The sequence below is a fragment of the Brevundimonas sp. AC546 genome, assembly GCF_979258305.1.
In genome coordinates this window covers 671,677-895,507 of the sequence record NZ_OZ409849.1, presented here as the reverse complement: position 1 = coordinate 895,507, position 223,831 = coordinate 671,677, and the positions used below count along the sequence as shown (strand labels likewise).

Annotated in this window: 200 protein-coding genes, 6 tRNA genes and 2 pseudogenes (2 of these 208 running past the window's edge); 134 read left to right on the top strand and 74 right to left on the bottom strand. The window is 66.1% G+C overall.

Translation table 11 applies throughout. From position 1 onward, the window contains the following. The 4 genes from ACZZZD_RS04460 to topA all read right to left on the bottom strand — a co-directional run. Positions 1-191 carry the start of a hypothetical protein gene (locus ACZZZD_RS04460; protein ID WP_463433010.1) on the bottom strand. Its footprint begins 745 nt before the window's first position, so the window shows 191 of its 936 coding nt (coding positions 1-191); the start codon lies at positions 189-191; its stop codon lies beyond the left edge, outside the window. Then, positions 188-784, bottom strand: a complete 597-nt coding sequence (locus ACZZZD_RS04455) for a DUF6932 family protein (RefSeq protein ID WP_463433008.1) — start codon at positions 782-784, stop codon at positions 188-190. The genes ACZZZD_RS04460 and ACZZZD_RS04455 overlap by 4 nt, the downstream gene beginning before the upstream one ends. Before the next feature lie 75 nt (positions 785-859). Continuing rightward, complete coding sequence (mutL, locus tag ACZZZD_RS04450) at positions 860-2,749, bottom strand: DNA mismatch repair endonuclease MutL (protein ID WP_463433007.1); 1,890 nt, start codon at positions 2,747-2,749, stop codon at positions 860-862. Between the two features lie 202 nt (positions 2,750-2,951). Beyond that, on the bottom strand, positions 2,952-5,582 hold the full coding sequence (topA, locus tag ACZZZD_RS04445) for a type I DNA topoisomerase (RefSeq protein WP_463433005.1): 2,631 nt from the start codon (positions 5,580-5,582) through the stop codon (positions 2,952-2,954). A gap of 138 nt (positions 5,583-5,720) precedes the next feature. Between topA and ACZZZD_RS04440 the strand changes: the two genes are divergently transcribed. Further along, entirely contained in the window at positions 5,721-5,915 is a 195-nt protein-coding gene (locus ACZZZD_RS04440) for a hypothetical protein (protein WP_463433003.1), read from the top strand. On the opposite strand, the pseudogene dprA reads toward ACZZZD_RS04440, so the two are convergent. Both dprA and plsY read right to left on the bottom strand, forming a co-directional pair. Next, positions 5,912-6,983, bottom strand: a pseudogene (gene dprA, locus ACZZZD_RS04435) (DNA-processing protein DprA). The gene ACZZZD_RS04440 and the pseudogene dprA overlap by 4 nt on opposite strands. Further along, positions 6,980-7,618: a glycerol-3-phosphate 1-O-acyltransferase PlsY gene (gene plsY / locus ACZZZD_RS04430; RefSeq protein ID WP_463433001.1), complete on the bottom strand. Its 639-nt coding sequence runs from the start codon at positions 7,616-7,618 to the stop codon at positions 6,980-6,982. The pseudogene dprA and the gene plsY overlap by 4 nt, the downstream one beginning before the upstream one ends. A gap of 128 nt (positions 7,619-7,746) precedes the next feature. Here plsY and ACZZZD_RS04425 point away from each other — a divergent pair, with 128 nt between their 5' ends. Beyond that, the gene (locus ACZZZD_RS04425; protein WP_463432999.1) at positions 7,747-8,679 is read left to right on the top strand and encodes a glycerophosphodiester phosphodiesterase family protein; all 933 of its coding nucleotides are present in this window, start codon (positions 7,747-7,749) and stop codon (positions 8,677-8,679) included. Here the strand turns inward: ACZZZD_RS04425 and ACZZZD_RS04420 are convergent, their stop codons facing one another. The 5 genes from ACZZZD_RS04420 to ruvX all read right to left on the bottom strand — a co-directional run bounded on the left by ACZZZD_RS04420 (position 8,680) and on the right by ruvX (position 13,523). Beyond that, positions 8,680-9,606 (bottom strand): DUF3693 domain-containing protein, encoded by a 927-nt coding sequence (locus ACZZZD_RS04420; RefSeq protein ID WP_463432997.1) that lies wholly within the window; start codon positions 9,604-9,606, stop codon positions 8,680-8,682. A gap of 66 nt (positions 9,607-9,672) precedes the next feature. After that, positions 9,673-10,944, bottom strand: a complete 1,272-nt coding sequence (pyrC, locus tag ACZZZD_RS04415; RefSeq protein WP_463432995.1) for a dihydroorotase — start codon at positions 10,942-10,944, stop codon at positions 9,673-9,675. Positions 10,945-11,089: 145 nt separating this feature from the next. Next, positions 11,090-12,070, bottom strand: coding sequence for an aspartate carbamoyltransferase catalytic subunit (locus ACZZZD_RS04410; protein WP_463432993.1), 981 nt, complete (start codon positions 12,068-12,070; stop codon positions 11,090-11,092). Positions 12,071-12,123: 53 nt separating this feature from the next. After that, complete coding sequence (locus tag ACZZZD_RS04405; RefSeq protein ID WP_463432991.1) at positions 12,124-13,047, bottom strand: AEC family transporter; 924 nt, start codon at positions 13,045-13,047, stop codon at positions 12,124-12,126. Continuing rightward, positions 13,044-13,523 (bottom strand): Holliday junction resolvase RuvX, encoded by a 480-nt coding sequence (ruvX, locus tag ACZZZD_RS04400; RefSeq protein ID WP_463432989.1) that lies wholly within the window; start codon positions 13,521-13,523, stop codon positions 13,044-13,046. The genes ACZZZD_RS04405 and ruvX overlap by 4 nt, the downstream gene beginning before the upstream one ends. 72 nt (positions 13,524-13,595) lie before the next feature. On the opposite strand from ruvX, the gene ACZZZD_RS04395 reads away from it, so the two are divergent. The 4 genes from ACZZZD_RS04395 (at position 13,596) to ACZZZD_RS04380 (ending at position 16,682) form a co-directional block, all read left to right on the top strand. Next, positions 13,596-14,114, top strand: a complete 519-nt coding sequence (locus tag ACZZZD_RS04395; RefSeq protein WP_463432987.1) for a hypothetical protein — start codon at positions 13,596-13,598, stop codon at positions 14,112-14,114. A gap of 94 nt (positions 14,115-14,208) precedes the next feature. Next, complete coding sequence (gene gatC, locus ACZZZD_RS04390) at positions 14,209-14,496, top strand: Asp-tRNA(Asn)/Glu-tRNA(Gln) amidotransferase subunit GatC (RefSeq protein ID WP_135195387.1); 288 nt, start codon at positions 14,209-14,211, stop codon at positions 14,494-14,496. A 147-nt stretch (positions 14,497-14,643) separates the two neighbouring features. Then, positions 14,644-16,122 (top strand): Asp-tRNA(Asn)/Glu-tRNA(Gln) amidotransferase subunit GatA, encoded by a 1,479-nt coding sequence (gene gatA / locus ACZZZD_RS04385; RefSeq protein ID WP_463432985.1) that lies wholly within the window; start codon positions 14,644-14,646, stop codon positions 16,120-16,122. 185 nt (positions 16,123-16,307) lie between these two features. Beyond that, the gene (locus ACZZZD_RS04380; RefSeq protein ID WP_463432983.1) at positions 16,308-16,682 is read left to right on the top strand and encodes an endonuclease domain-containing protein; all 375 of its coding nucleotides are present in this window, start codon (positions 16,308-16,310) and stop codon (positions 16,680-16,682) included. A 25-nt stretch (positions 16,683-16,707) separates the two neighbouring features. On the opposite strand, the gene ACZZZD_RS04375 is transcribed toward ACZZZD_RS04380, so the two are convergent. Further along, complete coding sequence (locus ACZZZD_RS04375) at positions 16,708-17,040, bottom strand: hypothetical protein (protein WP_463432981.1); 333 nt, start codon at positions 17,038-17,040, stop codon at positions 16,708-16,710. 96 nt (positions 17,041-17,136) lie between these two features. Between ACZZZD_RS04375 and gatB the strand changes: the two genes are divergently transcribed. Beyond that, positions 17,137-18,639 carry an Asp-tRNA(Asn)/Glu-tRNA(Gln) amidotransferase subunit GatB gene (gene gatB, locus ACZZZD_RS04370; RefSeq protein ID WP_463432979.1) on the top strand — a complete coding sequence of 501 codons (1,503 nt, stop codon included), beginning with the start codon at positions 17,137-17,139 and terminating at the stop codon, positions 18,637-18,639. A gap of 132 nt (positions 18,640-18,771) precedes the next feature. Here the strand turns inward: gatB and ACZZZD_RS04365 are convergent, their stop codons facing one another. The 3 genes from ACZZZD_RS04365 to ACZZZD_RS04355 all read right to left on the bottom strand — a co-directional run bounded on the left by ACZZZD_RS04365 (position 18,772) and on the right by ACZZZD_RS04355 (position 21,196). Next, entirely contained in the window at positions 18,772-19,083 is a 312-nt protein-coding gene (locus tag ACZZZD_RS04365) for a hypothetical protein (protein WP_463432977.1), read from the bottom strand. A gap of 337 nt (positions 19,084-19,420) precedes the next feature. Continuing rightward, a complete protein-coding gene (locus ACZZZD_RS04360; RefSeq protein ID WP_463432975.1) occupies positions 19,421-20,449 on the bottom strand; it encodes an RcnB family protein in 1,029 nt (342 codons plus the stop codon). Between the two features lie 162 nt (positions 20,450-20,611). Beyond that, a complete protein-coding gene (locus ACZZZD_RS04355) occupies positions 20,612-21,196 on the bottom strand; it encodes an RcnB family protein (RefSeq protein ID WP_463432973.1) in 585 nt (194 codons plus the stop codon). Positions 21,197-21,522: 326 nt separating this feature from the next. On the opposite strand from ACZZZD_RS04355, the gene ACZZZD_RS04350 reads away from it, so the two are divergent. After that, on the top strand, positions 21,523-21,828 hold the full coding sequence (locus ACZZZD_RS04350; protein WP_135195394.1) for a sel1 repeat family protein: 306 nt from the start codon (positions 21,523-21,525) through the stop codon (positions 21,826-21,828). Between the two features lie 9 nt (positions 21,829-21,837). On the opposite strand, the gene ACZZZD_RS04345 is transcribed toward ACZZZD_RS04350, so the two are convergent. Beyond that, positions 21,838-22,572 carry a polysaccharide biosynthesis/export family protein gene (locus tag ACZZZD_RS04345; RefSeq protein ID WP_463432971.1) on the bottom strand — a complete coding sequence of 245 codons (735 nt, stop codon included), beginning with the start codon at positions 22,570-22,572 and terminating at the stop codon, positions 21,838-21,840. Positions 22,573-22,694: 122 nt separating this feature from the next. Between ACZZZD_RS04345 and ACZZZD_RS04340 the strand changes: the two genes are divergently transcribed. Together ACZZZD_RS04340 and ACZZZD_RS04335 are read left to right on the top strand one after the other, a co-directional pair. Continuing rightward, positions 22,695-24,134 carry a GumC family protein gene (locus ACZZZD_RS04340; protein WP_463432969.1) on the top strand — a complete coding sequence of 480 codons (1,440 nt, stop codon included), beginning with the start codon at positions 22,695-22,697 and terminating at the stop codon, positions 24,132-24,134. A 47-nt stretch (positions 24,135-24,181) separates the two neighbouring features. Further along, a complete protein-coding gene (locus ACZZZD_RS04335) occupies positions 24,182-24,883 on the top strand; it encodes a P-loop NTPase family protein (protein WP_463432967.1) in 702 nt (233 codons plus the stop codon). A gap of 128 nt (positions 24,884-25,011) precedes the next feature. Here ACZZZD_RS04335 and ACZZZD_RS04330 read toward each other — a convergent pair whose 3' ends face one another. From ACZZZD_RS04330 to ACZZZD_RS04315, 4 genes are read right to left on the bottom strand one after another with little or no spacing between them, the layout of a single operon-like run. After that, on the bottom strand, positions 25,012-25,941 hold the full coding sequence (locus ACZZZD_RS04330; RefSeq protein WP_463432965.1) for a glycosyltransferase family 2 protein: 930 nt from the start codon (positions 25,939-25,941) through the stop codon (positions 25,012-25,014). 2 nt (positions 25,942-25,943) lie between these two features. Then, positions 25,944-26,876: a glycosyltransferase family 2 protein gene (locus ACZZZD_RS04325; RefSeq protein ID WP_463432963.1), complete on the bottom strand. Its 933-nt coding sequence runs from the start codon at positions 26,874-26,876 to the stop codon at positions 25,944-25,946. Then, positions 26,873-28,318, bottom strand: coding sequence for an oligosaccharide flippase family protein (locus tag ACZZZD_RS04320; protein WP_463436081.1), 1,446 nt, complete (start codon positions 28,316-28,318; stop codon positions 26,873-26,875). The genes ACZZZD_RS04325 and ACZZZD_RS04320 overlap by 4 nt, the downstream gene beginning before the upstream one ends. Positions 28,319-28,329: 11 nt before the next feature. Continuing rightward, positions 28,330-29,814 carry an exopolysaccharide biosynthesis polyprenyl glycosylphosphotransferase gene (locus tag ACZZZD_RS04315; protein WP_463432961.1) on the bottom strand — a complete coding sequence of 495 codons (1,485 nt, stop codon included), beginning with the start codon at positions 29,812-29,814 and terminating at the stop codon, positions 28,330-28,332. Positions 29,815-29,940: 126 nt separating this feature from the next. On the opposite strand from ACZZZD_RS04315, the gene ACZZZD_RS04310 reads away from it, so the two are divergent. The 4 genes from ACZZZD_RS04310 to ACZZZD_RS04295 all read left to right on the top strand — a co-directional run bounded on the left by ACZZZD_RS04310 (position 29,941) and on the right by ACZZZD_RS04295 (position 37,185). Continuing rightward, positions 29,941-30,032: transfer RNA gene (locus tag ACZZZD_RS04310), tRNA-Ser, on the top strand. A 201-nt stretch (positions 30,033-30,233) separates the two neighbouring features. After that, a complete protein-coding gene (locus ACZZZD_RS04305) occupies positions 30,234-31,673 on the top strand; it encodes an IS1182 family transposase (RefSeq protein WP_463432959.1) in 1,440 nt (479 codons plus the stop codon). Positions 31,674-31,983: 310 nt separating this feature from the next. Further along, positions 31,984-34,563 (top strand): TonB-dependent receptor plug domain-containing protein, encoded by a 2,580-nt coding sequence (locus ACZZZD_RS04300; RefSeq protein ID WP_463432957.1) that lies wholly within the window; start codon positions 31,984-31,986, stop codon positions 34,561-34,563. A 33-nt stretch (positions 34,564-34,596) separates the two neighbouring features. Continuing rightward, positions 34,597-37,185 (top strand): M14 family zinc carboxypeptidase, encoded by a 2,589-nt coding sequence (locus ACZZZD_RS04295; RefSeq protein ID WP_463432955.1) that lies wholly within the window; start codon positions 34,597-34,599, stop codon positions 37,183-37,185. A gap of 34 nt (positions 37,186-37,219) precedes the next feature. Here the strand turns inward: ACZZZD_RS04295 and ACZZZD_RS04290 are convergent, their stop codons facing one another. Then, positions 37,220-37,369 (bottom strand): hypothetical protein, encoded by a 150-nt coding sequence (locus tag ACZZZD_RS04290; RefSeq protein WP_463432953.1) that lies wholly within the window; start codon positions 37,367-37,369, stop codon positions 37,220-37,222. Positions 37,370-37,527: 158 nt separating this feature from the next. On the opposite strand from ACZZZD_RS04290, the gene ACZZZD_RS04285 reads away from it, so the two are divergent. The 6 genes from ACZZZD_RS04285 (at position 37,528) to ACZZZD_RS04260 (ending at position 44,191) form a co-directional block, all read left to right on the top strand. Then, the gene (locus ACZZZD_RS04285; protein WP_463432951.1) at positions 37,528-38,688 is read left to right on the top strand and encodes an aminotransferase; all 1,161 of its coding nucleotides are present in this window, start codon (positions 37,528-37,530) and stop codon (positions 38,686-38,688) included. 368 nt (positions 38,689-39,056) lie between these two features. Beyond that, on the top strand, positions 39,057-39,962 hold the full coding sequence (locus ACZZZD_RS04280) for a LysR substrate-binding domain-containing protein (protein ID WP_463432949.1): 906 nt from the start codon (positions 39,057-39,059) through the stop codon (positions 39,960-39,962). A gap of 93 nt (positions 39,963-40,055) precedes the next feature. Continuing rightward, positions 40,056-41,045 (top strand): methionine ABC transporter ATP-binding protein, encoded by a 990-nt coding sequence (locus ACZZZD_RS04275; protein ID WP_463432947.1) that lies wholly within the window; start codon positions 40,056-40,058, stop codon positions 41,043-41,045. Then, positions 41,045-41,704 carry a methionine ABC transporter permease gene (locus ACZZZD_RS04270; protein ID WP_463432945.1) on the top strand — a complete coding sequence of 220 codons (660 nt, stop codon included), beginning with the start codon at positions 41,045-41,047 and terminating at the stop codon, positions 41,702-41,704. Before ACZZZD_RS04275 ends, ACZZZD_RS04270 begins: the two co-directional genes overlap by 1 nt. 15 nt (positions 41,705-41,719) lie before the next feature. After that, a complete protein-coding gene (locus ACZZZD_RS04265) occupies positions 41,720-42,514 on the top strand; it encodes a MetQ/NlpA family ABC transporter substrate-binding protein (RefSeq protein WP_463432943.1) in 795 nt (264 codons plus the stop codon). Between the two features lie 496 nt (positions 42,515-43,010). Further along, a protein-coding gene (locus ACZZZD_RS04260) for an IS3 family transposase (RefSeq protein ID WP_463432941.1) occupies positions 43,011-44,191 on the top strand; the annotation gives its coding sequence in 2 pieces (ribosomal slippage) (positions 43,011-43,485 and positions 43,485-44,191; 1,182 coding nt in all). 150 nt (positions 44,192-44,341) lie between these two features. Here ACZZZD_RS04260 and ACZZZD_RS04255 read toward each other — a convergent pair. From ACZZZD_RS04255 to ACZZZD_RS04230, 6 genes are read right to left on the bottom strand one after another with little or no spacing between them, the layout of a single operon-like run. Next, positions 44,342-45,358 (bottom strand): DUF2891 domain-containing protein, encoded by a 1,017-nt coding sequence (locus ACZZZD_RS04255; RefSeq protein ID WP_463432939.1) that lies wholly within the window; start codon positions 45,356-45,358, stop codon positions 44,342-44,344. 2 nt (positions 45,359-45,360) lie between these two features. Then, positions 45,361-46,326 (bottom strand): DUF979 domain-containing protein, encoded by a 966-nt coding sequence (locus ACZZZD_RS04250; RefSeq protein WP_463432937.1) that lies wholly within the window; start codon positions 46,324-46,326, stop codon positions 45,361-45,363. Beyond that, entirely contained in the window at positions 46,323-47,057 is a 735-nt protein-coding gene (locus ACZZZD_RS04245; RefSeq protein WP_463432935.1) for a DUF969 domain-containing protein, read from the bottom strand. Before ACZZZD_RS04245 ends, ACZZZD_RS04250 begins: the two co-directional genes overlap by 4 nt. 53 nt (positions 47,058-47,110) lie before the next feature. Then, positions 47,111-50,716, bottom strand: coding sequence for a hydantoinase B/oxoprolinase family protein (locus ACZZZD_RS04240; RefSeq protein ID WP_463432933.1), 3,606 nt, complete (start codon positions 50,714-50,716; stop codon positions 47,111-47,113). Positions 50,717-50,767: 51 nt separating this feature from the next. After that, positions 50,768-52,102 (bottom strand): sigma-54-dependent transcriptional regulator, encoded by a 1,335-nt coding sequence (locus tag ACZZZD_RS04235; protein ID WP_463432931.1) that lies wholly within the window; start codon positions 52,100-52,102, stop codon positions 50,768-50,770. Beyond that, complete coding sequence (locus ACZZZD_RS04230) at positions 52,099-53,871, bottom strand: sensor histidine kinase (protein WP_463432929.1); 1,773 nt, start codon at positions 53,869-53,871, stop codon at positions 52,099-52,101. Before ACZZZD_RS04230 ends, ACZZZD_RS04235 begins: the two co-directional genes overlap by 4 nt. A gap of 300 nt (positions 53,872-54,171) precedes the next feature. Here ACZZZD_RS04230 and ACZZZD_RS04225 point away from each other — a divergent pair, with 300 nt between their 5' ends. The 5 genes from ACZZZD_RS04225 (at position 54,172) to ACZZZD_RS04205 (ending at position 64,328) form a co-directional block, all read left to right on the top strand. After that, positions 54,172-55,524, top strand: coding sequence for a dicarboxylate/amino acid:cation symporter (locus ACZZZD_RS04225; RefSeq protein WP_463436079.1), 1,353 nt, complete (start codon positions 54,172-54,174; stop codon positions 55,522-55,524). 61 nt (positions 55,525-55,585) lie between these two features. Further along, positions 55,586-58,642, top strand: coding sequence for a TonB-dependent receptor domain-containing protein (locus tag ACZZZD_RS04220; RefSeq protein ID WP_463432927.1), 3,057 nt, complete (start codon positions 55,586-55,588; stop codon positions 58,640-58,642). A 13-nt stretch (positions 58,643-58,655) separates the two neighbouring features. Further along, positions 58,656-59,996: an alpha/beta hydrolase gene (locus tag ACZZZD_RS04215; RefSeq protein WP_463432925.1), complete on the top strand. Its 1,341-nt coding sequence runs from the start codon at positions 58,656-58,658 to the stop codon at positions 59,994-59,996. A 137-nt stretch (positions 59,997-60,133) separates the two neighbouring features. Next, the gene (locus tag ACZZZD_RS04210; RefSeq protein ID WP_463432923.1) at positions 60,134-62,647 is read left to right on the top strand and encodes a TonB-dependent receptor; all 2,514 of its coding nucleotides are present in this window, start codon (positions 60,134-60,136) and stop codon (positions 62,645-62,647) included. Between the two features lie 10 nt (positions 62,648-62,657). After that, complete coding sequence (locus tag ACZZZD_RS04205; RefSeq protein WP_463432921.1) at positions 62,658-64,328, top strand: alkaline phosphatase D family protein; 1,671 nt, start codon at positions 62,658-62,660, stop codon at positions 64,326-64,328. A gap of 79 nt (positions 64,329-64,407) precedes the next feature. Here ACZZZD_RS04205 and ACZZZD_RS04200 read toward each other — a convergent pair whose 3' ends face one another. Continuing rightward, a complete protein-coding gene (locus ACZZZD_RS04200) occupies positions 64,408-65,760 on the bottom strand; it encodes an MFS transporter (RefSeq protein ID WP_463432919.1) in 1,353 nt (450 codons plus the stop codon). 209 nt (positions 65,761-65,969) lie between these two features. Between ACZZZD_RS04200 and cyoA the strand changes: the two genes are divergently transcribed. The 7 genes from cyoA to ACZZZD_RS04165 all read left to right on the top strand — a co-directional run bounded on the left by cyoA (position 65,970) and on the right by ACZZZD_RS04165 (position 72,847). Next, positions 65,970-67,199, top strand: a complete 1,230-nt coding sequence (gene cyoA, locus ACZZZD_RS04195) for a ubiquinol oxidase subunit II (RefSeq protein WP_463432917.1) — start codon at positions 65,970-65,972, stop codon at positions 67,197-67,199. 13 nt (positions 67,200-67,212) lie between these two features. Further along, positions 67,213-69,216 carry a cytochrome o ubiquinol oxidase subunit I gene (gene cyoB, locus ACZZZD_RS04190; RefSeq protein WP_463432915.1) on the top strand — a complete coding sequence of 668 codons (2,004 nt, stop codon included), beginning with the start codon at positions 67,213-67,215 and terminating at the stop codon, positions 69,214-69,216. 3 nt (positions 69,217-69,219) lie between these two features. Continuing rightward, positions 69,220-69,846, top strand: a complete 627-nt coding sequence (gene cyoC, locus ACZZZD_RS04185; protein WP_159850310.1) for a cytochrome o ubiquinol oxidase subunit III — start codon at positions 69,220-69,222, stop codon at positions 69,844-69,846. Then, positions 69,843-70,238, top strand: a complete 396-nt coding sequence (gene cyoD / locus ACZZZD_RS04180; protein WP_463432911.1) for a cytochrome o ubiquinol oxidase subunit IV — start codon at positions 69,843-69,845, stop codon at positions 70,236-70,238. The genes cyoC and cyoD overlap by 4 nt, the downstream gene beginning before the upstream one ends. Before the next feature lie 70 nt (positions 70,239-70,308). Further along, positions 70,309-70,992 (top strand): SURF1 family protein, encoded by a 684-nt coding sequence (locus ACZZZD_RS04175; protein WP_463432909.1) that lies wholly within the window; start codon positions 70,309-70,311, stop codon positions 70,990-70,992. Further along, positions 70,989-72,314, top strand: a complete 1,326-nt coding sequence (locus tag ACZZZD_RS04170) for an ATP-binding protein (protein ID WP_463432907.1) — start codon at positions 70,989-70,991, stop codon at positions 72,312-72,314. Before ACZZZD_RS04175 ends, ACZZZD_RS04170 begins: the two co-directional genes overlap by 4 nt. Continuing rightward, positions 72,311-72,847 (top strand): response regulator transcription factor, encoded by a 537-nt coding sequence (locus ACZZZD_RS04165; protein WP_463432905.1) that lies wholly within the window; start codon positions 72,311-72,313, stop codon positions 72,845-72,847. Before ACZZZD_RS04170 ends, ACZZZD_RS04165 begins: the two co-directional genes overlap by 4 nt. Here the strand turns inward: ACZZZD_RS04165 and ACZZZD_RS04160 are convergent. Next, the gene (locus tag ACZZZD_RS04160; protein ID WP_463436077.1) at positions 72,844-73,281 is read right to left on the bottom strand and encodes an HIT family protein; all 438 of its coding nucleotides are present in this window, start codon (positions 73,279-73,281) and stop codon (positions 72,844-72,846) included. The two genes, ACZZZD_RS04165 and ACZZZD_RS04160, sit on opposite strands and share 4 nt — an antisense overlap. Before the next feature lie 110 nt (positions 73,282-73,391). Here ACZZZD_RS04160 and ACZZZD_RS04155 point away from each other — a divergent pair, with 110 nt between their 5' ends. Further along, entirely contained in the window at positions 73,392-73,751 is a 360-nt protein-coding gene (locus ACZZZD_RS04155) for a phage holin family protein (RefSeq protein ID WP_463432903.1), read from the top strand. A gap of 3 nt (positions 73,752-73,754) precedes the next feature. Here the strand turns inward: ACZZZD_RS04155 and cobS are convergent, their stop codons facing one another. Both cobS and ACZZZD_RS04145 read right to left on the bottom strand, forming a co-directional pair. Next, positions 73,755-74,759: a cobaltochelatase subunit CobS gene (gene cobS, locus ACZZZD_RS04150; RefSeq protein ID WP_463432901.1), complete on the bottom strand. Its 1,005-nt coding sequence runs from the start codon at positions 74,757-74,759 to the stop codon at positions 73,755-73,757. Positions 74,760-74,818: 59 nt separating this feature from the next. Further along, positions 74,819-75,247, bottom strand: a complete 429-nt coding sequence (locus ACZZZD_RS04145; RefSeq protein WP_463432899.1) for an organic hydroperoxide resistance protein — start codon at positions 75,245-75,247, stop codon at positions 74,819-74,821. A gap of 136 nt (positions 75,248-75,383) precedes the next feature. On the opposite strand from ACZZZD_RS04145, the gene ACZZZD_RS04140 reads away from it, so the two are divergent. Continuing rightward, on the top strand, positions 75,384-77,798 hold the full coding sequence (locus tag ACZZZD_RS04140; protein ID WP_463432897.1) for a penicillin-binding protein 1A: 2,415 nt from the start codon (positions 75,384-75,386) through the stop codon (positions 77,796-77,798). A gap of 95 nt (positions 77,799-77,893) precedes the next feature. Continuing rightward, a protein-coding gene (prfB, locus tag ACZZZD_RS04135) for a peptide chain release factor 2 (RefSeq protein WP_463432896.1) occupies positions 77,894-79,016 on the top strand; the annotation gives its coding sequence in 2 pieces (ribosomal slippage) (positions 77,894-77,962 and positions 77,964-79,016; 1,122 coding nt in all). A gap of 89 nt (positions 79,017-79,105) precedes the next feature. On the opposite strand, the gene ACZZZD_RS04130 is transcribed toward prfB, so the two are convergent. The 5 genes from ACZZZD_RS04130 to ACZZZD_RS04110 all read right to left on the bottom strand — a co-directional run bounded on the left by ACZZZD_RS04130 (position 79,106) and on the right by ACZZZD_RS04110 (position 83,010). Next, positions 79,106-79,654: a bactofilin family protein gene (locus tag ACZZZD_RS04130; RefSeq protein WP_463432894.1), complete on the bottom strand. Its 549-nt coding sequence runs from the start codon at positions 79,652-79,654 to the stop codon at positions 79,106-79,108. A gap of 114 nt (positions 79,655-79,768) precedes the next feature. Next, positions 79,769-80,230 carry a peroxiredoxin gene (locus tag ACZZZD_RS04125; protein ID WP_463432892.1) on the bottom strand — a complete coding sequence of 154 codons (462 nt, stop codon included), beginning with the start codon at positions 80,228-80,230 and terminating at the stop codon, positions 79,769-79,771. Beyond that, positions 80,220-80,567, bottom strand: coding sequence for a GIY-YIG nuclease family protein (locus ACZZZD_RS04120; RefSeq protein WP_463436075.1), 348 nt, complete (start codon positions 80,565-80,567; stop codon positions 80,220-80,222). Before ACZZZD_RS04120 ends, ACZZZD_RS04125 begins: the two co-directional genes overlap by 11 nt. An 86-nt stretch (positions 80,568-80,653) precedes the next feature. Then, positions 80,654-81,907 carry a tyrosine--tRNA ligase gene (gene tyrS / locus ACZZZD_RS04115; protein WP_463432890.1) on the bottom strand — a complete coding sequence of 418 codons (1,254 nt, stop codon included), beginning with the start codon at positions 81,905-81,907 and terminating at the stop codon, positions 80,654-80,656. Positions 81,908-82,236: 329 nt separating this feature from the next. Beyond that, entirely contained in the window at positions 82,237-83,010 is a 774-nt protein-coding gene (locus ACZZZD_RS04110) for a LytTR family DNA-binding domain-containing protein (protein WP_463432888.1), read from the bottom strand. Positions 83,011-83,079: 69 nt separating this feature from the next. On the opposite strand from ACZZZD_RS04110, the gene ACZZZD_RS04105 reads away from it, so the two are divergent. The 5 genes from ACZZZD_RS04105 (at position 83,080) to ahpF (ending at position 88,629) form a co-directional block, all read left to right on the top strand. Beyond that, positions 83,080-84,495, top strand: coding sequence for an alpha/beta hydrolase family protein (locus ACZZZD_RS04105; protein ID WP_463432886.1), 1,416 nt, complete (start codon positions 83,080-83,082; stop codon positions 84,493-84,495). Positions 84,496-84,525: 30 nt separating this feature from the next. Beyond that, positions 84,526-85,032: a DOMON-like domain-containing protein gene (locus ACZZZD_RS04100; protein WP_463432884.1), complete on the top strand. Its 507-nt coding sequence runs from the start codon at positions 84,526-84,528 to the stop codon at positions 85,030-85,032. Further along, on the top strand, positions 85,029-86,231 hold the full coding sequence (locus ACZZZD_RS04095; RefSeq protein ID WP_463432882.1) for an exo-beta-N-acetylmuramidase NamZ family protein: 1,203 nt from the start codon (positions 85,029-85,031) through the stop codon (positions 86,229-86,231). The genes ACZZZD_RS04100 and ACZZZD_RS04095 overlap by 4 nt, the downstream gene beginning before the upstream one ends. A 106-nt stretch (positions 86,232-86,337) precedes the next feature. Beyond that, positions 86,338-86,901, top strand: a complete 564-nt coding sequence (gene ahpC, locus ACZZZD_RS04090; RefSeq protein WP_463432880.1) for an alkyl hydroperoxide reductase subunit C — start codon at positions 86,338-86,340, stop codon at positions 86,899-86,901. 141 nt (positions 86,902-87,042) lie between these two features. Next, positions 87,043-88,629, top strand: coding sequence for an alkyl hydroperoxide reductase subunit F (gene ahpF, locus ACZZZD_RS04085; RefSeq protein ID WP_463432878.1), 1,587 nt, complete (start codon positions 87,043-87,045; stop codon positions 88,627-88,629). Between the two features lies 1 nt (position 88,630). On the opposite strand, the gene ACZZZD_RS04080 is transcribed toward ahpF, so the two are convergent. Together ACZZZD_RS04080 and ACZZZD_RS04075 are read right to left on the bottom strand one after the other, a co-directional pair. Further along, entirely contained in the window at positions 88,631-88,909 is a 279-nt protein-coding gene (locus ACZZZD_RS04080) for a hypothetical protein (protein ID WP_463432876.1), read from the bottom strand. Then, entirely contained in the window at positions 88,906-89,190 is a 285-nt protein-coding gene (locus ACZZZD_RS04075; protein WP_463432874.1) for a YdeI/OmpD-associated family protein, read from the bottom strand. Before ACZZZD_RS04075 ends, ACZZZD_RS04080 begins: the two co-directional genes overlap by 4 nt. Before the next feature lie 496 nt (positions 89,191-89,686). On the opposite strand from ACZZZD_RS04075, the gene ACZZZD_RS04070 reads away from it, so the two are divergent. The 4 genes from ACZZZD_RS04070 to egtB all read left to right on the top strand — a co-directional run bounded on the left by ACZZZD_RS04070 (position 89,687) and on the right by egtB (position 93,947). Then, positions 89,687-89,965, top strand: coding sequence for a SemiSWEET family sugar transporter (locus ACZZZD_RS04070; RefSeq protein ID WP_463432872.1), 279 nt, complete (start codon positions 89,687-89,689; stop codon positions 89,963-89,965). An 87-nt stretch (positions 89,966-90,052) separates the two neighbouring features. Next, a complete protein-coding gene (locus ACZZZD_RS04065) occupies positions 90,053-90,358 on the top strand; it encodes an SCP2 sterol-binding domain-containing protein (protein ID WP_463432870.1) in 306 nt (101 codons plus the stop codon). A gap of 105 nt (positions 90,359-90,463) precedes the next feature. Beyond that, positions 90,464-91,675 carry an acyl-CoA dehydrogenase family protein gene (locus ACZZZD_RS04060; RefSeq protein WP_463432868.1) on the top strand — a complete coding sequence of 404 codons (1,212 nt, stop codon included), beginning with the start codon at positions 90,464-90,466 and terminating at the stop codon, positions 91,673-91,675. A 112-nt stretch (positions 91,676-91,787) separates the two neighbouring features. Continuing rightward, entirely contained in the window at positions 91,788-93,947 is a 2,160-nt protein-coding gene (gene egtB / locus ACZZZD_RS04055; RefSeq protein WP_463432866.1) for an ergothioneine biosynthesis protein EgtB, read from the top strand. Between the two features lie 97 nt (positions 93,948-94,044). Here egtB and ACZZZD_RS04050 read toward each other — a convergent pair whose 3' ends face one another. Then, complete coding sequence (locus tag ACZZZD_RS04050; RefSeq protein ID WP_159851068.1) at positions 94,045-94,266, bottom strand: con-10 family general stress protein; 222 nt, start codon at positions 94,264-94,266, stop codon at positions 94,045-94,047. A gap of 116 nt (positions 94,267-94,382) precedes the next feature. Next, entirely contained in the window at positions 94,383-94,544 is a 162-nt protein-coding gene (locus ACZZZD_RS04045; RefSeq protein ID WP_463432864.1) for a hypothetical protein, read from the bottom strand. Positions 94,545-94,645: 101 nt separating this feature from the next. Between ACZZZD_RS04045 and ACZZZD_RS04040 the strand changes: the two genes are divergently transcribed. Continuing rightward, entirely contained in the window at positions 94,646-94,939 is a 294-nt protein-coding gene (locus tag ACZZZD_RS04040) for a hypothetical protein (protein ID WP_463432862.1), read from the top strand. A 17-nt stretch (positions 94,940-94,956) separates the two neighbouring features. Here the strand turns inward: ACZZZD_RS04040 and ACZZZD_RS04035 are convergent, their stop codons facing one another. Then, on the bottom strand, positions 94,957-95,658 hold the full coding sequence (locus tag ACZZZD_RS04035) for an MBL fold metallo-hydrolase (RefSeq protein ID WP_463432860.1): 702 nt from the start codon (positions 95,656-95,658) through the stop codon (positions 94,957-94,959). A 191-nt stretch (positions 95,659-95,849) separates the two neighbouring features. On the opposite strand from ACZZZD_RS04035, the gene tig reads away from it, so the two are divergent. The 4 genes from tig to ACZZZD_RS04015 all read left to right on the top strand — a co-directional run bounded on the left by tig (position 95,850) and on the right by ACZZZD_RS04015 (position 99,376). Continuing rightward, positions 95,850-97,193 (top strand): trigger factor, encoded by a 1,344-nt coding sequence (tig, locus tag ACZZZD_RS04030; protein ID WP_463432858.1) that lies wholly within the window; start codon positions 95,850-95,852, stop codon positions 97,191-97,193. A gap of 107 nt (positions 97,194-97,300) precedes the next feature. Further along, entirely contained in the window at positions 97,301-98,239 is a 939-nt protein-coding gene (locus ACZZZD_RS04025) for a hypothetical protein (protein ID WP_463432856.1), read from the top strand. Positions 98,240-98,332: 93 nt separating this feature from the next. Then, complete coding sequence (locus ACZZZD_RS04020) at positions 98,333-98,980, top strand: ATP-dependent Clp protease proteolytic subunit (protein WP_135195868.1); 648 nt, start codon at positions 98,333-98,335, stop codon at positions 98,978-98,980. A gap of 75 nt (positions 98,981-99,055) precedes the next feature. After that, positions 99,056-99,376 (top strand): hypothetical protein, encoded by a 321-nt coding sequence (locus tag ACZZZD_RS04015; protein WP_463432854.1) that lies wholly within the window; start codon positions 99,056-99,058, stop codon positions 99,374-99,376. A gap of 3 nt (positions 99,377-99,379) precedes the next feature. Here the strand turns inward: ACZZZD_RS04015 and ACZZZD_RS04010 are convergent, their stop codons facing one another. After that, the gene (locus ACZZZD_RS04010; protein WP_463432852.1) at positions 99,380-100,027 is read right to left on the bottom strand and encodes an HAD-IB family hydrolase; all 648 of its coding nucleotides are present in this window, start codon (positions 100,025-100,027) and stop codon (positions 99,380-99,382) included. A gap of 194 nt (positions 100,028-100,221) precedes the next feature. Here ACZZZD_RS04010 and clpX point away from each other — a divergent pair, with 194 nt between their 5' ends. Next, on the top strand, positions 100,222-101,490 hold the full coding sequence (gene clpX / locus ACZZZD_RS04005; RefSeq protein ID WP_372694983.1) for an ATP-dependent Clp protease ATP-binding subunit ClpX: 1,269 nt from the start codon (positions 100,222-100,224) through the stop codon (positions 101,488-101,490). 74 nt (positions 101,491-101,564) lie between these two features. Here the strand turns inward: clpX and ACZZZD_RS04000 are convergent, their stop codons facing one another. Together ACZZZD_RS04000 and ACZZZD_RS03995 are read right to left on the bottom strand one after the other, a co-directional pair. After that, positions 101,565-101,765, bottom strand: a complete 201-nt coding sequence (locus tag ACZZZD_RS04000) for a hypothetical protein (protein ID WP_463432850.1) — start codon at positions 101,763-101,765, stop codon at positions 101,565-101,567. 202 nt (positions 101,766-101,967) lie between these two features. Then, positions 101,968-102,093: a hypothetical protein gene (locus ACZZZD_RS03995; protein ID WP_463432848.1), complete on the bottom strand. Its 126-nt coding sequence runs from the start codon at positions 102,091-102,093 to the stop codon at positions 101,968-101,970. A 280-nt stretch (positions 102,094-102,373) separates the two neighbouring features. Here ACZZZD_RS03995 and lon point away from each other — a divergent pair, with 280 nt between their 5' ends. The 3 genes from lon (at position 102,374) to ACZZZD_RS03980 (ending at position 105,256) form a co-directional block, all read left to right on the top strand. Beyond that, on the top strand, positions 102,374-104,770 hold the full coding sequence (gene lon, locus ACZZZD_RS03990; RefSeq protein WP_463432846.1) for an endopeptidase La: 2,397 nt from the start codon (positions 102,374-102,376) through the stop codon (positions 104,768-104,770). Positions 104,771-104,871: 101 nt separating this feature from the next. Further along, positions 104,872-105,147, top strand: coding sequence for an HU family DNA-binding protein (locus tag ACZZZD_RS03985; RefSeq protein WP_463436074.1), 276 nt, complete (start codon positions 104,872-104,874; stop codon positions 105,145-105,147). Positions 105,148-105,179: 32 nt separating this feature from the next. Next, positions 105,180-105,256 (top strand) — tRNA-Val (locus tag ACZZZD_RS03980). 58 nt (positions 105,257-105,314) lie between these two features. On the opposite strand, the gene ACZZZD_RS03975 is transcribed toward ACZZZD_RS03980, so the two are convergent. Further along, on the bottom strand, positions 105,315-108,614 hold the full coding sequence (locus tag ACZZZD_RS03975; protein WP_463432844.1) for an autotransporter outer membrane beta-barrel domain-containing protein: 3,300 nt from the start codon (positions 108,612-108,614) through the stop codon (positions 105,315-105,317). A gap of 311 nt (positions 108,615-108,925) precedes the next feature. Between ACZZZD_RS03975 and ACZZZD_RS03970 the strand changes: the two are divergent. Next, positions 108,926-110,177, top strand: a pseudogene (locus ACZZZD_RS03970) (glycosyltransferase). Between the two features lie 91 nt (positions 110,178-110,268). Here ACZZZD_RS03970 and ACZZZD_RS03965 read toward each other — a convergent pair. The 3 genes from ACZZZD_RS03965 to ACZZZD_RS03955 form a co-directional block, all read right to left on the bottom strand. Beyond that, a tRNA-Asp gene (locus ACZZZD_RS03965) sits at positions 110,269-110,345 on the bottom strand. Between the two features lie 79 nt (positions 110,346-110,424). Beyond that, positions 110,425-110,501 (bottom strand) — tRNA-Asp (locus tag ACZZZD_RS03960). Between the two features lie 96 nt (positions 110,502-110,597). Continuing rightward, the gene (locus tag ACZZZD_RS03955; RefSeq protein ID WP_463432842.1) at positions 110,598-112,229 is read right to left on the bottom strand and encodes an AbgT family transporter; all 1,632 of its coding nucleotides are present in this window, start codon (positions 112,227-112,229) and stop codon (positions 110,598-110,600) included. Between the two features lie 205 nt (positions 112,230-112,434). On the opposite strand from ACZZZD_RS03955, the gene ACZZZD_RS03950 reads away from it, so the two are divergent. The 20 genes from ACZZZD_RS03950 (at position 112,435) to ACZZZD_RS03855 (ending at position 131,101) form a co-directional block, all read left to right on the top strand. Continuing rightward, a complete protein-coding gene (locus tag ACZZZD_RS03950) occupies positions 112,435-112,812 on the top strand; it encodes an NADH-quinone oxidoreductase subunit A (protein WP_463432840.1) in 378 nt (125 codons plus the stop codon). Next, the gene (locus tag ACZZZD_RS03945) at positions 112,782-113,411 is read left to right on the top strand and encodes a NuoB/complex I 20 kDa subunit family protein (RefSeq protein ID WP_372693886.1); all 630 of its coding nucleotides are present in this window, start codon (positions 112,782-112,784) and stop codon (positions 113,409-113,411) included. Before ACZZZD_RS03950 ends, ACZZZD_RS03945 begins: the two co-directional genes overlap by 31 nt. After that, complete coding sequence (locus tag ACZZZD_RS03940; RefSeq protein ID WP_159851103.1) at positions 113,408-114,037, top strand: NADH-quinone oxidoreductase subunit C; 630 nt, start codon at positions 113,408-113,410, stop codon at positions 114,035-114,037. The genes ACZZZD_RS03945 and ACZZZD_RS03940 overlap by 4 nt, the downstream gene beginning before the upstream one ends. 83 nt (positions 114,038-114,120) lie before the next feature. Then, a complete protein-coding gene (locus tag ACZZZD_RS03935; RefSeq protein WP_159851760.1) occupies positions 114,121-115,299 on the top strand; it encodes an NADH-quinone oxidoreductase subunit D in 1,179 nt (392 codons plus the stop codon). Continuing rightward, entirely contained in the window at positions 115,296-115,973 is a 678-nt protein-coding gene (nuoE, locus tag ACZZZD_RS03930; RefSeq protein ID WP_463432838.1) for an NADH-quinone oxidoreductase subunit NuoE, read from the top strand. The genes ACZZZD_RS03935 and nuoE overlap by 4 nt, the downstream gene beginning before the upstream one ends. Next, positions 115,973-116,236 (top strand): hypothetical protein, encoded by a 264-nt coding sequence (locus ACZZZD_RS03925; RefSeq protein WP_463432836.1) that lies wholly within the window; start codon positions 115,973-115,975, stop codon positions 116,234-116,236. The genes nuoE and ACZZZD_RS03925 overlap by 1 nt, the downstream gene beginning before the upstream one ends. A gap of 5 nt (positions 116,237-116,241) precedes the next feature. Further along, the gene (gene nuoF / locus ACZZZD_RS03920; RefSeq protein ID WP_463432834.1) at positions 116,242-117,555 is read left to right on the top strand and encodes an NADH-quinone oxidoreductase subunit NuoF; all 1,314 of its coding nucleotides are present in this window, start codon (positions 116,242-116,244) and stop codon (positions 117,553-117,555) included. Between the two features lie 2 nt (positions 117,556-117,557). Continuing rightward, positions 117,558-118,049, top strand: coding sequence for a hypothetical protein (locus ACZZZD_RS03915; RefSeq protein WP_463432832.1), 492 nt, complete (start codon positions 117,558-117,560; stop codon positions 118,047-118,049). Continuing rightward, positions 118,049-120,094 (top strand): NADH-quinone oxidoreductase subunit NuoG, encoded by a 2,046-nt coding sequence (gene nuoG, locus ACZZZD_RS03910; RefSeq protein ID WP_463432830.1) that lies wholly within the window; start codon positions 118,049-118,051, stop codon positions 120,092-120,094. Before ACZZZD_RS03915 ends, nuoG begins: the two co-directional genes overlap by 1 nt. A gap of 3 nt (positions 120,095-120,097) precedes the next feature. Next, positions 120,098-121,171 (top strand): NADH-quinone oxidoreductase subunit NuoH, encoded by a 1,074-nt coding sequence (gene nuoH, locus ACZZZD_RS03905; protein ID WP_463432828.1) that lies wholly within the window; start codon positions 120,098-120,100, stop codon positions 121,169-121,171. Continuing rightward, positions 121,171-121,350 carry a hypothetical protein gene (locus ACZZZD_RS03900; RefSeq protein WP_463432826.1) on the top strand — a complete coding sequence of 60 codons (180 nt, stop codon included), beginning with the start codon at positions 121,171-121,173 and terminating at the stop codon, positions 121,348-121,350. Before nuoH ends, ACZZZD_RS03900 begins: the two co-directional genes overlap by 1 nt. Further along, positions 121,350-121,841, top strand: a complete 492-nt coding sequence (gene nuoI, locus ACZZZD_RS03895) for an NADH-quinone oxidoreductase subunit NuoI (RefSeq protein ID WP_159851118.1) — start codon at positions 121,350-121,352, stop codon at positions 121,839-121,841. Before ACZZZD_RS03900 ends, nuoI begins: the two co-directional genes overlap by 1 nt. A 74-nt stretch (positions 121,842-121,915) precedes the next feature. Further along, the gene (locus tag ACZZZD_RS03890) at positions 121,916-122,542 is read left to right on the top strand and encodes an NADH-quinone oxidoreductase subunit J (RefSeq protein ID WP_159851120.1); all 627 of its coding nucleotides are present in this window, start codon (positions 121,916-121,918) and stop codon (positions 122,540-122,542) included. Further along, complete coding sequence (gene nuoK, locus ACZZZD_RS03885; RefSeq protein WP_159851122.1) at positions 122,542-122,850, top strand: NADH-quinone oxidoreductase subunit NuoK; 309 nt, start codon at positions 122,542-122,544, stop codon at positions 122,848-122,850. Before ACZZZD_RS03890 ends, nuoK begins: the two co-directional genes overlap by 1 nt. A gap of 2 nt (positions 122,851-122,852) precedes the next feature. Continuing rightward, entirely contained in the window at positions 122,853-124,958 is a 2,106-nt protein-coding gene (gene nuoL / locus ACZZZD_RS03880; RefSeq protein WP_463432824.1) for an NADH-quinone oxidoreductase subunit L, read from the top strand. Between the two features lie 4 nt (positions 124,959-124,962). Further along, positions 124,963-126,447: an NADH-quinone oxidoreductase subunit M gene (locus ACZZZD_RS03875; RefSeq protein WP_463432822.1), complete on the top strand. Its 1,485-nt coding sequence runs from the start codon at positions 124,963-124,965 to the stop codon at positions 126,445-126,447. A gap of 7 nt (positions 126,448-126,454) precedes the next feature. After that, the gene (nuoN, locus tag ACZZZD_RS03870; protein WP_463432820.1) at positions 126,455-127,897 is read left to right on the top strand and encodes an NADH-quinone oxidoreductase subunit NuoN; all 1,443 of its coding nucleotides are present in this window, start codon (positions 126,455-126,457) and stop codon (positions 127,895-127,897) included. Positions 127,898-127,901: 4 nt separating this feature from the next. Next, positions 127,902-128,651, top strand: a complete 750-nt coding sequence (locus ACZZZD_RS03865; RefSeq protein WP_463432819.1) for a biotin--[acetyl-CoA-carboxylase] ligase — start codon at positions 127,902-127,904, stop codon at positions 128,649-128,651. Next, positions 128,648-129,427, top strand: coding sequence for a type III pantothenate kinase (locus ACZZZD_RS03860; protein WP_463436072.1), 780 nt, complete (start codon positions 128,648-128,650; stop codon positions 129,425-129,427). Before ACZZZD_RS03865 ends, ACZZZD_RS03860 begins: the two co-directional genes overlap by 4 nt. Beyond that, entirely contained in the window at positions 129,428-131,101 is a 1,674-nt protein-coding gene (locus tag ACZZZD_RS03855) for a ribonuclease J (protein WP_463432818.1), read from the top strand. 334 nt (positions 131,102-131,435) lie between these two features. Here ACZZZD_RS03855 and ACZZZD_RS03850 read toward each other — a convergent pair. Next, positions 131,436-131,511: transfer RNA gene (locus ACZZZD_RS03850), tRNA-Lys, on the bottom strand. A gap of 156 nt (positions 131,512-131,667) precedes the next feature. On the opposite strand from ACZZZD_RS03850, the gene ACZZZD_RS03845 reads away from it, so the two are divergent. After that, complete coding sequence (locus ACZZZD_RS03845; protein ID WP_463432817.1) at positions 131,668-133,089, top strand: amino acid permease; 1,422 nt, start codon at positions 131,668-131,670, stop codon at positions 133,087-133,089. Then, positions 133,089-133,442 (top strand): Hpt domain-containing protein, encoded by a 354-nt coding sequence (locus ACZZZD_RS03840; RefSeq protein ID WP_463432815.1) that lies wholly within the window; start codon positions 133,089-133,091, stop codon positions 133,440-133,442. Before ACZZZD_RS03845 ends, ACZZZD_RS03840 begins: the two co-directional genes overlap by 1 nt. Before the next feature lie 279 nt (positions 133,443-133,721). Here ACZZZD_RS03840 and ACZZZD_RS03835 read toward each other — a convergent pair whose 3' ends face one another. The 4 genes from ACZZZD_RS03835 to ACZZZD_RS03820 are packed head-to-tail and all read right to left on the bottom strand — an operon-like array spanning position 133,722 to position 135,390. Next, the gene (locus ACZZZD_RS03835; protein ID WP_463432813.1) at positions 133,722-133,994 is read right to left on the bottom strand and encodes a type II toxin-antitoxin system RelE/ParE family toxin; all 273 of its coding nucleotides are present in this window, start codon (positions 133,992-133,994) and stop codon (positions 133,722-133,724) included. Then, positions 133,987-134,175, bottom strand: a complete 189-nt coding sequence (locus ACZZZD_RS03830) for an antitoxin (RefSeq protein WP_463432811.1) — start codon at positions 134,173-134,175, stop codon at positions 133,987-133,989. The genes ACZZZD_RS03835 and ACZZZD_RS03830 overlap by 8 nt, the downstream gene beginning before the upstream one ends. Positions 134,176-134,200: 25 nt before the next feature. Then, a complete protein-coding gene (locus ACZZZD_RS03825; RefSeq protein ID WP_463432809.1) occupies positions 134,201-134,533 on the bottom strand; it encodes a chorismate mutase in 333 nt (110 codons plus the stop codon). A gap of 41 nt (positions 134,534-134,574) precedes the next feature. Beyond that, positions 134,575-135,390, bottom strand: a complete 816-nt coding sequence (locus ACZZZD_RS03820; RefSeq protein WP_463432807.1) for a ferredoxin--NADP reductase — start codon at positions 135,388-135,390, stop codon at positions 134,575-134,577. Between the two features lie 108 nt (positions 135,391-135,498). On the opposite strand from ACZZZD_RS03820, the gene ACZZZD_RS03815 reads away from it, so the two are divergent. Further along, positions 135,499-137,748: a S9 family peptidase gene (locus tag ACZZZD_RS03815; RefSeq protein ID WP_463432805.1), complete on the top strand. Its 2,250-nt coding sequence runs from the start codon at positions 135,499-135,501 to the stop codon at positions 137,746-137,748. Next, entirely contained in the window at positions 137,682-139,169 is a 1,488-nt protein-coding gene (locus ACZZZD_RS03810; RefSeq protein ID WP_463432803.1) for an amidase, read from the top strand. Before ACZZZD_RS03815 ends, ACZZZD_RS03810 begins: the two co-directional genes overlap by 67 nt. A gap of 147 nt (positions 139,170-139,316) precedes the next feature. On the opposite strand, the gene ACZZZD_RS03805 is transcribed toward ACZZZD_RS03810, so the two are convergent. Continuing rightward, the gene (locus tag ACZZZD_RS03805) at positions 139,317-139,967 is read right to left on the bottom strand and encodes an alpha/beta hydrolase (protein WP_159850366.1); all 651 of its coding nucleotides are present in this window, start codon (positions 139,965-139,967) and stop codon (positions 139,317-139,319) included. Between the two features lie 157 nt (positions 139,968-140,124). On the opposite strand from ACZZZD_RS03805, the gene ACZZZD_RS03800 reads away from it, so the two are divergent. Genes ACZZZD_RS03800 through ACZZZD_RS03755 form a run of 10 tightly spaced genes read left to right on the top strand, consistent with a single transcriptional unit; the run spans position 140,125 to position 147,602 of the window. Beyond that, a complete protein-coding gene (locus ACZZZD_RS03800) occupies positions 140,125-140,619 on the top strand; it encodes an Rrf2 family transcriptional regulator (RefSeq protein WP_463432802.1) in 495 nt (164 codons plus the stop codon). After that, positions 140,616-141,755, top strand: a complete 1,140-nt coding sequence (locus ACZZZD_RS03795; RefSeq protein WP_463432801.1) for a cysteine desulfurase family protein — start codon at positions 140,616-140,618, stop codon at positions 141,753-141,755. Before ACZZZD_RS03800 ends, ACZZZD_RS03795 begins: the two co-directional genes overlap by 4 nt. Then, positions 141,755-143,221, top strand: a complete 1,467-nt coding sequence (gene sufB, locus ACZZZD_RS03790) for a Fe-S cluster assembly protein SufB (RefSeq protein ID WP_463432799.1) — start codon at positions 141,755-141,757, stop codon at positions 143,219-143,221. The genes ACZZZD_RS03795 and sufB overlap by 1 nt, the downstream gene beginning before the upstream one ends. Next, positions 143,218-143,475 (top strand): hypothetical protein, encoded by a 258-nt coding sequence (locus ACZZZD_RS03785; protein ID WP_463432797.1) that lies wholly within the window; start codon positions 143,218-143,220, stop codon positions 143,473-143,475. Before sufB ends, ACZZZD_RS03785 begins: the two co-directional genes overlap by 4 nt. Then, positions 143,476-144,225, top strand: a complete 750-nt coding sequence (gene sufC, locus ACZZZD_RS03780) for a Fe-S cluster assembly ATPase SufC (RefSeq protein ID WP_463432795.1) — start codon at positions 143,476-143,478, stop codon at positions 144,223-144,225. Further along, complete coding sequence (gene sufD, locus ACZZZD_RS03775) at positions 144,222-145,244, top strand: Fe-S cluster assembly protein SufD (protein WP_463432793.1); 1,023 nt, start codon at positions 144,222-144,224, stop codon at positions 145,242-145,244. The genes sufC and sufD overlap by 4 nt, the downstream gene beginning before the upstream one ends. Beyond that, positions 145,223-146,461, top strand: a complete 1,239-nt coding sequence (locus ACZZZD_RS03770; RefSeq protein WP_463432791.1) for an aminotransferase class V-fold PLP-dependent enzyme — start codon at positions 145,223-145,225, stop codon at positions 146,459-146,461. The genes sufD and ACZZZD_RS03770 overlap by 22 nt, the downstream gene beginning before the upstream one ends. Before the next feature lie 4 nt (positions 146,462-146,465). Beyond that, positions 146,466-146,855: an SUF system Fe-S cluster assembly protein gene (locus ACZZZD_RS03765; protein WP_463432789.1), complete on the top strand. Its 390-nt coding sequence runs from the start codon at positions 146,466-146,468 to the stop codon at positions 146,853-146,855. Beyond that, positions 146,855-147,244: a HesB/IscA family protein gene (locus ACZZZD_RS03760; protein ID WP_135195444.1), complete on the top strand. Its 390-nt coding sequence runs from the start codon at positions 146,855-146,857 to the stop codon at positions 147,242-147,244. Before ACZZZD_RS03765 ends, ACZZZD_RS03760 begins: the two co-directional genes overlap by 1 nt. A 1-nt stretch (position 147,245) precedes the next feature. Continuing rightward, a complete protein-coding gene (locus ACZZZD_RS03755) occupies positions 147,246-147,602 on the top strand; it encodes a TfoX/Sxy family protein (protein WP_463432787.1) in 357 nt (118 codons plus the stop codon). Positions 147,603-147,795: 193 nt separating this feature from the next. Here ACZZZD_RS03755 and ACZZZD_RS03750 read toward each other — a convergent pair whose 3' ends face one another. From ACZZZD_RS03750 to ACZZZD_RS03740, 3 genes are all read right to left on the bottom strand, one after another. Continuing rightward, the gene (locus ACZZZD_RS03750) at positions 147,796-148,545 is read right to left on the bottom strand and encodes a lysophospholipid acyltransferase family protein (protein ID WP_463432785.1); all 750 of its coding nucleotides are present in this window, start codon (positions 148,543-148,545) and stop codon (positions 147,796-147,798) included. A gap of 37 nt (positions 148,546-148,582) precedes the next feature. Next, positions 148,583-149,632 (bottom strand): GGDEF domain-containing protein, encoded by a 1,050-nt coding sequence (locus tag ACZZZD_RS03745; RefSeq protein WP_463432783.1) that lies wholly within the window; start codon positions 149,630-149,632, stop codon positions 148,583-148,585. Between the two features lie 107 nt (positions 149,633-149,739). After that, the gene (locus ACZZZD_RS03740) at positions 149,740-151,344 is read right to left on the bottom strand and encodes a DEAD/DEAH box helicase (protein WP_463432781.1); all 1,605 of its coding nucleotides are present in this window, start codon (positions 151,342-151,344) and stop codon (positions 149,740-149,742) included. 251 nt (positions 151,345-151,595) lie between these two features. Between ACZZZD_RS03740 and ACZZZD_RS03735 the strand changes: the two genes are divergently transcribed. From ACZZZD_RS03735 to ACZZZD_RS03725, 3 genes are read left to right on the top strand one after another with little or no spacing between them, the layout of a single operon-like run. Beyond that, the gene (locus ACZZZD_RS03735) at positions 151,596-152,414 is read left to right on the top strand and encodes an ImuA family protein (protein ID WP_463432779.1); all 819 of its coding nucleotides are present in this window, start codon (positions 151,596-151,598) and stop codon (positions 152,412-152,414) included. Further along, positions 152,305-153,870 carry a Y-family DNA polymerase gene (locus ACZZZD_RS03730; protein ID WP_463432777.1) on the top strand — a complete coding sequence of 522 codons (1,566 nt, stop codon included), beginning with the start codon at positions 152,305-152,307 and terminating at the stop codon, positions 153,868-153,870. Before ACZZZD_RS03735 ends, ACZZZD_RS03730 begins: the two co-directional genes overlap by 110 nt. Beyond that, positions 153,867-157,217: an error-prone DNA polymerase gene (locus ACZZZD_RS03725; protein WP_463432775.1), complete on the top strand. Its 3,351-nt coding sequence runs from the start codon at positions 153,867-153,869 to the stop codon at positions 157,215-157,217. Before ACZZZD_RS03730 ends, ACZZZD_RS03725 begins: the two co-directional genes overlap by 4 nt. A gap of 7 nt (positions 157,218-157,224) precedes the next feature. Here ACZZZD_RS03725 and ACZZZD_RS03720 read toward each other — a convergent pair whose 3' ends face one another. Beyond that, positions 157,225-158,394 carry an MFS transporter gene (locus ACZZZD_RS03720; protein ID WP_463432773.1) on the bottom strand — a complete coding sequence of 390 codons (1,170 nt, stop codon included), beginning with the start codon at positions 158,392-158,394 and terminating at the stop codon, positions 157,225-157,227. A 20-nt stretch (positions 158,395-158,414) separates the two neighbouring features. After that, entirely contained in the window at positions 158,415-159,449 is a 1,035-nt protein-coding gene (locus tag ACZZZD_RS03715) for an aldo/keto reductase (protein WP_463432771.1), read from the bottom strand. A 103-nt stretch (positions 159,450-159,552) separates the two neighbouring features. Between ACZZZD_RS03715 and ACZZZD_RS03710 the strand changes: the two genes are divergently transcribed. After that, positions 159,553-160,449 carry a LysR substrate-binding domain-containing protein gene (locus ACZZZD_RS03710; RefSeq protein ID WP_463432769.1) on the top strand — a complete coding sequence of 299 codons (897 nt, stop codon included), beginning with the start codon at positions 159,553-159,555 and terminating at the stop codon, positions 160,447-160,449. A gap of 71 nt (positions 160,450-160,520) precedes the next feature. On the opposite strand, the gene ACZZZD_RS03705 is transcribed toward ACZZZD_RS03710, so the two are convergent. After that, the gene (locus tag ACZZZD_RS03705) at positions 160,521-161,024 is read right to left on the bottom strand and encodes a hypothetical protein (RefSeq protein ID WP_463432767.1); all 504 of its coding nucleotides are present in this window, start codon (positions 161,022-161,024) and stop codon (positions 160,521-160,523) included. A gap of 184 nt (positions 161,025-161,208) precedes the next feature. Here ACZZZD_RS03705 and ACZZZD_RS03700 point away from each other — a divergent pair, with 184 nt between their 5' ends. Together ACZZZD_RS03700 and ACZZZD_RS03695 are read left to right on the top strand one after the other, a co-directional pair. Further along, positions 161,209-162,072, top strand: coding sequence for a 50S ribosomal protein L11 methyltransferase (locus tag ACZZZD_RS03700; protein WP_463432765.1), 864 nt, complete (start codon positions 161,209-161,211; stop codon positions 162,070-162,072). Positions 162,073-162,087: 15 nt separating this feature from the next. Continuing rightward, complete coding sequence (locus ACZZZD_RS03695) at positions 162,088-163,893, top strand: aminopeptidase P family protein (protein WP_463432763.1); 1,806 nt, start codon at positions 162,088-162,090, stop codon at positions 163,891-163,893. Here the strand turns inward: ACZZZD_RS03695 and ACZZZD_RS03690 are convergent. After that, entirely contained in the window at positions 163,890-165,698 is a 1,809-nt protein-coding gene (locus tag ACZZZD_RS03690) for a patatin-like phospholipase family protein (RefSeq protein WP_463432761.1), read from the bottom strand. The genes ACZZZD_RS03695 and ACZZZD_RS03690 overlap by 4 nt on opposite strands. Positions 165,699-165,945: 247 nt before the next feature. Here ACZZZD_RS03690 and serS point away from each other — a divergent pair, with 247 nt between their 5' ends. From serS to ACZZZD_RS03645, 9 genes are all read left to right on the top strand, one after another. After that, positions 165,946-167,391 (top strand): serine--tRNA ligase, encoded by a 1,446-nt coding sequence (gene serS, locus ACZZZD_RS03685; protein ID WP_463432759.1) that lies wholly within the window; start codon positions 165,946-165,948, stop codon positions 167,389-167,391. 138 nt (positions 167,392-167,529) lie between these two features. Then, positions 167,530-168,324: a 5'/3'-nucleotidase SurE gene (gene surE / locus ACZZZD_RS03680; RefSeq protein WP_463432757.1), complete on the top strand. Its 795-nt coding sequence runs from the start codon at positions 167,530-167,532 to the stop codon at positions 168,322-168,324. Then, entirely contained in the window at positions 168,321-168,965 is a 645-nt protein-coding gene (locus ACZZZD_RS03675) for a protein-L-isoaspartate(D-aspartate) O-methyltransferase (RefSeq protein WP_463432755.1), read from the top strand. Before surE ends, ACZZZD_RS03675 begins: the two co-directional genes overlap by 4 nt. A gap of 38 nt (positions 168,966-169,003) precedes the next feature. After that, positions 169,004-169,399 carry an OmpA family protein gene (locus ACZZZD_RS03670; RefSeq protein ID WP_463432753.1) on the top strand — a complete coding sequence of 132 codons (396 nt, stop codon included), beginning with the start codon at positions 169,004-169,006 and terminating at the stop codon, positions 169,397-169,399. A 96-nt stretch (positions 169,400-169,495) separates the two neighbouring features. Beyond that, positions 169,496-170,596, top strand: coding sequence for a peptidoglycan DD-metalloendopeptidase family protein (locus ACZZZD_RS03665; protein ID WP_463432751.1), 1,101 nt, complete (start codon positions 169,496-169,498; stop codon positions 170,594-170,596). 105 nt (positions 170,597-170,701) lie between these two features. Further along, positions 170,702-171,013: a preprotein translocase subunit YajC gene (gene yajC / locus ACZZZD_RS03660; protein WP_463432749.1), complete on the top strand. Its 312-nt coding sequence runs from the start codon at positions 170,702-170,704 to the stop codon at positions 171,011-171,013. Between the two features lie 34 nt (positions 171,014-171,047). Continuing rightward, complete coding sequence (gene secD, locus ACZZZD_RS03655) at positions 171,048-172,640, top strand: protein translocase subunit SecD (RefSeq protein WP_463432747.1); 1,593 nt, start codon at positions 171,048-171,050, stop codon at positions 172,638-172,640. Further along, the gene (gene secF / locus ACZZZD_RS03650; protein ID WP_463432745.1) at positions 172,640-173,629 is read left to right on the top strand and encodes a protein translocase subunit SecF; all 990 of its coding nucleotides are present in this window, start codon (positions 172,640-172,642) and stop codon (positions 173,627-173,629) included. Before secD ends, secF begins: the two co-directional genes overlap by 1 nt. Before the next feature lie 88 nt (positions 173,630-173,717). Beyond that, complete coding sequence (locus ACZZZD_RS03645) at positions 173,718-173,993, top strand: hypothetical protein (RefSeq protein WP_463432743.1); 276 nt, start codon at positions 173,718-173,720, stop codon at positions 173,991-173,993. Positions 173,994-174,000: 7 nt separating this feature from the next. Here ACZZZD_RS03645 and ACZZZD_RS03640 read toward each other — a convergent pair whose 3' ends face one another. Both ACZZZD_RS03640 and ACZZZD_RS03635 read right to left on the bottom strand, forming a co-directional pair. Further along, positions 174,001-175,080 carry an alpha/beta hydrolase gene (locus tag ACZZZD_RS03640; RefSeq protein ID WP_463432741.1) on the bottom strand — a complete coding sequence of 360 codons (1,080 nt, stop codon included), beginning with the start codon at positions 175,078-175,080 and terminating at the stop codon, positions 174,001-174,003. A gap of 121 nt (positions 175,081-175,201) precedes the next feature. Then, positions 175,202-176,407 (bottom strand): pyridoxal phosphate-dependent aminotransferase, encoded by a 1,206-nt coding sequence (locus ACZZZD_RS03635; protein WP_463432739.1) that lies wholly within the window; start codon positions 176,405-176,407, stop codon positions 175,202-175,204. 125 nt (positions 176,408-176,532) lie between these two features. Between ACZZZD_RS03635 and ACZZZD_RS03630 the strand changes: the two genes are divergently transcribed. The 9 genes from ACZZZD_RS03630 (at position 176,533) to ACZZZD_RS03590 (ending at position 186,719) form a co-directional block, all read left to right on the top strand. Next, positions 176,533-177,246 (top strand): TVP38/TMEM64 family protein, encoded by a 714-nt coding sequence (locus tag ACZZZD_RS03630; protein ID WP_463432737.1) that lies wholly within the window; start codon positions 176,533-176,535, stop codon positions 177,244-177,246. 1 nt (position 177,247) lies between these two features. Then, complete coding sequence (locus ACZZZD_RS03625) at positions 177,248-177,865, top strand: glutathione S-transferase family protein (protein ID WP_463432735.1); 618 nt, start codon at positions 177,248-177,250, stop codon at positions 177,863-177,865. A gap of 253 nt (positions 177,866-178,118) precedes the next feature. Next, positions 178,119-179,159 (top strand): rod shape-determining protein, encoded by a 1,041-nt coding sequence (locus ACZZZD_RS03620; RefSeq protein WP_017504801.1) that lies wholly within the window; start codon positions 178,119-178,121, stop codon positions 179,157-179,159. Positions 179,160-179,309: 150 nt separating this feature from the next. Continuing rightward, entirely contained in the window at positions 179,310-180,449 is a 1,140-nt protein-coding gene (gene mreC, locus ACZZZD_RS03615; RefSeq protein ID WP_463432732.1) for a rod shape-determining protein MreC, read from the top strand. Next, on the top strand, positions 180,446-180,964 hold the full coding sequence (locus ACZZZD_RS03610; protein WP_463432730.1) for a hypothetical protein: 519 nt from the start codon (positions 180,446-180,448) through the stop codon (positions 180,962-180,964). The genes mreC and ACZZZD_RS03610 overlap by 4 nt, the downstream gene beginning before the upstream one ends. Further along, on the top strand, positions 180,961-182,991 hold the full coding sequence (gene mrdA / locus ACZZZD_RS03605; RefSeq protein ID WP_463432728.1) for a penicillin-binding protein 2: 2,031 nt from the start codon (positions 180,961-180,963) through the stop codon (positions 182,989-182,991). Before ACZZZD_RS03610 ends, mrdA begins: the two co-directional genes overlap by 4 nt. Beyond that, positions 182,988-184,142, top strand: a complete 1,155-nt coding sequence (gene rodA, locus ACZZZD_RS03600; RefSeq protein ID WP_463432726.1) for a rod shape-determining protein RodA — start codon at positions 182,988-182,990, stop codon at positions 184,140-184,142. Before mrdA ends, rodA begins: the two co-directional genes overlap by 4 nt. A gap of 131 nt (positions 184,143-184,273) precedes the next feature. After that, entirely contained in the window at positions 184,274-185,455 is a 1,182-nt protein-coding gene (locus ACZZZD_RS03595) for an acyl-CoA dehydrogenase family protein (protein ID WP_463432724.1), read from the top strand. A gap of 145 nt (positions 185,456-185,600) precedes the next feature. Then, positions 185,601-186,719, top strand: a complete 1,119-nt coding sequence (locus ACZZZD_RS03590; protein ID WP_463432722.1) for an acyl-CoA dehydrogenase family protein — start codon at positions 185,601-185,603, stop codon at positions 186,717-186,719. Here ACZZZD_RS03590 and ACZZZD_RS03585 read toward each other — a convergent pair. The 3 genes from ACZZZD_RS03585 to ACZZZD_RS03575 all read right to left on the bottom strand — a co-directional run bounded on the left by ACZZZD_RS03585 (position 186,716) and on the right by ACZZZD_RS03575 (position 189,269). After that, positions 186,716-188,047: an Hsp70 family protein gene (locus ACZZZD_RS03585; protein ID WP_463432720.1), complete on the bottom strand. Its 1,332-nt coding sequence runs from the start codon at positions 188,045-188,047 to the stop codon at positions 186,716-186,718. The genes ACZZZD_RS03590 and ACZZZD_RS03585 overlap by 4 nt on opposite strands. Positions 188,048-188,193: 146 nt before the next feature. Beyond that, positions 188,194-189,105 carry a hypothetical protein gene (locus tag ACZZZD_RS03580; protein WP_463432718.1) on the bottom strand — a complete coding sequence of 304 codons (912 nt, stop codon included), beginning with the start codon at positions 189,103-189,105 and terminating at the stop codon, positions 188,194-188,196. A 74-nt stretch (positions 189,106-189,179) separates the two neighbouring features. After that, positions 189,180-189,269: transfer RNA gene (locus ACZZZD_RS03575), tRNA-Ser, on the bottom strand. A gap of 104 nt (positions 189,270-189,373) precedes the next feature. Here ACZZZD_RS03575 and ACZZZD_RS03570 point away from each other — a divergent pair. From ACZZZD_RS03570 to ACZZZD_RS03550, 5 genes are read left to right on the top strand one after another with little or no spacing between them, the layout of a single operon-like run. Beyond that, the gene (locus ACZZZD_RS03570; RefSeq protein ID WP_463432716.1) at positions 189,374-190,213 is read left to right on the top strand and encodes a septal ring lytic transglycosylase RlpA family protein; all 840 of its coding nucleotides are present in this window, start codon (positions 189,374-189,376) and stop codon (positions 190,211-190,213) included. A gap of 49 nt (positions 190,214-190,262) precedes the next feature. Further along, positions 190,263-190,895 carry a dTMP kinase gene (gene tmk, locus ACZZZD_RS03565; RefSeq protein WP_463432714.1) on the top strand — a complete coding sequence of 211 codons (633 nt, stop codon included), beginning with the start codon at positions 190,263-190,265 and terminating at the stop codon, positions 190,893-190,895. Then, a complete protein-coding gene (locus ACZZZD_RS03560) occupies positions 190,892-191,884 on the top strand; it encodes a DNA polymerase III subunit delta' (RefSeq protein ID WP_463432712.1) in 993 nt (330 codons plus the stop codon). Before tmk ends, ACZZZD_RS03560 begins: the two co-directional genes overlap by 4 nt. Continuing rightward, positions 191,884-192,666 (top strand): TatD family hydrolase, encoded by a 783-nt coding sequence (locus ACZZZD_RS03555; protein ID WP_463432710.1) that lies wholly within the window; start codon positions 191,884-191,886, stop codon positions 192,664-192,666. Before ACZZZD_RS03560 ends, ACZZZD_RS03555 begins: the two co-directional genes overlap by 1 nt. Then, positions 192,663-193,457 carry an MBL fold metallo-hydrolase gene (locus ACZZZD_RS03550; protein WP_463432708.1) on the top strand — a complete coding sequence of 265 codons (795 nt, stop codon included), beginning with the start codon at positions 192,663-192,665 and terminating at the stop codon, positions 193,455-193,457. The genes ACZZZD_RS03555 and ACZZZD_RS03550 overlap by 4 nt, the downstream gene beginning before the upstream one ends. On the opposite strand, the gene recG is transcribed toward ACZZZD_RS03550, so the two are convergent. Next, entirely contained in the window at positions 193,454-195,541 is a 2,088-nt protein-coding gene (gene recG, locus ACZZZD_RS03545) for an ATP-dependent DNA helicase RecG (protein WP_463436070.1), read from the bottom strand. The genes ACZZZD_RS03550 and recG overlap by 4 nt on opposite strands. A 131-nt stretch (positions 195,542-195,672) precedes the next feature. On the opposite strand from recG, the gene ACZZZD_RS03540 reads away from it, so the two are divergent. Continuing rightward, the gene (locus tag ACZZZD_RS03540) at positions 195,673-195,966 is read left to right on the top strand and encodes an FAD assembly factor SdhE (RefSeq protein ID WP_292147379.1); all 294 of its coding nucleotides are present in this window, start codon (positions 195,673-195,675) and stop codon (positions 195,964-195,966) included. Further along, the gene (gene mfd / locus ACZZZD_RS03535) at positions 195,966-199,421 is read left to right on the top strand and encodes a transcription-repair coupling factor (protein ID WP_463432706.1); all 3,456 of its coding nucleotides are present in this window, start codon (positions 195,966-195,968) and stop codon (positions 199,419-199,421) included. Before ACZZZD_RS03540 ends, mfd begins: the two co-directional genes overlap by 1 nt. 4 nt (positions 199,422-199,425) lie before the next feature. Here the strand turns inward: mfd and ACZZZD_RS03530 are convergent, their stop codons facing one another. After that, complete coding sequence (locus tag ACZZZD_RS03530; RefSeq protein ID WP_463432704.1) at positions 199,426-200,733, bottom strand: diguanylate cyclase domain-containing protein; 1,308 nt, start codon at positions 200,731-200,733, stop codon at positions 199,426-199,428. Between the two features lie 298 nt (positions 200,734-201,031). Between ACZZZD_RS03530 and ACZZZD_RS03525 the strand changes: the two genes are divergently transcribed. Further along, on the top strand, positions 201,032-201,877 hold the full coding sequence (locus ACZZZD_RS03525) for a YihY/virulence factor BrkB family protein (protein WP_463436068.1): 846 nt from the start codon (positions 201,032-201,034) through the stop codon (positions 201,875-201,877). On the opposite strand, the gene ACZZZD_RS03520 is transcribed toward ACZZZD_RS03525, so the two are convergent. Next, positions 201,834-202,571 carry a nicotinamide-nucleotide amidohydrolase family protein gene (locus ACZZZD_RS03520; RefSeq protein ID WP_463432702.1) on the bottom strand — a complete coding sequence of 246 codons (738 nt, stop codon included), beginning with the start codon at positions 202,569-202,571 and terminating at the stop codon, positions 201,834-201,836. The two genes, ACZZZD_RS03525 and ACZZZD_RS03520, sit on opposite strands and share 44 nt — an antisense overlap. 40 nt (positions 202,572-202,611) lie before the next feature. Between ACZZZD_RS03520 and ACZZZD_RS03515 the strand changes: the two genes are divergently transcribed. Continuing rightward, complete coding sequence (locus tag ACZZZD_RS03515; protein ID WP_463432700.1) at positions 202,612-204,900, top strand: spermidine synthase; 2,289 nt, start codon at positions 202,612-202,614, stop codon at positions 204,898-204,900. Here the strand turns inward: ACZZZD_RS03515 and ACZZZD_RS03510 are convergent. Further along, entirely contained in the window at positions 204,897-206,036 is a 1,140-nt protein-coding gene (locus ACZZZD_RS03510; RefSeq protein WP_463432698.1) for a bifunctional 2-C-methyl-D-erythritol 4-phosphate cytidylyltransferase/2-C-methyl-D-erythritol 2,4-cyclodiphosphate synthase, read from the bottom strand. The two genes, ACZZZD_RS03515 and ACZZZD_RS03510, sit on opposite strands and share 4 nt — an antisense overlap. A gap of 95 nt (positions 206,037-206,131) precedes the next feature. On the opposite strand from ACZZZD_RS03510, the gene dusB reads away from it, so the two are divergent. The 7 genes from dusB to ACZZZD_RS03475 all read left to right on the top strand — a co-directional run bounded on the left by dusB (position 206,132) and on the right by ACZZZD_RS03475 (position 215,205). Further along, positions 206,132-207,187, top strand: coding sequence for a tRNA dihydrouridine synthase DusB (gene dusB / locus ACZZZD_RS03505; protein ID WP_463432696.1), 1,056 nt, complete (start codon positions 206,132-206,134; stop codon positions 207,185-207,187). Continuing rightward, on the top strand, positions 207,184-209,454 hold the full coding sequence (locus ACZZZD_RS03500; protein WP_463432694.1) for a sensor histidine kinase NtrY-like: 2,271 nt from the start codon (positions 207,184-207,186) through the stop codon (positions 209,452-209,454). The genes dusB and ACZZZD_RS03500 overlap by 4 nt, the downstream gene beginning before the upstream one ends. 9 nt (positions 209,455-209,463) lie before the next feature. After that, positions 209,464-210,870 (top strand): nitrogen assimilation response regulator NtrX, encoded by a 1,407-nt coding sequence (gene ntrX, locus ACZZZD_RS03495; protein ID WP_463432692.1) that lies wholly within the window; start codon positions 209,464-209,466, stop codon positions 210,868-210,870. Beyond that, entirely contained in the window at positions 210,870-211,730 is an 861-nt protein-coding gene (locus tag ACZZZD_RS03490) for a D-amino-acid transaminase (RefSeq protein ID WP_463432690.1), read from the top strand. The genes ntrX and ACZZZD_RS03490 overlap by 1 nt, the downstream gene beginning before the upstream one ends. Before the next feature lie 103 nt (positions 211,731-211,833). Next, positions 211,834-212,079: an RNA chaperone Hfq gene (gene hfq / locus ACZZZD_RS03485; RefSeq protein ID WP_003164861.1), complete on the top strand. Its 246-nt coding sequence runs from the start codon at positions 211,834-211,836 to the stop codon at positions 212,077-212,079. Between the two features lie 171 nt (positions 212,080-212,250). Beyond that, positions 212,251-213,561: a GTPase HflX gene (gene hflX, locus ACZZZD_RS03480; protein ID WP_463432688.1), complete on the top strand. Its 1,311-nt coding sequence runs from the start codon at positions 212,251-212,253 to the stop codon at positions 213,559-213,561. A gap of 6 nt (positions 213,562-213,567) precedes the next feature. Beyond that, entirely contained in the window at positions 213,568-215,205 is a 1,638-nt protein-coding gene (locus ACZZZD_RS03475; protein ID WP_463432686.1) for a Na+/H+ antiporter, read from the top strand. 3 nt (positions 215,206-215,208) lie between these two features. Here ACZZZD_RS03475 and ACZZZD_RS03470 read toward each other — a convergent pair whose 3' ends face one another. The 3 genes from ACZZZD_RS03470 to ACZZZD_RS03460 are packed head-to-tail and all read right to left on the bottom strand — an operon-like array spanning position 215,209 to position 218,025. After that, complete coding sequence (locus ACZZZD_RS03470) at positions 215,209-215,865, bottom strand: HAD family hydrolase (RefSeq protein WP_463432684.1); 657 nt, start codon at positions 215,863-215,865, stop codon at positions 215,209-215,211. Between the two features lie 7 nt (positions 215,866-215,872). Then, positions 215,873-216,667, bottom strand: a complete 795-nt coding sequence (gene mazG, locus ACZZZD_RS03465; protein WP_463432682.1) for a nucleoside triphosphate pyrophosphohydrolase — start codon at positions 216,665-216,667, stop codon at positions 215,873-215,875. Continuing rightward, positions 216,664-218,025 carry an MFS transporter gene (locus tag ACZZZD_RS03460; RefSeq protein WP_463432680.1) on the bottom strand — a complete coding sequence of 454 codons (1,362 nt, stop codon included), beginning with the start codon at positions 218,023-218,025 and terminating at the stop codon, positions 216,664-216,666. The genes mazG and ACZZZD_RS03460 overlap by 4 nt, the downstream gene beginning before the upstream one ends. Positions 218,026-218,130: 105 nt before the next feature. Here ACZZZD_RS03460 and ACZZZD_RS03455 point away from each other — a divergent pair, with 105 nt between their 5' ends. From ACZZZD_RS03455 to ygiD, 4 genes are all read left to right on the top strand, one after another. Then, on the top strand, positions 218,131-218,988 hold the full coding sequence (locus tag ACZZZD_RS03455) for a D-alanyl-D-alanine carboxypeptidase family protein (RefSeq protein ID WP_463432678.1): 858 nt from the start codon (positions 218,131-218,133) through the stop codon (positions 218,986-218,988). Beyond that, a complete protein-coding gene (locus tag ACZZZD_RS03450) occupies positions 218,964-219,422 on the top strand; it encodes a hypothetical protein (protein ID WP_463432676.1) in 459 nt (152 codons plus the stop codon). Before ACZZZD_RS03455 ends, ACZZZD_RS03450 begins: the two co-directional genes overlap by 25 nt. Before the next feature lie 95 nt (positions 219,423-219,517). Next, the gene (wrbA, locus tag ACZZZD_RS03445) at positions 219,518-220,120 is read left to right on the top strand and encodes an NAD(P)H:quinone oxidoreductase (protein WP_463432674.1); all 603 of its coding nucleotides are present in this window, start codon (positions 219,518-219,520) and stop codon (positions 220,118-220,120) included. 4 nt (positions 220,121-220,124) lie between these two features. Then, positions 220,125-220,883 (top strand): 4,5-DOPA-extradiol-dioxygenase, encoded by a 759-nt coding sequence (gene ygiD / locus ACZZZD_RS03440; protein WP_463432672.1) that lies wholly within the window; start codon positions 220,125-220,127, stop codon positions 220,881-220,883. On the opposite strand, the gene ACZZZD_RS03435 is transcribed toward ygiD, so the two are convergent. Next, positions 220,884-222,437 (bottom strand): AMP-binding protein, encoded by a 1,554-nt coding sequence (locus ACZZZD_RS03435; RefSeq protein WP_463432670.1) that lies wholly within the window; start codon positions 222,435-222,437, stop codon positions 220,884-220,886. Between the two features lie 183 nt (positions 222,438-222,620). Between ACZZZD_RS03435 and lipA the strand changes: the two genes are divergently transcribed. Beyond that, on the top strand, positions 222,621-223,583 hold the full coding sequence (lipA, locus tag ACZZZD_RS03430; protein ID WP_346496864.1) for a lipoyl synthase: 963 nt from the start codon (positions 222,621-222,623) through the stop codon (positions 223,581-223,583). A gap of 7 nt (positions 223,584-223,590) precedes the next feature. Then, positions 223,591-223,831 carry the 5' portion of a type II toxin-antitoxin system RatA family toxin gene (locus ACZZZD_RS03425; protein ID WP_463432667.1) on the top strand. It continues 212 nt past the right edge of the window, so only the first 241 of its 453 coding nucleotides appear in the window; it begins with the start codon at positions 223,591-223,593; its stop codon lies beyond the right edge, outside the window.

The window sequence follows — 223,831 nt, the reverse complement described above, 5'->3', positions numbered from 1 at the left end:
AACAAGGCCGCAGATGCGAGCTCTCCAGCAGCGTCGCCAACATTTCTAAGTTTTTCCTGCAGATCCGCGAGCTGGTCTTCAATGCCCAGGCGCATGACAATGTCGCTAGCTGCAAGCCCTTCCGACATTCGGATCAGCGCTGCTTCCTCGGCTTTCAGCCGATCTCGCTCAAGCCTTTGCCGTGCTTTCACGATTCAACCTCCTGTGCCGATTGTTGGGCGTCAGCAACATCGAATGCGTCCAGCAAGGCAATCGCATCAGCGTCGGTAGTGGTGTCCATTGGCACGCTGACCATGCCTTTCCAAAGATCATCTCCTCGACGGTGCGAGAAAAGACTTCCGTAGTAGCGCGTCAACTGAACAATTCGTTCGGGAGTGGCGTCGAGATCGACAAACATTGCGTCAACCTTGACCCTGGCCTTTATGCCGGGACGACGTAGCACATCAACTTCGGTTGCGAACAAAGTCGCGATGTCATGGTCGCTCTTGTGTCCCGTCGGGCGCCTAAAGAAAGTGATCACATCTATGTCGGCTGGCACTTTGTCTTCTACGAAGCTTCCATCAATCCACTGAAAGCCATTTTGGAAGCCTAGCGCCACCATCTCCGCTCGATGTTGGAGCCAATCGCGAATAATTGCTCTTCTTTCGGTCGTTGATGAAAACCGCTGCGCAACTTCCAAGACCGTCGCTTCAAATGGCGACATGTCAGAAGGATGGCCACCTGGCCCATTCGGGCCAATGTACGGTGGCAGTACTCCGTGGATTGTAAAGTTCGGAACTGGCATCGACCCTCCCACGCAAGGTTGCGCTCGGCAATTCTACCATGACGCGGTGTTAATGGGTTAATCGGTTGTGTTTTCTCACCGCCGCCCAAACAGCTTCTCCAGATCGTGCAGCTTCAGCTCCACATAGGTGGGTCTCCCGTGGTTGCATTGGCCGGAGTGGGGGGTGGCTTCCATCTGGCGGAGAAGGGCGTTCATTTCGGGGGCCGAGAGGACGCGGCCGGAGCGGACGCTGCCGTGGCAGGCCATTGTGCCGCAGATGGCGGCGAGGCGTTCCTTGAGCGACAGGGCCTGGCCGTGTTCGGACAGATCGTCGGCGATGTCGCGGATCAGACCCTGAACATCGGTGTCGCCCAGCATGGCCGGGGTCTCGCGCACCAGGACGGCGCCGGCGCCGAAGGCCTCGACGATCAGGCCCATCTCGGCCAGTTCCTCGGCGCGCGAGGCGACGCGTTCGGCCTCGGCGGGGTCCAGATCGACGACCTCTGGCGTCAGCAGGGCCTGGCGTGTCACGGAACCCTCGGCCATCTGGGCCTTCATCCGCTCATAGACCAGCCGCTCGTGGGCCGCGTGCTGATCGACGATGACCAGGCCGTCGCGGGTCTGGGCGACGATGTAGTTGGCGTGCAGTTGGCCCCGCGCGGCGCCCAGGGGGTAGTCGAGGGGGTCTTGAGGTTGAGTGGCGAGTGGCGAGTGGCGAGTGGCGAGGTCGCTGTTTTGGGCGGGTTGCGACGGCCATGATGGGCCGTCCCAGGACGGTTCGACGCGGGCGCTGCGTTCGTTGAGGCCGGGGATGATTTGGGCGGCGGCGGCGGGCTGGGGCCAGCCGGTCCAGCCGCTGAAGCCTTGCGCCGAGGGGGCGCTGGGGCTGTAGGCGGGGCCTGAGCCCAGGCCGGTGTGGGGCTGGAAGCTGGACAGGGTTTCGGCGGCGACGGTGGTGGAGGCGCGGTGGCCGGCGGCGTGGAGGGCGTGCCTCAGGGCGCCGACGATCAGGCCGCGCACCAGGGCCGGATCGCGGAACCGGACCTCGGCCTTGGCGGGATGGACGTTGACGTCGACGTAGAGCGGGTCGATGTCGAGGAAGAGGACGGCGGCCGGATGCCGGTCCCGCGCCAGGAAGTCGGCGTAGGCGCCGCGCAGGGCCCCTTGCAGCAGGCGGTCCTTCACCGGGCGGCCGTTGACGAACAGATACTGATGCGCCGCATTGCCGCGCGAATAGGTGGGCAGGCCGGCGTAGCCCGACAGGCGCACGCCGTCGCGTTCCTGATCGATCAACAGGGCGTTGGCCTCGAAATCGCGACCCAGCAGGGCGGACAGGCGTTTCAGCCGGCCCTCGTCGCCGGGGTGTTCGGCGGGCAGGCGCAGGGTGACCTTGCCGTCCAGCGACAGGGTGAAGGCGACAGCCTCGTGCGCCATGGCCTGGCGCTTGATCTCCTCCGAGATGGCCATGGCCTCGGACCGTTCGGACTTCATGAACTTGAGCCGGGCGGGGGTGGCGTAGAAGAGGTCGCGCACCTCGACCCGCGCACCGTGCGGGCCGGGGAAGGGGGCGGGGGCCAGGGGGCGGGTCTCGCCGCCCTCGACCGTGATGGCCCAGGCGTCGGTCTCGTCCCGTGACCGGGTGGTGATCGACAGGCGGGCGACCGAGCCGATGGAGGGCAGGGCCTCGCCCCGGAAGCCCAGGGTGTGGATGCGCAGCAGGTCCACGTCGCCGGCGTCGTCGGGTTCCAGCTTGGAGGTGGCGTGGCGTTCGATGGCCAGGGGCAGTTCGGCGCGCGGGATGCCCTTGCCATCGTCGGCGATCAGGATGCGCGACAGGCCGCCGCCGTCGGCCTGGATCTCGATATTGCGGCCGCCGGCGTCCAGGGCGTTCTCGACCAGTTCCTTGATGGCGCTGGCCGGCCGCTCGACCACCTCGCCGGCGGCGATGCGGTTGACGGTTTCGGGGGAGAGGCGACGGATAGGCATGAGGGCAGGAAGATAGGGGGCGGGGGGGATTCGCGCCATGAGGCACGACGGCGTCCTTCTCCGCTTGGGGGAGAAGGTGGGGCCGCAGGCCTCGGATGAGGGGGTTCTGTCCGCCTCGGGACGGTGAGGGGGAGACTGCGTGTGGCAGCCCCCTCATCCGTCTCGCTCCGCGAGCCACCTTCTCCCCCGAGGGGAGAAGGGATTATTCGGCGGTCTTGGTCTTTTTAGCGGGGGCCTTCTTCGCGGGAGCCTTCTTCGCCGCCGGTTTCTTGGCGGCGGCCTTTTTCGGGGCGGCGGCCTTCTTGGCCGGGGCCTTCTTCTTGGGCGCGGCGCCGGCCTTGGCGGCGAGCAGGGGCAGGGCGTCTTCCAGGGTCAGGTCTTCGGGCGCCGTGCCCTTGGGCAGGGTGGCGTTGATCTTGCCCGACTTGACGTAGGGACCGAAGCGGCCGGCCATGACGTGGATCGGCTCGCCCGTTTCCGGGTGGGCGCCCAGGTCTTTGAGCGGGGCCGTGGCGGCGCCGCGACCGGGACGGCCGGCGCGCTTTTCAGCCAGCAGGGCGACGGCGCGGTTCAGGCCGACCTCGAACACCTCGTCGATGTCCGAGACATTGGCGTAGGTGCCGGCGTGCAGAACGAAGGGGCCGTAACGGCCCAGGCCGGCCGTGATCATCTTGCCGTCCTCGGGGTGGACCCCGACATCGCGCGGCAGGGCCAGCAGGCGCAGGGCCTGGTCCAGAGATAGGGAGGCCGGCGACCAACCCTTGGGCAGGGACGAGCGTTTGGGCTTGTCGCCCTCGGGCGGCGTGATTTCGACATAGGGGCCGAAACGGCCGATCTTCAGCTGCACCGGCTGGCCCGTCTCCGGGTCGATGCCCAGTTCGCGGTCGCCGCTCTCGGCCGAACCGTCCTCGGCAGAGGGGCTGGCGACGGGGCGGGTGTATTTGCATTCGGGGTAGCGTTCGCACCCGATGAAGGCGCCGAACCGGCTGGTCTTCAGGCTGAGCTGGCCGATGTGGCAAAGGGGGCATTCGCGCGGATCGGATCCGTCTTCCTTGGCCGGGAAGATGTGGGCGCCCAGGCTTTCGTTCAGGGCGTCCAGGATGGCCGTGGTGCGCAGTTCGCCGGCGGCTTGCGTGGCGGCGTGGAAGTCCTGCCAGAACTCGCGCAGCAGCAGCTTCCAGTCCAGCTGACCGGCGGACACTTCATCCAGACGGGTCTCCAGCGCGGCGGTGAAGTCGTATTCGACCCATTTGGCGAAGAACTGCTCCAGGAAGGCCGTGACCAGCCGTCCCTTGTCTTCGGGATAGAAGCGGTTCTTGTCGACGCGGACGTATTCGCGGTCGCGCAGGGTCGACAGGGTGGAGGCGTAGGTCGAGGGGCGACCAATGCCCAGCTCTTCCAGCTTCTTGACCAGGGTGGCTTCCGAATAGCGGGGGGGCGGTTCGGTGAAATGCTGGTCAGTGCGGATGGCGTCGACCTTGGCCTTGGCGCCTTCCTTCAGGGCCGGCAGGCGGCTGGTGTCGTCGCTCTCGTCCTCTTCGGCGCCCTTCTGCTTTTCGTCGCGGCCTTCCTCATAGACGGCCATGAAGCCGTCGAAGGTGACCACCTGGCCGGTGGCGCGCAGGCCGGTCAGGCCGTCGGGCGTCTCGATCTCGACCGTGGTGCGGTCCAGGCGGGCGGCCTCCATCTGGGAAGCGACCATCCGTTTCCAAATCAGCTCGTAGAGCCGCTGAAGATCGGATTCGAGGCGTACGCTATCGGGATGGCGGGCGATGTTGGTCGGCCGGATCGCTTCGTGCGCTTCCTGAGCATTCTTGGCCTTGGTCTTGTAATAGCGGGGTTCTTGCGGAACGAAGGCGGGGCCGAACGCCTGGCTGATGACCTCGCGCGCCTGGGCGATGCCCTCGGGCGTGGTCTGGACGCCGTCGGTCCGCATATAGGTGATCAGGCCGCCGGTTTCGTCGACGCCTTCATACAGTTTCTGCGCCGCCTGCATGGTGCGCTGGGCGGAAAAGCCCAGCTTGCGCGAGGCTTCCTGCTGCAGGGTCGAGGTGGTGAAGGGCGGCGCCGGGTTGCGGCGGATCGGCTTCTTCTCGACCGAGTTGATCGTGAAGTCGCCGGCGTCGATGGCCGCGCGGGCGGCCGCAGCCGTCGCCTCGTCCCTGATGTCCAGACGCTGGACCCGCTTGCCCTCATGCTTGACCAGGCGGGCGGTGAAGGGCGGGCTGTCGGCGTTCAGGTCGGCCTCGATGGACCAGTATTCCTGAGCCTTGAACTTCTCGATCTCCATCTCGCGATCGACGACGATACGCAGGGCGACCGACTGGACGCGCCCGGCCGAGCGGGCGCCCGGCAACTTGCGCCACAGGACCGGCGAGAGGGTGAAGCCGACGAGGTAATCGAGCGCGCGGCGGGCCAGATAGGCGTTCACCAGCTCCATGTCGATCTGACGCGGGGCGGCCATGGCGTCGAGGACGGCGGACTTGGTGATGGCGTTGAAGGTGACGCGTTCGACATGCGTGTCCTTCAGCACCTTCTTCTTGTTCAGCACTTCCAGCACGTGCCAGCTGATCGCTTCCCCTTCGCGGTCGGGGTCGGTCGCCAGGATGACGCGGTCGGCGCGCTTGGCGGCCTCGGCGATTTCGGACAGGCGTTTGGCGCCCTTGGCGTCGGCCTCCCAGTGCATGGAGAAGTCGTCGTCGGGCAGGACCGAGCCGTCCTTGGACGGCAGGTCGCGGACGTGACCGTAGGAGGCCAGGACTTCGTAGTCCGGGCCGAGATACTTATTGATGGTCTTGGCCTTTGCGGGGCTCTCGACGATGACGAGGTTCATATCAGTCCGGTCTCGGGAAGGGGCGCGAACGTGGTTGGAGCGGGGCCGTGAGTCAATCGCACCTGTCGTCTTACAGCCTAAGGTAGTTGTGTTTTAATGAAGCGCGGTTAGATTGCAGGCTTGGCAACGGAGACGATCATGGCGACGGCGCACCCTCAATCGACCTCCGAGACGGCCCATCGCGCCGATGTCGAGGCGGCGGCCTTTCCCACGCGGGAATACATCGGCGCCATGGCGCTGGAAATGGCCCGGCTGGCGCGCGACGAGGGCGACAGCCGGCTGGCGGGTCTGCTGGAGCAGGTCGCGGGCGTCGCGGGCCATCCGCCGGCCTAGACCGAGGCCAGTCCACCGGGCAGCAGGTCGGCGCGGCCGGTCAGGCTGAGTTCCAAGAGGGCGGCGGCGACCTGGGAGACGGGAGCGGCCAACGCGCGGGCGATCTCGTCGCGGCGTCGGGGTGGGCGAGAGCAGGGCGGCGACGCGGTCGAGGAAGGCGTCGTCGATGTCAGCGTCAAAACTCATCGGGTCGGCAGGCGGCTCTCGCAGAGTACGCAGGGTGTTGAAGGCGCGGTCGATGTCCTCGATCCCCTCGCACAGGATCGCGCCCTGACGCAGAAGCTCGTTGGGGCCGCGCGCTCGCGGGTCCAGCGGCGAGCCGGGCACGGCGAAGACGTCGCGCCCCTGTTCCCCGGCGAGGCGGGCGGTGATCAGGGAGCCGGACTTGATCTCGGCCTCGACCACCACGACGCCGCGCGACAGGCCCGAGATGATGCGATTGCGGCGGGGAAAGTCTCTGGCCTGGGCGCGGGCGCCGACGGGGCTTTCGGAGACGATGCAGCCCTGGTCCGTCAGGCGGGCGTAGAGGTCGGCGTGTTCGGGGGGATAGATGTCGTTCACCCCGCCGCCCAGGACGGCGACGGTCCCGGTCTCCATGCTTCCTTCGTGAGCGGCGGCGTCGATGCCGCGCGCCATGCCCGAGACGACGACATGGCCGGCCTGACCCAGTTGTTGCGCCAGGCCGCGCGCGATGCGCTGACCGCCTGCCGAGGCGATGCGGGCGCCGACGATGGCGACGCAGGGCTGGTTCAGCAGGTCGGCGCGGCCGCGCGTCCACAGGATGGGCGGGGGCGGATCAAGCGCGGCCAGCATTTCGGGATAGTCGTCGTCGCCCAGCACCAGCAGGCGGGCGCCGATGGCCTCGCCGGCGGCCAGTTCACGCTCGACCGCCTCGATCGGCGGAGGCGTGGAGGCGGCGCCGGACTTGCGCACCAGATCGGGCAGGGCGTCCAGCGCGCTGGCGGCGGAGCCGTAGCGGCCGATGAGTTGGGCGAAGGTGACGGGACCGATGCGGTCGGTGCGGGCGAGCCGCAGCCGGGCGAAGCGTTCGGCCGGGCTCAGGCTCACGCCTTCTTGGCCCCGATGCGCGGTTCCTCGCCCTTCAGCAGCCGGGCGATGTTCTGGTGGTGACGCACCCAGATCAGGACGGCGGCGAAGACGGTCAAAGCGAGGATGGGCAGGCCCACCGGCAGGCCGACGACGGCGAGCGGCAGCAGGGCCAGCAGCGGCGCGGTCGCCGCCGAGATCAGGGCCGCCAGCGACGAATAACGGAACAGGAAGGCGGCGAGCAGCCAGACGGCGCCAGCCATCAGGCCCAGCGGCCAGGCGGCGGCGAGCAACAGGCCATAGAAGGTCGCGACGCCCTTGCCGCCCTTGAACTTCAGCCAGACGGGGAAGAGGTGACCCAGAAAGGCCGCGCCGCCGGCGATGGCGCCGGCAGTCTCGCTGTCGAACAGATGGCGGGCGATAAGCAGGGCGGCGGCGCCCTTGCCGGCGTCCAGCAGCAGGGTGGCCAGGGCCAGATCCTTGCGGCCCGTGCGCAGCACATTGGTCGCGCCGATATTGCCCGAGCCGATATTGCGAACGTCGCCGGCGCCGGCCGCGCGGGTGATCACCACGCCGAACGGAATCGAGCCGAGCAGATAGCCGCCCAGCGCGATGAGCGCCAAGGTCCCGAGCGCCGGGGCCACAAGATCCTGCACGTTGATTCGCTCCCCGCGTGTCGTTGCGGCAAAATGCGTCGGGGAGCGGCGCGGAGCAAGCGCGATCCGACCTCTTGACCCGATGATCGGCGCAGCGTCTGGTCCGCCCGCCTTGCCGGAGAGCATTAATGACCCGAATCCCCGCCGCCGCCGCCGTGGTTTTGCTGTTGTCCACGGCAGGTTGCGTCGGCGCCCCGCCTCCGCGCACCACGCCTGTCGGCGGGCCGGCGCTGGCCGCCTATTTCGACTGCGTGCGCGATGGCGGCGTGGCGATCTCGGCGCACCGGGCGGTCTCGGCGCTGGATCAGCCCGAGAACTCCATCGCCGCCATCGAGGCGACCGGGCGGGCCATTCCCAATGCGATCCTGGAACTGGACGCCGTCCTGACCAGAGACCGGCATCTGGTGCTGATGCACGACGACACGATGGAGCGGACGACCACCGGGCGCGGCCGGGTCGCGGACCTGACCCTGGCGCAGGTGAAACGGGCGCGGCTGAAGGCCTCGAACGGCGCCCTGACCCGCGCCGTGCCGCCGACCCTGGGCGAGGCGCTGGACGCCGCCGGACGGGTCGGGGGCATCGCCAGCATCGACCTGAAACCCGCAGACGGCGAGACGACCGTCGATCTGGCGCGGGCGGTGATCGATCAGGTGCGCCGGTCGCGGGCGGGGAACCGGGTGATCCTGATCACCTATAACGAGGCCGACGCGCGGGCCGTGGCGGCGATGGCGCCGGAGATGATGATCTCGGCTGGACTGAGCGGCGTGGAGTATTTGCAGGGGCTGAACGCGCCGCAGATCCTGGCCTGGACGGGCACGCGCGATGAACGCCCGGCCCTGTGGCGCGCGCTGCGTCAGGCGGGGGTGGAGGTCCAGTTCGGCACCCTGGGCCGGGAAGGCGAGCGCCGCGACGACCGCTACGCCGCCGACGGCGACGTATCTGAATACCGCGACCTGGTGCGCCAGGGCGTGACTGTGATCGCCACCGACACGCCGCTGGCGGTCAAGTCGGTGCTGGGCGCCGAGGTCGCCAAGGCGGCGACGTGCGAGCGGGTGCGCTGATCAGGGTTTTGCGGGCAGCACCGCCATCAGGGCGCGGGTGAAGCCGAGAGGGGCGACGGTCAGGTGGTCTTCGTCGGCTAAAACCGTGGATCGGACCGTCAGGCCCGGATAGGCGCGCGATTTCAGGGTGCGCTCCATCTTGCGGACATCGGAAACCATGTCGGCGCCGGAGGTGTTGCGACGGTCGGGGCCGGGGACTTCCCAGCCGCCGATGTACATGAAGACATCGGCGGGCAGGTCGCGGTGGGAGCGGGCGTAGTCGGCCTCCATCCCCATGATGTGACGTTTGTCGTACCAAAAGGACGGGCTGCCCAGGACATAGGCGTGGAACAGGCCGGGGTCGGTGAACAGGATCTGGGCGCCCAGCAGGCCGCCGTAGGAATGGCCCAGCAGGATGCGGCGCGCGGGATCGACGCGGAAGCGGTTCTCGACGAAGGGCAGGGCCTGGGTCTTCAGATAGGTCTGATAGGCGGTGCCGCCGCCGTGAACGAGAGAGCTGGCGCTGCGCGGGCCGTTTTCGGTTGGCGTGTAGTCGCGGTTTCGGCTGACGGTGCCGCTGCCGCCGCGCGAATAGGACAGGCCGACGAGGATGAACTCCTCGATCACCGGGCCATCCAGGTTCACGCGCCGGGCGATCTGGCGAAGGATCGGGAAGGCGTAGTCGGCATCGGTGACATACAGGACCGGATAGCGGCGTTGCGGATTGCTCTCGTAGCTGGCGGGTAGGCTGACGAAGACTTCGTATTCCCGACCGGAGACGGGGTCGGGCACGGTCCAGACCTGGGTGCCCTTCAGCACATAGGGCGCGCCCTCGGCGTCGGCGGCGGGCGCAGGCGAGGACTGGGCGTCGGCCCGTTCCGAACAGCCCATGACGGCGCCCGCCAGCAGAACCAGCCCCAAGCCGGCCGTGCGTTTCCAGATGGTCATGACCGATTCCCCGATAAGCTTCACTGTCGTTGAGCCTAGGGCGGAATGTGGCGGAAAGCCGGAGGGTCAGTGAACCTTGCGACCGCCCACCCAGGTTCCGATCACCTTGCCCTGGAGCCTGCGGCCGTCGAACGGGGAGTTCTTGGATTTGGAGTGCAGGGCGTCGGCGTCGACGATGACGGGGGCGCCCAGGTCGAACAGAACGAGGTCGGCGGGGGCTCCTTCGGCCAGAACGCCGGCGTCGAGCCCCAGCAGGGCGGCGGGGCCCTGGGTCAGGGGGCGCAGGACATCCAGCAGGTCCAGCCCGTCTTCGTGGTGCAGGGTCAGGGCGGCGGGTAGCAGGGTCTCCAGGCCGATGGCGCCGGGCGCGGCCTCGGCGAAGGGACGGCGCTTGTCCTCGGCGGGGGCGGGGGCGTGGGCCGAGGTGATGACGTCGATCAGGCCTTCGCGCACGGCCTCGATCAGGGCCTGGCGATCCGTCTCGGAGCGCAGCGGCGGGTCGAGGCGGTAGAAGGTGCGATAGTCGCCGATATCCACCTCATTGAAGCACAGGTGGTTGATCGAGACGCTGACCGCGACCTCCAGCCCCTTGGCGCGGGCGCGGGCGAGGGTCTCTAGCGCGCCCTCGGTCGAGATCTGATCGACCAGGAACCGGGCGCCGGTCTGTTCGACCAAAGCGAGATCGCGTTCCAGCCCGATGCGCTCGGCGATGGCCGGGCTGCCGGACAGGCCCAGACGCGTGGCCAGTTCGCCGGAGGCGGCGACGGCGCCTTCGGTCAGCCAGGGATCGGACGGGCGGCAGGCGATCAGGGCGTTGAAGGCGGCGGCGTAGCTCATCACCCGTTGCAGGGTGCGGCTGTTGACGATCACCTTGTCGCCGTCGGTGAAATACAGGGCGCCGGCCTCGTCCATCAGGCCGATCTCGGCCATGCGCTGGCCGTCCAGGGCCTTTGTCGCGGCGCCGGCGGCGCGGACATTGACCAGGTTCAGGGCTGCGCCACGCCGCTGGATGAAGTCGATCATCGCCGGGTCGTCGACGGCGGGATCGGTGTCGGGCTGGACGACGATGGTGGTCACGCCCCCGGCGGCGGCGGCCAGGCTGGCCGACTTCAGCGTCTCCTTGGGCTCTGCGCCCGGTTCGCCGGTCTTGACGCGGATGTCGATCAGACCGGGCGCGAGGCACAGGCCGTCGGCGTCGATGATCTGGTCGGCGTCGATGGGCGAGGCGCCGTGGACGACGCGGACGATGCGGCCGTCCTCGATCAGGAGGCCGCCGGGGCCGTCATAGTCAGTGGCGGGGTCCAGCAGGCGGGCGTTGATGATGGCGATCGTACTCATTCCCGTCACCCTCGGGCTTGTCCCGAGGGCCCACGGCGGGGGCGGCTCGGCTGTTGGATGGCGGAGACTGAGCGGCGGGCGCTCGTGCGGCGGACGCGTAGGCCCTCGGGACAAGCCCGAGGGTGACGGGTGTTATGGGTTTCCATCACTTGTCTCCCCAACGGGCGGAGAGGGAGGCCAGGACGGCCATGCGGGCGGCGACGCCCATCTCGACCTGATCCTGGATCAGGGAGACGTCCAGGTCGTCGGCGACGTCGGAATCGATCTCGACGCCCCGGTTCATTGGCCCAGGGTGCATGACCCGGGCGCCAGGCTTGGCCCAGGCCAGCTTCTCGCGATCCAGGCCCCAGAAGCGGAAATATTCGCGGGTCGAGGGCACCAGGGCGCCGGCCATCCGCTCAAGCTGAAGCCGCAGCATCATGACCACGTCGCAGCCCTGCAGGCCCTCGCGCATGTCGTGGAAGACCTCGCAGCCCCAGCGGTCGGCGTCGCCGGGCACCAGGGTCGGCGGCCCGATCAGGCGCACACGCGCGCCCATCATCTGAAGCAGGGCGACGTTGGAGCGGGCCACGCGGCTGTGGGTGATGTCGCCGCAGATGGCGACGGTCAGGCTGGTCACATCGCCGAAGGCGCGGCGCATCGACAGCAGGTCCAGCAGGGCCTGGGTTGGGTGTTCGTGGCGGCCGTCCCCGGCGTTGACGACGGCGCAGCCGACCTTCTGGCTGAGCAGTTCCGCCGCGCCCGAGGCCGAGTGGCGGATGACCAGAATGTCAGGCTTCATGGCGTTCAGGGTGACCGCCGTGTCGATCAGGGTCTCGCCCTTCTTCACCGACGACGATCCGACCGGCATGGTCACGACATCGGCGCCCAGCCGCTTGGCGGCGATCTCGAACGAGGAACTGGTGCGGGTCGAGTTCTCGAAGAACAGGTTCACGACCGTGCGGCCGTGCAGCAGGTCCAGCGCCTTTGAGGATTGGCGGTTGAAGTCGACGAAGGCGTCGCCGAGATCCAGCAACTGCGGCGTCACGAACGGATTGAGGTCCGAGGCGGCGAGGAAGTGGGGTTTGGGGAACGGAACCAGCCGGTCGTGGATGGTCTGATCGGTGACTTGGGCGGGCTGGGTCATCGAGACGCGGCTATAGGCGTGACTCGCCCCGGACGCCAGTGTTGGGCGCGAGGTCAGACGAAATGGAACAGCGCCAGAAGTATGGGGATGACCACGGCGCTGCCCACGGTGGTCAGGGCGATGACGCCGGCGATCAGGGGCGCGTCGCCGCCCATCTGGCGCGCCAGGATGTAGGAGGCGGCTGAGCCGGGCGCAGCGCCGCAGATCAGGGCGATCCCCTGGGCCAGGCTGTCGCCGCCCAGCGCCCAAGCGATGAACCACATCAGGGGCGGCATGACGCCCAGCTTGACCAGGGTCACGGCGGCGATGGTGGTGCGGCGACGTTTTACCTCGGCGAACGACAGGCCCGCTCCGGCGACGATCAGGCCCAGCGGTAATGCGGCGGCGCCCAGCAGGTCCAGCGCGTCGGACAGGCCGGGGATCAGCGGCACGCGCAGCAGGTTCAAAGCCAGGCCGATCAGACAGGCCAGCAGGATGGGGTTGGCGAGCATCGACTTGATCAGGCCCAGCATCGAAGGCTCGCGCCGCAACGAACCCCACTTCGCCAGGACGGCGACGCAGGCGATGTTGGTGACGGGGATGATGAAGGCGATGGCGACGGCGGCCAGCGCGGTGCCTTCGGAGCCATACACCGACTGGATCACAGGCACGAAGACGAAGCTGTTCCAGCGGATCACCCCCTGGAAGACGCTGGTGTAGGCGGGGCCATCCAGGGTGATCAGGGGCTTGGCCGCCAGCGTCGCCGCCGCCACGATCAAGGTCGCCCCGACCGCCGCCGCGCCCGCGACGGTCGCCCCGCCGCCGGCGAGGTCCGCGTGCCAGATCGCGGGGATCAGGAAGCTGGGATAGAAGATGTTGATCGACAGCTTCTCGATGGGCCGCCAGGCTTCGTCGGGCAGGAAGCCGGACTTTCGCAGCCCATAGCCCAGGGCGATCATCAGAAAGACCGGCAGGACGCCGGCGATCAGGGCCGTCAAACCCAGGTCGCCTGATCACGCACCCGGTCCAGCGCCCCCTGCAAGATCCAGGCGGCGGCGGTGCGGTCCACGACCTGGGCGCGGCGCTTGCGGTTCAGGTCCAGGTCCTCGATCAGGAACCGCTCGACCGCGCTGGTGGACAGCCGCTCGTCCCAGAAGGCGATGTTGATCGGGCGCAGCCGTTCCAGATTGCGGGCGAAGGCGCGGCACGACTGGGCGCGCGGCCCCTCGGTGCCGTCCATATTGGCGGGCAGGCCGATGACCAGGGCCGAGACCTTGCGATGGGCCATCAGCTTGAACAGCTGCTCGGCTTCATGCGTGAACTTGGACTTTCTGATCAGCTCCAGCGGCGAGGCGATCAGGCGGGTGGAGTCCGACACGGCGACGCCGATGGTCTTCTCGCCCAGATCCAGTCCCATCCACGGCGTGTCGGGCGGGCAGGCGGCGGGCAGGTCGAGGAGGTCGAGAACGGGCACGGGCTGCGGTTAGGACTGGCGCGGCCTTAAGTCAAAGGCGATGGTGGGCGTAGTAAGATGGAGGACGGCGAAATGCGCGGGGTTTTCCTGACGGCGGCGGTGGTTCTGGCCCTGGGTCTGTGCGGCTGCGGGCCGGCCGAGACGCCGCGCAAGACGGCGGGCGCCCAGCCCGCGCCAACACCGATGTCCGTGACCAAGGCGCCGACCCGGCCTGTCGGTCCGTCCGCGCGTCATCCGGTCATTCCCAGCGAGGAGATAGGCACGGCGGCCGACATCTCGCAGTTCCACGCCCTGCCGGCGCTGAGCGCCAAGGTGTTCAGCCTGTCGGGCGGCGATCCGGCGGTGAACGGCCTAGTGACTTATTTCGCCCTGTTGAGCGGCCCGGCCGAGGGTTGGAGCGTCTATCCGCTGGGCGACTACGCCGAATGGCGGGTGGTCGAGGCGAAGGCCGGACGGGTGGTGCTGGCGGCGCGTCAGGACACGGCCGGGCCGGAGGGGAATATTCTGAAGGCGGATCGGACGGTGCAGATCGACTTCGCCTGGAACGGCGAGACGCCGCCGGACGCGGTCGATGTCAGCACGACGCAGTGACGCGGCGTCGAACGCCCGGCGTCTGATCCTTGTGAATCCCTGTGCGGGCGGCTAATCCGACCGCTTCGTTTCATTCTGTGTGTTGGAGGGCCGCATGGCCATCGACGCTGCGACGGTGCGCAAGGTTGCGCATCTCGCCCGCATCAAGACCCCCGAGGACCGGCTGGAGCCGCTGGCGCAGGAGCTGAACGGCATCCTGGCCTGGATCGAGCAGTTGGACCAGGTGGATGTCGAAGGCGTGGAGCCGATGACCTCGAACGTCGCCCAGCCTCTTCGCCTGCGCGAGGATGTGGTGACCGACGGCGACAAGATCGACGCCGTCCTGTCCAACGCCCCGAAGTCGGCCGACGGCTTCTTCGTCGTGCCCAAGGTGGTTGAGTGACGATCTCTCTTTCCCCGTCACCCTCGGACGTGTTCCGAGGGCCCATGGCGGCTTCGAATGGCGGCGTCTGCCGTCAAAGCGCGGCGGATGCGGCGCGGTGGGCCCTCGGGACAAGCCCGAGGGTGACGGATTTTGGGTTTGGCGCGAATGTCTGATCTTACGAAACTGAGCCTCAAGGCCGCTGTGGACGGCCTGAAGTCGAAGGACTTCTCGTCCCAGGAAATCACCCAGGCCTTCCTGACCAATATCGAGGCCGCCAATCCGACGCTGAACGCCTATGTCGAGGTGACGGCGGACAAGGCCATGGACATGGCCCGCGCGTCCGACGCCCGCATCGCGGCCGGCGAGGGCGGGGCGCTGGAAGGCGCGCCACTGGGGATCAAGGACCTGTTCTGCACCGAGGGCGTGCAGACCACGGCCGGCTCCAACATGCTGCGTGGGTTCACGCCCCCGTATGAAAGCACTGTCACCGCCAATCTGTGGCGCGACGGAGCGGTCATGCTGGGCAAGCTGAACATGGACGAGTTCGCCATGGGCTCGTCGAACGAGACCTCGGCCTTCGGTCCGGTCAAGAATCCGTGGAAGTCGGCGAACTCCAACGCCGAGCTGACGCCGGGCGGGTCTTCTGGCGGTTCGGCTTCGGCCGTCGCCGCCGACCTGTGCCTGGCCGCCACGGCGTCCGACACCGGCGGATCGATCCGCCAACCCGCCGCCTTCACCGGCACGGTCGGGATCAAGCCCACCTATGGCCGCGCCAGCCGGTTCGGCATGGTGGCCTTCGCCAGTTCGCTGGACCAGGCCGGGCCGATCACCAAGACGGTCGAGGACGCGGCCCTGCTGCTGCAATCCATGTGCTCGTTCGACGCCAAGGATTCGACCAGCCTGGACATCCCGACGCCCGACTGGACGCAATCGGTCGGCAAGTCGGTCAAGGGCCTGCGCATCGGCGTGCCGCGCGAATATGTCGTGGACGGGATGCCGGCCGAAATCCAGTCCCTGTGGGACCAGGGCGTGGCCTGGTTGAAGGACGCCGGGTGCGAGATCGTCGAGATCAGCCTGCCGCACACCAAATACGCCCTGCCGACCTATTATATCGTCGCGCCGGCCGAGGCCTCGTCCAACCTGGCCCGTTACGACGGCATGCGGTTCGGGCACCGGGCGGAAGAGTTCAAGTCGCTTGATGACCTGTATTCCACCTCGCGCGCCGAGGGCTTCGGCAAGGAGGTCCAGCGTCGCCTGACCATCGGCGCCTATGTGCTGTCGGCCGGCTTCTACGACGCCTATTACGTCAAGGCGCTGAAGGTGCGTCGCCGCATCGCCGAGGACTTCGACAACGTCTGGGGTCAGGTGGACGCCATCCTGACGCCGTCGACGCCGTCGGCCGCGTTTGCGCTGGGCGACAAGCAGATCGACCCGCTGACCATGTATCTGAACGACGTCTTCACGGTGACGACCAACTTGGCCGGCCTTCCTGGCATCTCGGTGCCGGCAGGGGTGGACGCCGGCGGCCTGCCGCTGGGTCTTCAGGTCATCGGCAAGGCGCTGGACGAGGCGACCGTGTTCCAGGTCGGCGCCGCGCTGGAACGGGCGGCGGACTTTACGGCCAAGCCGGGCAAGTGGTGGTAGTTTAAAGATACCTCTCCCAGAGGGAGAGGGAGGGGCCCGCGCCGCAGGCGTGGGAGGGTGAGGGGTTACGGTCTGGAAGGTGTGGCGACGGTGACGAAACATTCAAACCGTAACCCCTCACCCTTTCGCCTTGCCGATCGCTTCGCTCTCGGAGGCTCAAGCCCTCTCCCTCCGGGAGAGGGGAGATGACGCGGGCGACGGGATTCGCTCGCGAGCTTCGTCAGCGCGAGACTCATGCGGAAAGGCTGCTCTGGAAGGCGTTGCGGGGTGGTCGGCTGGACGGGCTGAAGTTTCGTCGCCAGCATCCGGTCGGGCGCTATTTCGCCGACTTCGCTTGTGAGTCCGTGTGTCTCGTCATCGAACTGGACGGCGGGGTTCACGATCAGGATGACGTCCACCTGAACGACCATGTTCGGCAGCAGGAGATCGAAGCCCTGGGCTGGTTTGTGCTGCGGTTTCGAAATGAGCAGGTCACGGGCGCGCTGGATACGGTTCTGGATGAGATACGCGTCCAGGCGCGGATGGCAGGCACCGTAAGCTCTCACCCTCCCGTCGCCTGAAGACCACGGGAGGGTGAGGATGGATTTACTCGGCCGGGAGCGCCTTCAGGTCGGTGTCGATGGCGGCGATCTTGGCGTCGGTGATGTTGCCGCCCGAATAGGGGGCGACCTGGCGCAGGGTCATGCCTTTGAACTGGCCATAGGCGGGGTGCTGGTCGATGCCGGGCAGGTGCTTGTCCAGGACCGCCTTGGTCGCGGGATCGGCGATCAGGGCCTCGATGGAGCTGTCGATGGTGGGATGGGCGGCGTGATTCTCGTGTTCCGGGGCGGGTGTCGGGACAGGCGCGGTCTGGGCCGAGGCGGCGCCTGTCAGCAGCAGGGAAGCGGCCGCGGCGGCGGCGAACAGGGTCTTGGTCATCGAAATCTCCGTTGAGAGGCGCAAGTTGATCGCCTTTCGCGACATCCTCAAGACAGCCCCCTTTCTCGCCGCCGACGAGGGCGCTAGGACGGACGGATGACCGACACCGCTACGAACTCGAAAACCATCAAGGGCCGCACGGGCGATTGGGAAATCGTCATGGGGCTGGAAATCCACGCCCAGGTGGCGTCGAAGGCCAAGCTGTTCTCCGGCGCCGCCGTCGGCTTCGGCGCGGGCCCGAACGAGCAAGTGTCGCTGGTGGATGCGGGCTTCCCCGGCATGCTGCCGACGCTGAACAAACACTGCGTCGAACAGGCGGTGAAGACCGGCCTGGGCCTGAACGCGCAGATCAACAAGCGCAGCCAGTTCGACCGCAAGAACTACTTCTATCCCGACCTGCCGACCGGCTATCAGATCAGCCAGCTCTATTACCCCATCGTGGGCGAAGGCGTGGTCGAGGTGGAGGCCGAGGACGGCAGCTTCTTCAACGTCGGCATCGAGCGGCTGCACCTGGAGCAGGATGCGGGCAAGCTGATCCACGACCTGTCGCCGACCGAGAGCTATGTCGACCTGAACCGGGCCGGCACGGCGCTGATGGAGATCGTCTCGCGCCCCGACCTGCGCACGCCGGACGAGGCGGTGGCCTATGTGAAGAAGATCAGGACCATCCTGATCTATCTGGGCACCTGCGACGGGGACATGGAGAAGGGCAATCTGCGGGCCGACGTGAACGTGTCGGTGTGCCGCGCCGGCAACTATGAAAAGTTCAAGGCGACGGGCGACTTCAGCTATCTGGGGACGCGCTGCGAGATCAAGAACGTCAACAGCTTCCGCTTCATTTCTCAGGCGATCCAGTATGAGGCGCGCCGCCAGATAGAGATCCTGGAGGACGGCGGTTCGATCACCCAGGAGACGCGTCTGTACGATCCCACGGCCGGCGAGACCCGGTCGATGCGGTCCAAGGAAGAGGCGCAGGACTATCGCTATTTCCCCGATCCCGACCTGCTGCCGCTGGACTTGGAAGAGGCCTGGATCGCCGAGATCAAGGCGTCCCTGCCCGAACTGCCCGACGACAAGCGCAAGCGGCTGATGGCCGACTATGGCCTGTCGCAATACGACGCCATCGTGCTGATCTCGGAACAGGCCAAGGCGGACTATTTCGAAGAGGCGGCCAAGGGCCGTGATGCCAAGCTGGTTTCGAACTGGGTCACCAACGAGGTCTCGGCGCGTCTGGCGGCCGACAACAAGGACTTCAGCGAGAACCCGCTGCCGGCGGCGCATGTGGCGCAGCTGGTGGAGCTGATCGAGACGAACGTCATCTCGTCCAAGATCGCCAAGGAGGTGTTCGATCACGTCTGGAACGGCGAAGGCTCCCCGGCCGAGGTGGTCGAGAAGCACGGGCTGAAACAGGTCACCGACACCGGCGCCATCGAGAAGGCCGTGGACGAGATCATCGCCGCCAACCCGGACAAGGCGGCGGCCGTGGCCGACAAGCCCCAGGCCATCGGCTGGTTCGTCGGTCAGGTCATGAAGGCCACTGGCGGCAAGGCCAATCCGGCGGCGGTCAACGACATCCTGAAGGCCAAGCTGGGTCTTTGATGCTTGGGGGCTGCGGCCCCCAAACCCCCAGCTGGTCGCTAACGCTCGCGACGCGGTCGCTCGCTGGTTGAGCGACGCGTTAAACTAAAAAGGCCCCGCGGATCGTTCCGCGGGGCCTTTTCAGTTCCGGGCTCAGGCCGACGGCGGCGTGGGCGCGGTCGGCGGCTCAGGGGGAGCCGGCGGTGCGGGCGGGACCGGCGCATCCGGATCGGTGGGCTCCGTCGGCTCGGGGGGTGGCGGCGGCGCAGGCTCCTCGACGGGCGGGGGAGCCGGCGGCGCGGGCGGCGCAGGGGCGTTCGGATCCCAAGTCGGCGGGGGCGCAGGATCTGGCGGCGTTTGTTGGTCGACCGGCGGCGGCGGGGGAGGCGCGCTCGGGGCTTGTTGGGCCGTCGCGGCGCCGGCCAGCAACAGCGAGGAGGCCAGGGCGGTCAAGGCGATCTTCATGGGGAAATATCCTTTACGAGAAATTGCGTCTTGAAGGCGTTCGGGCGTCGTCGGGGATGACAACGACGAGCAAGGTCGGGGCCTAACGAGGCCGTTTTTCGTCCCCGTTCCGTGAAGTCGTTTTGGGAGCTGGATGCTCGAGGTCGTCTTTCGATTACCGGGAGAGACGTGTTCGCGCCGGGGGGTGGATACATGCCGATACATTCGCGCATGAGGTCGCGGCGCAGCCTTTCAAGGTCACGGGAGCGCCACGTTCGGGCGTGGGCAGCCGCGCCGAAGGACGAAAAAGACCGACGGCCGGGGGCCGTCGGGCTTTGATTTCCAAATCGTCAGGCGATCACCAGCGCCAAGCGTCACGGATGACATCGACAATATAGCCGTCGTATTCGTCGATCAGATAGATGGTGTTGTCGACGGAAACCCAACGCGTGCCCTCGGGCGGATAGCCCAGGCCGTAGGTGCGCCAGTCGTTCAGCTGATATCGCCAGAAGGTGTCCGGCAGATACTGGCCGACCGACCATGTGCGGTTCCAATACGAGCGTGGGACACTGTAATAGCCCCAGCCCGGTGCGAAATAGAAGCCGGCGCGAACGCCGTTGTAGCCTCTGAACCGGTTGTCGTTCCTCCACCAGTCCGAGCGGTGGTTGCGATAGAACTCGCGCCGCCATTGGTCGGCGTTGAAACGCTGGCGGAACTCGCGGTGCTGGCGGTCGCGGTCGCGACCGTTGTTCCAGCCTGAGCCGGGGCGGTTGGGGCGTTGACCCCCGGCGTTCGGACGGTCGGGGCGGTTCCAGCCATTGCCAGGACGATCCGGGCGTTGGCCGCCGGTGTTAGGGCGATCAGGCCGGTTCCAGCCGCCTTCGGGCCGGTCAGGGCGCTGTCCGCCGGCGTTCGGACGATCGGGGCGTTGGCCGCCAGTGTTGGGACGGTCAGGCCGATTCCATCCGCCTTCAGGACGATCCGGGCGCTGTCCGCCGGCGTTCGGACGATCGGGGCGTTGGCCGCCAGTGTTGGGACGCTCAGGCCGATTCCAGCCACCCTCAGGACGATCCGGGCGCTGGCTGCCGTTGTTCGGACGATCGGGGCGTTGGCCGCCAGTGTTGGGACGGTTGGGGCGTTCGCCGCCAGACGGGCGCTCGGGGCGGGGCGTGTTGTTTTCAGGTCGGCTGGGGCGTTCGGCACGCGGTTGGCGAGGCGCATCCTCGCGGCCCATCTGGGGACGTTCCGGGCGGTTCATGCCGCGGGCGCGGCCTTCGCGACGCGGTTGATCCTGCTGGGCCTGTTCCTGCGCGAGAGCCTGAATGGGCGCTGCGAGCGGGCCGGAGACGGCGGCGATGGCGGTGAAAGCCATCAAGAGGCGTTTCATGGTCTTTGGTTCCTGCACGCCGGTTCTCCGGCGGCTTGAAACGATGATGCGGGCGTGTCGATGAACCCAGGCTGAACATCGTTAGCAATCAATAGGCTGCGTCAAAAAGCAGAACCCCGCAGACGAAGCCTGCGGGGTTCATGAGTCCAGACTCGCGCGCGTCTAGTAAACGCCCGACAGGACGCTGGCGATCAGGCCGCTGGCGACGGCGATCATCAGGATGTCGTTGCCGGCGTGGACGTAGCGATAGCCGCGCGGGGCTTCGCGAAGGCCGTAAACATAGGGGTCGCGCACATAATAGCTGCGATACTGGTTGGGCAGGTAGCCGCCCGTGCGCCAGCGGTAGTTGCTGTAGCGCGGCTCGACGCGGTGGTAGCCGTAGCTGGGCGCATACCAGTAGCCCGCGCGCGGGCCATTGTAGCCGCGGAAGTCGGAGCGCCCGCGCCACCAGTCGCGATTGTTGCGGTCCCAGCGGTCGTTGCGCCAGTCGCGGCGGTCGTCACGGCGTTCGGCCCGATAATCACGACGGTCGTCGCGGCGGTCCTGACGGTAGTCCTGGCGGTTGTCGTACCGGCCGTTGCGCCAGTCGCGGTTGTCGTTGCGGCGTTCCTGGCGGTCGTCGCGTCGGTCGTCGCGGCGATCCTGACGATATTCGCGGCGGTCGCGATCCTGCGCCTGGACGAGCATCGGCACGGCCGTGGTCGACAGGGCGATGGCGACGACGGCGGCCTTGGTGAGGCGGTTCATCTTCGTGCTCCATTCTGGGCCGACGACGGAGATGCCGAACCGACCCGTTAATGATGCTGAAGTTCGGTCCGCCCGCCTGAACGCGTCCTGAACGGCTGTGTCAGGTTCCGAAAGCGGTCCGGACGCTGCGTCCATCGCGCGAGCGAGGTGTGAACGAGAGATTTCGCAGAGATTTCCGAGTGCTGAATCCCACCGGAAGTATTCATCTCTGCTTTACTGAAAAGTCTGGGCGACGGCGTTTGGCGTTAACTTTAACTTCAAACCGGCGGTATTTGATGGCGTCTCAGAGGCGGGCCCAGAATGGCGCCCGATCAGGAGATACGGTGATGACCGCGCAAGAATTGGCGCACGACCTGCAGGCCCCGCAAGACGGTCTGCCGCTGCCGACCCCGGACATGTCCGGCGACGACCTGTTCAAACTGGGCATGATGTATTCGGCCGGTTCGGGCGGTTGTCCTATGGACCGCGTGTCGGCCCATATGATCTTCAACCTGGCGGCCATGAAGGGCTCGATCGAGGCGCGCGTCTATCGCCGCGAGATGAGCATGGAGATGGAGCGCGAGGAGATCGCCGAGGCCCAGAAGGCCGCACGGCGCTACATCGACCAGGGCGTGGTTCAGTTGGTCGCTTGAGGCGACCTTCTAGAACTGGGCGAAGCCGCTGCCGTTCGATCCGTTGATCGAATAGCTGAAGCCGATGGGCAGGGCGGCGCGCACCTGGGTGAAGAAGGCGGCCAGTTCGCCCAGGGTCGAGCGCGGCACGAAGATGATGTCGCCTCGGCGCAGGGCGACGACCTCGCCGCGACGTGGACGCAGGTCCACCACCCGCATCATGCGCGATCCGCCGGGACCGCGACGGATCAGGGCCACGCCGTCCGATCTTGACGTCGGCGCAAAGCCGCCAGCTTGAATGACCGCCTGATAGGCGTCCAGATCGCCGATCATCTCGAAGACGCCCGGCGTGCGGACCTCGCCGTCGACCCAGACGCGGATCGGGCCGGCCTGGCGCAAGGTCACCTCGACCGTCGGCCGCACCAGCTGCGGCGCATAGGCTGTCGAAACCACCTGCTGCAACTCGGGCAGGGTGCGATCCGCCGCCATGATCGATCCGATCAGGGGCAGGGCGATCCGGCCGTCGGGGCCGATCTTGACCGTGCGTGTCAGTTCCGAGGCCGTGGGGGTCGCCACCTCGATCTCGTCGCCGGGGTAGAGCAGATATTCCGGCTCCTGATCCGTCCAGTCGGCGAAGGGAATGCCGGGGAAGTCTCCGTTCATGGGGCGTTCGACGCGCTGCGGACCGCTGGCGCACGCCGTCAGCGAGGCGGCGAGGGAGGCTGAACCCAGGGTCAGCAGGAACAGGCGGCGATCTGACAGCATGAGAATCGGTCGGCCTCGACGAGGAGATTTGAGCCAACGTCGCCGGTTATGGGTAATCATCGGTTAACGCCGGTGGGCGAAGGGTGGCTGGAACAAGCCTTTCAAGGGATTCGGCCCGCTCTATGCGTTCCACGGCACACGTCACGGCAAGACCGCGCTATGGCGTGCTGGACGTCATCGGCCTGCTGTTCCGCGAGCTGTTGCTGATGATCGTGGTGTTCGTCGTCATCCTGGCGCTGGGCTTCGCGGCGGCGATGACGCTGAAGAAAAGCTATACCGCCACCGGATCGGTCTTCGCCGGAGTGGGCCAGGAATACGTCTACCAGCCGCGCGTCGGCACGGCCGATCGGGGACAGGCGCCGCAGGGCGACGAGGTCGCCAACTCCGAAGCCGCGATTCTGGGTTCCGGCGCCGTACGCCAGAAGGTGGTCGAGACGCTGGGTCCCGCCGCCATCCTGGGTGAACAGCCCAAGGGCGATCCGCAGAAGGCCGAGGCCGCCGCGCGCCGCGTGATCGGAACCAGCCTGGGCGTCGCCACGGCGCCGGGCAGTGCGGTGATCCATCTCAGCTACAAGGCCGATGACCCTGAACGGGCGGCGCGGGTGCTGAACACCATTATCGAGCAATATCTGGTCTATCGCCGCGAAGTGTTCCGCGACAAGACGCCGGCCATCGCCACCCAGCGCGCCGCTTTCGAGGACGAATTGGGCAATGCGGACCGAGCCTATGAAACCTTCCTGTCGTCCAACGACATCGGTGATTTCGCCGCCGCCAAGGCGACGCTGGCGGCGACGTATCAGACGGTCTTCACCGATCGCATGTCGACGCAGAGCCAGTTGAACCAGACCGCCCAACGGCTGAACACCCTGGTGGCGCAGCAGGCGGGCACGCCGGCTGAAGTGGCGCTGCAGCAGGACTTGAACATTTCGGCCCAGGACCAGGTGCTGCAACTGCGCACCGAGCGCGAGCAACTGCTGTCGCGCTATCAGCCCGACGCCCAGCCGGTGAGGGACATCGAGGCGCGGATCAACCAGCTCCAGGCCTATGTCGCGACAGGAACGGCGGTGGGGGCCAAGGAGGTCCGCACGGGGCCGAACCCCGTCTGGACCGAGCTGGAGACGACGCGGATCAATACGCGGGCCGAGCGGGATTCGCTGGCGGCGCGTCTGTCGGTCCTGGACCGACAACTGGCGGACATCCGCTCGCGACAGGCGCGTCTGACGGCCCTGGAATCCGAGAACTCGACCCTGGCCGGCAATCGGGAAGTGCTGAGCGCCTCGATCCGCGAGTTCCAGCAGCGCGAGACCCAGAGCCGTGCCGACAACGCCCTGGTCGCCGCCGGCGCCGACAATGTCACCGTCATCGAACGCGCCCAACCGCCCTCGACGGGCAAGAGCCTGAAGATCCCGCTGCTGGCGGCGGTCTTCCTGTTCGCGGGTTTCACCGCCCTGTGCGTCGGTTTGCTGCGGGTGTTCACGCGGCGCGGGTTCACGACGCCGGCCTCGGTCAGCCGCACGCTGGACATGCCCGTCCTGGCCGTCGCGCCCGCCAAGGCGGCCTAGCGAAAGTCGTGCTAGGCTGAGGGCTTAGGGAGCGCCTTGGCGATTCGATGGTCGATCTGACTTCAGAAATGGCGGGCCTTTGGGCGGCGCTGGGACCGGCGCCCGCGCATCGCGCGCGCGTCATCCAGTTCGCGTCGGCCGCGACTGGCGAAGGCGTCTCGACCGTGGCGCGCGAGTTCGCCCGTCTGGCGGCCGTGCGGGCGCGCAAGCCCGTGTGGCTGATCGACGGCGACCTGGCCCAGCAGGGGCAGCTTGAGTCAGTGTCCGCCGAGCCGGATCGCTTCGGCCAGATCGGCAAGGCGGCGCAGGCCTCGCCAGACGGCTCCAGCTTCTACGCCGTGACGCCGCGCGTTACCGGGCGCGACGGCAAGCCGGTGCCGGACTCGCGACTGCTGACGGCGCGGTCGTGCCTGGGCGGCCGGCTGTGGGTGACGCATTTCCATATGGAGGCGCTGCGGTCCGGGCATCGGGTCGAGGCGGTCGGAGAGCCCCGCTATTGGGAGGCCCTGCGGCCTCATGCAGACACCATCGTCATCGACGCCCCAGCCGCCGACCGCAACGATATGGCGATCATACTGGCGCCCTTCGTCGATATGACGGTGTTGGTCGTCGCGGCCGAGAGCACGGCGGCAAGCGCCCCGGTCATCCTGCGCGACGAGATCGAGGCCGTTGGTGGACGTATCGCCGGGGTTGTGATGAACCGATCGACATACAAGCCGCCGAGTTTCCTGCAGCGGCTGACGGGCTGAGGCCTGTCCCTACTTCGTCATCCTTGGGCTTGTCCCAAGGATCCATACGCCCGGTGCTTCCAGTCTGAGACCGGGAGTATGGATCCTCGCCACAAGGGCGAGGATGACGGGGAGGAGAGTGAGAGACCTCAGTCCGAACGCGACAGCATTGCCGCGCCGTAGAGTTTCGGCTCGAAACCCTTGGTCCAGAAGACCTTGCCGAGGCCTCGAGCGCAGCGGTCGTAGGTGTGGGCGCGGTCGGCGCGGCGCAGCAGGGCCGATATAAGAGACGCGGCGCCCCAGACGCCGGTCTGGGCCAGGCCGACCAGCATCCATTTGACGACGCCCAGCCAGTCGCGGCGGTCGGCGGCCATCTGGGTCGGGCTCTGACCATAGGCGAAGGCGCGGGTCAGGGCGTAGTTCAGGGTGGCGCGGTGGGGCGGGGCGAACTCGTCCACCCAGGCCTCTGCAGCCCAGCCGAAACGGCCGCCGCGCGCCGACAGGGCGGTGAACAGCCGGTCGTCCTCGCCGCCCGTCTCGTTCATGGCGACATCGAAGGGCGCGTCGCCGGGCAGGGCGGTCGCGCGCACCATCAGACTGTTGCCGCAGCCGTGGATGGTTTCGGTCAGGCCGGTCTCGTTCGGGCCGTCGCGGCCGAAGAACCGCTCCAGATAGGTGGTGGTCCAGCCGGTGTCAGCCGGCACACGCCCGCGAATGGGGCCGAAGACGACATCGGCGCTGGTCTGGCCTTGCGCGTCCAGCAGGGCGGCGAGCCAGCCGGGGGAGGCGGCCTCGTCGTCGTCGAGGAAGGCGATCAGGGGCGCGTCGGTCACGGACAGGCCGACGTTGCGTGCGGTCGCCACGCCGGGCACGGGAGCGTGGGCGTAGGTCAGAGGGACGGGCGCCTCGCCGCGCAGGCGCTCGATCAGGACGCCGGCGGAACCTTGCGGGTCATTGTCGGCGACGACGATTGAAGCGACGCGGTGCAGCGATCCGGTCTGGGCGAAGACGGAACGCAGGGCGCGCTCCAGGCTGTAGGGACGACGCAAGGTCGGAATGATGACGGCGACGTCGCGCATGGTCAGACGGCGTCCGCATAGACGGCGGCGCGGTAGAGCCTCAGCGCAAAGGCGCGGACCTTGACCGGCAGGATCTTCGTCAGGGCGGCCCGCTTCATCAGGCGGCGCGCCAGGGGCAGGGCGGGCAGGCGTTTCAGGGCGCGCGCGGCCTTGTAGCTGGGATAGGTTTGGACGATGGCGGGGTGCAGGGCGACGACGCGGGCGAAGTTGCCGGCGCCCTGGTCGAACTTGCGCGCCAGGTCCTCGACGGTGTCCAGGCCCATGTGGGTGGCCGGATTGTCGATGTGGACGACGGGAAACCGACGCGAGACGCGCATGGCCCACTCCACATCCTCCCAGCCCCAGCCGCTGAAACCGGGATCGAAGGATTCGGCGGCGAAGACGTCGCGGCGCACCAGCAGGTTGGAGGTGTAGACGTATTTCTCGGGCGTCAGGGCGCGCTGGGACGCCGGCAGGCATTCCGAGGCGCCGGACAGGGCGCGGTGGACGGCGAACCGGGCGTGGGTCGGGGCCTGATCGAGAGAGAAGCCGCCGAAGGCCACGGCGGGCGCATCCTGGGCGAACAGGCGCAGCCAGGTCTGGAGGAAGACGGGCGTATCGGGCCGCATGTCGCTGTCGAGGAACAGATAGGCGTCGCCCCGGGCGGCGGTGGTCAGGCGATTGCGACCCCTGGCCCGGCCCTCGTTCGCGGCCAGGCTGATCAGGCGCACGGGCAGGCGCAGCGTGTCGATGGTGGCTTGAAGCCCGACCGTCAGATCGGCGTCGGCGGTGCCGTCGTCCAGCAGGATCAGCTCGACGGCTCCGGACAGGGCGTTGGCCCCGGTATCCAGTTGACGCAGCAAGGCCTGGGGATCGTCGCGCAGGAAGGGAATCAGGACCGAGATCGTCGGCCTGGCTTGCGACCAGGCGGCGTTGTCGTGGATGTGGGCGCTCATGCCGGCACGCTGCGACGCGCGCGGATCAGGCGCAGCAGCACGTCACGGACCCCGGCGGCGTTCAGGGTCAGGGCCACGACGGCATAGACGAGGCCGCCCACGCCGGCGTCCAGCATCAACTCCACGAACCCGCCGATGGGCGGCAGCAGCCAGACGACCCCGGCCATGACGGCCGACGCGATCCCGCAGCGGATCAGCGCCTCCCACGGCATGGGCAGGGCGATGGCGCGGCGGCTGAGCAGGAGGCAGGCGATCAGGCCGATGGCGAAGCTGGCGGCGGTGGAGACGGCCGCGCCGACGACGCCCATTCGGGGGATCAGGATCAGGTTCAAAGCGACGTTGCACAGCGCCGGAATGGCCATGGTGACCAGCAGCAGGCCTGTCTTCTTGCCCAGGGTGAAACCGAAGCCGAAATAATAAGCGATCATGCCAGACAGGAAGGACGAGGCCGCGATCCAGGGCGTGACCAGGGCGGCGGCGGCGCGCAGATCCTGGCCGATCATCAGCTCCGCCATCGGCCGCGCCACCATCGACAGGCCCACGGCGGCGGGCAGGCCGATCAGGATCAGGGTCGATCCTTGCTCCAACGCGGTCTGGCGCAGCGCCTCGCGACCACCTCGCTCCAGCGCCATGACCATGGCCGGCGCCCCGGCCGCGCCCAGCCAGATGAAGATGACGTCCAGGGTCCGGTTCGCCAGGCTGTAGCTGGCGTGATAGGCGCCGACAGCCCCCGCATCCATGAAGGCGGCCAGCAGGAAGCGGTCGGTCGAGGCCAGAACCACGGCCAGCGTCAGCGACGCCGCGATCGGATAGCCGTAGACGGCATAGGCCTTGAGCCGCCCGCGATCGACGGTTCCCCCGGTCGTCTGGCGCAGTTCGCCCGGTAGGATGAAGGGCAGGGCGAACAGGGGCGCGATGGCCAGGCCCAGCAGGGGCGATGCTGCCCCGGCCCCGGCGACGGCGAACCCGGCCCCGACCAGGAAGCCCAGGATGGAGACGCCGATGTCGACGCGGGCGGCCTTGGACACCTCGCCCGCCGCCCGGAAACGCTCCTGCGCCAGCTTGGCCAGGTTGCGCACCGGCGCGCCGGCCAGGCCGAAGGCGACGGCGATCTTGAGCGCGGGCGGCAGGGGCGCCAGCCACACCACCAGTGCGGCGATGGGGGTGAAGACGGAGATGATGGCGAAGGAGGTGCGGTACAGGCTGGCGAAATGGGCGGCCAAGCCCTCGGGCGTGCGCTCGGTCGCCCAGAAGCGCGCCATCGACGCCTCCAGCCAGCTAAAGGTCACGGTGTGGGCCAGGGTGGTGACCGAAAAGGCCAGGGCGTAGTGGCCGAAGTCGTCGGCGCTGAGCAGGCGCGTGAAGACGAAGATGGTCAGGAAACCGACCACTCCCTGGACGATCTGGGCCGGCAGATAGCCCCAGACGCCGCGCCAGAACATGCGCTTCTCGCTCAACGCACGGCCGCCCGGTCGCCCAGCAGGACGGGGATGGTGACGGCGATGACCCATAGATCCAGCCAGAAGGACTGGCGCTCAATGTATTCGATGTCCAGTTGCACGCGCTCGCGGACCTGGACCTCCGTGTCCACCGGGCCGCGCGAACCCTTGATGGCGGCCCAGCCGGTCATGCCGGGCTTGATGCGGTGGCGGTGGGCGTATTCGGCGACCAGCAGGGCGGATTCGGTCTCGCCGGTCTTCATGCCGATGGCGTGGGGGCGGGGGCCGACCAGGGACATCTCGCCCGACAGGACGTTGAAGATCTGAGGCAATTCATCCAGGCTGGTGGCGCGGATGAACCGGCCGACGCGGGTGACGCGGTCGTCACCGGGGCAGACCTGGCGGCTGGCCGTGGCGTCGGCGGCCTCGTGGCGCATGGAGCGGAACTTCCACACCACGATGGTCTCTTGATTGAAGCCGTGGCGACGTTGGCGGAAGAAGATCGGGCCGGGGCTGTCCAGTCGGACGGCCAGGGCGACCAGGGCCATGACGGGTGCGGCGACGATCAGGGCGATCGCGCCGACCAGCAGGTCCTGCATCCGCTTGTTGAAAGCCCGCCTATCGGGATCGACCGGCCCGTCCAGCGACGCCAGCGGCGCATTGGCCAGCCGGTTCAGCACCCCGTCGCCGCCCAGCTCCGAATCGACCAGCACCGTCAATGGATTGGGCAGGGCGTTCAGACGCTGTGTCAGGTCGCGCATCCGCTGGCCCGCGTTCGGGTCGATGGCCAGGACGATCCGGTCCACATAGGGGGTCATGCGGTGGGTCATGAGGGCGTTCGCGTCGCCCAGCACCGGCACGCCGGCGACGCTGTCGGGCGAGCGGGCCAGGCGGTCGTCGAACACGCCCAGCACATTCATGTCGCGCCGCTCCAGCGCCCGCTCGATCAGAATCCTGGCGTTCCGCGTCGCGCCGACGATGACGATATTGGGCGACAGGGCGCCGAGACGCCGCCAGCGGGCGATTACCGCCAGCCACAGCCCATGCAGCACGATCAGGGCCGCCGTCGTCGTCAGGGCCCAGGGCGCGACCACGTCCAGAGCTGGCCGATCCAGCAGCCATCCCAGGATCAGGGCGACGCCGGTCGAGATTACGCCCACGCTCGCGACGCCAGCCAGATGCAGAGGCCAAGGGGTGCCGCGACCGAATCGGTAAAGCTGAAAGGCGCGCAACAGGGCCAGAAACACGACAGCGCCGGCTGCCAGCGGCGCCGCATCGCCGATCATCATGGCGGCCAGGTTCGTCGGCTGGACCGCCAGAGCCGCCGCCAACGTCAAGCCGACGATGACCAGCACATCGATGAGCCTGAAATAGTGGGCCGACAGGCGCACGGCCGAGCGTTCGCGCGCATTCAGCCATACCTCGGGCCGGAATGGGCCACGCGCGGCGCGACCCTTGGGCGGCGTTTCGGCGGCGAGAGTGGCGGGGCGGTCGAGCAAAGGGCGATCCAGGGTCGAAGAACGGGCGTTATACTGACGCTTTCGCCTCTATGTCGCGTTAACGTGGACACTTTCGCCCGAACCGGATTGCGCGACGCATCAGCCTCCGCTATCGACGCCGTCGCAGGAGACGTGGCCGAGTGGCTGAAGGCAACGGTTTGCTAAATCGTCGTACCCCGTAAGGGGTACCGAGGGTTCGAATCCCTCCGTCTCCGCCATCCGTCACCGAAAACGTAAATGGTATCAGTGTTTCGGCACTTGATCCAGTTTCTGGTGCCTACCTCGGTCCCAACTCGTAACTCCCCGCTGAAATATCGGCATGGGGTGCGATTAAAATACCGCTCCCGACCGAGGCTGTGTGAAAACGCCTCCCGATCGAGCGAATTAGGTTAGCCTCTTGCGGTCAGCAGGAGGTGGGTATGAGCCGCTTCGTTCAGGGTGCAGATCGCCGGCAGCAGACGCTGCTTCCCGAGTGTCTCGACGACTATGTGGCCGAGGATAATCCGGTCCGGGTGGTCGATGTCTTCGTGGACGAGCTGGATCTGAAGGGTCTGGGCTTTGAGGGCATGACACCGGCGGCGACGGGCCGACCGGCCTATCACCCGGCCATGCTGCTGAAGCTCTACGTCTACGGCTATCTGAACAAAGTGCAGTCGAGCCGCCGTCTGGAGCGTGAGGCGCAGCGCAACGTCGAGCTGATGTGGCTGACGGGGCGGCTGGCGCCGGATCACAAGACCATCGCCGACTTCCGCCGCGAGAATGGTCCGGCGATCCAGGCGGCCTGTGCGCAGTTCGTGGTTCTGTGCCGCCAGCTTGGCCTGTTCGGCGCGGCCTTGGTCGCCATCGACGGCTCCAAGTTCAAGGCGGTGAACACCCGCGACAAGAACTTCACCGTCTACAAGGTGAAGCGGCGGATCGAGCAGGTTGCCGAGCACATCGCCAGCTACCTCGAGGACCTCGATACGGCCGATCGGCACGAGGGGGATGGCGTGGAGGCACGGTCGGTGAGGCTGGTCGAGAAGATCAATCGGCTCCGCGCCCAGATGGCGATGCTCAAGGCCATGGAAGCCGAGGTGGAGGCGTCGCCGGACGGCCAGGTCTCCCTGACCGATCCCGACGCTCGCGCCATGGCGACATCAGGCCGGGGCAGCGGCATCGTCGGTTACAACGTCCAGTCCGCCGTAGAAGGCGAGCATCACCTGATCGTCGCCCACGAGGTGGTGATGACCGGCTCGGACAAGCAACAGTTGGCGAACATGGCGGGTCAGGCCAAGGACGCCATGGGCGTGGAAAGGCTCGATGTGCTGGCGGACCGAGGCTACTTCTCCGGCGAGGAGATCCTGGCCTGTGAGGCCCTGGGCGCGACGCCCTTCGTGCCAAAGACGCTGACGTCGGGCGCAAAGGCGAATGGACGCTTCGGCAAGCAGGACTTCGTCTATCTGCCTGATCAAGACGTCTACCGTTGCCCGGCCGGCTCCCTGCTTCCGTACCACATGACCGTCGTCGAAAGAGGCATGACGCTGCATCGATACTGGGATCGGGCCAGTTGCACAGGCTGTGGCATCAAGGCTCAGTGCACGCCTGCGGTCGAGCGCAAGGTCACCCGCTGGGAGCATGAGGCGGTGATCGATGCCCTGCAAACCCGGATGGACCTGAGGCCCCGAGCCATGCGTGAACGGCGAAGCCTGGTCGAGCACCCGTTCGGCACGATCAAGGCCTGGATGGGTCACACCCACTTCCTGATGAAGCGCCTGCCCAACGTGAAGACCGAGATCGGACTCCATATCCTGGCCTACAACATGAAGCGGGTGATCGCGGTGCTGGGCGTCAAGCCTCTGATGGAAGCGATCAGAGCCTGAAAGAATGGCGCTGCGCGCCTCAATGCCTGCTCTGGTTCAAACCAGGTCCGCGCGTTTTTACACGGCCTCGACTCGTAGCGGACCCTGAAAAGGTCGGCTTGCCGCAGCGTCCCCGTCCGATCATCAACCCGCAGCGCGGATCATGGGAGCGTTCAGTTTAGATTTTCTACGGCGGCTTTAGTCGATCTGACGAGGCTTGAGGCGAAATTGCGGCTTAGCTCGCGGTCCTCCCGCAGCTTTCCCACGTAGCCTCTTCATGTCAAAATACGCCACGGCGCTTTTTTCCAGCGCCGCGATCTTAAGCTTGCCTGTGCTTGCGCATGCCCAGTCTGTTCCTCCCGCCCAGCCGTCCGCCGAGAGCGCGACCGTCGCGGACGTCGTCGTCACCGGATCGAACATTCGACGTGCGGCGGCGGAGGGCATCAATCCGGTTCAGGTGATCGGACGCGAGGAACTGGACACCTCCGGCAAGGTCACGGTCGCCGACCTGCTGCGCTCGATCTCGGCAAATACCGGCAACTCCTCGAATGAGACCAGCAACAGCGGCTGGGCCTCGGGTTCGGCGGGCATCGGCCTGCGGGGGTTGTCGCAGAAAAACACTCTGGTGCTTCTGAACGGGCGCCGCGTCGCCAACTATGGCTTCCCGTCAGGCGGGCTGTCCGACACCTTCGTCAATCTGAACGCCCTGCCGATGGTCGCGACACAGCGGGTCGAGGTGCTGAAGGACGGGGCGTCGGCCGTCTATGGTTCGGACGCCGTGGCCGGCGTGGTCAATGTCATTACCCGCCAGGATTTCGAAGGGCTGGAGGTCGGCGGCAGCTACGGCACGTCGGACGCCGGCGGGCTGGACACATGGCAGGGCAAGATCGTCGGCGGTTACGGCAATCTGGAGGACGACGGCTTCAATGTGCTGGTCAGCCTGGAGGCCTATACGCGCGAACGTCTGGATCAGGACGAGCGAGACCTGACCAAATCCGGAATCTATTCCGGGCCAGGCGGTCGCTGGAATGGCTGGAGCGCCAAGGGCGCGCGGTTCCTGATCAACGGCGCCTCGGTTCCGTTCGTGGATGCGCAGGGCAACTGCCCGCAGGGCATGGTCCTGACCGCTAGCGCGCCCATCGATGGCCTGGCGGGCGACACCTGCGCCATCAACCTGGCGCCCTATACGACCCTGATCCCGTCGACGGATCGCTATCAGGCCTACGTCCATGCGACCGCCCGCGTCGCGCCGGGGATCGAGGCTTTCGGCGAACTGCTCTACAGCCATATCGAGGGGACCTCGATCTTCGGCTCCAGTCCCTATTTCACGCTGGAGGCCGGTCGGTTCGCGCTGAACGCCCAGACGGGTCTGGCCGAGCCGGTGTCGAACCTCTTGCCCGCAAACAATCCCTACAATCCCTACGGGACGGCGGTTCCGATCGAATACACCTTCTTCGATCTGGGCCAGTCGTTGAAGACCAACACGTCCCAGGCCTATCGCGCCTTGGGCGGACTGCGCGGGACTGGCGATCGCTTCGATTGGGAAATCGCCGTCTTCGCCAGCGCCAGCCGTGAGCGCGAGCGGGTCGCCGCCGGTTTCGCCAACCGCTTCACCCTGGCCGACGCCCTGGCGAACGGCAGCCTGAACCTGTGGGAGCCGAACGCCACGCCGCAGGCCGTGCTCGACGGCATCCGGTTGAGCACCCTGCGCCCGGCGGATTCGAAACTTTATGGGGCGGACTTCAAGATCTCGGGCGAACTGTTCGACCTGCCAGCCGGTCCCATCGGCTATGCGGCGGGGATCGAGTACCGGCACGAGTTGCTGGAATCGCGCAATCCGCGCGAGATCGACGCGGGCCTGCAGGTGCGGCCGGCCATCGCGGCGGTAGACGGCGAGCGCGACGTGGCGGCCGTCTATGTCGAGGCCAATGTGCCGGTGCTGTCGAATCTGGACGTCCAGATCGCCGGTCGCGGCGACCACTACAGCGATTTCGGCGAGGCCTTCTCGCCCAAGGTCGGGGTGCGATGGCGCGCCCATGATGCGGTGCTGGTTCGGGCCTCGGCGTCGCGCGGCTTTCGGGCGCCGTCACTGTCGGAGAACTCGGCCTCGACCAACATCTCCTATGGTTCGGTCGTCGATCCCTTCGATCCCGACATCCCCGGTTCGCGACAGAGCCCGACCTTCTTCACCGTCGGCAACACCGACCTGGAGCCGGAAAAGACGCGCTCCTACAATTTCGGCGTTGTCGTCACCCCAACGCGCGACACTATCCTCAGCGTGGACTGGTATCGGGTCGAGCTGGATCATCTAGTCGGCACCAACAACACCACCAGCATCGTCGAGGCCAACAATCCTGCGGACGTCATTCGCGATGGGCGCGGCAAGCTGGTGGCGGTCTACAACCGCTATCAGAACCTGAGCGAGCTGAAGACTTCGGGGGTGGATGTCGAGCTGAGCCAGCGCTGGCGCACCGACCGCTGGGGCGATTTCGCCCTGCAGACCACCTACACCCACGTCATCGACTATCGTCGTCCGGTCACCGTCGGCGGGCCGCTGGTCGACTATGCGGGCACGAACCGGGGCGCCAGTCTGCCGGCCGACAAGGCCACGACCCGCGCCGGCTGGTCCAAGGGTGATCTGGAGGCGGACCTGACCTGGTACTACACCAGCGGCTACGATCTGGTCCCGATCGTGACGGGCCAGTCCAGCGTGGATGCCTACAACCAGGTCGATCTCTATCTCGGCTGGTCCGGGCTGGAGAACGCCAAGATTTACGCCAAAATCGAGAACATCGCCGACGAACAGCCGCCCTATGACGGCTCCTTCCCTGGCATTCGCGCGCCTTACGACTTCAGCCAGTACGACCTTCGGGGACGCCAGTTCCGGATCGGTTTCGACTACCGGTTCTAGATTTTGTCCTCCCCGTCATTGGATCGCTTCATCATGTTGAACACCCTGCTGCGCGGCGTCGCCGTCGCCGCCCTGGCCGGCGTCCTATCGACGACGCCCGCGCCGGTCCTGGCCCAGACCAGCTACTATTTCCCGGCCGCCTCCGCGTCTGATCTGGATCCCGCCATACCCAGCCCTGAGCAGTTCCTCGGCTATCCGATCGGCTCGCGCTACACGCGGCATGACCGGGTGGTGGAGTATCTGCGCGAACTCGACCGCCTGTCGGACCGGATCACGGTGCGCGAGATCGGCCGGTCCTATGAGGATAGGCCGCTGCTGGAGGTGATCGTCACTTCGGAGGCCAATCAGGCGCAGATCGAGACCGTGAAGGCCGCGCACGCCCGTGCTGCGGATACGTCGGCGGCGGCCGATCCGACCGCGCCGGTAGTGGTCGGTCTCTATTACGGGGTTCACGGCAACGAGACCTCCAGCGGAGAGGCGGCCCTGTTGACCGTCTATTATCTGGTCGCGGGAAAGGGGGCGGAGACGCGCGACTGGCTCGACAAGGCGGTCATCCTGATCGATCCCGTGCAGAACCCCGACGGCCGAGATCGCGCCGCCAACTGGCACAATGCGTGGGCCAGCAATCCGCCGGTCAGCGACCCGGCCGACAAGGAACACGTCGAACCCTTCCCGGCCGGGCGGACCAACCATTATTTCACCGACCTGAACCGCGACTGGCTGGCGGTCACCCAGCGCGAGACGGCGGCCAAGCTGGAGGTGTTCCACCAATGGCGGCCCAACGTGCAGATCGACTTCCACGAGATGGGCGCGGGCAGCACCTATTATTTCGAACCGTCGCCGGCCAGCATGGAAAGCCCGTTGCTGCCGCGCGCGTCATATGAGGCCAATGTCGTGCTGGCCCGCTATCACGCCCAGGCGCTGGATGGGCTGGGATCGCTCTATTACACCAAGGAGAATTTCGACAACTTCTCGCCGGTCTACGGCTCGACCTATCCCGACTTCCACGGCGGGGTCGGGGTCACGGTCGAACAGGCTAGTTCACGCGGTCTGGTGCAGGACACCGACAACGGCCCGCTGGAGTTTCGCTTCACCATCCGCAACCAGACCGCCGTCGGCCTGGCGACCATTCGAGGCGCGGTCGAGCAGCGGGACTATCTGCGCAATCTTCAACGCGACTTCTTCCGCTCGGCGGTGGAACAGGGGCGACGGCATGAACATGCGGCCTTTGTCTTCGGCGACCCCGCCAATCCGAGCCTGACCACACAGACGCTGAAGCTGCTGCAACAGCACCATATCCAGGTGAATCGCCTGGCCTCGGCCGTGACCATTGATGGGCGTACCTTCCAGCCCGACAGCGCCTATGTCGTGCCCTCGGCCCAGCCCCAGTTCCGGCTGGTGCATGCGATCTTCGAGCCGACGCCGGAGGTGAAGGGCAGCGTTTATGGCAGCACCTCCTATGGAATCGCCGACGCCTATGGCTTGGCGGTCGGACGCGCTCGCCGGGCGCCGCAATTGGGCGAGTTGGTCACATCGGTTCAGCGCCATACCGGGGGCGTGAAGGGCGCTGACGCCGCCTATGCCTACGCCATCGACTGGCGCGACCTGAACGCGCCCGCCGTCCTGTCCGCTTTGCTTAAGGAAGGTGTGGCGGTCCGCGCCGCGTTCCAGCCCTTCACCGCACGCACGGCGGAAGGCGAGACCACCTTTGAACGCGGCAGCCTGGTCGTTACCACGGCCGGCCAGACCAAGGACGCCGCCGCCCTGCGCACCTTGGTGGACGTGGCGGCGCGACAGGCCGGCGTCGACGCCTGGAGCCTGGCGACCGGTCAGAGCGTCTCGGGCGTGGATCTGGGCAGCGACAGCGTGCGACGCATCCGCGCACCGAAGATCGCCCTGATCATGGGCCAAGGCGTCAACGCTACCGAGATCGGCTCGACCTGGTTTGCGCTGAGCGAACGTCTGGCCTGGCCCGCGACCCGGCTCGATCCGTCGCAGATCGGAACCGTTCGACTGGACGACTACACCAGCATCGTGCTCGCAGGCGGCGCCTATGACGACTGGAGCGAACGGCGCATCGCCGCCCTGAAGTCATGGGTCGAAGGCGGCGGTTCGCTGGTGACCTACGGCACGGCCTCGGCCTGGGCCATCGAGAAGGGGCTGGCGAAGTCGGGCGCGAAACCCGACGAGGATCGAGACGCAGAGGCGACGCCGGCCGTGCGTCGGGACTTCGCGGATCGACGCGACTATCTGTCGGAACAGCGAACCTCCGGGAATGCGCTGTCAGCCGATGTGGACGTCACCCATCCACTCGCCTTTGGCCTGTCCGGCCGTTCGCTGGTGGTGAACAAGGAGACGGATGTCGTACTGAGGCCGGTGGAAGACCCTTTCGCCAACGTCGTTCGGATCGAGGATCAACCGCGTGTGAACGGCTATCTGGCCGAGGATCTGCGCAAGGCGGCCGCCGGATCGGTCTGGGCTCAGACGGTTCGGGCGGGGCGCGGTAATGTGGTGCTGTTCGCCGACGATCCTGCGCACCGCAAATACTGGCTGGGGACCGAGCGGCTGTTGATCAACGCCCTGTTCCTGTCGAACTATCTGACGCCGACCGAGCGGCGGTAAGGTCCGACGGTCCGGATCGCTTGATCGCCGTCGATCAGCGATCCGGCCGCGACGCCGCATCCACCCGCCGGGGCATGTGGATCGTCCAGCCGCCATGCGGGGCGCAGGCCACCGCGACACGGACGCGGTCGAAAGATGCGGCTCCCGTTTGGCGGATGGGCTGAGCGAGGGGCTTGGCGGACATGAGGGGCTCCAAACGCGCGTCTTGAGGTCTTCATCAGGCGCGCGGAGCAGTCGCCGTGCAATCGAGATCGGTTGAGGCGGAAGGAAGGAAACCTAAAGGCTGCATCATCCCTTCCGGTCAGGCTTGTCAGAACCAGCGCGACCAGATTGGGTGAGGTCATGAACGCACATCACGTCTTCGCCGACATGCCGGTTACCGTCTTCGAGCGGATGTCCGGTCTCGCCCGCCAGCATGGGGCGATCAATCTGGGGCAGGGCTTCCCGGATGCGCCGGGACCGGAGGTGTTGCGACGGCTGGCGGCCGATGCGGTGCTGAATGGATCGAACCAGTATGCGCCGTCTCGCGGCGACCCGGTTCTGCGCGAGGCGGTGGTCGAACACTATGGTCGTCTGCAGGGCGTGGACCTGTCCGTTGATGGGGTGGTGGTGACCTCAGGGGCGACCGAGGCCATCGCCGCCGCCCTGTTGGCTTATGTGCGGCCGGGCGACGAAGTGGTAATCTTCGAACCGGCCTATGACGCCTATCGCCCGCTGATCGAAAGGGCCGGTGGCGTCGTTCGGGCGGTGTCGCTGGCGCCGCCCGTGTGGCGGTTGACCGAGGCCGCGCTGGAGGCGGCGGTGGGGCCGGCCACGCGGATGGTGCTGTTCAACAATCCCCTGAACCCCGCGGCGCGGGTGTTCGACGCCGAAGAGATCGCGGCGCTGGCGGGGGTCTGCATACGTCACGACCTGATCGTCGTCAGCGACGAGGTGTGGGAACATGTGGTCTTCGACGGACGTCTCCATCTGACCCTGCTGACCGCCTCCGGCATGGCGGACCGGGTCATCAAGATCGGCTCGGCGGGCAAGATGTTCGGGCTGACGGGATGGAAGGTCGGCTTCGCCTGCGGGGCGCCCGACCTGATGGCGCCCGTCGCCAAGGCGCATCAGTTCCTGACCTTCTCGACCCCGCCCAATCTTCAGACCGCCGTGGCCTTCGGCCTGTCCTGGCCCGTCGACTGGTTCGACGCGATGAGGCGGGATCTAGCGCGGTCCAGGGATCGGCTGACCCAGGCTCTGGTCGCGCAGGGCTATGCCGTGACGCCCAGCGAAGGCACCTATTTCCTGTGCCTGGATCTTGCGGCCTCAGGCGTGTCGATGAACGACGAAGTCTTCTGTGAGCGGATCGTTGCGGACTTCGGGGTCGCCGCCATTCCCCTGTCCGCCTTCGAGCGGACGCCGACGACACGGAACATCGTGCGGCTCTGTTTCGCCAAGGACGACGCCATTCTCGATCAGGCAGCCGACCGTCTGGGCCAGGCGCGACGCGTGGTCACCTGACGCAGAAAACCTGAAACGAGGCTCAATCCTTCTGGCGTGATCGCTGCGCCGCTGCCGACTAGAAAGAGACATGGGCTTCTCGCAAACGCTCATTCTTGCACTGAGGCCGCGCCTGCTATCCCCGGGCGCGGTCTTTTTTGCATCGACCCGACGCCTAGAAGAAAAACTGTAAGCCGATGGCGTCTGTCTTGGCTGTGAAAGATGGTCTTCTCATTTCGGAGAAGAATTTCTACACATTGTTCAGCAGCCTGGAATTACCCGTTCATGCCCGTCGTCGCCCGCAACGCCCTCTGCCCTGAGCGCATTGGCCATCGTCCCATCGCCTGCGGACGGGCGGGCGTATGAGCGAGACATCCGATGTTCGCAGAATGCCGCCGCTCAATGCTCTGAAGGCGTTCGAGGCGGTCGGCCGACTTTCCAGCGTGTCCCTGGCCGCAAAAGAGCTGGGCGTGACGCCGGGCGCGGTCAGCCAGCAGGTCCGGCTGCTGGAAGATCACGCCGGGACGCCGTTGCTGCGCCGCGATCCGGGCGGTCTGGTGTTGACGGACCTGGGGGAACGGTTGCTGCCCGTGCTGCGCGACGGGTTCGAACATATGAAGCGGGCGTCCGATCTCATCTATGGTCCGTCCATGCGGCAATCCCTGTCGGTTAGCGTCCCGCCGTCCTTCGCCGTGCGCTGGCTGGTGCCGCGCATGACCCGGTTCTCGGCCCAGCACCCCGAGATCGAGGTCTGGATATCCGCCGATATGAAGCTGGCCGACATCGCGGGCGGGCGCGCGGATGTCGCGGTCCGCTATGGTCGGGGCGATTATCCCGGCGTGCGGACAGAAATCCTGGTCGAGGCGGGCGTGATCCCGGTGTGCAGCCCGACCCTGCTGCCGCGCCTGAGAACCGCAGCCGACCTGGCGAAACACACGCTCATTCACGTCGGACGCAGCACGTTCGAGGAGCCTCGTCCCGACTGGGCCGCGTGGCTGAAATCGCGCAAGCTGGACAAGATCGACGCGGCGGCGGGCCCCCGATTCGACCAGACCGCCTTCGCCATCGAGGACGCCGTCCACGGGCGGGGTGTGGCCCTGGCGCCCAAGGCTTTCGTCGCAGCCGATCTCGCATCTGGCCGGCTCGCGGCGCCATTCGCCGACGGCTATCTGGCCACCGACATGGCGTATCGGATGGTGACGCGTCGCGGCGTATTACGACCGGAGGCCCACGCCTTCGTCGCCTGGCTGCGCGCCGAGGCGGCGGCCGACGCCGTGGTCACGGACGAACTGTGATACCGTGGGAGTCGGTTCGTCACAGCCCAACTCTTGCTTCGCAGATCGCGCCGTCGCACTGAACTCGGCCATCCCACCTAATCAGGAATATCCATGATCCGACTGGAAGGCGTGACGCGCCGGTTTGGCAGCGCGGCGGGCGCGCGGACGGCGCTGGACGACGTCGATCTGACCGTGGCGGCGGGCGAGGTGTTCGGCGTGGTCGGCCGATCAGGCGCTGGCAAATCGACCCTGGTGCGGACCATCAACCTGCTCGAACGTCCCGATGTGGGCCGGGTTTGGGTCGGCGACGAGGAACTGACGGGCTTGAAGCCGGCGGCCCTGCGAAAGGCACGTCGGCGGATCGGCATGATCTTCCAGCATTTCAATCTGATGCACAGCCGCACGATCCGCGACAACATCGCCCTGCCGCTGGTGCTGGAGGGTCGGTCGCGGGCCGAGGTCGCCCGGCGGGTGGACGATCTGATCGAGCGGATCGGCCTGACCGAACATGCCCGCAAATATCCCGCCCACCTGTCCGGCGGCCAAAAGCAACGCGTCGGCATCGCGCGTGCCCTGGCCTGTGAACCCGGTATCCTGTTGTGCGACGAGGCGACCAGCGCCCTGGATCCCGAGACCACCGAGGAAATCCTGGCCCTGCTGGACGCACTCAATCGCGACCTGGGCCTGACCCTGGTCCTGATCACGCACGAGATGGAGGTGGTGCGCCGCGTGTGCGACCGTGTGGCGGTGATGGAGGCGGGGCGGGTCGTCGAGACGGGCGCGACGGCGGATGTCTTCCTGCACCCCCAGGCTCCCGCGACCCGCAGCTTGCTGGCCGAGGGCGAGGCCCGCACCGCCACGCCGCGTCCGGTCGGCGGCACGGTGGCGCGCCTGGTGTTTCGGGGCGAACGCACCTTCGAGCCGGTGCTGAGCCGGATCTCGCGCGAGACCGGCGTGGATCACGCCATCCTGGCGGGCCGTATCGGCCGGTTCCGCGATCAGGCTTATGGCCAGTTGGAGGTTTCGCTGGCGGGCGGAGATCCCCAGGTCGCCATCGCCCGGCTGCGCGCCGAGGGCGTCGAGGTGGAGGTGGTGTCGTGATGTTCGGATCCAATATCGACTGGACCACGGTCGCCGAGGCGGCCGGCGACACCATGTTGATGCTGTTCGCGTCGCTGGTGATCACCGTCATCCTGGGCCTGCCGCTGGGCGTCGCGCTCTACGCTACGGGGCGGGGGCGGATCCTGGAGAACCGGGTCGTCCATGCGCTGCTGTCGTTTACGGTCAATGTGCTGCGCTCAGTACCCTTCATCATCCTGCTGATCGTCATGCTGCCGGTAACGGTGCTGCTAGTCGGCACGTCGCTGGGCGTCGCTGGGGCTATTCCGCCTCTGGTCGTGGGCGCTGCGCCCTTCTATGCGCGTCTGGTCGAGACGGCCCTGCGCGAGGTCGAGCGCGGCATGATCGAGGCGACCCAGGCCATGGGCGGAACCACCTGGCAGATCGTAAGGCGCGTCCTGCTGCCCGAGGCGCTGCCTGGTTTGATCGCGGGCGCCACAATCACCGCCATCGCCCTGGTGGGCTATACGGCCATGGCGGGCGTCGTCGGCGCGGGCGGTCTGGGCGATCTGGCGATCCGCTTCGGCTATCAACGGTTCCAGACCGACGTCATGGTGGTGACCGTAGTTCTGCTGCTCGTGATCGTACAAATTCTGCAAGTGTTCGGCGACCGTTGGGTCGCTAGGGTCTCGCACCGCTAAGTCAAAGGTTTCTCCATGCTGCGTCGCTCGCTCATTCTCACCGCCGCCCTGTTCGTCCTGACCGCCTGCGGTCGTCAGGCGGCGGATGGGGAGGGGCCGCTGAAGGTCGGCGCCACCGCCGTTCCCCATGCGGAAATCCTGGAACAGGTGAAGCCGATCCTGGCGGCGGAGGGGATCGACCTGCAGATCGTGGTCTTCAACGACTACGTCCAGCCCAACACCCAGCTGGCCGAAGGACGGCTGGACGCCAACTATTTCCAGACCAAGCCCTATCTGGATGAATTCAATGCCGGGCGGGGCGCGAACCTGGTCACCGTCGCGGGCGTCCACGTCGAGCCGCTGGGCGCTTATTCGCGCAAGCACAAGGCGCTGGCCGCCTTGCCCAACGGCGCCGAGATCGCCCTGCCGAACGACGCCTCCAACACCGGCCGCTCGCTCCTGCTGCTCCAGACCGCCGGTCTGATCACCCTGAAGAAGGGGTCCGATCCGTTGCAGACGGTCGCCGACATCGGCGGCAATCCCAAAGGCTTTCGCTTCCGCGAACTGGAAGCCGCGACCCTGCCGCGCGTGCTGGATCAGGTCGATCTGGCGGTGATCAACACCAACTACGCGCTGGACGCGGACCTCAGCCCCCGCAACGACGCCCTGGCTCTGGAAGGCGGCGACAGCCCCTATGTGAACTACCTTGTCACCCGCGCCGACAACCGCGACGACCCGCGCATCAAGGCCCTGGCCGAAGCCCTGACCAGCCAACCTATCAAGGACTACATAAACCGCACCTATGAGGGCGCGGTTATTCCAGCGAAGTGAGTGCGTATGCGGCTGGAAGGTGGAGACAAAATTGAGAAGTTAGCTAATGAACAAAAGCGGCTGGCCGTCGGGTAGACTAGCTCCCAAAATCAATATGCAACTAATGACGACAATGGAGAGCCGGTTCACCATGGTTTGAAATTGATGTCGCTGTATCTCATTTTAAACTCGACCATGGCAAAGTCGCGTTGTCGGCTCGCCGTCAATGTCTGCTTCTGGCGCGAAGCGGCCGCTCGTCCTTCAGTGCTCATTACGAAAACTGAGACGAGTGGCGGGGCAGGCGACCCGCACGGGGGCACAGGGCCAGCGGACCACGTATATTCCCACTTCGGATGCGTGACCCAAAATCATTTGGAAACCTTCGCCATATAGGCGTCCCTCGATCTGAGGTAGGAGTCGAAATGGTGTAGGTCGCGTTTGGCGCATTGGTGTTGACGTGACCCCCTGAAACTCCTCCAGGAATAGCTAGAGTCCGCCCCTCGAAAGGACGGACAGAATGAAGCGATCACGGTTCACGGAAGAGCAGATCATCGGGATCCTGCGCGAGCAGGAGGTCTGTGTTCCGGTGGCGGATCTGTGCAGGAAGCACGGGCTGAGCTCGTCGACCTTCTACAAGTGGAAGGCCAGGTATGGCGGCATGGACGTGTCGGAGGCCCGGCGGCTGAAGGCGCTGGAAGACGAGAACGCCAAGCTGAAGCGGATGCTGGCGGACTCGATGCTGGACAACGTCGCGCTGAAGGATCTGCTGGAAAAAAAAATGGTGACGCCCGCTGCGCATCGAGAGGCGGCGGCGCACCTGCAGTCGGCCTACGAGATGAGCGAACGGCGGGCCTGCCGGGTGCTGGGCGTTGATCGGACGAGCGTGCGCTATCAGGCGACGCGACCGGACGACGGCGTCCTGCGGGATCGACTGAAGGCCCTTGCGCAGGAGCGGCGGCGGTTCGGCTATCGCCGCCTGCACGTGATGCTTCGCGCGAGGGGCATGCGGTCAACAAGAAGCGGGTCCAGCGGATCTACCGCGAGGAAAAGCTGACAGTGCGCCGGCGCGGCGGGCGCAAACGCGCGATGGGCACAAGGCGGCCGCTGGAGATTCCCCTGTTCGCGAACCAGCGCTGGTCGCTGGACTTCGTGTCCGATCAGATGACCGACGGGCGGCGCTTCCGCATCCTGACGGTGATCGACAACTGCACGCGGGAATGCCTCGGCCTCGTCGCCGACACCTCGCTGTCGGGCCGACGGGTGGCGCGCGAGCTAGACGCCATCATCCTGCGACGCGGGCGACCCGAGACGATCATCAGCGACAACGGCACGGAGTACACGTCCAACGCCATCCTGGCCTGGGCCGACGCCGCCGGCGTGGGTTGGCATTACATCGCGCCCGGCAAGCCTCAGCAGAACGGCTTCAACGAGAGCTTCAATGGCCGCCTGCGCGACGAGCTGCTGAACGAGACGCTGTTCCGATCCCTGCCACACGCCCGCGCCGTCCTCGAAACCTGGCGGCGCGACTACAACGAAACCCGGCCGCACTCGAAGCTGGGATGGCTGACGCCGCAGGCTTACGCAGATGCGCTCAACGGACAGATCGGCCGGTCCGCTGCGCTGGTTGAAGGCTGCGCTGACCGGCCTCTTGCCAACCCCACCTCAGATCATCAAAGGACTCTCGTTATGGCTGGATGAGAAACGGGGGTCACGTCAGAAACCGTGTGGGGTCAGCTCGCCACCGCACCCCAGCCGCAACGGCTGCGTTGTGTGACCCTTGTTGACACTGAAAGGGCCGATGAGCGCTGTGCCGATCCAGCAAACCCGTTCGTCGAGATGCGGTCAGGCCTAGTTTTCAACCGTAAGTAATGCCAGCAGGGCGAAGCTGGCCAGCCAGTGCTCGCCCATATAATCGCCGGTGACGTGGGAGAGGGCGGCGTCGAGGTGGCGTTGGGCCGCGTTTGCGGCGACGGCGCGGAGCGGGGCCGATAATGGGAGCGCCGCCGCGATGGCGCGCCAGCACCAGCCGCGGCTCAGGTTCAGACCGTCCAAGTGTGCGATCTTGCCGTCGGTGCGGTCGCTGACACTTGCGGGGGTTAGAAGCGTTTCGGGTCTGCCGGCCGCAAGGTGGGGCAGGAAGGCGTCCAGCCAGAGGCGGTAATCGGCGGCGGGCAGGACGCGACGCATCAGTTCCGCCTCCATCAGGGCCGGTGACAAGAACTCGTCCTGCGACGGCTCCCAGGCCTGACAGTCGCGGTCATTTGCGTGCCAGCGCAGGGCGGCGTCCCGACAGGCGACGGCCAGATCCGCATCATGAGCGTCGGCATAATCGAGCGTCAGGCGAAGAGCGAAGGCGGTGTTGTAATGCGTGCCGACGCGGACAGGGTAGTCGGCGAGAGGCAGGAAGGCCTTGAACCGGTCGCCGAAGACCTGAGCGAGGGGGCGTAGTGTCTCGAACCAGCGGCGACCCTCGTCGCTGTCGTGACGGCCGAGTTCGGCAGCCAGCATCAGCAGCCAGGCCCAGCCATAGGGGCGCTCGAACCCACGGGCCTCAGGGCGGGCCAGATAGTCCATCTCGCCGGCGAGGTTCTCGGGTGTGAACAGGGCGTTCGCCGTGGCGCGGATCGCGTCGGCCTCTGGCATGTCGGGGTGCAGGCGATAGACGGTGAACAGGGTCCACCAGCCGTGGACGCAGGAATGCCAGTCGAAGCTGCCGAAGAAGATCGGATGCATGTCGCGCGGGGTGCGGGCGTCCTCCGGCCCGGTCAGCACGTGCATGATGTGGTTCGGATACTCCCGCGTTACATGGCCCAGAGCGGTGGCGGCGAAGCGGGAGGCGAGGGCGGCGTCGAGGCTTTGCGTCATGATCAGAACCGGAAGGCGAGGAAATACATCAGCAGCATATTGGCCACGAGCATGATCGCCGCCGTGGGCAACTGGGCGCGGATGACCCCGTTCAGGGGCGAGTTGCGGTCGGGCAGCTCCAGCAGGTTGGCGGGCACGACGTTGAAGTTGGCCGCCATCGGCGTCATCAGCGTTCCGCAAAAACCGGCCAGCATGCCGATGGCGCAGACGATGGATGGATCGCCGCCGAACTGATGCACCACGATGGGCAGGCCGATGGCGGCGGTCATGACGGGGAAGGCGGCGAAGGCGTTGCCCATGATGACGGTGAACAGGGCCATCCCCGCGCAATAGGCGAAGACGGCGAGGAAGGCCGAGGTCATGGGAATGACCTGGGCCACCAGATCGCCGACCACCTGACCCACGTCGGCGGCGAGGAAGACCGCGCCGAGCGAGGCCAGCATCTGCGGCAGCAACGCCGCCCAGCCGATGGAGTCCATCAGGCGACGCCCCTCTTGCACCGGGGCCATGACCGGCGGTCGGAACCAGATCATGGCGACGACCAGCGCCACGACACAACCCAGGCCCAGCGAGATCAGGGTCGTCTGCACCGGCGAGATCAGCCAGGCGCCGGCCGGGGTGTATTTGGCCAGAAGCGTCCCGCCAACGGCGACCAGGGGCACCATCAGCGCAGGCACGAACAGGGCGTTGCGCCAGCGTGAGGCGCTGGCCTGACGCTGCTCGCCAGTCGTGGTGACGGGCTTGCCGACGCCCAGTTTACCCATGGCGCCGATCACGACCAGGGCGATGACCAGCAGCCCGTTGCCCAGGCCGCCCAGCCATGAGCCGAACAGCAGAGAGACGGCGATCAGGCCCCAGAACAGGGCGCTGCGAAACCGGGTCGGGTTCAACGGATCGCGCAGGCTGAGGATCGAGAAGGCCGCAAACATCAGGCCTGTGGCGATATAGGCGTGTTCCAGCGTGATCATCGTCCGGTCTCCTCGCCCTCGACGACGTCGGGCACGGCCATGTCCTTGCGCACCTGGCGGTCGAACATCAGCAGGCGGGCGCCGTGCACCAGCAGGGCGACGACGGCGGTGGGGATGGCCCACAGCGAAACGTGCAAGGCCTCGACCCGCACCCCGGCCTGTTCCAGGAAGCCGACGATCAGGACGATGGAGCCGATGGCGATGAAGATGTCCTCGCCGAAGAACAGGCCGATATTGTCAGTTCCGGCCGCCATGCCGCGTATGCGGAAGCGGGCCTTGTCGGTCAGCGGGCCGTGCTGGGTTTCGGCGGCGCCCTCGGCCATCGGGGCGATCAGGGGGCGCACCATCTGCGGATGACCGCCCAGCGAGGTCAGGCCCAGGGCCGAGGTCGCTTGGCGCACGATCAGATAGATCAGCATCAGCCGCCCGGCCGTCGCGGCCCTGACCTGGGTCACCAGATCTCGCGCCCGCTCCTGCAGCCCGGCGTGTTCCAACAGGCCGATGACCGGCAGAACCAGCCAGGTGATGTGGAAATAGCGGTTGTCGTTGAAGGCCTCGCCGAACCGGCTGATGGTGTCGATCCCAGCCGTCAGCAGGGCGCGCGCATCCACGCCCGGTCCGACCGCCGCCAGCACCCCGGTCGTGATCGCCGCGACCAGTATGACCACCAGCGGATTGATCCGGGCGACGAAGCCCACGACCACGACCGCGATCCCGATAAGCACCAGCATGGTTCATTCCCCTCGATACGAAGGATCGCGCGGTTGGAGCGGCTGCGGAAGCCTCATTCGCCGAAGCCGCCGCCGCCCGGCGTCTCGATGACGAAGACGTCGCCGGGCGCCATGGAGACCTCGGCCGTCGAAGCTAGGGGTTCGATCGTTCCGTCCGCCCGCTCGATGCGGTTGATGCCCGTCGCGCCGGGCTTTCCGCCACTGGCGCCGAAGGGCGGGACACGGCGGTGGTTGGACAGGATGGCGGCGGTCATCGGCTCCAGGAACCGCACCCGTCGCACGGCGCCATCGCCGCCCGTCCAGCGACCCGCGCCGCCGGACCCTCGACGGATTGAGAATTCTTCCAGCAGGACCGGAAAGCGGGTTTCCAGCACCTCGGGATCGGTCAGGCGACTGTTGGTCATATGGGTCTGGACCGCGCTGGTCCCGTCGAAATCAGGCCCGGCGCCCGAGCCCCCCGCGATGGTCTCGTAATACTGACGCGCATCGTCGCCGAAGGTGAAGTTGTTCATCGTCCCCTGGCTGGCGGCCAGCAGGCCCAGGGCGCCGTACAGGGTGTCCACGACCGCCTGGCTGGTCTCGACATTGCCGGCGACCACGGCGGCCGGATAGCGGGGGTTCAGCATCGACCCCTCCGGCACGAGCAGTTCGATCGGCTTCAGGCAGCCTTCGTTCAGCGGAATGGCGTCGTCGACCAGGGTGCGGAAGACATAGAGGGTCGCCGCCCGCGTGATCGACAGCGGCGCATTGAAGTTGGTCGGTCGCTGCTCGCTGGTGCCGGTGAAATCGACGACGGCGCTGCGCGCCCGAGCGTCCACGTCGATGCGGACGCGAATGATGGCGCCGTCGTCCATCTCATAGGCGAAGGCGCCGGGTTTCAATGCGGCGATGGCGCGGCGGACGGCCTCTTCGGCGTTGTCCTGGATATGGCGCATATAGGCGGCGACGACGGGCCGGCCGAACTCGGCGGTCATGCGGACCAGTTCGTCGGCGCCGCGCGTGCAGGACGCGATCTGGGCCTTCAGGTCGGCCAGGTTCTGATCGACATTGCGCGATGGATGGCGGCCCGATGCGAACAGGATGCGGGTCTCGGCCTCGCGCAGCCGACCCGTCTCGACCAGCAGGAAGTCATCGATCAGCACCCCTTCGTCGTCCACCGTCCGCGACGAGGCGGGCATGGAGCCGGGCGTGGTTCCGCCCACGTCGGCATGGTGTCCGCGCGCGGCGACGAAGAAGGCCGGGCCTGCGTCATCGTCCAGGAACACCGGCATGATCACGGTGATGTCGGGCAGGTGAGTGCCGCCGTTGTAGGGCGCGTTCAGCATATAGACGTCGCCGCGCCTCATGCCGCCGCCTCCGCGTGATGCGATCACCGTGCGAATGCTCTCGCCCATCGAGCCCAGGTGCACCGGGATGTGCGGGGCGTTGGCGATCAGGGCGCCGGTGGCGTCGAATACGGCGCAGGAGAAGTCCAGCCGCTCCTTGATGTTCACCGAATAGGCGGTGGCGCGCAGCGCCTCGCCCATCTGTTCGGCGCAGGCCATGAAGCGGCTGTTGAACACCTCCAGCATGATCGGATCGACATCCGTGCCGATGGCCGTGCGAGCGGGCAGGGGAACGACCCGCTCCAGCAGCAGATTGGCCTGGGCGTCGACGGTCGCGCGCCAGCCGGGCTCGACCACGGTGGTGCCTGTGTCTTCCAGCAGGATGGCTGGACCGTCCACGGCGACGCCGGGCGCCAGGGCGTCACGGCGATGGACGGGGACCTGGCGGTCCTGACCGGCCATGCGGACGGTCAGTTCGGCGATGGTCTCCAGTGATCCGCTCGCGGTGGTCGGGGTCTGCGTTGACAGCGCCTGGTCCGAATGGCCGATGGCTTCGACCTCCAGGGTCTCGACGACCAGGGCCTTGTCTTCGGCGAAGAAGCCGAAGCGGCGGCGGTGCAGGGCCTCGAAGGCCTCGGCCATCGCATCAGCGGGACCGAAGGCGACGACCAGGGGCGTGTCGGAGCCCGCGAATTTGATCTCGGCGCGCGCGACTGTGGAGACGGCGTCGGCCGCGAAGCCCTGGGCTTCAAGATCGGCCTGCGCGGCAGTCGAAAGCTCGGCGATCCTGTCGGCCAAGGCCCTGTCGCGCGTGGCGGCTAGAGGCGTCGCCTCGGTCGCCTGCCGGATGGCCCGCACCTCGGCCAGACCCATGCCATAGGCGGACAGAACGCCAGCGAACGGATGCAGCAGCACCCTGGTCATGCCCAGGGCGTCGGCGACCAGACAGGCGTGCTGCCCGCCCGCGCCGCCGAAACAGTTCAGCACATAACGGGTCACGTCATAGCCGCGCTGGATCGAGATCGAACGGATCGCCTCGGCCATGTTCTGGACGGCGATGGTGATGAAGCCCTCCGCCAGCGCGCCCGGCGTCGTCGCGCGCCCCGTCGCGTCTTTGACCTCGGTCGCAAGGGCGGCGAAGCGCATTCGCACGGCGTCGGCGTCCAGCGGTTGATCAGCGGTCGGCCCAAAGACAGCCGGGAAGAAGTCGGGGCTCAGCTTGCCCAGCATCACGTTGCAGTCTGTCACCGTCAGCGGCCCGCCGCGCCGATAGGCGGCCGGTCCCGGCACGGCGCCGGCTGATTCCGGGCCGACCCGCAGTCGTCCGCCCTCGAACCGGCAGATCGAGCCGCCTCCTGCGGCGACCGTGTGAATACTCAGCATCGGAGCCCGCAGCCGCACCCCGGCGACCACGGCGTCCGACGTCCGCTCATAGTCTCCTGCGAAATGGGACACGTCCGTCGAAGTCCCGCCCATGTCGAAGCCGATGGCGCGGTCGAAGCCGGCGGCCTTGGCCGTCTCGGCCATGGCCACCACGCCGCCGGCCGGTCCCGACAGGATGGCGTCCTTGCCCCGAAAGGCGTCGGCCGCCGTCAGCCCGCCCGACGACTGCATGAACTGAAGCGGGGTCGCCTCGCCCAGATCGGCCCCAACCCGCTCCACATAGGCGCGCAGGATGGGCGACAGATAGGCGTCGGCTACGGTGGTGTCGCCGCGCCCGATCAGCTTGATCAACGCCCCGACCTCATGACTGACCGAAACCTGTTCGAACCCGACCTCGTGTGCGATCTCCGCCAGGCGTGTCTCATGACCGGTGAAGCGCCAGCCGTGAACTAGGACGACGGCCACGGCTCGCAGTCCTGCCGCATGGGCTGCCGTCAGATCGGCCCGCGCCTTGTCCTCGTTCAGCGGCCGATCCACGGCGCCGTCCGCCATCACCCGTTCGTCGATTTCGACCACGCGATCATACAGCTGGTCGTTGAGGATGATGTTGCGCACGAACAATTCAGGCCGCGCCTGCCAGCCGATGCGCAGGGCGTCGCCGAAGCCCGCCGTGATCGCCAACAGTGTCGGTTCGCCCTTGCGTTCCAGCAGGGCGTTGGTCGCCACGGTCGTGCCCATACGCACGTCCTCGACCAGGCCCGGCGCCAGCGGCCCAGGCGCGGCGCCGAGTATGCGACGAATGCCCTCCACCGCTGCGTCTGCATACTGCTCGGGATTGACCGACAGCAGCTTTCGGGTCTGCAACACGCCATCCGGTGCGCGGGCAACGACATCCGTGAAGGTGCCGCCGCGATCGATCCAGAATTTCCAGCCCGGCGTCTTCGTGTTCATCGTCTTGTTCTACGTGCGCCCGAGATTGACGCCAGAGGCAAACGCGACAGCCTAGCGAAACGCCGCCGGCTTCAGCCCGTGCCGCTGGAGCTTGTCGTATAGGGTTTTCCTGGGCACCTGCATTTCGGCGAGGACGGCGGTGATGTCGCCGCGGTGGGCCTGGAGGGCGTCGCGGAGGAGTTCGGCCTCGAAGCGGTTGAGGCGGTCGGGAAGGCTGAGGCCGGCATCGACGGGGCGTGTGGTCTCTTCCAGCGACAGGGCGACCCGTTCGGCGAAATGAGCCAATTCGCGGATGTTGCCGGGCCAGTCGGCTTCGACCAGAAGGCGTCGCACGCTGTCGCCGACGACGGGCGGTTCGATGCCGTGACGGTCGGCGGCGCGGCGCAGGAAGTGGGCGAACAGCAGCGGAATGTCCTCGCGTCGTTCGCGCAAGGGCGGCACGCGCAACCGCACCACGTTCAGCCGGTAGTACAGGTCCTCGCGAAACAGGCCCGTCCTCGCGGCTTCGCCCAGGTCGATCTTGGACGAAGCCAGGACGCGCAGGTCCAGGGCGCGGGGTTCGTTGGCGCCGATGGGATGGACCTCGCGCTCTTCCAGCACCCGCAACATCTTGACCTGGACGGCCAGGGGCATGCTCTCGACCTCGTCAAGAAACAGCGAGCCGTTGTGGGCGCGTTCCACATGACCGACGCGACGACGCAGGGCTCCCGCGAAGGCGCCGAGCTCATGGCCGAACAGCTCGCTTTCGATCAATCCGTCGGGCAGGGCGCCGCAGTTGACGGCGACGAAGGGCGCCAGCCGGCGTCGCCCGCCGTTGTGCAGGGCGCGGGCGACGGCCTCCTTGCCGGTCCCGGTCTCGCCCTCGATCAGCACATCCATGCGGGCGTCGGCGATCTGGGCGATAGTGGCGCGCAGGGCGGTTATGGCGCGCGAGGGCCCTGCCAGCGGCAGTTCCTGTACGCCGTCCGACGCCATCGCCAGCAGGCGGCGATTCTCCAGCACCAGGCCGCGCTTTTCCAACGCGCGGTTCAGGCTGTCCTGTAGCCGCTCGAACGGGAAGGGCTTGGCCACGAAATCATAGGCGCCGTCCTGCATGGCGGCGACCGCATCGGCGATGTCGCCGTGGCCGGTGATCATGATGACGGGCAGGGTCGCGTCCAGCGCCTGCAAACGGCTGAGCAGTTGACGACCGTCCAGTCCGGGCATTCGCAGATCGGTGATGACCACGCCGGGGAAGTCCGCGTCGATTGCCTTCAGAGCCGGTTCTGCAGCGGCGAAGGCGCGCACGTCGTGGCCTTCCAGCACCAGGCGTTCGACCAGCGCCTGACGGAAGTCGGCGTCGTCCTCGATCAGGGCGACTGCGGTGGGACGGGCGAACTCCATCATGCGGTCCTCAAGGTGGCGACGAAGGTCGCGCCGTCGCCCTCGTCGATCAGGTCCAACTCGCCGCCGAAGCCTGCGATAAGGTCCCGGCAGATGACCAAGCCCAGTCCCAGTCCGTTGGCGCGGGTGGTGACAAAGGGGGTGAACAACTGTGCGCGCACGGCGGGCGGCACACCGGGGCCATTGTCGGACACGATCAGGCGGACGCGGTCCCTGTCGCGCGTGACCTTCAGCAAAAGACGCGGGTGCTCGCGTCCCTCCAAGGCTTCGGCGGCGTTCTTGACCAGGTTGACGATGACCTGTTCCAGCCGGAAGCGGTCGGCGCGCACGGTCACGTCCGCATCGCCTTCGCGGATCAGTTCAACCCCGCCCTCGTCCAGCCGCCCACGGGTCAGCAGCAGGGCGCCGTGGATGGCGTCCTCCAGCCGCACCACGCCGATCTTGGGGTCCGACTTTTTCGAGAAGGTTCGCAGGCCTTCCGTGATGGCGCCGATGCGCTGTGTCAGGTCGCCGATGCGAGCCAGGGCGCCGCGAGCCTTTTCCGGATCGTCGCGGTCTAGCAGGACGCCGGCGGTCTCGGCCTGGGTCTGGATGGCCGCGACAGGCTGGTTAATCTCGTGCGCCACGCTGGCCACGATCTGGCCCAGGGCCGCCAGTTTGCTGGCCTGAACCAGTTCGTCACGCAGAAGTTCGCGCGCGGTCTCGGCGCGGCGACGTTCTTGGATCTGGCGGTTCAGGGCGGTGTTGGCGTCGCGCAGTTCGCGGGTGCGTTCGTCGATCCGGCGTTCAAGCTCCAGCCGGGCTTCCTCTTCGGCGCGTGCGCGGGCCAGACCCTGCTGGCGACGCCTCATCAGGACGGCGACCACCCCTGCGATCAGGGTCACGATCAGCGCCGCCAAGGCGCGGGCGGTGGTGACGGCGACCTCTATGACGCCGCGTCCGGGCGATAGCAGATGCAGGGTCCAGCCGGGCGTTTCGGTCGAGACCGCCGCATGCATCCAACGCTGCTCGCGGTCATCGACGGGGGCCTGGACAAGACGCGGCTGGTCACCCGACGGGGTCGCGAAGGGCAGGGGACGCAGCGCCTCAGGCTGGAGCGTCTGATCCGTCAGGGTCAGACGGCGACGGCGTTCGTCCAGCGGCTCCGTAGTGCGGAAACGCCATTCCGGAACGCTGGTGATCAGCACGACGCCGCCAGGATCGACGACATAGGCGGGCTCGCCCGACGCGCGCCACTCGGCCTCTAAGGCGGCGAACTCGACCTTGACGACGACGACGCCGACCGGCGCGCCTGTCGGTCCGTCCACGCGTCGCGCCAGATACAGGCCGGGCCGGCCCGACACGGTGCCGAGAGCGAAGAACTCCGCCTGGCCATTGCGCATGGCGTTGATGAAATAAGGCCTGAACCCATAGTCGGCGCCCACGAAACTGGTAGGCAGGCGCCAGTTGCTGGCCGCGCGCGTCCGCCCGTCGGCGTCGATGATGTAGATGGCGGCGGCTCGGGTCTGGCGGGCCAGGTTTTCCAGCTTCAGGTTGACCCTGTCGCCTTGCGTCGTCAGCGGCGCGGCTAGCAATGCGGCGATGTCAGGGTCGCCCGCCAGGGCGAGCGGCAGGGATCGATGCTTTTCCAGCTCGCTGCGCAGGACTGCGGCGTGCAGAGCGGCCGCAGCCTCGGCCTGACGAACCAGTTCGGCCTCTGCGTCGCGCCGCGCGGCTTCCCCGGCGGCGACTGCTGCGACGACGGCGAGGACGATCCAGAGGGCCGCGGCCACAAGCCAACCGCGCCGCCAAGGCCGAGAGCGTGAGTCTGTGATCGATGGCCTGCGCATTCCAACATTGTGCGGAAAATCGCACTATCCCGCTAGTTGGGTGCGCGAAAAATTGCACAACTCAAGGCTCGGGTGTCGCGCGATATCGAGAAATATCAACGATTACAAAAGATTATAATGGGCGCCGCATTGTCTTTGAGCCATGCGCGTTCTCGCTGACTGTCAGTTCAAGGAGCGTGGCGAAGATCGCGCCCATTGAGGAGACTGCGAGGATCGCCCTCGCACATCAGGAGCCTTTTCGTGATCGCAGTACCGTCAGAGACCGCGCCGGTCGTTCGCCGGCCGTTCTATCGCCACCTGTATTTCCAGGTGCTGATCGCCATCGTGCTCGGCGCGGTGATCGGTCATTTCTGGCCGACGTTCGGCGAGAGCCTGAAGCCGCTGGGCGATGGCTTCATCAAGCTGGTGAAGATGGTCATCGCCCCGGTGATCTTCCTGACCATCGTGACCGGCATCGCCGGCATGCGCGACCTGGGCAGCGTGGGTCGCGTAGCCGCCAAGGCCTTCAGCTATTTCCTGGTCTTCTCGACGCTGGCCCTGATCGTGGGTCTGATCATCGCCAACCTGGTTCGCCCCGGCGACGGTCTGAACATCGATCCGGCATCGCTGAACGCGGGCGCGGTCGAACAGTACGCCGCCGCCGCCCATGAAAGCACGATCCAGGGCTTCCTGATGGGAGTCATTCCCGACACCCTCGTCAGCGCCTTTTCGACCGGCAACATCTTGCAGGTCCTGTTCGTCTCCATCCTGTTCGGCATCGCCCTGGCCCTGGTGGGCGAGCGCGGCCAGCCGGTGATCGACCTGTTCGAGACGCTGAGCCTGGCGGTGTTCAAGCTGGTGGCCATCGTCATGAAGGCCGCGCCGATCGGCGCCTTCGGCGCCTTCGCCTTCACCATCGGCGCCTATGGCATCGCGTCCATCGCCAATCTGGCGGCGCTGATCGTCACCTTCTACGTCACCGCAATCATCTTCGTGGTCGGCGTGCTGGGCCTGGTCGGCATCGCCAACGGTTTCAACATCCTGAAGCTGATCCGCTATTTGAAGGAAGAACTGCTGCTGGTGCTGGGCACCTCCAGTTCCGAAGCGGCCTTGCCCAGCCTGATCTCCAAGATGGAACGCGCGGGCGCCGCCAAGTCGGTGGTCGGCCTGGTCGTGCCGACCGGCTATTCGTTCAATCTGGACGGCACCAACATCTATATGACGATGGCGGCCCTGTTCATCGCCCAGGCGCTGAACATCGATCTGACCATCTGGCAACAGATCACGCTCCTGCTGGTGGCCATGCTCAGCTCCAAGGGCGCGGCGGGGATCACGGGCGCAGGCTTCATCACCCTGGCTGCGACCCTGTCGGTCGTGCCGGACGTGCCGGTCGCCGGCATGGCGCTGATCCTGGGCATCGACCGCTTCATGAGCGAGTGCCGGGCCCTGACGAACTTCATCGGCAACGCCGTGGCCACCATCGTCGTGGCCCGCTGGGAGAACGCGCTGGATCGCGACGCCCTGAAGGCCGCGCTGGATGGAAAACCCCAACCGCTCGCCGCTGCACCCAATCCCGCAGCGGGGCCGGGAGACGATCTGGTTCTTGCGGACGACTGATCCGCAGGAACGACTTTTACGACGGGACCCCCGACATAACGGCGGCCCGGGAGGAGGAAACATGAAGATGCAATCCAAGTTCGCACTGAGGGCAGGCGCAGCCTCGGCCGTCCTGCTGATATCCGCGGGCGGCGCCCTGGCCCAGGACGCAGCGCCTCAGGATGGGGAGGCGGCGCAAGTCGAGGACATCATCGTCGTCGGCTCTCAGATCCGCGGCGCGTCCACCACCGCCGCCCTGCCTGTGACGGTCGTCACCCAGGAAGAGATCATCGCGACCGGCGCGGTCAGCGGGGACGACCTGCTGCGGTCCATTCCGCAGATGGGCGATGTGCTGTTCTCCAGCGCCAACAATCCGCAGACGTCGAACGCAGCGCGCGGCGACGTGAACTCGGTCAATCTACGCTCGCTGGGCGTGGGCAACACCCTAGTGCTGCTGAACGGACGTCGTATCGTCCAGCACCCAACCAGCCAGGGCACGTCGGACACCGGAACGGTGCCGGTGCTCAGCTATAATTCCAACGCTATTCCGGTTTCCGGGCTGGAGCGTCTCGAGGTGCTGCTGGACGGCGCAGCGGCCATCTATGGCGCGGACGCGGTCGCCGGCGTCGTGAACACCGTGCTGCAGCAGGACTTCGACGGACTGGAGATGAAGGCCCAGTATGGCGGCGCGGAAGGCACCGAACGCCGCGAGTTCACCTTCGGCCTGTTCGCCGGCAGGGACTTCGAACGCGGCAATATCTCGGGCTTCCTGGACTATACGAACCGCACCGCCCAGCAGGCCAGCGATCAGGATTACACGGCGTCCGATGATCGCCGCAGCCTGTTCGCCGATGTCCCCGGCTACGAGAACTCGACCGATACGGACGGTCGTTCGTCGTATACGGCCTGGGCCAACTTCCAGACGCCGTTCCAGGTGAAGCGCGGAACAACCAATCTGACGACGGGCGCCGGCGCCTTCCACAACCAGCCCTCCAGCTTCGGTTGCACGGCCCCGGTTGGCGGCGATGTCTGCCTGGCCAGCGGCAATATCAGCTACAGCGGGGCTGGGCGCGAACTGCGATACGACGGCGCGCGCGGCACCACCCAATCGCCTGATATCGAACGCCTGAACCTGTTCGTTTCGGGTCATTACGACCTGGACAACGGCGTCACCGCCTTCGGCGAGGTCGGCTATTACACCGCCAGCACCCAGAATATTCAGCCGGCCACCATCCTGCTGAACCCGCTGTGGATCCCGGCCAGCAACTATTGGAATCCGTTTGGGCCGGTGACCTTCGCCGACGGAACCCGCAACCCCAATCGCTTGCCGGGCCTGACCAATGTGCCGGTCGCAGGGGCGCCGGTGAAGCTGGTCCGCTATCGCTTCAACGACGCCGGTCAGCAGGTGGTCGATGTCGACAACTGGCAGTCCCGTTTCCTGGGCGGCCTGCGCGGCGAATGGCGCGGCTTCGACTGGGAAACGGCGCTGCTGTATTCCGAAGCCGAGGCGACCGACAGCTCGAACGCCATCAACCTGACCGCGCTGCAGGCCAGCCTGGCCCTGTCCACACCGGATGCCTACAATCCGTTCAGCGGCGGTTGCGTCAACGATCCCAGCTTCGGCGACTGCACCCCCAGTTCGCAGACGGCGATCGACGCCATCTCGACCGATCTGACGCGGGTGTCGAAGACGACGTTGGCGCTGTGGGACTTCAAGATCAGCCGTCCCGACGTCTTCACCTTGCCCGGTGGTCCGGTCGGCATGGCCCTGGGCGTCGAGGCGCGCCGCGAGACCCAGCGCGATGACCGCGACGAGGACCTGGACGGCACCAACATCTTCACCGACATGGTGTCGGGCGAGACCAGCCTGTCAAACCTGGCGGCGGTCAGCTCGAACCCCGACACCTACGGCAAGCGCGAGGTCTATTCGGCCTATGTCGAGTTCGCAGTGCCGGTGGTGTCGCCGGAGATGAATATCCCGCTCGTGCGCAGTCTGGATCTGCAATTGGCCGGCCGATACGAGCACTATTCGGACTTCGGCAGCGTGGCCAAGCCGAAGATCGCCATGGCCTGGGACGTGATCGAGGGCGTGCGTGTTCGCGGTTCCTATTCGGAAGGCTTCCGCGCGCCAAACCTGGAACAGACCAACGCCGCGCAATACGGACGTCTGGCGACCAGCAACGACTACGTCCGCTGCGAGGCCGACCTGCGTCTGGGCCGGATCACGAACTTCAACCAGTGCTCCCAGCCGGCCAGCGCCTCGCTGCTGGTCTCGGGCAACCCGGAGCTTCAGCCGGAGGAAAGCACCAATCAGTCGATCGGCCTGGTGCTGCAGCCCTGGTTCATTCCCGAGCAGTTCGGTCGCTTCACCTTCACCATTGACCGCTGGAAGATCGAGCAGGAGAAGATCGTCGGCCTGCTCGGCGCCCAGTCGAACGTGGTGCTGGACTACCTCAACATCCTGCAAGGCACGACCAACGACAACGTCAATCGCGCGGCGGTGACGTCCGACGATATCGCCTTCTTCCAGGGCAGCGGCATCACCCCGGTCGGGCAGATCGTCTCGATCGAGGATCAGTTCATCAACCTGCTGCCGCAGACGGTCGAAGGTCTGGACATCGGCATTCAGTGGCGTCTGCGCGGCACGCCCTGGGGCAACTTCCGCGCCAATCTGAACGCCGCCCATCTGATGAAGTTCGACCGTTCGCCGGGCCCGCTGGTCGAGTCGTTGTTCGCCGCGCGCGAGGCAGGTCAGATCAACGCGAACACGCCGTTGCCGATCTCCGAAACCCTGTTGGCGCGCAACGGCCGGCCGGAGTGGCGCGTGACCGGATCGTTCACCTGGTCGCAAGGGCCTTGGCAGGTCGGGGCCTTCACCCAATACACCGACGCGGTGACCGAGACCGGCTTCCTGAGCGCACAGGGCGACTCCTGGCAGATCGACAGCCAACTGACCGGAAATCTGTACGGTCAGTATGAGTTCGAAGACGGCAATGGCTTCGCATCGGGCACGACCGTTCGCCTGGGTGCGCGCAACATCACGGACGAACAACCGCCTCTGGCGTCATCCGGTTATCTGGGCGCGCTTTATACGCCGTACGGACGCTACTGGTACGTCAACGTGTCCAAGACGTTCTGAGAAGGGTAGGGCGATGACCGTTCGTTCCATCGGATGCCTCTCGGTGCTGGTCCTCACGTCAATGGGGATCGCACCGCTCGCCCAGGCTCAGGAAGTGAGGACGACGACGGCTGAAGCGCCAGTCACGGCGGCCTGTCCCGACTATGTGCCGCAGGAGACGCGGTGCTGGTCGGGTCAGGCGGCCAAGGGCGGCTATTACTGGATCGCCGTGCCCAAAGACTGGAACGGCGCTCTGGTCGTCCACGCGCATGGTGGTCCGCGCACCAGCGCGCCCGAGGCGAACGACCCGCTGGAAGACCTTGAGCGGTTCTCGATGACGGTGAAGGAAGGGTTCGCCTGGGCGGGCTCGACCTATCGTCGGGGTGGCTACGGCGTGCGGATGGCGGCCGAGGATACCGACGATCTACGCCAGATATTTTGGGATGCTTTCGGCAAGCCGCGCCGGACCCTGGTCCATGGGCAGTCGTGGGGTGGGAACGTCGCGGCGAAAACAGCGGAGTTGTATGCCCGTAACGCCGAGGGTCAGGCGGTGTGGGACGGCGTCATTCTGACGAATGGCGTCATTGGCGGCGGCACGCGCACCTATCGGTTTCGGGCCGATCTGCGGGCCGTGTATCAGTTCTATTGCAACAACCACCCGCGGCCTGACGAGGTTCAGTATCCGCTATGGCAGGGCTTGCCGCTGGACAGCAATCTGACCCGCGCACAACTGGCGGAACGCGTTCAGACCTGCACCGGCGCAGGATTGCCGGAGGCGGGACGCTCGGCCGATCAGAAGCGCAATCTGGCGGATATTCTGGCCGTGACGGGCGTGAATGAGGAGCAGTTGGTGCCGCACCTGGCCTGGGCGACCTTCCTGTTCCGCGACATGGTTCAGCGGCGGCTGGATGGGCTGAACCCGTTCGACAACAGCCAGACTGTCTATCAAGGCTCTCACGATGACGCGGCGTTGAATGCTGGTGTTCAACGGTTCGCCGCCGACCCCATGGGCGTGGCGCGCCTGGCCTATGACGCCGATCTCAGCGGCCTGATCGTGGCGCCGACGCTGACGATCCACGCCAAGAATGACGCGACGGCCTTCGTCTCCAACGACGCGCTGTATCGCGAGACGGTCGCCGCCGCTGGACGGTCGGACCTGCTGGTCCAGACCTTCACGGACGAGTCTGAGCACAGCCGCCTGTCTCCACCCGAGTATGTGGGGCTGTTCCAGGCCATGATGCGCTGGCTGGACGAGGGCGTGAAACCGACGCCTGGCGATGTGGCGACGCTGTGTCAGGCTGCGGCGTCACGCTATGATGATGGCTGTCATTTCGACGTGGATTTCCGACCCTCCATCGACCAGCGCGCCAACTGATCGGCCATCCGTCGGTAGACGGATCAACCGTCGCCGCATCGTCTTGGCGTCGTCGTCAAGACGATGCGGCGGTGTCGTCGCCTCGACATCGGCCCGTCGTAGGGCACTCCCCAGCTTAGCCGAATCTGGGGGATCAGATGTCCAAGACCACATTGAAGACGCGCCTGCTGGCCGCCGCGACCCTGACGGGCGCCATGACGGCCGGATCGGCCGCCTGGGCGCAGGAGCAGGCGCCGGTCAGCAGCGTCGAAGACGTCATCGTCACCGCGCAGCTGCGCGAGCAGAAGACCATCGACGTGCCATTCGCCCTGACGGCCTATTCCGGTCAGTTCCTGGAAGACCTGGGCATTCAGGAGTTCGAACAGCTGTCGGCCTTCGTGCCGGGTTTCCTGGTGCAGAACCAGTCACCGAACAATCCGGGCTTCGTAATGCGCGGCATCACATCGGACTCAGGCGCGGCGACGTCCGAGGCTCGCGTGTCGGTGTTCCGGGACGGGGTGTCGATCTCCAAGTCGCGCGGCTCCTATGTCGAGCTGTTCGATCTGGAACGCGTCGAGATCGCCAAGGGGCCGCAATCGACCCTGTACGGACGCGGCGCCCTGATCGGCGCGGTCAATCTGGTGCAGAACCGCGCGCGTCCCGGCGCGACCGAAGCCTATGCCAATATCGAGGCGGGCAACGAAGGCTATCGCATGGTCGAGGGCGCGCTGAACCTGCCGGTCGGCGAGACCGCAGGCCTGCGTCTGGCCACGCGCCTGAAGACGCGGGACGGCTCGGTCGAGAACCTGCTGGACGGCGAGGATTTCAACGCCATCGAGACCCGTGCCTTGCGCCTGTCCGGCGCCTGGACGCCGTCGGACGCGATGCGGTTCGACGTGATCGGCAACTATCAGAAGGACAACGCCTCGGGCACCTCGTTCAAGTCGCTCGCCTATGCCCCGGCTGATCCGAACACCGGCGCGGTTCTGGGCGGCAAGGAACCCTGGGAGGGCGCGGCCCTGACGCCGGGCGCCGCTTTTGATGGCGGCAAGTCGCTGGGGCTGGACCGCGAAGTCTGGGGCGTGACGGGTCTGGCGCGCATTGATCTGAGCCCCGCATGGACGCTGAATTCGACCACGGCCTATCGCGAGTTCACCAACTACGAAACCTTCGACGCTGACGGCGTGTCGCTGCCGCTGCTGACCGCCGCCGAGGATACGCATGGCGAACAGTGGAGCCAGGACCTGCGCCTGGGCTTCGACAACGGCGGTCGCCTGACGGGCTTCGTCGGCGCCGGCTGGTTCCATGAAGAGGGCTATCAGCGCACCCCGACCCAGTTCGACGAGCGCCTGATCCTGGCGCAGCTGTCGGGCTTGCTGGACGGATCGCCTGCGACGGTCGGCGACCGGACGCTGCCGCTGACCGCCTATCCGGCCATCGCGCAGGCTGCGCTCGGCGGTCTTTTGACGCCGCTGGGCGCCGGCGCATTCGCTACGCCTATCGCCGCCAATCTGAAGTCGGCGCACATCGAGACGCCGACCAACAGCTCGGAACTGACGTCCTACGATGTCTTCGCCGACGCCACATACGCCTTCACCGACCGGTTCGAGATGTCGGCGGGGGTGCGCTATACTCGAGATGACAAGACCACTGGATATGCCAGTTCGGTGCAAAGCCGCTCCACGCTCGGCGCCCTGCTGGCGCTGCAAGCGGGCGCCATTCCCGCGGCGCAGGTTCCGACGTTCCTCGGCGCCCTGGCCAACCCGGCCTATCTGGCCATTCCGGCCAGCGCCTTCCCGTTGTTCGGCCTGATCTCGCAGCCGACCGCCAACAACGGCGACTTCGCCTATTTCGACTCCGAGGATGACGGCGTGACCTGGCGCCTGACGGCGCGCTACGCCTTGAGCGACGACACGAACGTCTATGCCAACTATGCGCGCGGTCGCCGCCCGGAAGTGATCAGCGCCTCGGGCCCGTCGGCGCCGCTGGGCGCGCCCCGGTTCGCCCCGGTGGAAGCCGAGACGGTCGACAGCTATGAGATCGGGGCCAAGTCGTCGCTGCTGGACGGCCGCCTGCGCGTCGATGGCGCGGTGTTCCTGTACAACTACGAAAACTTCCAGACGACGATCCAGCAGGGCACGACCTTCGTCGTCACCAACGCCGGCGAAGCCAAGTCGTATGGCTTCGAGACCCAGGCCAACTTCGCCGTCGCGTCGAACTTCGACCTGTTCGCCACCTATGCCTACAACCACTCGCGGTTCGAGAACGGCATCTACGACGGCAACCAGTTCCGCCTGTCGCCGGACAACGCCGCCTCGATCGGTGCGACCTGGCGCCTGCCGGTCAGCGGCGGCGAGATTGCAGTTCAGCCGACCTACACCTGGCAGTCCAAGGTCTTCTTCAGCGACGACAACGATCTCCCGGCGCTGCAGAGCCGCAACATCGTGCCCGATCGGGTTCAAGACGAGTATCAGGACGCTTACGGCCTGCTGAACCTGCGCGTCCGCTACACGCCAGACTCGGCCAACTGGGGCGTCGAGGCGTTCGGCGAAAACGTCCTTGACGAAGAATACATCAAGGACGCCGGCAATACGGGCGATGGTCTGGGCATGCCGACCTTCATCGCTGGACGGCCTGCGTCGTACGGCCTCGTGTTCAAGCTGAAGCTCTGAGGATCTGACGATGAAAATGGATCGCCGCAGTCTTCTGGGTCTCCTCGGCGCGGGGGCGGCGTCGCCCGCCGTGGCGCAGGGGACCAACACCGGATCGGTCTCCTTCCTGCACGGGGTGGCCAGCGGCGATCCCGACACGCGTTCGGCCGTCTTCTGGACCCGCGTCACCCCGGCCGATCCGTCGGTCGGAGAGGTCGCCGTGGTGCTGGAGGTCGCACATGACGCCGGGTTCGGCGACATCGTGCGCCGCTCGACCGGCCTGCGCGCGCGGGCCGAACGAGACTTCACCGTCAAGCATGACCTGGACGGCCAGGGCCTGGAGCCGGGGGCTGAGTATTTCTACCGCTTCGTCGCCAATGGCGTGACCTCGCCGGTCGGGCGGGTGCGGACCTTGCCCGAGGGCGCGACGGCTGATCTGGCCCTGGCCGTGGTGTCGTGCCAGCTTTATCCGGGCGGGCTGTTCAACGCCTATGACGCCCTGTCGAAGCTGGATCGGCTGGACGCCGTCGTACACCTGGGCGACTACATCTACGAATACGGTGCCGAGCCGTCGGACTATGGCATGAGTTCGGGCGCGGTCCTGGGGCGGGTTCCGCAGCCGCCGCACGAGATCGTCAGCCTGGCCGATTATCGGACGCGCCACGCCCAGTACAAGACCGATCCCGACCTTCAGGCCGCCCATGCCCGCGCGCCCTTCATCTGCGTGTGGGACGATCACGAGGTGGCCAACGACGCCTGGATGATGGGCGCCGAAAACCACCAGGCCGAGACCGAGGGCGACTTCGCGACCCGCAAGGCGGCGGCCCTTCGCGCCTATTACGAATGGATGCCGATCCGCGAGCCCAAGGCGGGCGCGTTGAGCGCGGCGATCAATCGCAGCTTCGACTTCGGCGATCTGGCCAGCTTGGTCATGGTGGAGACGCGGCTGCTGGCGCGTGGCGAGCAGATGACCTTCGCCGACATCCCCAAGACGGCGGAGGGGGCGCCGGATGTAGCGGCGTTCGAGGCCCTGCGTCAGGCGCCGGATCGCGACCTGCTGGGCGAGCGCCAGCGTCAGTGGATCGGCGAGACGCTGAGCCGCTCCAAGGCGGCGGGCCGTCCGTGGCAGATCCTCGGCAATCAGGTGGTGATGGCGCAGGTAAAGGGACCGGACATCTCGCGCATGATGCCGCCGGAGCAGGTCCAGCAGATGCTCGCGTCACTGCCGGAGGATGTTCGGCCCCAGGTCGAGGCGGCGATTCAGCTGTTCAAGCTGGGCCTGCCGTTCAACCTGGACAGCTGGGACGGCTATCCGGCAGGGCGCGAGCGTCTCTATGAGACCTTTGCAGCGGCGGACGTGGCGCCCATCGTCCTGGCGGGCGACAGCCATGCCTTCTGGGTCAACGAACTGCATGACAAGGCGGGCGCGCGCCGGGCGGTGGAGTTCGGCACGTCCTCGATCTCCAGCCCATCGCCAGGCGACCATGTGGGCGGCCTGCCGCTGGGCGTCGCTTTGTCGGCGGCCAATCCCGAGGTCAAGTTCTGCGATCAGACGTCCAAGGGCTATGTGCTGCTGAACGTCACCCGCGATCAGGTCGTAGGCGAGCTGTGGGCGGTGTCGACCATCGTCGCCAAACCGTATGAGCTGAAGAAGGTGAAGACCTTCGCCGTCTCGCCGCAGGGCGACCTGACGGAAGTCTGAACCGGCCCTAGACCCAAACGAAACACGGCCCGCAGGCGACTGCGGGCCGTGTCTTTTTGTGTGCGGTGAATGCGGTGGATCAGACTGGCTTGGCGCGGTCCTTGTCCGAGGAGCTGCGGGCCAGTTCGCGGTTCAGCCACAGGGCCAGCAGGGTGCAGACGGCGCCCGACAGCAGATAGGCGCCGGCCGCGATCAGGCCGAACTGGCTTGAAATCCACAGGGCCGCCAGAGGAGCGAAGCCTGCGCCGAACAGCCAGGCCAGGTCCGAGGTTAGGGCCGACGAGGTATAACGGTTGGTCAGGCTGAAGCTGGACGCCACCGGACCCGAGGCCTGGCCGAACGACAGACCCAGCAGGATGAAGCCGGAGATCATGAAGGTCAGCTCGCCCGCCGTGCCGCCGTTCAGCAGTTGTGGTGCAAAGCCTGAGAAGGCGGCGATGCCGGCGGCCGTGATCGCCAGCAGGGTGCGGCGGCCATAGCGGTCAGCCAGGACGCCTGACGCCAGGATGGCCAACAGGCCGAAGACCGCGCCGACCATCTCGATCAGCAGGAAGCGAACCGGCGTCTCGTTGGTGAACAGGAAGACCCACGACAGCGGGAAGACGGTGACCATGTGGAACATGGCGAAGCTAGCCAGGGGGGCGAAGGCGCCGATGGCGATCTTGGGGCCTTCGGCGCGCAGGGCCTGCGACACCGGCGTCGGCTGAAGCTCGCGGGTCTCGAACAGCTTCTGGAAGGCGGGCGTCACCACGATGCGCAGGCGCGCGAACAGGGCCACCACGTTGATGGCGAAGGCCACGAAGAAGGGATAGCGCCAGCCCCAATCGAGGAAGTCGGGGGCCGACAAGGTGTTCAGGAAGAAGGCGAACAGGGCCGAGGCGACGATCAGGCCGATCGGCGCGCCCAGCTGCGGGATCATGGCGTACCAGCCGCGCTTCTTCTCCGGTGCATTCAGCGCCAGCAGCGAAGCCATCCCGTCCCAGGCGCCGCCCAGGGCGACGCCCTGGCCGATGCGGGTGAGGGCCAGCAGCACCGGCGCCCACATGCCGATGCTTTCGTATCCGGGAATGAAGGCGACCGACACGGTCGAGGTGCCCAGCAGCAGAAGGGCGGTCGTCAGCTTGGCGCCCCGCCCGAACTTGCGATCGATGGCGATGAACAGGACCGTGCCCAGCGGGCGAAACAGGAAGGCGAGGGCGAAGATGGCGAACGACAGCAGGGTGCCGCCCACCGCGCCGGCATAAGGGAAGATAAGTTGCGGGAAGACGACCACCGAAGCGATGGCGTAAACAAAGAAGTCGAAAAACTCGGAAGTTCGGCCGATAATGACGCCGATGGCGATTTCGCCCGCATCCACCTTGCCATGGTGCGAGTTTATCTTGGCGGCGTCGCGTTCCAGCGACTCTGACGAAGGGGTCGTCGAGGCGGACATGGGCTTGGTCGCTCCGTGTGAGACAGGTATTCAGGCGTACGGCGGATCGCCGCATTATGACCGGGCGCCCTTTGCGATGAAAGCGGCCTCAAGAGGATAGGACAGATTGTCCAATGTCGTTCCAGAACGAAGCTGACTATCCCGCCGCCTACGAACGCCAACCGTCGCGGCGCCTCCCCCTTGCCCGACGCTTTTCGATTGGATCCGCCTTGCGCCGTCTGCGCCTACTCCTGCTCGCGCCCGTCGTGGCCCTGCTGTCGGCCTGCAATCTGGTCGTGCTGAACCCTGCCGGCGACGTCGCCGCCCAGCAGGGCGACCTGCTGATGATCTCCACGCTGCTGATGCTGATCATCATCGTGCCGGTGATGGGGCTAATCGTCTTCTTCGCCTGGAAGTACCGGGCGTCGAACAAGGAGGCCGAGGCCGAGTATCAGCCCGACTGGGATCACTCCACGTCGCTGGAACTGGTCATCTGGGCCGCGCCGCTGATGATCATCATCTGCCTGGGCGCCCTGACCTGGGCCGGCACCCACCTGCTGGACCCCTATCGCCCGATCGACCGGATCAAGCCGGGCCACGCCGTCGCCGAGGGCGTCGAGCCGCTTCAGGTCAATGTGGTCGCGCTCGACTGGAAGTGGATGTTCATCTACCCGCAGTACGGCATCGCCACGGTCAATGAACTGGCGGCGCCGATCGATCGTCCGATCCGCTTCCACATCACCTCGTCTTCGGTGATGAACAGCTTCTACATTCCTGCTCTGGCGGGCCAGATCTACGCCATGCCGGGCATGGAGACGAAGCTGCACGCCGTGATCAACCATCCGGGCGAATACGAAGGCTTCTCGGCCAACTACTCCGGCGACGGCTTCTCCAACATGCGCTTCGCCTTCCACGGCCTGGATCAGGCCGGGTTCGACCAGTGGGTGTCGGGCGTGCGTCAAGGCCGTCAGACGCTGGATCGCGATCAGTATCTGGAGCTGGAAAGGCCCAGCGAGAAGGTGCCGGTCATGCACTTCGGCGCCGTCGATGGCGCGCTGTGGGACGCAATCCTCAACATGTGCGTCGAGCCGGGCAAGATGTGCATGGCCGAGATGATGGACATCGACAAGAGGGGCGGCCTGAGCATGGCCTCCATCCGCAACACCATGCCGCTGGTGTACGACAAATACGCCGGGCGCGGTAAGTCGCAGGCCTATTTCGGGTCGAACGAAAGCTACGTCATGACCATCTGCACGCCGTTGCAGGCCGAGGCCGCCGCCGCCGACCGGATGCGCCAGGCCGAGCTGGATGTCGTCGCCGGCCCTGGCAGCCTGGAACGTCTGACCGGGCAGGGTCTGTCGCCAAAGCGGACGCCCATGGCCTCGCTGACGACCCTCGCGCCCAATCCTTTCGCTACGGGGCCGGTTTCGACCGACATCCGTTCCGCCCCCAACGCCTGAGCGAACACAGTCGATGAACGCTGACCAACTCATTCCGCTTATCTTCGGGCGCCTCACGTGGGAGGCCTTGCCTCTGCACGAACCGATCCTGGTCGTGACCATGTGCGTCGTCGTGCTGGGCGGCCTGGCCCTGTTCGGCGCCCTGACCTATTTCAAGCTGTGGGGCTATCTCTGGAAGGAATGGTTCACCACCGTGGACCACAAGAAGATCGGGATCATGTACATGATCCTGGGGCTGATCATGTTCGTGCGCGGGTTCGCCGACGCCATCATGATGCGCATTCAGCAGGCCATGGCCTTCGGCGGGTCCGAGGGCTACCTGAACGCCCACCACTATGACCAGATCTTCACCGCCCACGGCGTGATCATGATCTTCTTCGTGGCCATGCCTCTGGTGACGGGGATCATGAACTATGTCGTGCCGCTGCAGATCGGCGCGCGCGATGTGTCCTTTCCCTTCCTGAACAACTTCAGCTTCTGGATGACCACGGCCGGCGCCATCATCGTCATGGCCTCGCTGTTCGTGGGCGAGTTCGCGCGCACCGGCTGGCTGGCCTATCCGCCGCTGTCGGGCATCGGCTACAGCCCCGGCGTCGGGGTCGACTACTACATATGGGCGCTGCAGATCGCGGGGGTGGGGACGACCCTGTCCGGCATCAACCTGATCGCGACCATCGTGAAGATGCGCGCGCCGGGCATGGGCATGATGAAGATGCCGATCTTCACCTGGACCTCGCTGTGCACCAACGTGCTGATCGTGGCGTCCTTCCCGGTCCTGACCGCCGTCCTCGCCCTGCTGACGCTGGACCGTTACGTCGGCACCAACTTCTTCACGAACGACTTCGGCGGCAACCCGATGATGTACGTGAACCTGATCTGGATCTGGGGTCACCCGGAGGTCTACATCCTGATCCTGCCGCTGTTCGGGGTGTATTCCGAGATCGCCTCGACCTTCTCGGGCAAGAAGCTGTTCGGCTATACCTCCATGGTCTACGCCACGGTGGTCATCACGATCCTGTCCTACCTTGTCTGGCTGCATCACTTCTTCACCATGGGCTCGGGCGCCTCGGTGAACAGCTTCTTCGGCATCACGACAATGATCATCTCGATCCCGACCGGGGCCAAGATCTTCAACTGGCTGTTCACGATGTACCGCGGACGCATCCGCTTCGAACTGCCGATGATGTGGCTGGTCGCCTTCATGCTGACCTTTGTGATCGGCGGGATGACGGGCGTGCTGCTGGCGGTGCCGCCGGCCGACTTCGTGCTGCACAACTCGCTGTTCCTGGTGGCGCACTTCCACAACGTCATCATCGGCGGCGTTCTGTTCGGCCTGTTCGCGGCCATCAACTTCTGGTGGCCCAAGGCCTTCGGTTTCCAACTGGACAAGAAGTGGGGCCTGATCAGCTTCTGGTGCTGGGTACCCGGTTTTTGGCTGGCCTTCCTGCCGCTCTACGTCCTGGGCCTGATGGGCGTAACGCGCCGAATGCGGGTGTTCGACGATCCGTCGCTGCAGATCTGGTTCGTGATCGCCGCCATCGGCGCGGGCGTGATCGCCGTGGGCATCGCGGCCATGTTCATCCAGTTCGCCGTGTCGATCATCAACCGCGACAAGCTGCGCGACACCACGGGCGATCCGTGGGGCGGCCGCACGCTGGAGTGGGCGACGTCCTCGCCGCCGCCGGCCTACAACTTCGCCGCCACGCCGGTCATCCATGATTCCGACGCCTGGTGGGACATGAAGAAGAAGAACTATCAGCGCCCGCTGACCGGCTACAAGGCGATCCATATGCCGTCGAACACCGGAACGGGCGTCATCATTTCGGGCCTGTGCCTGGTGATGGGTCTGGCGCTGATCTGGTACATCTGGTGGCTGGCGGCGATCAGCTTCATCGGGGTGCTGGCCGTCGCGATCGGGCATACCTTCAACTACAAGCGCGACTACTACATCCCTGCGGATGAGGTGCGTGCGACCGAAGAGGCGCGCACGCGCGCCCTGGCCGGAACGGAGGCCTGATCCATGAGCGCGACCACGATCAAGCTCGACGACCCGACCGTCTTCCACCTGGAAGAGGAGCCGCACCACGAGGAAGGCTCCAGCACCATGCTGGGCTTCTGGCTCTATCTGATGAGCGACTGCCTCATCTTTGCGATGCTGTTCGCCGTGTTCGGCGTGCTGGGCGGCAACTACGCCGCCGGACCTGGGCCCAAGGAACTGTTCGACCTGGAGTTGGTGGCGATCAACACCGCCATGCTGCTGTTCTCGTCGATCACCTACGGCTTCGCCATGCTGGCGATGGACAAGAACAACCAGCGTCAGACCCTGATCTGGCTGGCGGTCACGGGCCTGTTCGGCCTGGCCTTCCTGGGGATCGAACTCTACGAGTTCGCGCACCTGATCCACGAGGGCGCGACGCCGCAACGCAGCGCCTTCCTGTCGGCCTTCTTCACCCTGGTGGGCACCCATGGGCTGCACGTCACCTTCGGCATCATCTGGTTGGTGACGCTGATGGTTCAGGTCAGCATGAAGGGCCTGATCCCCGCCAACAAACGCCGCCTGATGTGCCTTTCGATGTTCTGGCACTTCCTGGACGTCATCTGGATCGGCGTCTTCACCTTCGTCTATCTGCTGGGCATGCTGCGATGAGCGCCGACAAGAACGACCACAGCCCCGAGTCCCACGAGACCGACCACCTGGGCCATGAGGCGCACAATCATGGCTCCTACAAGAGCTACATGATCGGGTTCGTGCTGTCGGTGATCCTGACGGCGATCCCGTTCGCCCTGGTGATGACCGGCGTCCTGCCGACCCAGGCGACAGCCCTGATCGTCATGGGCTTCGCCGTGGTTCAGATCGTGGTCCACATGATCTATTTCCTGCACATGAACTCGAAGTCCGAGGGCGGCTGGATCATGCTGGCGCTGATCTTCACCATCATCGTCGTCGTCATCGCCCTGTCGGGTTCGCTGTGGGTCATGTACCACCTGAACACCAATATGATGCCGACGACCCATGACATGACGAACATGGGCGGCTGAGGTCGAGATCACGGACACGTCTCCAACCCCAGCTAAACGCTCGCGACCGTTCCGCCTTGCGGTATCGGTCGTGGGGTTGGCGCTTTTCGTCGGCTTCCTGGCGCTGGGCGGCTGGCAGGTTCAGCGGCTGGCGTGGAAGACGGACTTGATCGCCCAAGTGAACGCCCGCGTCCATGCGCCGGCCGAGCCCGCCCCCGGGCAGGCGCAATGGCCCACCGTCACGCGACAGGACGACCAGTATCGTCGCGTTGTGGTTCACGGGATTTTTCTGCACGACAAGGAAACCCTGGTTCAGGCCGTCACCGATGCGGGCGGCGGCTTTTGGGTCATGACGCCGCTGGTCGATGCGCGCGGCTTCACCGTCCTGATCAACCGCGGCTTCGTGCCTGCCGGCCGGCGTGATCCGGCCCGCCGTGCGGACGGGAAGACGTCGGGGCAGCAGACCGTCGTCGGCCTGCTCAGAATCACTGAGCCGAAGGGCGGCTTTCTGCGCGCCAACGACGCCGCCGGCGACCGCTGGCGGTCGCGCGACGTGGCGGCGATCGCGGCGCGGCGCGGCCTGACGACTGTCGCACCCTATTTCATCGATGCGGACGCGACGCCCAATCCGGGCGGCTGGCCGCTGGGCGGGCTGACCGTGATCCGGTTCGCCAACAGTCATCTGGTCTATGCCCTGACCTGGTTCGGCATGGCCTTGCTCACGCTGGTCGGCCTTTGGCTGTTCCTGCGTGACGGCCGGCGCAGGCGGCCATGACCTCGGGCCTTCAAAGGCTGCTGGGGCTGGGCGGGCTCAGCGGGGGCGTCTCCTCGCACGGCGGGGCCAACCGGCGCAACATGCTGCTGCTGATCCAGCTGCGCTGGCTGGCCGTCGCCGGGCAGGTGGCGACGATCCTGCTGGTCCAATATGTGATGCGGATCCCGCTGCCGGTGCTGTGGCTGCTGGCCGCGCCCGTGGGTCTGGTGCTGGTCAATCTGATCAGTGCGCCGCTGACCGCGCGTCGCGAAGAGGTCGAGGATCAGGCCCTGATGATCGCCTTGCTGGCGGATGTGGCGGCCCTGACCTGGCTGCTGTTCCTGACCGGGGGCGCGGCCAATCCGTTCGTGGCGCTTTATCTGCTGCAGGTGGTGCTGGGGGCCGTGCTGCTGGCCCCCGTCTATGCCTGGGCGCTGATCGCCATCACCAGCCTGTGTTTCGCTGGGCTGGGCCTGCATTCCCAGCCGCTGAACCTGCCGCCGGCGCGTGAGGATTCGCTGCTCAGCCTGTATCTTCAGGGCAGTTTGATCTGTTTCGTCCTGATGGCGGTGCTGCTGGTGCTGTTCGTGACCCGGATCAGCCAGAACCTGCGAGAGCGCGACGCGTCCGTCGCCGCCATGCGTCAGCAGACGGCCGAGCACGATCACATCGTCCGCATGGGCCTGCTGGCGTCCGGGGCCGCGCACGAGCTGGGCACGCCGCTGGCGTCCTTGTCGGTGATCCTCAGCGACTGGAAGCGAATGCCGACGCTGACACAGGATCCCGATCTGGTTCAGGACATGACGGTGATGCGGGCCGAGGTCGAGCGCTGCAAGGCCATCGTCACCGGCATCCTGATGTCGGCCGGCGAGGCGAGGGGGCAGGCGCCTGAGCGCACCACCCTGCGGGCCTTCGTCGCCGATGTCGTCGCCAGCTGGAACGGCGACGGCGTTGCCGTGCAGATCCACGACGAACTGGCTCAGAACCCGTCGATCATCGCCGACCCGGCCCTGCGTCAGGTGCTGGGCGTGCTGTTCGACAATGCGGTCGAGGCCGGCGCTGGGCGCATCGTCGTCACCACGACGCGGACGGACGACACGCTCGGCATCGCCGTGCGAGACGACGGGCCGGGGTTCCCAGCCGCCATCCTTCAGGCCTGGGGTAGGCCCTACAACTCGACCAAGCCCCGCGCGGGCGCCGGCCTGGGGCTGTTCCTGCTGATGAACGTGATCCGGTCGCTGGGCGGTCGGGTCGAGGCTTCCAATCCCCCAGCCGGGGGCGCAGAGGTGCGGCTGACGTTGCCGCTGTCGGCGCTGGCGCCCAAGGACGAGATCCTTCCATGACCGATGAGGCCAGACTGCTGCTGATCGTCGAGGACGACGAATCCTTCTCGACCACCCTTCGCCGGTCGTTCGAAAGGCGCGGCTATACGGTCGTCAGCGCCGCCAATCCCGATCAGATGACGGAGCTGCTGAAGACGCACCGGCCCGGCTATGCAGTCGTGGACCTGAAGCTGGGCGGTCACTCGGGGCTGACCTGCGTCGAGGCCCTGCACGCCTTCGATCCCGAGATGAACATCGTCGTCCTGACCGGCTTCGCCAGCATCGCCACGGCGGTCGAGGCCATCAAGCTGGGCGCGCGTCACTATCTGGCCAAGCCCGCCAGTTCAGACGACATCGAGACCGCGTTCGGGCGGGCGGACGGCGACGCCGAGACGCCGCTGGGCACACGCCCGACCTCGATCAAGACCCTGGAATGGGAGCGGATCCACGAGACGCTGGTGGAGACCGACTTCAACATTTCCGAGGCCGCACGCCGCCTGGGCATGCACCGCCGCACCCTGGCGCGAAAGCTGGAAAAGCGCCGCGTGACCTAGTCCAGCGCCGCCGCGATCCGGTCCGCCAGCACCTGCAAGGTCGCCGTATCGGCCATCGGCGCATGGCCGTGACCCTTCATCTCACGATCGGTCCAGCGCGGCACGATGTGGAAATGCAGGTGGAAGACCGTCTGTCCGCCCGCGTCGCCGTTGAACTGCAGGATGGTCAGCCCCTCGGGCTGGAGCGCCTTCTCGACGGCCTTGGCCGTGCGTTGCAGGGCGGCGGTCATGCGGGCCAGAACTTCCGGCTCGACCTCCAGCAGATTGCGGGCCTGGGACTGTTTGGCGATGATCAGGACGTGGCCTTCCGACTGGGGAAACACGTCCATGAAGGCCAGGACGTGGTCGTCCTCCCACACCTTCACCGAAGGCATGTCGCCGCGCAGGATCCTGGCGAAGATGTTGTTCGGGTCATAGGCGCCGTGCAGGCTCATGCGTGGTCTCCGTGCGGTGTCGGCCTTGGGAATAGCAGCGGGCGGGTTGAAGGGGGAGCCTTCGCCCGCGCCATGCATTATGGTCACGCTTGAACCTAACGAGGCACGTCATGATCCGTTTCATCATCCAGGCGCTGGTCACCATGGCTGGCCTGTGGCTGTCCGCCCGTTTCGTGCCGGGCGTCGACTTCACCAGCACGGGATCGCTGATCGCAGCGGCCATCATCCTGGGCCTGGTCAACGCCTTCGTGCGGCCGATCCTGGTGGTGCTGACCTTCCCGATCACCGTGGTGACCCTGGGCCTGTTCCTGCTGGTGGTGAACGCCGCCATGATTGGGCTGACGTCCATCTTCCTGGACGGGTTCCGGGTCGATGGCCTGTGGGCCGGAATCGGGGCGGCCATCGTGACCGGCGTGGTCAGCTGGATCGCCGGCGCCTTCGTCGGCGGCGGCGAAGAGGCGCGTCGCTGAGCCTCAGCCCACCTTCACACGCGTCGCCGCTTCCGGCAGGTCCTCGCCAAAGGCGCGCTGGTAGAACTCGGCGATGCTGGGGCGTTCCAGTTCGTCGCACTTGTTCAGGAAGGTCAGGCGGAAGCTGAGCGCCAGGTCGCCGTTGAAGATGATGGCGTTCTGGGCCCAGGTGATGACCGTGCGGGGCGACATGACAGTGGAGATGTCGCCGTTCATGAAGGCGTTGCGGGTCATGTCGGCGACCCGGACCATGGCGGCGATGCGGCGACGACCCTCGGCGTCCTTCCACTCGGGCACCTTGGCGGCGACGATCTCGGCCTCCACGTCGTGGTCGAGATAGTTCAGCGTCGTGACGATGTTCCAGCGGTCCAGCTGGGCCTGATTGATCTGTTGCGCGCCATGATACAGGCCCGTGGTGTCGCCCAGGCCGATGGTGTTGGTCGTGGCGAAAAGGCGGAAATGCTTGTTGGGGCGGATGACGCGGTTCTGGTCCAGCAGGGTCAGGCGGCCCTGGGCCTCCAGCACGCGCTGGATGACGAACATCACGTCGGGCCGGCCGGCGTCGTATTCGTCGAACACCAGGGCGATGGGACGTTGCAGCGACCAGGGCAGGATGCCCTCGCGGAACTCGGTGATCTGCTTGCCGTCCTTCAGGACGATGGCGTCCTTGCCGATCAGGTCGATCCGGCTGACGTGGCTGTCCAGGTTCACGCGCACCAGGGGCCAATTCAGGCGGGCGGCGACCTGTTCGATATGGGTCGACTTGCCGGTGCCGTGATAGCCTTGCACCATGACGCGACGGTCGAAGGCGAAGCCGGCGCAGATGGCGATCGTCGTCTGCGGATCGAAGCGATAGGCCTCGTCGATCTCGGGCACATGGCTGTCGCGCTCATTGAAGGCGGGCACGGTCATGTCGCTGTCCACGCCGAACGCTTCGCGCAGGGTCACGCGGCGGTGCGGTTCTAGCGTCAGCAGGGGATCGGGGGAGGCGTCGAGCGGGGAGGTCATGGACCTCATCTAGAGGCGCCGCGCGCGCGGCTCAACACGCGCGCGGCCCTTCGTGTCGCTTATTTCGCGCTGAGGCGAACATCCACGTTGCCGCGGGTGGCGTTGGAGTAGGGGCAGACCTGGTGCGCCTTCTCGATCAGGTCGTCGATGACGGCCTGGTCCAGACCGTGATCGCTGACGGTCAGGTCCACGTCCAGGTTGAAGCCCTCGCCCTTGGTGTTCTTGCCGAAGCCGACGCCGGCCGTGACCTTGGTGTCGGGGCCCACGGGCGTTCCGGCCTTGCCGCTGACCAGGCGCAGGGCGCCGAGGTAGCAGGCGGCGTAGCCGGTGGCGAAGAGTTGTTCGGGATTGGTGCCGTCGCCGCCCTTGCCGCCCATCTCCGTGGGCGTGGACAGCTTGACGTCGATCTTGCCGTCGTCGGTGGCCGAGCGGCCGTCCTCGCGGCCTCCGCCGGAGGCGGTGGACTGGGCGCGATACAGAACTTCCATGGTGGGCTCCTTGGGTTGAGACGCTTGAGATGGGAGCTTAACGGGAGACGCCAAGGGGGCGTTGCATCGCGGCTCTAGCAATCGACCGGCGACGCGGGCTAAAGCACGTCTTCGGGGCGCGTCGTCGGAGTACGCAGTGAAGATTGCCGAACGCTGGTTCGTGTGGGCGGGCATGGTGCTGCTGGGCGGCATCGCCCTGGCGGGGCTTGTGGTCGCCGTCTATGCGGCGTGGCTGTTCCACGACCTGCCGGATGCATCCGAGCTGGCGGATTATCGCCCGCCGACCGCGACGCGCGTCTATGCTGGCGACGGCACCCTGATCGGCGAGTTTTCGGACGAGCGCCGAATCTATGTGTCCTACGACCAGATCCCGACGCCGGTGATCCACGCCTTCCTGGCCGCCGAGGATCGCAACTTCTTCCAGCACGGCGGCATCGACGTGGGCGGCATCGGCCGGGCGTCGATCAAGAACGTCTTCAACCTGGCGCAGGGGCGCCGGCTGGAAGGCGGTTCGACCATCACCCAGCAGGTGGCCAAGAACGTCCTGCTGACCAACGAATCGAGCCTGAACCGCAAGCTGAAGGAAGCCATCCTGGCCAATCGCCTGGAGGCGACCCTGTCCAAGGAGCAGATCCTCGAACTGTATCTGAACGAGATCTTCCTGGGTTATCGCTCGTTCGGCATCGCCTCGGCGGCCTACAACTATTTCGGCAAGTCGCTGGGTCAGCTGACGCCGGACGAGGCGGCCTTCCTGGCGTCCCTGCCCAAGGGGCCGAACAACTATCACCCCAAACGCCACCCCGGCGCGGCCAAGGGCCGTCGCGACTGGGTGCTGGGCGAGATGGAACAGAGCGGCTGGCTGACGCCTGCGGAACTAACTGCCGCCCGCGCCAAACCCCTGGTCACGCGCGATGCGCCCCAGCGTTCGGACTACAAGGACGCGGACTTCTTCGTGGAGGAGGCCCGTCGTCAGGCCGCCGCCAATCCCCAGTTCGGCGAGCAGCTTCGCGCCGGCGGCTTCTACATGCGCACGACGCTGGATCCAACGTTGCAGACGGCGGCGCGTCAGGCGCTGATGCAGGGGCTGGAAAACTATGACCGGCGTCACGGCTGGCGCGGCGGCTGGGGCACCACCGACTTCGCCGACGGCTGGCAGGCGGTCGCGCTGAAAGAACAGGCCCCGCCCGAGCGCCGCAGCTGGCAGTCCGCCGCTATCGAAAGCGTCAGCGGCAACACCGTCCGCATCCGCACGGCCCGCGACGACAAGACCGGCACGCTGCTGGCGGCCGACGCGGCCTGGGCCAACGCCAACCGGCAACTGAAGCGCGGCGAGCTGATCTTCGTGGAGCCCAAGGGCGGGCAATACGCCCTGAAACAGGTGCCGCGCGTCAACGGCGCCCTGGTGGCCATCGAGCCGCAGTCCGGGCGCGTGCTGGCCATGGTCGGCGGCTACTCCTATGCCCTGTCGAGCTTCAATCGGGCGACCCAGGCGCGGCGTCAGCCCGGCTCGGCGTTCAAGCCCTTCGTCTATGCGACGGCGCTAGAAGGCGACTTCACCCCGGCCTCCATCGTGCTGGATGCGCCGATCAGCTTCGCCGGCGGGGCCAACGGCCAGCGCTGGACGCCCGAGAATTACAGCCGCCAATACTACGGGCCGCAGACGTTGCGACGCGGGTTGGAGCTGTCTCGCAACGTCATGACAGTGCGACTGGCCCAGTCGGTCGGCATGAAGAAGATCGTGGATCAGTCGGCCAGGATGGGCATCCCCGGTCTGACGCCGAACCTGTCGGTGTCGCTGGGCGCCGGCGAGGTGACGCCGCTGGAGATCACGGCGGCCTATTCCGCCTTCGCCAACGGCGGGCGGCGGGTGACGCCCTATCTGATCGACTACGTCCAGGACCGCGACGGCGAAACCATCTTCCGAGCCGACAACCGCAGTTGCCGCGAGTGCGGACGCGGCTTCTCGGGCCAGGAATCGCCGCACCTGCAACAGCGCGGGACGCAAGTCATCGACCCGATCACCGCCTATCAGATGAGCTCCATGCTGGAAGGCGTTGTTCAGCGCGGCACCGCCGCCAGCGCGCGCGGGCTGGGCAACTGGATCGGGGGCAAGACCGGCACGACGAACGAGTATCGCTCGGCCTGGTTCGTGGGCTTCACCACCGACGTGGTGGTGGGGGTCTTCATCGGCTTCGACGACAACCGTTCCCTGGGCTATGGCGAGACGGGCACGACCGCAGCGGTGCCAGTGTTCATCGACTTCATGCAGACGGCGCTGAAGGAACGCCCCGCTCGCCCGTTCGTGCGGCCCAAGAACGCCATCTTCCGCACCGTCAACGGCATCGAGGAAGCCTTCCGCCCCGGCACCGAGCGCCAGGCCCCGCCGCCGGCGCCGACCGGACCGGTGCAGCCCACCGGACCTCAGAACTACTATGAGGTTATCCGTCGCGAACAGGAGGCCGCGAGCGGCGCTCCGGCCGCCGCCCCCGCGCCCACCGCACCACCGCCGCCGAAGAAGGCGCCGGCCGAGGACTTGAGCGGATTGTACTGAGGCTCTAGGTAGGCCCATCGAACGGCGCGTCCTCGTGGCGCGCCGTTTTCCATTAATCCGCCCTGTTCGAGGGCGTTGTGTCGCTGGAGAATGCGATGAGACCGGATGTCGAGGCCATGAAGGCCGACATCGAGCAGAGCGTCGCTCTGCTCAGGAGGCGTCTTTGACTGGGATGTCGCTCTAAGAAAGCTCGATGAGCTGAACGCGCGGGTCGAGGATCCGACGCTGTGGGACAAGCCCGACGAGGCCCAGGCCGTCAGCCGAGACCGCTCGCAGCTGGAAGCCAAGATCAACACCGTCAAGGCGATGGAGCAGGACCTTGAGGACGGGGTGATGCTGGCCGAGATGGCGGACGAGGAGGGCGACGAGGGCGCGTTGGAAGACGCACGCACGTCGCTGCGTGGCATCAAGGAACGGGCCGCGCGCGCCGAACTGGAAGCCCTGCTGTCCGGCGAGGCCGACGGCAATGACGCCTATCTGGAAGTGAACTCCGGCGCCGGCGGCACCGAGTCGAACGACTGGGCCGGCATGCTGCTGCGGATGTATTCGCGCTGGGCCAAGGCGCACAGCTACGAGGTCACGATCGAGGCGCACGAAGAGGGCGAACAGGCGGGGGTCAAGTCGGCCACCATCCTGATCTCCGGCCCGAACGCCTATGGCTGGCTGAAGTCGGAATCGGGCGTTCACCGCCTGGTGCGGATCAGCCCCTATGATGCGGCGGCCAAGCGCCACACCAGCTTCGCCTCCATCGGGGTGTCGCCGGTCGTCGACGACGCCATCGAGATCGACATCAATCCGTCGGACGTGCGCACCGACACCTATCGGGCCTCGGGCGCGGGCGGTCAGCACATCAACAAGACGGACTCGGCGGTGCGCCTGACCCACGTCCCGACCAACACCGTCGTGGCCTGCCAGGCCGGCCGGTCGCAGCACCAGAACCGCGAACAGGCGTGGAAGATGTTGCGGGCGCGCCTGTACGAGCTGGAGCTGCAGAAGCGCGAGGCCGTGGCCCAGGCGCTGGCGGACGCCAAGACCGACATCGGCTGGGGCCACCAGATCCGGTCCTATGTCCTGCAGCCGTATCAGATGGTGAAGGACCTGCGGACCGAGGTCGAAACCTCGGACACGCAAGGGGTTCTGGACGGCGATCTGGACGCCTTCATGGGCGCGGCCCTGGCCGCTCGGGTCGGCGAGACGCGCGGTTCGAACGTCGAATAAGCGAAAGGGGCGGTCGCACGGACCGCCCCTTTTTTTGTTGGGTTTGGGCTATCGGCCCGAGGCCTACTTGAGCCCGTTGGGTGTCTTGGTCAGGCCGCGGTCTTGGCTTCCGGCTTGTCCGCCTTAGCGGGCTTGTCGGCCGGGGCTTCCAGCATGGCGGCGCCGGGGACGTCGCGCTTGGCCTGGTTGCAGCGGCCCTGGAACCAGGCGCCCTGGTCGATGGACAGCTGTTCCTGGGTGATGTCGCCCTCGACGCGGGCGGTGGCGTAAAGCTTGACCTGTTTGGCGACGATGGCGCCCGAGATCCGGCCGCGTACGTCCAGCACGTCGGCGTGGACGGTGCCCTCGACCGCGCCGCCTTCGCCGATGACGACGCGGGCTACGCGGACATCGCCCTTCAGCGTGCCTTCGACCTGAAGCTCGCCGGCGCCGGAGATGTTGCCTTCGTATTTCACCCCAGCCGCAAGGGTGGACAGGTTGCTGGACCGGGTCGCCGGGCGGGCCGGTTCTGGCGCGCGAGGCGGCTGGGTCGCAGCCGGGAGGTTTTGCGCTGGCGATGGCGCCGGCGTCGGTTCAGGCGTGGGGGGAATACCCAGCCCAGTTGATCCACTGTCGTAGGATTTGCTCTTGGTGAACATGGTGCGCTCCGCATCTGCCAGCCAAGGCCGGCCAAGCCCCTCTAAGCCCTGACGACACTTTAGGGGGGCAGGGGAGGCGCAGGTCAAGCACGGCTTCCGAACCGTGGTCGCCGATCACAGAGCCTTGACCGCCTCCAACACGACTGCGGCATGGTCCGCGACCTTCACATTGCGCCAGGCGCGGGCGATGCGACCCTCGGCGTCGATCAGGAAGGTGGCGCGCTCAATGCCCATATATTCGCGGCCGTAGAGCTTCTTCTGGACCCACACGCCCCAAGCCTCGCAGGCCGCGCCATCCTCATCCGAGGCCAGGACGACGGCCAGGTCGTATTTGGCCTTGAACCTGTCGTGCTTCTTCACCGTGTCCTTGGATACGCCGATGATCGGTACGCCCAAGGCGGCGAAGTCGGGCGCCAAGGCGGTGAAGTCCTGAGCCTCGCGCGTGCAGCCGGTCGTGTCGTCCTTGGGGTAGAAATAGACGACGGCGGGCTCGCCCTTCAAAGCGGCGAGGGTGGTGCGGCCGCCGTTGTCTGTGGGCAAGTCGAAGGCGGGGGCGGGCTGGCGTTCATAGGTCATCGTTTGTGTCCTGTCTTCCGCTCATCCCCGCGAAGGCGGGGACCCAGTCCTTGGCGTCTTTCAGATCGCCAAGGCGAAGATGATCGTGAAGGTCTAGCCAGCCAGGATTCTGCTTCTCGATCATCTGAAGCTTCCAAAGCCGGTTCCACTTCTTGATCTGTCGCTCACGACGGAAAGCGGCGTCGCGGCTTTCATGCAGTTCGTACCAAACCAGCAGATGGACATCGTACTTCGCCGTAAAGCCTGGGAATGCCTTGTTTCTGTGCTGCGCCACCCGCTGGATCAGATCGTCGGTCGAGCCCGTGTACAGGGTTCCGTTTCGACCGCTCGCCACGATGTAGGTGAAGAAGGCCGTGCTTTGACACTCTGGGTCTCCGCTTTCGCGGGGATGAGCGGAATGAAGATATTGCCGTGATGAGAAAATTAGAGAGGTTTGATCAGAACGATCTTCTTCTTGCCGGCCGCCAGTTTGATCACGCCGTCCTTGAGGTCGGCCTCGGACAGCAGTTGGGCGCCGTCAGAGACCGCGGCGTCGTTCAGGCGTAGGCCCCCGCCCTGAGCCAGGCGGCGGGCCTCGCCGTTGGAGGCGGTCAGGCCGGCCTTGGTGACAATGGCGGCGATCATGGCGCCGTAAACCTCGGACGATGGCAGTTCGACGGTCGGCAGGTCGGCGGAGACCTGACCCTTTTCGAAGTTGCTCTCGGCGGCGGCGCGGGCCTTGGCGGCTTCGTCGGCGCCGTGCAGCAGGGTGGTCGCGGCGTCGGCGAGGGCCTTCTTGGCGTCGTTGATGGCGGCGCCTTCCAGCGCTTCGTAGCCGGCGATCTCGTCCAGGGACAGATCGGTGAACAGACGCATGAAACGGCCGACATCCGCGTCCTCGGCGTTGCGCCAGAACTGCCAGTAGTCATAGGGGCTGAGCTGTTCGGCGTTCAACCAGATCGCGCCCTGCGCCGTCTTGCCCATCTTGCCGCCCGAGGCCGTGGTCAACAGAGGCGTGGTCAGGCCGAAGGCGGCCTTCTGGTCCACGCGCCGCACCAGGTCGACGCCCGAGGTGATGTTCCCCCATTGGTCCGAGCCGCCCATCTGCAGGGTGACCTTGTGGCTGCGGTTCAGCTCCAGGAAGTCCACCGACTGCATCAGCATGTAGTTGAACTCGAGGAAGGTCATCGGCTGTTCGCGCTCAAGGCGCAGCTTGACCGAGTTGAAGCTCAGCATGCGGTTGATGGTGAAATGGGTGCCGAAGTCGCGCAGGAACTGGATGTAGCCATAGCCCGACAGCCAGTCGTCGTTGTTGACCATGACCGCGTCGGTCGGGCCGTCGCCGAAGGTCAGGAATTTGGCGAAGACCGTCTTGATCGTATCGATGTTCGACTGGATCGCCTCTTCGGTTAGCTGGGGACGCGACGCATCCTTGCCGGTCGGGTCGCCGACCTTGGTCGTGCCGCCGCCCATCAGGACGATGGGCTTGCCGCCGGCCTGCTGGAGGCGGCGCAGCATCATGATCTGGATCAGGCTGCCAACGTGCAGCGACGGCGCCGTGGCGTCGAAACCGATGTAGCCGGGCACCACGCCTGCGGCGGCCGCCTCGTCGAGTTCGACGGGGTGGGTGATCTGATGGATGTAGCCGCGCGCCTGAAGGGTGCGGAGGAAGTCGGACTTGAAGGCTTGATCGGTCATGGCGGAGGCTCCGTTAGCAGGGATGCCGACGGGCGTCTTCCCTTTGTGAGCGTGAACAGGGTGGTGGGATATTCAGACAGTCAGTCGGAAAAACAGTGTCTGAATCGTCTGAATTGTCTGAAATCGAGGGCGGGCGAAATCGCACTGCAACGTCGAAAACAGTGCAAAGTGCAAGAAAATGCAATTCGGCGGGCCTCCCTTGGGTGTTTGACCTCCATCATAAGGCGGTTTCGAGGGGCGTCAGGGTAGGTGCCGCTGAGCCGACCCAAGTCTCTGCTTATGCAAGGCATGTCGATCGAACATGCGATGGAGAGGCGCTGAAGATGCGCCTAGAACCAGCCGGCTTCCTTGAGCGCGGCGCCATAGGTGCGGCTGACGGGGGCCGTAAGGTCGCCGGACAGGCGCATCTGGCCCACGCCGCGCCGCCAATGGACATCCTCGACCGCATCGGCCGCCACCCACCATGAACGATGCACGCGCCAACCGTGGGCCTGGGCCAGTTCGGACAGGGCGTCGGCGAAACGGAGTGTGATCAGTTCGGCGCCCGCGTCGGTGTGGACCTTCAGATAATGGTCGTGGGCCTCGACGGCGATCAGTCGGGCGCCGCGACGTTTGGCGGACAGCCTGCGCCGGAACGCAGCCTCGGCCTCAGGTAGGGGCGGGGCGATGACGGTTCGGGTCTCGATCTGCGCGGGCGTGCGCCTCCAGGCCAGAGCCCTGATCGCGATCGCGGCGAGCATGATGGGAAACACCTGCCAGAGAAGATGGCCATAGATCGGCCAGCGGGGATGTTGGTCGAAAAGGATATATTGGGTCCCCAGGACGAACAGGGTCACTGGCGGCGTGGCCAGCACCGATGCCACGGCCACGCGAATCCAGATGCTGGGGAAACGGTGACCCAGCCGGTCATCGACGGCAAAGGCGATCAGGCCGCCGCCGACCATGCAGATCGTCCAGTAGAGATAGCGGGTCTCTACAGCGGCTTCATTGGAATCGAACGGCCCGAGAAAACCCAACAGCAGGCCCATGCCGACCAGCATGGCGATGTCGATCGCCCAACGCTGCGCGGTCGTCGATCCGATGATCTTTGCGCCTCGGCTCATGCGGTCCCACTCGCGCACCCACGGCGCCGTTCGCGAAGCAGGGCCTAGCGGGCCGCTGATCGACCGGCAATGATCTTGAGCGAAACCGTCGTCATCCTGATCGGAAAATCCATGTCGAACTTCTGGCTCCCCGCCGCACTGGCCGTCATCGCATCCATCGCCGCGCTTCCGGCGACGGCGCAAGTTGCGGGGGACGATGTCGATGCGCGGCCTGATCCGGCCGCGATCTGCCATGTGGGCGTCTATCGTCTGGGCGACGGCAGTTGGGTCGATGTGGCGCCGTTGGTGAACAAGGGGCTGAGGTGGCGTCGGCTGGACGGGTCTACGGCCAAGATGATGCAGAACGCCGAGGGACGCTGGGTCAGCACCCTGGGCTCGACCACCCGCATCGAAGGTCCGCAGCCCCAGTTGGGAACCTGTGAGGAGGCCACAATCCGTTTTGAGGGGCAGATCGGGCGACGCGTGGCGCTGGAGGTGCAGGATACGACCTTCGTCGGTCAGGGTGGGACCCATCTGAACGGGCGGCTGATCCTACCGCCGGGAAACGCACCTGCGCCCATCATGGTCGAGGTGCATGGATCGGAAGGCGCCAATGCGCTGGACTTCAACGCCTTCCAGCGGTTCGCTCCGGCCTCGGGCGTGGGAGTGTTCGTATACGCCAAGCGGGGATCTGGCGGGTCTGAGGGGCGCTACACCCAGGATTTCCATGTTCTGGCGGAGGATGCGGCGGCAGCGGTTGTCGAGGCGCGTCGGCTAGCGGGGGCGCGCGCCGGTCGGGTTGGTCTTCATGGGGGCAGTCAGGGCGGTTGGGTGGCGCCGCTGGCCGCGAGCCAGACGCCGGTCAATTTCGTCATCGTCGGCTTCGGCCTGGCCTATGGGGCGCTGGCCGAAGACAGCGACCAGGTCATGCTGGACCTCAAGGCCAAGGGATGGGGAGCTGAGATTCTGGCCGAGGCGCGTGAGATTACCGATGTGACCGGGGCCTTCATCGCCTCGCACGGGAGCGTGGGCTTCGGCGGTCTGGAGGCGATGCGGGCGAAGTATGGCGCCGAGCCCTGGTTCGCGGACATCAAGGGCGAGTTCACGGGGTTTCTGCTGACGACCTCCAATGAGAAGATCACCGCCATGGCGTCGGTGATGGATGCCGGAACGTCGTGGGATTACGATCCTCTGCCCGTGTTGAGCACCCTGGACACGCCCATGCTGTGGATCCAGGCGGAAAAGGACACCGGCGCGCCGCCGGAGGCCACGCGCCAAAGGCTGATCGATCTGGCGGCGCAGGGGCGGCCGATCACTCTGCTGGAATATCCGGACACCGAACACGGCATCGTCCGGTTCGAGACGGCGCCGGACGGCAAGCGCACGTCGATCGGCTATGCCCCTGGCTATTATCAGGCTGTGCTGGATTGGGCGCGGACGGGGCGGCTGTATGGCGCGTATGGCGATGGCCGCATTTTGACGCGGAGGGCGCCGCAGGCCCGTTGACCGTCTGTCGGGGTGCGATACGAAGGCGGGATGCGTCTGCCCCTGATCCCGCACCCGATTTCGCCCCACGCCGGGCTGACGCTGGAGGTCGAGGCGCGGCGAGCGGGGCGGGTGTTGAGCCTGGAGTTTGTGCTGGCCGGGTCGGTCGAACGGGTGCGTTGGCCGCAGGCGGCGGGGCGGGAGCGGACGGACGGGCTGTGGCAGGCGACCTGTTTCGAGGCGTTCGTGCGGACGGCGGGGGGCTATGTCGAATACAATCTGTCGCCGTCCGGGGCGTGGGCGGCCTATCGGTTCGACGGCTATCGCGAGGGGATGAGGGGGCTGGAGATGCCGGCGCCCTTCATCGTCACGCGGATGGCGCAGGGGCGGTTCGTGCTGACGGCGGACGTGACCCTGGCTGACGATGCAGGCGAGGCTGTGGGACTGACGGCGGTGATCGAGAGTTTTGATGGGACGATCGCCTATTGGGCCTTGGCGCATCCGTCGGATAAGCCGGACTTTCATCATCCCGACTCGTTCGCGCTGGACCTGACATGAACTTCGGCCTCGACCGCCTTTTGTCCGACGCCGCCCTGAGGGCGCAGTTGAAGGGGCGGCGCGTGGCGTTGCTGGCCCATCCGGCGTCGGTGACCAAGGATTTGACCCATGCGGTCGATGCGCTGGCCGCCTGTTCCGAGATCACGCTGAGCGCCGCCTTCGGGCCGCAGCACGGGATGAAGGGCGACCTTCAGGACAACATGATGGAGAGCCCGGATTATCGCGATCCGGTCCACGGCTTCCCCGTCTTCAGCCTGTATGGCGAGGTGCGTCGTCCGACCGAGGCGTCGATGGAGACCTTCGACGTCATCCTGATCGATCTGCAGGACTTGGGCTGCCGCATCTATACCTATGTGACGACGCTTCTGTATGTGCTGGAGGCGGCGGCGAAGCACGGCAAGGCGGTGTGGGTGCTGGATCGGCCCAATCCTGCGGGGCGGCCGGTCGAGGGGCAGACGCTCCTGGCCGGCTGGGAGAGCTTCGTCGGGGCCGGGCCGATGCCGATGCGGCACGGGATGACGATGGGCGAACTGGGCCTGTGGTTCATCGACCAGTTCAAGCTGGATGTGGATTACCGGGTCGTGGAGATGCAGGGCTGGGCGCCGGAACAGGGGCCGGGCTTCGGTTGGCCGCTGGGCGAACGGGCGTGGATCAACCCCAGCCCGAATGCGCCGAACCTGTCGATGGCGCGGGCCTACGCCGGCACGGTCATGCTGGAGGGGGCGACCCTGTCGGAAGGGCGCGGCACGACGAGGCCGCTGGAGCTGTTTGGGGCGCCGGACATTGATGCGCGGGCGGTGATCGCCGAGATGCAGAAGTTGGCGCCCGATTGGCTGAAGGGCTGCATCCTGCGCGACATGTGGTTCGAGCCGACCTTCCATAAGCATGTCGGCCAGCTTTGCAGCGGGGTGCAGCTCCATGTGGACCAGCCGACCTACGACCATGCGGCCTTTAAGCCGTGGCGGGTGCAGGCGCTGGGGTTCAAGGCGATCCGCCGGCTGTATTCAGACTACGACCTGTGGCGGGATTTTCCGTACGAATATGCGTTCGGGAAACTGCCCATCGACGTGATCAACGGCGGGCCGGGCCTGCGGGAATGGGTGGACGACACGGGCGCGACGCCGGCTGATCTGGACGCGGCGACGACGCCGGACGAGGCGGCTTGGGAAGAGACGCGACGGCCGTTCCTGCTGTATTGAGGCTATAACCAAAATCTATTGTGCATCTGCAAATAAGTGATTGGGCTTATTTGTTGCGGTGCGGTAGGGAGAGGGTCTCCCAACCACCCTGCAATGGATTTTCCGCATGGCCCTGATCAACACGACCATCAAACCCTTCACGGCCGAGGCCTACAAGAACGGCAAGTTCCTGACGGTCACGGACGCCGACGTGGCGGGCAAGTGGGCGATCTTCTTCTTCTATCCGGCCGACTTCACCTTCGTGTGCCCGACCGAGCTGGAAGACCTGGCCGATCACTATGAGGCGTTCCAGAAGCTGGGCGTCGAGATCTATTCGGTGTCGACCGACACCCACTTCTCGCACAAGGCCTGGCACGACTCGTCGCCGGCCATCGGCAAGATCAACTACACCATGCTGGGCGACCCCTCGGGCCAGGTGACCAACAACTTCGACGCCATGCGTCCGGGCGTGGGCCTGGCAGACCGTTCGACCTTCCTGGTCGATCCGGACGGGGTGATCCAGTTCACCGAGACCACGTCGGAAGGCATCGGCCGCAACGCCGCCGAACTGCTGCGCAAGGTCAAGGCCGCGCAATATGTGCGCTCGCACCCGGGTGAAGTCTGCCCGGCCAAGTGGGAAGAAGGCGAGGCCACCCTGGCGCCGTCGCTCGACCTCGTCGGCAAGATCTAAGACTGAACGACGCCTATCGGGTCCGGCCTTCGGGTCGGACCCACCCGGCGCCCCATGTCTCGGGGGCCGGACCTTTCGCGCAAGCCTCGCCGGGATCGGCTCGAAGGCCGCGCGCCACCCCTGAAATTCGAGGACTGCTCCATGCTGGACGCCAATCTGAAATCTCAGCTCGAGGGCTATCTCAAGAACATCGTCCATCCGGTCGAACTGGTCGCCTCGTTGGGCGCGGGGCCCAAGTCGATCGAGCTGAAGAGCCTGCTGGAGGAGATCGTCTCGGTCTCGCACGGCAAGGTCGAGATGGGCCGCGACTATGACGACGAGCGCCAGCCCAGCTTCCTGATCCGCAGGAAGGGCACCGACATCGGCGTGCGGTTCGCCGGCATTCCACTGGGCCACGAGTTCACCTCGCTGGTGCTGGCCCTGCTGCACGTCGGCGGTCATCCGTCCAAGGCGGCGCAGGAGGTGATCCAGCAGATCAAGGACCTGGACGGCGACTATGTGTTCGAGACCTATTTCTCGCTGTCGTGCCAGAACTGCCCCGACGTGGTGCAGGCGCTGAACCTGATGAGCGTCATCAACCCGCGTATCAAACACGTCGCCATCGAGGGCGGTCTGTTCAAGGACGAGGTGGACGCGCGCAAGATCATGGCCGTGCCGACGGTCTTCCTGAACGGCGAACTGTTTGGTCAGGGCCGGATGGAGCTGGAGCAGATCGTCGCCAAGATCGACAGTGGCGCCGACGCCCGCGCGGCCGAGAAGATCAGGACCAAGGCGCCGTTCGACGTTCTGGTGATCGGTGGCGGGCCTGCCGGGGCGGCGGCGGCCATCTATACCGCCCGCAAGGGCATCCGCACGGGCATCGCGGCCGAGCGGTTCGGCGGCCAGGTGCTGGACACCATGTCGATCGAGAACTTCATCTCGGTGCCGCATACCGAGGGGCCGAAACTGGCCGCCCATCTGGAACAGCACGTCCGCGAATATGAGGTGGACCTGATGAACCTGCAGAAGGCCGCCAAGCTGGTGCCGTCCAAAGTTCCGGGCGGACTGCACGAGGTGGTGCTGGAAAACGGCGCCAGCCTGAAGTCGCGCACCGTCATCCTGTCCACCGGCGCGCGCTGGCGCCAGATGAACGTGCCGGGCGAGGACCAGTACAAGAACAAGGGCGTCGCCTATTGCCCGCACTGCGACGGGCCGCTGTTCAAGGGCAAGCGGGTGGCAGTGATCGGCGGCGGCAACTCGGGCGTCGAGGCGGCCATCGACCTGGCGGGCATCGTGGCCCATGTCACCCTGATCGAATACGACAGCGAACTGCGGGCCGATGCGGTGCTGCAGAGGAAGCTGGCGACCCTGCCGAACGTGCGGATCGTCACATCGGCCCTGACCACCGAGGTTCACGGCGATGGCGAGAAGGTGACGGGCCTGTCCTACAAGGACCGCAACTCCGACGCCCACCACGACGTCGACCTGGAAGGCGTCTTCGTCCAAATCGGCCTGGTGCCGAATACAGAATGGCTGCGCGGCGCGGTGGGCCTGACCCAGCGCGGCGAGATCGAGGTGGATCATCGCGGCGAGACCTCGCAGCCCGGCATCTTCGCGGCCGGCGACGTGACGACCGTGCCCTACAAACAGATCGTCATCGCCATGGGTGAGGGATCGAAGGCGGGTCTGTCGGCCTTCGACTACATGATCCGCACCGAACCGGCGCAAGAGGTCGTCGAGGCGGCGTAACCTATCCGGGCCGTGCGAACGCGCTTCGCACGGCCCGCACGATCTCGACCAGGATCGCCCAGGCCAGGGTGAAGACGAAATAGACCCAGCGCGCCGCAAGCACGATCAGCAGCGGAACCGCCCACAGCACGGCCCAGACGTAGTAGGGCAGGTCGGAATGGGTGACGGCGCGCAGGATCAGCGCGACCACGAACATGGGCAAGGTCAGCAGCAGGTAATGCCAGAAGCTCACCCTGCGCATAAGGCGGAGCAGGGCGTGGCCGCCTTCAGCCTGCGTCACAGCTTGTCTTGCGCCGGCTGTTGCGCCTGGCGATGCGGGCATCCGGGCCAGCAGCATGGGCGGCGCTTGCCTTCCTGAAGGCTGGAGCCGCCCCAGTGGATCCGCTTGCGCCTTGTCTCCTGCTTTTTTGCGGACTCGACCCAGCAGATCCATTCGTTGCGGGCCAGCGGCGTAATGTCCGTCCAGGTCGCCAAGGCGACCGGATTGGCCGTCAGCGCCGCTCGCAGGTCGTCAGGCAGATCGTGCACGACCCCGCCAGGGATGTTCGTCTCGTCGGACATATCTGTTTGTCGCAGTGGAAAGGCGGATCGGCAACCTCAGCCTATAAACCGTCGCGCGAGGCTGACGCCGAACTCGACGCCGAACTCGACGTCGGGGCTGTCGTCGTTCAGGCCGAGGCCAGCGGCCTCGATCGAGAATGCAGGTCGGCGTGCCCTTGCCGGGGGCGGTCGGCGCAGAAGTCGCGTTCAATCGGCGGCTGGGGATGAGCCAGGGCGGCAGTTGAAAAGGCGAGCGTCGAGGTGATCAGGACGACGGACAGGAGGGGCGTATGGCGCTCTTGAAACGGCGATCGCCCGATCATGCCGCTGACGCCTTGACCGCGCATGTCACTGCAGCTGGAGCCGCCCTGAAACGCGGCGATGCAGCAGGCGCAGCGGCATTCATGGCCATTTGACAATCACCTCCTCAATCCGGAAGTTGGACCACCCAATCCGCCATCAGCGAGCTGACGCCCTTGTCCCCCGCCCGTGACACCAGCGATCGACGGATCGCCCCGTGAGCGATCTGATCGCCAATGTCGTCGGCTCGGCGGCGGCCGTGTGCTCGATCACCAGTTTCGCCCCCCAGGCGATCAAGATCTGGAAGGAGCGGGATGCGTCGTCGGTCAGTCTGAAGACCTATTCGCTGACTGTGACCTGTTTCGTTCTGTGGGTAATCTACGGCGTGATGACCCAGGCGTGGCCCGTGACGGTTGCCAACGCCTGCGCCCTGGTCATGGCGTCGTGCGTTCTGGCCATGAAGTGGCGCTTTCGGGACGGCGATCCGGAGAAGTGACGCGAGCTTTACCCGACGTGATCTTGGCGCCCTCGTCGATGCGGGCTAACCCGTAGTTCACAACGTCCTTTTAGGGAGACGCCCCCAATGCCCGATCTCGCACAAGTCACCGAACACATCCGCGGCGCCGTCGGCGACGACTCCGGCCTCGGCAAGACCGTCAAGCTCGACCTCGGCGACGAGGGCAAGATTTTCATCGACGGCGCTTCGACGCCGAACACGGTGACGAACGAAGACAAGCCCGCCGACGCCACCGTCTCGATGAAGTGGGATGACTTCATGGCCCTGTCGGAAGGCAAGCTGGATCCGATGATGGCCTTCATGCAGGGCAAGCTGAAGATCGCCGGCGATATGATGATCGCTCAGAAGCTGGCTCCGCTGCTGAAGCGCTGATGCCGGTCTGAACGACCAGTTATGGCGGCGCGGCTCCTGATCGGGGCCGCGCCGTTTTCGTATCGAGCGCCCGGCAGAGGCGCGAACGGGACAGAGGATAACGCCATGGACTTCAAACATTCCGACCGCGCGCTGGAGTGGCACGCCCGGGTCCGCCGCTTCCTGGACGAACAGGTGGTCCCGCGCGAGGCCGAGTATTTCGCCCAGGTGCGCGAAGATTCGACCCGACAGCCGCCGGTCATGGAGGCGATGAAGGCCGCCGCACGCGAGGCCGGGCTGTGGAACATGTTCCTGCCGGGCGAGCACGGTGCGGGCCTGACCAACCTCGATTATGCGCCCCTGGCCGAGATGATGGGCGCCCATCTGTGGTCGGCGGAGGTGTTCAACTGCAACGCCCCCGACACCGGCAATATGGAAGTCCTGCACATGTACGGCGACGCCGCCCAGCAGGAGCGGTGGCTGAAGCCTCTGATGGCGGGCGAAATCCGCTCGGCTTTCCTGATGACCGAACCCGAGGTCGCCTCGTCCGACGCGACCAATATCCAGACCCGGATCGAGCGCGACGGCGACCACTATGTCATCAACGGCCGCAAATGGTGGTCGACCAATATGGGCCACCCGAACGTCGCCATGACCATCGTCATGGGCAAGACCGATTTCGACGCCGCCGCCCACGCCCAGCAGTCACAGGTGATCGTGCCCGTGGACACCCCCGGGTTCCGCGTCGAGCGGATGCTGTCGGTGTTCGGCTATGACGAAAAGCCGATCGGCCACGCCGAGGTGGTGCTCGAGAACGTGCGGGTGCCGATCGAGAACCTGATCGCCGGCGAGGGCCGTGGGTTCGAGATCGCGCAGGGGCGGCTTGGTCCGGGTCGCATCCACCACTGTATGCGCGTGATCGGGGCGGCGGAACGGGCGCTGGAGCTGATGGTCGTGCGGCTGCTGAACCGGACGGCGTTCAAAAAGCAACTGGCCGAACATTCGATATGGGAACAGCGCGTCGCCGAAGCCCGCACCAATATCGAGATGTGCCGTATGCTGGTTCTGAAGGCCGCTTGGATGATGGATCAGGCGGGAGCCAAGAACGCCCGTTCCGAGATCGCGCAGATCAAGGTCGCGGCCCCGAAGATGGCCTTGCAGATCATCGACGACGCCATCCAGGCGTTCGGCGGGGCCGGCGTCTCGGGCGATACGCCCCTGGCCGAGCTTTATGCCGGGGTGCGTACGCTTCGTATCGCCGACGGCCCGGACGAGGTCCACAACCGCACCATCGCGCGGTTGGAATATGCAAGACATGGCGGGCGGCCGGTGCGCTGAATACGGCCGGTTTATAAGCCCAAACCGTTGGGAACCCTGACCTTCGGCCGACGTTCGGTGTTCATGACGACGAGACGCGCGGTCAGGGTCGTGGGGCGACGGAACGGCTGATATGAATGCTCGCTTCGAGCCCGATACGCGCGCAGCGTCCGATGTGGCGCGATTCAGGGCCGTGCGTACGGTCATGGCCGACCTGGCCAAGGGCCTGTCTGCAGAGGATCTATCGGCCCAGTCGATGGTCGATTGCAGTCCCGGCAAATGGCACCTGGGCCACACCAGTTGGTTCTTCGAGGCGATGATCCTGTCGGCCGACCCGGAATATCGGCCCGTCGATCCGCGCTTCCAGCAGTTGTTCAACTCCTACTACGAGGCGCTAGGCGAGCGGGTGCCGCGCGACCAGCGCGGGCTGATGACCCGGCCGTCCGTGGACGAGGTGCTGGCCTATCGCCGCGAGATCGACCGGCGAATGGCCGCCTGGTTGGCGCAGGGGCCGTCGAGCGGTCAGCAGCGGTATCTGTTCGAACTGGGCCTGCATCACGACCAGCAGCATCAGGAGCTGTTCCTGATGGACATGCTGAACCTGATGTCGCGCTCGCCGCTGGACCCGGCCGCTTATGCAGTCGAACCTCGCAATGCGCCGGTTCAGGCCAGGCGGGGCGGCATGGTGGCGTTCGACGCTGGTCTGGTGTCGATCGGTCATGGCGGCGCCGGCTTCGCGTTCGACAATGAGGGGCCGAGCCATCGGGTCTGGCTGGAGCCGTTCGCCCTGGCCGCCGATCTGGTGACGAACGGCGACTGGATCAGGTTCATCGAGGACGGGGGTTACAGCCGGGCTGACCTGTGGCTGTCGGACGGTTGGGCGACGGTAAAGGCCGAGAGCTGGACAGCGCCGCTGTATTGGCGCTGCGACGATGGCGACTGGACGGTCATGAGCCTGACGGGGCGTAACTCGGTCGATCCCACCACGCCCGTTCGACACATCAGCTTCTATGAGGCCGACGCCTTTGCGCGGTGGGCCGGCAAGCGGCTGCCGTCCGAGGCGGAATGGGAACATGCGGCGACGATTGCGCCCGATGACTTCTCGAACTTGTCGGGCGAGGTCTGGCAGTGGACATCCAGCGCCTACGCCCCATATCCCGGCTTCCAGCCGACGCCCGGCACGGCCGCCGAGTACAACGGCAAGTTCATGGCCAATCAGATGGTGCTGCGCGGCGGCGCCTTCGCCACGCCTGAAGGGCACAGCCGCGTCACCTATCGCAATTTCTACTATCCCCAACAGAGGTGGGCCTTCATGGGTTTGAGACTGGCCGAAGACGTCCCGCAGAGGCGAGCCGCGCCGACGGACGACGCCCAGACCAACGCCTTCCGGCAGGATATGGTCGAGGGCCTGTCGCGCGATCAGAAGGCCGTACCGCCCAAATGGTTCTATGACGCCGAAGGGTCGCGCCTGTTCGAGGACATCACGGCCCTGCCTGAATATTATCCGACGCGGCAGGAGACGGCGCTGTTGCGTGAAAGCGCCGCCGCCCTGACCGCCGATTTTGGACCGGACGCCGTGCTGGTGGAGTTTGGGTCCGGGGCCAGCGAGAAGACCCGTATCCTGCTGGATGCCTTGCCTGACCTGGGCGCCTATGTGCCGCTGGACATCAGCGAGACGGCGCTGCTGGACGCCGCGATCCGAATTCGTTCGGACTATCCAGGACTGAGGGTTCAGCCCGTGTTGGGTGATTTCGAACATCTGGCGCCCTTGCCGGACGACTTGCCGCGCGGACGGCGCATCGGTTTCTTCCCCGGTTCGACCATCGGCAATCTGCAACCGGCTGAAGCCGAGCGGTTCCTTGCGACGGCGCGACGGATGCTGGGGGAGGGAGCGCTGTTCATCCTTGGGGTCGATCTGGTGAAGGATCCGGCAATCCTGGTCGCCGCCTATGATGACAGCCAGGGCGTGACCGCCGCCTTCAATCGCAATCTGCTGGTTCGCGCCAACGCCGAACTGGAGGCCGATTTCGATCTGGACGCCTTTACGCACCGCGCAGTGTGGAACTCGGAGGCGTCGCGGATGGAGATGCATCTGCAGGCTGTCACCCCGACGACCGTCCACATCGGCGATCAGACGTTCCGCTTCATGAGCGGCGAGACGATCCATACCGAAAGCTCGCGCAAGTTCACGCCCGATACGGTCGAAGCCATGGCGAAAGCATCCGGATGGTCCGTGGTTCGTATCGACGTGTCGCCCGAGCCCAGCGTGGCTCTCGCTCTGCTCAAGGCCTGAATGGGCCTGGGCGTCGCACCGTGCGACGCCCGAGACGCAAAGAAAAAGGGCGGCGCGTCGATGACGGGCCGCCCTTATTTTATATCGCATCAGCGGATTATTCGCCGTCGGGCGTGTCCGCGTCTTTCTTGGTTCCGTGCGAGGCTTCTCCGCCTTTGCGGCCGGCCTGTGCGGCGAGGCTGCGATCCTGGGAGAAGCTTCGTTTCTCGCTGGGGACGCTGGCGCCCCCTTTGCGCGCGATTTCACGCTGACGTTCGGGGTCCATGGAGGCAAAACCTCGCTTGGAAACGCCGGAGGGTCGTGTGGGCTGGCTGTCCATCGGGGTCCTTTCACTGCTGCCGTTGCGCTTGCTGAAGTGAACCCTGTGACTCGGTGACGGTTCCGTTCGGAACCCTGTTTTACTGTCACGCCCCTGAACGTCTTCGTGGTTTGACTTCAGCCAGCGCCGTAAGGACGGGAATCACCTTCGTCGCCCCCGCCGGGTTCCATGGGCGGAACTTCGTCAGGGCTGTCGGAGGGCTGGATTTCCGGCTGGGGCGTGGGGTCGGGCTGGATTTCGGGTTGCGGCGTGGTCGGCGTGGGTTCGACATAGGTCATGATGGTCTCCTTTGCGGGAATCCAACGCGGGGTCGCCGCTGTCGTTCAAAGCGGAACCGCAGGTCGCCACGCCGGTTTGTTCTGCGAACCCGGAGACAGACATGACCAACACCCCCATCACTTCGCCCTCGCCTGACGATATCGTCCTGGAGGACGACGACCTGACCCAGCGGCTGGATAGGGAAGCCGACGCCATCCTGGCTGGGGGCGAAGGCCGCAGCTTCGGCGAAACGACCTCAATCCGTCAGGCCGTGCGTGAAGACGCCGGGCTGGTGCGTGAAAAGATCTCGGGCCGTGTGCATCGCGTCCAGGAAGACATTCAGGACAGCCCGATGAAGGCGACACTGTATGCCTTGGGCATTGGCGTGATCATCGGCATGATCCTGCGCCGCTGATCCAAGCGACCGTTTTTTTAGGCAGGCCCCGTCGGCTCACGCTGGATCGGGGCCTGTCGCAATGCAGCGTCCGAGACGAACGGATTGTTGCGGCGTTCCTCGCCAAAGGTCGAGATTGGCCCATGCCCCGGCACGAAGGTCACGTCGTCGCCCAGCGGCCACAGCTTTTCGATTACCGACCGGATCAGGGCCGGCGGATCGCTCATGGGGAAGTCGGTGCGGCCGACGGATCCTTTGAACAGGACGTCGCCGACCTGAGCGAATCGCGCCGCTCGATTGAAGAAGATGACGTGGCCGGGCGTATGGCCGGGGCAGTGACGCACTTCCCATGTGGTTTCGCCCAACGACGCCGTGTCGCCGCCCTCCAACCAGCGATCAGGGGTGAACGGACGGGCGTCGGGCAGGCCGTACATCCGGCCGCTCTCCACGATCCGGTCGATCCAGAACTGATCGGCCTTCTGCGGGCCGGTGATCTGAACCCCGGTCTTCTCCTGCATCTCGGCCGCGCCGCCCGCATGGTCCAGGTGGCCGTGGGTGATCCAGATCTGGTCCAGCGTCAGGCCGCGCCGCGAAACTTCGCCCAGAATCGCATCGACAGAGCCACCCGGATCGATCACGGCCGCCTTGTTGGTGGCGGTGCACCAGACGGTGGTGCAGTTCTGCTGAAGCGGGGTGACGGGCGTGACGAAGACGCCGATGGGGGAGGCGGGTTGGCTCATATGGCCAACATAACCATGCCTGAGCCGCGAAACCACCGGTCGCGACCACGCCCGCGTTGACCTTTGGGGCCCTTCTCGACATAAGGGCGGGCTTCGAGGCGCCGCTCCTAACGGGGCGGCCTTCTTGCTTTATCCATTCCGCGCCGGCCGTCCTTAAGGCCCATGCGCCACAGAGCGTCAGAATCTCCGCCATGCAAGTCGTCGAAAAGTCGAACGAAGGCCTCAGCCGCGTGATCGCGGTCACCATTCCCGTCGCGGAGCTGAATGAGAAGCTCGAAGCCCGCGTCAAGGAAGTCGCCCCGCAGGTGAAGCTGAAGGGCTTCCGTCCGGGCAAGGTGCCGGTCGCCCACGTCAAGAAGACCTTCGGCCGTGAGTTCATGGGCGAGATCATCAACGCCGAGCTGAACGAATCCAGCCAGAAGGCTCTGGACGAGGCCAAGGTCCGTCCGGCCGCTCCGGCCGAGATGAAGCTGACGTCCGACATGGACAAGGTCATCGCCGGTCAGGAAGACCTGTCCTATGAAATGGCCCTGGAAATCATGCCGGACTTCACCCCGGTCGATCCCAAGACCCTGAAGCTGGAACGCCCGACCTATGAAGCGTCGGACGCCGATCTGGACGAAGCCCTGACGGAGCTGGCCGGTCAGGCCAAGACCTACGAAGACAAGAAGGGCAAGACCGCCAAGGCTGCCGAAGGCGACCAACTGACGATCGACTTCCTGGGCAAGCTGGACGGCGAGCCTTTCGAAGGCGGCGCCGCCGAGGACGCGGACCTGGTGATCGGCTCGGGCCGCTTCATCCCCGGCTTCGAAGAGCAGCTGACGGGCGCCAAGGTCGGTGAAGAAAAGACCATCGAGGTCACCTTCCCCGCAGAATATCAGGCCGCGCACCTAGCCGGTAAGCTGGCGACATTCGACGTCAAGGTGAAGGCCATCAAGGCCGAAGCCGAAGCCAAGATCGACGAAGAGTTCGCCACCCGCATCGGCCTGGAATCGCTGGATAAGCTGAAGGAACTGCTGAGCCAGAACCTGAACCAGCAGTACGCCGGCGCCGCCCGCTTCAAGCTGAAGCGCGCCCTGCTGGACCAACTGGACGAAGCCCACGACTTCCCGCTGCCGCCGAAGATGGTGGACGCCGAGTTCGAGGGCATCTGGCAACAGGTCGAGGCCGACAAGACCGCCGGCCGCCTGCCGGAAGAAGACGCCGCCAAGTCGGACGAGGACCTGAAGGCCGAATACCGTAAGATCGCCGAGCGCCGCGTCCGTCTGGGCCTGGTGCTGGCCGAGATCGGTCGCGCCAACAACGTTCAGGTCACCGACCAGGAGCTGAACGCCGCCATCCTGCAGGAAGCCCGCAACTATCCGGGCCAGGAACAGGCCGTGCTGAACTTCTACCGCCAGAACCCCAACGCCGCCGCCCAGATGCGCGCCCCTATCTATGAAGAGAAGGTCGTCGACCTGATCGTGGGCGTCGCCGACGTGACCGACAAGCCGATCACGAAGGAAGAGCTGCTGAAGGAAGACGAAGAGGGCTAAATCTTCGCTTACGGAAGTGTAACTGTTTCGTCGCTTATTGAGCGGCTAGTCGGAAGGGGGCGCGTTCGCGTCCCCTTTTTGATTCTTCTGATCTGCTGGAGCCGACCATGAACGTCCTCGCCCTTGCGTTCTCTGCAGCAGTGCTTGCAGGCGGTTCGGTGCAGGCTCAGGATGTCGCGAGTCCCTCATCACAGGCTCCGCAAACACAGCAGGCGCCCACGGAGCTGGGCCAGGTCGAAGTCACCGCGCGCCGGCTGAGAGAAGAGGTGCAATCCTTTATCAGCGAGGTTGCGGCGCCGCCTCGTGGACGTAATCTGGCGCGGTGGGATCGTGCGATCTGCGTTGGCGTCGCCAACATGGACGCTCGATATGCTCAAGTCATGGTAGATCGCATTTCGCGAACCGCTGTCGATATCGGGCTGGACATCGAAGAGCCTGGTTGCAAGCCGGACATCATGATTGTCGCTGCGGCGGATGCCGCCGATTTGGCGAAAGCGCTTGTTCGCGATGATCCCAGCGGCTTTCGACCCGCACGTGGCTCGACGGATATGGGCTCGGCGGCGCTAGCGCGCTTTCAGTCGTCCGACACGCCCGTGCGGTGGTGGCACGTCAGTCTGCCGGTCAGCGTGGATACCGGGGACCTGGCTATCCGTCTGGACGGTGAGGAGCCGCCCACCATCGCCGTGCGTGATGCGTCTCGTCTGCGCGCAAACATTCGTGACGATCTGGCGCGCGTGATCGTCATCATCGATGTCACCCGAGTAGGGCGAATTGGCTTCGGCGCGCTGAGCGATTACGTCGCGATGATTTCATTGGCGCAGGTCGATCCCGGAGCGGACACTTCCCGCTACGACACTGTTCTGAACCTCTTCGCGGAGGGATCGGATCGATCCGCGGGTCTGACGCAGTGGGACAAGGACTATCTTAAGTCCCTGTACACCGCACGTCGCGACCGAGCGCGCGGAACTCAGCAAACGCAGGATGTTTTGCGAGGCATGACCGGCGAGCGCGACACCCGTCAGCAAGCTGAAGACGATGATCAATGATCTGCGCCTTGCATAGCTGACGTGCGAACGCGATATGCAAGGACAACGGCGGACGAACCTGAATCGTCTCCATGGCATCCCGAGAAGGCCTGAATGCGCGATCCTATCGAACTGATGAATATGAACCTGGTGCCGATGGTGGTGGAGCAATCCAGCCGTGGCGAGCGCTCCTTTGACATCTTCTCGCGCCTGCTGCGCGAGCGGATCATCTTCCTGACGGGTCCGTTCGAGGACGGCATGGCGTCGTTGATCTGCGCCCAGCTGTTGTTCCTGGAATCGGAAAACCCGAAGAAGGAAATCAGCATGTATATCAACAGTCCCGGCGGACAGGTTTCCTCGGCGCTCGCGATCTACGACACCATGCAATACATCAAGAGCCCCGTTTCGACCGTGGTGATGGGCATGGCTGCATCGGCCGGCTCGCTGATCCTGACGGCCGGCGCTGCGGGCCAGCGCATCGCCCTGCCGAACGCACGCATCATGGTGCACCAGCCGTCGGGCGGTTTCCGGGGCCAGGCGTCGGACATCGAGTTGCACGCCGCCGACATCCGCTACACCAAGAAGCGTCTGAACGAGATCTACGTCCACCACACCGGCCGGACGTACGAGGAAGTCGAAAAGACCCTGGACCGCGACCACTTCATGTCGGCCGAGGAAGCCAAGGCCTGGGGCATCGTCGACCACGTCTACGACCGCCGCGAACAGGCCGACGCCGACGGCGTGAAGACGCCCGGCAACTAAGGTCTGATCCAAGGTCGAACGGAAAAGGCGCACCGATGCCGGTGCGCCTTTTTCCATTTGTGCTATCAGGCCGCCATGCAGTTCACACGAGATCCAAGCGGCACGGTTGAAGTCGACGGCGAAAGCTACGTCTGGGAGCTTCGTCGCCAGCCCCAGCCCAAGGGCGGAAACGTCTGGGAAGGCATGGCTGTCTCTTTGCGCCACGCTGACTTCAAGCGCGAAGCTATCGTGCAGTTCCCGCCGCCGCTTCGGCCCAATGGCCGGCCGGATGTCGAGAAGCAGCGAGTCAATGTCGATGCGGTTCGCACCGCCATCACTTCGGCCATCGCGGCGGGATGGGATCCCGCTTCGCGGGGCAAGGCGGTCGTGTTCGACGTGGATGCCGACGGCAACTGACAGTCACGGCTTCTGGCGGAATACTCTGAAGCCCGGCTCCTGGGCCATCGCCAGCATTTCCGTATCGCCTGAGGTGTCGCCATAGGCGGCGGTCAGCGTCATGTCGTCGCCATAGGCCGCCTTGAGGCGTCGCACCTTTTCTTCCCCGCGACAGTTCGGCCCAGCAAAAGCGCCTGTGATCCGATCGTCCGAATCGAAAACGAACTCCGTGCCCAGCAGGGCCTCCGCGCCCAGTTTACGGGCGAAAGGGGCGACTGTCGTGGCGGGGGAGGCGGTCACGATGACGCGATGTGCGCCGCGTTCGCCCCAGTCATTCCAGACTGCGAGCGCATCGGGCCGCATGAAGCGGGGCCAGATCTCCTCGGCGAAGCGTTCGGCCTCGGCTTCGAGAGCGTGGCGGTCCACGCCTTTCAGGAACTCCTTCACCGACGCCGCCTTGATCCGTCCGCGGTCGCGATCCCGGGCATAGGCGGCCACGGCGGGCGCCAGCTTGACCAAACCGAGCGCCCAAGCCCCCGGTCCGGCGCGCCAGCGCAGGAATTCGGTGAAGCTGTCGCGAATCGTCAGTGTCCCGTCGAAATCGAAGGCGACGATCTGTCGCTCTGCGGGCTTAGACTGGCGCAAATCCTGCTTGATCCCCATGTCAGACATTCGCCTTGATCCCCGCCGACACTGATCCATCCACGCACTGCAACAATCCCCTGCCGCCTTCGGGGTTGTCGCGGAACGTGTGATGGGTGATTGTCATTTTTTGAAGACCTTCGCAGCCAGAGTACTGGAATCAATGTGAGGGAAGCGCGTTTCGGGCCATTTCGGTCCGCCCCGCGGGAGTGAGATAAGGGTCTATGACCAAAGCAGCCGGCTCTGACGCCAAAAGCACCCTCTACTGCTCGTTCTGCGGAAAGAGCCAGCACGAGGTCCGCAAACTCATCGCGGGCCCGACCGTCTTCATCTGCGATGAATGCGTCGAGCTGTGCATGGACATCATCCGTGAAGAGCACAAGATCGGTTTCAAGAAGACGACCGACGGCGTTCCCACGCCCAAGGAAATCCGCGACGTGCTGGATGACTATGTCATCGGCCAGAGCCACGCAAAAAAGGTGCTCTCGGTCGCCGTCCACAACCATTACAAGCGCCTGAACCACGCGACGAAGAACAACGACGTCGAACTGGCCAAGTCGAACATCATGCTGATCGGGCCGACTGGCTCGGGCAAGACGCTGCTGGCCCAGACGCTGGCGCGCATCATCGACGTGCCCTTCACCATGGCCGACGCCACGACCCTGACCGAAGCCGGTTATGTGGGCGAGGATGTCGAGAACATCATCCTGAAGCTGCTGCAGGCCTCGGACTATAACGTCGAGCGGGCCCAGCGCGGCATCGTCTACATCGACGAAATCGACAAGATTTCGCGCAAGTCTGACAACCCGTCGATCACCCGCGACGTGTCGGGCGAAGGCGTGCAGCAGGCCCTGCTGAAGATCATGGAAGGCACCGTCGCCTCCGTGCCCCCGCAGGGCGGCCGCAAGCATCCGCAGCAGGAGTTCCTGCAGGTCGACACTGCCAACATCCTCTTCATCGTCGGCGGCGCCTTCGCCGGCCTGGAAAAGGTGATTGCGGCGCGCGGAGCCGGTGCCTCGATCGGTTTTGGCGCCAAGGTGAAAGAAATCGACGAGCGTCGCACAGGCGACATCCTGAAGGGCGTTGAACCGGACGATCTGATGCGTTTCGGCCTGATCCCCGAGTTCATCGGCCGTCTCCCCGTTCTGGCGACGCTGGAAGACCTGGACGAGACGGCCCTGGTTACCATCCTGACCGAGCCGAAGAACGCTCTGGTCAAGCAGTACAAGCGCCTGTTCGAGATGGAGAATGTCGAACTGAGCTTTACCGACGACGCCTTGATCGCCGTCGCCAAGAAGGCCATCACCCGCAAGACCGGTGCGCGCGGCCTGCGTTCGATTCTGGAAGGCATACTGCTGGAGACCATGTTCGAACTGCCGACCTTCGAAGGCGTCGAAGAGGTCGTGGTCAACGCCGAGGTCATCGACGGCAAGGCCCAGCCCCTGCTGATCTATTCGGAAGCGTCGAAAAAGAAGGCCGACGGCGCCGCCTGATCTGGCGACCGTCAGCAATGAGGAATTAGGCCGGAGCGATCACTCGCTCCGGCCTCTTCTTTTGGTCATAGGCCTCAGGTCGCGAGAGCGTGGACCAGCACCAGGATATGTCCCGGATGCGCCTCGGCCTCGGCCTTGGCGTAACGGACAGCGGTCCTGGCATCGGTGAAAACACCTTCGAACAAACCGTCGCTAGAGGAGACGCGCCAGCGGGTTCCGGTCGGTTGGATCGTCAGGGTCTCGATCGCGGGCGGGGCGGGCAGGGCGGCGATCATTGAGCGCGCCTGTGCTGGTCGCGGTTCAGACGGTCGGCCTCGGCTTGCAGTCTTGCGGCCAGACGTTCGGCAGAGGCTCGATCGGGCAGGGGGCGGGTTGTGGCCTTGTTGATCGCGACCGCCCAGCCGCTCGCAAGGGGCACGACCCTGTATCGTCGGAGTGGGACGGGGTCTGAGGCCCCGCCTTCGACGTGCCCCTGCATCATCGGGACGGCCCCCGAATCGACGCGCCGAACAGGGCGCCGATGAAGGTCATCGCCATCTGGACGGAGGTCGGCTTTGGGGCGGCGCGTTTCAGCGATTCCGCCAGCAGGTGTGAACGGGTCATGGGTTACTCCTTGGACCCCAAGCAGACGCCCGAACCCCGTAAAGCCGCCATGGCGAAAGCGCCACGCCGCATAATGCCGGCCTAAAGCGACGTGATTGCGGGCTGTGCGACCACGCAGATGTGGGCCGTTCATCGGTCACGCTTGAACCGCGGGTCTTTCAAACCACATACTCATCCGAACGCCGTCGGAATCGACGGGCCGTCATGCGCCGGTCGGGCCTCTTGCCCGGCGGACCGTGGCGGCGGGCCGGAGATGATCAATGGCCCAGGAGTACGCATCATGACTGAACCAAAGATCCTGCCCGTCCTGCCGCTGAGAGACATCGTCGTCTTCCCGCACATGGTGGTGCCGCTCTTCGTGGGCCGCGAGAAGTCCGTGAAGGCGCTGGACGAAATCATGAAGGGCGAAAAGCAGATCCTGCTGGCGACCCAGAAGAACAGCGTCGATGACGATCCGTCCCCCGACGCCATCTATCCCATCGGCGTGCTGGCCACCGTGCTGCAACTGCTGAAGCTGCCCGACGGTACGGTGAAGGTGCTGGTCGAGGGCAAGGGCCGTGCGCGCCTGACCCGCTTCACCGACCGCGAGGAGTATTTCGAGGCCGAGGCCGTCGAGATCGAGGACGAACCGGGCGACGCCTCGCAGGCCGAGGCCATGCTTCGCGCCGTGGTCGAGCAGTTCGAGAACTATGTGAAGCTGAACAAGAAAGTGCCGCCCGAGGCCCTCAGCTCCATCCCCCAGATCACCGACGCCTCCAAGCTGGCCGACTCCGTCGCCGCCCACCTGTCGGTCAAGATCGCCGACAAGCAGGGCCTGCTGGAAACCTTCGACGTGCCCAAGCGGCTGGAGAAGGTCTATGGCCTGATGGAGGGCGAGATCTCGGTCCTGCAGGTCGAGAAGAAGATCCGCTCGCGCGTGAAGCGCCAGATGGAGAAGACCCAGCGCGAATATTATCTGAACGAGCAGATGAAGGCGATCCAGCGCGAGCTGGGCGAGACCGACGACGCGCGCGACGAAATCATGGACCTGGAGAAGCGCATCCGTAAGACGCGCCTGTCCAAGGAGGCGCGCACCAAGGCGGAGGCCGAGGTCAAGAAGCTGCGCAACATGAGCCCGATGTCGGCCGAATTGACTGTGGTGCGAAACTACCTCGACTGGCTGCTGTCCGTGCCGTGGGGCAAGGCCAAGCAGAAGCCGATCGACCTGGCCAAGGCGGAGGAGATTCTCGAGGAGGACCACTTCGGCCTGGAGAAGGTCAAGGAACGGATCGTCGAGTATCTGGCCGTTCAGGCCCGCACCGGCAGCCTGAAGGGGCCGATCCTGTGCCTCGTCGGCCCTCCCGGCGTCGGCAAGACCTCGCTGGCCAAGTCCATCGCCAAGGCGACCGGGCGTGAATATGTCCGCATGTCCCTGGGCGGCGTGCGCGACGAGAGCGAGATCCGCGGTCACCGCCGGACCTACATCGGCTCCATGCCCGGCAAGATCATCCAGTCGATGAAGAAGGCCAAGACCACCAACGCCTTCGTCCTGCTGGACGAGATCGACAAGCTGGGGTCCGACTGGCGCGGGGATCCGTCCTCGGCATTGCTGGAGGTGCTGGACCCGGCACAGAACTCGACCTTCGGCGACCACTATCTGGAGGTGGATTACGACCTGTCCCAGGTGATGTTCGTGACGACCGCGAACAGCCTGAACATGCCGCAGCCGCTGATGGACCGGATGGAGATCATTAGGGTGTCGGGCTACACCGAGGACGAGAAGGTCGAGATCGCCAAGCGTCACGTCCTGCCCAAACAGCTGGAGGACCATGGTCTGAAGGCCGATGAGCTGATCGTGCCGGAAGACACGATCCGCGACCTGATCCGCTACTACACCCGCGAAGCCGGCGTGCGGTCGCTGGAACGCGCCCTGGGCGGCCTGGCGCGCAAGGCCGTGCGCGAGATGGCCAAGACGGGCGCCAAGTCGATTACGGTCGACGACGCCAAACTGGCCGAATACGCGGGCGTGAAGAAGTTCCGCTATGGCGAAACGGACGAGGAAGATCAGGTCGGTATCGTCACGGGCCTGGCCTGGACCGAGTTCGGCGGCGACATCCTGACCATCGAGGCGATCAAGATGCCCGGACGCGGTCGCATGACCGTGACCGGCAACCTGAAGGAGGTGATGAAGGAATCGATCTCCGCCGCCGCCTCCTATGTCCGTTCGCGGGCGCTCGATTTCGGCGTCAAGCCGCCGGTGTTCGAGAAGACCGACATCCACGTCCACGTGCCGGACGGCGCCACGCCCAAGGATGGTCCATCCGCCGGCGTCGCCATGACCGTGGCCATGGTCTCGGTCCTGACCGGCGTGCCGATCCGCAAGGACATCGCCATGACCGGCGAGATCACCCTGCGCGGGCGGGTCACCGCCATCGGCGGCCTGAAGGAGAAGCTGCTCGCGGCCCTGCGCTCCGGCGTCAAGACCGTGCTGATCCCGCAGGAGAACGAGAAGGACCTCGCCGAGGTGCCGGACAATGTGAAGTCGGCGCTGGAGATCGTGCCGATCTCCACGGCGGATGAGGCGCTGAAGTGGGCGCTGGTCGGGGCGCTGACGCCGGTGGAATGGGACGAGGCGTCGGAGCCGTTGCCTGCGCCGGTTCCGCCCGTCGACGGGCCGACGGCCACCGTCAGCCACTGACGCCGAGCTGAATGAGAGCGCCGCCGGTCAGCATCCCGGCGGCGTTTTCGTTTTTGACGCAACCGTCGATCTGCCCTTTAGTGATTCGCTTGGGGGAGCAGATGACAAAAGCGGAACTGATCGGCCGAATGGCCAGCGCGGCGAACATCAGTCGCGACCAGGCCAAGTCGGCGCTCGAGGCCTTCACAGACGGCGTGGCCGAAGCGCTGTCTGAGGGGCGGGACGTCAAGCTGATCGGGTTTGGCAGCTTCGTGGCGGTCGAGCGCAAGGCCGGCGTCGCCCGCAATCCTCAGACAGGGGCCGCCGTGGCGCGACCTGCGTCGCGCACCGCGCGTTTTCGGGTTGGGGAAGGTTTGAAAAGCGCCTTGAACGGTTGAGGCGTGACGGGCATAAGCCCGTCTCTGCATTGGGGCGGCTAGCTCAGCTGGTCAGAGCATCTCGTTTACACCGAGAGGGTCGGCGGTTCGAACCCGTCGCCGCCTACCAAACAAAAAGGCCGCCGGATCGCTCCGGCGGCCTTTCGTGTTTCTGGCGTTCGCTTCGATCAGAAGCGGAAGCTGGCTCGCAGCAGCAGCGAGTAGCGGACGTAGTCTTCCAGCAGTTCTGCGTCGCCGGTCAGCGACAGCATGCCCAGTTCGTTGCCGAAGTTCAGGCGGAAGCCCAGGATCGGCCCGCCGCCTTCGACGGCGTCCGGCGATAGGATGAAGTCGGGACCGCCGCTGGCGAAGCGGGCGATTGTCTCGCCGGCGTCCACCGAGATGTTCTGGCGATAGCCGATGCGCAGTTCAGGACGCACCCAGCCGTTGCGGCCGAAGCCGTAGCCGATGTTCATGGCCGCCACGGCCGAGAAGATGTGGCTGTCGCGCGAATCGATGTCGAGGTCGAAGCCGTCGCCGCCGCCGGTCTCGCTGCGGGCGCCTTCGGACAGGCTGAAATACTCGCCGTAGATTTCGGGGCGAACGTTCAGACGACCGAAGTTGCGCTCGTAAGATGCGCCCCCGGCGACCGCCGCCGTCCAGCCGTGCCAGTCGGACTTGTTGTTGAGATAGACGCCTTCGGCGACCAGCGACCGGTCTGCGTTGAAGGACGCGTAGCCGCCAGCCGCACGGGCCCAGGTCGTCCAGTACTGACCTTGCGCGCGCCAGTAGAGGCCCAGTTCCAGTAGGTTGGCCGACAGGACTTCTTCGGCCTCGGATTCGGGGTCCTTGATGTCGGACGAGGTGAAGGCGGCCGTGATGCCGACTGCGCCCAGGCCGGTGCCCTTTTCGACGCCGCCCGCGACGCCGAAGCCTTCCGAGCGGAACCCGTAGGAGTCGGTCTTGTCCTTGTCGGCGTAGAAGTTGATCTCCTGTACCCAGGCGCTGGTTTCGCCCGGCGCGGCGATGGCGTTCCGGCCCGTCAGGGCGCGAGTCACGGCGTCCACACCGGCCGACAGTGACATCAGCGGACCGCCGGAGTGGTCGGGCAACATCTGCTCATAGGCGTCGATGAAGCCATCGCGAGACGTCTGCGACAGGAAGAGGTTGCGAAGGGTCTCATTGGACCCCAGCGCGCCATAGACGGCGTCGTAGGCGGAAGCCTCGACCGGGATCAGGCCGGCTTCCGAAGCCGTGCGGCGCCGCGCGTCGACATAGACGGTGTTCGCCGCCTGGTCCACGCCGCCCTCGACCACATAGAGGTAAGGCGAATTATCCGACAGCAGGGTCTGGTTGAGTTCCCCGACGTTGAGCGTTCCGGCCTTAATGATGTCAAACCGCTCCGGTCCGTCCAGCAGTGACGAGAAGCGGACGCCCAGGGTGGAACCCGTCGCCAGCGTCGCGTTGCCGCTGACGTTGAAGCCGCCCGCCGTGTTGTTCGCCGGGTCTAGGTTGACCAGCAGCGTGCCTTCCGCGCCGATGTTCAGGTTTGAAATCGCCGTGGCGCCGGTCTGGGTGGCCGCCAGGATGCCCTTGGACACGTTGATGTCCAGGAGGCCGTCGCCGTTCTTGATAGCGCCCGACACGACCGCCCCGCCGCTGATGTTCAGTTTGTCGGCGCCGGCCCCAAAGTCGATGTCGCCGTTGACGATGCCGTTCTCGATGTTGAGCGTATCGGCGCCCGAGCCCAACTTGATCGCGCCGACGATGGCGGGTTCGCTGGCGTCCGGCACACCGTCCTTGTCGGTATCGACGGCCGTACTGTCGGCAGCTGCGGGGATGCCGTACTGGCGCAGGGTGACGCCGGTCGTGTTGGCCGTCAGGTCGATCGCCGTGACGGTTCCGTCCACCGGCGTGGTGTCTGTGGTGTTGGGCGTCAGCGAACCGATAATCGAGCCGGCGTTGTTAAGCTGGGTCAGCGATCCGGACTGGTCGCGGATGACTGTGGCCGAGCCGTGGTTACCGCCGAAGGACGCTACGATGTTGCCTGTGTTGGTCAGCGACCCGACGTTGGCGCCGGCGCCGATCAGGACGGCGGTCGCGTTTTGGGTCAGCTTGCCTGAGGCGACCGCCTGGATATTGCCCGAGTTGTTGATCGTCGGTGTGGTGACGCCCGAACCCACCCAGACCGCCGTGGCGTTGGCGTCGACAGCTGTCGAGGCGATCCCGCCTTCGTTGCGCACGCCGCCGACCACGTTGACGGCCTGACCGCCCGTCACGCCGAGTTGAAGCGCGCGGGATTCGACGCCGGAATAAAGGCCGGAGCCGACAATCGTGCCGCGGTTGATCAGGCCGTAGGCGGCGTCGCCTGTGCCGACGGCGCCCAGGGTCACTGCATTGGTAGTGGATCCGATCAGCAGGGCGGGCGCGCCGCCCAGCGAGGTGACTGATGCCGCCGTTTCGCTGACATCGGGGATGCCGTCGCCGTCACGATCCTTGTCGTCGCGGTTCTTGACGCCGTCGCCGTCGTCGTCCTCGTCGCCGTTCTTGACCCCGTCCTTGTCGTCGTCGCCCTCGATGCCCGCTGCGGAATAGGCCAGGGCGTTATCCAGCAGCACCCCGCCGGCGACATTAGCGCCGACGCGCACAGCCGGCCCGCCTTGCAGCAGGTCGTCCGCGTCCAGTTCGTCCAGGAACAGGGTGGTGGCATTGTCGAATGTGCCCGTCGTCGGACGCACGGGCGGCGGGGTCGTGTAACGGTATCCTGTGGCGACCACGGACGAATGGATCTTGAGCGCGCCGCCGACATCACCCTCGATGGACACGCCGCTCGCATTGGCGCCCTGCGCCGAAATGGAGCCGGCGAGATCGACGTTGCCGGAGATCGGGCCGGTCGTGCGGATGGCGGTGCTGTCATTGCCGGTGACCCGCACCGTGCCGAAGCTCTGGAGCTTGCCGTTCAGTGCGGACTCGACCGACAGGCCGTAGGAATTGTTGCCTTCGACGGTGATCGCGCCGGTGCTCTCGACCAGAATGTCGCCGGTGAAGGGCGAAGCGCCGGTGACCCGAACCCCATAACGGTTGGTCCCGGTCGCGAAGGGACCGTCCAGATCACCGTCGCCGTCCGTGTCCTTGATGTCGGTCGTTTCCAGCGTGTCGTTGACGGTAATCGTGCCGCCGACGATGACCGAGCCGGTGTTGCCGCCGTTGACCAGAACGCCTGTCGAACCATCGGCCGACTTGGCCATGGTGATCGAACTGCCGCTGTCCAGATCGACGGTGTTGTTGGAGTCCAGCGTGACCGCTGCGCCTGAAGCGACGGCGACGCTGCCGCCGCTGGCGATGCGGATGTTATCAGCGGCCGTGCCGGTGGCATTGGAAGTCTGGATCGGCGTCGTGCGGGCGGTCGAGATGACGATCTCGGCCTGGGCCCCGGCGGCGGCCATCAAGGGAGCGATCGCTACGGCGGTCGCGAGCAAAATACGCATTCGGTAGAAACCCCTGGTGGTCACGCGTCACGTTACGAAGGACCCCTTAGCAGGGTCCGCGCCAGCGTTCCAAGTTTATCGAATTTGAGGCGAATGCAAGGCCGCAGTGGCTGGCGACCCTGCCTATGAGCAGACCCGTGTTCTGCGGTTTAGGGCCGTTGCGCTGGATACGGAGCGTTTTGCATCGCGTCGCTCTTGAGCTTTGCCGCGACGGGGTTTACGGCCGTCGCAAGGTCTAAAGGCCGCGTCCCGACGACGCATCCAACGAACCCCTTCGGCGTTCGACAGCCCAGACCAGGCGAGAACACCCCATGAGCATGACAGACCTCGACGTTCAGGAAAGCGAACTCCGACTGATTCCGGGGCTGGACGTGGAAGTCGCGGATACCCTTCGGGCCCTGAAGACGGCGGCGATGGACGAGCGGCCGCGCCTGGTGGACACCACCATGCTGTACGCGCCGCGCTCGGGCGGGGTGAAACGCTACATCCTGTCCAAGAAGGCTTGGATCGAATCCAACCGGCCGGGCGTCAGCCACTCGCTGATCGTGCCGGGCGCCCGGCACAAGGCGCGCGCCGACGGCATCGTGCAGTTGCGGGCGACCAAGCTGCCTTTCGGGGACGGCTATCGCTGGCCCAGTTCGGTGAAACGGTGGAGCGCCTGGGTGGCGGCGATGAAACCGTCTATCATCGAGGCCGGCGATCCTTATACGCCGGGGCAGGGCGCCTTGGAGGCCGGTCAGCGGGTCGGATGCCCCGTCGTCGGCTTTTGCCACTCCGACCCGGCGGGCCTGGCCGCGCTACACTTCGGCGAATGGGCCAAGAAGCCGGTCGAGAAGCGCTGGGCCAAACTGTTCTCGCAGTTCGACCGGGTGGTGTCGCCGAGCCGTTTCATCGCGCGGCGGCTTGAGGAGGCCGGCGTCAACAATATCGTCATCCGGCCCCTGGGCGTAGAGATCGACACCTTCCGCCCGGAACGCCGGGACCGCCAATGGCTGCTGAACAAGCTGGGCCTGGGCGAGGATGCGCGGCTGCTGGTGTTTCGCCGGACGGCCGGCGAAGGAGAAGAACGTCGATGTTTTGATCGAGGCGGTCCAGAAGCTGGGCGCGCCCTATCATCTGGTGCTGGTCGGCGCTGGCGCCGGGATGCCCGAGGAAGATCGCGTCATCTCCATGCCGTATGAAAGCGATCCCAAGGCTGTCGCCAAGATCATCGCCAGCTGCGACGCCTTCGTTCACGCTAATGACAAGGAGCCGTTTGGCCTGATCGTGCTGGAAGCCATGGCGTGCGGTCGCCCCGTTGTTGGGGTCAACGCAGGCGGGGTCGCCGAGACGGTCGATGAGAGCGTGGGGCAGTTGGCCGTCAGCGCCGACGCCGACGACTATGCCCAGGCGGTCGAGGCCTTGTTCGCGCGAGACATCGAAGCCATCGGCCGGGCGGCGCGCGAGAAGGCGGTCAGCCAGTTCGCCTGGAACCGCGTGTTCGAGGACCTGTGCATGGTCTATGGCGAGCTCACCGGCGAGGCGGCCTTCGTGAATCCGAATACGGCCCTGCCGCTGCATTGATGCGGCTTGCAGACGCGGCCATCGACGATTGAATGGGCGCTTTCCGGAACGGGAGCGCGCCACTTCTTTTTTGCAATGTCTGGAAAAGAAGTGGCGCGAGTGACGGGGCTCGAACCCGCGACCTCCGGCGTGACAGGCCGGCACTCTAACCAACTGAGCTACACCCGCGTATCAGGTCGAAACTTTTGAGCTGTTTCGAAGCTTTTTGGGAAGGCGGTGTGCGCCACTCTTCTATTGCTAGAGAGAGTGGCGCGAGTGACGGGGCTCGAACCCGCGACCTCCGGCGTGACAGGCCGGCACTCTAACCAACTGAGCTACACCCGCGTTTCCCGGCCGAAGCGGCTGTGCGCCCCGGCGAGGGGCGTCGTTTAGGCGGGCTGACACATCGCGTCAAGCGACCTTTTCGGAGAAACGCGACCCTCAACGCGACGGGGCTGTGGACGGCGTGACGATCGCCGCCTGGGGCGGACTGTGCGGGCCCGCCAGGCCGCCGCTCGTCGGCTCCTGAGCGGCCACAGCCGGGACGGGCGGTTCGTAGTGGACGCCGACCCCTGGCCCCAGCGGCAGGTCGAAGGCGACCCAGGCCGCCACCATGGCCAGACCAGCGACCAGAAAGGCGCCGGCATAGGGCAGCATGGTCGCCATCAGCGATCCCAGGCCGAATCGCGGATCCCAGCGCTGGGCGAAGGTCAGGATCAGGGGAAAGTAGCTCATCAGCGGCGTGGCGATATTTGTGACCGAGTCGCCCATCCGATAGGCGGCCGTCGTCATCTCGGGCGAAATGCCCAGCAGCATGAACATGGGCACCACGATAGGCGCCAGGGCCGACCACTTGGCCGAGGCCGAGCCGATGAACAGGTCGAAGAAGCACGAGACGAAGACGACGCAGATCAGCAGCAGCGGGGCGGGCAGGGCGAGACCCTTCAGGCCCGCCGCCGCATGGACCGCCAGTATGGGGCCGAGGCCGGACCAGTTGAACATGGCCACGAAATGGGCGGCGAAGAAGGCGAGGACGATATAGGGCGCCAGCTGAGCGATGCCGTCGCGCATCATGGTGACCATGTCGCGATGCGATTTGATCGTTCCGGACCCGGCCCCATAGGCACCGCCGGTGACGAAGAAGGTGATGGCGAAGAAGGCGACGAGGGATTTGTAGAGCGGGTTGAACTTCTGTTCCGGGTCGACCTCGGGATCGACGAACGGCGAGCCGGGCAGGAAGGCCAGCGTGGCCCACAGGGCGATCATGCCCAGAACCGCCAAGCCGGCGAACCGCAGGCCGCGCTTCTCGGCGGCGGTGAGTGGCTGTTTTTCCGAGGCGTTGGGGGCGGCAACGCCCTCGGCCGGCTTCCAGACACCCAGTCGCGGCTCAATCACGCGATCCGTCAGGAACCAGACGATGGGGGTGAAGACGAACACCACTCCGACGATGAAGAACCAGTTGCCGGCGATGTTCACCGAGTATGACGGGTCGATCAGTTGTGCGGCCGGTTCGGTGATGCCCAGGATCAGCGCGTCGCTGGCGCCCGGGAACAGATTGCCGGCGTAACCGCCTGACACCGCCGCGAAACCTGCCGCGAGGCCCGCCAACGGATTTCGGCCCGCGGCGGCGAAGATCACGGCCGCCAACGGAATGACGACCACATAGGAGGCGTCCGACGCATGGTGGGACACCATGCCGGTGATCACCACGACGGGCGTCAGTATGGCGCGTGGGGCGTTCAGCAGCGCGCCGCGAATGGCGGTGGCGAACATGCCCGTTCGCTCGGCGACCGAGGCGCCGTATATGATGGTGATGACGATCCCCAGCGGCGGAAAGTCGGCCAGGGTGCGCGGCATGCCGATGAGCAACTGGGCTAGGTTGTCCGACGACAGCAGGCTCTCCGCCACCAGCCGGTCGCCGGTCACGGGATTTACGGCCGACCATCCCAGGCCCGCTCCGACCATGCTTAGGACGATCAGTCCCCCGATCAGCCACAGGAATAGAAAGACAGGATCGGGAAGGCGATTCCCGATCCGCTCCACGGCGTTCAGGGCGCGGCTGGCTGCGCTCATTCGGATGACTTTCGGTTACACGATCAGGGTCGCAATAGGGCTTTGCCGACGCGAGGCGCGCAAGCGCCGGGCCTGCGACATATGGCGCGGGAAGTTGCGATCCATTCTCAATGAAAAGCCAATGCCCGCAGGGGTTTGAACGGCGACGTTCTTGGGTCTAAGAAGCCCCGAATCCCGCCTCTCCCCGGCGGACGAGGTTCTTCGAATGAACGCATTCCTTCTCGAATATCTGCCCGTCGTCATCTTCGCCGGCGTCGCCGCCCTGATCGGCATTCTTTTCATCGTGCTGCCGCTGGTGCTGGCGCCGAAGAATCCCGACTCGGAAAAGCTGTCGGCCTATGAGTGCGGGTTCAACGCCTTCGACGATGCGCGCATGAAGTTCGACATCCGCTTCTATCTGGTGTCGATCCTGTTCATCATCTTCGACCTGGAAGTGGCCTTCCTCTTCCCCTGGGCGGTGTCGATGTTCGATCTGTCGCACGGCGGCATGATCTTCGCCTTCTGGTCGATGATGGTCTTTCTCGGGGTGCTGACCATCGGCTTCATATACGAATGGAAGAAGGGAGCCCTGGAATGGGAGTAGTCGCCGCTTCCACGCCGACGACCCTGGTCACGGCTTCCGGCGCGCCGCTGGTTCCGGCCGGCGCCGCCGCGCGCTCGACGGTCGAGGGCTATGATCCCAAGGTCCACGACAAGTTCTTCGAGGCCGTGAACATGGAGCTCGGCGAGCGGGGCTATCTGGTCGCCGCCGCCGACGACGTCATCAACTGGGCGCGCACCGGCTCGCTGATGTGGATGACTTTCGGCCTGGCCTGCTGCGCCGTCGAAATGATCCAGATGTCGATGCCGCGCTTCGACGTCGAGCGCTTCGGCATGGCGCCGCGCGCCAGCCCGCGCCAGTCGGACCTGATGATCGTCGCCGGCACCCTGACCAACAAGATGGCTCCGGCCATCCGCAAGGTCTACGACCAGATGCCAGACCCACGCTACGTCGTGTCGATGGGCAGCTGCGCGAATGGCGGCGGCTACTATCACTATAGTTACAGCGTCGTTCGCGGTTGCGACCGCGTCGTGCCGGTGGACGTCTATGTGCCCGGCTGCCCGCCGACGGCCGAGGCGCTGCTGTACGGCCTGCTGCAATTGCAGAAGAAGATCCGTCGCACGGGGACCATCGACCGATGAGTTCGTTGGCTGTTCAGGCCCAACATGAAGCCGCTCTGACGCCGCTGGGCGCCGAGATGGTCGGTGCGCTGGGTGTCGAGGCGCAGATCGCCTTTGGCGAGCTGACGCTGGTGGCGCCGCGCGAGCGGATCGTCGAGGTGCTGACGGCGCTGCGCGATCAGTTCGGCTTCCAGCAACTTCTGGACCTCTGCGGCGTCGACTATCCGGATCGCAAGGAGCGGTTCGAAGTCGTCTATCACCTGCTGTCGATGACCCGGAACGCGCGCTTGCGCGTCAAGGTGTCGACCGACGAGACCCAGCCTGTGCCTTCGGTCATCTCGGCCTACCCGGCCGCCAACTGGTTCGAACGCGAAGCCTACGACATGTACGGCATGCTGTTCTCGGGTCATCCGGACCTGCGTCGCCTGCTGACCGACTATGGCTTCGAGGGGCATCCGCTTCGCAAGGACTTCCCGATGACGGGCTATGTCGAGGTCCGCTACGACGAGGAACAGCGCCGCGTGGTCTATGAGCCTGTGAAGCTGACGCAAGAGTTCCGCACGTTCGACTTCCTGTCGCCCTGGGAAGGCGCCGAATACCCCGCGCCGGTCCTGCCGGGCGACGAGAAGGCGGGAGGCCAGGCGTAATGGCTGACGGAAACCCCACCCTGCCGCTGGGCGTCGATGTGTTCGAGGACGAACTCGACACGCGCACCGCCCATGCGCGCGACATGGAAGACCGCAAGTTCACCATCAACTTTGGTCCGCAACACCCGGCCGCGCACGGCGTGCTGCGCCTGGTGCTGGAGCTGGACGGCGAGATCGTCGAACGCGTCGATCCGCACATCGGCCTGCTGCACCGTGGCACCGAGAAGCTGATGGAGGCGCGCACCTACCTCCAGAACGTGCCGTATCTGGATCGTCTCGACTACGTCGCGCCGATGAACCAGGAGCATGCCTTCTGCCTGGCCATCGAGAAGCTGCTGGGCATTGAGGTTCCGTATCGGGCGCAGCTGATCCGCGTCCTGTATTCGGAAATCGGCCGGATCCTGTCGCACATGCTGAACGTGACGACCCAGGCCATGGACGTCGGCGCCCTGACGCCGCCGCTCTGGGGCTTCGAGGAACGCGAGAAGCTGATGGTGTTCTACGAGCGCGCCTGCGGCGCCCGTCTGCACGCCAACTATTTCCGTCCGGGCGGCGTCCACCAGGACCTGCCGATGGACCTGATCGACGATATCGGCCGCTGGTGCCACGAGTTCCCGCCGGCGCTGAAGGACATCGAGAGCCTGGTCACCGAGAACCGCATCTTCAAGCAGCGCAACGTCGACATCGGCGTGGTGTCCAAGGAACAGGCCCTGGAGTGGGGCTTCACCGGCGTGATGCTGCGTGGCTCGAACATCGCCTGGGACCTGCGCAAGTCGCAGCCCTACGAGTGCTATGCCGAGCTGGAGTTCGACATCGTCGTCGGCAAGAACGGCGACTGCTGGGACCGCTATCTGGTGCGCATCGAAGAGATGAAGCAGTCGGTGCGGATCATGGAGCAGTGCATCCACAAGCTGCGCAACTGCCCGGGCGAGCCGGTCATGATCGAGGACAACAAGATCGTCCCGCCGCGTCGTGGCGAGATGAAGCGCTCGATGGAATCCCTGATCCATCACTTCAAGCTGTACACCGAGGGCTTCAAGACGCCCGAGGGCGAGGTCTACGCCTCGGTCGAAGCGCCCAAGGGCGAGTTCGGCATCTATCTGGTGTCGGACGGCACCAACAAACCCTATCGCGTGAAGATCTCGGCGCCGGGCTTCCGCTCGCTGCAGGCGATGGACTGGATGAACCGTGGCCACCAGCTGGCCGACGTGTCCGCCATCCTGGGCTCGCTCGACATCGTTTTCGGAGAAGTGGACCGATGAGCGTTCGTCGTCTCGCCAAGGAACAGCCGGCCTCGTTCGCCTTTACGGCCGACACGACGGCCAAGGCCGAGTGGTGGATCAAGAAATACCCGGAAAGCCGTCGTCAGTCGGCGGTGATCCCGGTCCTGTGGCTGGTGCAGAAGCAGGAAGGCTGGGTCTCCGAGCCCGCCATCCGCGCCGTCGGCGAACTGCTGGGCATGCCCTTCATCCGGGTGCTGGAGGTCGCGACCTTCTACACCATGTTCATGCTGGAGCCGGTCGGCAAGACCGCCTTGATCCAGGTGTGCGGCACCACGCCGTGCATGCTGCGCGGCGCCAATGAGCTGATGAAGGTCTGCAAGGAAAAGATCGGTCCCAAGGATCATCTGTCCGCCGACGGCCGCTTCACCTGGCAGGAAGTCGAATGCCTGGGCGCCTGTTCCAACGCGCCCATGGCCCAGATCAATGACTATTATTTCGAAGACCTGACGCCCGAGACGATCGGCCAGATCATCGACGACTTCGCAGCGGGCAAGACGCCGAAGCCGGGATCGTATGCCGGTCGGATCACGTCGGAACCGGCAGGCGGCGCCAAGACGCTGCTGGACGCCAAACTTTACGACGGCTCGGCCGCCAAGCCGATCAAGAAGCTGCCGAACAGCGACCCGGCGCCGGTCGAGAAGGCGCCGGCCTGATGGCTCCGCCTGATCTGAATACCGACGAAGGCCGTGCGGCCTATCGCAAGGAACTGCGCGGCGTCGGACGTCCGTTGAGGGCCGGCGGCCTGGCGATGGTCGTCGCAGCCGCCTTGCTGATCCTGATCTCGCGTCAGGGCATGGTCGGGCCTTGGGCGGTCAATCTCTCCTACTTCATGCTGGCGGCGGGCTGGGTGATGGTCATTGCGGCCATCTGGATGCGCACCCGCCACCACAAGCGCCGTCTGGCGGAAGGACTCTGAGGGCCATGGTCGGCATTCTCGAAGACAAGGATCGCATCTTCACCAATCTGTACGGCTTCCAGGACTGGACGTTGGACGGGGCGAAGAACCGCGGCGCGTGGAACGCCACCAAGGACATGCTGGACCTTGGGCGCGACTGGATCATCAACAACGTCAAGGCCTCGGGTCTGCGCGGCCGTGGCGGCGCGGGCTTCTCGACCGGCCTGAAGTGGTCGTTCATGCCCAAGGAGGTGAAGGATCGTCCTCACTACCTGGTCATCAACGCCGACGAATCCGAGCCCGCGACCTGCAAGGACCGCGAGATCATGCGTCATGATCCGCACCTGCTGATCGAAGGCGCGCTGATCGCCAGCTTCGCGATGCAGGCCCATGCCTGCTACATCTACCTGCGCGGCGAATACGTGCTGGAGCGCGAGCGGATGGAAGCCGCCGTCAAGCAGGCCTACGAAGGCAAGCTGATCGGCAAGGACAACGTCCACGGCTGGGATTTCGACGTCTATATCCACCACGGCGCGGGTGCCTATATCTGCGGCGAAGAGACGGCCTTGCTGGAATCGCTGGAAGGCAAGAAGGGCCAGCCGCGCCTGAAGCCGCCGTTCCCGGCCGGCGCGGGCCTGTACGGCTGCCCGACCACGGTGAACAACGTCGAGTCGATCGCCGTCGTCGGCACCATCCTTCGTCGCGGCGCCGACTGGTTCGCCAGCTTCGGCCGTCCGAACAATACCGGCACCAAGCTGATGTCCCTGTCGGGGCACGTGAACACGCCGTGCGTGGTCGAAGAGGCCATGTCGATACCGCTGCGCCAGTTGATCGAGGATCATGGCGGCGGCGTTCGCGGCGGCTGGGGCAATCTGAAAGCCATCATTCCGGGCGGCGCCTCCTGTCCGGTCATCACGCGCGAGCAGGCCGAGACGGTCCTGATGGACTTCGATTCCATGCGCGAGGTTCGCTCGTCTCTGGGCACCGCCGGCGTGACCGTCATGGACGAGTCGACCGACATCGTGAAGGCGATCGCCCGCATCAGTTACTTCTTCAAGCACGAGAGCTGCGGCCAGTGCACGCCGTGCCGAGAAGGCACCGGCTGGATGTGGCGCGTGCTGGAGCGGATGGCCGTGGGCGAGGCCGATCCGTCGGAGATCGACCTGCTGCTGGACGTCGCCAGCCAGGTCGAGGGCCACACCATCTGCGCCCTGGGCGACGCCGCCGCTTGGCCGGTGCAGGGCCTGATCCGTCACTTCCGTCACGAGATCGAAGAGCGGATCGCCAACTACCGCAGCCGCCGCGCGAACTTCGCCGGCCACGCCATCGCTGCGGAGTAGGGATGCGCCTTTCGCCCGCCATCGTGATCGGAGCCTTCGCTCTCGCCGCCTGCGGCGAGCGTGACGCTGCGCCCACGCCTGCGGAAAAGGTGTCGGCCGAGGTCAAGGCTTCGGATGCCGTGCAGACGGCGCCCGAGGTTCTGACCGTCGGCGAACTGCGCCGCGTTTGCCGCGCCGGCTTGGCCCAGGTTCACGGCCAGGAGCCGTCGGCGGTCGCCGTGGACGGCGTCGAGAACGGCGTGGTCCACGCCTCGTGGCGCGCGCCGGTCGATGGCGGGCGAATGCGCGCAGACTGCCGCGTCGAAAACGATCTGATCGTGTGGAAACCGCTCGATCTGCCCGATGCAACGCTCGTTCGCTGGATGAACCAGTCGGGCGATCCGGTGATCCGCTACGTCATGGACGGCGAGACGATCACCATCACACAGACGCTCCCTGATGGGACCACGGAACAGGCCGAACTGGTCGTTCCCGCTGAAGAAGAGGCCCGCTGATGCCAGTCGCCAAGGTCAACGGCGTCGAAACCGAGTTCGAGCCCGGCATGACCGTGCTCCAGGTCGCCGAGCGCGCGGGGCAGGAGATTCCGCGCTTCTGCTACCACGAACGCCTGTCCATCGCCGGCAACTGCCGCATGTGCCTGGTCGAGGTGAAGCCTGGACCGCCGAAGCCGCAGGCGTCATGCGCCCTGCCGGCCGCCGAAGGTCAGGAAATCTTCACCGACACGCCGATGGTCAAGAAGGCCCGCGAAGGGGTGATGGAGTTCCTGCTCATCAACCACCCGCTGGATTGCCCGATCTGCGACCAGGGCGGCGAGTGCGACCTGCAGGACCAGGCCATGGGCTATGGTCGTGACGGCTCTCGCTATGCCGAGAACAAGCGCGCGGTCGAAGAAAAGGTCATGGGTCCGACCATCAAGACCTTCATGACGCGCTGCATCCAGTGCACGCGCTGCGTCCGCTTCATCACTGAAGTCGCCGGCGTGCCGGACATCGGCATGATCTCGCGCGGCGAGGACGCCGAGATCACGACCTATCTGGAGAAGTCGGTCGCCTCGGAATTGTCGGGCAACGTCAACGACCTGTGCCCGGTCGGCGCCCTGACGCACCGTCCGTGGCAGTACCACTATCGTCCGTGGGAGCTGAAGAAGACCGAGACCATCGACGTCATGGACGCCCTGGGCTCGAACATCCGCGCCGATTTCCGCGGCTCCGAAGTGATGCGCGTTCTGCCGCGCGTGAACGAGGGCATCAACGAGGAGTGGCTGTCGGACAAGAGCCGCTATGTCGTCGACGGCCTGACTGCGCGTCGTCTGGACCGTCCGTGGATCCGTGAGAACGGCAAGCTGCGCGCTGCGTCTTGGAACGAGGCGCTGGACGCCGTCGCCGCCAAGATCAAGGCCGCGCCCGCCGACCGCATCGGCGTGATCGCCGGCGACCTGCAGGACGCTGAGTCGATGAAGGCGACGCTGGACCTGTTCCGCGCCCTCGGTTCGAACAACACCGATTGCCGCCAGGACGGCGCCGCCCTGGGCTATGGTCCGCGCGAGGGCTGGCTGTTCAACACCGGTCTGGAAGGCATTGAAAAGGCTGACGCCATCCTGATCGTGGGTGTGAACCCGCGCATCGAGGCGCCGCTGCTGAACGCCCGCCTACGCAAGAGCTGGATCAAGGGCGAAGTCGAGATCGGCGTCATCGGCGAACAGGCCGACCTGACCTTCGACTACGCCTATCTGGGCGCCGGTTCGCAGACCCTGGGCAAGCTGCCCAAGTCGGCGATGGACTTCCTGACCAAGGCCGAGCGCCCGGCGATCATCGTCGGCTCCGGTGCGCTGAACGGGGAGGGCGGCCCGGCCGTCCTGAACGCCCTGGGCGCCCTGGCGAAAAAGGTCGGCGTCGTCACCGACGGCTGGAACGGCTTCAACGTCCTGCACCACGCCGCATCGCGCGTCGCCGGTCTGGACATGGGCTTCGTGCCGACTGACGGCGGCCTGACGGTCGCCGAGATGCTGAAGCCGGACACGCTGGACGTGCTGTTCCTGCTGGGCGCGGACGAGGTCGATCCGACCGGCTCGAACGCCTTCCGCGTCTATCTGGGCAGCCACGGCGACCGTGGGGCGCACGGCGCCGACGTGATCCTGCCGGGCGCGGCCTATACCGAGAAGGCTGGCCTCTACGTCAACACCGAAGGTCGGGTGCAGATGGCTGAACGCGTCGTCTTCCCCAAGGGCGAGGCCAAGGAAGACTGGGCCATCATCCGCGCCTTGTCGGCTCGCGTTGATCAGACCCTGCCTTACGACACGCTGGAGCAGTTGCGCGCCAAGCTGATGGGCGATCATCCGACCTTCGGCCGGATCGACTATCTGCCGTCGCCGGCGTCGTTCGACGTGGCGGCCCTGGGCGCCAAGGGCGACCTGGGCGACCGGGTGTTCGCCTCGGCGATCACCGACCCCTATCTTTCCAATCCGATAGCGCGCGCCAGCGCGACGATGGCCGAGCTGTCCGCCCTGCGGACCCAGCCGGTCGCAATGGCGGCGGAGTAAGCCATGGACCCCGTTTCCTTCTGGGCCACGCCTCTGGGCTGGACGCTGATCACCGTCGGTCAGGTTCTGCTGATCACGGTCGGCGTGCTGATCGCCGTCGCCTTCCTGCTGCTGGCCGACCGCAAGGTCTGGGCCGGCGTGCAGATGCGCAAGGGCCCCAACGTCGTCGGTCCCTTCGGCCTGCTTCAGTCTTTTGCGGACATGATCAAGTTCGTGCTGAAGGAGGTCGTGATCCCGGCCGGTGCCGACAAGGCGGTCTTCATCATCGCCCCGATCATCACTGTCATCCTGGCCTTCATGGCCTGGGCGGTCATTCCGTTTGCGCCCGGCTGGGTGGTGTCGGACCTGAACGTCGGCATCCTGTACATCTTCGCGGTCTCGTCGCTGGGCGTGTATGGCATCATCATGGGCGGCTGGGCTTCGAACTCGAAGTATCCGTTCCTGGGCTCGCTGCGTTCCGCCGCGCAGATGGTGTCCTATGAAGTCTCGCTGGGCCTGATCATCATCAATGTGATCCTGCTGGCCGGCACGATGAACCTGTCCGCCATCGTCGAGAGCCAGAAGGGCATGTTCTGGAACTGGTACGGCTTCGGCGGGGGCGCCGACACCTGGCCGCTGGTCGTGATCCTGTTCCCGATGTCGATCATCTTCTTCATCTCGGCCCTGGCCGAGACCAACCGCCCGCCGTTCGACCTGCCCGAGGCCGAGTCCGAACTGGTCGCCGGTTATCAGGTCGAATACAGCTCGACCCCGTACCTGCTGTTCATGATGGGCGAATACGTCAACATCGTCTTCATGTCGGCGATGATCAGCCTGCTGTTCTTCGGCGGCTGGAACCCCGGCGTGCCGCAGGCCTGGATGGACAGTCTGCCTGCCTGGATCGCCTATACGATCTATCTGCTGACCTTCATGATCAAGACGGTCTTCTGGTTCGTCTGCATCTCGATGGTGAAGGCCTTCGTTCCGCGCTATCGCTATGACCAACTGATGCGCCTGGGCTGGAAAATCTTCCTGCCGACCTCGCTGGTGGCGGTCGTGATCGTCTCGGCGTGGCGCGTGTTCGTGGTGGGATCGTGATGAAGGGTCTTGTCATCGCTTTCGGCCTGCTGCCGCTGACCGCAGCCTGCGCGCCCGATAATTCGCGCATGCCCGAGTCGAGCTATCAGTGGCAGCAACGCCAGGACCGCATCGAACAGGACTGGCGCGCCAGCCAGACCGCCCCCAAGACGACGCCTGCTCCCAAGGATAAGCCCTGATGTTCACCCGTATCGTCCAGGCGACCAAGGGCGCGATGATGCTGGACGTCATCGGCGCCATCGGTCTGTCGCTGAAATATATGGCGCGGCCCAAGATGACCGTGAACTATCCGTTCGAGCGGAACCCGCAGTCGCCGCGCTTCCGTGGCGAACACGTGCTGCGTCGCTACGCCAACGGCGAGGAACGCTGCATCGCCTGCAAGCTGTGCGAGGCCATCTGCCCGGCCCAGGCCATCACCATCGAGGCCGAACCGCGCGCCGACGGCAGCCGTCGCACGACGCGCTACGACATCGACATGGTCAAATGCATCTACTGCGGCCTGTGCCAGGAGGCCTGCCCGGTGGACGCCATCGTGGAGGGGCCCAACTCCGAATTCGCCGTCGAGACGCGCGAGGAGCTGCTCTACGACAAGCAACGCCTGCTCGATAACGGCGACCGCTGGGAACGGCAGATCGCCAAGAATCTGGAACTCGACGCGCCTTACCGCTAAGGCGCATCTCGCTTGAACGGGCCGACGATTCCAAAACGGGGTCGCGGCCGATACGAAAGGGGCTTCGTCCCGACATGCTGCAAGGCATAGCCTTCTATCTGCTGGCGGCGGTCGCCACGGTTTCCGGCCTTCTGGTCGTGACCGCGCGCAACCCCGTGCACAGCGTGCTGTGGTTGATCCTGGCCTTCTTCTCGTCGGCCGGCCTGTTCGTGCTGCTGGGGGCCGAGTTCCTGGCGATGCTGCTGGTCGTCGTCTATGTGGGCGCGGTCGCGGTGCTGTTCCTGTTCGTCGTCATGATGCTGGACGTGGACTTCCTGAAACTGCGCGAAGGTTACGCGCGCTATCTGCCGCTGGGGGCGATCATCGCCGCCGTGCTGCTGGTGGAAATGATCATCGTCTCGGTCGCCGTGGTCCAGGGCGGAGCGGCGGCGGGCCTGCCGGGGCCGGGCGCGCCGGACGCCAGCGTCACCAATGTCGAGGCCATCGGTCGCGTGCTCTACACGGACTACGTCTACTTCTTCCAGGCGGCCGGGATCGTGCTGCTGATCGCGATGATCGGCGCCATCACCCTGACCCTGCGCCACAAGCCGCATATCAAACGCCAGAACCCCGGCGATCAGGTGAACCGCGACCGCCGCAAGTCGGTCGAGATCAAGCCTGCTGCGACGGGCGAGGGCGTCAGCGCCGAGGAGCTTCTCTGATGGAAATCGGACTGACCCATTATCTGACGGTCGCCGCGATCCTGTTCACCATCGGGGTGTTCGGCATCTTCGTGAACCGCAAGAACGTCATCATCATCCTGATGTCGATCGAGCTGATCCTGCTGGCGGTGAACATCAACTTCGTCGCCTTCTCGACCTATCTGAACGACATCAGCGGGCAGATCATGGCCATGTTCGTCCTGACCGTCGCCGCGGCCGAGGCCGCTGTCGGCCTGGCCATTCTGGTGACCTTCTTCCGTAACCGCGGCGACATCGCCGTCGACGACGCCTCCGTGATGAAGGGTTGAGCGTGACTTTCCATACCCTCGTCATTCTCGGGATCTTCGCCCCGCTGCTGGGCGCGGCCATTGTCGGCTTCTTCGGTCGCCGGCTTGGCAACATCCCGTCGCAGGCCATCACGACCGGCCTGCTGTTCTTCTCGTGCGCCGTCGCCTGGACGGTGTTCGGGCAATGGACCTGGGGCCATCTGGAGCCCTTCACCATCCGCCTGGCGCCCTTCATCAATGTGGGCGACTTCCAGTCGGCTTGGTCGATCCGCATCGACGCCCTGTCGGCGACCATGCTGATCGTGGTGACCAGCGTGTCGTCATTGGTCCACCTGTATTCCTGGGGCTACATGTCCGAGGACGACAGCCGGCCGCGCTTCTTCGCCTATCTGTCGCTCTTCACCTTCATGATGCTGGCGCTGGTGACGGCCGCCGACTTCATGCAGATCTTCTTCGGCTGGGAAGGCGTGGGCCTGGCGTCCTATCTGCTGATCGGCTTCTGGTTCAAGAAGCCGACCGCCAGCGCCGCCGCCATCAAGGCCTTCGTCGTCAACCGCGTCGGCGACTTCGGCTTCGTCCTGGGGATCATCACGATCTTCTGGATGTACGGCACGATCGAGTTTTCGGAACTGTTCCCGATGATCGCCACCAAGGCGAACACGACGTGGGAGTTCCTGGGCGTCCAATGGTCCGCGCTGGATCTGGCCGGCTTCCTGCTGTTCATCGGCGCCATGGGCAAGTCGGCCCAGTTCTTCCTGCACACATGGTTGCCGGACGCGATGGAAGGCCCGACGCCCGTGTCGGCTCTGATCCACGCCGCCACCATGGTGACCGCAGGCGTCTACATGGTCTGCCTGCTGTCGCCGATCTATGAGTATGCGCCGGGCGCCTCGCAGATCATCGCCATCATCGGCGCGATCACGGCCCTGTTCGCCGCCACGGTCGGCCTGACCCAGAACGACATCAAGCGGGTCATCGCCTATTCGACCTGTTCGCAGCTGGGCTACATGTTCTTCGCGGCAGGCGTCGGCGCCTATCAGGCCGCCATGTTCCACCTGTTCACGCACGCCTTCTTCAAGGCCCTGCTGTTCCTGGGCGCCGGTTCGGTGATCCACGGCATGCATCACGAGCAGGACATGCGGAAGATGGGCGGCCTGTGGAAGCTGCTGCCCGTCACCTATGCGGTGATGACCATCGGCACCATCGCCATCACCGGCCTGGGCATCCCCGGCGTCGGCGGCTTCGCCGGCTTCTACTCCAAGGACTCGATCATCGAGAGCGCCTACGCCTCGGCCGCCAACGGCCACAGCGCGATCGGCCTGTTCGCCTTCTTCGTCGGCATCATCGCCGCCGGTCTGACGGCCTACTATTCTTGGCGCCTGGTGTTTATGACCTTCCACAACAAGCCTGTATGGAAGGAAGAGGGCGATGCGCATCACGCCGCCCATCACGGGGACGACCACGCCTCGCACGCCCAGTTGGAGACGCATTCCGAGCCGGTCACGGACGCGCATGCGCACGACGATCACGCTCACGACGACCACGGTCATCATGGCCCGTTGAAGCCGCACGAGAGCCCATGGGTCATGCTGGTTCCGCTGATCCTGCTGTCGGTCGGCGCCGTCGCCGCCGGCTTCGTCTTCGCGCCGCACTTCATCGGCCACCACGAGGGCGAGTTCTGGCGTGGAGCCATCTTCACCGGCGAACACAACCACGTCCTGCACGACAGCCACTCGGTCCCGACCTGGGTGAAGTGGTCGCCGCTGATCCTGACCCTGACCGGAACGGCCTTCGCCTACTGGATCTACGTCGCTCGCGAGGGCATGGGCCGTCGCATGGCCGAGCGGGACGGCGTCATCTACCGCTTCCTCTACAACAAGTGGTATTTCGACGAGCTGTACGACTTCGTCTTCGTGCGCGGCTTCAAGGCCATCGGGGACTTCTTCTGGAAGATCTTCGACGTGAAGATCATCGATGGTCTCGGCCCGAACGGCGCCGCCTGGGTGTCGCTGAAATCCGCCGCTCGACTGGCCAAGATCCAGTCAGGCTATGTCTATCACTATGCCTTCGTGATGCTGCTGGGGGTCGCCGGTCTGCTCACCTTCGCCATCCTCGCGTGGGGAGCCTGATCTCGTGCCCTACATCCTGAGCCTCGTAACATTCCTGCCGCTGATCGGCGCCCTGGCGATCTTCGTCGCCCGGCTGACGTTCAAGAACGCAGACGCCGCCGCGCCGGCCGCGCGCTGGATCGCCCTGATCACGACCCTGGTCGCGCTGGCGGTTTCGGTTGTGCTGGTCGCCGGTTTCGATCCGGCGAACACCGGCTATCAGTTCGTGGAGTTCGTCCCGTGGTTCGCGGGCGCCAGCTATCACCTAGGCGTCGACGGGATTTCCATCCTGTTCGTGCTGCTGACGGCCTTCCTGATGCCGATCTGCATCCTGGCCAGCTGGAAGTCGATCGAGACGCGCGTCGTCGAATATATGATCGCCTTCCTGGTGCTGGAGACCCTGGTCATCGGCGTGTTCACGTCGCTGGACCTGTTCCTGTTCTACATCTTCTTCGAAGGCACTCTGGTGCCGATGTTCCTGATCATCGGGATCTGGGGCGGGGCGAACCGGATCTACGCCGCCTACAAGTTCTTCCTCTACACCCTGCTGGGGTCCGTCCTGATGCTGCTGGCCATGCTGTGGATGGCGCACGAGGCCGGCACCACCAGCATCCCGGAACTGAAGCAGTACGCCTTCAGCCCGGCGGTGCAGCCGATCCTATGGCTGGCCTTCTTCGCCTCGTTCGCGGTCAAGATGCCGATGTGGCCGGTCCATACCTGGCTGCCCGACGCCCACGTCCAGGCGCCGACGGCCGGTTCGGTCATCCTAGCCGGCATTCTGCTGAAGCTGGGCGGATACGGCTTCATCCTGTTCAACGTGCCGATGTTCCCGCAGGCGTCGGAGATGTTCCGCCCGCTGGTCTTCACCCTGTCAGTGATCGCCATCGTCTATACGTCGCTGGTCGCCTGGCGTCAGACGGACATCAAGAAGCTGATCGCCTATTCGTCCGTGGCGCACATGGGCTTCGTCACCCTGGGCATCTTCTCGGGCAATGACGTCGGCATGCAGGGCGCCATCTTCCAGATGATCAGCCACGGCCTGATCTCGGGCGCGCTGTTCCTGTGCGTCGGCGTCGTCTACGACCGGATGCACACCCGCGAGATCGCCTTCTACGGCGGCCTGACGTCGCGGATGCCCTGGTATGCGGCCATCTTCCTGATGTTCACCATGGCCAACGTCGGCCTGCCGGGCACCTCGGGCTTCGTCGGCGAAGTGTTGACCATGACGGGCGCCTATCAGGCTTCGACCTGGGCGGCTCTGGTTGCGGCCTCGGGCGTGATCTTCTCGGCGGTCTATGCCTTGACCCTGTACCGTGCGGTCATGTTCGGCGAAATCACCAATCCGAAGCTTGAGACCATCACCGACATCGACAAGCGCGAGCTGCTTCTGTTCGTGCCCTTGATCGTCGGCACCATCTGGCTGGGGGTCCATCCGGCCGCCGTCCTCGATTACACCGGGCCTGCCGTCGAGGCCCTGACCAGCGCCTATCGCGTCGCGATCGGCGGGTGAGACCATAATGCCTGATTTGTCCTCCGCCCTGCATCTCGCCGCCTCGGAAGTCACCCTCGCGGTCGGCGCCCTGGTCCTGCTGATGGTCGGCGCCTTCATCGGCGACAAGAGCGCCCGGCTGGTCTCGATCCTGTCGGTCCTGCTGCTGATCGTCGCCGCCGTCATCTCCATCGTCGGTCCGTGGGGCGTCGCCTTCAACGGCGCCTATGTCGCCGATCCGCTGGCCATCTACGCCAAGAGCCTGATCTATCTGTCGGCCGCCGTGGCGGTCGTGCTGGGCGACGGCTGGATGAAGCGCACGCGCATCGCCAAGTTCGAATACCCGGTCCTGATCGTGCTGGCCTCGGTCGGTATGGGAATGATGGCGTCCTCGGGCGACCTGATCTCCATGTATGTGGGGATCGAGCTGCACTCGCTGGCTCTCTATGTGCTGGCCGCCTTCCACCGCAACGACGTCAAGGCGTCGGAAGCGGGCCTGAAGTATTTCGTCCTCGGCGCCCTGTCGTCGGGCCTGCTGCTCTACGGCTCCAGCCTGATCTACGGCTTCGCCGGGTCGATGCGGTTCGAGGACATCGCCGCCTTCGCCGCCGACAACCCCGGTCCGGGCCTGGTCTTCGGCCTGGTCTTCCTGATCTGCGGTCTGGCGTTCAAGGTTTCGGCCGCGCCGTTCCACATGTGGACGCCCGACGTCTACGAGGGCGCGCCGACGCCGGTCGTGGCCCTGTTCGCCACGGCGCCCAAGGTCGCGGCCATGGTCCTGATCGCCCGTGCACTGGAGCATGGTTTCGGCGACGCCCACGCCCAGTGGTCCCAGGTCCTGATCGCCATCTCCCTGATCAGCTTCGTCGTCGGCGCCTTCGGTGGCCTGGCGCAAAAGGACATCCAGCGCCTGCTGGCCTATTCGTCGATCGCGAACATCGGCTATGCGCTTCTGGGCATCGCGGCGGGCACGGCCGAGGGCCTGCAGGCCATGCTGATGTTCATGACCCTGTATGTCATCGACCAGCTGGGCTTCTTCGCCATCCTGCTCAGCCTGTCCAAGTCGGGCCGTCCGATCCGTCGCATCGCCGACCTCGCCGGTCTGAAGAAGGATCGTCCGCTGACGGCCGTGGCCCTTACCGTCCTGTCGCTGTCGGTGCTGGGCATGCCGCCGTTCTCGGGCTTCTGGGGCAAGTATTATGTGTTCGGCGCCGCCGCCGATGCCGGTTTGTGGCCTGTCGCGGCCGCCGGTCTGGTCGCCTCGGTCGTCGCTGCCTTCTACTATCTGCGCATCCTCAAGCTGATGTGGTTCGATGCGCCCGTGGACGACATCGCGACGGATGCTGCGCCGGTCGAGGCCAAGTGGATTGGGTGGGCGTGCGCCGCCTTCGCCTTCCCGCTGGTGATCGTCGGCCTGACCTGGCTGGAGCCGCTGACCAAGGTTGCGAGCGCCGGCTTCGGGAACGGGTAGGGCGTTGACGGCCGTCCCGCTGGTCATCCTCGACGAGATCGACTCGACCAACGCCGAGGCGCGCCGACTTGCCGAGGCCGGGGAGGCGGGGCCGCGCTGGATCGTGGCGCGGCGTCAGACCGCCGGTCGCGGGCGTCGCGGTCGCAAGTGGGAAAGCGATCAGGGCAACCTGGCCGCCACTTTGCTGGTCACCACACCCAAGTCGGCGGCCGAGGCGGCCCAGGCCACCTTCGTGGCGGCCCTGGCTGTCGCTGACCTGCTGGACGTGTTCGTCTCGCCGGCCCTGGTTTCGATCAAATGGCCCAATGACGTGCTGCTGGACGGGGTCAAGGTCTCCGGCATCCTGGTCGAGTCCGGCGCTCATGCGAACGGCGATCTGTGGCTGGCGGTCGGCATCGGCGTGAACCTGGCCCATGCGCCGGAAGGCACCGAGCGCGGCGCGACCTCCATCGCCGCACGCCTGCGCGCCGACCTGGCCTATGTCCCGCCCATCGAGGCCGCCGCCGAAATCCTGGCCGAGACCTTCGCCGTCTGGTGGGGCCGCTGGCAGACGATGGGGTTCGAGCCGGTGTTGGACGCCTGGACCAGTCGCCTGACTGGGCTGAACGGCCCGTGCACCGCGCGTCTGGACAACGAGACTCTGGAAGGTCTGGCCGAGGGCGTCGAGCCGGACGGTGCGCTGCGCCTGCGTCTCGCTGATGGTTCTGTTCGGCTGATCTCCGCTGGCGACGTCTTCTTCGGTAAGGCCGCCTGATGCTGCTCGCCATCGAACAGGGCAACACCAATACGCTGTTCGCGGTTCACGACGGCTCGGACTGGATCGCCCAATGGCGCGCCGCGACCGAGGCCAGCCGCACGGCCGACGAATACGCCGTCTGGCTGAACCAGCTGATGGTCATGAAGGGGCTGGAGTTCGACGCCCTGAGCGGCTGCATCATCTCCAGCGTCGTGCCGCAATCGATCTTCAATCTGCGCAACCTGGCGCGGCGCTACTTGAACATCGAGCCGCTGGTGATCGGCGAGAACGCCGAACTGGGCATCGAGGTGCGGATCGCCAAGCCCAGCGAGGCGGGGGCCGACCGGCTGGTCAATGCGGTCGGGGCGTCGCTGCTCTATCCCGGCGACCTGCTGCTGATCGACAGCGGCACGGCCACGACGTTCGACATCGTGTCCGCCGACGGCGCCTTCGAAGGCGGCCTGATCGCGCCCGGCATCAATCTGTCGCTTCAAGCCTTGCATGAGGCGGCGGCCAAACTGCCCCGCATCGCCATCCAGAAACCCGAACACGTCATCGGCAAGGGCACGGTCGAGGCCATGCAGTCCGGCGTCTTCTGGGGCTATATCTCGTTGATCGAAGGCCTGGTCCAGCGCATCAAGGCGGAGTGGGCGCGGCCCATGACCGTCATCGGCACCGGCGGCGTCGCCAGCCTGTTCGAAGGCGCGACCGACAGCATCGATCACTTCGATCCCGATTTAACTATTCGCGGCCTCCTCGAAATCTGGCGTCGTAACGCCCATTTGACTGATTGAATGAAAAAGCAAAACCAAGACGAACTCGTTTTCCTGCCTCTGGGCGGCTCCGACGAAGTCGGTATGAACCTCAACGCCTATGGCTTCGGCCCGGCGGACAATCGTGAATGGCTGATCGTCGACGTCGGCGTCACCTTCGGCGACCTGTCTACGCCCGGCGTCGACGTGATCGTGCCCGATCCCGCCTTCCTGGAAGGCGAGAACATCAAGGGCATCATGCTGACCCACGCGCACGAGGATCACATCGGCGCTCTCGGCTGGCTGTGGCCGCGCATCAAGGCGCCGGTCTACGCCACCCCCTTCACCGCCTATCTGATCAAGGACAAGCTGCGCGAGCGCGGCATCTTTGACGAGGTCGAGGTGATCGAGGTGCCGCTGGGCGGAACTGTGGACGTCGGTTCGTTCGGCGTCACCTTCGTCAACATGAGCCATTCGATCGCCGAGCCGAGCGGCCTGGCCATCGACACTCCGCTGGGCATGGTGTTCCACACCGGCGACTGGAAGATCGACGATCAGCCGATCATCGGCGAGAAAACCGATGCCCCCGCCATCCGCGCCATGGGCGACGAAGGCGTGCTGGCCATGGTCTGCGATTCGACCAACGTCTTCGTGCCGGGCGTCGCCGGGTCCGAGGGCGATGTCGCCGTCGCCATCTCCAAGCTGATCGCGAGCCTGAAGGGCCGCGTCGCCGTGGGCTGCTTCGCCTCCAACGTCGCGCGGATGGACAGCGTCATCCGCGCCGCCGAGGCCTGCGGGCGTCGCGTGTCGCTGGCCGGTCGCTCGATGCACAAGATCACGGCGGCCGCCAAACACGTCGGCATGTTGCAGGACGTGAAGCCCTTTCTGTCGGACGAAGAGGCCCGCGTCTGGCCGGCCGACCAGATTCTGTATCTGTGTACCGGCAGTCAGGGCGAGGCTAGAGCGGCCCTGTCGCGCGTCGCAGACGGCACCCACCCGGTCGTCAAACTGGGTCTGGGCGACCACTGCATCTTCTCGTCGCGCCAGATCCCCGGCAACGAACTGGCCATCGGCAATCTGCAGGATCGCCTCGCGGACCGGGGCGTGCGCCTTTACACCGAGAAGGATCACCCCGGCATCCACGTCTCGGGCCACCCGTGCCGTGACGAACTGAAGCAGATGTACGACTGGGTGCGGCCGCAAATCGCCGTCCCGACCCACGGCGTACGCCGCTTCCTGCTGGAACACGCCAACCTGGCCAAGGACATCGGCGTCAAGGAAACCGTGACGCCGCGCAACGGCGACATGGTCCGCCTGGCGCCTGGCCCGGCCAAGATCATCGACGAGGTGCCGAACGGCCGGCTGTATGTCGACGGCGGCATGCTGGTGACCGAACAGGGCGAGGCGCTGAAGGAACGTCGTCACGCCTCGACCAACGGCGTGCTGATCGTCAGCTTCGCCCTGGACAAGCGCGGCCGCATCGCCAGCGATATCGATATCCGCAGCGTCGGCCTCCCCGGCGACACCGGCACGCCGCTGGGCGATGCGCTGGACAAGCTGGCCGAGCGGGTCGAGCAGGTGATCAAGGGTCTGAAGGGCGATGCTCTGGACGACGAAATGGTCATTGAACAGGCCGTCGCCCGGGTGCTGAAAAAGGCCAGCCAGCAGATCTGGGACCGTCGTCCCATCGTCGAGACCGTCGTCCTGCGGGTCTGATGCAACCTTGACCGTTCGGGCGTATTTTCTGCGCGCCTGAACGGTCGGGGGAACCCATGTCTGACAAACCCACCCGCGCGCGCCGCCTGCTGGAACGTGTGCGTCATGCCCACCATCCGTTGCACGGCTGGGCCGGCGCCTGACACTGTCGCCATCCACGCCTATCTGGAGCGCGAGGCCGAGGACGGCGTTCGGCTATATTCTGGTAGTGCCCGGGAGCGGGCGGGCCGGCGAAGAGATCGACGGGGCCAGCGCCGGTGATCCTGTTGGCGGATTTGCAAGCACCTAGAGAAGGCGCGTTCCGAAATAGGGCGGTAGGGCAAGGGAGAGACGATGGTGGGTGATGTAGGGTTCGAACCTACGACCCGCTGATTAAGAGTCAGCTGCTCTACCAACTGAGCTAATCACCCGACCGATCGTCTGCGTCTTCGGGGGCGAGAAGCCTTGCCGAAGGGCGCTCCTACTACCCAGCGGTTCGGGGGTTGGCAAGCGCTTTCGCAAACTTTCTTCGGCGGGGTATGGTCCCGGTGGAATCAGCCGCGGCAAGCGGCGGGGGAGCGAGCTTCATGGCCTTCTGGAACCGGCGTCGATCGATCGACACCATGCTGGCGCCGCACGACGGACCGGCGCTGAAGAAGACCCTGAGCTGGCCGCATCTGATGCTGCTTGGCATCGGGGCCATCGTGGGCACCGGAATCTACACGCTGACGGGCGTGGGGGTGGAAAAGGCAGGACCGGGTATCATCTTGGCTTTCGCCATCGTGGGCGTGATCTGCGCCTGCGTCGCCCTTGCCTATGCCGAATTGGCGACCATGATGCCCGCTTCTGGCGGGGCCTATACCTACAGCTATGCGGCGCTCGGCGAGGCGATCGCCTGGATCATCGGCTGGAGCCTGATTCTGGAATATTCTCTGGTGGTCAGCGCCGTGGCTGTCGGTTGGTCCGAATATGCGGTCGGGTTCCTGCGAACGCTCGACATCCTTATTCCCCAAGCCCTGACGGCTGGGCCTCATGCGGACGGGATCATCAACATCCCGGCGGTCGCCATCATTCTGGCGGTGACCAGCCTTCTGCTGCTTGGCACCAAGGAGAGCGCGACGGTCAATGCCGTGCTGGTGGTGATCAAATGCAGCGCCCTGCTGGTCTTCATCGCTGTGGTCGCGCCCGCGTTCGACACGGCCAATTTCGAGCCCCTGATGCCCTACGGTTTCAACAAGAACGGCCCGGCGGGTGCGGAGGTCGGGGTCATGGCGGGGGCGGCCATAGTCTTTTTCGCCTTCTACGGTTTCGACGCCGTGGCGACGGCGGCGGAGGAGACACGCAATCCGGCCCGCGACCTGACCATCGGCATCCTGGGCTCCATGATCATTTGCACTATATTGTACATGCTGGTGGCGGCCCTGGCGGTCGGTTCCATGCCGTTCGGCCAGTTCGCCGAAAGTGGTGAGCCCCTTGCCCTGATCTTGCGCATCCTGAACCAACCGCTGGCGGCCCAGATCGTGGCTGCGGCCGTCATCGTAGGCGTGCCAACGGTGATCCTCGCCTTCTTCTATGGCCAGACCCGCATCTTCTACGTCATGGCGCGCGACGGACTGCTGCCGCGCCGTCTGGGCCGGGTGTCGCAGCGCGGCGTGCCGGTGGTGGTTACCCTGTTCACAGCCGTGATTGTCAGCATCCTGGCCGGCCTTCTGCCGTTGGACGAGATCGCTGCCCTGGCCAATGCGGGGACGTTGGCGGCCTTCAGCGCCGTTTGCGCCAGCCTCCTAGTCTTGAGGGGCCGCGACGCAGTGCGTACGCGAGTATTCAAGGCTCCGCTGGCCTGGATCATCGGCCCACTCGGCATCGCGGGTTGCCTGTATCTGCTGTTTAGCCTGCCCGTGAACACACAGGTCTGGTTCCTGATCTGGAACGTCGGCGGTTTGGTCATCTATTTCGCCTGGTCGTCCAAGAACTCGCGCCTGGCCAAGGGCGAGGAGACGGCGGCCTGATGGCGTTGCGCGATCTGACGGGCGCGGTCGATTTCGCCGTGCTGAACGGCATGACGGGCGGGGACGACGCCATCAACGAGGAGGTCTTGGGCCTGTTCGTCAACCAGGCCGGCCTGTGGTCCGTCATGCTGGACCCCAAGGCCGAGGGCTGGCGCGACGGGGTCCACACGATCCGGGGCGCGGCGGCGGGCATTGGCGCGCGCGACCTGGCGGCGATCTGCGCCGAGGCGGAAGGGGCGGACCAGAGTTTGGCCGCACCGGCGCTGGAGCGGGTTCGGGACGCGCTGCAGGCAGCGTTGGCGGATGTCGCCGCCTATCGCCACGAACTGATGTTGCGAGGGCTTAAGGCCTGAGGCTGTCGAGTCGGAAGTTGGACTCGGAAAACAGTCCAAGTGTCCAAGTGAGTCCACTTAAGCCGCCGCCCGAAATTGCACTGCACTCCAAAAACGAGTGCAAAGTGCAAGAAAGTGCAATTTGGGCAGGCTGGGCGCGCAGCGATGTCAAAGACCGGACGCCCATTATACGGCGCCCGGAAGAAGCGTTAGGTCGATTGACGCTGCTCGCAGCTAAGAGGCTAAAATCAAACGACCACGCTTCCGAAAATAGGATGGCTGAGGCCTTAGGCTGCTGGACTACGATGCATTCTCTGCGGCATGTCGAACGTCGAGAATGAAGACGCGCGCGCCGACGACCTTGGACCGAAGCAGGTAAGGCGGGATGTGGGTCAGTTGTCGACGGCCGCCGGGGATTGGTGCGCCCCTTTTGGGATGTTCAGCTAGGCTTGCGCCGGCTGACATGAGGCGTAGGGCCATGCGCTGACTGGCCAGCGGACTGAACTGAGCAATGTATGTTCGGATGGCTTCGATGTTCCGAATGGCTTTCGCCGTCCAGATGACCTCAGCCATCGATGTTCCATTTGGCCGGGGGCGGACCTTCTTCTGCCGTTCCCCATGTCTTCAGCCATTCGACCACGTCTTCGTGCGGAACGACGCGGCCTGCTGAGATATCGGCCTCAGCCTCAGCCAGCGAAAGCGCATCCGCCTCGGCGTCATGGTCGCTGAAGATGGAGGGTTCCGGTCGAGCCATGACCGGAAGCTAACATTTCGCCGACCTAGCTGCGAGTCCGGTCGTAGGTGGCGAACTCGTGGGCGATGCAGCGGTCGATGAGTAGGCGCCAGACGGGTTCGGCGATGTCGGGCGACAGGTGGTGCGCCTCAGCGGAGACCAGAACCTTGGCGACGACGTCGTCGATGCGGGCCTGGTCGAAGACGGCGTCGCGGTCGGGCTTGATGCGGGCGGCGGCGTCCATGTAGCGCTGGCGTTCGGCCAGCAGGGCGACCAGGGCGCGGTCGAGGGCGTCGACGCCCTGGCGGACGTCGGCCATCGACTGGCATTCGGATGGATCGACGCGGGGATCGACGGCGACAAGAGCAGGGTGGTGCATGGCGGTGGGGTTAGCCGCTCAGGCCGCGCAAGCCAAGACCGTCAACCGACGAAGGCGCGTTCCAGCACGTAGTCGGCGGGTTCGGCGTTGGAGCCTTCCTTCAGCCCATAGGTCTCCAGCAGTTCGCCGGCTTCCTTGATCATGGCCATGGAACCGCACAGCATGGCGCGGTCGCGGGCGGGGTCGAAACCGTCGGGCAGGCCCAGGTCGCGGAAGAAGTCGCCGGACTTGATGCGGTCGGTGATCCGGCCGGGCGTTTCGAAATCCTCGCGGGTCACGGTGGGGTAATAGGTCAGCTGGGCCTGAGCCTCTTCGCCGATCAGGGGATCGTCGTGGATCTCGCGGGTGAAGAAGTCGCGGTAGGCCAGGTCGGCGACGCCGCGGACCGTGTGGATCACATAGACATGGCCGAAACGGGCATAGGTGTCGGGATCGCGCGCGACGCTGAGCCAGGGGGCTAGGCCGGTGCCGGTGCCGATCAGGAACAGGCGCTCGCCGCCGGTCAGGGCGTCCAGCACCAGGGTGCCGGTCGGCTTCTTGCCCATCAGGACGGTGTCGCCGGCGACGATCTTTTGCAGGCGGGAGGTCAGGGGGCCGTCGGCGACCTTGATCGAGAAGAACTCCAACTCCTCGGCCCAGCAGGGGCTGGCGATGGAATAGGCACGCAAGACGGGCTTTCCGCCGTCTGCACCTGGCAGGCCGATCATCACGAACTCGCCCGAGCGGAAGCGGAAATCCTCGGGCCGTTTCACGCCGAAGCTGAACAGGCTGTCGGTCCAGTGGCGGACCCACAGGACCTCAAGTTCATTGAACGGGCTGGCCTTGACGGGAGCGGGGGAGAGGGCGGCGTCTGTCATCGTGCGGTCTCTCTAATCTGAGAACCCCTCGCAGGGAAGGAAAGCCTTTCGTCCGGCGACCACTTTTCCTCGTGACGGCTTGCAGAAGCGCCGCTAGCGTCCGTGACCATGCGCACAGTTCTTCTCGCCTCGACCATCCTGCTGTCGGCCGGTTCCGCACTCGCCCAGGAGACGCCCTCCAACATCCTGACGCCCGAGCGGGTGTTCTCAAGTCCCAGCCTGAATGGGCCGGTGGCCAAGGGGGTCAGCCTGTCGCCCGACGGGCAGCTGGTCGCCTTCCTGCGCTCGCGCGAGGACAATGTGGATGTTCAGGACCTGTGGGCCGCGCCGACCGGCGAAGGCGAACCCTACAAGCTGATCGACGCGCGGGCCCTGGCGCCAGACGCCGGCGAGCTGTCGGAGGCCGAGAAGGCGCGGCGCGAGCGGATGCGGATCAGCGCGCGCGGCGTGGTCGAATATTCGTGGGATCAGCAGGGGCGCTATATCCTGGCGCCGCTGGAAGGCGACATCTTCCTGGCCAATCGGGCCGACGGCAAGGTGCGGCGCCTGACTGAGACGCCGGCCGACGAGATCGACGCCAAGGTTTCGCCCAAGGGCGGGTATGTCTCCTATGTCCGCGATCAGAACCTGGTCGTCTATGATCTGGCGAGCGGGCAGGAGACGCCGATCACCGACGACGGCGCCGGCCTGATCACCTGGGCCACGGCCGAGTTCATCGCCCAGGAAGAGATGGACCGCGACACCGGATACTGGTGGAGCCCGGACGAACGCTACATCGCCCTGACCCGCGTGGACGAAAGCCCGGTGGACATCGTGCCGCGCTTCGAAATCACCGGCTCCGGCGCGACCATGGTCGAGCAGCGCTATCCCCGCGCGGGCCGCCCCAATGCGGTGGTCGAACTGTATGTCCGCGACCTGAAGGGGGGAGGACGGGTGAAGGTGGACCTGGGCTCCAACACCGACATCTATCTGGCGCGGGTCGACTGGGCCGGAGACGGCAAGACCCTGTATGTCCAGCGCCAGTCGCGCGACCAGAAGACGCTGGACCTGCTGAGCGTCGATCCGACCACCGGCGCGTCGCGCGTGATCCTGAGCCAGAAGGCCGACGCCTGGGTCGATCTGAACAACGACTTCCGCGTGCTGGCGGACGGCCGGTTCATCTGGTCGAACGAGGACAGCGGCTGGCGGCACCTTTATCTGTACGACCGCAACGGCCGGCGGCTGCGGGCGATCACGCGCGGCGACTATCCCGTCAAGAATTTGGACGGGGTCAACGAACAGACCGGCGAGGTCTATTTCACCGCCTCGATGCGCGACGGCAAGGAACTGCCCGTCGAGCAGCAGATGTTTCGCGCCAGTCTGAACCGCACGGTCGATCCCGTCGCGGTGACGCCGGGCGGCGGCTGGTGGAGCGTCTCGGTCAACGGGCCGGCGACGGCCTATGTCGGCAACTATTCCGATCCGGCGACGCCGACGCAATCGGCTCTGTACCGGATCGACGGCACGCGCGTGCGCTGGATCGAGGAGAACAAGCTCGACGCCGCCCACCCGTTCGCGCCCTACGTCTCGCGCCTGCGTGCGCCCGAGTTTGGCACGATGCAGAGCCACGGCCAGACCCTGGTCTGGCGCATGACCACGCCGCCCGACTTCGATCCGGCCAAGAAATATCCGGTTGTGATGCAGGTCTATGGCGGGCCGGGCACTGGCGCCGGCGTGCAGAAGAGCTGGCAGCCGCTGACCAACCAGTTGCTGACCGAGGCGGGCTATATCGTCTTCCGCGTGGACAATCGCGGCGAGGGGGATCGGTCGCAGGCGTTCGAGACCAGCATCTATCGTCGCCTGGGCATTCCGGCAGTCGAGGATCAGGCCCAGGCCGCCCAATGGTTGAAGACCCTGCCTTACGTCGATCCCGACCATATCGCAGTGATGGGCTGGAGCTTCGGCGGCTTCCTCAGCCTGCTGACCCTGACCGACAAGGACGCGAACCTGGCCTCGGCGCTGGCGGGCGCCGCCCCGACCGAGTGGAGCCTGTACGATACCCATTACACCGAACGCTACATGTCCACGCCGCAGGCCAACCCGGAAGGCTATGCCGCGACCGACGTCCTGCCGCGTCTGGATGATCTGACCGGCCGCCTGCTGATCCTGCACGGCATGGCCGACGACAATGTCATCTTCGGTAATGCGACGCGCGTCATCGACGCCTTGCAGGCCAAGAGCGTGCCGTTCGAGATGATGCTCTATCCCGGCCAGCGGCACGGCGTCCGCGGCGAACCGAGGCAACTGCAGCAATGGCGCACCTATCTGGACTTCCTCGACCGGACGATCGGCAAGCGGGCCGAGCCAAAAGCCGACTGATCCTCGCGGCGACGGTCGCGCTGGCCCTCGCAGGCTGCGCGACCGGGCAGGGGGCCTATCCGTCCGCGTCCGCCGTGGTCGAGGCGGGGCGGGCGAACGACAGCGCCCATGCGGTGCTGGTCTGGACCGCGACCTCGCCCCGCAGCCGCGGCGCGTCGGCGATGTCTGGCATGCCGATCCTGCTGAAGGACAATATCGAGACGGCGGACATGCCGACGACGGCCGGGTCGCTGGCGCTGGCCGCCAATGCGCAGGGGCGTGATGCGCCGCTGGTCGCGCGGTTGCGGGCCGCAGGCGCCGTGATCGTCGGCAAGACCAATCTGTCGGAGTGGGCCAATATCCGGTCGTCGAATTCGATCAGCGGCTGGAGCGCGGTCGGGGGGCAGACGCTGAACCCCTATGATCCCGCACGAACGCCGTGCGGGTCGTCGTCTGGCAGCGGGGCGGCGGTGGCGCTGGGTTTGACGCCCGTCGCCATCGGGACCGAAACGGACGGGTCGATCACCTGCCCGGCGTCGGTCAACGGCGTGGTCGGGTTCAAGCCGACCGTCGGCTTGGTGTCGCGTACCCATATCGTGCCGATCAGCCATTCGGAGGACACCGCCGGGCCGATGGCGACGACGGTGCGCGATGCGGCGCGCGTGCTGACGGTCATTGCCGGCTCGGACCCGGCCGACGCCGCCACGGTCGAGGCCGATGCGCGCAAGGTCGATTACGCCGCCGAGCTGGACGCCGGTTCGCTACGTGGCGCGCGGATCGGGGTGATGCGGTTCGTGAAGGGCTATTCGCCCGAGACCCAGGCGGTGTTCGAGCAGAACCTGCAAGCGCTGCGTGATGCGGGGGCTGTGCTGGTCGATCTACCAGAGGGACCGGACGGACGGGCCGTTGGGGAGGCCGAGTTCAAGGTGCTGCTGTATGAGCTGAAGCATGATCTGAACGCCTATCTGGCCTCGACCGACCCGACCCAGGTCCGCACACGCACCCTGGCCGACGTGATCGCCTTCAACGCCGCCGAGCCGCGCGAGACCGCGCTGTTCGGTCAGGACACGTTCGAGCACGCCCAGGCGATGGGTGATCTGACAAGCGCCGACTATCTGGAGGCGCGAGCGACGTCGTTGCGGCTGGCGGGACCGGAGGGGATCGATCGGCTGATGCGCGACAACGCCGTCGTCGCCCTGATTGCCCCGACCACGTCGCGGGCCTGGACCAACGATCCCAAGGACGATGACGACATGCAGGGGTCGGCCAGCCAGTTGGCGGCCGTCGCCGGTTATCCGCACCTAACCGTGCCAATGGGCTTTGATCGTGGGATGCCGATCGGCTTGAGCTTCCTGGGCGGGAAATGGGACGACGCACGCATGCTGTCTCTGGGTTACGCCTTCGAACAGGCGACGCAGGCGCGGCGGCCGCCACCTAAATAGCTGCCCCGACAAGGCGACGGAGCGGTCGTGAAAGGCTGCTACGTGAGTGGACGTCTCAACATGCGACCACCTTGTCGACGGCCCTCCTTGATCCGTTTCGCGGCCGGTTCCTGACTACAAATTGATTAGGAACCGGCTGCGGCGGCTCTACGCCGGCTTTTCTTCCAGACGTTTGTCCAGATAGGCGCCGACGCGGCGGTCGACCGCGCTCATGTGGTCCTGCCAGAAGTGGCTCGCGCCCTCTTCCAGTTCGTAGTCGATGATGATGCCCTTCTGGGTGCGCAGCTTGTTGACCACGCGCTCGACCTCGACCGGCGGCACGACGGTGTCGGCCGTGCCGTGCAGGAACAGGCCCGAGGCCGGGCAGGGGGCCAGGAAGCTGAAGTCGTACATGTTCGACGGTGGCGAGACCGAGATGAAGCCGTCCGTCTCGGGCCGGCGCATCAGCAGTTGCATGCCGATATAGGCCCCGAACTGGTAGCCGCCGACCCAGGTCTGGCTGGCGCCGGGGTTGTTCGACTGGAGCCAATCGAGGGCGGTGGCGGCATCGGCCAGCTCGCCGATACCCGAATCGAACTCGCCCTGCGACTTGCCGACGCCGCGCGAGTTGTAGCGCAGGGTGGCGAAGCCACGCTGCTGGAACAACTGGTGCAGGGTGACCGTGACCGGGTTGTTCATGTGCCCGCCCGCCTTTGGGTGCGGGTGCAGGATCAGGGCGATCGGTGCGTTCGGGCGCTTGCCCGGGGAATAGCGGCCTTCGATGCGACCGGAGGCGCCGGGCAGGATGACTTCAGGCATAGGGGCTCTGGAATCCGTTCAACTGTCATTTCGCGAGTGCGTAATACTTGACCGCAGAGGTGGGACTTTCTAAGTCCCACGCAAGCGGGCCGCCTTCGCGAAGGCGCGGGTTCTAGCACAAGAGCCCCGAAAAGCCCGCAATTTTTGAAGGTGCGATATGCGTCTGTCGACCAAGGGACGATACGCCGTGATGGCGATGGCCGATCTGGCGAAAAACGGACGCGGCGAGAGCGGTGAAATCCGGGCGGTTTCGCTGGCCGAGATCGCTGCGCGCCAGGAGATTTCGCTGAGTTATCTGGAGCAGTTGTTCGCCCGGTTGCGCAAGAGCGAGCTGGTCAAGAGCGTACGCGGACCCGGCGGCGGCTATCGCCTGGCCAAGGGCGCGCACGAGACGGTGGTGGCCGAGATCGTGCTGGCGGTGGACGAGCCGATTCGCGCGACGCGGTGTGTGGCGCATGGGTCGCCCAAGGGCTGCATGCTGGCTGGCGAACGCTGCATCACCCATAACCTGTGGGAAGACCTGGGCGACGAGATCCATCGCTATCTGGCGGGCGTGTCGCTGGAGGATGTGGTGATGAACCGCACGGGCCAGCGTCGTCGCAATGTCGAACAGCCCCAAGGCGCTTCATTGGCTGTCGGGGTGGCGGCATGAGCGGCATCTATCTGGACTACAACGCCTCGGGCCTGGTGCGGCCGGAAGTGCTGGAGATCATGACGCGGGCGCTGGCCGACAACGGCAATCCGTCGGCGGTCCACGCGGCCGGACGGCGGGCGCGGGCGCGGGTCGAGACGGCGCGGTCCCAGGTCGGCGATCTGGTCGGAGCCGATCCGACGGCGGTGGTGTTCAACAGTGGCGGGACGGAAGCCAATGCGCAGGGCATCGCCAGCGCCCTGGCCGCCGGATGCGACCGACTGATCGTGTCGGCGACAGAACATCCGTGCGTGGCCGAGACGGCGGCGAATGCGGGTGCGCCGGTCGAGGTGCTGCCGGTCGATGCGAACGGCGTGGTCGATCTGGATTGGCTGGCGCAGGCGTTGGCGCGGCCGGGCCGGGCCGTGGTCGCCATCCATCATGCGAACAATGAAAGCGGCGTGATCCAGCCGGTGGTCGAGGCGGCGAAGCTGGTGCGAGCAGCCGGCGGCTGGATGCACGTGGATGCGATCCAGTCGGCGGGCAAGATCCCTGTCGATATCCGGGTGCTGGACGCGGACAGTCTGACCCTGTCGGCGCACAAGCTGGGCGGCCCACAGGGCGTCGGGGCGTTGATCTTCAAGGAAGGCGTGTCGGGCGTTCGTATTCTGCACGGCGCGGGGCAGGAGCGTGGTCTGCGCGCTGGGACCGAGAACGTGCCGGGCATCGCCGGATTTGGCGTTGCGGCCGACAGCGCCGCGCGGGATCTGGAGACGATGCAATCGCACGTCGGCTGGCGCGACGCCGCCGAGGCCAAGGTGAAGGCCGTCGGGGCGACCATCATCGGCGGCGCCGTGGCGCGTCTGCCCAACACCCTGTTCATGGCGGTCGAGGGCTGGGACAGTCCGCAGCAGTTGATCACCCTGGACCTGACCGGGCTGATGGTGTCGGCGGGGTCGGCCTGTTCGTCGGGCAAGGTCAAGCCGTCCAAGACCATCAGCGCCATGGGATTGAACGCTCTGGCGACCGGGGGCGTGCGTGTCTCCGGCGGCTGGGGCACGCAAGAAGGTGACTGGGTGCGGTTCGCCGACGCCTGGGTCGCCGCGTACAACAAGCATAAGACACGCGCCGCCGAGCGCGTGAGAGAGGTCGCCTGATGGCCGCCGTCAAGGAAACCATCGACGCCGTCGCCGCGCTGGAGAAGTACGAGCACGGTTTCACCTCGGACATCGAGACGGAATACGCGCCGCGCGGCTTGAGCGCCGAGATCGTGCGCTTCATCTCCGAGAAGAAGGGCGAGCCGGAATGGATGCTGGAATGGCGCCTGGCGGCCTATGAACGCTGGCTGGCGATGGAGGAGCCGACCTGGGCGGCGGTGAAGTACGAGCCAGTCGATTATCAGTCGCTGTTCTACTATGCGGCGCCCAAGCAGAAGGAGGGGCCCAAGTCGCTGGACGAGGTCGATCCCGAGATTTTGGAAATTTACAAGAAGCTGGGCATCCCGCTGAAGGAGCAGGAAGTGCTGGCGGGGGTGCAGGGCGCGCCGCGCGTAGCCGTCGACGCCGTGTTCGACAGCGTGTCGGTGGTCACCACCTTCAAGGAGGAACTGGCCAAGGTGGGCGTGATTTTCATGCCGATTTCCGAGGCCTTGCGCGAACATCCTGAACTGGTGCGGCAATATCTGGGGTCGGTGGTGCCGGTCTCGGACAACTATTTTGCGGCGCTGAACAGCGCGGTCTTTTCGGATGGATCGTTCGTCTACATCCCGCCGGGCGTGCGCTGCCCGATGGAGCTGTCGACCTATTTCCGCATCAACGCCAGCCAGACGGGACAGTTCGAACGCACCCTGATCATCGCCGACAAGGGCAGCTACTGCTCCTATCTGGAGGGCTGCACGGCGCCGATGCGCGACGAGAACCAACTGCATGCGGCCGTGGTCGAGATCGTCGCTCTGGACGACGCCGAGGTGAAATATTCGACCGTCCAGAACTGGTATCCGGGCGACGCCGAGGGCAAGGGCGGCATCTACAACTTCGTCACCAAGCGCGCCGATTGCCGGGGGGATCGGTCGAAGGTGTCGTGGACCCAGGTCGAGACCGGGTCGGCCGTCACCTGGAAATATCCGTCCTGCATCCTGAAGGGCGAGGAAAGCTCGGGCGAGTTCTACTCGATCGCCATCACCAACGGACATCAGCAGGCCGACACCGGCACCAAGATGATCCACCTAGGCAAGAACACCAAGTCGCGGATCATCGCCAAGGCGGTGTCGGCGGGCAAGTCGGACTCGACTTATCGCGGTCTGGTTTCGGTGCATCCGAAGGCGACGGGGGTGCGCAACTTCACCCAGTGCAATTCCTTGCTCATCGGCAAGGACTGCGGCTCGCACACCATCCCCTATATCGAGGCCCGCAACGGCTCGGCCCAGCTGGAGCACGAGGCGACGACGACGCGTCTGAGCGATGACCAGATGTTCTACGCCCAGCAGCGCGGCCTGTCGCAAGAGGAGGCGGTGGCCCTACTGGTCAACGGCTTCGTTCGCGACGTGATGCAGAAACTGCCGATGGAGTTCGCCGTCGAAGCGCAGAAGCTGGTGGCGATCAGTCTGGAAGGTTCGGTCGGATGACTTATCCCGAAACCGAGATCGACAAGATCGGACTGGAGTTGCGCCAACTTGCCGAGGCTTACGCCAAGAAGGCCGATAGCCTCGCGTTCGATCCATATTTCCGGGATGCCGTGATGAAGGTCTCCGTCTCGTCGTTTGTCTGGGCGCTCTATCACGCCGCTGACGAGCGGGGGCGCGCCGTTCTCGCCGAAGAACTCATTGAACAAACCACAGCCGTTCGCCGCGCTGTCGATCCTACCGAATTGGCTAACTGAATGCTCTCGATTTCCAACCTCCACGTCTCCGTCGGTGAAAAGCCTATCCTCAAGGGGCTGACGCTCGAAGTGCCGGCGGGCGAGGTGCACGCCATCATGGGGCCGAACGGGGCGGGCAAGTCGACGCTGGGTTACGCCCTGTCGGGCCGGCCCGGCTATGAGGCCACCGAAGGCGCCGTCGAATGGCGCGGCGAGAACCTGCTCGAACTCGACCCGGCGGCGCGGGCGGCCAAGGGCGTCTTCCTGTCCTTCCAGTATCCGATCGAGATCCCCGGGGTTCCCGCCCTGACCTTTGTGCGGACGGCGCTGAATGCGCAGAAGCGCGCGCGGGACGAGGAGGAGGTGGCGGCGCCGGCCTTCCTGAAGCTGGTGCGGGAGGCGTCCAAGGCGTTGAAGATGGACTTCGATATGCTGAAGCGGCCGCTGAACGTGGGCTTCTCCGGCGGTGAGAAGAAGCGGATGGAGATCCTGCAGATGGCCCTGCTGGAGCCGTCGCTGCTGATCCTCGATGAGACCGATTCCGGCCTGGACATCGACGCCCTGCGGATCGTGTCGGAGGGGGTGAACGCGCTCCGTTCGCCGGATCGCGCCATGCTGGTCATCACCCACTATCAGCGCCTGCTGGATTACATCAAACCGGACCGGGTCCATGTGCTGGCCGGCGGTCGGATCGTGGCCTCGGGCGGGCCGGAGCTGGCGTTGGAGCTGGAGGCGGAAGGGTACGACAAGTATCTGCCGCAGGCCGCATGAGCACAGCCTTCAACATCGACCTGACCGACGCCGAAACCTTTCCGTCGCGACGGACGGAGGCATGGAAATACAGTGACCTGAAGCGCTGGCTTCGCGCGGCGCCGGAACCGTCGGGCACGGCCGAGGTCGGGCCGCCAGGGCCGTTCTATGATCTGGGCGGAGAGGCGATCGTCTTCGCCAACGGGCGCGCCGTGGGCGTGACCGACTTCATCGCCTCGGGCGAGCAGACGCTGCGGCTGCGCTATATTTCCGACGCGATCGGGACGGGCCACACGGCCGGGGCGCGGGTCTCGGCGCGGGCGGGCGCCAAGCTGTTGCTGCTGGAGACGCACGAGGGCGCGGGCTCGGCCTATGTGGCGCACAATACGCTGGAGCTGGACGTGGCGGCCGGGGCCGAGGTGACGCGCGTCGTCCTGGTCGAGGAGCCGGAGGACGCCATCTCCATCGCCGAGGCTCATGTGAAGGTCGAGGCGGGCGGCGTCTATCGCCAGACCATCATCACAACCGGCGCCAAGTTGCAGCGGATCGAGACGCGCATCACGCATTATGCCCAGGGTGCGCATGTGCAGGCCGACGGCCTGTATCTGCTGAACGGATCGCGCCATACCGACCTGACCAGCGTGGTGCGCCACGTCGAGCATGACGGCGCGACCAGCCAGTTGATCAAGGGCGTGGCGCGCGACACCGCGCGCGGCGTCTTCCAGGGCAAGATCGTGGTCGAGCGCGGGGCCGACGGCACCGATGCGCGGATGGGGCACCATGCCCTGATCGCCAGCGAGCGAGCCGAGATCGACGCCAAGCCGGAACTAATCATCTATGCCGACGATGTGCAGTGCGCGCACGGCAACACCGTGGGGACGCTGGACGAGAGCGCCCTGTTCTACATGCAGCAGCGCGGAATTCCGGCCGACGAGGCCCGCACCCTGCTGACGCAAGCCTTCCTGATCGAGGTCATCGACCGGATCGAGCATGAGGGCGCGAGAGAGGTGGCGCGGGAATGGCTGACGGCGCGGTTGTGACCACTTTTGACCCCTATGCCGTGCGGGCGCAGTTCCCGATCCTGTCGCGACAGGTGAACGGAAAGCCGCTGGTCTATCTGGACAATGCGGCCTCGGCCCAGAAGCCGCGGGCGGTGATCGACGCCCTGACAGCAACGATGGAGGGCGGCTACGCCAACGTCCACCGCGGCCTGCACACCCTGTCGAACGAGGCGACCGAGGCCTTCGAGAAGGCGCGCGAGATCGTGGCCCGATTCCTGAACGCCGAAAGCCCCGAACAGGTGGTCTGGACCAAGGGCGGGACCGAGGCGATCAACCTGGTGGCCAATGGGCTGGGCCTGAGCATCGAGCCGGGCGACGAGATCATCGTCTCGGAGATGGAGCATCACTCCAACATCGTGCCGTGGCATCTGCTGCGTGAACGGCGCGGGGCGGTGATCAAGTGGATTCCGGTGCTGGACGACGGGTCGCTGGACATGGCGGCCTATGCCGACCTGCTGGGGCCGAAGACGCGGATGGTCGCGGTCACCCATATGTCGAACGTGCTGGGGACCATCAATCCGATCGCCGAGATCACGCGTCTGGCCCATGCGGCCGGGGCCCAAGTGCTGATCGACGGGTGCCAGGGCGCGGTTCATGCGACGCCGGATGTTCAGGCCATCGGTTGCGATTTCTATGTGCTGACCGGCCACAAGCTGTTCGCGCCCACCGGCATCGGCGCCTTGTACGGCAGGGCCGAGGCGCTGGAGGCGCTGCCGCCCTATCAGGGCGGGGGCGAGATGATCGAGACGGTCGAGCGGGACCGCGTGACCTACGCCAGGCCGCCGCACCGGTTCGAGGCGGGGACGCCGCCGATCCTGGAGGCCATCGGCCTGGGCGTGGCGCTGGAGTGGCTGGCGCAATACGACCGCGCGGCGGTGCAGGCTCACGAACACGCGCTGTATCAACGGGCCGTGGATCGGTTGGAGGGCGAGGGCTGGCTGCGAATTCTGGGCCAGGCGGAGGGCAAGGGCGCCATCCTGACTTTCGCCGTCGAGGGCGCGCACGCCCATGACGTGGCCCAGATCATGGATCGTTACGGCGTCGCCGTGCGGGCGGGGCTGCATTGCGCCGAGCCGCTGGCGAAAAGAATGGGGGTGACGTCGAGCACCCGCGCCTCCTTCGCCCTATATAACACGGTGGAGGATGCCGACGCCTTCGTGGATGCGCTGATCAAGGCGCGGAACTTCTTCGTGTAAGCCGATGACAGATCAACCTATTCAAGACAGCGACGCCTTCAAGGAAGCCTGGGACGAACCCCAGAAGAGCGCCCTGTCGCAGGCCGAACTGGACACGCTGACCGATCAGCTGATCGAGGCCTTGAAGTCGGTCTATGACCCGGAAATTCCGGTCGACATCTATGAGCTGGGCCTGATCTATCGCGTGGACGTCAACGACGACCGCGACGTGGTGGTGGACATGACCCTGACGGCGCCGGGTTGTCCGGTCGCCGGCGAGATGCCGGGCTGGGTCGAGACGGCGGTCGAGAAGGTCGAGGGCGTGCGCAGCGCCAAGGCCAATCTGGTGTTCGACCCGCCCTGGGACAGTTCCAAGATGAGCGACGAGGCCAAGCTGGCCCTGAATATGTTCTGATGACCGACCTTCAAACCACCTCCCGTCCGCGCCGCCCGCGACCCAAGGCCGTGACCCTGACCGACGCCGCCGCCGAGCGCGTGCGCGAAATCCTGGACAATGCCGAGAACGATCACATCGGTCTGAGGATCGGGGTCAAGAACGGCGGCTGCGCGGGGCAGGAATACACCTTCGCCTATGCCGACAGCGTCGGGCCGCTGGATGAGGTGGTCGAGGATAAGGGCGTCACCATCCTGATCGAGCCCAAGGCCGTGCTGTTCCTGATCGGCACCGAGATCGACTACGAGACGACGCGTCTGGCGTCCAAGTTCGTGTTCAACAATCCGAACCAGACCGATGCCTGCGGTTGTGGCGAGAGCGTCACCATCGTGCCGGTCGCCGCAGACTGACATGTCTTACGACGCGGACTTCGGCGAATGGGCGCGCGAGCATTTCCATGCGCTCGGCCGGCTGGAGATCAAGCGGATGTTCGGCGGGGCGGGGGTCTATGCCGCCGGCGTGATGTTCGCCCTGCTGGATGACGGCGTGGTCTGGCTGAAGGGGGATGATGCGCTGGGCGAGGCCTTTGTGGAGGCCGGTTCGCGTCAGTTCACCTATCCGACCAAGGACGGCCGGACGATGAGCATGGGCTATTGGACCTTGCCCGAGACGGCGCTGGACGATGCTGATGAGGCGGTCGCCTGGGCGCGGCGGTCGCTGGAGGTGGCGGTGAAGAAGGCGGCGGGGAAGAAGCCGAGCAAGAGTTAGCCCGTCTCCTCCCCATGAAATGGGGAGGGGGACCGCCCCCGGGTCTCGCCAAAGGCGAGCCCGAGGACAGGCTACGCGGTGGAGGGGATCTTTAAGTCCCACAGGCGGTTGCGTGTTGAAGAACCCCTCCGTCACGGCGCGAAGGCGCGCCGCGCCACCTCCCCATCGCTTCGCGATGGGGAGGAAATAGGGTCTATCTCGGCGCTTCCACCAGCACGGCCGGCTTGACCGGCTGACCCGTCGCCTGGGCGACCAGTTCGGCGGTGCGGGTTTCGATCACGGATTCCAGGCGAGCCAGGAACTCGTCCTTGGGCAGGCCGACGGGGATGGGGTCGAGGAACTCCAGCGTGGCCGTGCCGGCGTGTTTTTCGTATTTTTCCTCGGGCCAGAAGACGCCGAGGTTGGTGGCCAGTGGCACGACGGGCACGTCGAAATCGCGGTACATGTGCCAGACGCCCGAGCGGTACTTGAACTTCTGGCCCACCGGCGCGAGGTGGCCCTCGGGATAGATCAGGATCTTGCGGTTTTCGGCGCGGGCCTCGGCGGCGCGCATGGCCAGGGCCTTGCGGGCTTCATGGCCGCCGCAGCTGTTGACGACGATGGCGCCCAGCTTCTTCAGCACGCCGCCCAGCAGGGGGAACTTCTCCAGATGGTCGCCGGTAACGAAGGCGATGTCGTCGAACTGGTCGTAGGTGGCGAAGCCGTCGCCCCAGCTCTGATGCTTCGAGGCGATGATGAAGGCGCCCTCGGGCAGCCGATCCTTGCCGCGCACGTCCAGTTTGATGCCGGCGAAGATCGCCATGGCCTGGACCATACGCTTCACATAGCGCCGGATGACCCAGCTGGCGGGGCCGCGGCCGGGCGCCAGCGCCGCGAAGGCCGCCGTCAGCCCATAGCTGATCGACAGGATCCAGTAGGCGATATTGAAGGCGAAGCTGCGCATGTGGCGACTATGGCAGAAAGCTTGGCCTTGTCAGGCTCTAAGCCGCTTTTTCAAGCGACGACGCGGGCGTGACGCAGTTTCGACCCGCGCGCTTGGATTCGTAGAGCGCCGCGTCGGCGCGTTCCAGCAGGCTGGCGGCGCTTTCGCCCTTCTGCCGTTGAGCGAAGCCGGCGGATATGGTCACAGAGCCCAGGTCGTCGTTGGTCGAGCGACGGCGCAGGGCGCGCGAGGCCACGTCGGTGCGGATGCTTTCCAGCGCCGCCATGACCACGCCCGCGCCTTCGCCAGGGAAGATGATCGCGAACTCCTCGCCGCCGAACCGGGCGGCGAAGCGGGTCTTGCCGCAAATGTTGGACAGGACGGTGGAGACATAGCGCAGCACCTGATCGCCGGTCTGGTGGCCCCAGGTGTCATTGAACCGCTTGAAGTGGTCGATGTCGAGGATGGCCAGGCTAAGCGGCGATCCATTGTCCTCGGCGCAGGCCGCCTCCAGCCGTTCGTCGAAGGCCTTGCGGTTGGCCAGGTTGGTCAGGGCGTCCGTCATGGCGTCGCGGCGCACCTGTTCCAGGTTCTCGCGCAGGCGGATGACTTCCTTGTTGGATTTCTCCAGCCTTTTTTCCAGGATCGCGGTTTCGCGGCGCACGCGGTTGGTCGCAGTCGAGAGGCCGCCGACCAGATCCTTCAGCGACGAAGCATCTTCGACGGTTTCCATGGAGTGGGAGGCGTCGGCGAGCGTTTCGCCATAGTCCGCCTGGGTCTTGTGGGCCATGGCGATGGCGCTGGCGACGCTGGCCAGTTCGCGATCGAGCACGGCACCGACGTCGCGGATCTGATCCGGCAGGCGTCCGCGCGGCAGGAATTCGGCGGCCAGCATCTCCGACGTCTTGTCGGTGATGACCGCGGACTGGTCGAGAAGGCGGCGGATTTCCTGGGCCAGGGCGCCGTCAGGATCGCTGAGATAGTGCAGCCAGAGTTCGAAGTTCAGCGGCGTCGGCCAGACGCCCGCCTTTTCCATTTCGGCGATGACATCACGCGCCAGGGCGTAGGCTTGTGGACCCCGGAGCGACGTCTCGACCTGTTTGGACATTCTTCTTCCCCTGGTTCCTGTTCTGGAACCGTATCGGGGGACACTAAGGAGTGTTCCGTAATGCAGGGTAAACGGCGCGGGATTTCACCGCGCCGTTATGTACGAATTCAGGCGCGAACGACGACCGGACGACGCAGGAAGGCCGGGATGTCATCGCCGAAGCCTCGCACGCCTTGGCGTTGAGGTTCGTCCTTGGCGGCCTTGCGGTCGCCGCGACGGTCGGATTGCAGCAAATGAGGTTCGCGGTCCGCACGGTCCGGGCGCTCTGCACGGTCCGGGCGCGGGGCGCGGGGTGTCTCGACCGCTTCGACCGTTTCGGCGGCTTCGATCACGACCGGAGCGGGGGCGGCGACTTCGACGGCGGCTTCCGGGCGGGCCTTGCGACGGCTGCGGCTGCGGGGCGCTTCGGTTTCCTGAGACTGAGCAGCCTGGGGCGCCGCGACGACTGCGGCGACTTCGGTTGGCTGCTCGACGGCGGGGGCGCTGCTGCGGGACCGGCTGCGGCTGCGTTCGCCCGAGCGTTCGCGTCCGCCGGAGCGTTTGTCGTCGCGGGCGGGGCCGTCCTTGATGGCGGCGAAGTCGATGCCGTCCAGAACCAGCTCCTGCGGGTCCATCTTGATCAGCTTCAGCACCTTATCCAGCGACTTGTCGTCGGCCGGGGTCACGATCATGAAGGCCTGGCCCAGCTTGCCGGCCCGGCCGGTGCGGCCGATGCGGTGGACGTAGTCGTCCGCGTGGTGCGAGACGTCGTAGTTGAAGACGTGACTGACATCCGGGATGTCCAGGCCGCGCGCGGCGACGTCGGAGGCCACCAAAATCTTCAGCGCGCCCGAGCGGAAGTCCGCCAGGGTCTTGGTCCGTTGCGACTGGTCCAGATCGCCGTGGATCGGCGCGGCGTCGAAGCCGTGCTGCTTCAGCGACTTGGCGACGATATCGACTTCGGATTTGCGGTTGCAGAAGACGATGCCGTTGCGCACGTCCTCACGACCGACCAGGGCGCGCAGGGCCGTGCGCTTGGCCTTGGGGTCCGAGGTCGGGATGCGGACGATATACTGAGTGATGGTGTCGGCGGTCATCGCCGGACGCGAGGCCTCGATCCGGGTCGGATCCTTGAGGAAGGCGGTCGTCAGGCGCGTGATCTCGGGCGGCATGGTGGCCGAGAAGAACAGGGTCTGGCGACGCGGCGGCGTCAGTTTGAAGATCTTTTCGATGTCGGGGATGAAGCCCATGTCGAGCATGCGGTCGGCCTCGTCCACGACCATGATCTCGACGCCCGTCAGCAGCATCTTGCCGCGTTCGAACAGGTCCAGCAGGCGGCCCGGCGTGGCGATCAGGACATCGACGCCCTTGTTCAGGGCCGCGACCTGGTCGCCCATGGAGACGCCGCCGATCAGCAGCACCCAGGTCAGTTTGGTGCCCTTGGCGTATTTGGCGAAGCTTTCGGCGACCTGGTCAGCCAGTTCGCGGGTCGGGGCCAGGACGATGGCGCGCGGCATGCGGGCGCGGGCGCGGCCGGTGGACAGGCGGTCCACCAGAGGCAGGGTGAAGGCGGCCGTCTTGCCGGTGCCGGTCTGGGCGATGCCCAGCACGTCGCGGCCGGCGAGGGCGACCGGGATCGCCTGTTCCTGAATGGGGGTGGCGGTCGTGTAGCCGGTGTCGGCGACGGCCTGCAGGGTCGTGGGCGAAAGGCCCAGTTGGGAAAATTCGGTCATGAATCCTTGGGAGAGAAAGCGTCTGCGTGCATAGCAGCGACGGAACCGCCCCTCTTTGGGCGAGCGGGCGGCGCGGATCGCAGACCTGTCCCGAGGCTGGGGGGCATATAGAAGCCCCTGCGCCAAAGTCAAGTATTCCCGGTTTTCGGTGATCCGACCCTCAGCGGAATAAATTCCCATGGCCAAGGTTCCAAGCGCTTGACTCTTGGGGTGTCGAAGGTCGCATATATGTGAACAAAAGGAGAACCAATGTGCGGCCCGACCGCGACATAGAAGCCTTGCGCGAACGCCTGAAAGCGATGGAGACGGACGGCTGTTCGACCGACGATGCACGCTTCGACCTAGGCCATGCGGAGGTAGATCGGCATCTGGGCGGGCTGTCCACTCATGCCCTGCACGAGATCTACGCCGCGACGACGCCGGATGCGACGGCGGCCCTGGGGTTCGCCTTGGGACTGGTTCAGCGAGCCGCGGGAGATCGACTTGTGGTGTGGGGCGTCCAGGCCATGACGGGGCTGGAGACCGGCCAGATCCATGGACCGGGCCTGCGCGAGTTGGGGCTGGATCCCGGCCGGGTGGTGCTGGTGCGGGTCAAGGAGACGAAGGATTTGCTGGCGGCGGGCGAGGAGGCCTTGTCGTGCGGTGCAGTGGGGGCGGTGCTGCTGTCGGCCTGGGGCGAGAGCAAGATGTTGAGCCTGACCGCCACGCGACGCCTGTCGATGGCGGCGGGGCAGGGAAGGGCGACGGCGATCCTGATCCGGCTGGCGGCCCAGCCTCAACCCAGCGCGGCCGAGACCCGATGGCGGATCAGAGGGGCGTCGTCACGGGCGCTGGAAGCCGAAGCGCCCGGCCATCCGACCTATGCGGTCGAACTGTTGCGGCATCGGCTGGGCGCGCAGCCGAACACCTGGATCATGGAGTGGGATCGTGAGCGTGGAGTCTTCGATCAGGGTAGGCGGAATGCCGAACATCAACAGTCGCAACGACCGACGCTACCTGGCGGTCTGGTTTCCCCTGCTGCCGACGGATCGGCTGCGGCGCGAGGAAGGGCGGTCCGACGCTTCGGCTGAGCCCGCCACCGTCCTGGTCGAGAAGGTGAAGGGCGCGCTGCGTCTGACGGCCGCGAATGAGCAGGCGCTGGGGCTGGGCCTGTCACCCGGCATGACCTTGGCCGACGCGCGGGCGCGGGCGCCGGACATTCGCGTTGTCGTGCATCGGCCGGAGGCGGACGCGGCCCTGTTGAAGCGGGTGCTGCTGGATTTCGGCCGGTTCACGCCGATGGCGGCGACCGACGGTCTGGATGGGTTGGCGCTGGACGTGACCGGCTGCGCCCATCTGTTCGGGGGCGAGGCTGGAATGATGGAAACCATTGCAGCACGGGCGCGGGGCGTCGGGCTGGCGGTGCGTCTAGCCATGGCCGGCACGCCCGAGGCGGCGCGCGCCCTGGCGCGGTTCGGGCGGGGCGGCATCCATGCGGGCGAGGGGCAAAGCCAGGCCCTGCGCCGCCTGCCGGTCGCGGCGCTGGAACTGTCGGACAAGGAGACGCAGGCCCTGTCGCGCGCTGGGCTGAAGACCCTGGCGCATCTGGCTGACCGTCCGACCGCCCCGATCGCCGCCCGGTTCGGCGTGGCTGCGGCGACGCGGCTGAACCGGGTGCTGGGGCGCGAGGACGCGCGCATCCGGCCCGAACGGCCTGTGCCTATGATCGCCGTGGACAGAATTCTGGTCGAGCCGATCACCGAGACGACAGACGTCGAGGCGGTGATCGGCGACCTGCTGGTCGAGGCTATGGACCAGCTGGATCTGCGCGGTCAGGGCGGGCGCGCCTTTCAGATCAGCTTCTTTCGTCTGGATGGGGAGGTGCGCCACATCACCGTTCGCACTGGGCGGCCCACCCGCGATGCAACCGGCGTGCAACGGCTGTTCCGTGAAAGATTGGCGGCGCTGGCGCGGCCGCTCGATCCCGGTTTCGGCTTCGATCAGTTGCGCCTGTCCGTTCCGGTCACAGACCGCCTGGCCTCGCGCCAGCGCGGCTTCGAGCGGACCCCGCCGGGCGCCGAGGATTTGGGCCGACTGGTTGATCGCCTGACCGCACGCCTGGGACCGGAGGCGGTCAGCAGGTTCGAGCCGGTGGCGTCGCACTGGCCCGAGCGGGCGATCAGCCTGAGACCCGCGACCCTTGCGCCCAGAGAAGAGGGCGAATGGCTCGAGCCCGACCCTGCCGATCCGCCGTTGCGGCCCTTGCAGATGTTCGACCCGCCGCAACCCGTTCTGGCCACGGCCGAGGTGCCCGACCATCCGCCGAACCGCTTCATCTGGCGGCGGGTGGATCACCGCCTGGTCCGGGTCGAAGGCCCCGAACGCATCGCCCCCGAATGGTGGCGCACCTTGAAACGTCCGCTGGAGCCGACGCGCGACTATTATCGGGTCGAGGACCAGGACGGGCGTCGCTTCTGGCTGTTCCGCTCAGGCTTCTACGGCGAGGAACCGGCCCCGCGCTGGTTCGTGCACGGGGTCTTCGCATGACGGCCTATGCCGAGCTGGCGACGCGCAGCAACTTCTCCTTCCTGGAGGGGGCGTCGCATCCGAAACATCTGGTCTTGAGCGCGATCCTGCGCGGCCACACCGGAATGGGTCTGGCAGACCGCAACACCCTGGCCGGGGTGGTGCGGGCGTGGAGCGCATTGAAGGATTTTCGTGAGGAGGGTTGGGCGCCGGAGAAAAGGCGCAAAGGCGGCGGTCCAGGCGAGTTCGTCTGGGTCGAGGACCCCGAGTTCCGGCACATAGACCGAGAGATGGTCAAGGCGCGGGCCAAGGCCTTCAAACTGATCCTGGGGGGGCGACTGCGGTTCAACGACGGGACGCCGGACATCCTGGCCTATCCCGAGGATCGGCAAGGCTGGGGCCGTCTGTGCCGCCTGCTGACCCTGGGTAACAGCCGGGCGAAGAAGGGGCAGTGCGAGATCGGTCTGCGCGACCTGTTGCGCGCGCCCGAGGGCCTGCTGCTGATCGTCATGCCGCCCGGCCGGCTGGAAGGATTTGAGGCGGTGCTGCGTCAGGTGACCGAGGCGTCGCCGGGCGCGGTCTGGCTGGGCGCCGCCATGGGGCGGAGGGGCGACGACCGCCGCCGTCTGGCGCGGCTGAAGGCGTTGGCCGGAGCGACGGGCACGCCGTTGCTGGCGGTCAATGACGTTCTCTATCACGACGCTGAACAGCGCGACCTGCAGGACGTCGTCACCTGTATCCGCGAGGGGGTGACGCTGGAAGGGGCGGGCCTTCGCCTGGACCAGAACGCAGAACGCTATCTGAAGCCGCCCGCCGAAATGAGCCGCCTGTTCGTGGATGCGCCGCAGGCCGTGGCGGAGACGCAGGACGTGCTGGCGCGGGTAGCGTTCGATCTGGGGGATTTGAAGTACAACTATCCCGAGGAGCCCATTCCGCCGGGGAAAACGCCACAGGGCTGGCTTGAGTATCTGGTCGAGCGCAACCTTGGACAGAAATATCCAGACGGCGCCACCGACCATGTGCGCAAGACGTTAGCGAAGGAACTGACCTTCATTGGCGAGCGGGGGCTGGCTCCCTATTTTCTGACGATCCACGACATCGTTCGGGTGGCGAAAGACAAGGGCATCCTGTGCCAAGGGCGGGGGTCTGCCGCGAATTCGGCTGTCTGCTACGTGCTGGGGATCACTTCGGTTGATCCCGGCAAGCACGACATGCTGTTCGAGCGTTTTCTATCTACCGCGCGTGATGAACCGCCCGACATCGACGTCGATTTCGAACATGCACGCCGCGAAGAGATCATTCAGGACATCTATACCCGCTACGGACGCGACCGAGCAGGCATCGCCGCGACTGTGATCCGCTACAGGCCGCGCAGCGCCATCCGCGAGGTCGGCAAGGTCATTGGGCTGACCGACGACGTGACCGCGCGCCTCGCCGGAAGCCAATGGGGTGGTTTCGGCAGCGACATGACGGAGCGCCATGTGGCGCAGGCGGGCCTAGAAGCGGCCAATCCCCAGATTGAACGCGCCGTAGCGATGACGCGGCGATTGCTAGAGTTTCCCCGCCACTTATCCCAACACGTCGGCGGCTTCGTCCTGACCCGAGATCGGCTGGATGAGATCGTCCCCATCGGCAATGCGGCCATGCCCGACCGCACCTTCATCGAATGGGATAAGGACGACATCGACGCTCTGGGGCTGATGAAGGTCGATGTGCTGGCCCTGGGAATGCTGACCTGCATCGGCAAGGCATTCGACCTGATGCGTGAGCATGGCTTGGGCGACCTGGAACTGGACACGGTTCCGGACGAGCGGCCGGAAGTCTATCAGATGCTGCAGGAGGGTCGGTCCATCGGGGTCTTTCAGGTCGAAAGCCGGGCGCAGATCAACATGTTGCCTCGGTTAAAACCGAGAGAGTTCTACGATCTGGCCATTCAGGTCGCCATCGTCAGGCCCGGGCCGATCCAAGGCAATATGGTGCATCCCTATCTTCGGCGGAGGAGCGGAGCGGAGGTGCCGGAGTATCCCGCACCAGCGCCTCCGAACCCATCAAATGAGCTGAAAGACATTCTATCCAAGACGCTCGGTGTGCCGTTGTTTCAGGAACAGGCCATGCGGATTGCGATGGAGGCGGCGAAGTTCTCGCCCGCCGACGCAAGTGCATTACGCAAGTCGATGGGCACTTTCAGAGGCGACGGAGACTTGGCGAAGTACGAAACCAAGATGGTCGGGACTATGATCGAGCGCGGCTACGATCCCACATTCGCGCGGAACTGCTTCGAACAGATCAAGGGCTTCGGATCTTACGGTTTCCCCGAGAGCCACGCCATTTCGTTCGCCAAGCTGGTCTACATCTCGTCGTGGATCAAATGCCATCATCCGGCGGTGTTCGCCTGTGCGTTGCTGAACAGTCAGCCGATGGGATTCTATGCGCCGGCGCAGCTGGTGCGGGATGCACAGGAGAGCCCGCAGAAGGTCGAGGTGAGGGCGATCGATGTGAACCACAGCGTTTGGGACAATACGCTGGAGCCCGGCGAGCGCGGGTTGGCGCTGCGGCTGGGCCTGCGTCAGATCGACGGGTTCAAGGAAAGTTGGGCGACGCAGCTCGCCGAGGCTCGTGATGCGCCCTTCACCGATGTCGAGGAGATGGCGCGGCGGACGGGGTTGGAGACGGCCGCGATGCGTAAGCTGGCGGATGCGGATGCGTTTCGCTCGATCGGGCTGGACCGGCGCGAAGGGCTTTGGGCGGTCAGGCGGTTGCCCGACGATGAGCCGCTACCGTTGTTCCAGGCCGCGAGGGCGAGGGAGCTGGGCGCCGAGATGGCGGCCAACCTGCCGCTGATGCCGCTGAAGGAGCATATCGCCACCGATTATCAGACGACGCGTCTGTCGCTGAAGGGGCACCCGATGCAGATCCTGCGGCCGGTGTTCCGGGCGGAGGGGGTGCTGAGCGCGGCCGAGGTCATGGCCCAGAAGCACGGGCGGCTGGTGCGCGCCGCCGGGGTGGTGCTGGTGCGACAACGGCCAGGGACCGGCAACGCCATCTTCGTGACGATGGAGGACGAGACGGGGGTAGTGAACGCCCTGCTGTGGGCGCGGCTGTTCGAGACCTTCCGGCGCGAGGTGATGGCGGCGCGGCTGATGGAGGTGGAGGGCACGGTCGAAAAGAGCGTCGAGGGCGTGCTGCACATCATGGTGCGCAAGGTGGTGGACCGTTCAGCCGAACTGAGCCGGCTGTCCGAGGACTATGACCTGCAGGTCGAGCTGTCGCGGGCGGATGCGGTAAAATATCCGCAAGGTCCACGCAGCCCGACCGGCCGGCATCCGCGCGACGTCCGCATTCTGCCCGGGTCGCGCGATTTTCACTGAGGCGGGATCAGCCGATGGCGGGGACCGTCGTGGGCGACCGCTTGCGGGTCAGGAAGAGGACCAGCAACAGGCCAAGCCCCGAGGCGATCGCGCCGGCGATTGAGACGGCCGGATAGCCCAGACCGCCGGCGATGACCGCCCCGCCCACGGCCGCGCCGATGGCGTTGCCCAAGTTGAAGGCGCCGATGTTCATGGCCGAAGCCAGGTTGGGCGCGTCGCCGGCGGCGGCCATGACCCGCACCTGCAGCGGCGGCACCAGGGCGAAGCTGGCGATCCCCCACAGGAAGACCAGGATCGAGGTCGGTACTGCGAACGGCATGGCGAAGGCGAAGGCGACCAGAAGGGCCGACAGCGAGGCCAGGGTGACGATCAGGGTTCGGTCCACGGACTTGTCCGCGAACCTGCCGCCCAGCCAGTTGCCGAGCGTCAGACCCAGGCCGTAGGTGACGAGCATGGCCGTGATGAAGCCGAGCGAAGCGTGGGTCTGCTCGCGCAGGATCGGGGCGATATAGGTGAAGACGGTGAACATGGCGCTGGAGCCGATCACCGTCAGCGCAAGGGCCGCCAGCACCGGACCGCGTCCCAGCACGCGCAGTTCGGCGGCGATATTCCCGCCGGTTGGGGCGGGCAGGTTGGGCAGGGTCAGGCGCAGGGCGGCCATGACCCCCACGCCGATGGCGGCGATGCCCCAGAAGCTGGCGCGCCAGCCCAGGGCGTCTCCGGCCCAGGTCGCCAGGGGCACGCCGACGACATTGGCGATGGTCAGGCCCATGAACATGGCGGCGACGGCGCCCGCCTGACGGTTCGGCGCCACCAGGCTGGCGGCGACGATCGAGCCGACGCCGAAGAAGGCGCCGTGGTTCAGCGAGGTGATGACCCGCGCGATCAGCAGCATCGAATAGTCGGTCGAGATCGCCGACAGCAGGTTGCCGACGGTGAAGATGGCGGCGAGGCCGATCAGCAGGGTCCGACGCGGCACACGGCCTGTGGTCAGGGTCATCAGCGGCGCACCCAGCATGACGCCCAGGGCATAGGCGCTGATCAACAGGCCGGCCGTGGGGATGGAGACGCCCAGGTCCGTGGCGATGACGGGCAGCAGGCCCATCGGCGCGAACTCAGTCACGCCGATGCCGAATGCGCCGGCCGCGAGGGCGAGGAGGGGAGGATTGAGTTTCATGGGGAGGAAACCTTCGAGGCTCAGACCAGCGGCGGGTTCAGGCGAGCGAACCCTTCCTGCTGGCGATAGGGGGTGTGGGGATAGGGCGGCAGGACATCGCTGGCGGCGTCTAGGGCGGCGATCTGGCCGGGCGTCAGGTTCCAGCCGACGGCGCCGAGGTTCTGGCGAAGTTGTTCCTCGTTGCGCGCGCCGATGATGACCGAGGAGACGGTCAAGCGTTGCAGCAGCCAGTTGATGGCGACCTGGGGCACGGTCTTGCCGGTCTCTGCCGCGACGACGTCCAGGGCGTCGACGACGCGGTACAGGTGCTCGTCCTCGACCGGCGGAGCGAACGCGGCGGTCTGGTGCAGGCGGCTGCCTTCGGGGATCGGCGCGTCGCGGCGGATATTGCCGGTCAAACGGCCCCAGCCCAGCGGGCTCCAGACCAGGGCGCCGACGCCCTGGTCCGCGCCCAGCGGCATCAGGTCGGCCTCATAGGCGCGGCCGATCAGGGAATAGTAGACCTGGTGGGCGACGAAGCGGGGACGGGCGTCGCGCTCGGCGATCCCTTGCGCCTTCATCAGCGCCCAGCCGGGATAGTTGGAGACGCCGGTGTAGCGGACCTTGCCCGAGGTCACGAGCGTATCCAGCGTGGCCAGCAGTTCGTCCGCCGGGGTCGAGGCGTCGAAGGCGTGCAGTTGCAATAGGTCGATATGGTCGGTGCCCAGCCGGCGCAGGGCGTCCTCGACCGCGCGGATAACCCGGCCGCGCGACACGCCCCAATCACCGGGACCGTCGCCGGTGGGCAGGCCGGTCTTGGTCGAGATCAGCACCTGATCGCGGCGGCCCTTGATGGCCTGGCCCAGCACCTGTTCAGAGGCGCCGTCGGAATAGACGTCGGCGGTGTCGAACAGATTGACCCCGGCTTCCAGGCAGATGTCGATCAGGCGGCGCGCCTCGTCCTCATCGCTGTCGCCCCAGGCCCCGAACAGGGGGCCGGAGCCGCCGAAAGTCCCCGTGCCGAAGCTGAGGACCGGCACGCGCAGCCCCGATGCTCCAAGTTGACGATATTCCATGACTGTCCTCGTGACCTGTCTGTGTTCGGAGGCACAGATGGACGCCGGCGCGCGACGGCGGTAGGCAGGTGTCAGGCCAAACATTTTTGATCTGGACGCAAAGATGCAGATGATCGGGGTGGATCGGGCGCGCGAGATGGAAGTCTTCGTCGCCGTGATTCAAGGCGGCAACTTTTCGGCGGCGGGGCGGGCGCTGGGTCTGACGCCCTCAGCCATCAGTCGGACAATTGACCGGATCGAGGCGCGGCTGGGCGTGCGGTTGATGCTGCGCACGACGCGGGTGCTGACGCTGACGCCCGAGGGGCAGGCCTATCTGGGCGCGGCGCGACGGATTCTGACCGAGTTGGATGACGCCGAACAGGCGATCGCCGACCAGGGGGCGCCGCGCGGGCGGTTGAGGGTCAGCGCCTCCCTGGCCCACGGTCGCCAGCAGGTCGTGCCACTGCTGGGCGAGTTCGTGCGCCGCTATCCGCATATCCTGGTCGATATCAACCTGACGGATGTGGTGGTCGATGTGGCGGCGGGGCAGGCGGATGTGGCGATCCGGTTCGGGCCTTTGGCCGACAGCCCGCTAACCGCGAGGCGATTGGGCGATACGGGGCGGACCATCGTGGCGTCGCCTGACTATCTGACGCAACGGGGTGTGCCGTGCGTGCCGGAGGACCTGCACGATCACGACTGCCTGAACTTCAACTTTCGGCGTCAGGAGCCGGTCTGGCCGTTCCGTAGGGATGGGCGCGACTATGCGCTGACGGTGCGCGGATCGGTGGAGGCGAACAATGGCGAGACCCTGACGCAGTTGGCGCTGGCCGGCGTGGGGGTGACGCGGGTGGGGCATTTCAGCGTGAGCGACGCCATCGCCGAGGGGCGGTTGGTCCCGCTGCTGGAGGATTTCAATCCGGGGGATCGCGAACCGATCCATGCTGTCTTCGTCGGCGGCGCAAACATGCCGGCGCGGGTGCGGGTGTTCGTCGACTATCTGGCCGAACGGCTGCGCTGAGGCGACCTCAAACGAAAATCGCCGGACGGGCGAACCGTCCGGCGATCTGCAAGATCAGACGCGAGGTGCGATCAGCGCTTGCCGAAGATCATGTCGCCCAGCTTGGCGAAGAAACCCTTTTCCTCCGGCTTGGCGGCGGCGGGTGCGGCGGCGGGCTTGGGGGCCTCGACCGGCTTGGGCGCAGGAGCCGGAGCAGGCTTGGGCGCGGCGACCGTTTCTGCGGGCTTGGGTGCAGCGACAGCGGCGGCGGGTTTGGCGACCGGAGCGGCCTTGGGCGTTGCAGCCGGTTTCGGAGCGACGGCCTTGGGCGCGGCGGCTTTCGGAGCCGTAGCCTTAGAAGCAGCCTTTGGTGCAGCAGCTTTAGGTGCGGCGGCCTTGGCGGCGACCGGAGCCTTGGCGGCTGGGGCGGCCTTTGGCTTGGCGGCAGCCTTGGGGGCTACGGCTACGGCTTTGGCGGCGGCGGGCTTGGGCGCGGCAGCCTTGGGTGTGACAGCCTTTGCTGCTGCAGGCTTGGGCGCCGCAACCGGCTTGGCGACGGCCTTAGGCGCAGCGGTTTTCGCGGCGGCGGGCTTCACGGCGCTCGACTTCGGCGCGGCTTTAGGCTTGGAAGCGGCGGTCGCCGGCTTTGGCGACGCTGGTTTAGACGTAGACGGTGACTTGGCCATGTATTCCCCGACCCCTCGGTTTGATAAAAACGCGGCGGCGACGGGCAGACAACGCCGGATCGCTACGATTCGCCATATTACCGGTGTTTGAGAAATGTCCGAGTCCGCTCTTCAGATAATCGCACGCGGCCCACGCGCCGCCGCAGAAGCCGCCGCCGAGGCCATCGACGCCGATCCCCGGCTGGAAGGCGCGACCTATTCCATCCTGGAAGAGGATGAGGACAAGGGCGTCTGGCGCATCGACGCCTTCCCCACGACCGATGACGAGGTCGAGGGGCTGAAGGCTGTTCTGGCCGGCCATCCGGTCACGGTTTTGGTCGAGAAGCTGGCGGACGCCGACTGGCTGGCCATGTCGCTGTCGGGCCTGCCGCCGGTCGAGGCCGGGCGCTTCTTCGTCTATGGCGCCCATGATCAGGGCAAGGTGCCCGAGGGGCGAGTGACGCTGAAGATCGACGCGGGCGCCGCCTTTGGCACGGGCCATCACGGCACGACGGTCGGCTGCCTGGAGGCCTTCGATACTCTGCTCAAGACCGAGACCTTCGAGAAGGTGCTGGACGTCGGTTGCGGCACGGGCGTGCTGGCGATCGCGGCGGCCAAGACGGGCACGCCCATCGCCGTCGGCACCGACATCGACGAGCCCTCGGCGCGGATCGCCAACGAAAATGCCGAGATCAACGACGCCAAATGCGACTTCTATTTCGCCGATGGTTTGAGCGATCCGCGCATCGCCCAGCACCTGCCGTACGATCTGGTGTTCGCCAACATTCTGGCCGCGCCCCTGGTCGAACTGGCGCCCGAGATCGGCGCCGCGCTGAAGACGGGCGGGGTCGCCATCCTGTCCGGCCTGCTGCGCACGCAGGAGGAGCGGGTGCTGGAGGCCTATCTGCCGCTAGGGTTCGTGGTCGAACAGACCATCCATCACGACGCCTGGAGCGCGCTGCAACTGCGCAAGGGCTGAGAGACAAAGACGATCATGCGCCAGACCTTCGACGAAACGACCGATCCATCCTTTGGGGCCAAGCACCTGCCCTTGTTGCGCGCCGAGATGGCCAAGCAGGGGCTGGACGGCTTTCTGATCCCGCACGAGGACGAGCATCAGAACGAGTATCTGCCGGATGCCAACGAGCGGTTGGCCTGGGCGACGGGCTTCACCGGTTCGGCCGGGGCGGCGGTCGTGTTCCAGGATCGGGCCAGCATGTTCACCGACGGCCGCTACACAGTTCAGGTGAAGGCCCAGACCGATCCGGCGCTGTTGGAGCGGCGCGACCTGACCGAGGTCGCCGCCTATCTGGAGATGGCGACCAAGGGGGCGGTGATCGGTTACGATCCGCGCCTGCACAGCCCTGACGCCCTTGTCGCCTTCAAGGCGGCGGCGCAGAAGGCGGGGGCGACGCTGAAAGCCGTGGACGCCAATCCGCTGGACCTGGCCTGGGGCGCGGATCGTCCGGCCCAGCCGACGGCGCCGGTCGTGCCGCATGAAGACGTCTATTCCGGCGAGAGCCATGCGGCGAAGCGGGTGCGGATCGGCAAGGCTGTGGCGGATGCGGGCGCTGACGCCGTCGTGCTGACGGCGCCGATGTCGATCGCCTGGCTGTTCAATGTGCGCGGCGGGGACGTGATCCGTTCGCCGTTGCCTATCGGCCAGGCCATATTGGCGGCGGACGGCAAGGCGCGTCTGTTCCTGGTTCCGGCCAAGGTGACGAACGCGCTGCCCGGCTGGCTGGGTGACGATGTACGGATCGAGGCGACCGAGCAGTTGGCGGACGCCCTGGACGGGCTGTCGGGCCAAAAGGTGATGATCGATCCGTCGCTGTCCTCGGCCTGGTATTTCGACCGGCTGGAAGCTGCGGGTGCGACGGTGGTGCGGGCGATGGACCCATGCGCCATTCCCCGCGCGGCCAAGAATGCGGTCGAGATCGAAGGCAGCCGCCAGGCGCATATTCGCGACGGCGCGGCGCTGAGCCGGTTCCTGCACTGGGTCGATACGGTGGTGCAGGAAACCCTGCCCAACGAGCGTGAGGTGGTCGAGGCGCTGGAGCGGTTCCGCGAGGAGACAGGCGCGCTGAAGGATCTCAGCTTCGACACCATCGCCGGGGCCGGGCCGAACGGGGCGCTGCCGCATTACAAGCCGGTCGGCGCCACGATCCGCAACGTCGAGACCGGCTCGCTGCTGCTGGTCGACGGCGGCGGTCAGTATCTGGACGGCACGACCGATGTGACGCGCACGATGGCGGTGGGCGAGCCGACGGCGGACCAGCGTCACAAGTTCACTCTGGTGCTGAAGGCGCATATCGCCATGGCGACGATCCGCTTCCCGGCGGGGACCAGCGGCATGGCCCTGGACGCCATCGCCCGGGCCCCGATGTGGGCGGCGGGGCTGGATTACGATCATGGCACGGGCCACGGCGTCGGCTCCTATCTGGGCGTCCACGAGGGGCCGCAGCGGATCGCCAAATGGGGCACGGCCCAGCCGCTGCTGGAGGGGATGATCCTGTCCAACGAGCCGGGCTATTACCGCGAGGGCCATTGGGGCATCCGCATCGAGACCCTGCAGGTGGTGACGCCGGCCGTGGTTCCCGAGGGCGGAGAGCGGCCGATGCACGGGTTCGAACAGCTGACGTTCGCGCCGCTGGACCGCAAGCTGATCGAGGTCGGGATGCTGACGCCGGACGAGCGGGCCTATGTCGATGGGTATCACGCCGAGACCCTGGCCAAGGTCGGGCCGTTGATGGAGGGCGAGGCCAAGGCCTGGCTGGAACGGGCGTGCGCGCCGCTTTAGGGCTCAGGTTCGGCTGACGGCTTGGGCTTTTCGGTCGGACAGTGCCGCAGGTGGGTGATCGGGGTCTTCAACTCCGCCAGCGCCGCCCTGGTCGCCTCGTACCCTGTGGCGACGGGGCCGTCATAGGTCTTCCAGTCGCGGATGTCGGTGCTGTCGAGTCGGGGCAGGATCAGGACGTCGGCGTCGGTGCGCGACTGCGCCATTTCGGCGTCGGTGGTGATGGTGGCCGAACGCATCAGGATCGAGACGATGGGCGGGCCGGCCTTCCAGGCGCCCGACAGGATCCATTTCCACCAGGACGGCGGGTTCTCCAGCGACCGCGCATCGACGCCGCGCGTCTGGGACATGTCCACGCCGATGATCGGGCCGCTGTTCAGCTGGCGCATGACGCTGGTGGGGAAGTTCTTCAGCACGGCGCCGTCCACCAGCACCTGGCCGTCGATGACGACGGGCGGCAGGACGCCGGGAATGGCGATGGAGGCGCGCATGGCGCGGCGCATCAGGCCGGTGCGGTGTACCTCGATCCGGCCCGAGGTCAGGTTGGACGAGACGGCGAAGAAGGGCAGAGCCAGGTCTGCCAGGTCGATGTCGCCATAGGCCCGCTCCAGCAGGCCGGCGACCTTGCGGGCGCGCGACATGGCGATGATCGGCACCGCCAGATCCGACAGCGGGTCCGAATCGACGAAGGCGCGGCGGATCTCGAACTCCAGCCGTTCGGAACTCCAGCCCAGGGCGGGACCGGCGGCGACGACCGCGCCCATGGAGGCGCCGCCGGCGAAGTCGATGGGGACCTTGGCCGCCTCCAGCGCCTTGATCGCGCCGATGTGGCAATAGGCGCGCGCCCCGCCGCCCGACAGGACCAGGCCGATGGAGGTGCCGGTGACGACGCGGGCGATGCGTTCGGCGTCGCCGGCCTGGCCCTCGACGCAGTGGAACCAGCGGTCTGGCTGCAGCGCGTCCAGCCAGACACGGGTGTTGGCCGGGTGATGCATGCGCGGATCGCGCAGCAGGATCAGGTCGGTCAGACGCCGCCCGTCGCCGAAGCCGTTGCGACGCGGCACGGCGGACGGCGGGGCCAGAAGCCCGCTGCCGACGATGAACATCCGGTCCACCTGGCGCGCGCACAGATTGGCCCAGGTCGGCTGATCCTGTTCGGCGACATAGAGGACATAGTCATGGTCGCCCTCGACGCGGTTGAACCAGTCCAGCGCCGAGCTGAGGGCCGACTGGTCGATGACCTGGCAGGTGAAGCCCATGGCCTGGATGGCGGCGGCGATGCGCTCGACGAAGGCGCGGATCGGGCGGGGGCGGGCCGAGACGAAGCCGAAGACGCTGGGCTCCGACGCGCCGGCGGTGCGCTCGCGGGCGCGATGGATCATCAGGCGCGACAGCTCGACCATCAGATCGGGTTCGGTGCGGGCGGCCTCGAAGAAGGCCTCGCGCGGCAGGGCCAGGATCTCGCTGTCCCTCAGGGCGACGACGGTGGCGGTGTGGGGCGTGCCGGCCAGCATGGCCATCTCGCCCACCGGCTCGCCCGTCTTGACCACGCCCAGCAGATGGGCGGGCTGGTCCGCCTCCATCCGAAAGACGCCCAGACGGCCCGAGCGGACCAGATACAGGGTGTCGGCCGGGTCGCCTTCGGAAAACAGCGGCTCGCCCCCGGTCAGGGCGAACCAGCTGGCCCGGTCGATCATCCGACCTTCGAAGATGCGCGCGAGCGATGCCGCCAGCGTGTCGGGACGAAGCGTGGCCATGATGGGGTTGTAGGCGAGATTCCAGCGCGGGTGAAACGGGTGTTTGGACATCGTCTCCTCCCCATTTAATGGGAGGAGACGCGGCTCATGGGAGGAGACGCGGCGCATCTGTGCGCCGTGACGGAGGGGGTTTCCCCACATCACAGGCGCCTGTGGGACTTCAAGAGCCCCTCCACCGCTTCGCGGTCCCCCTCCCCACGAGTGGGGAGGAGACGATGTTGAAGCCTTCGCGCGTTGCCCGTGACGGCGAGGGCGGGTAGAGCGTTCGGCTTCTCCCGCCCAGCCGAAGTTTCAGACCATGCACGACATCAGAGCCATTCGCGAGAACCCCCAGGTTTACGTGGCGGGCTGGTCGTCGCGCGGGGTGGACGAGCCGGACGGGCTGGTGGCGGACATCCTGCGGCTGGACGGCGAGCTGCGCCATGCCCAGACGACGGGGCAGGACGCCCTGGCCAAGCGCAATGCGGCCTCCAAGCTGATCGGCGCCGCCATGGGGCGCAAGGACATGGCCGAGGCCGATCGGTTGAAGGCCGAGGTCGAGGCGCTGAAGGGCGATATCGCGGCGGCGGCCGAGGTCGAGGCGCGCGTCGGCAAGGAGCTGCGCGACCTGCTGGCGGCGCAGAAGAACCTGGCGGCCGAGGATGTGCCCGACGGCGAGGACGAGGCGGGCAACGTCGAGGTCTCGACCTGGGGCGAGCCGCGTCGCACCGGTCCGGCCAAGGATCACGCTGACCTGGGCGAAGCCTTGGGGATGCTGGACTTCGAGGCGGCGGCGAAGATGTCGGGCGCGCGGTTCGCGGTGCTGAAGGGCCAGCTGGCGCGGCTGGAACGTGCCGTGGGTCAGTTCATGCTGGACCTGCAGACGGATCAGCACGGGTATCTGGAAGTGAATCCGCCGCTGCTGGTGCGGGACGAGGCAATGTTCGGGACCGGGCAGTTGCCGAAGTTTGAGGATGATCTTTTCTCGACACGCATCAGGCTAGAATCCGATGTGTTGTCGGCATTCTTCTCCACTTTGAGCCGGGATCGCATTTTGGCATCCATTGATCGCGAGCCTGGTGAAGGTGGAGGCCGCGTCAACCAGTCACTTGAGGACGCTTTCCAAGACTTTATGCGTGGCGGTGATCGTCGCCTCCTCATCCCCACCGCCGAAGTCTCCCTGACCAATCTCGTGCGCGAGACCATCCTGTCCGAGGACGAGGTGGCGACGCCGATCCGGATGACGGCGCTGACGCCGTGCTTCCGGGCCGAAGCCGGGTCTGCGGGGCGCGATACGCGCGGGCTGATCCGTCAGCACCAGTTCTCCAAGGTCGAGATGGTTTCGATCTCGCGGCCAGAGGACAGCGACGCCGAGCACGAGCGGATGACGGGCTGCGCCGAGGCGGTGCTGAAGGCGCTGGAGCTGCCGTTCCGGCGGATGCTGCTGTGCAAAGGCGATATGGGCTTTTCGGCGCAGAAGACCTTCGACCTGGAGGTCTGGCTACCCAGCCAGGGGACCTATCGCGAGATCAGTAGCTGCTCGAACTGTGGGGACTTCCAGGCGCGGCGCATGGATGCGCGGTTCAAGCGGGCCGGCGAGAAGAAGACCGAGTTCGTCCATACGCTGAACGGGTCGGGCCTGGCGGTCGGTCGCACGCTGGTGGCGATCATGGAGAACTATCAGCAGGAGGACGGGCGGATCGCGGTGCCGGCGGTGTTGCAGCCCTATATGGGCGGGTTGGAATTCGTCGGCGGCAGCCAATGATTTTTCCGCTCATCCCGGCGAAAGCCGGGACCCAGTGCTTTGGGCGAAAACCGCGTAATATTCTAGCGCCTTTGATCCAACGCACTGCCGAGCGACAGAACTGGGTCCCGGCTTTCGCCGGGATGAGCGGAGTTTAAAGTGCGTATTCTCCTGACCAACGACGACGGGATCGAGGCCGAGGGCCTGGCGTGTCTTGAGCGGATCGCGCGCACGCTGAGCGACGACGTGTGGGTTTGCGCGCCTGCGGTCGAGCAGTCGGGCAAGGGGCGGGGGATCACCCTGACCGAGCCGCTGCGGGTGATGAACCTGGGCGAGAAGCGGTTCGCGGTGACGGGGACGCCGACCGACTGCGTCGTGCTGGCGGTCAACGACCTGATGCCCGAGAAGCCGGACTTGGTGCTGTCGGGGGTAAACCGGGGGCACAATATCGGCGAGGACGTCAGCTATTCCGGCACGGTGGCGGGCGCGTTGCAGGGGATGGCGTTCGGCATCCGCTCCATCGCCCTGAGCCAGAGCCTGGAGCGGTTCCACGACGAGGTGGTGGCGCATTGGGAGACGGCCGAGGCGTTCGCGCCGGCGATCATCAGCCGCCTGCTGGACCAGAAATGGGCGCCGGGGGTGGTGATGAACCTGAACTTCCCCAACCGCCCACCGGAAGCGGTGGAGCAGGTCGAGGTGACGACGCAAGGGTTCCGCAACGTCGGCGAGATGCACGCGGTGCGGCGCGTCGATCTGCGCGGGCGCGACTATTACTGGATGAGCTTCCGGGGCGAAAAGCAGGAGCATGCCGAGGGCACGGACCTGAGGGCCATCGAGGAAGGGCGGATCTCGGTCACGCCGCTGCATATCGACCTGACGCATATGACCAGCGTGCATGATCTGAAGAAGGTGCTGGGCGGGGCGCCGCCTAAGACTGTGGCGAGCGCGGCATGAACCTGCACGACGACCGGGCCGGGCGCTTGATCCTGTCGCTGAGGCAGCAGGGGGTCACGGACCCGCGCGTGCTGAAGGCGATGGAGAGCATCGACCGCGCGGTCTTCGTGCATGAGAAGTTCCTGGATCAGGCGTGGGAGGATCAGGCCCTGCCGATCGACTGCGCCCAGACGATCAGCCAGCCCTATATCGTCGGCCTGATGACCCAGGCGCTGGAGGTGCAGGCGCGGCATCGTGTGCTGGAGATCGGCACCGGCAGCGGATACCAGTGCGCGGTGCTGAGCCGGTTGGCGCGCTATGTCTATTCGGTGGAGCGGTATCGCAGCCTGCTGGTCGAGGCGGAGGCGAAGCTGCGCACGCTTCAGATCGACAATGTCATCACCAAGCATGGCGACGGCGGCCTGGGCTGGGCCGAACAGGCGCCGTTCGACCGGATCATGGTCACGGCCGCGTCGCCGACGGAACCGACCGAACTGCTGAAACAGCTGAAGCCGAACGGGGTGCTTGTCGCGCCGGTGGGGCGGACGTCGGTGCAGATGCTGCACCGCTATGTGGGGCAGGGCGATGGCTCGTTCCATCGCGAGAGCCTGACGGAGGTGCGGTTCGTGCCCTTGGTCGAGGGGACCGCCAAGGAGGGGTGACGGTTGCAAAACGGCGTCGTCGGATACACTGTCACGATATGAACCGCGCCATTTTGCTATTGACGGCTCTCTGCTCGCTAGTGATCCCCTCGGCGGCGTCTGCACACCAATTTCTCGATTACTTTGATTATGGAAAGGCCGAGCTTTCGCCGCTTGGCTATCGTACAGCTCGCGACGTGATACGCTATGCAGGCGTCGGGCGATATGAAATCGTGATTACTGCATACCTAGACACGGCTGAAGATCGTGAATTCAGCGAAGAGCTTGCGATGAGCAGAGCGCAGTCGATGGCTAGCGAGCTGGTCAACCTTGGCGCAGACCCAGCCCGCATCAAGATGCGATCGGGGGGTATCGCTCTTGCGAAACCTACTCCCGATTATACTCCAGAGCCCCTCAACCGCCGTCTCGTCGTCGATCTGACCTGGCCCCGTTAACCTTCGCGCCCCAATTCCGCGATGATTGCGGGGTTGGCTTATGGGGCGCGAGCGGGCACACCGGGCGGGCGAGTTTAACCATGTGAGGAGCAGCCGGTGGCGGTGATTTCGGGCTGGATGAGAGCGGTTTTGATCGCGGGCGCGGCGCTGAGCACGGCGGCCTGTATCAGCTATCCGTCCGAGCCGCGCTATTCGACGCATGCGAACCCGGCGCCGGCCCCAGGCCAAGGATCGGGGCAGGGCGCCTATCCGCAGCAGCCAGCCTATCCGAACGGTCAGCAGAACCAAGCCTATCAGCCCGCTCCTTATGAATCGCCGCCGCCGGCCACGGCGCCGATCGGTCAGGTGGAAGGCGGGGCCTTGCCGCCGACCGTCAGCATGAATCCCGGTCAGCCAGCCTATCAACCGCCCGCGTATCAGCCGCCCTCCTATCCATCGTCGTCGGCCCCGGTTCGGCCCGGCGCGGCCTATGTCATTCAGCCGGGTGATACGATCTCGGGAGTGGGGCGTCGCTTCCAGACACCGGTGCAGACGCTGATCGACCTGAACGGCCTGGGGCCGCGCGGGGCGATTACTAACGGTCAGCGAATCATTCTGCCGGAAGCGGCGGTGGATACCGGGCGTGACCCTTATGCGACCGGCGGCTCGCCCGTCGGCGTGCTGGTGCCGAACAACGGCGTGATTCCGCCGCCGCCTCCGCCGCCGTCGGGCAATGCCGCTCTGCCGGTGCAATCGCGGCCCGTGACGCAGCCCCTGGCCCAAGGACCGACCCAGGACCCGGCGGCGCAGGGGCCGGCCGCAACGGGACAGCCGAACCTGCTGTGGCCCGTGCGGGGCGACATCGTGCGGCGGTTCGGCCCGGTCGGCATGGGCGAGCGCAACAACGGCGTGAACATCGGCGCCTCTGCAGGCGCGGCGGTCAGCGCGTCGGCGGCCGGACGCGTGGCCTATGTCGGCGACGATCTGGTCGGGCAGGGGCTGACGGTTCTGGTGGTCCACGCCAACGGCTGGCGCACGGTCTATGGCCATCTGGGTTCGGCGACGGTGAAGGATGGCGACGACGTGCGGGCCGGTCAGCAGATCGGCACCGTGGGTCTGACGGCCGGCGACGGACGCCCTTCGATCCACTTCGAGACCCGCCAGATGCGCGGCGACGACCCCGTCGCGATCGATCCCCTGACCGTATTGCCACGCTGATCGATTTAGTCGCGTTGCAATCCGCGAGGCGCGGCCCTAGGTTCCGCGCCTCGTTTTAATGGGGCGCCGACGAGGGCTGCCCCCCTTTTGCTTTGGAGACTACCCATGGGCGCTGAAGGCGGCTTGACGGCGCAACTGATCGGCTTCGCGCCCATCATCGGTATTTTCATCCTGTTCTACTTCCTGCTGATCCGTCCGCAGCAGAAGCGCGCCAAGGAACATGCAACGGCCATCGGCGCCGTCAAGCGCGGCGACACGGTCGTCCTGGGTAGCGGCATGATCGGCAAGGTCACCCGCGTCGAGGAGGCCGAGGTCAACGTCGAGATCGCGCCCAGCGTCAACGTGCGCGTGGTCAAGTCCATGATCGCCGAGGTGCGCAACCGCACCGCCATCGCCGCCAACGATTCCAAGGCCTGATACGCTCGCGTATCGCTGAACCGAGACCGCCCTCATGATTCAGCTGTCGCGCTGGAAAGTCATTCTCGTCGTCGTCGCGGCCGTGCTCGGCTGCCTGTTGGCGTTTCCGAACCTGCTTTCGGACTCCCAACGTGCGGCGCTGCCCGGCTTCATGCCCAAGAACAAGCTGAACCTGGGGCTGGACCTTCAGGGCGGCTCGTATCTGCTGCTGGAAGTCGACGTGCCGGCGATGCGCGAGAAGCGCGTCACCAACCTGATCGAAGACGTGCGCGTCACGCTGAACGGCGCGGGCATCGCCACAAACGGCTTCCAGCGCGAAGCGGGCGGCGTGGTCGTAACCCTGGCCAATCCAGCCCAGAGCGATGCCGCGTTCAAGGCGCTGCAGCAACTGGGCGGACAGGCGGGGGCGGGCGGCCAGGTCGAGCGCGCCGCTACGCGTCTGGGCGACAACCGCGTCCGCTTCGCCTACACCGACGCCGCACTGAACGGCATGGGCGCGACGGCCGTGGATCAGTCGATCGAGGTGGTGCGCCGCCGGATCGACAGCCTGGGGACGCGCGAACCCTCCATCACCCGCCAGGGCACGGACCGGATCGTGGTCCAGGCGCCGGGCGAGAGCGATCCGACCAAGCTGGAAGAAGTCATCGGCCAGACGGCCCAGCTGACGTTCCAGATGGTGGACGTCGAGAACTCGGTCACCGAGGCCCAGGCGGGCCGCGTGCCGCCCGATTCCGAACTGCTGGTCGGCGAGGACGGCACCCCCTATCTGGTCAAGAAGCGCGTGCTGGTGTCGGGCGAAAACCTGACCCGTGCAGGCGTCGGTTCGGACCAGAGCGGCCGCCCCGCCATCGATTTCCGCTTCGACGGCGCCGGCGCACGCCGGTTCGGCGAGGCGACCGCCGCCAATCTTCAGAAGCCGTTTGCGATCATCCTGGACGGCAAGGTCATCTCCGCCCCGACCATCCAGAGCGCGATTACCTCGGGATCGGGTCAGATCACAGGCACTTTCTCCATTCAGGAAGCGGCGACCCTGGTGAACCTGCTGAACGGCGGGGCCCTGCCGGCGCCGCTGAACGTCGAGGAACGTCGGACCGTGACGGCCGAGCTGGGTGCGGACGCGGTCTCCGCCGGCGCCCTGTCGACCGGCGTGGGCTTCGCCATCATCGTGCTGTTCATGATCCTGGCTTACGGCTTCCTGTTCGGCGGCGTGTCCGTGGTGGGTCTGGTGCTGAACGGCGTGCTGATCGTGGCCGCCATGTCGCTGACCCAGGCGACGCTGACATTGCCGGGCATCGCAGGTCTGATCCTGACCTTTGCGGTCGCGGTGGACGCCAACGTGCTGATCTACGAGCGGATGCGTGACGAGGCCCGATCGGGCCGCAGCGTCATCGCGTCGATGGACGCCGGCTTCAACAAGGCCATGGGCACCATTATCGACGCCAACCTGACGACCTTGGTCGCGGCGGGCATCATGTTCGCCTTCGGTCAGGGACCGGTGCGCGGATTCGCCTGGACCCTGACCATCGGTGTCTTCACCTCGGTCTTCTCTTCGGTCCTGGTCGCCCAGGTCCTGCTCGGGTATTGGCTCAAGACGGCCAAGCCCAAAAAACTGCCGATCGCGGAGTGATGGCGATGCGTGGATGGCCCCTCATCAAACTGCTGCCGCAGAAGACGAACTTCCATTTCGTCAAATACGCCCGTTTCGCCGGTGTCCTGTCGGTTATCCTGTGCGTCGCGGCGATCGTGTCGTGCTTCTATCCCGGCCTGAACATGGGCATCGACTTCCGGGGCGGCGCCTCGATGGAAGTGTCGAAGCCAGCCGGTCAGGTGATCGAGCTGGACCGCGTGCGCGAGACGGTCAACGGCCTGAACCTGGGCGATGTCCAGGTGCAAGGCATCGCGCGCCGCGACACCAATGTGGACGACGGCTCCACCGCCATCCTGCGCTTCCAGGTGCCGGAAGGCCGTGACCAGACCCAGGTCGTCAATCAGGTCGAGGGCGCCATCAGTCAGGCGGTTGGCGAAGTCAGCTATTCTGGCGTCAGCGTCGTTGGCTCCAAGGTTTCGGGCGAACTGTTCACCTCGGGCGTCCTGGCCCTGGGCGTCGCGATCGCTCTGATGTTCCTCTACATCTGGTTCCGGTTCGAGCCGCAGTTCGGCTTCGGCGCCGTGGTCGGCCTGCTGCACGACGTGATCCTGACGTTCGGGCTGATCGTGCTGTTCAAGCTGGAGTTCAGCCTGAACATGGTCGCCGCCGTCCTGACCGTCATCGGCTATTCGATGAACGACACCGTCGTCGTGTTCGACCGTCTTCGTGAGAACCTGCGCAAGTACAAGACCATGCCGCTGCGCGACGTGATCGACCTGTCGCTGAACGAGACCCTGTCGCGGACCATCATCACTGGCGTAACCGCCGTCATGGTGCTTGCGGCCTTGGCCATCTTCGGCGGCGAAGCCCTGTTCGGCTTCTCCATCGCCCTGATGTTCGGCATCATCATCGGCACCTATTCGTCGATCTACGTCGGCGCGCCGATCATCCTGCTGTGGGGCGTCAAGCGCGGCGCCTTGGCCGACGACGCCAAGCCGGTGAAGCTGGGCATGGCCAGCCGGCCGTAGGTCTTAGATCATCGTCGAGAAAACGGGCCGTCCTTGCATTTGCGAGGGCGGCCTTTTTCTTGGGCGTCGTCCATGCAAGGCTGGGCTCATGAAAGCTCTCGCCTATGTCGCCACCGCCATCGCCCTGACCAGCGCCCTGTCCGCCTGCACCGACAGCAAGCGCGCCCGCAACGACGCCACCTGGAGCGACAAGCCGGCGGACATCACCTGCTGGACCTATGGAGTCGAGAACTTCAAGGGACGGTCGACCGGCAAGGTCGAGTATGACGATGGCGGCCGGATCTCGTTCGTGGACGCGGCGAACAATCGCTACACCACCATCGATGGCGATTGCCGCGTCGTCTACACCCAGCCGGCGAAATGAGGGGGAGTTAGCGGCAGGCCGCTTTGGCTTCCTCAGCGATCTGATCAGCGATAGCTTCATCGATCGGACCCAATAGGACCTCGGACCCTAGACTGTGCCCTCGGCCGTCATGCGAGACGAAGCGGACGCGGTCCGGGGCCAAAACACCGGATGCAGCCCGGCGTTGGTGCTCTTCTCGAACCTGAGAATCCAGGCTGCCGTAATGCAGCATCATGGGTGCACCCCATGCAGCGAACATTGAAGCGATGGGCCTTTCGTCCGTGAACCAGGACTTCCACCAGCCATAGCTGAATGCCGGAGTCTGAGCACTGGGGTAGGGAGCGTCGTCGGCTTGGGCCAGGGCGGCGGTTTTAGCTTGTTCGTACATTGTCGTCTGCACCATTCGCACCAAGGCGATTTCCTCGGCGCTCCAGGCGCCGTCGGGCTGGAGGAATGGCTCCAGCCGGCCGAAGACGCCGGAGGGCGTGGTCTGCCAGTTCCTGCGGACCTCATCGTTGGTGACGACGCCGTCGCGGTCTTCGTCCATCATCAGAAGCGAATCCGCATCCCGACCCGTCGATTGCCATTTGACGGCGGAGATCTTGCTCTCCAGGGGTGCGCCCATGCCAATGATCAGGTCGGGTGCAGGCTGATTGCCGCGATCCGCGATGCCGGCGACGTGAACCGCGCCCTCGGAATGGGCGAAGATAACCACGCATCTGGCGTTTAGGCCGGCCGAAGATCGGGCCCACGCCAGGACCGCTTCGGTGTCCAGGCTCAGATTGTCAGCCGTGACGCCGGGGATGGCCTGGGCGTCTACAGCCGAGGCAGGCGGAGCGCCGTAAATCACGCCGCGCCGATCATAGCGGACCGCGGTCAAGCCGCGTGCGGCGAACCTCTGGCCCAGATCCTTGAAGACGGCGTCCCTCGACGTTCCCGAGCGGCCGAACTTCATGTCACGATCAAAGGCCCCGGTGCCGGCAACCAGTATGACGGCCCCGACCGGATCACCTGTCGGAGTGTCGGTCACGCCGTTCAGCACATAGCCGTCGGCCGAGTTGACCGAGAAGGGCTCGGGGGCGGTTTCTGCCGCGGTGAGGGCGGCCATTACAGTCCAGAGTGCAAGCACGACGTTCCCCCATTTAAATGGTCATCTGAACGGACGCGCGGTCTTCATGCAAGCCTGGAGTGTGTTGGGGGCGGAGATCGAAACCTCCGCCCGGGTTCGATCAGCGCAGCGAGGCGGCGAAGCGCTGGATGCGGGTGCAGGCTTCTTCCAGCACGGCGTCCGAGGTGGCGTAGCTGATGCGGAAATAGGGGCTGAGGCCGAAGGCCTCGCCCTGGACCACGGCCACGCCCTCTGCGTTCAGCAGTTCGGCGGCGAAGGTGGAATCACCGTCGATGACCACGCCGGTCTCCGTCGTCTTGCCGATCAGGCCGGCGATGGACGGATAGACGTAGAAGGCGCCCTCGGGCGTGGCGCAGGTGATGCCCGTGGCCTGGTTCAGCATCGAGACGACCAGGTCGCGGCGTTGCTCGAAGGCGGCCTTGCGTTCAGGGATGAAGTCCTGGGTTCCGTTCAGGGCCTCGACCGCCGCCCACTGGCTGATGCTGGCGGGGTTCGAGGTCGTCTGGCTGGCCACCTTGCGCATCAGGTCGATCAGCGGCTTGGGACCGCCAGCGTAGCCGATGCGCCAGCCGGTCATGGCGTAGGCCTTGGAGACGCCGTTGACCGTCAGTGTACGGTCGATCAGATCCGGGGCCACCTGGGCGATGGTGGTGTATTCGAAGTCGCCATAGACGAGGTGTTCGTACATGTCGTCGGTCAGCACCCAGACATGGGGGTGGCGACGCAGGACCTCGGCCAGGGCTTCCAACTCGGCGCGCGTATAGGCGGCGCCGGTGGGGTTGGAGGGGCTGTTCAGGATCAGCCATTTCGTGCGTGGCGTGATCGCGGCCTCCAGCACGGCGGGCAGCAGCTTGAAGCCGTCCTTTTCCTCGCCGATCACGGTGACGGGCTCGCCGCCGGCCAGCAGCACCATGTCGGGATAGCTTACCCAGTAGGGCGCAGGCACGATGACCTCGTCGCCGGGGTTCAGGGTGGCGACCAGGGCGTTGAAGATGACGGGCTTGCCGCCCGGCGCGACGTGGATGTTCGCCGCCGTGTAGTCGAGGCCGTTCTCGCGCTTGAACTTGGCGACGATGGCGGCCTTCAGCTCGGGCATGCCGTCGGCGTCGGTGTATTTGGTCTCGCCGCGATTGATCGCGTCGATGGCGGCCTGTTTGATATTTTCGGGGGTGTCGAAATCTGGCTCTCCCGCGCCCAGACCGATCACGTCGCGACCCTCGGCTTTAAGCTTTCGCGCCTGGGCGGTCACGGCGATGGTGGCCGAAGGCTTGACGCGGGCGAGGGCGGAAGATTGCAGGCTGGACATGACTATCCCGTGGGTTTTGGAAGATTCTTGCCTGGGGAGGGCGGGGTTGTTTACGCGCGGTCGCGGCGCGGGACAATGCGCTGACGCTCGCCAATGCGCAGAGGGGGTGATAAGCGGCGCCTCTGATGCGCTGGATCATCGATTTCCTGTCGAACATGGAGGCGCGTCGCTGGCGCGCCGTGCTGGCGACGGCGCTGCTGCTGGGCGCGATGATCGCCCTGTTCGCCGTGGGCAAGAGCCAGCTGGGGCTGGAGGCCGAGGGACGGCTGGAGGACTGGCTGGCGGGGTTCCGTCAGGGGCCGTGGGGCCTGGTCGCCGCCATCGTGGTGTTCACCGTCTCGGCCTTCTTCGGCGCGCCGCAGTTCATATTGATCGCCGCCTGCGTCGTGGCGTTCGGACCTTGGTTCGGGTTTCTCTACAGCTGGATCGCCACCGTGGTGTCGGCGGGCGTCACCTATTGGCTGGGGCGCGGGCCGACGGCGAGGCTGCTGGAACGGCACGGCGGTCGGACGGTGGGACGGCTGACGCGGTTCGTCGGCAAGAACGCCTTCTACGCCAGCTTCATGATCCGAAATGTGCCCTCGGCGCCCTTCATCGTCGTCAACATGGCGTTCGGCGCGGCGCGGGCGTCGTTTCCGGGGTTCCTGACGGGCTGTGCGCTGGGTGTCTTGCCCAAGACGGCGCTGGTCGCCTTCTTCGGCGGGTCGTTCATGACGGCGGTCAGTGGTGATGGGATATGGACGTCGGCCATCCTGGCGGGCGTCGCGCTGGCCTGGCTGGTTCTGATGCTGGTGGTGCGTGAACTGGTGAAGCGGCGCGAGATTGCGCGAGGAGATTGAGATGCTGAAGCTGTATTATTCGCCCGGCGCCTGCGCCATGGCCTCGCATATCGCGCTGGAAGAGGCGGGGGCGGAGTATGAGGCGGTCAAGGTCGATCTGAAGAGCGGCGAGCAGAAGACGCCGGAGTATCTGGCGATCAATCCGGCGGGCGTGACGCCGGCCCTTGTGACGGACGAGGGCGTGCTGACCGAGAACCTGGTCATCATGGGATACGTCGCTCAGACCTATCCAGAGGCGAAGCTGGCGGACAACCAGTCCAGCTTCCACTTCGGCAAGATGCAGTCGTTCAACGGCTTCCTGGGCGCGTCACTGCATCCGGCCATCGCGCGCGCCATGTTCGCTAGACCGCCGTTGGAAGGCGAGGCCAAGGAGGCAGCGCTGGAAGCCGCCCTAGTCAAATATCGGCTGGTGGAGGACGCGCTGTTCAAGGGGCCGTGGGCGATGGGCGACACCTATACGGTCGCTGACGGCTATCTGAGCGTCTTCACGCGTTGGGGGCGTCAGGCTGGCTTTCTAGATACGGCGCGCTTTCCGAAACTGAACGATCACCTGGATCGTATTCAGGCGAGACCGGCAGTTCAGCGGGTTCTGGCCGCCGAAGGATTGTCCGCCGTCTGACGATCAGGCGTTGCTGGATGAGAGACCGCTTGTCCCCCATCCACAGGCCCGCTGCGCGGCTGTGCCGATATGATATGACGAGACTGTCATCGGGGCTTGTATTCCCGGTTTCATACAGGCACACCCGCCGCTAGTAGGCGTGGCGAAGACGATCAGGAACTGCCCGGCGTGGGGATGTCAGGGCAGTTGGGGCGTCGCCAAGTCGACTGAGACAATCTAGACGCCCTGCCAGCTAACAACGGTATCGATTCCCATGAGCTTCTCCCTTTTCGGCGCGATCTCCAATGACATCGCGATGGACCTGGGCACCGCCAACACCCTGATCTACATGAAGGGCAAGGGCATCGTCCTGAACGAGCCGTCGGTCGTGGCGCTGCGCAATGTCGGGGGACGCAAGGTCGTTCACGCCGTGGGCATAGAGGCCAAGCAGATGCTGGGCCGCACCCCCGGTCACATGGAGGCCATCCGCCCCATGCGTGACGGCGTCATCGCCGACTTCGAAGTCGCCGAAGAGATGATCAAGCACTTCATCCGCAAGGTTCATAACCGCAAGGGTTTCGTGAACCCCAAGATCATCGTCTGCGTGCCGTCCGGCGCCACGGCGGTCGAGCGTCGCGCGATCAACGACAGCTGCCTGAACGCCTCGGCCCGCCGCGTGGGTCTGATCGACGAGCCGATGGCCGCTGCGATCGGCGCCGGCCTGCCGATTCACGAGCCGACCGGCTCGATGGTCGTCGACATCGGCGGCGGCACGACGGAAGTCGCCGTCCTGTCGCTGTCGGGCATCGTCTATTCGCGCTCGGTCCGTGTCGGCGGCGACAAGATGGACGACAGCATCATCAGCTACATGCGTCGCAACCATAATCTGCTGATCGGCGAGACCACCGCCGAACGCATCAAGAAGGACATCGGCACCGCCCGTATCCCGGCCGACGGCGAAGGCTTGTCGATCGAGGTCAAGGGACGCGACCTGATGCAGGGCGTGCCGCGCGAAGTCCGTATCTCGGAACGCCAGGCTGCCGAAGCCCTAGCCGAACCGGTCACGCAGATCATCGAGGCCGTCAAGGTCGCGCTGGAAGCCACGCCGCCGGAACTGGCCGCCGACATCGCCGACAAGGGCATCATGCTGACGGGCGGCGGCGCTCTGCTGCGCGGCCTGGACGTCGAGATCCGCGACCACACCGGCCTGCCGGTCTCGGTGGCGGACGATCCGCTGTCGTGCGTCGCCATCGGCTGCGGCCGCGTGCTGGAACACCCGCGCTGGATGAAGGGCGTGCTCGACTCCGCGCTCTGATCCGTTCATCGCGGCCAGGCGAGAGCTTGGCCGCAAATCCTTGTCAGGCCTGCGTGATCGAGGTTCCATTCCGGCCTTGATCCTGCGATAGGCAGGCTGAGCGGCAGGGGGCGTCCTGCCGATTCCAACCCTTTGAGTGGAAGGTCGCCCGTGGCGTTTCGCGACGGCCCTTTTGAAAACATCAAGGTGCCGCTGGCGTGGACCGCTGCGGTAGTCGTCGTCGTGGCTGTCATCGGGGCGATCGTCCTGTTGCTGGGCGACCGAACGACGCCCGAGGGCGGCTCCAGCATGGGCGCGGCACGGGGCGGGTTCGAAGCGGCGGCGGGGCCGGTCGGCGGCGTGTTCGCCGCCCCGGTGCGCTGGGCCGGGGCGGCTCGCGACTATGTCGGCGGCTACTTCTTCGCCGTGGGCGAGAACCGTCGCCTGAAGGCCGAGATCGTAGAATTGCGTGGCTGGCGCGACGAAGCGATTGCACAGAAGAACGTCAATGGTCGTTACGAGGCCCTGCTGGGTCTGCGCACCGAGCCGGCTGTCGCCATGGCGACGGGACGGGCGATCTCGGATGCACGCGGGCCGTTCAATCGGGCCAAGCTGCTCGACGTGGGTTCGGCCAAGGGCGTGCGGATCGGCAACCCGGTAGTCACCGAACATGGACTTGTCGGACGGATCACCGGCGTGACCAGCGGCGTCAGTCGGATGGTTCTGCTGACGGATGTGGCGTCGCGCACACCGGTCATGATCGAGCGCACCGATGCGCGGGCCATGCTGACCGGCGATGGCGGCGATAGTCCGCGCCTGGAGTTCATTCGCGGATCGGGTTCGATCCAGGCGGGCGACAGAATCCTGAGTTCGGGCGATGGCGGCGGTTTGCCGCGCGGTCTGCCGGTAGGGGTGGCGGCCAAGGGCATCGACGGCGCCTGGCGTGTGAAACTGTTCAGCGATCACGGCGCGGTGGACTATGTCCGCGTGCTGCTGTTCCAGACGTTCGGCCAACTGGTCAGCCCCGACGCCCTGAACGCACCGCCGCTGGCGGGCCTGACGACGGCTCCGGAGCCGAACGCGGCCGAGGTCGGGGCCATCCGCGACGCCGCCGCGCGCCGTCTGGCGGCGCAGCAGGCCCAGGCCGAACGTGCTCGCGCCGCCGCGGCTGTTCCCGTCACGCCGACAACTGCGCCGTCAACGACGGCCAGCGCCGCACGGCCTGCGGCAACGTCGAGACCAGCCGCTACACCGCCTGCGCCTGCTTCGACGCCGCCGGCCTCGACGGATGTGCCGGGGGGCGTCGCGTGAGACGGCCGGTCGCGGTCCGCGTCGTCGGACCTCTGCAGTGGATCGTCTATCCGGCGCTGATCGCCATCGCCGCCACGGTCCTTCTCGCCACACCGATCCAGATGTTCGGCCTGCATTTGCCGGAGCCGGTCATTCCGATGGTGCTGGCCTTCGCCTGGCCGTTGATCCGGCCGTCGATGACGGCGCCGGCGGTGCTGTTTCTGGTCGGGCTGTTTCTCGACCTGTTCTGGAATGCGCCCTTTGGCTTGTGGGCGCTGTGCCTGATGGCGGTCTATGGGACGGTGCTGCTGTCGCGCAATCTGCTGGCCGGGCATGAGGGGCTGATCCGCTTCGGGGCCTATGCCGCCTGCACCCTGGGCGCCTTTCTGCTGGCCTATCTGGTGGTGACGATGCGAGCGACGAATGCGCCGGCTCTGCTGCCGCTGTTCCTGCAGATCGCGCCCACGCTGCTGCTGTTTCCGATCGCCAACTGGATGTTGGAGCGGTTCGACGACGGGGATATTCGGTTCAGATGAGCGGCGAACCCTCCATCTTCTTTGCGGACGTCAACGAGCGGCAGGGGTCGTTCCTGCGGCGGACCTTCGTGCTGGGCGGCGCGGCGGCGCTGGGCATCACGGCGCTGATCGGGCGGCTGGGCCAGCTTCAGGTCGTGCAGGCCCAGGAATATGCGACCCTGTCGTCGCAGAACCAGTTCAACTTCCGCATGGTCCCGCCGCCGCGCGGCCTGATCAAGGATCGCAACGGCGTCGTCATCGCCGGCAACCGTCCCAGCTTCCGGGTGCTGGTCGTGCGCGACGAGACCAAGGATCTGGACCAGACGCTGGACCTGCTGGGGCGGGTGCTGCCCGATACGCTGGAGCGGCGACGCGCCATAATCCGCGACGTCAATGCGGCGTCCAAGTTCAACCCCGTGCCGGTCAAGAGCGACCTGACCTGGGAAGAATTCGCCAAGGTCAACCAATACGCCAACGAGCTGCCGGGCGTGATGGTCGATATGAACGAGGCGCGATACTATCCGTTCGGCGGGTCGTTCGCTCACGTCATCGGTTATGTGGCCAAGGTGTCGGACCGCGACGTCAAGGCGATCCGCGACAAGGGCGAGCAGCCGCCGGCCCTGTTGTTCAACCCCAGCTTCCGCATCGGACGGCAGGGTGTCGAAAAGGCATTGGACCTGTCGCTGCGCGGTGAGCCGGGCGGCAACCGGGTCGAGGTGGATGCCCGCGGGCGCGTGGTCGCGGAGGATATCGGCGGATCGCGGCCGGCGGTTGCTGGCAAGGAAGTCATCCTGACGCTGGATGCCGATGTGCAGAACCGGGCGTTGGAGGTGTTCGGCGACGAGTCCGGCGCCTGTGTCGTCATGGACGTGCGCAACGGCGACATCCTGTGCATGATGTCCGCGCCGTCGTTCGACCCGAACCTTTTCGTCGGCGGGGTCCCAACCAAGACCTATCGCGCGCTGGCGGATTATGAGCGCAAGCCTTTGCTGGACAAGACGATCAACGGGACCTTCCCGCCGGGATCGACCTTCAAGCCGACGACGGCGCTGGCTCTGCTTGAGGCGGGCGTCGATCCTAACATCACGGTCTTCTGCTCAGGCTCGTATCGGACCGGCAACAGAACGCAGCGGTGCTGGGGTCGTCACGGGGTGCAGAACATGCACAACGCGATCAAGAACTCCTGCGACGTCTATTTCTACGCCATGTGCAACCGCGCGGGCGTGGACAATATCCGCAAGGCCGGGCTGGCGGTCGGGTTCGAGCACACGTTCGACATCGGGGTGGATAACCAGAAGAAGGGGCTGCTGCCCTCGACCGAATGGAAGGCGCGCACCTTCCCGCGCGATCCGGTCTGGCATCCGGGCGAGACGACCTCGGTGGCGATCGGGCAGGGGGCGATCACGGTCAATGCGCTGCAGTTGGCGGTCATGACCTCACGCTTGGCGAACGGCAAGAAGGCGCTGCAACCACGCCTGATCAAGTCGATCGGCGGCGTCGAACAGCCCAGCGGCGCCGAGGCGCCCGATCTGCCATTCAAGCCCGAACATATTGAATATGTGCGCCAGGGCATGATCGCCGTGGCAAACGATCGATCCGGCACGGCCTATCGTCAGAGCCAGCTCGGGCTGGGCGACATCCAGATGGCGGGCAAGACCGGCACGGCCCAGGTCCGCAACTATGGCACCGGGTCACGCAAGAGCGAGATCTGGGCGCTAAAGGACCACAACCTGTTCGTCGCCTTCGCCCCGGTCGATGCGCCGAGATACGCCGTCGCCATCATCGTCGAACACGGCGGCAAGGGCGGGGCGACCGCCGGCGCGCCGCGCGCCCGCGAAGTGATGCGCACGGTCCTGCTGAAGGATCCCGACATGCGGGCGCGGATCGAGCGGCCGTTGCCGCCCGAACCGACCGGCGCCGCCATCGTCGAGGATGGCGTGGTCGGCGCTGCGCCCGAGCCGGATGTTGTGGCGACGTCTCAAGCCGCTCGATCTGCACCCACGACGACCAGCGGGCCGCGTCCTTATTTGTCCGAGCCTGGCCGTTGACCGCCTCGGCGCTTTCACGGCCCGGCGAGCGCGAACGCGTCTCGACCAAGATCGGCCAGATCGACTGGCGGCTGACGGCGCTTCTGTGCGTCGTGTCAGGCACCGGCGCACTGATGCTGTATTCGGTGGCGGGCGGGTCGTGGTCGCCGTGGGCGGCGAAACACCTGATCCGTTTCGGCATGTGTCTGGCGCTGATGCTGGCGCTGTCGATGATCAACATCCGCTACTGGTTCGCGTTGGCCTATCCGATCTATGGCATGGCGCTGTTCATGCTGGCCCTGGTCGAGACGCCGCTCGGGTATACTGCCTTGGGGGCGACGCGCTGGCTGGACCTGGGCTTCACCCGCATTCAGCCGTCCGAGATCATGAAGATCGGTGTCGTTCTGGCGCTGGCGCGCTGGTATCACGGCGCCTCGGCCAAGGAGGCGAGCTTTCACTGGAAGCTGATCTTCCCGGTCGGGATCATCGGCTTGCCGTTCCTGCTGGTCGCGCACCAGCCCGACCTGGGGTCCGCCATGCTGATCGGCATGACGGGGGCGGCGATCATGTTCGTCGCCGGGCTGAGCTGGCGAATCATCCTGCCCCTGATCATCGCCGCAGCCGTGCTGGTCCCGCCCTATGTGATGTTCGGCATGCACGATTATCAGCGCCACCGCGTGCTGACCTTCCTGAACCCCGAGGCCGACATGTCGGACAAGGGCTATCAGATCGTGCAGTCCAAGATTGCCATGGGCTCGGGTGGACCGCTGGGGCGGGGGTTCGGCCTAGGCAGCCAGAGTCAGCTGGAGTTCCTGCCCGAGCGCCAGACCGACTTCATCTTCGCCGCCTTCGCCGAGGAGTTCGGCTTCGTGGGCACCTTCACCCTGCTGGCCTGCTATGCGGCCATCATCCTGATCTCGCTGAGGATCGCCTCCCTGTCGCACAGCCACTTCGGGCGATTGGCGGCGTCGGGGGTAACGGCGACGTTTGCGCTGTATGTGCTGATCAATGGGGCGATGGTGATGGGGCTAGCGCCCGTGGTGGGCGTGCCGATGCCGCTGCTGTCCTACGGCGGCACCGTCATGCTGACCGTCATGATCGGGTTTGGCCTGGTGATGGCGACGCGGGTTCACCGCTACGCCGAACTGCCCAAGGGCCACGGGCTGATCTGACGTTACGTCAGCTAAGTGATCGGCATTCAGGTTTCGCTTTCTAAGGCGAGGATTTCCCGGATAAGGTCGCTTCCAACGATGTCTCGCATCGGCTTCGGTCGATCAGCGACGCACGCCATGGGAGACGATGGATGACCGAGCTGGAGCAATTCCGCGCCGAGACGCGCGCCTGGCTGGAGGCGAACTGCCCGGCCGAATGTCGCGGGCCGATGGCCGACGACGAGATGATCTGGGGCGGGCGCGACGCCACGTTCAAAACGCCGGCGCACAAGCTGTGGCTGGAGCGGATGGGCGCGCGCGGCTGGACGGCGCCGGAGTGGCCGGCGGAATACGGCGGTGGGGGATTGAGCCGCGAGGAGGCCAAGGTGCTTGCTTCCGAACTGCGGCGCATCAAGGCGCAGCCGGCCTTGGCGAGTTTCGGGGTCTGGATGCTGGGCCCGGCGCTGCTGGCGTTCGGGACCGAGGAGCAGAAGAAGCGGTTCCTGCCCGAGATCGTGCGCGGAGAAATCCGCTGGTGCCAGGGCTATTCCGAACCGGGCGCCGGGTCGGATCTGGCGGCCATCCAGACGCGTGCCGAGGATCGGGGCGACCACTGGATCGTCAACGGTCAGAAGATCTGGACCTCATACGCCGACAAGGCCGACTGGATCTTCTGTCTGGTGAGGACAGACCCCGACGCGCCCAAGCATACGGGGATCAGCTTCGTGCTGTTCGACATGAAGACGCCGGGCGTCACGACGCGGCCGATCACCCTGATCAGCGGCAAGTCACCCTTCTGCGAGACCTTCTTCGACGATGTGCGGGTGGAGAAGGAGAACCTGGTCGGGACGCTGAACCGGGGCTGGGACGTGGCCAAATATCTGTTGGCGCACGAGCGGACGATGATCGGCGCCATGGGCGAGGTCGGCGGCGGGCGGCCCGTGGGGCAGGTGGCGATGGACGCCATCGGCGCTGATGAGGCCGGCCGACTGGACGAGCCGATGCTGCGCGCCCGGATCGCGGATCTGGAGATCGATGCGGCGGCCTTCCGTTTGGCCATGGAGCGGGTCGGGGATCAGGTGAAGGCCAAACAGGCGCATCCGGCCATCGCCTCGATGCTGAAATACTATGGGTCCGAGCTGAACAAGCGGCGCCACGAACTGCTGATGGCGGCGGGCGGCGCCGATGCGCTGGAATGGGAGGGCGAGCGGTCGCACGACGGCAAGACGGCGCGCGACTGGCTGCGCACCAAGGCTAATTCCATCGAGGGCGGCACCAGCGAGGTTCAGCTGAACATCATCGCCAAACACCTGCTGCAACTGCCGGGAGCCTAGAGCCCCTCCGTCACGGCGCAAGATGCGCCGCGCCACCTCCCCATCGCTTCGCGACAGGGAGGAGACCGTCTCCTCCCCACGTCAATGGGGAGGGGGACCACGAAGTGGTGGAGGGGTTCTTCCGCCACACAGCCCTGGGACCCAAATGCCGCTGATCCTGACCGAAGAACAGACGATGTTGCAGGATGCCGCCGACGGCTTCCTGAACGAGCAGGCGCCGATCGCGCATATGAGGAAACTGCGGGACGGACGCGACGCCGACGGGGTGTCGCGCGACCTGTGGCGCGCGTTCGGCGAGATGGGCTTCGCCGGCGTCATCATTCCCGAGGCGCTGGGCGGCATGGGGTTGGGCGCCGTCGAGGCGGGCGTGATCGCCGAGAGCCTGGGGCGCACCCTGACGCCGTCGCCGTATCTGGGATCGTCGATCCTGTCGGCCAAGGTGCTGATCGAGGGCGGATCGCAGGCGCAGCAGGCGTGGCTGCCCAGGATCGCGGCGGGCGAGGCCATCCTGGCCCTGGCGGTGGACGAGGGCGCCAAACATACGCCGTCGCGGATCACGACGCGGGCCGAGCGGGCGGGTAATGGTTTCAAACTGAATGGGGCCAAGGCTTTCGTGCTGGACGGCCATGTGGCGGACGCGGTGATCGTGGTGGCGACGGCGGATGAGGGAACGACATTGTTCCTGGTCGATCCGGCGACGGCGGGGGTCGCAGTCGAACGCACGATGATGGTCGATGCGCACAACGCCGCGCGGATCACGCTGAACGACGTGGCGGTCGACGCCGATGCGGTGATCGGCGCGGTCGGGGGCGGGGAGGCGTTGCTCGACGGCGCGCTGAGCCTGGGGCGGGCCTGTGCGGCCTCCAGCCTGACGGGCGCGGGCGATCAGGCGTTCAAGACGACGCTGGACTATCTGCGGACCCGCAAACAGTTCGGCAAGCTGATCGGCGAGTTTCAGGCGCTGCAACACCGGGCCGCGCACCTGTTTTCCGAACTGGAGCTGGCGCGGGCGGCGACCATCGGTGCGCAGCTGGCTATCGACGAGGCGCGCGAGGATGCGTCGCTGGCGGCCTCCATCGCCAAGGCCAAGGCCGGGCGTGTCGCTGAGCTGGCGGTGCAGGAGGCGGTTCAGATGCACGGCGGCGTCGGCATGACCGACGAGTTCGACGTGGGCCTGTTCATGAAGCGGGTGCGGGTGCTGAACGAACTGCTGGGCGACGCCGGTTTCCACGCCGAACGCGTGGCGCGGGCGCAGGGGTTCTAGGTTCGGCTCTGGCCGGCCTTCTCGCTCCACAGGTCCAGGTCCGGCTCACGGCCGATCAGGGCCAGGCCGGCGGCGATGGATTCGAACTCGCCGCCGGTCTCGATCCGCTCGGAGCCGAAACGGCTCTGGAAGATGGCGCGCACGGCCGGCACGAAGGAGGTGCCGCCGGTCAGGAAGACCCGGTCGATGGCGTCGGGGGCCAGGCCGCTGCGGGCCATGGCCTCGTCCACGGCGCCTTCGATGGCGGCCAGTTCCGGTGCGATCCAGCGTTCGAAATCGGCGCGGGCGACCGGCTTTTCGATATGGACGCCGCCGGCCTGGAACAGGAAGGTGGCGGTCTCGTCGGCCGACAGGGCCATCTTCAGCGTGGAGACGGCGCGGTAGAGGTCGTGGCCGTGGTTGTCGTCCAGCACCTCAATCAGACGCTCGATCTTCTCCGGCTCCAGGGCTGTGCGGGCCAGGGATCGGATGTCGCGCATGTCCCGCGAGGCGCGCAGCAGGGCCAGTTGGTCCCAGCGCGCGAAGGCTGAATAATAGCGTTGCGGGATCGGCAGTTGTTTGCCGACCGAGCTGTAGAGACCGCCCTTGCCCAGTTCGGGCGAGACCAGCTGGTCGATGATCCGATAGTCGAAAGCGTCGCCCGCCACGCCGACGCCCGAGCGGGCCAGAGGCGTCGAGCGCAGGCCGTCGTCCGTCCGCTCGAACCGGATGATGGAAAAGTCGCTGGTGCCGCCGCCGAAATCGGCGACCAGGACCGTGGCGTCCTCCTTCAGCTGACGCGCGAAATAGAAGGCGGCGCCGACCGGCTCGTGCGCATAGCGGATGTCGGTGAAGCCCAGCCGCTCGAACGCCGTCTGATAGCGCGACAGGGCCAATGTCTCGTCGGGATTGCCGCCCGCGAAGGTGACGGGGCGGCCGACGATGACGGCGGGCGGGGTGTTCGCCAGTTCGTCGCCCGCATGGTGACGCAGACGCAGCAGGAAGGCGGCCAGCAGATCCTCGAACGCATAGCGACGGTTGTCGATACGGGTCTCGGTGAACGCGGCGCTGGCGGCGAAAGTCTTGAACGACTGGATGAAGCGGGTTTCCAGCGGGTCCTCGACATAGGCGGCGATGGCCCAGGGACCGGCCTCGACCACGCGCTCGGGCGGCTGGCCGTCCACGCCCTGATGGATCTGGAAGCTGAGCGCCGAGCGGAAGGTGGTGGTCTGGCCCTCGACCGCGTCGAAGGTCACGAGTCGGGCGAGGCCGTCCGCATCGGTCAGGGCGACGACCGTATTGGTCGTGCCGAAATCGATCCCGATCGTCATCGGTTTCGTCGCCGTCATGGCAGGGCTCCAGGCAGGGGAGCCGGGTTCCTAGCGTCAGGCGGGGCAATAGCAAGCGTAAATGAGGTCAGGGAGAGTTGATGATGGCGGATAGCGACGGCCGGAAGTCGGTGACGTCTCTTACCCACGTATCACCAGCAACCTCGCTAGTCTTGAAGTAGCCCCCCAGCGCGGGCGCGGGTCAACAAATACGAAACAAACGCGGCGCAAGCACCTAACATGAATAAGGCATCGGCTTCGTCGGCGGAAGGACTGTCCTGGAATACGAGCGCATGGCGAACGCCCTCTTCGTCAGATGAATAGCCATATAGCTTGGCGAACGCTGCCTTTAGACCTGCGTGGAGGTGACCTTTTCCAGCGAGGACGGCAAGCGCATCATTAAGTGTGTCTTTTGATGGGGCGAGCACTACGGCGATCGACTCCACCGCATGAATACTGTTTCTAATGCTTCCGCTCCAATCACCCCTTCGAAGGTCGGAGGATGCGCCAATCAAGTGATGAGCCGCTCCGGGCGCGACGCCTTGGCTTGCGGTCACAGCTTTGGAAATGGCTTCGGCCTCAACTGGGGTTCCTACTGCAGAAACTGTTTTGCCGTCTAAGATTCTGTACGCCGACCGTCCCTGAACAAGTGAATCGGTTAGTTCCGTGACTAGCTCACTTGGGCACAAAGGATGTTGCAGCACGAACTCAACGTAGTCGAACAAAAATCCAATTTTGCCCTCCATACATAGTCGATGAAGAATGGATCGTTGCGCCGACAAATCGTTATTGAATTGCGAAATGTTCTTTTGAAAGAACTTGACGTGGGTGTCAGTTAAAAGGCGCTTCCACGGATCTGTTAGATACGCAGACATCGTTCCGTATCCGGCCGATTCTTCTAAGCTATTGTCGAATGCATAGTGCAAACGGTTGCGCAGTTCAGGAGTCAGCACGCCTAACAGCAGTTGCGGTGGGACAGTAGCTAGTCCGTTACGCTGCGAAAAAGTATGGGGCGGTTCGTTAATCACGTCATCGCCTTTCAGTTTTGTGCTCATAGCGTTGCCGCCGGAGCCCTCCATGTTCGCCGTCAATCACGAATATTGAAGGATGACAATAAGAACGATTATGCGGTCGAACCGTAATAGCTTGCACTTGGCGGAAGAGGTGGGATTCGAACCCACGGACGGCTCTCACCGTCGCTGGTTTTCAAGACCAGTGCCTTAAACCGCTCGGCCACTCTTCCTTGCCGCCGGAGCGGAGGCGGACGCCATAGCAGGCGAACGGGTCATTAACCAAAGCGGAAATGTCTTCGGCCATCCTGTTTTCGTATTTTTGACGAGGCGATCGATGACGTGTGGACAATGGGTGCGCGGCGCTCTGATCCTGGGGCTGTTCTCGCTGCTAGCCGCCTGTTCCAGCGTGGGTGGCACCAGTGTGAGCGGGACGCGCGGCGAGGCGCGTCTGCCCGTGGTCAAGGATCCGGCGCCGATCGTGTCGGGGACGATGCGGCCGTATCAGGTGCGCGGGCGCTGGTACACGCCCAAGGAACAGCCGGAATACGAAGAGGTCGGGATGGCGTCCTGGTACGGCGACGCCTTCAACGGGCGGCCGACCTCGACCGGCGAGCGGTTCGACATGCATGCCCTGACGGCGGCGCACAAGACGCTTCCTCTGCCCGGTCTGGTCGAGGTGACGAACCTGGACAATGGGCGGCGGCTGGTGGTGCGGATCAACGACCGGGGGCCGTTCGTGGACAGCCGGATCATCGACCTGTCGCGCGAGGCGGCGACGGAACTGGGGATGCTGTCGCAGGGCGTGGGACGGGTGCGAGTGCGCTATCTGGGCCGAGCGCCGCAGGAGGGCGGGGGCACGCTGTTGAGGGCGTCGGCGCCCGCGCCGCGCGTCTCGGCGCCGGTGAGTGCTCCTGTGCAGATGGCCGCCGTCGCGCCGGCTGCGCCCGTAATGGCTGAGGTCTCGACCTATTGGGTGCAGGCGGGGACGTTCTCCGATCAGGGTGAGGCCCGGCGAATCGCCGACAGCCTGAGCGGCTGGGTGCGGGCCGATCTGAACGGCGGACGGTTCAACGTGGTGGTGGGGCCGTGGGACAGCGCCAATGCGGCCGAAGCCGCCCGACAGTCGGTCGTGGCGCGGGGTTACGCGGGCGCCCTGTTGATATCCGGCAACTGATCGCGCGCACGGGCTTGCGCCGGACGGCGCCCGCGCGCCATGAAGGCGCGTGACCCGTGGACAATTCATAAGCTTCGAAGGCGGCGAGGGCGCCGGCAAGTCGACCCAGGTCGGGCGACTGGTCGCACGGTTGCAGCCCGTGCTGGGCGAGCGCAAGGTGGTGCGCACCCGCGAGCCGGGCGGATCAAAGGGGGCGGAGGTGATCCGCAACCTGGTCGTGGCCAACGACGCCGAGCCGTGGTCGGCCATGACCGAGACCCTTCTGATGTACGCCTCGCGTTCCGACCATCTGGAGCGGACCATCCGCCCAGCGCTGGCGGCCGGCGACTGGGTGGTGTGCGATCGGTTCGCCGACAGCAGCCGGGCCTATCAGGGCGCGGGCGGCGGCGTGGCCCAGAGCTTCATCGAACAGATCGACGCGGGCGTGGTCGGGGACGACCAGCCGGACCTGACCCTGGTGTTCGACCTGCCGGTCGAGGTGGGGCTGGAGCGGGCGTTCGGGCGGGGCCTGTTCGAGACGCGGTTCGAATCGAAAGGCGTCGAGTTTCACCAGAGACTGCGCGAGGGCTTCCTGCGCATCGTCGAGGCCAATCCCCAGCGGTGCGTGTTGATCGACGCCGTGGGATCGCTGGACGAGGTCGAGGCGCGGGTGTGGCGGGCGGTTCAGGGCCGGCTGCTGTGAGCGAAAACCATCCCCGCGACCGGTTCGATCTAGTCCCCGATGCGGCGGCGGAAACGGCGTTTCTGGACGCCTGGGAGCGGGGGCGTCTGCACCATGCCTGGCTGCTGTGCGGGGTCGAGGGGACGGGCAAGGCGACCTTCGCCTATCGCGCGGCGCGACGGCTGCTGGGGGCGGCGGCCGATCCGGCGCGCGGGCGGCTGGGCGCCGGGCGCGACGATCCGGTCAGCCGGCTGATCTCGGCCCAATCGCATCCCGACCTGCTGGTGCTGGAACGGCTGGTCGAGGGCGGGAAGACCAAGAAGTCGATCTCGGTCGATCAATCGCGCGAACTGCCCGAGTTCTTTTCCAAAAGCCCGTCGCAGGCCCAGTATCGGGTGGCCATTATCGACGCCGCCGACGATCTGAACCTCAACGCCGCCAATGCCTTGCTGAAGGTTCTTGAGGAGCCGCCCGAGCGGGGAGTGCTGTTTCTCGTGACCCATGCGCCGGGGCGGCTGCTGGCTACCATCCGATCGCGGTGCCGGCGGCTGAGCTTTCCGATCTGGACGCCGGATCGGCTGGAGACCTTGGTGCGCAATCGGACGGGGGCCGAGCCGGACGACGCGGAACATGCGGCGATAATGGCGGGCGGTTCGCCGGGCGCGGCCCTGGCCCTGGCGTCGGGCGCGACGTTCGAGATGGATCAACTGGCGCGCCGTTGGGTCGAGGGCGCCGTGGACCGGGCCGAGGCCCTGGCCATCACCGACAAGTTCCGCGGCGCGGAGGGGCAGGAGCGGTTCGAGACCCTGATGGACCGGCTGATCGCGGCGGTGCGGATGCGGGCCCTGAGCAGCCCGGCTGGCGCGGGGAACCGCTGGGCCGAGCTGTGGGAACGGCTGCAGCCCCTGCCGGAGCGGGCGGCGGGGCTGAACCTGGACAAGGCCGATGTGCTTGCCGGGGCGCTGGCGGACCTGAGGCGGGTCCAGGGCCAGCAGGAGCGGATGGGCTGATGCTGATCGACAGTCATGTGAACCTGCACGCGCCCCAGTTCGACGAGGACCGGGACGACGTGATCGCCCGGGCGCGCGAGGCGGGGGTCGGTCTGATGGTCGAGATCTCGGACAAGCTGGCGACCTTCGAGGCGACGCACGGGATCGCCATGGCCAATGACGACATCTGGTGCACGGTCGGGGTGCACCCGCACGAGGCCAAGGATGCGAGGGACCTGACGGCGGCGACCCTGATCGATCTGGCGCAGCGGCCCAAGGTGGTCGGAATCGGCGAGTGCGGGCTGGACTTCCACTACGACTTCAGCCCGCGCGAGACCCAGACGGCGGTGTTCCGCCAGCATGTGGCGGCGGCGCGCGAGACAGGCCTGCCGCTGGTGATCCATACGCGTGAGGCGGATGATGTCATGGGGGCAATCCTGCGGGAGGAATACGCCGCCGGGTCGTTCAAGATGTTGATGCACTGCTACACGAGTGGCGCGGAACTGGCGAGAATTGCTACGGAACTGGGGGCGTGGTTCTCGGTGTCGGGCATCGCCACATTCAAGGCTGCCGGGGATGTGCGGGCGGTTATCCGCGACATGCCGGCGGACCGTATCATCGTCGAGACAGACTGCCCCTATCTGGCGCCTATCCCGCACCGGGGGCGGCGAAACGAGCCGGCCTATGTCGGCCATGTGTTGGACAAGCTGGCTGAGATCCGGGGCTGGAGCGCCGAGGAGGCTGACCGGATCACGACCGAGGCCTTCTTCGGCCTCTTTGACCGGATACCGAGACCGGCATGAGTTTCGAGGTCGTCATCCTGGGCAGCGGATCGTCGGGCGGGGTGCCGCGCGGCGACGGTGACTGGGGCGCGTGCGACCCCGCCGAGCCGAAGAACAGGCGGACGCGCTGTTCGATGCTGGCGAGGAAGATGGGGCCGGAGGGGGTGACCAACGTCCTGATCGACACCTCGCCGGACCTGCGCGAACAGATGCTGGCCAGCGGAACGAAGCATGTCGATGCGGTCCTCTATACCCATGACCACGCGGATCAGACCCACGGGATCGACGACCTGAGAACCTTCGCCGCGCGGGCGAGGAAGCGCATCCCGGCCTGGATGGATGAGGCGACGCATGGGTCACTGACGCATCGGTTCGACTACATCTTCGAGAGCAAGTTCGGCTATCCGCCGCTGCTGGACGGGCGGATCATTCCGCCGCATGGCGTGGCCTGGTCGGTCGAGGGAGCGGGCGGGGCGATCCCTGTCACGACCTTCGACCAGGCGCACGGGCCGATCCGGTCGGTGGGTTATCGGTTGGGCGACATGGCCTATTCCAGCGACGTATCCGATCTGGACGAGGCGGCGCTGGCCGCCGTGGCGGGGTGTCAGATCTGGATCGTGGATGCCCTGCGCTATGCGCCGCATCCGACCCATGCGCATCTTGATCGGGCGCTGGAGTGGATCGCCGCCGCCGAAGTGGAGCGGGCGGTGCTGACGAACCTGCATATCGACATGGATTACAAGGCATTGTCCGCGCTTGTTCCCGAAAACGTCGAGGTTGGGTTTGACGGGTGGACGGCGACGATCGGCTAATCCGCGCCGGCCTTATGGCCCTTCCAGTCGAACAGTTCCTCCAGCACCTGAACCGCCTGGCCGCGCTCGGAGGTCAGGTCGGGGTCGCGGTTCATGATCAGGCGGGCGTCGTCTGCGGCGGCCAGCATCAGGGTGCGGTTGCGGATCGGGTCGGCGAAACGGTAGGCGGGGAACCCGCTTTGCTTCAGGCCCAAGGGATCGCCGCCGCCGCGCAGGCGGAAGTCTTCTTCGGCGATGACAAAGCCATCCTCGGTACGGCGCAGGGTTTCGAGACGCTCTTTCGCCGTCTCGCCCAGCGCGCCGTCCTGGCCGCCGTAGAGCAGGATGCAGGAACTGGCTTTCGATCCGCGACCGACGCGGCCCCGTAGCTGGTGAAGTTGCGCCAGGCCGAAGCGGTCGGCGTGTTCGATGACCATGATGGAGGCGTTGGGCACATCGACACCGACCTCCACCACCGTGGTGGCGACCAGAACCGGGATGCGGCCATCGGCGAAGGCGCTCATGACGGTTTCGCGCTCGGCACCCGGCATCTGGCCGTGGGCCAGGCCAATCTCGACGCCCAGCATCCGGCGCAGGTCGTCGGCGCGATCGACCGCGGCGGCGAGATCGATCGCTTCCGATTCCTCGACCAGAGGACAGATCCAATAGGCCTGGGCGCCGCTCTCGACGGCGGTCTTCAGACGGGCAGCAACCTCGCCGATGCGCAGCAGCGGGACGACGGCGGTCGTGACGGGCGTGCGGCCCGGCGGCTTCTCCATCAGGCGGCTGACCTCCAACTCGCCGTACTGGGTCAGTTCCAGGGTGCGGGGAATCGGGGTGGCCGACATGGTCAGCAGATGGACGGCGCCGATGCGCGGGTCGCCCTTGGCCTGGAGCCGCTGGCGCTCGCTGACGCCGAAACGGTGCTGTTCGTCGATGACGGCGAGGGCCAGGCGGTCGAAGCGGACGGCGTCCTGGAACAGGGCGTGGGTGCCGATGGCGACCTTGGCCTGACCCGAGGCGAGGGCCGCCAGCTTCTCGCGCCTCTGGCCGGGGGTGTCGCGTCCGGTCAGTAGGACGGAGCCGACGCCGGCCGTTTCCAGCAGGGGGCCGAGTTTCTCGAAATGCTGGCGGGCCAGGATCTCAGTCGGGGCCATCAGGGCGGACTGGAAGCCGCTGGAGGCCGCGTCGGCCAAGGCCAAGGCGGCGACGGCGGTCTTGCCCGAGCCGACGTCGCCTTGCAGCAGTCGGCCCATCTGCGTGCCGGATGCCAGGTCGCGGCGGATTTCGGCGATGGCCTGAGCCTGGGCGTTGGTCAGGGTGAAGGGCAGGGCCTGGAGCAGATGGTCGGAGCCTGCTCCAGCCGTGATGACGGGCGAGGGATTGATCTCGCGGGCGCGACGGCGACGGGCCAGGGCCAACTGGTGGGCCAGAAACTCGTCATAGGCCAAACGCTGGCGGGCGGGGGCGTCAGGCGACAGGTCGAACTCGCCCGTGGGGGCGTGCAGGGCGTCGAGGGCGGCGCGCCAGGAGAGCCAGTCCTGTTTCTTCAGCCAGGCGGCGTCCTGCCATTCCGGCAGATCGGGAGCGGCGGGCAGGGCGGCCTGAACCAGTTTGCGCAGCTGGCGCGAGGTCAGGCCTTGGGTCGCCGGATAGACGGGTTCGGAGGCGGGGATGTCGGCCGCCTTGTCCAGGGTGACGATGTCCGGGTGGACGATCTGGACCTCGCCATTGAAGCGTTCGACCTTGCCCGAGACTAGCCGGGTCTCGCCGCGCGGCAGAAGGCGGTCGATATGCTGGGGCGAGCCGCCGAACCAGACCAGATGGACGAAGCCGGTCGGGTCGCTGGCGCGGACCTTCAGCGGGGCGCCCGGGCGGCTGGGCGGGAACAGGCGGTCGATGGTCACCTCGAAGATGCCGACCTCACCATCGACGGCGGTTGCGGCCTCTGCCGCGCGGCGAACGATGACGCCGGAGGGGCTGAGGAAGACGAGGTCGCGCACCAGCGGACCCGCCACCTTCTGCACCAGCGGCAGGACACGGGGCCCCACGCCCTTCAGGGTGGAGACCTCGGCGAACAGGGGAAAGAGAATCTGCGGACGCATCGCCGTGAACATAGCGTGACCATGACGGGTGGCGAAGTGCGTTCAGGAACGCTATTTGACCCGACCTGTTTGAAAGCCTGGACCGGGCAAGGATTCTTGTGGCCGAAATTGACGCGCGTCTCGAAAGCGAAATGACCCCTGAACGCAAGCAGCGGCTGGGCCGTATCCAATTCCGGTCCTGGCGGCGGGGCTTTCGCGAGGCCGACATGGTGCTGGGTCCGTTTTCGGACCAGGTGGCGCCGACGCTGACGGACGCCGAGTTGGACCAGTTCGAACTGCTGATCGACGAGGAAGACCAGTGGCTCTACGGCTGGATCATCGAGCGCGACCCGACGCCGCCCGAGTTCGAGACCCCGGTGATGGCCAAGGTTCGCGCCTTCATGCGCGAACATGTGGCGGCCGAGGTCGGCAAGGGCATCGGCTGATGGATCAACAGGTCACTGTGCAGCACCGCACCGACGCCGATCTGGGCGGGGCGCCGGAAGGGCTGGACGCCCTGGTTGTCGCCGAGCGGATCGCGAAGGATGGCGGCGTCGGCGTGTTCGTGGCGCGCGACTATCAGCGGTCGGGCGGTTTCGTTCAGGCGTTCCGTTTCTTCTCGCAAGAGATAGAAATTCTTGAATATCCGGCCTGGGACTGCCTGCCCTATGACCGGCTGAGCCCCACGGCGGGCATCGCCGCCCAGCGGATGGCGACCCTGACGCGTCTGGCCCTGCGCAAGCCCGACGACGCCCCGGTTCTGGTGGTTACGACCGTCTCGGCGGCCATGCAGCGCACCCCGCCCCGGTCGGTGACGACCCAGGCCGGGTTCGAGACCAAGGTCGGGCGCGATCTCGATATCCAGGCGCTGGAGCGGTATTTCGCCGCCAACGGCTATGTACGGGCCTCTACGGTGTCGGAGCGGGGCGAGTTCGCCGTGCGGGGCGGGGTAGTCGATGTCTATCCGCCGGGCTTCGAAGAGCCGGTGCGGCTGGACATGTTCGGGGCCGAGCTGGAATCGATCCGCACCTTCGATCCCGAGACCCAGAGATCGACCGGCCAGATGACGGCGGTGTCGCTGGCGCCCGTGTCGGAGGCCTTGCTGGACGCGGCGGCCATCTCGCGGTTCCGCACCGGCTATTTGAACCTGTTCGGGGCGCCCGGCGACGATCCCCTGTATGCGACGATCAGCGAGGGCGCGCGGCGTCAGGGCATGGAGCAGTGGCTGCCGCTGTTCTACGAGACACTGGATTCGCTGTTCGACTATCTGCCCGACCAGGCGCAGATCTTTCTCGACAATCAGGCCGAGAGCGCGCGGGCCGAGCGGTGGGATCTGATCGCCGACGCCTATGACGGACGGGTGGAAGCCGCAAAGACAAAGGGCGCCGCCGGTTCGAACCGCGCCTTGGCGCCCCGGTCGCTTTATCTGGACGCCGGAGACTGGAACCAGGCGCTGGCGGGTCGCGCCGTCCGGCGGTTCACGCCGTTTTCCGGCGGTGGAGAAGATGCGGGCGGCCGGCTGGGCCGGACCTTCGCGGCGGAGCGGGCGCAGGACAGCGTCAACCTGTTCGAGGCGGTGGCGGCCCATGCTGCGGCGCTGAAGGCCGACGGCAAGCGGGTGCTGTTCGCCTCCTGGACCGAGGGCTCGTCGGAACGCCTGGCGACCATGCTGGCCGACCACGGCCTGGATCATATCGTCGCCGTGCGCGACTGGGCCGATGTCCAGACCGCGCCGAAGGACCTGTATCTGCGCGGCGTCCTGCCGGTCGAGCATGGGTTTGCGACGGACGAGGTCGCGGTCATTTCCGAGACCGACATTCTGGGCGACCGACTGGCGCGGCCCAGGAAAAAGCGCCGGGCGTCGAACTTCCTGGCCGAGGCCTCGGCCCTGACCACCGGCGACCTGGTGGTCCACCTGGATCACGGGATCGGGCGCTATGAGGGGCTGAAGACGCTGGACATCCAGCAGGCCCCGCACGACTGCCTGGAGCTGTTGTATGCCGGTGAGAGCAAGCTCTATCTGCCGGTTGAAAATATTGACCTTCTGACCCGATACGGTTCGGATTCGGAAGGGGCGCAACTGGATCGGCTGGGCGGCGCTGGATGGCAGGCGCGCAAGGCCAAGGCCAAGGAACGCCTGCGGGCGATGGCCGAGGGGCTGATCGCGCTCGCGGCCAAACGCGCGCTGCGCGAGACCCAGGCGGTCGTTCCGCCGTCGGGCCTGTTCGCCGAATTCTGCGCCCGCTTCCCCTACGAGGAGACGGACGACCAGTTGAACGCCATCGGCGACGTGCTGGAGGATTTGGGCAAGGGCACGCCGATGGATCGCCTGATCTGCGGCGACGTCGGCTTCGGCAAGACCGAGGTGGCGCTGCGGGCCGCCTTCGTCGTGGCGATGACGGGGCAGCAGGTGGCCATCGTGGCGCCGACGACCCTGTTGGCGCGTCAACACTACAAGACCTTCACCGAACAATTCGCCGGCTGGCCGGTCAAGGTGCGGCAACTGTCGCGGATGGTGGGCGCAAAGGAGGCGGCGGAGACGCGGCAGGGCTTGAAGGACGGCTCGGTCGAGATCGTCGTCGGCACCCATGCGGTGCTGTCCGAACAGGTCGGTTTCCGCGACCTGGGCCTGGTCATCGTCGACGAGGAGCAGCACTTCGGCGTCAAGCACAAGGAGAAGCTGAAGTCGCTGCGCGCCGACGTGCATCTGCTGACCCTGACCGCCACGCCGATCCCGCGCACCTTGCAGATGGCGCTGTCGGGCATTCGCGAGATGTCGATCATCGCCACACCGCCGGTCGATCGCCTGGCGGTGAGGACCTATGTAACACCGTGGGATCCGGTGCTGGTGCGCGAAGCCTTGCTGCGTGAGAAGTATCGCGGGGGTCAGGCCTATTATGTCGCGCCGCGCTTGAAGGACCTGCCGGCCATCGAGAAGTTCCTGCGCGAGCAGGTGCCTGAGGTGAAGTTCGTTGTCGGCCACGGCCAGATGGCGCCGACCCAGCTGGAGGAGGTGATGAGCGCCTTCTACGATGGGGAATACGACGTGCTGGTCTCGACCACCATCGTCGAGAGCGGGCTGGATATCCCGACCGCCAACACCCTGGTCGTGCACCGCGCCGACATGTTCGGCCTGGCGCAGCTGTATCAGATCCGGGGCCGGGTCGGCCGGTCCAAGGCGCGGGCCTTCGCCTATCTCACTACGGATGCTGTCAAGCCCATGACCCTATCCGCCGAGCGGCGGCTACAAGTGTTGCAGTCGCTGGACAATCTGGGCGCCGGCTTCCAGTTGGCCAGCCACGACCTGGACCAGCGCGGCGGCGGCAACCTGCTGGGCGACGAACAGTCGGGCCATATCCGCGAGGTCGGCGTCGAACTCTACCAGCAGATGCTGGAGGATGCGGTCGCCGAGCTGCGCGAAAAGGGCGAGGGAGCCAATGTGGATCGCGGCTGGTCGCCGTCGATCAACGTCGGCGCTTCCGTTTTGATTCCAGAGGAATACGTGCCGGACCTGAACGTCCGTCTCAGCCTGTATCGCCGCCTGTCCGACGCCGAACAGGCCGAGGACCGCGAAGCCCTTGCCGCCGAACTGATCGATCGGTTCGGGCCGTTGCCGGACGAGGCGCAACAACTTCTGAAGATCGTCGGCATCAAGTCCAACTGCCGCCGGGCCTGTATCGAGAAGATCGACATCGGCCCGCGCGGCGCCGTGCTGACCCTGCGCGACAACAGCTTCCCGAACCCGATGGGTCTGGTGGGGCTGATCCAGAAGAACCAGGCGTTCTGGAAGATCCGGCCGGATCAGAAGATCGTCGTGACGGGCGACTGGCCCACGGCGGAAGAGCGGCTGAAGGTGGCGGAACGGATCACGGCCGACCTGGCGCGGGTGGCGGGGGCGTAAGCCCTCAGCGCGTCTTTTCGAACAGGTCGGCGGAGGCGCGTTCCAGCAGGGCGGCGGCGCTTTCGTTCGGTTGCATCTCGGCGGCGCCGACATCGAATTCTGCGACGAAGGGCGAGCGGTCAGGGCCGGCGTCGAAGGCGGTGCAGCCGATGACGGCGGCGATCCGTTCGGCGGCCAGGCGCGCCGGCTCGGCGTGGGTCGCCGGAAGGGCCAGGGCGAAGACTTCCTTGGCCAGGCGGGCAGGCGTGTCTTCGACCCGAACCAGACGCGAGACCATGGCCCCGATCTGAGGCATGGCGCGGTCCAGCCAGCCGCCCTGACGCGCCCAGGTGACGGATTCGGTTTCGCGAACGCGCAGCACACAGACGGACAGCGGACGTTTGCGCGCGCGCGACGCCTCGGCGACGCGGCCCAGGTGGCTGGCGAACAGTTCGGGGGTGAACAGGCCCGTCGCGGGATCCATCAGCTCCAGGCTGCGGACCGAATCCAGCGTCTTGCGGATACCCAAGTGGGTGCGGTGGGCGCCGGCCAGGGCCAGGATGCGCTCGGCGGTCTCGTCCTCCGGCGTATCGGCCGAGGCCACGTCGGCGAAGCCGCGGTTGAACAGCTCGCTAAGACTGATCTCGTTCTTGCCGCGCAGATAGAGCATCAGCGGGATGTGATAGAGGCGAGTGTTGCGCTTCATGCCCGCCGCGATGGACAGGGCAGGCGCATGATCCTCGGCGCCCCACAGCACGGCCGCGTCAAACGGGCTTTCGTGCAGATAGTCGAAGGCGGTGTAGGGCGTGGGGGCGGCGACGACCTCGACGCCCGAAGCGGTCAGGGCGTTGGACAAAGCCAGGAAACGCCGATCCGCCACACCGGCGGCGAGCACCCGCAGCGGGCCATCGTCATCGGAACGGGCGTCCAGCTTTACGTCTCGCGTTGCGAAGGTGGTCACCCGCAGGTGGAATTCTTCCTCAGCAATGGCGGCGCGACCCAGTTGCTCCAGCCGCAGGGCGGCCTGGGCCGGATGGGGCGGGGTCGACATGGTCAGGTCCGCGCCCTCGATCGAATCGGGCTTGGCGCCGATGACCATGATCGGCAGGCGGCGCGGCTCGGCGGCGGCGCGCAGGCGCATCGCAACATCCAGACCGAAGGTGTCGATGTCGATGACGGCGGCTTCCAGCGGGAAATCCTGAAGCGTCAGTTCGGCCGAGACCACGTCGCGCGCCGTCACCGTGCGCCAGCCCAACGCATCCAGCCCCGCAGCGAGCGGCCCGATCCGGCCATCGTCAGCCGCCAGGATCAATACACGCGCGTCGAAAGCCAAAACCCGTCGTCTCCGTAAGTCGCCGCGCCCATAGCCGGTCGGAGGCGGGCGGACCATAGCGACGAGGGTATTAAGGATGCAATGTCATGGCGAACTGGAAGAAGGCATCCACGAGAAAGTCCGTCCTCACGCGGATGAGACTTCCCCGGCGAACGGAATCCGCTAGGTTCCGCCGCTTGTTGCAACGGTTGTGGGGACCGGCTTGAGTGAACAGCTGACACGATCGGTCGTGACGGCGCCCCGGTTCTGGGGCGGACTGGCCGTGCGGGCCTTTACCCGCAGTTGGGGACGCGACGTCATGCTCTATACGGGCGGGGTGTCGTTCTTCGCCCTGCTGGCGGTGTTTCCGGCCATCGCCATCCTGATCGGCTTCTACAAGCTGGGTCTGTCGATCAGCGAGGTCAGCGCCCAGGCGGCGGCGCTGTCGGACCTGCTGCCCAAGGCCGCACAGAATATCTTTCAGGGTGAGATCACGCGGCTGAGCAACGCCTCGGCGCGGACGGTCTCGGCTCAGAGCGCATTCGCCTTGTTCGTCGGCGCCTATGCGGCGCACAGGGGATTCAAGGCCTTGTTGGCGGGACTGAACCTGATTCATGACGAGACCGAGCCGCATGGGTTCTTCAAGTTCAACCTGCTGGCCTTCTTCGTCGCCATCTTCGCCTTTGCGCTGTTCACCGTGGTGTCCGGCGCGGTCGTGACGGTGCGGATCCTGGCTCATGCGTCGGCGGCCGCGGGATCGCCGATGCGCAGCGGGATTGCGCCGCTGGACGCCTTCCTGCCCGCCATCGGCCTCGTGATCGGGCTGACGCTGCTCTATCGCTACGCCATGAGCCACCGGACGCCAGTGGCCTGGCTGCCGGCGACGGCGGGTGGTCTGGTGGCGACGCTGATGTCGGTCGTGTCGTCGTGGCTCTGCGCCATCTATGTCGAGCAGATCGCGCCGTTGGGGGCCACCTATGGGTCGGTCGGCGCCGTGGTCGTGTTGCTGATCTGGCTGTCGTGGAACGTGAACGCCATCTTCTACGGTGGGGCCTTCGCGACCGAGATGGAGCTGGCGGCCAAGGCGCGTGCAGTGGCCGAGCAGGAGCCGGCCAGCGTGGTCAATCTGTCGGAGCGTCGGGCGAGCCGCCGGTCTCGACCGTAAGGCGCAGCAGGCCGTCAGCCTCTTCGACGCTGATCATGCTGCCGTTCTTTTGAGATATCAGGAAGGGCACGTCGATTCGCGCCATCGGGTCGGTGGCGAGCAGGACAAAGCGCGAGCCGGGCACGGCGCCGTCCATCGCCTTCATCAGCTTGAGGCTGGGCGTGGGGCAGCGGTGGCCCCTGGCGTCGATGACGACCGGGTCGTTCCACGCCAGCCGGTCCGCCAGCATTTCCAGAGCGACGCGGACGCTGGCCAAGCGGACGGCGTCGCGGCCGATGTCGCCGAATCGCTCTTCGCGATGGATCAGGCCGGCGGGACCACAGGCCGCGAAATGCACCAGGCCGACCGGCTTGTCGTCCGACCCGCCGCCGGGGCCGGCGACGCCGGTGACCGAGACCGAGACGGCGGCGCGCGATCGGGAGACGGCGCCGAGGGCCATGGCGCGGGCGGTGGCTTCCGACACGGCGCCGTGGGCGGCCAAGGTCGCCGCGGGCACGTCCAGCATCTGCATCTTGGCGTCGTTGCTGTAGGTGACGAAGCCCCGGTCGAGCGCCGACGAGGAGCCTGGAACTGCCGTCAGCGCCACCGCGACCAGGCCGCCAGTGCAGCTTTCGGCCGTGGCCAGCATCAGGCCGCGTTCGGTCGCGGTTGCGACGATCTGTTGCGCCTGGCGCTGGATGTCTTGGGCAAACATGGTCTTTTCATAAGCCGCGAACCCCGCTCTAACCAGAGCCATGACCGAGGCTGTCGACCCGCTGCGCCCCGCCGCCAAGATATGGGATCGCACCCAGCCGATCCTGTTCGCCGTCGCCATATTCACTTCGGCCTGTCTGGTCTTCGTCGTGCAGCCTATGGTGACGAAGCTGGTGTTGCCGACGCTGGGCGGGTCGCCGTCGGTGTGGAATGCCTCGATGGTCTTCTTCCAGACCGCGCTTCTGGCCGGATACGCCTATGCCCACCTTTTGCAACGCATCCCGACGATGCGGGTGCAGGTGGGGGTGCATCTTGGGCTGTTGATCCTGGCGGCCCTGTTCCTGCCGTTGCAGATCAGCGGCCTGCTGGGCGATCCCGATCCGGCGCGACCGGCGCTGTGGCTGTTGGCGACCCTGGCGCTGTCAGTCGGGGCGCCGTTTGCGGTGCTGTCCGCGACCGCGCCGCTGTTGCAGGCCTGGTATGCGCGAGTGCGGGCGGGCCATGCCGACGGCAAGAACCCCTATGTCCTCTATGCCGCGTCCAACCTGGGCAGTTTCCTGGCGCTGCTGGCCTATCCGGTGCTGATCGAGCCGCTGGCCAGTCTGTCGGACCAGCGGATCGGCTGGAGCCTCGGCTACGGCCTGTTCGTGCTGATGGTCGTGGGGCTGGGCGTTCAAGTCTGGCGACGGCGCGAGGTCGGAACAGCTGATCCGGCGCCGCTGACGATCAGCCCACCCATCGCCTGGCGCGAGAAGGGGATGCTGGTCCTTCTGGCCGCCGCGCCGTCCAGCCTGATGCTGGGGGTGACGGCGCATCTGACCACTGATGTGGCCTCGGCGCCCTTCCTCTGGGTCATACCGCTGGCGCTGTATCTGCTGACCTTCGTCATCGCCTTCCAGACGCGACCGGCCATTCCGCCGGTGCTGGGGCTGGCGCTGCAGGCAGCGGCGGGAGCGGCATGCGCGGCCCTGATCGCGTTCCGCACTGGCGAGTGGCTGCTGGTGTTCACGGTCAATCTGGCGGCCTTCTTCTTCACGGCCCTGATGTGTCACCAACGGCTGGCGGCGAGGCGGCCGGCGCCGGATCGGCTGACGGAATTCTATCTGCTGCTGTCGCTGGGCGGGGTCGTCGGCGGGGTCTTCAACGGCCTGATCGCGCCAGCCGTGTTCAACATGGTGTGGGAGTATCCGCTGGTTCTGGTCGCGGCGGGGCTGCTGCGGCCCTGGAGCCGGCGCGAGATCCGCCCGTGGGAAATCATCTGCTGCGTCGCGGGCGTGGTCATCGCCTTCCTGGGGCCCGTGTCGATGGAGGCGGTTCGCTATGCGCCCGACGTGCGCGCGGCGATCCCGGATGCGCAGCTGGTGCGGATCGCGCAAGGCGTGTTGGGGATCGCGACGCTGTTCGCCTTTCTGGTGCGGGATCGGGCGGTGCTGTTCACCGTGGTTCTGGCCGCCATCGTCTGGTCCGGTTACCACCTCGCACGCGGCTATGACTGGGCGCTGTCGGAGCGCAGCTTCTTTGGCGTGATGCGGGTGGCCAAGATCGACGATCCGCTGATGGGCGGGCCGGTCCATGTGCTGATGCACGGCACGACCCTGCATGGGGCGCAGGCGCAAGCGGCGCAGAACCTGTGTCAGCCCACTCTCTATTACGCCACGTCGACACCGCTGGGGCAGGCGATGCTGCAGATGCAGGCGCGGCGTCTGGATGGGGCGCGGGTCGGGGTGGTGGGCCAGGGATCGGGGGCTATGGCGGCCTACAAGCGGGCGCAGGACCAACTGACCTTCTTCGAGATCGATCCGATGGTGGACCGGCTGTCGCGCGACCCCAAATGGTTCAGCTTCATCAACGGGTGCGCGGACGGTCCGGTGCGGACCGTGATGGGAGATGCGCGCCTGACCATGGATCGGGAGCCAGCCGGGTCCTACGACCTGCTTGTCATCGACGCCTTCTCGTCCGACGCCGTGCCGACGCACCTGCTGACGGTCGAGGCGATCCGGGGCTATCTGCGGCTGCTGGCGCCGGATGGGGTCGTGGTGCTGCACCTGTCGAACCGGAACCTGGAGATCACCCTGCCGGCCGAGGCGGCGGCCCAGGCGCTGAAGGCTCCGCACCTGCATCAGGTCTATATCGAACAGTCGGGCCTGGGGCAGATGGCCGAGGCCTCGACCGAGGCCCTGCTGATCGGCAAGAGCCATGCCTCGCTGGAAGGCTTCAGCGAGGATGGGCGGTGGAGCAAGCTGTCGCCGACGACCGTTCGTCCGTGGACAGATGATTACGTCAATCTGTTCGGATCGTTGGTCCGACAGATGGAGATGGCGGCGCGTTAGGTCGCCGGCAGTTCGACGGTAGCGACCGCCTGAGCGGCCAGGCCCTCGCCGCGCCCGGTGAAGCCCAGGCCTTCGGTCGTGGTGGCCTTGACGCTGACGGCGTCGAGCGGAAGGCCCAGCAGGACGGCGATGCGGTCGCGCATGGCCTGGCGATGCGGCTTCACCTTTGGACGTTCGCAAATCAGGGTGACATCGACGTTGACGATGCGTCCGCCGCGAGCGGCGACCAGTTCGGCGGCGTGGATCAGGAACTGATCCGACGACGCGCCCTTCCATTTCGCATCGGTCGGGGGGAAGTGATCGCCGATGTCGCCCGCCGCGATGGCGCCCAGGATGGCGTCGGTCAGGGCGTGGAGACCCGCGTCCGCATCGGAATGGCCGATCAGGGTCTGATCGTGCGGCACCTCGATCCCGCACAGCCAGACAGAACCGCCCGGTCCCCAGCGATGGACGTCGTAGCCGGAGCCGATGCGGGTCTGACGGGGCAGAAGGGCCTCGGCCATGGCGAAATCCTCGGGATAGGTCAGTTTCATCAGGCGCGGATCGCCCTGGACCAGGGCGACCGTGCCTCCGTTGCGTTGGACGACGACGGCTTCGTCGGCCGGGGCATTAGGGTCTATCCAGGCGGCGTAGGCGGCCTCAATCACGCGACGGCGGAAGGCCTGGGGCGTCTGGGCGCGCCACAGGCCGTCGCGTTCGACCACATCCGTCATCACCTGGGCTTCGCCTCGGCGCAGGCTGTCCGCGACGGGCAAGACGGGCAGGGCGCCGTCGGCGGTTTCGAGAGCGGACAACAGGCTGTCGATGACGGCGCGGTCCAGCACGGGGCGGGCGGCGTCATGGATCAGCACAGGCTGATCTGGGGCGCAGGTCAGGGCCGCGAGGCCGGCGCGAACCGAATCACCGCGGACGTCTCCGCCGGCGACGGCGCGCCAGCGGGGCAGGTCGGACAGCAGGTCCGCCACGCGCTCCAGGGCGTCGGGGGCGACCACGACGATCAGTTCGTCGGCGCCGGCGTTCAGCATGGCCTCGGCCGACCAGCGCAGGACGGGCTTGCCGCCCAGGGTCCGCCACTGTTTGTCGCCGCCGGCGCGCGAACCGGAACCGGCCGCGACGATGATGCCCGAGAATGTCATGGCGGCCTTACTAGAATGCACCGCGACGGGACGAAACCATCAATCGGCCGCGGTCATGCTTGACGAAGGGGCCTGGGATGCTGCGAAAGGCGCATATGGCCAAGACCTTACAGATCGGCGACGTGACCGTGCACGGTCAGGTGCTGATGGCGCCGATGACCGGGATCACGGACCTGCCGTTCCGCGTGCTCGCCTCGCGGCTGGGCGCCGCCTATGTCGCGACCGAGATGGTGGCGGCCAAGGAATTGGCGCGGGCGCGGCCCGACGTGGTGCGGCGTGCGGCCGTCGGGGCGGGTCTTCCGCTGACGGTGATCCAGCTGGTCGGGCGCGATCCCGAACAGATGGGCGAGGGTGCACGCATGGCCGAAAAGGCCGGGGCGGACATCGTGGATCTGAACTTCGGCTGTCCGGCCAAAGAGGTCACGGGCTCGGCCGCCGGTTCGGCCCTGATGCGGACGCCCGATCTGGCCTGCCGGATCATGGAGGCGGCGGTGAAGGCGACCAATCGGCCCGTGACGGTCAAGATGCGGCTGGGCTGGGATGACGACAGCCGGAACGCCGCCGAACTGGCCCAACGCGCCGAGGGGATCGGCGTCAAGGCGGTGACGGTCCATGGCCGCACGCGCAAGCAGTTCTATACCGGCCGGGCGGATTGGGAGGCGGTTGGGGCGGTGAAGGCGGCGGTGGGCATTCCCGTCATCGTCAACGGCGACATCATCACGGCCGACGAGGCGCGCGAGGCGCTGGCGCGATCCGGCGCCGACGGTTTGATGCTGGGGCGCGGCGTCTATGGCCGGCCGTGGTTGGCGGCGCATCTGGAGCGGGCGTTGATCGATGGCATAGCGCTGGACGAACCGGGGCCGGACGAGCGGCTGGGCATCGTGATCGAGCACCTGCGGGCGTCGGTCGAATTCTATGGCCTGCCGCTGGGATTGAAGATGTTCCGCAAGCATCTGGGCTGGTATATCGAACAGGCGCCGTGGCCGGCCGATCCGCAACACCGACGTGAGGCCAAGGCAAGAATTTGCCGACTGGACGAGCCGCGGGCCGTCGAGGCGGCCATGCACGACGTATGGCGGCCGGATTTGCCGCAAAACTGCAAGTCCGCTGTTGAAAATGCGCCACAGGTGTTGGAGACTGCTGTGGCATGACGGATACGCCTTCAGCGACGACCTCTCCGCCCGACCTCGCGTCGGACGACGCGTCGTTCTGGGGGTGGGTCGATACAGAGCGGGCGCGAACCGGGTTCGGCCTGGCGTATTTCCTGGCAGTGGCGATCACGGCGGCGGCCATCTGGCTGGTGGCGGTTGCGCCCGGCGCCACATCGGGCGCCGCGCGCGGATCAAGCAGCCAGATCGCGCTGTTCGTTCTGGTCGGCAATCTGATCCTGATTTCCGGCCTGGCATTCATCGTCGGGCGGCGTGTCCTGACCCTCGCGCGCAGCAAGGAGGAGGCGGGCTCGCGCCTGCACCTGCGGTTCGTCGCCCTGTTCTCGATGGTGGCGCTGATCCCGTCGGTGCTGATTGCGCTGGTGTTCGGGGTGCTGGTCAACCGTGGCGTGGACCAGTGGTTCAGCGCGAATGTGAGCGCTTCCGTCGATAACGGCGCGTCAATCGGGAAAGCCTATATCGCGGATGTCAGTTCTGACATGACGCGCGATCTTCGCACTATGAGCAGTGAGTTGGGTGGCGCTCGCCAAGTGTTCGATAATCGTATTCAGTTCACAGGCGCACTGACTCAAATCGCTGAATTTTTTGGTTATCCGGCGGTTTACATCCTGAATAGCAAGGGTGAGGTGTTGGCGACCGGCGAACTACCCGGCGCTCCGCCCTATATCGCTCCGCCTCTTTCGGCGTTGGAGATCGCCGCGGAAGGACAGGAAGCCCCCGTCAAGGTCACTGAACACCCTGATACTGTTCGCGCCCTCTACCCTCTGCCGGGATATGGAGACGCCTACCTTTACGTGGTGCGTCCCCTGGCTCCGGGTCTGGTGGCTCAGATGCGTTCGGCGGTGCAGTCGATCGAGAGTTATCGTGAAGCCCAAGAGAGCCGGGCGCGGATCCAGTCGGCCTTCATCCTAAGCTATCTGGAGACGGCGCTTCTGGTGCTGGTCGGTGCAGTGTGGCTGGGGATGTCGGCCGCGAGCAGTATTTCGGCCCCTATCGGGCGGCTGGTTAAGGCGGCGGGGCAGGTCGCCGGCGGCGACTTTACCGCGCGGGTGGACAGCGATGGCGCCCCGGCCGAAATCGCCACCCTGTCGGACGCCTTCAACCGCATGACCGGCGATCTTCAGGCGCAGCAGGCGGCGCTGAAGGCGGCCAGCGACGAGGCCCACGACCGGAGCCGGTTCATCGAGACCGTCCTGTCCGGCGTCAGCGCGGGTGTCATCGGCCTGGACAAGCGCGGGCGGGTTTCCGCCATCAACGAAAGCGCCCTGCAGTTGCTGCACATCGAAGACGCCGAGGTGCTGGGGCACGAACTGGCGGCCCTTTCGCCCGAACTCAGCGATCTGGTGCGCCGCGCCGAGGCTCATATCGAGGAAGACATCGACGTCAGTCGCGGCGGGGATACGCGCCGTCTGCGCGTCCGGATCGAGGGCGGGCTGGGCGGCGAGATGGTGCTGACCTTCGACGACATTACCCGTCTGGTGACGGCGCAGAGGAATGCGGCCTGGCGCGATGTGGCCCGCCGTATCGCCCACGAGATCAAGAACCCGCTGACGCCGATCCAGCTGTCGGCCGAACGGCTGAAGCGCAAGTATCGATCGCGGATCGGCGAGGACGTCGAGATCTTCGATCGCTGCACCGACACCATCATTCGACAGGTCGGGGACATCGGCCGGATGGTGGACGAGTTCTCTTCCTTCGCGCGGATGCCGGCGCCACGCTTCGCCCCCGAAGACCCGGCCGAAATGTTGCGCGAGGCGGTGTTCGCCCAGCGGGTGGCGGCGCCGGATATCGTTGTGGACATCACCGAACCTCTGCCCAAGGCGACCTTGCACGCCGACGGCCGCATGGTGGGGCAGGCGCTGATCAACATCCTGAAGAACGCCGGAGAATCCGTAGCGGCCCGTCGTCTGACGGCCGGAGAGGCGGCGGCGTCGGACAACGCGGGCGTGATCGCTTCCCTAACGGTCGAGGACGGCGTCGCCACCTTTGTGGTCGAGGACGACGGCGTCGGCTTGCCGGCGCGTGACCGCGACCGCCTGACCGAACCCTATGTCACCACGCGCGAGAAGGGCACGGGCCTGGGCCTGGCCATCGTCAAGCGCATTTGCGAGGACCATGGCGGCGAGCTGAAGCTCGCGGACGCCCTGACGCTTCGTGGCGCGCGCGTATGCATGATCTTCCCCCTGAAACCCCACGGCAAAAGCGGCGACGGCGCGGAGCGCAAGCTCCAGACCTTAGCCGCCGAATAGCGAGGCAAGATGCGACCAACCGGTTCCGACATTCTCGTCGTCGATGACGAGGCCGACATCCGCGACCTGGTGTCCGGCCTTCTGGAGGACGAGGGGCACGCCGTGCGCGTCGCCGCCAACTCCGACGAGGCCTTGGCCGCGATCCGGGCCAGGAAGCCGTCGCTGGCGATTCTGGACATCTGGATGCAGGGCGGCGGTCTGGACGGGCTGGAACTGCTGGAAGTGGTCAAGGAACTGGATCCCGACCTGCCGGTGGTGATGATCTCTGGCCACGGCAATATCGAGACGGCGGTGACAGCGCTGAAACGCGGGGCCTATGACTTCATCGAAAAGCCGTTCAAGTCGGACCGGCTGGTGGTCGTGGTCGAGAGGGCCATCGAGGCGGCGACCCTGAGGCGCGAGAACCGCAGGCTGCGCGTTCAGACCATGACGCCGTCGGGTCTGATCGGCCGGTCGCAGGCGGCGCAGGCGCTGCGCAGCACCATCGCCAAGGTGGCCCAGGCCAACAGCCGGGTCCTGATTTCCGGTCCGGCTGGGTCCGGCAAGGAATTGGTCGCGCGCCAGATTCACGAGGGCAGCCCGCGCGCGCGCGCCGAATTCGTCGCCATCTCGGCCGCCGGAATGACGCCGGAACGGCTGGACGTCGAACTGTTTGGCGAAGAGGGTCAGGACGGCCGTCCGCGCAAGATCGGCGTGTTCGAACGCGCCCACAACGGCACCCTGTATCTGGACGAAATCAGCGACATGCCGCGCGAGAGCCAGAGCCGCATCCTGCGGGTCCTGGTCGATCAACGGTTCCGGCGTGTGGGCGGGGAACAGGACGTGCAGGTCGATGTCCGCGTTGTGACCTCGACCTCGCGTGATCTGAAGTCCGAGATTGCGGAGGGCCGTTTCCGCGAAGACCTGTTCCACCGTCTGAACGTGGTTCCGATCCGTGTGCCCGCCCTGTCGGAAAGGCGCGAGGACATCACCGAACTGGTCGAGTATTTCGTCGAGACCATCAGCGTCTCGCAAGGCCTGCCAAAGCGGATCATCGGCGACGATGCGGTGGCGGTGCTGCAAGTGCACCCGTGGCCGGGCAATATCCGTCAGCTGCGTAATAATATCGAACGGCTGCTGATCCTGGCGACCGGCGATCCGGGCGAGACGATCACCGCCGACATGTTGCCTCAGGAGGTGGCCACCACCAGCGGCGGGCCGTCGTCGCTGGGCGGCGAACGCACCATTGCGCTTCCTCTGAGAGAGGCGCGCGAGGTGTTCGAGCGGGAGTATCTGGCCGCCCAGATCATGCGGTTTGGCGGCAATATTTCGCGTACGGCCGCCTTCATCGGCATGGAGCGGTCGGCCTTGCATAGAAAGCTCAAGTCGCTGGGCGTTTCGCCCGCTCGCGGCGGCGAAGAGGAAGAGCCAGGCTGATGTCTCGCGTCGCCTATGTGAACGGCGCCTACAGCGCGCATGGCGAGGCTGCGGTCCATATCGAGGACCGGGGCTTTCAGTTCGCGGACGGCGTCTATGAGGTCTGGTCGGTGTTCGACGGCAGGCTGGCCGATTTCGATGGGCATATGACCCGCCTGCATCGCAGCCTGAACGAACTGAAGATCGAAATCCCGATGAGCGCGGCGTCTTTGGGCGTGGTTCTGCGCGAGACGATCCGGCGCAACCGGGTGCGCGACGGCCTGGTCTATCTGCAGGTCACGCGCGGGACGGCGTCGCGCGATCACGCCTTTCCGGCGGACATCGCGCCCAGCGTCATCGTGACGGCCAAAAGGCTCGACCTAGCCAAGGGCGAAGCGATGGCGGCCAAGGGAGCGGCCGGCGTGACCCGACCCGACATCCGCTGGGGCCGTTGCGACATCAAGACGGTGGGGTTGTTGCCGAACGTGCTGGCCAAACAGGCGGCGCGCGAACACGGAGCCTATGAGTGCCTGATGTACGACGAGATGGGTCTGATCACCGAGGGATCGTCCACCAACGCCTGGATCGTAGATGAGGACGGCAGGCTGCGAACGCGCGATACCCAGGCCAACATCCTGCGGGGCGTCACGCGCGAGGCGATCCTGAAACTGGTCCAGGCCGAGGACATCGATCTGGACGAGCGCCCGTTCTCGGTTGAGGAGGCCAAGAGAGCGCGCGAGGTGTTCGTCACCGCCGCCAGTTCCTTCGTCATGCCGCTGGTTTCGCTAGATGGGGTGAAGATCGGCGATGGCAGGCCCGGGCCAATCGCGATCCGGTTGCGCGAGATCTATCTTGAACAGACGCGCAGAGAGGCCATTTAGGGCGTTGCCCGAGCATGGAGGCGGCGGTTAAGGTCGCGGCTGGCCGCATCGGCCGCGCGCCGCTTCCCCGGCGACGAACAACGAAGAACAGGAAAAACCTGCCATGTCGCAAGACAAACGTCAGAACCTTCAGGACACCTTCCTCAACTCGGTCCGCAAGACCAAGACGCCGCTGACCATCTTCCTGGTCAATGGGGTCAAGTTGCAGGGCATCGTGACCTGGTTCGACAACTTCTGTGTGTTGCTGCGCCGCGATGGCCAGTCCCAGCTGGTGTACAAGCACGCCATCTCCACCATCATGCCGTCCGCGCCCGTGCAGTTGTACGAGCCCGACGCCGAAGAAGATTGACGCATCGCGTCAACCCTCGGGCTTGTCCCGAGGGCGGGGTGTGGTGCGGAAAGACTGTCGAGCGCCTATATAGGGCGTAGAAACAACGACCACCGCACCGACGGCGGAACCTCCGACCCTCGGGTCAAGCCCGAGGGTGACGGCGCAGGTGGTCCCAAAAGTAGAGACCATTTGAGCAAGCTTATCGACCACGCCGTCCCGCTGATCCGGGCGGTCGTCATCCATCCCGACCGACGCTCGGACAGCCCTCGGCTTGCGAGCGAGCGCCTTGAGGAAGCCGTGGGCCTCGCCCGCGCGCTGGACCTGGACGTGCGCGCCGAAGAAATCGTGCGGCTGCGTGGGACCACGCCTGCCACCCTGTTCGGAAGCGGCAAGGTCGAGGAACTGGCCGCCCTGGTTCGCGCCGCAGACGCAGAGGCTGTCATCATCGACGACGCCCTGACGCCGGTGCAACAACGCAATCTGGAGAAGGAATGGGAGGTGAAGGTCATCGACCGCACCGGCCTGATCCTGGAAATCTTCGGTCGCCGCGCGCGCACCAAGGAGGGCCGGTTGCAGGTCGAGCTGGCGCGGCTCGACTATGAGCGGTCGCGCCTGGTGCGGACCTGGACGCACCTGGAACGCCAGCGGGGCGGCACCGGCTCGACCGGTGGTCCTGGCGAAACCCAGATCGAGTTGGACAGACGTCTGATCGCCGATCGGATCGTGCGGCTGAAGTCAGAGTTGGAGGACGTGCGCCGAACGCGTGGCCTGCACCGCAAGCAGCGCCAGAAGGTCCCGTTCCCGACCATCGCCCTGGTCGGCTATACCAACGCCGGCAAGTCGACGCTGTTTAATCGGCTGACGGGGTCCGAGGTCTTCGCCAAGGATCTGCTGTTCGCCACCCTCGACACGACCCAGCGCACCATTCGCCTGCCGCAGGGTCGGCCGGCCATCGTTGCGGACACCGTCGGCTTCATCTCCGACCTGCCGCACGAACTGGTCGAGAGTTTCCGCGCCACGCTGGAAGAAGTGGGCGAGGCCGACCTGATCCTGCACGTCCGTGACATCGCCTCGCCCGACAGCGACGCCCAGGCCAAGGATGTCGAGGCGGTGCTGAAACAGATCGAGACGCCTGAAGGCAAGACCCGTCGGGTGCTAGAGATCTGGAACAAGATCGACCTGCTGGATGACGAGGCGCGTGAGGCGATTCTCGGGCAGGCCGAACGGCTGGCCAAGGAAGGCGAAGCGGTCGCTGTTTCGGCCTGGACAGGCGAGGGGATAGAACCCCTGCGCCAGATCATCGCCGGCCTGATCGACGATGATCCCGAGACGCGGCTGACGCTTGCGCCGGAACAGGGCGAGGCGCTGGCCTGGCTGTACGAGCATGGTCGGATCACCTTGCGTGAGACGGACGACCTTGGCCGTACTCACGTCACGGTCCGGCTGCATCCTGCGGCGCTCGGGCGGTTCGAACGCCTGTATCCTGATTTGGCCGACTGAGTTCCCATGCATCTGATCGAAACCGTCCTGCTTCTGCTTTTGGCCGTGGTGGTGTCGGGTTCGATCGCGCGGATCACGCGTATTGCCCTCCCGTTGGTGCAGATCGCGCTGGGGGCGGCGATCGTGCTGATCACCGGATCCACGGTCGATCTCGAGCCGGACATCTTCTTCCTGCTGTTCCTGCCGCCGCTACTGTTTCTCGATGGATGGCGCATTCCCAAGGAAGACCTGTTCCGCGACCGGGCCGTGATCCTGGAACTGGCCTTGGGACTGGTGCTGTTCACCGTCATTGGGCTGGGCTTCATGATCTGGTGGATGATCCCCGAGATGCCGTTGCCGGTGGCCTTTGCTCTGGCCGCCATCCTGTCGCCGACGGATCCGATCGCGGTTCAGGCCATCGCGTCGCGCGCGCCGATACCCAAGCGGCTGATGCATATCCTGGAAGGCGAGTCGCTGCTGAACGACGCGACCGGCCTGACCTGTATGCGGATCGCCGTGATTGCGGCGACGACCGGTGCCTTCTCTATTGGCAGCGCCATCGGCACTTTCGCCTGGTTGGCCCTCGTCGGGGTGGCGGTCGGCGTCCTGGTCACCATGGCGATCAGCTATTCCAAGAGCTTCGTCAGTCGGCGGTGGGGCGAGGATGTGGGCGCGCAGATCCTGGTAAGCCTGCTGATCCCGTTCGCAGCCTATCTGGTGGCGGAGGAGCTACACGCGTCGGGTATACTGGCCGCGGTCGCTGCGGGCGTGACGATGAGTTTCACCGAACGCGGCGTCATCGGCGGGCAATCGATGGCGATGACGCGGATCCGGCGCAGTGTCGTCTGGGACACGGTGCAGTTCGTCGCCAACGGCATCATTTTCGTGATCCTGGGCGAACAGATGCCGTCGATCATGTCACGCGCGGCCGAGGTCGTCGCGGGCACCAGCCGGCCGGAAGTGTGGTGGCTGGCGGTCTATGTCTTCGGCATCGTGGCGGCCCTGGCGGCGTTGCGGTTCATCTGGGTCTGGACGTCGCTGAAGCTGACGCTGTTTCGTCGTCGCCATCGCGGGCCGCCGGCCAAGGTCGGCTTGCGCCTGACGATGGTGATGTCGTTGGCGGGCGTGCGTGGGGCGATCACCCTGGCCGGTATTCTGACCTTGCCGTTCGTCCTGGCGGATGGATCGCCGATGCCGTCGCGCAGCCTGGCGATCTTCCTGGCGGCGGGGGTGATCATCGTGTCGCTGCTGGTCGCCACCTTCGCCCTGCCACGCCTGTTGAAAGGTGTGGAGTTGCCGCCTGAACCCTCGCACGAACGCGAGGAGGATCGCGGTCGTGTGGCCGCCGCCTCGGCCGCCCTGCGCGCCATCGAGGACGTGTCGCACGCCATGGCCGAGGGCAAGCCGAACCCCGACCTCTATTCCGATATCGCCAGCCGGATCATGGAGACCTATCGCCAGCGGATCGAGACCCACACGCGCACGGACGAGGACGATGCGGCCATGTCTCGCAAGGTGGATCATGTCGAGCGGCGGCTGTGGCTGGCTGGACTGGCGGCCGAGCGGGACGAACTGGTTCGTCTGGCGCGCGTCAGGCAACTCGACGAGGTGACGGCGAAGAAGATGATCCGAGAAGTGGATCTGCAGGAGCTGCGGTACCTGTAGGCGTCAGCGGTCCATGAAGGCCGCGACCGCCGCGTAGCTGTCGGCGATGTGGTGGGCACCGCGGGAGAGCAGGCGCTCGGCGTGGCCGTCGCGGATGTGCCCGCCTGCGGTCAGGCCGATGACGGTCATGCCCGCCGAAACGCCTGCGGTGACGCCCGCCTCGCTGTCTTCGATCACAAGAGCGCGGGCCGGATCGAATCCCATCGTCTGGGCGGCGTGCAGGAAGATGTCGGGATGGGGCTTGCCGCGCTCAACCACCAGGCCGGTGAAGACGGCTTTCTCGAAATGATCGGTCAGACCAAACAGGTCCAGGCCGACGCCGATCCAGTCGGGGCCGCTGGACGAGGCGATGCAGCGGGCCTCAGACCGCGAGGCGACGAAGTCGATAACGCCGGGCACGGGTTGAAGTTGAAGCGGCGCGCGTTCGCGGCACGTCGCGAACCAGGTGGTGTGAAAGTCGTCGGGGCAGGCACGGCCCAGGGCGGCCTCGACCGCCGGCCGGTTGTCGCGCCAGCGCTTGCCGGTGTAGGCGGCCAGGACGTCGTCCAGGCTGGTGGGCAGACCGATGGCGGTCAGTTGTTCGGCCATGACAGTGCTGTTCAGCACCTCGCTGTCGGCGACGACGCCGTCGTAGTCGAAGATGATCAGGTCGTAGGTCATGGGCGGCTCAGTTCGCGGGAGCGGCCTTCTCGGCGACCTTTGCGGCGTCCCAGAGGCGGTCCATCTCTTCCAGCGTGGACTGGTCGGGTGTGCGGCCGTCCCTGGCCAATTTCGCCTCGATGAAGCCGAAGCGGCGCACGAACTTGGCGTTGGTGGCGCGCAGCGCGTCCTCGGGTTCGACGTCCAGCTTGCGGGCCAGGTTGGCGACGACGAACAGCAGGTCGCCCAGCTCCTCTCGCGCCTTGGCCCTGTCGCCGGCGGCGATCTCGACGCGCAGCTCCTCGACCTCCTCCGCCAGCTTGTCGAACACCTCGTCGGTCGAGGGCCAGTCGAAACCGACGCGGCCGGCGCGCTTGGTCAGCTTGGCGGCGCGGGTCAGGGCGGGCAGGCCGACGGGGACATCGTCGAGCACGCCGGGCTTCTTGCGGTCCTTGCGCTCGGCGGCCTTGATGGCTTCCCAGGCGACGGTCTGTTCCTTGGACGATCGCTGCGCTTCATCCCCGAAGACGTGGGGGTGGCGACGTTCCAGCTTGTCGGAAATGGCCGTGACCACGTCGTCGAAAGCGAACAGCCCCCGTTCCTCGGCCATGCGGGAGTGGAAGACGACCTGGAACAGCAGGTCGCCCAGCTCGCCTTTCAGCTCCGTCAGGTCGTTGCGCTCGATGGCGTCGGCGACCTCATAGGCCTCCTCGATCGTGTAGGGGGCGATGGTGGCGAAGGTCTGCTCCACGTCCCAAGGGCAGCCGCTGTCAGGGTCTCGCAGCCGCTCCATGACGCCGAGCAGACGGTCGATGGGTCTCAAATGCGGGCTCCGTCGCGGGCTTCGAGGGCGAGACGGATTTCATCGTGGCGTTTCGGCGTCAGGGGGTAGCCTTTCAGCACCCAGGCGGCGGCGGCCAGCAGCAGGCCGGGGACCAGGATGAACAAAATCTGGAGCGTCAGCAGGGAGAAGTCGCTGTTTCCGCCCGCCTCCGGGATCGCCTTGAAGCCCACCCATTGCAAAATCAGGTAGGGGATCAGGGCCACGACATGGCCGATCTTGGTCGTCGCCGACAGGATGGAGAACATCAGGCCGGTGCGGTCCACGCCGGTCTCCAGACGCACCTCGTCGCCTGCGTCCGCCATCATGGCGCGCAGCAGGAACAGGCCGGCGGCATAGGGCAGGCCGGCGATGAACATGGCCGCCGCCGTCAGGGCGAAGTTGCCGCCAGGAACCAGGGTTGCGGCGATATACAGGCCGGCGAAGATCAAACTGGCGACAGCCAGGGCCTTGTCCTTGCCGATCCGCGTGGCCAGCCAGGCCCAGATGGGCGCGCCGCATAGCCCGGCGACGAAATAGAACAGCATGAATAGCCCGGCCTGGCTGTGGTCGTAGCCCTTGATCTGGCCGAAGAAGAAAAACAGCAGCGAGCCGGTAATGCCCGGCGCGACGCCCAGCAGCAGGTCTGCGATCAGCAGCTTCCTGACCGTTGGCATCTTCAACAGGGCCAGATAGGCGCCGGCGCCGCCGTGGGGCTGGTCGCCCGCATTGACCGGTTCGGGCACGGCGACCATGGCCAGGCCGATGGTCAGGGGCAGGGCGATCAGAATGGCCCAGCCCATGATCCGCACACCGTCGGCATAGGTCCCGATGCCCGTCTGGACCACCACTGTCGGCAGGACCAGGATCAGGATCACGCCGATGATGTTGAACACCTGCCACCAGCCATAGACACGGCTGCGTTGATCATACTGGGGCGCGAGGACGGCGGCCCAGCCAAGCTGGCCCAGGGTGCCGATCGAGAAGCCGAGATAGAGAACCAGCAGCCAGCCGAACAGATAGGCGGGACCGGCGCCCGGCTGCACCACCACGAACATCATGAAGGCCGACAGCATCAGGATCGGGGTCGACAGCGCCATCCACGGGCGATAGCGACCTAGGCGCGTCCTGGTCTTGTCCATGCCCCAGCCGATGAAGGGGTCGAAGACGATGTCGATCAGGCGCACGGCCATGAAGACGGCGGCGACGACGCCCAGCTCCAGCCCCACATGGGTGGCGTAGAACTCGGGCAGGGTGACGGGCAGGGCGACGCCGAAGGCAGCCAGCGGCAGGCACGGGCCGGAAAAGGCGGCGAGCACCGCATTGGAGCGGCGGGGCGCGGTCGGCGCGGCGGTGGACATGCGTCGGTCCGAAAGGCGCGGCGCGAGTCGGCCGCGCGTCACCATGCCAGCGATTGGCGAAGCATGCACTTGTGAGATCGACCGGCTTGAGGCTTCCTGTGCGTCATGTGGCGAAGCCTTCTAGCGTTCCTGTCCCTTTGCTTTGCGTTGGTCTTCGCCGGCGGCGCGCGTGCGGCCGGCCCCTGCCACACCAATGCCGACGGTTGGCAGGCGCAGGGACTGGCGAATGCGGCCTCGGCCTATGGGATGGAGTGGGCGCCGTTCGGCGCGGCGGAGTGGGGGTGGCAGGCCTATATGCCCCTGATCCAGCAGGAACTGCATACCTCGTGCGGCCCCGGCACGCCGATCTTCGCGTCGCAACTGGCGGGGTTCCAGCAGACCTATGGCCTGGCGCCCAGCGGCCTGTTTGACGCCGCGACATTTCAGGTATTTCGAGGGCTGTGGCAGGAGCGGCGGCCATTCGTGATGGCGCGGGTCGGCGGGGCCTGTCCCGAGCCGCCGCCGATCAACCAGCTGGGCTATCTGGTCGCCGAGGAGGAGCACGCCGACCGTCTGACGCGGTTGCTGCGCCGCGACGTTCTGGACGCCTATCGCCGGCTGGTCGCCGCCGCGCGCGCTGAGGTCCCAGAGGTCGCGGCCGACCCCGAATTGCTGCAGATATTCTCGGGCTTCCGCGACCCGGAGGCGGATGCGGCGCGATGCGCCCAGCAGGGAAATTGCGATGGTCTGCGCCGCGCCGTCTGTTCGCCGCACCGGACCGGAACGGCCATCGACTTTTATGTCGGCCAGGCGCCGGGGCAGGGCGTCGATTCCACCTCGCCGGCCAGCCGCGAACATATGGCGCGGACAGCGACCTATCGTTGGCTGGTGGCGAACGCCGGGCGGTTCGGGTTTACGCCTTACGTCTATGAACCCTGGCATTGGGAGTATGTAGGGCCGTGGGATCCTTCATTCGCGCCCTGACCGAGGGTGAGACGGCCCTGGGACGCGAGGCGTTCGGGGCGGCCTTGCAGCTTGAGACTGTGCGGCTGATCGGCTGGCCGTTCCGGCGCGCCTTCGTGGCCGGGCGCTGGTTCGGGCGCGACTGGATCGTTTGGCCCTATCATGAACTGGTCGAGGATTTTGGGGCGGCGTCGGCCCGGATACAGGGCGTGCTGGTGCACGAATTGACGCACGTCTGGCAGGCTCAGCAGGGCGTCAATCTGCTGTTCGCCAAGCTGAAGGCCGGCGACAGCGCCGCCTCCTATGCCTATCGCGTTGGGCCGACGTGCCGGTGGGAGGCGCTGAACATCGAACAGCAGGCGATGGTGATGGAGCATCGCTTTCATTGCCGGCGTGGCGGCCCGACGCCGGGAGATCACGCATTCTATGACGCGGTTTGTCCGTTCGAGGCGTGAAGTGCAGGCAGAGGCTTGCGGAAGGCGGCTGGGCACGCCAAGTTAGCAACGGTCGTTGTTGCGAATAGCGGCCGGTCATTCAACGGAGCCTCCCCATGCCCAAGATCCTCGTCCTCTATCACTCGACCTATGGCCATATCGAAACCATGGCCGAAGCCGTCGCCGAGGGCGCGCGCGAGGTCGAGGGCGCGGTGGTGGACATCAAGCGCGTGCCGGAAACCGTGCCGGAAGACCTGGCCAAGGCCTCGCACTACAAGCTGGACCAGAAGGCGCCGATCGCCAAGATCGACGACCTGAAGGACTATGACGCCGTCATCATCGGCGCAGGCACCCGCTTTGGCTCGGCCGCGTCGCAGATGCGGGCCTTCCTGGACCAGGCCGGCGGCCTGTGGTTCAGTGGCACCCTGATCGGCAAGATCGGCGGCGCCTTCACCGCCACCGCGACCCAGCACGGCGGCCAGGAAACCACCTTCCAGGGCTTGCACAACTTCTTCATGCACCACGGCATGCCGGTCGTGGGCCTGCCCTATTCGTATCAGGCCATGATGACGCTGGACTCGGTCGAGGGCGGTTCGCCCTATGGCGCGACGACCATCACCGGCGGCGACGGTTCGCGTCAGCCCAGCGAGATCGAACTGGGCGGCGCCAGATTCCAAGGCAAACACATCGCCGAACTGGCGAAAAAGCTGCACGGGTGATCTGATGCGCCAGCCCGCCGTCTTCTTTGGTCACGGTTCGCCCATGAACGCGCTTGACGGTCCCTACGGGGCGGCCTGGCGCGCGCTGGGCGAGGCCATCGGCAAGCCTAAGGGGGTGGTGATGATCTCCGCCCACTGGGAGACGCGCGGGCTGGGCGTCACCGCACAGGAAAGACCCGAAACTATCCATGATTTCGGGAACTTCCCGCGTGAACTTCACGAGATGCAATATCCCGCGCCCGGGTCGCCCAAACTGGCGGCGCGGGTGGCGGAACTGACAGGGGCGGTCAAGACCCAACAGTGGGGGCTGGATCACGGGACCTGGTCGGTGCTGGTTCACGTCTGGCCCGAGGCCGACGTGCCGGTGGTGCAGCTGTCGCTGAACCGCGAGCTGACGGCGCGCCAGCATTACGAACTAGCCAAGGCGCTGAAGCCGCTGCGGGACGAAGGGATCGTCATCGCCGGCTCGGGCGACTTCGTCCACAATCTGCGGGCCTGGAAGCGCGAGGACGGCGCCGAACCCTACGCCTGGGCGACCGGGTTCAACGAGGCCGTGAAGACTGCGTTCGAAAAGGGCGACCATGACGCCCTGATCGACTGGGTGGACTTGGCGGAGGACGCCCAGATGAGCGTGCCGACCGACGAACACTATCTGCCGGTCCTCTATATCGCCGCCCAGCAGAAGCCGGGCGAGGCGGTCAGCTTCTTCAACGACCGCATCGACGGCGGCTCGATCTCGATGACTGGCGTGCGAATCGGTTGATCAAGCCGCTTTTTCGGCCTCGACCATCTTCTGGATCGAGACGTAGTCGGTCTTGCCAGTACCCAGGACCGGCACTTCGGCGACCTTGACGATCTTCTTGGGCACGATCAGTTCGGGCGCGCCGTTGGTGCGGGCCCATTCGGCCAAGGGGGCGACCTCGGCCTCGGCGTGGTCGGTGACCAGGACCAGCTTCTCGCCCTTGCGGCTGTCGGGGATCGACACGACGGCGTGGCGCTGGTCCGGCCAGACGGCGCCGGCGATGCCTTCCACAGCGGTCAGGGACACCATCTCGCCGCCGATCTTGGCGAAGCGTTTGGCGCGGCCGCGGATGGTGACATAGCCGTCGTCATCCACATCGACGATGTCGCCGGTGTCCAGCCAGTCGTCGCCGATGGGATCCCAGGCCAATGGCTCGGCCGAGGTGACATAGCCGCTCATGACGTTAGGCCCGCGCAGCATCAGACGGCCGCCCGCGTCGATGCCCTCGACCGGCTCAAGCTTCCAGTCGATGCCGGGCAGGACCTGACCCACGGTGCCGGGCGCGTTGCGGTCAGGGTGGTTGACGGCGATGACGGGCGAGGCCTCGGTCGCGCCATAACCTTCCAGCAGTTCGACGCCGCCGAACTTTTCGTCGAACAGGGCGCGGGTTTCGTCGCGCACCCGTTCAGCGCCCGCGACCACGAACTTCAGGGTGGCGAAATCGTCCGCCTCGGCCACGCGGCCATACTGGTTCAGGAAAGTGTCGGTCGCGAACAGGATCGAGGCGTTCACCTTGGGCAGCAGGTCGGTGATCTGTTTGGCGTGCAGAGGGGACGGATACTGGAAGGCTTTCAGGCCTTGGAGCAGGGGCAGGATGACCCCGCCGGTCAGGCCGAAACAGTGGAAGGTCGGCAGGGGATTGAACATCACCCATTCCGGCAGCAGGTCGATATGGGCCGCCACCTGGCGGGCGTTGGCGACAAGATTCTTCTGGCTCAGCACCACGCCCTTGGGCGTGCCGAAACTGCCGGAGGTGAACAGGACCACGCCCGGCGCGTCCGGGTCGGTCTTGACGCGAAACCGCTTGGGCGCGGCGCCGGCGGCGAGGCCGTACAGCTTGTCAGCCAGGCCGATGGTCTTGCGAACGTCGTCCAGCCACACGATCTCGGCCACCGTCTTCAGGTCCGCGATCAGGTCGTCCAGCTTGGCCTGTTCGATGAAGCGCCGGGCGGTCAGCACCTTCTTGACGCCCGAGGCCTTGATCGCGGCCTTCAGATTGGCCTCGCCGGCGGTGAAGTTCAGCATCACCGGCACGCGGCCGTGGGCGTGCAGCCCGAAGAAAGTGACGACCACGCCCATCGACGACGGCAGCAGGATGGCGACCCGCTCGCCCAGATCAGTCATGTGGGCGATCTTGCGACCCAGCACGAAGGCGGCGCGGATCAGGCCGGTGTAGCTGAGCGGATGGCGATCCTGGTCCTCCAAGATTTCCTTGTCGCCGAACCGCGTCCGCGCATCGATCAGGGCGTCGATCAGGGACGAGTCGTAAAACGAGGAATCCAGGGCCTGGCGCAAGCGCGTCTCCTACGGAGGGCGCGGACGGCCCTCTCTGTTGTTCGGGCGTCTGTCATTAATGACGCCGCGTCATCTTGAAAAGATGCGTAACGTCGCGTGAGTTCCGAAGGCCGATCACGCCTGCGACAAGTCTGTTACCCGGTGTGCCTTGCCTAAACGGCCTCAAAGTCCGAAATACCGGCTATGGTCACCCTGATCGACACCCTTCAGCGCAAGCCTTCCGAGCTGCGTCACCCCGAAAAGCAGAACCGGCCAGAGTCGGTCGTTCTGAAGAAGCCCGACTGGCTGAGGGTCAAGGCGCCCGGTTCGGGTCAGTACAACGCGACCAAGGAGATCGTCCGCTCCAAGGGTCTGGTGACGGTCTGCGAGGAAGCGGCCTGCCCGAACATAGGCGAGTGCTGGAGCCAGAAGCACGCCACCCTGATGATCATGGGCGACACTTGCACGCGGGCCTGCGCCTTCTGCAACGTCAAGACGGGCCTGCCCCAGCCGCTGGACCCCGAAGAGGCCGGCAAGGTCGGTCTGGCGGTCCAGCAGATGGGCCTGAACCACGTCGTCATCACGTCTGTCGATCGCGACGACGTGTCGGACGGCGGCGCGGCCCACTTCGCCGAGGTGGTGCGCCAGATCCGCATTCAGGCGCCGGGCACCACCATCGAGATTCTGACGCCCGACTTCCTGCGCAAGGACGGGGCGGCGGCCGTGATGATCGACGCCAAGCCAGACGTCTTCAATCACAACCTTGAAACCGTGCCGCGCCTGTATCTGAAGATCCGGCCAGGCGCCCGCTACTTCCACTCCTTGCGTCTGCTGCAGATGGTCAAGGAGCGCGACCCCGAGCAGTTCACCAAGTCCGGCATCATGGTCGGTCTGGGCGAGACCAAGGAAGAGGTCATGCAGGTGATGGACGACATGCGGTCAGCCGGCGTCGACTTCATCACCATCGGCCAGTATCTGCAGCCGACGCGCAAACACGCCGCCATCGACCGTTTCGTCACGCCGGAAGAGTTCAAGGCCTATGAGGCGATCGCCCGGGCCAAGGGCTTCCTGATGGTGTCGTCTTCGCCGCTGACGCGTTCGTCGCACCACGCCGGCGACGACTTCGCCCGGCTGAAGGCGGCGCGCGAGGCGCAATTGCGCCGCTAAGTCCCGAATGGCCGTCCACCGCGTCACACGCATCCTTTCGTATGCGCCCGAACAGCTTGCCGATCTGGTCGCCGACGTGCGCGCCTATCCCGACTTCGTGCCCTGGGTCACGTCGATGCGGGTCTGGAACGAGCGGGCCGAAGGCGAGGGTGTCACCGTTCTGGACGCCGAGGCTGGTGTCGGCTTTTCCTTCCTGAAGGAGCGGTTCTCGACCTGGGTCCGGCATGACCGGAACGCGCCCAAGGTCG

What these genes read in the sequence shown, in the direction of transcription:
- ACZZZD_RS04330 (WP_463432965.1), bottom strand. Translation starts at nt 25,941, where the DNA reads ATGCGCGACGTCGCCGTCATCATTCCGACCTTGCGTCGTCCCTACAGC.
- ACZZZD_RS04270 (WP_463432945.1), top strand. Translation starts at nt 41,045, where the DNA reads ATGTTCGGATCCAATATCGACTGGACCACGGTCGCCGAGGCGGCCGGC.
- dusB (WP_463432696.1), top strand. Translation starts at nt 206,132, where the DNA reads ATGGCCAAGACCTTACAGATCGGCGACGTGACCGTGCACGGTCAGGTG.
- ACZZZD_RS03585 (WP_463432720.1), bottom strand. Translation starts at nt 188,047, where the DNA reads ATGACGGCGACGAAACCGATGACGATCGGGATCGATTTCGGCACGACC.
- yajC (WP_463432749.1), top strand. Translation starts at nt 170,702, where the DNA reads ATGGGCGCTGAAGGCGGCTTGACGGCGCAACTGATCGGCTTCGCGCCC.
- gatA (WP_463432985.1), top strand. Translation starts at nt 14,644, where the DNA reads ATGTCTGATCTTACGAAACTGAGCCTCAAGGCCGCTGTGGACGGCCTG.
- ACZZZD_RS04210 (WP_463432923.1), top strand. Translation starts at nt 60,134, where the DNA reads ATGTCCAAGACCACATTGAAGACGCGCCTGCTGGCCGCCGCGACCCTG.
- ACZZZD_RS03580 (WP_463432718.1), bottom strand. Translation starts at nt 189,105, where the DNA reads ATGGAGGGCTCCGGCGGCAACGCTATGAGCACAAAACTGAAAGGCGAT.
- ACZZZD_RS04160 (WP_463436077.1), bottom strand. Translation starts at nt 73,281, where the DNA reads ATGAGCCTGCACGGCGCCTATGACCCGAACAACATCTTCGCCAGGATC.
- ACZZZD_RS04200 (WP_463432919.1), bottom strand. Translation starts at nt 65,760, where the DNA reads ATGTCCGCCTCGACGACCCCTTCGTCAGAGTCGCTGGAACGCGACGCC.
- ACZZZD_RS04215 (WP_463432925.1), top strand. Translation starts at nt 58,656, where the DNA reads ATGACCGTTCGTTCCATCGGATGCCTCTCGGTGCTGGTCCTCACGTCA.
- ACZZZD_RS04170 (WP_463432907.1), top strand. Translation starts at nt 70,989, where the DNA reads ATGACCTCGGGCCTTCAAAGGCTGCTGGGGCTGGGCGGGCTCAGCGGG.
- ACZZZD_RS03595 (WP_463432724.1), top strand. Translation starts at nt 184,274, where the DNA reads ATGACCGAGCTGGAGCAATTCCGCGCCGAGACGCGCGCCTGGCTGGAG.
- ACZZZD_RS04410 (WP_463432993.1), bottom strand. Translation starts at nt 12,070, where the DNA reads ATGACCCAGCCCGCCCAAGTCACCGATCAGACCATCCACGACCGGCTG.
- ACZZZD_RS03625 (WP_463432735.1), top strand. Translation starts at nt 177,248, where the DNA reads ATGCTGAAGCTGTATTATTCGCCCGGCGCCTGCGCCATGGCCTCGCAT.
- ACZZZD_RS04340 (WP_463432969.1), top strand. Translation starts at nt 22,695, where the DNA reads ATGCGTTCCACGGCACACGTCACGGCAAGACCGCGCTATGGCGTGCTG.
- ACZZZD_RS03550 (WP_463432708.1), top strand. Translation starts at nt 192,663, where the DNA reads ATGAGTTTCGAGGTCGTCATCCTGGGCAGCGGATCGTCGGGCGGGGTG.
- ACZZZD_RS03925 (WP_463432836.1), top strand. Translation starts at nt 115,973, where the DNA reads ATGGCTCCGCCTGATCTGAATACCGACGAAGGCCGTGCGGCCTATCGC.
- ACZZZD_RS04155 (WP_463432903.1), top strand. Translation starts at nt 73,392, where the DNA reads ATGATCCGTTTCATCATCCAGGCGCTGGTCACCATGGCTGGCCTGTGG.
- mutL (WP_463433007.1), bottom strand. Translation starts at nt 2,749, where the DNA reads ATGCCTATCCGTCGCCTCTCCCCCGAAACCGTCAACCGCATCGCCGCC.
- ACZZZD_RS03730 (WP_463432777.1), top strand. Translation starts at nt 152,305, where the DNA reads ATGCCGAACATCAACAGTCGCAACGACCGACGCTACCTGGCGGTCTGG.
- ACZZZD_RS03740 (WP_463432781.1), bottom strand. Translation starts at nt 151,344, where the DNA reads ATGACCGAATTTTCCCAACTGGGCCTTTCGCCCACGACCCTGCAGGCC.
- ACZZZD_RS03755 (WP_463432787.1), top strand. Translation starts at nt 147,246, where the DNA reads ATGTCTTACGACGCGGACTTCGGCGAATGGGCGCGCGAGCATTTCCAT.
- ACZZZD_RS04010 (WP_463432852.1), bottom strand. Translation starts at nt 100,027, where the DNA reads ATGTCTGACATGGGGATCAAGCAGGATTTGCGCCAGTCTAAGCCCGCA.
- nuoH (WP_463432828.1), top strand. Translation starts at nt 120,098, where the DNA reads ATGGACCCCGTTTCCTTCTGGGCCACGCCTCTGGGCTGGACGCTGATC.
- ACZZZD_RS03695 (WP_463432763.1), top strand. Translation starts at nt 162,088, where the DNA reads ATGCGCCAGACCTTCGACGAAACGACCGATCCATCCTTTGGGGCCAAG.
- ACZZZD_RS03630 (WP_463432737.1), top strand. Translation starts at nt 176,533, where the DNA reads ATGCGCTGGATCATCGATTTCCTGTCGAACATGGAGGCGCGTCGCTGG.
- ACZZZD_RS03555 (WP_463432710.1), top strand. Translation starts at nt 191,884, where the DNA reads ATGCTGATCGACAGTCATGTGAACCTGCACGCGCCCCAGTTCGACGAG.
- cobS (WP_463432901.1), bottom strand. Translation starts at nt 74,759, where the DNA reads ATGACCTCCCCGCTCGACGCCTCCCCCGATCCCCTGCTGACGCTAGAA.
- ACZZZD_RS03475 (WP_463432686.1), top strand. Translation starts at nt 213,568, where the DNA reads ATGCATCTGATCGAAACCGTCCTGCTTCTGCTTTTGGCCGTGGTGGTG.
- ACZZZD_RS04220 (WP_463432927.1), top strand. Translation starts at nt 55,586, where the DNA reads ATGAAGATGCAATCCAAGTTCGCACTGAGGGCAGGCGCAGCCTCGGCC.
- ACZZZD_RS04245 (WP_463432935.1), bottom strand. Translation starts at nt 47,057, where the DNA reads ATGCTGGTGCTTATCGGGATCGCGGTCGTGGTCGTGGGCTTCGTCGCC.
- cyoD (WP_463432911.1), top strand. Translation starts at nt 69,843, where the DNA reads ATGAGCGCCGACAAGAACGACCACAGCCCCGAGTCCCACGAGACCGAC.
- ACZZZD_RS04440 (WP_463433003.1), top strand. Translation starts at nt 5,721, where the DNA reads ATGGCGACGGCGCACCCTCAATCGACCTCCGAGACGGCCCATCGCGCC.
- ACZZZD_RS03720 (WP_463432773.1), bottom strand. Translation starts at nt 158,394, where the DNA reads ATGAAACTCAATCCTCCCCTCCTCGCCCTCGCGGCCGGCGCATTCGGC.
- ygiD (WP_463432672.1), top strand. Translation starts at nt 220,125, where the DNA reads ATGCGCCAGCCCGCCGTCTTCTTTGGTCACGGTTCGCCCATGAACGCG.
- ACZZZD_RS04420 (WP_463432997.1), bottom strand. Translation starts at nt 9,606, where the DNA reads ATGACCATCTGGAAACGCACGGCCGGCTTGGGGCTGGTTCTGCTGGCG.
- ACZZZD_RS03500 (WP_463432694.1), top strand. Translation starts at nt 207,184, where the DNA reads ATGACGGATACGCCTTCAGCGACGACCTCTCCGCCCGACCTCGCGTCG.
- cyoC (WP_159850310.1), top strand. Translation starts at nt 69,220, where the DNA reads ATGAGCGCGACCACGATCAAGCTCGACGACCCGACCGTCTTCCACCTG.
- ACZZZD_RS03525 (WP_463436068.1), top strand. Translation starts at nt 201,032, where the DNA reads ATGCTCTATACGGGCGGGGTGTCGTTCTTCGCCCTGCTGGCGGTGTTT.
- ACZZZD_RS03835 (WP_463432813.1), bottom strand. Translation starts at nt 133,994, where the DNA reads ATGGCTGAGGTCATCTGGACGGCGAAAGCCATTCGGAACATCGAAGCC.
- ACZZZD_RS03830 (WP_463432811.1), bottom strand. Translation starts at nt 134,175, where the DNA reads ATGGCTCGACCGGAACCCTCCATCTTCAGCGACCATGACGCCGAGGCG.
- ACZZZD_RS03760 (WP_135195444.1), top strand. Translation starts at nt 146,855, where the DNA reads ATGACCGACCTTCAAACCACCTCCCGTCCGCGCCGCCCGCGACCCAAG.
- ACZZZD_RS03515 (WP_463432700.1), top strand. Translation starts at nt 202,612, where the DNA reads ATGACCGAGGCTGTCGACCCGCTGCGCCCCGCCGCCAAGATATGGGAT.
- ACZZZD_RS03635 (WP_463432739.1), bottom strand. Translation starts at nt 176,407, where the DNA reads ATGTCCAGCCTGCAATCTTCCGCCCTCGCCCGCGTCAAGCCTTCGGCC.
- ACZZZD_RS04000 (WP_463432850.1), bottom strand. Translation starts at nt 101,765, where the DNA reads ATGATCGCCGCCCTGCCCGCCCCGCCCGCGATCGAGACCCTGACGATC.
- ACZZZD_RS03675 (WP_463432755.1), top strand. Translation starts at nt 168,321, where the DNA reads ATGAACCTGCACGACGACCGGGCCGGGCGCTTGATCCTGTCGCTGAGG.
- ACZZZD_RS04025 (WP_463432856.1), top strand. Translation starts at nt 97,301, where the DNA reads ATGAACGTCCTCGCCCTTGCGTTCTCTGCAGCAGTGCTTGCAGGCGGT.
- topA (WP_463433005.1), bottom strand. Translation starts at nt 5,582, where the DNA reads ATGAACCTCGTCATCGTCGAGAGCCCCGCAAAGGCCAAGACCATCAAT.
- ACZZZD_RS04075 (WP_463432874.1), bottom strand. Translation starts at nt 89,190, where the DNA reads ATGTCCGACGAGACGAACATCCCTGGCGGGGTCGTGCACGATCTGCCT.
- ACZZZD_RS03570 (WP_463432716.1), top strand. Translation starts at nt 189,374, where the DNA reads ATGACGTGTGGACAATGGGTGCGCGGCGCTCTGATCCTGGGGCTGTTC.
- ACZZZD_RS04145 (WP_463432899.1), bottom strand. Translation starts at nt 75,247, where the DNA reads ATGGAAGTTCTGTATCGCGCCCAGTCCACCGCCTCCGGCGGAGGCCGC.
- ACZZZD_RS03945 (WP_372693886.1), top strand. Translation starts at nt 112,782, where the DNA reads ATGGAAGAAGGGAGCCCTGGAATGGGAGTAGTCGCCGCTTCCACGCCG.
- ACZZZD_RS03845 (WP_463432817.1), top strand. Translation starts at nt 131,668, where the DNA reads ATGGCCTTCTGGAACCGGCGTCGATCGATCGACACCATGCTGGCGCCG.
- sufB (WP_463432799.1), top strand. Translation starts at nt 141,755, where the DNA reads ATGGCCGCCGTCAAGGAAACCATCGACGCCGTCGCCGCGCTGGAGAAG.
- ACZZZD_RS04065 (WP_463432870.1), top strand. Translation starts at nt 90,053, where the DNA reads ATGCCCGATCTCGCACAAGTCACCGAACACATCCGCGGCGCCGTCGGC.
- ACZZZD_RS04350 (WP_135195394.1), top strand. Translation starts at nt 21,523, where the DNA reads ATGACCGCGCAAGAATTGGCGCACGACCTGCAGGCCCCGCAAGACGGT.
- ACZZZD_RS04035 (WP_463432860.1), bottom strand. Translation starts at nt 95,658, where the DNA reads ATGAGCCAACCCGCCTCCCCCATCGGCGTCTTCGTCACGCCCGTCACC.
- ACZZZD_RS03915 (WP_463432832.1), top strand. Translation starts at nt 117,558, where the DNA reads ATGCGCCTTTCGCCCGCCATCGTGATCGGAGCCTTCGCTCTCGCCGCC.
- ACZZZD_RS03825 (WP_463432809.1), bottom strand. Translation starts at nt 134,533, where the DNA reads ATGCACCACCCTGCTCTTGTCGCCGTCGATCCCCGCGTCGATCCATCC.
- egtB (WP_463432866.1), top strand. Translation starts at nt 91,788, where the DNA reads ATGAATGCTCGCTTCGAGCCCGATACGCGCGCAGCGTCCGATGTGGCG.
- nuoF (WP_463432834.1), top strand. Translation starts at nt 116,242, where the DNA reads ATGGTCGGCATTCTCGAAGACAAGGATCGCATCTTCACCAATCTGTAC.
- lon (WP_463432846.1), top strand. Translation starts at nt 102,374, where the DNA reads ATGACTGAACCAAAGATCCTGCCCGTCCTGCCGCTGAGAGACATCGTC.
- ACZZZD_RS03620 (WP_017504801.1), top strand. Translation starts at nt 178,119, where the DNA reads ATGAGCTTCTCCCTTTTCGGCGCGATCTCCAATGACATCGCGATGGAC.
- ACZZZD_RS04130 (WP_463432894.1), bottom strand. Translation starts at nt 79,654, where the DNA reads ATGTTCACCAAGAGCAAATCCTACGACAGTGGATCAACTGGGCTGGGT.
- ACZZZD_RS03855 (WP_463432818.1), top strand. Translation starts at nt 129,428, where the DNA reads ATGAAAAAGCAAAACCAAGACGAACTCGTTTTCCTGCCTCTGGGCGGC.
- ACZZZD_RS03710 (WP_463432769.1), top strand. Translation starts at nt 159,553, where the DNA reads ATGCAGATGATCGGGGTGGATCGGGCGCGCGAGATGGAAGTCTTCGTC.
- ACZZZD_RS04425 (WP_463432999.1), top strand. Translation starts at nt 7,747, where the DNA reads ATGACCCGAATCCCCGCCGCCGCCGCCGTGGTTTTGCTGTTGTCCACG.
- ACZZZD_RS03700 (WP_463432765.1), top strand. Translation starts at nt 161,209, where the DNA reads ATGTCCGAGTCCGCTCTTCAGATAATCGCACGCGGCCCACGCGCCGCC.
- ACZZZD_RS03640 (WP_463432741.1), bottom strand. Translation starts at nt 175,080, where the DNA reads ATGGCCGCCCTCACCGCGGCAGAAACCGCCCCCGAGCCCTTCTCGGTC.
- ACZZZD_RS04360 (WP_463432975.1), bottom strand. Translation starts at nt 20,449, where the DNA reads ATGAAACGCCTCTTGATGGCTTTCACCGCCATCGCCGCCGTCTCCGGC.
- ACZZZD_RS03520 (WP_463432702.1), bottom strand. Translation starts at nt 202,571, where the DNA reads ATGTTTGCCCAAGACATCCAGCGCCAGGCGCAACAGATCGTCGCAACC.
- ACZZZD_RS03590 (WP_463432722.1), top strand. Translation starts at nt 185,601, where the DNA reads ATGCCGCTGATCCTGACCGAAGAACAGACGATGTTGCAGGATGCCGCC.
- ACZZZD_RS03890 (WP_159851120.1), top strand. Translation starts at nt 121,916, where the DNA reads ATGCTGCAAGGCATAGCCTTCTATCTGCTGGCGGCGGTCGCCACGGTT.
- ACZZZD_RS03995 (WP_463432848.1), bottom strand. Translation starts at nt 102,093, where the DNA reads ATGACCCGTTCACACCTGCTGGCGGAATCGCTGAAACGCGCCGCCCCA.
- nuoE (WP_463432838.1), top strand. Translation starts at nt 115,296, where the DNA reads ATGAGCGTTCGTCGTCTCGCCAAGGAACAGCCGGCCTCGTTCGCCTTT.
- cyoB (WP_463432915.1), top strand. Translation starts at nt 67,213, where the DNA reads ATGAACGCTGACCAACTCATTCCGCTTATCTTCGGGCGCCTCACGTGG.
- ACZZZD_RS03770 (WP_463432791.1), top strand. Translation starts at nt 145,223, where the DNA reads ATGGCTGACGGCGCGGTTGTGACCACTTTTGACCCCTATGCCGTGCGG.
- nuoN (WP_463432820.1), top strand. Translation starts at nt 126,455, where the DNA reads ATGCCTGATTTGTCCTCCGCCCTGCATCTCGCCGCCTCGGAAGTCACC.
- ACZZZD_RS04375 (WP_463432981.1), bottom strand. Translation starts at nt 17,040, where the DNA reads ATGACCAAGACCCTGTTCGCCGCCGCCGCGGCCGCTTCCCTGCTGCTG.
- ACZZZD_RS03900 (WP_463432826.1), top strand. Translation starts at nt 121,171, where the DNA reads ATGAAGGGTCTTGTCATCGCTTTCGGCCTGCTGCCGCTGACCGCAGCC.
- ahpF (WP_463432878.1), top strand. Translation starts at nt 87,043, where the DNA reads ATGCTGGACGCCAATCTGAAATCTCAGCTCGAGGGCTATCTCAAGAAC.
- ACZZZD_RS04290 (WP_463432953.1), bottom strand. Translation starts at nt 37,369, where the DNA reads ATGTCCGCCAAGCCCCTCGCTCAGCCCATCCGCCAAACGGGAGCCGCA.
- ACZZZD_RS04235 (WP_463432931.1), bottom strand. Translation starts at nt 52,102, where the DNA reads ATGATGGAGTTCGCCCGTCCCACCGCAGTCGCCCTGATCGAGGACGAC.
- ACZZZD_RS04045 (WP_463432864.1), bottom strand. Translation starts at nt 94,544, where the DNA reads ATGACCTATGTCGAACCCACGCCGACCACGCCGCAACCCGAAATCCAG.
- ACZZZD_RS03725 (WP_463432775.1), top strand. Translation starts at nt 153,867, where the DNA reads ATGACGGCCTATGCCGAGCTGGCGACGCGCAGCAACTTCTCCTTCCTG.
- ACZZZD_RS03690 (WP_463432761.1), bottom strand. Translation starts at nt 165,698, where the DNA reads ATGTCCAAACACCCGTTTCACCCGCGCTGGAATCTCGCCTACAACCCC.
- secF (WP_463432745.1), top strand. Translation starts at nt 172,640, where the DNA reads ATGGCGATGCGTGGATGGCCCCTCATCAAACTGCTGCCGCAGAAGACG.
- ACZZZD_RS03985 (WP_463436074.1), top strand. Translation starts at nt 104,872, where the DNA reads ATGACAAAAGCGGAACTGATCGGCCGAATGGCCAGCGCGGCGAACATC.
- ntrX (WP_463432692.1), top strand. Translation starts at nt 209,464, where the DNA reads ATGCGACCAACCGGTTCCGACATTCTCGTCGTCGATGACGAGGCCGAC.
- ACZZZD_RS03805 (WP_159850366.1), bottom strand. Translation starts at nt 139,967, where the DNA reads ATGCCTGAAGTCATCCTGCCCGGCGCCTCCGGTCGCATCGAAGGCCGC.
- ACZZZD_RS03460 (WP_463432680.1), bottom strand. Translation starts at nt 218,025, where the DNA reads ATGTCCACCGCCGCGCCGACCGCGCCCCGCCGCTCCAATGCGGTGCTC.
- ACZZZD_RS04040 (WP_463432862.1), top strand. Translation starts at nt 94,646, where the DNA reads ATGACCAACACCCCCATCACTTCGCCCTCGCCTGACGATATCGTCCTG.
- ACZZZD_RS04015 (WP_463432854.1), top strand. Translation starts at nt 99,056, where the DNA reads ATGCAGTTCACACGAGATCCAAGCGGCACGGTTGAAGTCGACGGCGAA.
- ACZZZD_RS04335 (WP_463432967.1), top strand. Translation starts at nt 24,182, where the DNA reads ATGGTCGATCTGACTTCAGAAATGGCGGGCCTTTGGGCGGCGCTGGGA.
- ACZZZD_RS04455 (WP_463433008.1), bottom strand. Translation starts at nt 784, where the DNA reads ATGCCAGTTCCGAACTTTACAATCCACGGAGTACTGCCACCGTACATT.
- ACZZZD_RS04020 (WP_135195868.1), top strand. Translation starts at nt 98,333, where the DNA reads ATGCGCGATCCTATCGAACTGATGAATATGAACCTGGTGCCGATGGTG.
- pyrC (WP_463432995.1), bottom strand. Translation starts at nt 10,944, where the DNA reads ATGAGTACGATCGCCATCATCAACGCCCGCCTGCTGGACCCCGCCACT.
- ACZZZD_RS04255 (WP_463432939.1), bottom strand. Translation starts at nt 45,358, where the DNA reads ATGACGCAAAGCCTCGACGCCGCCCTCGCCTCCCGCTTCGCCGCCACC.
- ahpC (WP_463432880.1), top strand. Translation starts at nt 86,338, where the DNA reads ATGGCCCTGATCAACACGACCATCAAACCCTTCACGGCCGAGGCCTAC.
- ACZZZD_RS03750 (WP_463432785.1), bottom strand. Translation starts at nt 148,545, where the DNA reads ATGCGCAGCTTCGCCTTCAATATCGCCTACTGGATCCTGTCGATCAGC.
- mfd (WP_463432706.1), top strand. Translation starts at nt 195,966, where the DNA reads ATGGATCAACAGGTCACTGTGCAGCACCGCACCGACGCCGATCTGGGC.
- ACZZZD_RS03950 (WP_463432840.1), top strand. Translation starts at nt 112,435, where the DNA reads ATGAACGCATTCCTTCTCGAATATCTGCCCGTCGTCATCTTCGCCGGC.
- ACZZZD_RS03785 (WP_463432797.1), top strand. Translation starts at nt 143,218, where the DNA reads ATGACTTATCCCGAAACCGAGATCGACAAGATCGGACTGGAGTTGCGC.
- ACZZZD_RS03955 (WP_463432842.1), bottom strand. Translation starts at nt 112,229, where the DNA reads ATGAGCGCAGCCAGCCGCGCCCTGAACGCCGTGGAGCGGATCGGGAAT.
- ACZZZD_RS03815 (WP_463432805.1), top strand. Translation starts at nt 135,499, where the DNA reads ATGCGCACAGTTCTTCTCGCCTCGACCATCCTGCTGTCGGCCGGTTCC.
- ACZZZD_RS04240 (WP_463432933.1), bottom strand. Translation starts at nt 50,716, where the DNA reads ATGAACACGAAGACGCCGGGCTGGAAATTCTGGATCGATCGCGGCGGC.
- ACZZZD_RS04395 (WP_463432987.1), top strand. Translation starts at nt 13,596, where the DNA reads ATGCGCGGGGTTTTCCTGACGGCGGCGGTGGTTCTGGCCCTGGGTCTG.
- ACZZZD_RS04060 (WP_463432868.1), top strand. Translation starts at nt 90,464, where the DNA reads ATGGACTTCAAACATTCCGACCGCGCGCTGGAGTGGCACGCCCGGGTC.
- ACZZZD_RS03935 (WP_159851760.1), top strand. Translation starts at nt 114,121, where the DNA reads ATGGAAGACCGCAAGTTCACCATCAACTTTGGTCCGCAACACCCGGCC.
- ACZZZD_RS04105 (WP_463432886.1), top strand. Translation starts at nt 83,080, where the DNA reads ATGATCTTGAGCGAAACCGTCGTCATCCTGATCGGAAAATCCATGTCG.
- ACZZZD_RS04325 (WP_463432963.1), bottom strand. Translation starts at nt 26,876, where the DNA reads ATGAGCGCCCACATCCACGACAACGCCGCCTGGTCGCAAGCCAGGCCG.
- tyrS (WP_463432890.1), bottom strand. Translation starts at nt 81,907, where the DNA reads ATGACCGATCAAGCCTTCAAGTCCGACTTCCTCCGCACCCTTCAGGCG.
- nuoG (WP_463432830.1), top strand. Translation starts at nt 118,049, where the DNA reads ATGCCAGTCGCCAAGGTCAACGGCGTCGAAACCGAGTTCGAGCCCGGC.
- ACZZZD_RS03455 (WP_463432678.1), top strand. Translation starts at nt 218,131, where the DNA reads ATGTGGCGAAGCCTTCTAGCGTTCCTGTCCCTTTGCTTTGCGTTGGTC.
- ACZZZD_RS04285 (WP_463432951.1), top strand. Translation starts at nt 37,528, where the DNA reads ATGAACGCACATCACGTCTTCGCCGACATGCCGGTTACCGTCTTCGAG.
- ACZZZD_RS04265 (WP_463432943.1), top strand. Translation starts at nt 41,720, where the DNA reads ATGCTGCGTCGCTCGCTCATTCTCACCGCCGCCCTGTTCGTCCTGACC.
- gatC (WP_135195387.1), top strand. Translation starts at nt 14,209, where the DNA reads ATGGCCATCGACGCTGCGACGGTGCGCAAGGTTGCGCATCTCGCCCGC.
- ACZZZD_RS03795 (WP_463432801.1), top strand. Translation starts at nt 140,616, where the DNA reads ATGAGCGGCATCTATCTGGACTACAACGCCTCGGGCCTGGTGCGGCCG.
- ACZZZD_RS03470 (WP_463432684.1), bottom strand. Translation starts at nt 215,865, where the DNA reads ATGACCTACGACCTGATCATCTTCGACTACGACGGCGTCGTCGCCGAC.
- ACZZZD_RS04295 (WP_463432955.1), top strand. Translation starts at nt 34,597, where the DNA reads ATGTTGAACACCCTGCTGCGCGGCGTCGCCGTCGCCGCCCTGGCCGGC.
- ACZZZD_RS03490 (WP_463432690.1), top strand. Translation starts at nt 210,870, where the DNA reads ATGTCTCGCGTCGCCTATGTGAACGGCGCCTACAGCGCGCATGGCGAG.
- secD (WP_463432747.1), top strand. Translation starts at nt 171,048, where the DNA reads ATGATTCAGCTGTCGCGCTGGAAAGTCATTCTCGTCGTCGTCGCGGCC.
- ACZZZD_RS04110 (WP_463432888.1), bottom strand. Translation starts at nt 83,010, where the DNA reads ATGAGCCGAGGCGCAAAGATCATCGGATCGACGACCGCGCAGCGTTGG.
- ACZZZD_RS04275 (WP_463432947.1), top strand. Translation starts at nt 40,056, where the DNA reads ATGATCCGACTGGAAGGCGTGACGCGCCGGTTTGGCAGCGCGGCGGGC.
- ACZZZD_RS03645 (WP_463432743.1), top strand. Translation starts at nt 173,718, where the DNA reads ATGAAAGCTCTCGCCTATGTCGCCACCGCCATCGCCCTGACCAGCGCC.
- ACZZZD_RS03840 (WP_463432815.1), top strand. Translation starts at nt 133,089, where the DNA reads ATGGCGTTGCGCGATCTGACGGGCGCGGTCGATTTCGCCGTGCTGAAC.
- ACZZZD_RS04205 (WP_463432921.1), top strand. Translation starts at nt 62,658, where the DNA reads ATGAAAATGGATCGCCGCAGTCTTCTGGGTCTCCTCGGCGCGGGGGCG.
- ACZZZD_RS04355 (WP_463432973.1), bottom strand. Translation starts at nt 21,196, where the DNA reads ATGAACCGCCTCACCAAGGCCGCCGTCGTCGCCATCGCCCTGTCGACC.
- ACZZZD_RS03670 (WP_463432753.1), top strand. Translation starts at nt 169,004, where the DNA reads ATGAACCGCGCCATTTTGCTATTGACGGCTCTCTGCTCGCTAGTGATC.
- ACZZZD_RS04305 (WP_463432959.1), top strand. Translation starts at nt 30,234, where the DNA reads ATGAGCCGCTTCGTTCAGGGTGCAGATCGCCGGCAGCAGACGCTGCTT.
- recG (WP_463436070.1), bottom strand. Translation starts at nt 195,541, where the DNA reads ATGCGTCCGCAGATTCTCTTTCCCCTGTTCGCCGAGGTCTCCACCCTG.
- nuoI (WP_159851118.1), top strand. Translation starts at nt 121,350, where the DNA reads ATGTTCACCCGTATCGTCCAGGCGACCAAGGGCGCGATGATGCTGGAC.
- sufC (WP_463432795.1), top strand. Translation starts at nt 143,476, where the DNA reads ATGCTCTCGATTTCCAACCTCCACGTCTCCGTCGGTGAAAAGCCTATC.
- ACZZZD_RS03810 (WP_463432803.1), top strand. Translation starts at nt 137,682, where the DNA reads ATGGCGCACCTATCTGGACTTCCTCGACCGGACGATCGGCAAGCGGGC.
- ACZZZD_RS04125 (WP_463432892.1), bottom strand. Translation starts at nt 80,230, where the DNA reads ATGACCTATGAACGCCAGCCCGCCCCCGCCTTCGACTTGCCCACAGAC.
- ACZZZD_RS04250 (WP_463432937.1), bottom strand. Translation starts at nt 46,326, where the DNA reads ATGATCACGCTGGAACACGCCTATATCGCCACAGGCCTGATGTTTGCG.
- ACZZZD_RS03800 (WP_463432802.1), top strand. Translation starts at nt 140,125, where the DNA reads ATGCGTCTGTCGACCAAGGGACGATACGCCGTGATGGCGATGGCCGAT.
- serS (WP_463432759.1), top strand. Translation starts at nt 165,946, where the DNA reads ATGCACGACATCAGAGCCATTCGCGAGAACCCCCAGGTTTACGTGGCG.
- wrbA (WP_463432674.1), top strand. Translation starts at nt 219,518, where the DNA reads ATGCCCAAGATCCTCGTCCTCTATCACTCGACCTATGGCCATATCGAA.
- ACZZZD_RS04280 (WP_463432949.1), top strand. Translation starts at nt 39,057, where the DNA reads ATGCCGCCGCTCAATGCTCTGAAGGCGTTCGAGGCGGTCGGCCGACTT.
- ACZZZD_RS04165 (WP_463432905.1), top strand. Translation starts at nt 72,311, where the DNA reads ATGACCGATGAGGCCAGACTGCTGCTGATCGTCGAGGACGACGAATCC.
- ACZZZD_RS03540 (WP_292147379.1), top strand. Translation starts at nt 195,673, where the DNA reads ATGACCCCTGAACGCAAGCAGCGGCTGGGCCGTATCCAATTCCGGTCC.
- lipA (WP_346496864.1), top strand. Translation starts at nt 222,621, where the DNA reads ATGGTCACCCTGATCGACACCCTTCAGCGCAAGCCTTCCGAGCTGCGT.
- nuoK (WP_159851122.1), top strand. Translation starts at nt 122,542, where the DNA reads ATGGAAATCGGACTGACCCATTATCTGACGGTCGCCGCGATCCTGTTC.
- ACZZZD_RS04380 (WP_463432983.1), top strand. Translation starts at nt 16,308, where the DNA reads ATGACGCGGGCGACGGGATTCGCTCGCGAGCTTCGTCAGCGCGAGACT.
- ACZZZD_RS03510 (WP_463432698.1), bottom strand. Translation starts at nt 206,036, where the DNA reads ATGACATTCTCGGGCATCATCGTCGCGGCCGGTTCCGGTTCGCGCGCC.
- ACZZZD_RS04050 (WP_159851068.1), bottom strand. Translation starts at nt 94,266, where the DNA reads ATGGACAGCCAGCCCACACGACCCTCCGGCGTTTCCAAGCGAGGTTTT.
- ACZZZD_RS03820 (WP_463432807.1), bottom strand. Translation starts at nt 135,390, where the DNA reads ATGACAGACGCCGCCCTCTCCCCCGCTCCCGTCAAGGCCAGCCCGTTC.
- ACZZZD_RS03765 (WP_463432789.1), top strand. Translation starts at nt 146,466, where the DNA reads ATGACAGATCAACCTATTCAAGACAGCGACGCCTTCAAGGAAGCCTGG.
- ACZZZD_RS03745 (WP_463432783.1), bottom strand. Translation starts at nt 149,632, where the DNA reads ATGTCCAAACAGGTCGAGACGTCGCTCCGGGGTCCACAAGCCTACGCC.
- ACZZZD_RS03975 (WP_463432844.1), bottom strand. Translation starts at nt 108,614, where the DNA reads ATGCGTATTTTGCTCGCGACCGCCGTAGCGATCGCTCCCTTGATGGCC.
- clpX (WP_372694983.1), top strand. Translation starts at nt 100,222, where the DNA reads ATGACCAAAGCAGCCGGCTCTGACGCCAAAAGCACCCTCTACTGCTCG.
- mrdA (WP_463432728.1), top strand. Translation starts at nt 180,961, where the DNA reads ATGAGCGGCGAACCCTCCATCTTCTTTGCGGACGTCAACGAGCGGCAG.
- ACZZZD_RS03715 (WP_463432771.1), bottom strand. Translation starts at nt 159,449, where the DNA reads ATGGAATATCGTCAACTTGGAGCATCGGGGCTGCGCGTGCCGGTCCTC.
- tig (WP_463432858.1), top strand. Translation starts at nt 95,850, where the DNA reads ATGCAAGTCGTCGAAAAGTCGAACGAAGGCCTCAGCCGCGTGATCGCG.
- hfq (WP_003164861.1), top strand. Translation starts at nt 211,834, where the DNA reads ATGTCGCAAGACAAACGTCAGAACCTTCAGGACACCTTCCTCAACTCG.
- ACZZZD_RS04100 (WP_463432884.1), top strand. Translation starts at nt 84,526, where the DNA reads ATGCGTCTGCCCCTGATCCCGCACCCGATTTCGCCCCACGCCGGGCTG.
- ACZZZD_RS04320 (WP_463436081.1), bottom strand. Translation starts at nt 28,318, where the DNA reads ATGTTCTGGCGCGGCGTCTGGGGCTATCTGCCGGCCCAGATCGTCCAG.
- gatB (WP_463432979.1), top strand. Translation starts at nt 17,137, where the DNA reads ATGACCGACACCGCTACGAACTCGAAAACCATCAAGGGCCGCACGGGC.
- ACZZZD_RS04095 (WP_463432882.1), top strand. Translation starts at nt 85,029, where the DNA reads ATGAACTTCGGCCTCGACCGCCTTTTGTCCGACGCCGCCCTGAGGGCG.
- ACZZZD_RS04365 (WP_463432977.1), bottom strand. Translation starts at nt 19,083, where the DNA reads ATGAAGATCGCCTTGACCGCCCTGGCCTCCTCGCTGTTGCTGGCCGGC.
- ACZZZD_RS03940 (WP_159851103.1), top strand. Translation starts at nt 113,408, where the DNA reads ATGAGTTCGTTGGCTGTTCAGGCCCAACATGAAGCCGCTCTGACGCCG.
- ACZZZD_RS04345 (WP_463432971.1), bottom strand. Translation starts at nt 22,572, where the DNA reads ATGCTGTCAGATCGCCGCCTGTTCCTGCTGACCCTGGGTTCAGCCTCC.
- sufD (WP_463432793.1), top strand. Translation starts at nt 144,222, where the DNA reads ATGAGCACAGCCTTCAACATCGACCTGACCGACGCCGAAACCTTTCCG.